This is a genomic window from Streptomyces sp. MMS24-W38 (assembly GCF_059889265.1).
Genome location: NZ_JCBCPP010000001.1, coordinates 7073561 through 7298102, shown reverse-complemented (window position 1 = coordinate 7298102; position 224542 = coordinate 7073561). Strand labels below are relative to the sequence as shown.

Annotated in this window: 203 protein-coding genes and 11 pseudogenes (1 of these 214 only partly in view); 96 read left to right on the top strand and 118 right to left on the bottom strand. The window is 71.4% G+C overall.

What is annotated here, in order from left to right; all coding sequences use genetic code 11:
• On the top strand, positions 1-765 hold the 3' portion of the coding sequence (locus AC6F7H_RS32285) for an amidohydrolase (RefSeq protein WP_500761403.1). Its footprint begins 576 nt before the window's first position; only the last 765 of its 1341 coding nucleotides appear in the window; its start codon lies beyond the left edge, outside the window; the stop codon is at positions 763-765.
• A gap of 40 nt (positions 766-805) precedes the next feature.
• Here the strand turns inward: AC6F7H_RS32285 and AC6F7H_RS32280 are convergent, their stop codons facing one another.
• From AC6F7H_RS32280 to AC6F7H_RS32260, 5 genes are all read right to left on the bottom strand, one after another.
• Entirely contained in the window at positions 806-3118 is a 2313-nt protein-coding gene (locus AC6F7H_RS32280; protein WP_500761401.1) for an FdhF/YdeP family oxidoreductase, read from the bottom strand.
• 38 nt (positions 3119-3156) lie between these two features.
• The gene (locus AC6F7H_RS32275; RefSeq protein WP_500761399.1) at positions 3157-3675 is read right to left on the bottom strand and encodes an SRPBCC family protein; all 519 of its coding nucleotides are present in this window, start codon (positions 3673-3675) and stop codon (positions 3157-3159) included.
• A 136-nt stretch (positions 3676-3811) separates the two neighbouring features.
• Positions 3812-4069, bottom strand: coding sequence for a DUF1998 domain-containing protein (locus AC6F7H_RS32270; RefSeq protein ID WP_500762173.1), 258 nt, complete (start codon positions 4067-4069; stop codon positions 3812-3814).
• A gap of 229 nt (positions 4070-4298) precedes the next feature.
• Positions 4299-4961 (bottom strand): response regulator, encoded by a 663-nt coding sequence (locus tag AC6F7H_RS32265; RefSeq protein WP_500761397.1) that lies wholly within the window; start codon positions 4959-4961, stop codon positions 4299-4301.
• On the bottom strand, positions 4958-6085 hold the full coding sequence (locus tag AC6F7H_RS32260) for a sensor histidine kinase (RefSeq protein ID WP_500761395.1): 1128 nt from the start codon (positions 6083-6085) through the stop codon (positions 4958-4960). Before AC6F7H_RS32260 ends, AC6F7H_RS32265 begins: the two co-directional genes overlap by 4 nt.
• Positions 6086-6305: 220 nt before the next feature.
• Here AC6F7H_RS32260 and AC6F7H_RS32255 point away from each other — a divergent pair, with 220 nt between their 5' ends.
• A complete protein-coding gene (locus tag AC6F7H_RS32255; protein WP_500761393.1) occupies positions 6306-6728 on the top strand; it encodes a DUF6223 family protein in 423 nt (140 codons plus the stop codon).
• Between the two features lie 115 nt (positions 6729-6843).
• Here the strand turns inward: AC6F7H_RS32255 and AC6F7H_RS32250 are convergent, their stop codons facing one another.
• Positions 6844-7017 (bottom strand): transposase, encoded by a 174-nt coding sequence (locus AC6F7H_RS32250; RefSeq protein ID WP_500762171.1) that lies wholly within the window; start codon positions 7015-7017, stop codon positions 6844-6846.
• A 9-nt stretch (positions 7018-7026) separates the two neighbouring features.
• On the opposite strand from AC6F7H_RS32250, the gene AC6F7H_RS32245 reads away from it, so the two are divergent.
• Positions 7027-7992, top strand: coding sequence for an MGMT family protein (locus AC6F7H_RS32245; protein ID WP_500761391.1), 966 nt, complete (start codon positions 7027-7029; stop codon positions 7990-7992).
• On the opposite strand, the gene AC6F7H_RS32240 is transcribed toward AC6F7H_RS32245, so the two are convergent.
• Positions 7937-8452, bottom strand: a complete 516-nt coding sequence (locus tag AC6F7H_RS32240) for an ATP-binding protein (protein ID WP_500761389.1) — start codon at positions 8450-8452, stop codon at positions 7937-7939. The genes AC6F7H_RS32245 and AC6F7H_RS32240 overlap by 56 nt on opposite strands.
• Positions 8453-8614: 162 nt before the next feature.
• Here AC6F7H_RS32240 and AC6F7H_RS32235 point away from each other — a divergent pair.
• The 3 genes and pseudogenes from AC6F7H_RS32235 (at position 8615) to AC6F7H_RS32225 (ending at position 9962) form a co-directional block, all read left to right on the top strand.
• A pseudogene (locus tag AC6F7H_RS32235) lies at positions 8615-9488 on the top strand (helix-turn-helix domain-containing protein).
• Positions 9485-9685, top strand: a complete 201-nt coding sequence (locus AC6F7H_RS32230; RefSeq protein ID WP_500761387.1) for a DUF397 domain-containing protein — start codon at positions 9485-9487, stop codon at positions 9683-9685. The pseudogene AC6F7H_RS32235 and the gene AC6F7H_RS32230 overlap by 4 nt, the downstream one beginning before the upstream one ends.
• A 151-nt stretch (positions 9686-9836) precedes the next feature.
• Entirely contained in the window at positions 9837-9962 is a 126-nt protein-coding gene (locus tag AC6F7H_RS32225; protein WP_500761385.1) for a hypothetical protein, read from the top strand.
• 565 nt (positions 9963-10527) lie between these two features.
• Here the strand turns inward: AC6F7H_RS32225 and AC6F7H_RS32220 are convergent.
• The 6 genes from AC6F7H_RS32220 to AC6F7H_RS32195 form a co-directional block, all read right to left on the bottom strand.
• The gene (locus AC6F7H_RS32220; RefSeq protein ID WP_500761383.1) at positions 10528-11991 is read right to left on the bottom strand and encodes a short-chain fatty acid transporter; all 1464 of its coding nucleotides are present in this window, start codon (positions 11989-11991) and stop codon (positions 10528-10530) included.
• Positions 11992-12790: 799 nt separating this feature from the next.
• Positions 12791-14197 (bottom strand): dihydrolipoyl dehydrogenase, encoded by a 1407-nt coding sequence (gene lpdA, locus AC6F7H_RS32215; RefSeq protein WP_500761381.1) that lies wholly within the window; start codon positions 14195-14197, stop codon positions 12791-12793.
• 261 nt (positions 14198-14458) lie between these two features.
• Positions 14459-16840, bottom strand: a complete 2382-nt coding sequence (locus AC6F7H_RS32210; protein WP_500761379.1) for a beta-xylosidase/alpha-l-arabinosidase — start codon at positions 16838-16840, stop codon at positions 14459-14461.
• A complete protein-coding gene (locus AC6F7H_RS32205) occupies positions 16837-17655 on the bottom strand; it encodes a carbohydrate ABC transporter permease (RefSeq protein WP_500761377.1) in 819 nt (272 codons plus the stop codon). The genes AC6F7H_RS32210 and AC6F7H_RS32205 overlap by 4 nt, the downstream gene beginning before the upstream one ends.
• Complete coding sequence (locus AC6F7H_RS32200) at positions 17652-18608, bottom strand: carbohydrate ABC transporter permease (protein WP_500761375.1); 957 nt, start codon at positions 18606-18608, stop codon at positions 17652-17654. Before AC6F7H_RS32200 ends, AC6F7H_RS32205 begins: the two co-directional genes overlap by 4 nt.
• 7 nt (positions 18609-18615) lie before the next feature.
• Positions 18616-19920: an ABC transporter substrate-binding protein gene (locus AC6F7H_RS32195; protein ID WP_500761373.1), complete on the bottom strand. Its 1305-nt coding sequence runs from the start codon at positions 19918-19920 to the stop codon at positions 18616-18618.
• A gap of 138 nt (positions 19921-20058) precedes the next feature.
• Here AC6F7H_RS32195 and AC6F7H_RS32190 point away from each other — a divergent pair, with 138 nt between their 5' ends.
• A complete protein-coding gene (locus AC6F7H_RS32190; RefSeq protein ID WP_500761371.1) occupies positions 20059-21081 on the top strand; it encodes a LacI family DNA-binding transcriptional regulator in 1023 nt (340 codons plus the stop codon).
• Positions 21082-21259: 178 nt separating this feature from the next.
• Here the strand turns inward: AC6F7H_RS32190 and AC6F7H_RS32185 are convergent, their stop codons facing one another.
• The 4 genes from AC6F7H_RS32185 to AC6F7H_RS32170 all read right to left on the bottom strand — a co-directional run bounded on the left by AC6F7H_RS32185 (position 21260) and on the right by AC6F7H_RS32170 (position 26149).
• The gene (locus AC6F7H_RS32185) at positions 21260-22711 is read right to left on the bottom strand and encodes a GH1 family beta-glucosidase (protein WP_500761369.1); all 1452 of its coding nucleotides are present in this window, start codon (positions 22709-22711) and stop codon (positions 21260-21262) included.
• A 100-nt stretch (positions 22712-22811) separates the two neighbouring features.
• Positions 22812-23735 carry a carbohydrate ABC transporter permease gene (locus AC6F7H_RS32180; protein WP_500761367.1) on the bottom strand — a complete coding sequence of 308 codons (924 nt, stop codon included), beginning with the start codon at positions 23733-23735 and terminating at the stop codon, positions 22812-22814.
• Between the two features lie 12 nt (positions 23736-23747).
• The gene (locus AC6F7H_RS32175; RefSeq protein ID WP_500761365.1) at positions 23748-24746 is read right to left on the bottom strand and encodes a carbohydrate ABC transporter permease; all 999 of its coding nucleotides are present in this window, start codon (positions 24744-24746) and stop codon (positions 23748-23750) included.
• Between the two features lie 92 nt (positions 24747-24838).
• A complete protein-coding gene (locus AC6F7H_RS32170; RefSeq protein ID WP_500761363.1) occupies positions 24839-26149 on the bottom strand; it encodes an ABC transporter substrate-binding protein in 1311 nt (436 codons plus the stop codon).
• A 301-nt stretch (positions 26150-26450) separates the two neighbouring features.
• Here AC6F7H_RS32170 and AC6F7H_RS32165 point away from each other — a divergent pair, with 301 nt between their 5' ends.
• On the top strand, positions 26451-27464 hold the full coding sequence (locus tag AC6F7H_RS32165) for a LacI family DNA-binding transcriptional regulator (protein WP_500761361.1): 1014 nt from the start codon (positions 26451-26453) through the stop codon (positions 27462-27464).
• Positions 27465-27559: 95 nt separating this feature from the next.
• Here the strand turns inward: AC6F7H_RS32165 and AC6F7H_RS32160 are convergent.
• Together AC6F7H_RS32160 and AC6F7H_RS32155 are read right to left on the bottom strand one after the other, a co-directional pair.
• Positions 27560-28693, bottom strand: a pseudogene (locus AC6F7H_RS32160) (lectin); the annotation flags it as partial.
• A gap of 37 nt (positions 28694-28730) precedes the next feature.
• Complete coding sequence (locus tag AC6F7H_RS32155) at positions 28731-29945, bottom strand: RNA-guided endonuclease InsQ/TnpB family protein (RefSeq protein WP_500761359.1); 1215 nt, start codon at positions 29943-29945, stop codon at positions 28731-28733.
• Positions 29946-29994: 49 nt separating this feature from the next.
• Here AC6F7H_RS32155 and tnpA point away from each other — a divergent pair, with 49 nt between their 5' ends.
• Together tnpA and AC6F7H_RS32145 are read left to right on the top strand one after the other, a co-directional pair.
• The gene (gene tnpA / locus AC6F7H_RS32150) at positions 29995-30423 is read left to right on the top strand and encodes an IS200/IS605 family transposase (RefSeq protein WP_500761357.1); all 429 of its coding nucleotides are present in this window, start codon (positions 29995-29997) and stop codon (positions 30421-30423) included.
• Positions 30424-30803: 380 nt separating this feature from the next.
• A complete protein-coding gene (locus tag AC6F7H_RS32145) occupies positions 30804-33842 on the top strand; it encodes a 3-keto-alpha-glucoside-1,2-lyase-like domain-containing protein (RefSeq protein ID WP_500761355.1) in 3039 nt (1012 codons plus the stop codon).
• 102 nt (positions 33843-33944) lie between these two features.
• Here the strand turns inward: AC6F7H_RS32145 and AC6F7H_RS32140 are convergent, their stop codons facing one another.
• Positions 33945-35096, bottom strand: a complete 1152-nt coding sequence (locus AC6F7H_RS32140) for an acyltransferase family protein (RefSeq protein ID WP_500761353.1) — start codon at positions 35094-35096, stop codon at positions 33945-33947.
• A gap of 359 nt (positions 35097-35455) precedes the next feature.
• Between AC6F7H_RS32140 and AC6F7H_RS32135 the strand changes: the two genes are divergently transcribed.
• The 3 genes from AC6F7H_RS32135 to AC6F7H_RS32125 all read left to right on the top strand — a co-directional run bounded on the left by AC6F7H_RS32135 (position 35456) and on the right by AC6F7H_RS32125 (position 37428).
• Complete coding sequence (locus AC6F7H_RS32135) at positions 35456-36451, top strand: sporulation protein (RefSeq protein WP_500761351.1); 996 nt, start codon at positions 35456-35458, stop codon at positions 36449-36451.
• A gap of 93 nt (positions 36452-36544) precedes the next feature.
• Positions 36545-36811, top strand: coding sequence for a GlsB/YeaQ/YmgE family stress response membrane protein (locus AC6F7H_RS32130; protein ID WP_363036376.1), 267 nt, complete (start codon positions 36545-36547; stop codon positions 36809-36811).
• A 41-nt stretch (positions 36812-36852) separates the two neighbouring features.
• Entirely contained in the window at positions 36853-37428 is a 576-nt protein-coding gene (locus AC6F7H_RS32125) for a TerD family protein (RefSeq protein WP_500761349.1), read from the top strand.
• A gap of 59 nt (positions 37429-37487) precedes the next feature.
• Here the strand turns inward: AC6F7H_RS32125 and AC6F7H_RS32120 are convergent, their stop codons facing one another.
• Positions 37488-38231 (bottom strand): class I SAM-dependent methyltransferase, encoded by a 744-nt coding sequence (locus AC6F7H_RS32120; RefSeq protein ID WP_500761347.1) that lies wholly within the window; start codon positions 38229-38231, stop codon positions 37488-37490.
• Positions 38232-38609: 378 nt separating this feature from the next.
• Here AC6F7H_RS32120 and AC6F7H_RS32115 point away from each other — a divergent pair, with 378 nt between their 5' ends.
• From AC6F7H_RS32115 to AC6F7H_RS32065, 11 genes and pseudogenes are all read left to right on the top strand, one after another.
• The gene (locus tag AC6F7H_RS32115) at positions 38610-39815 is read left to right on the top strand and encodes an ATP-binding protein (protein ID WP_500761345.1); all 1206 of its coding nucleotides are present in this window, start codon (positions 38610-38612) and stop codon (positions 39813-39815) included.
• Positions 39812-40213 carry a roadblock/LC7 domain-containing protein gene (locus AC6F7H_RS32110; RefSeq protein ID WP_109378556.1) on the top strand — a complete coding sequence of 134 codons (402 nt, stop codon included), beginning with the start codon at positions 39812-39814 and terminating at the stop codon, positions 40211-40213. The genes AC6F7H_RS32115 and AC6F7H_RS32110 overlap by 4 nt, the downstream gene beginning before the upstream one ends.
• A complete protein-coding gene (locus AC6F7H_RS32105; protein ID WP_500761343.1) occupies positions 40210-40584 on the top strand; it encodes a DUF742 domain-containing protein in 375 nt (124 codons plus the stop codon). The genes AC6F7H_RS32110 and AC6F7H_RS32105 overlap by 4 nt, the downstream gene beginning before the upstream one ends.
• Positions 40559-41161 carry a GTP-binding protein gene (locus AC6F7H_RS32100; RefSeq protein WP_500761341.1) on the top strand — a complete coding sequence of 201 codons (603 nt, stop codon included), beginning with the start codon at positions 40559-40561 and terminating at the stop codon, positions 41159-41161. The genes AC6F7H_RS32105 and AC6F7H_RS32100 overlap by 26 nt, the downstream gene beginning before the upstream one ends.
• A gap of 254 nt (positions 41162-41415) precedes the next feature.
• Positions 41416-42717, top strand: a complete 1302-nt coding sequence (locus AC6F7H_RS32095; protein ID WP_500761339.1) for a cytochrome P450 family protein — start codon at positions 41416-41418, stop codon at positions 42715-42717.
• A gap of 102 nt (positions 42718-42819) precedes the next feature.
• Positions 42820-44106 (top strand): cytochrome P450, encoded by a 1287-nt coding sequence (locus AC6F7H_RS32090; RefSeq protein WP_500761337.1) that lies wholly within the window; start codon positions 42820-42822, stop codon positions 44104-44106.
• Positions 44103-44903, top strand: coding sequence for an enoyl-CoA hydratase/isomerase family protein (locus tag AC6F7H_RS32085; RefSeq protein WP_500761335.1), 801 nt, complete (start codon positions 44103-44105; stop codon positions 44901-44903). Before AC6F7H_RS32090 ends, AC6F7H_RS32085 begins: the two co-directional genes overlap by 4 nt.
• A 238-nt stretch (positions 44904-45141) precedes the next feature.
• On the top strand, positions 45142-46080 hold the full coding sequence (locus AC6F7H_RS32080) for an endonuclease/exonuclease/phosphatase family protein (protein ID WP_500762169.1): 939 nt from the start codon (positions 45142-45144) through the stop codon (positions 46078-46080).
• Between the two features lie 114 nt (positions 46081-46194).
• Positions 46195-46558: pseudogene (locus tag AC6F7H_RS32075) on the top strand (helix-turn-helix domain-containing protein); the annotation flags it as partial.
• Positions 46559-47023: 465 nt separating this feature from the next.
• On the top strand, positions 47024-48133 hold the full coding sequence (locus tag AC6F7H_RS32070) for an aliphatic sulfonate ABC transporter substrate-binding protein (RefSeq protein ID WP_500761333.1): 1110 nt from the start codon (positions 47024-47026) through the stop codon (positions 48131-48133).
• An 86-nt stretch (positions 48134-48219) separates the two neighbouring features.
• Positions 48220-49011, top strand: coding sequence for a YqjF family protein (locus AC6F7H_RS32065; RefSeq protein ID WP_500761331.1), 792 nt, complete (start codon positions 48220-48222; stop codon positions 49009-49011).
• A gap of 10 nt (positions 49012-49021) precedes the next feature.
• Here the strand turns inward: AC6F7H_RS32065 and AC6F7H_RS32060 are convergent, their stop codons facing one another.
• Positions 49022-49222 carry a type II toxin-antitoxin system VapB family antitoxin gene (locus tag AC6F7H_RS32060; RefSeq protein ID WP_202276968.1) on the bottom strand — a complete coding sequence of 67 codons (201 nt, stop codon included), beginning with the start codon at positions 49220-49222 and terminating at the stop codon, positions 49022-49024.
• Positions 49223-49445: 223 nt separating this feature from the next.
• Between AC6F7H_RS32060 and AC6F7H_RS32055 the strand changes: the two genes are divergently transcribed.
• Together AC6F7H_RS32055 and yicI are read left to right on the top strand one after the other, a co-directional pair.
• Positions 49446-50108: a CBS domain-containing protein gene (locus tag AC6F7H_RS32055; protein ID WP_500761329.1), complete on the top strand. Its 663-nt coding sequence runs from the start codon at positions 49446-49448 to the stop codon at positions 50106-50108.
• Positions 50109-50457: 349 nt separating this feature from the next.
• Entirely contained in the window at positions 50458-52728 is a 2271-nt protein-coding gene (gene yicI / locus AC6F7H_RS32050) for an alpha-xylosidase (protein ID WP_500761327.1), read from the top strand.
• 37 nt (positions 52729-52765) lie between these two features.
• On the opposite strand, the gene AC6F7H_RS32045 is transcribed toward yicI, so the two are convergent.
• Positions 52766-53554: an SAM-dependent methyltransferase gene (locus tag AC6F7H_RS32045; RefSeq protein ID WP_500761325.1), complete on the bottom strand. Its 789-nt coding sequence runs from the start codon at positions 53552-53554 to the stop codon at positions 52766-52768.
• Positions 53555-54160: 606 nt separating this feature from the next.
• Between AC6F7H_RS32045 and AC6F7H_RS32040 the strand changes: the two genes are divergently transcribed.
• Positions 54161-54613 carry a phospholipase gene (locus AC6F7H_RS32040; protein WP_363036400.1) on the top strand — a complete coding sequence of 151 codons (453 nt, stop codon included), beginning with the start codon at positions 54161-54163 and terminating at the stop codon, positions 54611-54613.
• Between the two features lie 98 nt (positions 54614-54711).
• Here the strand turns inward: AC6F7H_RS32040 and AC6F7H_RS32035 are convergent, their stop codons facing one another.
• On the bottom strand, positions 54712-54936 hold the full coding sequence (locus AC6F7H_RS32035; RefSeq protein ID WP_500761323.1) for a hypothetical protein: 225 nt from the start codon (positions 54934-54936) through the stop codon (positions 54712-54714).
• A gap of 325 nt (positions 54937-55261) precedes the next feature.
• On the opposite strand from AC6F7H_RS32035, the gene AC6F7H_RS32030 reads away from it, so the two are divergent.
• A complete protein-coding gene (locus AC6F7H_RS32030; RefSeq protein WP_109378571.1) occupies positions 55262-55735 on the top strand; it encodes a carboxymuconolactone decarboxylase family protein in 474 nt (157 codons plus the stop codon).
• A gap of 113 nt (positions 55736-55848) precedes the next feature.
• On the opposite strand, the gene msrA is transcribed toward AC6F7H_RS32030, so the two are convergent.
• The gene (msrA, locus tag AC6F7H_RS32025; RefSeq protein WP_500761321.1) at positions 55849-56370 is read right to left on the bottom strand and encodes a peptide-methionine (S)-S-oxide reductase MsrA; all 522 of its coding nucleotides are present in this window, start codon (positions 56368-56370) and stop codon (positions 55849-55851) included.
• 183 nt (positions 56371-56553) lie between these two features.
• On the opposite strand from msrA, the gene AC6F7H_RS32020 reads away from it, so the two are divergent.
• The 3 genes from AC6F7H_RS32020 (at position 56554) to AC6F7H_RS32010 (ending at position 59893) form a co-directional block, all read left to right on the top strand.
• Positions 56554-57003 carry a helix-turn-helix transcriptional regulator gene (locus tag AC6F7H_RS32020; RefSeq protein ID WP_109378573.1) on the top strand — a complete coding sequence of 150 codons (450 nt, stop codon included), beginning with the start codon at positions 56554-56556 and terminating at the stop codon, positions 57001-57003.
• 5 nt (positions 57004-57008) lie between these two features.
• Entirely contained in the window at positions 57009-57422 is a 414-nt protein-coding gene (locus tag AC6F7H_RS32015; protein WP_109378751.1) for a VOC family protein, read from the top strand.
• A gap of 71 nt (positions 57423-57493) precedes the next feature.
• The gene (locus AC6F7H_RS32010) at positions 57494-59893 is read left to right on the top strand and encodes an ATP-binding cassette domain-containing protein (RefSeq protein WP_500761319.1); all 2400 of its coding nucleotides are present in this window, start codon (positions 57494-57496) and stop codon (positions 59891-59893) included.
• A 34-nt stretch (positions 59894-59927) separates the two neighbouring features.
• Here AC6F7H_RS32010 and AC6F7H_RS32005 read toward each other — a convergent pair whose 3' ends face one another.
• The 5 genes from AC6F7H_RS32005 to AC6F7H_RS31985 all read right to left on the bottom strand — a co-directional run bounded on the left by AC6F7H_RS32005 (position 59928) and on the right by AC6F7H_RS31985 (position 63236).
• Entirely contained in the window at positions 59928-60380 is a 453-nt protein-coding gene (locus AC6F7H_RS32005) for an ATP-binding protein (protein ID WP_500761317.1), read from the bottom strand.
• A gap of 124 nt (positions 60381-60504) precedes the next feature.
• Positions 60505-60669: a hypothetical protein gene (locus AC6F7H_RS32000; protein WP_500761315.1), complete on the bottom strand. Its 165-nt coding sequence runs from the start codon at positions 60667-60669 to the stop codon at positions 60505-60507.
• A 273-nt stretch (positions 60670-60942) separates the two neighbouring features.
• On the bottom strand, positions 60943-62028 hold the full coding sequence (locus AC6F7H_RS31995) for a GNAT family N-acetyltransferase (protein ID WP_500761313.1): 1086 nt from the start codon (positions 62026-62028) through the stop codon (positions 60943-60945).
• Between the two features lie 133 nt (positions 62029-62161).
• Complete coding sequence (locus AC6F7H_RS31990; RefSeq protein ID WP_500761311.1) at positions 62162-62554, bottom strand: hypothetical protein; 393 nt, start codon at positions 62552-62554, stop codon at positions 62162-62164.
• Positions 62555-62798: 244 nt separating this feature from the next.
• Positions 62799-63236, bottom strand: coding sequence for a helix-turn-helix domain-containing protein (locus AC6F7H_RS31985; protein WP_500761309.1), 438 nt, complete (start codon positions 63234-63236; stop codon positions 62799-62801).
• A gap of 107 nt (positions 63237-63343) precedes the next feature.
• On the opposite strand from AC6F7H_RS31985, the gene AC6F7H_RS31980 reads away from it, so the two are divergent.
• On the top strand, positions 63344-64522 hold the full coding sequence (locus AC6F7H_RS31980; RefSeq protein ID WP_500761307.1) for a S1 family peptidase: 1179 nt from the start codon (positions 63344-63346) through the stop codon (positions 64520-64522).
• Between the two features lie 275 nt (positions 64523-64797).
• Here AC6F7H_RS31980 and AC6F7H_RS31975 read toward each other — a convergent pair whose 3' ends face one another.
• Complete coding sequence (locus AC6F7H_RS31975; RefSeq protein WP_500761305.1) at positions 64798-65400, bottom strand: snapalysin family zinc-dependent metalloprotease; 603 nt, start codon at positions 65398-65400, stop codon at positions 64798-64800.
• Positions 65401-65647: 247 nt separating this feature from the next.
• Between AC6F7H_RS31975 and mgrA the strand changes: the two genes are divergently transcribed.
• Entirely contained in the window at positions 65648-66691 is a 1044-nt protein-coding gene (mgrA, locus tag AC6F7H_RS31970; protein WP_500761303.1) for an L-glyceraldehyde 3-phosphate reductase, read from the top strand.
• Positions 66692-66803: 112 nt separating this feature from the next.
• Here the strand turns inward: mgrA and AC6F7H_RS31965 are convergent, their stop codons facing one another.
• The 6 genes from AC6F7H_RS31965 to AC6F7H_RS31940 form a co-directional block, all read right to left on the bottom strand.
• Positions 66804-68090 (bottom strand): ABC transporter substrate-binding protein, encoded by a 1287-nt coding sequence (locus AC6F7H_RS31965; protein WP_500761301.1) that lies wholly within the window; start codon positions 68088-68090, stop codon positions 66804-66806.
• Positions 68087-69247: a branched-chain amino acid ABC transporter permease gene (locus AC6F7H_RS31960; RefSeq protein WP_500761299.1), complete on the bottom strand. Its 1161-nt coding sequence runs from the start codon at positions 69245-69247 to the stop codon at positions 68087-68089. The genes AC6F7H_RS31965 and AC6F7H_RS31960 overlap by 4 nt, the downstream gene beginning before the upstream one ends.
• The gene (locus tag AC6F7H_RS31955; protein WP_500761297.1) at positions 69240-70136 is read right to left on the bottom strand and encodes a branched-chain amino acid ABC transporter permease; all 897 of its coding nucleotides are present in this window, start codon (positions 70134-70136) and stop codon (positions 69240-69242) included. The genes AC6F7H_RS31960 and AC6F7H_RS31955 overlap by 8 nt, the downstream gene beginning before the upstream one ends.
• On the bottom strand, positions 70133-70948 hold the full coding sequence (locus AC6F7H_RS31950; RefSeq protein WP_500761295.1) for an ABC transporter ATP-binding protein: 816 nt from the start codon (positions 70946-70948) through the stop codon (positions 70133-70135). Before AC6F7H_RS31950 ends, AC6F7H_RS31955 begins: the two co-directional genes overlap by 4 nt.
• A complete protein-coding gene (locus AC6F7H_RS31945) occupies positions 70945-71727 on the bottom strand; it encodes an ABC transporter ATP-binding protein (RefSeq protein ID WP_500761293.1) in 783 nt (260 codons plus the stop codon). The genes AC6F7H_RS31950 and AC6F7H_RS31945 overlap by 4 nt, the downstream gene beginning before the upstream one ends.
• Before the next feature lie 159 nt (positions 71728-71886).
• Positions 71887-72621, bottom strand: coding sequence for a TioE family transcriptional regulator (locus tag AC6F7H_RS31940; protein ID WP_500761291.1), 735 nt, complete (start codon positions 72619-72621; stop codon positions 71887-71889).
• 58 nt (positions 72622-72679) lie between these two features.
• Between AC6F7H_RS31940 and AC6F7H_RS31935 the strand changes: the two are divergent.
• A pseudogene (locus AC6F7H_RS31935) lies at positions 72680-73893 on the top strand (erythromycin esterase family protein).
• A gap of 7 nt (positions 73894-73900) precedes the next feature.
• On the opposite strand, the gene AC6F7H_RS31930 reads toward AC6F7H_RS31935, so the two are convergent.
• The 13 genes from AC6F7H_RS31930 to AC6F7H_RS31870 form a co-directional block, all read right to left on the bottom strand.
• Complete coding sequence (locus tag AC6F7H_RS31930; RefSeq protein ID WP_500761289.1) at positions 73901-75166, bottom strand: RsbRD N-terminal domain-containing protein; 1266 nt, start codon at positions 75164-75166, stop codon at positions 73901-73903.
• 141 nt (positions 75167-75307) lie between these two features.
• Positions 75308-78169, bottom strand: coding sequence for a helix-turn-helix transcriptional regulator (locus AC6F7H_RS31925; RefSeq protein ID WP_500761288.1), 2862 nt, complete (start codon positions 78167-78169; stop codon positions 75308-75310).
• A 220-nt stretch (positions 78170-78389) separates the two neighbouring features.
• Complete coding sequence (gene bdeA / locus AC6F7H_RS31920; RefSeq protein ID WP_500761287.1) at positions 78390-79328, bottom strand: bis(hydroxyethyl) terephthalate hydrolase; 939 nt, start codon at positions 79326-79328, stop codon at positions 78390-78392.
• A gap of 629 nt (positions 79329-79957) precedes the next feature.
• Complete coding sequence (locus AC6F7H_RS31915) at positions 79958-81694, bottom strand: CocE/NonD family hydrolase (RefSeq protein WP_500761286.1); 1737 nt, start codon at positions 81692-81694, stop codon at positions 79958-79960.
• The gene (locus AC6F7H_RS31910) at positions 81691-82686 is read right to left on the bottom strand and encodes an MBL fold metallo-hydrolase (protein WP_500761284.1); all 996 of its coding nucleotides are present in this window, start codon (positions 82684-82686) and stop codon (positions 81691-81693) included. Before AC6F7H_RS31910 ends, AC6F7H_RS31915 begins: the two co-directional genes overlap by 4 nt.
• A gap of 34 nt (positions 82687-82720) precedes the next feature.
• Positions 82721-83644: an alpha/beta hydrolase gene (locus AC6F7H_RS31905; RefSeq protein WP_500761282.1), complete on the bottom strand. Its 924-nt coding sequence runs from the start codon at positions 83642-83644 to the stop codon at positions 82721-82723.
• Between the two features lie 4 nt (positions 83645-83648).
• Positions 83649-84764, bottom strand: a complete 1116-nt coding sequence (locus AC6F7H_RS31900; protein WP_500761280.1) for an FAD-dependent oxidoreductase — start codon at positions 84762-84764, stop codon at positions 83649-83651.
• 44 nt (positions 84765-84808) lie between these two features.
• Complete coding sequence (locus tag AC6F7H_RS31895) at positions 84809-85768, bottom strand: phosphotriesterase family protein (protein WP_500761278.1); 960 nt, start codon at positions 85766-85768, stop codon at positions 84809-84811.
• Positions 85769-85817: 49 nt separating this feature from the next.
• Complete coding sequence (locus tag AC6F7H_RS31890; protein WP_500761276.1) at positions 85818-86792, bottom strand: phosphotriesterase family protein; 975 nt, start codon at positions 86790-86792, stop codon at positions 85818-85820.
• 274 nt (positions 86793-87066) lie between these two features.
• Complete coding sequence (locus AC6F7H_RS31885) at positions 87067-87984, bottom strand: LysR family transcriptional regulator (RefSeq protein ID WP_500761274.1); 918 nt, start codon at positions 87982-87984, stop codon at positions 87067-87069.
• A gap of 9 nt (positions 87985-87993) precedes the next feature.
• Entirely contained in the window at positions 87994-89136 is a 1143-nt protein-coding gene (locus tag AC6F7H_RS31880) for an NAD(P)/FAD-dependent oxidoreductase (RefSeq protein WP_500761272.1), read from the bottom strand.
• The gene (locus AC6F7H_RS31875) at positions 89133-89321 is read right to left on the bottom strand and encodes a ferredoxin (RefSeq protein ID WP_500761270.1); all 189 of its coding nucleotides are present in this window, start codon (positions 89319-89321) and stop codon (positions 89133-89135) included. The genes AC6F7H_RS31880 and AC6F7H_RS31875 overlap by 4 nt, the downstream gene beginning before the upstream one ends.
• The gene (locus AC6F7H_RS31870; protein ID WP_500761268.1) at positions 89318-90490 is read right to left on the bottom strand and encodes a cytochrome P450; all 1173 of its coding nucleotides are present in this window, start codon (positions 90488-90490) and stop codon (positions 89318-89320) included. The genes AC6F7H_RS31875 and AC6F7H_RS31870 overlap by 4 nt, the downstream gene beginning before the upstream one ends.
• A 312-nt stretch (positions 90491-90802) precedes the next feature.
• On the opposite strand from AC6F7H_RS31870, the gene AC6F7H_RS31865 reads away from it, so the two are divergent.
• Positions 90803-91624, top strand: coding sequence for an SAM-dependent methyltransferase (locus tag AC6F7H_RS31865; RefSeq protein WP_500761266.1), 822 nt, complete (start codon positions 90803-90805; stop codon positions 91622-91624).
• 109 nt (positions 91625-91733) lie between these two features.
• On the opposite strand, the gene AC6F7H_RS31860 is transcribed toward AC6F7H_RS31865, so the two are convergent.
• Both AC6F7H_RS31860 and AC6F7H_RS31855 read right to left on the bottom strand, forming a co-directional pair.
• Entirely contained in the window at positions 91734-92678 is a 945-nt protein-coding gene (locus AC6F7H_RS31860) for a helix-turn-helix domain-containing protein (RefSeq protein WP_500761264.1), read from the bottom strand.
• 108 nt (positions 92679-92786) lie between these two features.
• A complete protein-coding gene (locus tag AC6F7H_RS31855) occupies positions 92787-93047 on the bottom strand; it encodes a DUF397 domain-containing protein (protein WP_500761262.1) in 261 nt (86 codons plus the stop codon).
• 444 nt (positions 93048-93491) lie between these two features.
• Here AC6F7H_RS31855 and AC6F7H_RS31850 point away from each other — a divergent pair, with 444 nt between their 5' ends.
• The 4 genes from AC6F7H_RS31850 to AC6F7H_RS31835 all read left to right on the top strand — a co-directional run bounded on the left by AC6F7H_RS31850 (position 93492) and on the right by AC6F7H_RS31835 (position 99262).
• Positions 93492-94037, top strand: a complete 546-nt coding sequence (locus AC6F7H_RS31850; RefSeq protein ID WP_500761260.1) for a hypothetical protein — start codon at positions 93492-93494, stop codon at positions 94035-94037.
• A 254-nt stretch (positions 94038-94291) separates the two neighbouring features.
• Entirely contained in the window at positions 94292-97030 is a 2739-nt protein-coding gene (locus AC6F7H_RS31845; protein WP_500761258.1) for a SpoIIE family protein phosphatase, read from the top strand.
• A 151-nt stretch (positions 97031-97181) separates the two neighbouring features.
• A complete protein-coding gene (locus AC6F7H_RS31840) occupies positions 97182-98546 on the top strand; it encodes an FAD-dependent oxidoreductase (RefSeq protein ID WP_500761256.1) in 1365 nt (454 codons plus the stop codon).
• A 218-nt stretch (positions 98547-98764) separates the two neighbouring features.
• Entirely contained in the window at positions 98765-99262 is a 498-nt protein-coding gene (locus AC6F7H_RS31835; RefSeq protein WP_500761254.1) for a lamin tail domain-containing protein, read from the top strand.
• An 18-nt stretch (positions 99263-99280) separates the two neighbouring features.
• On the opposite strand, the gene AC6F7H_RS31830 is transcribed toward AC6F7H_RS31835, so the two are convergent.
• The 3 genes from AC6F7H_RS31830 to AC6F7H_RS31820 form a co-directional block, all read right to left on the bottom strand.
• On the bottom strand, positions 99281-101650 hold the full coding sequence (locus AC6F7H_RS31830; protein ID WP_500761252.1) for a glycoside hydrolase family 65 protein: 2370 nt from the start codon (positions 101648-101650) through the stop codon (positions 99281-99283).
• Between the two features lie 95 nt (positions 101651-101745).
• The gene (locus AC6F7H_RS31825; RefSeq protein ID WP_500761250.1) at positions 101746-103470 is read right to left on the bottom strand and encodes a GAF domain-containing sensor histidine kinase; all 1725 of its coding nucleotides are present in this window, start codon (positions 103468-103470) and stop codon (positions 101746-101748) included.
• Between the two features lie 103 nt (positions 103471-103573).
• Positions 103574-104269, bottom strand: coding sequence for a response regulator (locus AC6F7H_RS31820; RefSeq protein WP_500761248.1), 696 nt, complete (start codon positions 104267-104269; stop codon positions 103574-103576).
• A 460-nt stretch (positions 104270-104729) separates the two neighbouring features.
• Here AC6F7H_RS31820 and AC6F7H_RS31815 point away from each other — a divergent pair, with 460 nt between their 5' ends.
• On the top strand, positions 104730-105113 hold the full coding sequence (locus tag AC6F7H_RS31815) for an STAS domain-containing protein (RefSeq protein WP_500761246.1): 384 nt from the start codon (positions 104730-104732) through the stop codon (positions 105111-105113).
• A gap of 218 nt (positions 105114-105331) precedes the next feature.
• Positions 105332-106534: a globin domain-containing protein gene (locus tag AC6F7H_RS31810; RefSeq protein ID WP_500761244.1), complete on the top strand. Its 1203-nt coding sequence runs from the start codon at positions 105332-105334 to the stop codon at positions 106532-106534.
• Between the two features lie 105 nt (positions 106535-106639).
• Here the strand turns inward: AC6F7H_RS31810 and AC6F7H_RS31805 are convergent, their stop codons facing one another.
• From AC6F7H_RS31805 to AC6F7H_RS31790, 4 genes are all read right to left on the bottom strand, one after another.
• A complete protein-coding gene (locus tag AC6F7H_RS31805; protein ID WP_500761242.1) occupies positions 106640-107014 on the bottom strand; it encodes a roadblock/LC7 domain-containing protein in 375 nt (124 codons plus the stop codon).
• An 85-nt stretch (positions 107015-107099) separates the two neighbouring features.
• Complete coding sequence (locus tag AC6F7H_RS31800; protein WP_500761240.1) at positions 107100-107618, bottom strand: roadblock/LC7 domain-containing protein; 519 nt, start codon at positions 107616-107618, stop codon at positions 107100-107102.
• A gap of 38 nt (positions 107619-107656) precedes the next feature.
• Positions 107657-108463, bottom strand: coding sequence for a hypothetical protein (locus AC6F7H_RS31795; protein WP_500761238.1), 807 nt, complete (start codon positions 108461-108463; stop codon positions 107657-107659).
• Positions 108460-108873, bottom strand: coding sequence for a hypothetical protein (locus AC6F7H_RS31790; RefSeq protein ID WP_202276916.1), 414 nt, complete (start codon positions 108871-108873; stop codon positions 108460-108462). Before AC6F7H_RS31790 ends, AC6F7H_RS31795 begins: the two co-directional genes overlap by 4 nt.
• A gap of 447 nt (positions 108874-109320) precedes the next feature.
• Between AC6F7H_RS31790 and AC6F7H_RS31785 the strand changes: the two genes are divergently transcribed.
• Positions 109321-110529, top strand: coding sequence for a hypothetical protein (locus tag AC6F7H_RS31785; protein WP_500761236.1), 1209 nt, complete (start codon positions 109321-109323; stop codon positions 110527-110529).
• A 56-nt stretch (positions 110530-110585) separates the two neighbouring features.
• On the opposite strand, the gene AC6F7H_RS31780 is transcribed toward AC6F7H_RS31785, so the two are convergent.
• Positions 110586-111935, bottom strand: coding sequence for a hypothetical protein (locus AC6F7H_RS31780; protein ID WP_500761234.1), 1350 nt, complete (start codon positions 111933-111935; stop codon positions 110586-110588).
• A gap of 224 nt (positions 111936-112159) precedes the next feature.
• Here AC6F7H_RS31780 and AC6F7H_RS31775 point away from each other — a divergent pair, with 224 nt between their 5' ends.
• The 3 genes from AC6F7H_RS31775 to tgmB all read left to right on the top strand — a co-directional run bounded on the left by AC6F7H_RS31775 (position 112160) and on the right by tgmB (position 113794).
• A complete protein-coding gene (locus AC6F7H_RS31775; RefSeq protein WP_500761232.1) occupies positions 112160-112483 on the top strand; it encodes a YkvA family protein in 324 nt (107 codons plus the stop codon).
• A gap of 119 nt (positions 112484-112602) precedes the next feature.
• Positions 112603-112794 (top strand): putative ATP-grasp-modified RiPP, encoded by a 192-nt coding sequence (tgmA, locus tag AC6F7H_RS31770; protein WP_500761230.1) that lies wholly within the window; start codon positions 112603-112605, stop codon positions 112792-112794.
• A gap of 16 nt (positions 112795-112810) precedes the next feature.
• Positions 112811-113794: an ATP-grasp ribosomal peptide maturase gene (gene tgmB, locus AC6F7H_RS31765; protein WP_500761228.1), complete on the top strand. Its 984-nt coding sequence runs from the start codon at positions 112811-112813 to the stop codon at positions 113792-113794.
• A gap of 50 nt (positions 113795-113844) precedes the next feature.
• On the opposite strand, the gene AC6F7H_RS31760 is transcribed toward tgmB, so the two are convergent.
• Together AC6F7H_RS31760 and AC6F7H_RS31755 are read right to left on the bottom strand one after the other, a co-directional pair.
• Entirely contained in the window at positions 113845-114060 is a 216-nt protein-coding gene (locus AC6F7H_RS31760; RefSeq protein ID WP_202276909.1) for a hypothetical protein, read from the bottom strand.
• 172 nt (positions 114061-114232) lie between these two features.
• Positions 114233-114699, bottom strand: a pseudogene (locus AC6F7H_RS31755) (hypothetical protein).
• 188 nt (positions 114700-114887) lie between these two features.
• On the opposite strand from AC6F7H_RS31755, the gene AC6F7H_RS31750 reads away from it, so the two are divergent.
• A complete protein-coding gene (locus AC6F7H_RS31750) occupies positions 114888-115859 on the top strand; it encodes a GlxA family transcriptional regulator (RefSeq protein ID WP_500761226.1) in 972 nt (323 codons plus the stop codon).
• Between the two features lie 50 nt (positions 115860-115909).
• On the opposite strand, the gene AC6F7H_RS31745 is transcribed toward AC6F7H_RS31750, so the two are convergent.
• Positions 115910-116170 (bottom strand): DUF5133 domain-containing protein, encoded by a 261-nt coding sequence (locus AC6F7H_RS31745; protein ID WP_500761224.1) that lies wholly within the window; start codon positions 116168-116170, stop codon positions 115910-115912.
• Positions 116171-116371: 201 nt separating this feature from the next.
• Here AC6F7H_RS31745 and AC6F7H_RS31740 point away from each other — a divergent pair, with 201 nt between their 5' ends.
• From AC6F7H_RS31740 to AC6F7H_RS31730, 3 genes are all read left to right on the top strand, one after another.
• Positions 116372-117274: a Gfo/Idh/MocA family protein gene (locus AC6F7H_RS31740; RefSeq protein ID WP_500761222.1), complete on the top strand. Its 903-nt coding sequence runs from the start codon at positions 116372-116374 to the stop codon at positions 117272-117274.
• 267 nt (positions 117275-117541) lie between these two features.
• Complete coding sequence (locus AC6F7H_RS31735; protein ID WP_500761220.1) at positions 117542-118738, top strand: glycoside hydrolase family 64 protein; 1197 nt, start codon at positions 117542-117544, stop codon at positions 118736-118738.
• Positions 118739-118938: 200 nt separating this feature from the next.
• Positions 118939-119145 (top strand): hypothetical protein, encoded by a 207-nt coding sequence (locus AC6F7H_RS31730; protein ID WP_500761218.1) that lies wholly within the window; start codon positions 118939-118941, stop codon positions 119143-119145.
• A 129-nt stretch (positions 119146-119274) separates the two neighbouring features.
• On the opposite strand, the pseudogene AC6F7H_RS31725 reads toward AC6F7H_RS31730, so the two are convergent.
• The 3 genes and pseudogenes from AC6F7H_RS31725 to AC6F7H_RS31715 form a co-directional block, all read right to left on the bottom strand.
• A pseudogene (locus AC6F7H_RS31725) lies at positions 119275-119745 on the bottom strand (DUF5709 domain-containing protein); the annotation flags it as partial.
• 125 nt (positions 119746-119870) lie between these two features.
• Positions 119871-121382, bottom strand: coding sequence for a hypothetical protein (locus AC6F7H_RS31720; protein WP_500761216.1), 1512 nt, complete (start codon positions 121380-121382; stop codon positions 119871-119873).
• Positions 121383-121513: 131 nt separating this feature from the next.
• Entirely contained in the window at positions 121514-122284 is a 771-nt protein-coding gene (locus AC6F7H_RS31715) for an HAD-IA family hydrolase (RefSeq protein WP_500761214.1), read from the bottom strand.
• A gap of 60 nt (positions 122285-122344) precedes the next feature.
• On the opposite strand from AC6F7H_RS31715, the gene AC6F7H_RS31710 reads away from it, so the two are divergent.
• The 4 genes and pseudogenes from AC6F7H_RS31710 to AC6F7H_RS31695 all read left to right on the top strand — a co-directional run bounded on the left by AC6F7H_RS31710 (position 122345) and on the right by AC6F7H_RS31695 (position 124726).
• Positions 122345-123007 (top strand): nucleoside/nucleotide kinase family protein, encoded by a 663-nt coding sequence (locus tag AC6F7H_RS31710; protein WP_500761212.1) that lies wholly within the window; start codon positions 122345-122347, stop codon positions 123005-123007.
• 86 nt (positions 123008-123093) lie between these two features.
• Positions 123094-123597 carry a GNAT family N-acetyltransferase gene (locus AC6F7H_RS31705; RefSeq protein WP_500761210.1) on the top strand — a complete coding sequence of 168 codons (504 nt, stop codon included), beginning with the start codon at positions 123094-123096 and terminating at the stop codon, positions 123595-123597.
• Positions 123598-123787: 190 nt separating this feature from the next.
• Positions 123788-124412 (top strand): annotated as a pseudogene (locus tag AC6F7H_RS31700) (phospholipid carrier-dependent glycosyltransferase); the annotation flags it as partial.
• Between the two features lie 41 nt (positions 124413-124453).
• Positions 124454-124726, top strand: coding sequence for a hypothetical protein (locus AC6F7H_RS31695; protein ID WP_500762167.1), 273 nt, complete (start codon positions 124454-124456; stop codon positions 124724-124726).
• Between the two features lie 33 nt (positions 124727-124759).
• Here the strand turns inward: AC6F7H_RS31695 and AC6F7H_RS31690 are convergent, their stop codons facing one another.
• A complete protein-coding gene (locus tag AC6F7H_RS31690; RefSeq protein WP_500761208.1) occupies positions 124760-125488 on the bottom strand; it encodes a peptidoglycan-binding domain-containing protein in 729 nt (242 codons plus the stop codon).
• 73 nt (positions 125489-125561) lie between these two features.
• Complete coding sequence (locus AC6F7H_RS31685) at positions 125562-126413, bottom strand: ATP-grasp domain-containing protein (protein ID WP_500761206.1); 852 nt, start codon at positions 126411-126413, stop codon at positions 125562-125564.
• A 235-nt stretch (positions 126414-126648) separates the two neighbouring features.
• Between AC6F7H_RS31685 and AC6F7H_RS31680 the strand changes: the two genes are divergently transcribed.
• Positions 126649-127071, top strand: a complete 423-nt coding sequence (locus tag AC6F7H_RS31680; RefSeq protein WP_500761204.1) for a Zn-ribbon domain-containing OB-fold protein — start codon at positions 126649-126651, stop codon at positions 127069-127071.
• Positions 127072-127099: 28 nt separating this feature from the next.
• Here the strand turns inward: AC6F7H_RS31680 and AC6F7H_RS31675 are convergent, their stop codons facing one another.
• The gene (locus AC6F7H_RS31675; protein ID WP_363038439.1) at positions 127100-127486 is read right to left on the bottom strand and encodes a PPOX class F420-dependent oxidoreductase; all 387 of its coding nucleotides are present in this window, start codon (positions 127484-127486) and stop codon (positions 127100-127102) included.
• Between the two features lie 203 nt (positions 127487-127689).
• Between AC6F7H_RS31675 and AC6F7H_RS31670 the strand changes: the two genes are divergently transcribed.
• Positions 127690-129045, top strand: a complete 1356-nt coding sequence (locus AC6F7H_RS31670; protein WP_500761201.1) for a S1 family peptidase — start codon at positions 127690-127692, stop codon at positions 129043-129045.
• A gap of 49 nt (positions 129046-129094) precedes the next feature.
• On the opposite strand, the gene AC6F7H_RS31665 is transcribed toward AC6F7H_RS31670, so the two are convergent.
• Complete coding sequence (locus AC6F7H_RS31665) at positions 129095-129280, bottom strand: hypothetical protein (protein WP_109378756.1); 186 nt, start codon at positions 129278-129280, stop codon at positions 129095-129097.
• Positions 129281-129604: 324 nt separating this feature from the next.
• On the opposite strand from AC6F7H_RS31665, the gene AC6F7H_RS31660 reads away from it, so the two are divergent.
• Positions 129605-130807: a Gfo/Idh/MocA family protein gene (locus tag AC6F7H_RS31660; protein ID WP_500761199.1), complete on the top strand. Its 1203-nt coding sequence runs from the start codon at positions 129605-129607 to the stop codon at positions 130805-130807.
• A 52-nt stretch (positions 130808-130859) separates the two neighbouring features.
• Here the strand turns inward: AC6F7H_RS31660 and AC6F7H_RS31655 are convergent, their stop codons facing one another.
• The 4 genes from AC6F7H_RS31655 to AC6F7H_RS31640 all read right to left on the bottom strand — a co-directional run bounded on the left by AC6F7H_RS31655 (position 130860) and on the right by AC6F7H_RS31640 (position 134470).
• Positions 130860-131657, bottom strand: a complete 798-nt coding sequence (locus AC6F7H_RS31655; RefSeq protein ID WP_500761197.1) for an SDR family NAD(P)-dependent oxidoreductase — start codon at positions 131655-131657, stop codon at positions 130860-130862.
• A gap of 47 nt (positions 131658-131704) precedes the next feature.
• A complete protein-coding gene (locus tag AC6F7H_RS31650) occupies positions 131705-132631 on the bottom strand; it encodes an SDR family oxidoreductase (protein WP_500761195.1) in 927 nt (308 codons plus the stop codon).
• A gap of 121 nt (positions 132632-132752) precedes the next feature.
• Positions 132753-133382 (bottom strand): MBL fold metallo-hydrolase, encoded by a 630-nt coding sequence (locus AC6F7H_RS31645; RefSeq protein ID WP_109378641.1) that lies wholly within the window; start codon positions 133380-133382, stop codon positions 132753-132755.
• Entirely contained in the window at positions 133382-134470 is a 1089-nt protein-coding gene (locus AC6F7H_RS31640; RefSeq protein WP_500761193.1) for an S-(hydroxymethyl)mycothiol dehydrogenase, read from the bottom strand. The genes AC6F7H_RS31645 and AC6F7H_RS31640 overlap by 1 nt, the downstream gene beginning before the upstream one ends.
• Positions 134471-134645: 175 nt before the next feature.
• Here AC6F7H_RS31640 and AC6F7H_RS31635 point away from each other — a divergent pair, with 175 nt between their 5' ends.
• Positions 134646-136400 carry an ABC transporter ATP-binding protein gene (locus tag AC6F7H_RS31635; RefSeq protein ID WP_500761191.1) on the top strand — a complete coding sequence of 585 codons (1755 nt, stop codon included), beginning with the start codon at positions 134646-134648 and terminating at the stop codon, positions 136398-136400.
• 123 nt (positions 136401-136523) lie between these two features.
• The gene (locus AC6F7H_RS31630; protein WP_500761190.1) at positions 136524-136889 is read left to right on the top strand and encodes a nuclear transport factor 2 family protein; all 366 of its coding nucleotides are present in this window, start codon (positions 136524-136526) and stop codon (positions 136887-136889) included.
• A gap of 222 nt (positions 136890-137111) precedes the next feature.
• Here the strand turns inward: AC6F7H_RS31630 and AC6F7H_RS31625 are convergent, their stop codons facing one another.
• Positions 137112-137615: a metallophosphoesterase family protein gene (locus tag AC6F7H_RS31625; RefSeq protein ID WP_500761188.1), complete on the bottom strand. Its 504-nt coding sequence runs from the start codon at positions 137613-137615 to the stop codon at positions 137112-137114.
• 166 nt (positions 137616-137781) lie between these two features.
• On the opposite strand from AC6F7H_RS31625, the gene AC6F7H_RS31620 reads away from it, so the two are divergent.
• The 3 genes from AC6F7H_RS31620 to rfbC all read left to right on the top strand — a co-directional run bounded on the left by AC6F7H_RS31620 (position 137782) and on the right by rfbC (position 142384).
• Entirely contained in the window at positions 137782-139380 is a 1599-nt protein-coding gene (locus AC6F7H_RS31620) for an IS1634 family transposase (protein WP_500754409.1), read from the top strand.
• A 455-nt stretch (positions 139381-139835) separates the two neighbouring features.
• Positions 139836-141773 (top strand): glycosyltransferase family 2 protein, encoded by a 1938-nt coding sequence (locus AC6F7H_RS31615; RefSeq protein ID WP_500761186.1) that lies wholly within the window; start codon positions 139836-139838, stop codon positions 141771-141773.
• 2 nt (positions 141774-141775) lie between these two features.
• Positions 141776-142384 (top strand): dTDP-4-dehydrorhamnose 3,5-epimerase, encoded by a 609-nt coding sequence (gene rfbC, locus AC6F7H_RS31610; protein WP_500762165.1) that lies wholly within the window; start codon positions 141776-141778, stop codon positions 142382-142384.
• On the opposite strand, the gene AC6F7H_RS31605 is transcribed toward rfbC, so the two are convergent.
• The 5 genes from AC6F7H_RS31605 to AC6F7H_RS31585 all read right to left on the bottom strand — a co-directional run bounded on the left by AC6F7H_RS31605 (position 142374) and on the right by AC6F7H_RS31585 (position 148743).
• Positions 142374-143177, bottom strand: coding sequence for a class I SAM-dependent methyltransferase (locus AC6F7H_RS31605; RefSeq protein ID WP_363038460.1), 804 nt, complete (start codon positions 143175-143177; stop codon positions 142374-142376). The genes rfbC and AC6F7H_RS31605 overlap by 11 nt on opposite strands.
• Positions 143164-144051, bottom strand: a complete 888-nt coding sequence (gene rfbD / locus AC6F7H_RS31600) for a dTDP-4-dehydrorhamnose reductase (RefSeq protein ID WP_500761184.1) — start codon at positions 144049-144051, stop codon at positions 143164-143166. The genes AC6F7H_RS31605 and rfbD overlap by 14 nt, the downstream gene beginning before the upstream one ends.
• Entirely contained in the window at positions 144048-145025 is a 978-nt protein-coding gene (gene rfbB / locus AC6F7H_RS31595; protein ID WP_500761183.1) for a dTDP-glucose 4,6-dehydratase, read from the bottom strand. The genes rfbD and rfbB overlap by 4 nt, the downstream gene beginning before the upstream one ends.
• The gene (locus AC6F7H_RS31590) at positions 145022-146089 is read right to left on the bottom strand and encodes a glucose-1-phosphate thymidylyltransferase (RefSeq protein WP_500761181.1); all 1068 of its coding nucleotides are present in this window, start codon (positions 146087-146089) and stop codon (positions 145022-145024) included. Before AC6F7H_RS31590 ends, rfbB begins: the two co-directional genes overlap by 4 nt.
• Before the next feature lie 203 nt (positions 146090-146292).
• Entirely contained in the window at positions 146293-148743 is a 2451-nt protein-coding gene (locus tag AC6F7H_RS31585) for a SpoIIE family protein phosphatase (RefSeq protein ID WP_500761179.1), read from the bottom strand.
• 210 nt (positions 148744-148953) lie between these two features.
• On the opposite strand from AC6F7H_RS31585, the gene AC6F7H_RS31580 reads away from it, so the two are divergent.
• Positions 148954-151098 (top strand): SpoIIE family protein phosphatase, encoded by a 2145-nt coding sequence (locus AC6F7H_RS31580; protein ID WP_500761177.1) that lies wholly within the window; start codon positions 148954-148956, stop codon positions 151096-151098.
• Positions 151099-151215: 117 nt separating this feature from the next.
• On the opposite strand, the gene AC6F7H_RS31575 is transcribed toward AC6F7H_RS31580, so the two are convergent.
• Complete coding sequence (locus tag AC6F7H_RS31575; protein ID WP_500761175.1) at positions 151216-152544, bottom strand: S1 family peptidase; 1329 nt, start codon at positions 152542-152544, stop codon at positions 151216-151218.
• A 638-nt stretch (positions 152545-153182) separates the two neighbouring features.
• Here AC6F7H_RS31575 and AC6F7H_RS31570 point away from each other — a divergent pair.
• From AC6F7H_RS31570 to AC6F7H_RS31555, 4 genes are all read left to right on the top strand, one after another.
• The gene (locus AC6F7H_RS31570; protein ID WP_500761173.1) at positions 153183-153398 is read left to right on the top strand and encodes a type A2 lantipeptide; all 216 of its coding nucleotides are present in this window, start codon (positions 153183-153185) and stop codon (positions 153396-153398) included.
• Positions 153399-153587: 189 nt separating this feature from the next.
• Positions 153588-154394, top strand: a complete 807-nt coding sequence (locus tag AC6F7H_RS31565) for a hypothetical protein (protein ID WP_500761171.1) — start codon at positions 153588-153590, stop codon at positions 154392-154394.
• Positions 154391-156613: an NHLP family bacteriocin export ABC transporter peptidase/permease/ATPase subunit gene (locus AC6F7H_RS31560; RefSeq protein ID WP_500761169.1), complete on the top strand. Its 2223-nt coding sequence runs from the start codon at positions 154391-154393 to the stop codon at positions 156611-156613. Before AC6F7H_RS31565 ends, AC6F7H_RS31560 begins: the two co-directional genes overlap by 4 nt.
• A gap of 1 nt (position 156614) precedes the next feature.
• Positions 156615-159443 carry an NHLP bacteriocin export ABC transporter permease/ATPase subunit gene (locus tag AC6F7H_RS31555; protein ID WP_500761167.1) on the top strand — a complete coding sequence of 943 codons (2829 nt, stop codon included), beginning with the start codon at positions 156615-156617 and terminating at the stop codon, positions 159441-159443.
• A gap of 233 nt (positions 159444-159676) precedes the next feature.
• Here AC6F7H_RS31555 and AC6F7H_RS31550 read toward each other — a convergent pair whose 3' ends face one another.
• The 4 genes from AC6F7H_RS31550 to AC6F7H_RS31535 form a co-directional block, all read right to left on the bottom strand.
• The gene (locus AC6F7H_RS31550; protein ID WP_500761166.1) at positions 159677-160111 is read right to left on the bottom strand and encodes a subtilase-type protease inhibitor; all 435 of its coding nucleotides are present in this window, start codon (positions 160109-160111) and stop codon (positions 159677-159679) included.
• A gap of 380 nt (positions 160112-160491) precedes the next feature.
• Positions 160492-162072, bottom strand: coding sequence for an RICIN domain-containing protein (locus tag AC6F7H_RS31545; protein WP_500761164.1), 1581 nt, complete (start codon positions 162070-162072; stop codon positions 160492-160494).
• Positions 162073-162413: 341 nt separating this feature from the next.
• Complete coding sequence (locus AC6F7H_RS31540) at positions 162414-162791, bottom strand: toxin Doc (RefSeq protein WP_500761162.1); 378 nt, start codon at positions 162789-162791, stop codon at positions 162414-162416.
• 3 nt (positions 162792-162794) lie between these two features.
• Positions 162795-163040: a hypothetical protein gene (locus AC6F7H_RS31535; protein ID WP_500761160.1), complete on the bottom strand. Its 246-nt coding sequence runs from the start codon at positions 163038-163040 to the stop codon at positions 162795-162797.
• 314 nt (positions 163041-163354) lie between these two features.
• Here AC6F7H_RS31535 and AC6F7H_RS31530 point away from each other — a divergent pair, with 314 nt between their 5' ends.
• Positions 163355-165775 carry a SpoIIE family protein phosphatase gene (locus AC6F7H_RS31530; protein WP_500761158.1) on the top strand — a complete coding sequence of 807 codons (2421 nt, stop codon included), beginning with the start codon at positions 163355-163357 and terminating at the stop codon, positions 165773-165775.
• On the top strand, positions 165772-166392 hold the full coding sequence (locus AC6F7H_RS31525) for a DUF4232 domain-containing protein (protein WP_500761156.1): 621 nt from the start codon (positions 165772-165774) through the stop codon (positions 166390-166392). Before AC6F7H_RS31530 ends, AC6F7H_RS31525 begins: the two co-directional genes overlap by 4 nt.
• Positions 166393-166425: 33 nt before the next feature.
• Here AC6F7H_RS31525 and AC6F7H_RS31520 read toward each other — a convergent pair whose 3' ends face one another.
• Together AC6F7H_RS31520 and AC6F7H_RS31515 are read right to left on the bottom strand one after the other, a co-directional pair.
• On the bottom strand, positions 166426-168258 hold the full coding sequence (locus AC6F7H_RS31520) for a ricin-type beta-trefoil lectin domain protein (protein ID WP_500761154.1): 1833 nt from the start codon (positions 168256-168258) through the stop codon (positions 166426-166428).
• Positions 168259-168546: 288 nt separating this feature from the next.
• Positions 168547-168696, bottom strand: a complete 150-nt coding sequence (locus tag AC6F7H_RS31515; protein ID WP_500761152.1) for a hypothetical protein — start codon at positions 168694-168696, stop codon at positions 168547-168549.
• A 295-nt stretch (positions 168697-168991) separates the two neighbouring features.
• Between AC6F7H_RS31515 and AC6F7H_RS31510 the strand changes: the two genes are divergently transcribed.
• The gene (locus AC6F7H_RS31510; RefSeq protein WP_363038495.1) at positions 168992-169297 is read left to right on the top strand and encodes a DUF4235 domain-containing protein; all 306 of its coding nucleotides are present in this window, start codon (positions 168992-168994) and stop codon (positions 169295-169297) included.
• A 96-nt stretch (positions 169298-169393) separates the two neighbouring features.
• Here the strand turns inward: AC6F7H_RS31510 and AC6F7H_RS31505 are convergent, their stop codons facing one another.
• Positions 169394-169786, bottom strand: coding sequence for a VOC family protein (locus tag AC6F7H_RS31505; RefSeq protein WP_500761150.1), 393 nt, complete (start codon positions 169784-169786; stop codon positions 169394-169396).
• Positions 169787-170115: 329 nt separating this feature from the next.
• Here AC6F7H_RS31505 and AC6F7H_RS31500 point away from each other — a divergent pair, with 329 nt between their 5' ends.
• The gene (locus AC6F7H_RS31500) at positions 170116-171147 is read left to right on the top strand and encodes a 7-epi-alpha-eudesmol synthase (protein WP_500761148.1); all 1032 of its coding nucleotides are present in this window, start codon (positions 170116-170118) and stop codon (positions 171145-171147) included.
• 99 nt (positions 171148-171246) lie between these two features.
• Here the strand turns inward: AC6F7H_RS31500 and AC6F7H_RS31495 are convergent, their stop codons facing one another.
• Genes AC6F7H_RS31495 through AC6F7H_RS31475 form a run of 5 tightly spaced genes read right to left on the bottom strand, consistent with a single transcriptional unit; the run spans position 171247 to position 175657 of the window.
• Entirely contained in the window at positions 171247-172497 is a 1251-nt protein-coding gene (locus AC6F7H_RS31495) for a cytochrome P450 (protein ID WP_500761145.1), read from the bottom strand.
• Positions 172494-173099, bottom strand: coding sequence for a GTP-binding protein (locus AC6F7H_RS31490; protein WP_500761143.1), 606 nt, complete (start codon positions 173097-173099; stop codon positions 172494-172496). Before AC6F7H_RS31490 ends, AC6F7H_RS31495 begins: the two co-directional genes overlap by 4 nt.
• Complete coding sequence (locus tag AC6F7H_RS31485; protein WP_500761141.1) at positions 173080-173451, bottom strand: DUF742 domain-containing protein; 372 nt, start codon at positions 173449-173451, stop codon at positions 173080-173082. Before AC6F7H_RS31485 ends, AC6F7H_RS31490 begins: the two co-directional genes overlap by 20 nt.
• A complete protein-coding gene (locus AC6F7H_RS31480) occupies positions 173448-173858 on the bottom strand; it encodes a roadblock/LC7 domain-containing protein (RefSeq protein ID WP_109378666.1) in 411 nt (136 codons plus the stop codon). The genes AC6F7H_RS31485 and AC6F7H_RS31480 overlap by 4 nt, the downstream gene beginning before the upstream one ends.
• The gene (locus AC6F7H_RS31475) at positions 173855-175657 is read right to left on the bottom strand and encodes a sensor histidine kinase (protein ID WP_500761139.1); all 1803 of its coding nucleotides are present in this window, start codon (positions 175655-175657) and stop codon (positions 173855-173857) included. The genes AC6F7H_RS31480 and AC6F7H_RS31475 overlap by 4 nt, the downstream gene beginning before the upstream one ends.
• A gap of 364 nt (positions 175658-176021) precedes the next feature.
• Between AC6F7H_RS31475 and AC6F7H_RS31470 the strand changes: the two genes are divergently transcribed.
• Positions 176022-176429 carry an anti-sigma factor antagonist gene (locus tag AC6F7H_RS31470; protein WP_258308355.1) on the top strand — a complete coding sequence of 136 codons (408 nt, stop codon included), beginning with the start codon at positions 176022-176024 and terminating at the stop codon, positions 176427-176429.
• Between the two features lie 12 nt (positions 176430-176441).
• Here the strand turns inward: AC6F7H_RS31470 and AC6F7H_RS31465 are convergent, their stop codons facing one another.
• Positions 176442-177395 carry a ribose-phosphate diphosphokinase gene (locus AC6F7H_RS31465; RefSeq protein WP_500761137.1) on the bottom strand — a complete coding sequence of 318 codons (954 nt, stop codon included), beginning with the start codon at positions 177393-177395 and terminating at the stop codon, positions 176442-176444.
• Between the two features lie 185 nt (positions 177396-177580).
• Here AC6F7H_RS31465 and AC6F7H_RS31460 point away from each other — a divergent pair, with 185 nt between their 5' ends.
• Positions 177581-178243 carry a DUF4230 domain-containing protein gene (locus AC6F7H_RS31460; RefSeq protein WP_500761135.1) on the top strand — a complete coding sequence of 221 codons (663 nt, stop codon included), beginning with the start codon at positions 177581-177583 and terminating at the stop codon, positions 178241-178243.
• Positions 178244-178460: 217 nt separating this feature from the next.
• A complete protein-coding gene (locus AC6F7H_RS31455) occupies positions 178461-178934 on the top strand; it encodes a VanZ family protein (RefSeq protein ID WP_500762163.1) in 474 nt (157 codons plus the stop codon).
• Positions 178935-178986: 52 nt separating this feature from the next.
• On the opposite strand, the gene AC6F7H_RS31450 is transcribed toward AC6F7H_RS31455, so the two are convergent.
• The 3 genes from AC6F7H_RS31450 to AC6F7H_RS31440 form a co-directional block, all read right to left on the bottom strand.
• Positions 178987-179226 carry a hypothetical protein gene (locus AC6F7H_RS31450; protein ID WP_109378672.1) on the bottom strand — a complete coding sequence of 80 codons (240 nt, stop codon included), beginning with the start codon at positions 179224-179226 and terminating at the stop codon, positions 178987-178989.
• Positions 179227-179689: 463 nt separating this feature from the next.
• A complete protein-coding gene (locus AC6F7H_RS31445) occupies positions 179690-179953 on the bottom strand; it encodes a hypothetical protein (RefSeq protein ID WP_500761133.1) in 264 nt (87 codons plus the stop codon).
• Between the two features lie 109 nt (positions 179954-180062).
• Positions 180063-181352, bottom strand: coding sequence for an ROK family protein (locus AC6F7H_RS31440; protein ID WP_500761131.1), 1290 nt, complete (start codon positions 181350-181352; stop codon positions 180063-180065).
• A 260-nt stretch (positions 181353-181612) separates the two neighbouring features.
• Here AC6F7H_RS31440 and AC6F7H_RS31435 point away from each other — a divergent pair, with 260 nt between their 5' ends.
• From AC6F7H_RS31435 to AC6F7H_RS31425, 3 genes are all read left to right on the top strand, one after another.
• Positions 181613-182107, top strand: a complete 495-nt coding sequence (locus AC6F7H_RS31435; protein WP_500761129.1) for an FBP domain-containing protein — start codon at positions 181613-181615, stop codon at positions 182105-182107.
• Positions 182108-182223: 116 nt separating this feature from the next.
• Entirely contained in the window at positions 182224-183477 is a 1254-nt protein-coding gene (locus AC6F7H_RS31430; protein ID WP_500761127.1) for an FUSC family protein, read from the top strand.
• 56 nt (positions 183478-183533) lie between these two features.
• Positions 183534-184595 (top strand): hypothetical protein, encoded by a 1062-nt coding sequence (locus tag AC6F7H_RS31425; RefSeq protein WP_500761125.1) that lies wholly within the window; start codon positions 183534-183536, stop codon positions 184593-184595.
• A 20-nt stretch (positions 184596-184615) separates the two neighbouring features.
• Here AC6F7H_RS31425 and AC6F7H_RS31420 read toward each other — a convergent pair whose 3' ends face one another.
• Both AC6F7H_RS31420 and AC6F7H_RS31415 read right to left on the bottom strand, forming a co-directional pair.
• On the bottom strand, positions 184616-185344 hold the full coding sequence (locus AC6F7H_RS31420; protein ID WP_500761123.1) for a DUF2470 domain-containing protein: 729 nt from the start codon (positions 185342-185344) through the stop codon (positions 184616-184618).
• A gap of 99 nt (positions 185345-185443) precedes the next feature.
• Positions 185444-186058, bottom strand: coding sequence for a TetR/AcrR family transcriptional regulator (locus AC6F7H_RS31415; protein WP_500761121.1), 615 nt, complete (start codon positions 186056-186058; stop codon positions 185444-185446).
• A 183-nt stretch (positions 186059-186241) separates the two neighbouring features.
• On the opposite strand from AC6F7H_RS31415, the gene AC6F7H_RS31410 reads away from it, so the two are divergent.
• The gene (locus AC6F7H_RS31410; RefSeq protein WP_500761120.1) at positions 186242-187777 is read left to right on the top strand and encodes a cytochrome P450; all 1536 of its coding nucleotides are present in this window, start codon (positions 186242-186244) and stop codon (positions 187775-187777) included.
• Here the strand turns inward: AC6F7H_RS31410 and AC6F7H_RS31405 are convergent.
• The 5 genes from AC6F7H_RS31405 to AC6F7H_RS31385 form a co-directional block, all read right to left on the bottom strand.
• Positions 187739-188581, bottom strand: coding sequence for a pentapeptide repeat-containing protein (locus AC6F7H_RS31405; RefSeq protein WP_500761118.1), 843 nt, complete (start codon positions 188579-188581; stop codon positions 187739-187741). The two genes, AC6F7H_RS31410 and AC6F7H_RS31405, sit on opposite strands and share 39 nt — an antisense overlap.
• Positions 188582-188612: 31 nt before the next feature.
• Positions 188613-189563 (bottom strand): sigma-70 family RNA polymerase sigma factor, encoded by a 951-nt coding sequence (locus AC6F7H_RS31400; RefSeq protein ID WP_500761116.1) that lies wholly within the window; start codon positions 189561-189563, stop codon positions 188613-188615.
• Between the two features lie 11 nt (positions 189564-189574).
• Complete coding sequence (locus AC6F7H_RS31395) at positions 189575-190318, bottom strand: PIG-L deacetylase family protein (protein WP_500761113.1); 744 nt, start codon at positions 190316-190318, stop codon at positions 189575-189577.
• A gap of 78 nt (positions 190319-190396) precedes the next feature.
• On the bottom strand, positions 190397-191698 hold the full coding sequence (locus AC6F7H_RS31390; RefSeq protein WP_500761111.1) for an alpha/beta fold hydrolase: 1302 nt from the start codon (positions 191696-191698) through the stop codon (positions 190397-190399).
• 111 nt (positions 191699-191809) lie between these two features.
• Positions 191810-192835 carry a LacI family DNA-binding transcriptional regulator gene (locus AC6F7H_RS31385; protein ID WP_500761109.1) on the bottom strand — a complete coding sequence of 342 codons (1026 nt, stop codon included), beginning with the start codon at positions 192833-192835 and terminating at the stop codon, positions 191810-191812.
• Between the two features lie 242 nt (positions 192836-193077).
• Here AC6F7H_RS31385 and AC6F7H_RS31380 point away from each other — a divergent pair.
• A pseudogene (locus AC6F7H_RS31380) lies at positions 193078-194081 on the top strand (IS5 family transposase).
• A 26-nt stretch (positions 194082-194107) separates the two neighbouring features.
• Here the strand turns inward: AC6F7H_RS31380 and AC6F7H_RS31375 are convergent.
• Positions 194108-194221 (bottom strand): annotated as a pseudogene (locus tag AC6F7H_RS31375) (sugar ABC transporter ATP-binding protein); the annotation flags it as partial.
• Between the two features lie 35 nt (positions 194222-194256).
• Entirely contained in the window at positions 194257-195462 is a 1206-nt protein-coding gene (locus tag AC6F7H_RS31370; protein WP_500761107.1) for an RNA-guided endonuclease InsQ/TnpB family protein, read from the bottom strand.
• A 438-nt stretch (positions 195463-195900) separates the two neighbouring features.
• Here AC6F7H_RS31370 and rhaI point away from each other — a divergent pair.
• The 6 genes and pseudogenes from rhaI (at position 195901) to AC6F7H_RS31340 (ending at position 203649) form a co-directional block, all read left to right on the top strand.
• Positions 195901-197060 (top strand): annotated as a pseudogene (rhaI, locus tag AC6F7H_RS31365) (L-rhamnose isomerase).
• Between the two features lie 144 nt (positions 197061-197204).
• A complete protein-coding gene (locus tag AC6F7H_RS31360; protein ID WP_500761106.1) occupies positions 197205-199244 on the top strand; it encodes a bifunctional aldolase/short-chain dehydrogenase in 2040 nt (679 codons plus the stop codon).
• 56 nt (positions 199245-199300) lie between these two features.
• Positions 199301-200692 (top strand): rhamnulokinase, encoded by a 1392-nt coding sequence (locus tag AC6F7H_RS31355; protein WP_500762161.1) that lies wholly within the window; start codon positions 199301-199303, stop codon positions 200690-200692.
• Positions 200693-200765: 73 nt separating this feature from the next.
• A complete protein-coding gene (locus AC6F7H_RS31350; RefSeq protein ID WP_500761104.1) occupies positions 200766-201521 on the top strand; it encodes a (Fe-S)-binding protein in 756 nt (251 codons plus the stop codon).
• On the top strand, positions 201518-203014 hold the full coding sequence (locus AC6F7H_RS31345; protein ID WP_500761102.1) for a lactate utilization protein B: 1497 nt from the start codon (positions 201518-201520) through the stop codon (positions 203012-203014). Before AC6F7H_RS31350 ends, AC6F7H_RS31345 begins: the two co-directional genes overlap by 4 nt.
• Positions 203011-203649, top strand: a complete 639-nt coding sequence (locus AC6F7H_RS31340) for a LutC/YkgG family protein (RefSeq protein WP_500761100.1) — start codon at positions 203011-203013, stop codon at positions 203647-203649. Before AC6F7H_RS31345 ends, AC6F7H_RS31340 begins: the two co-directional genes overlap by 4 nt.
• A 188-nt stretch (positions 203650-203837) precedes the next feature.
• On the opposite strand, the gene AC6F7H_RS31335 is transcribed toward AC6F7H_RS31340, so the two are convergent.
• Both AC6F7H_RS31335 and AC6F7H_RS31330 read right to left on the bottom strand, forming a co-directional pair.
• Complete coding sequence (locus AC6F7H_RS31335) at positions 203838-204815, bottom strand: pyridoxal-phosphate dependent enzyme (protein ID WP_500761098.1); 978 nt, start codon at positions 204813-204815, stop codon at positions 203838-203840.
• 64 nt (positions 204816-204879) lie between these two features.
• Positions 204880-205518: a DUF6629 family protein gene (locus AC6F7H_RS31330; RefSeq protein WP_500761096.1), complete on the bottom strand. Its 639-nt coding sequence runs from the start codon at positions 205516-205518 to the stop codon at positions 204880-204882.
• Positions 205519-205888: 370 nt separating this feature from the next.
• Here AC6F7H_RS31330 and ppk2 point away from each other — a divergent pair, with 370 nt between their 5' ends.
• From ppk2 to AC6F7H_RS31310, 4 genes are all read left to right on the top strand, one after another.
• Positions 205889-206692, top strand: coding sequence for a polyphosphate kinase 2 (gene ppk2 / locus AC6F7H_RS31325; protein WP_500761094.1), 804 nt, complete (start codon positions 205889-205891; stop codon positions 206690-206692).
• Between the two features lie 103 nt (positions 206693-206795).
• A complete protein-coding gene (locus tag AC6F7H_RS31320) occupies positions 206796-207563 on the top strand; it encodes a sulfite exporter TauE/SafE family protein (protein WP_500761092.1) in 768 nt (255 codons plus the stop codon).
• 156 nt (positions 207564-207719) lie between these two features.
• The gene (locus AC6F7H_RS31315; RefSeq protein ID WP_500761090.1) at positions 207720-208868 is read left to right on the top strand and encodes a Rieske 2Fe-2S domain-containing protein; all 1149 of its coding nucleotides are present in this window, start codon (positions 207720-207722) and stop codon (positions 208866-208868) included.
• A 385-nt stretch (positions 208869-209253) separates the two neighbouring features.
• Positions 209254-210300: an alcohol dehydrogenase catalytic domain-containing protein gene (locus AC6F7H_RS31310; RefSeq protein ID WP_500761088.1), complete on the top strand. Its 1047-nt coding sequence runs from the start codon at positions 209254-209256 to the stop codon at positions 210298-210300.
• 30 nt (positions 210301-210330) lie between these two features.
• Here AC6F7H_RS31310 and AC6F7H_RS31305 read toward each other — a convergent pair whose 3' ends face one another.
• Positions 210331-210993 (bottom strand): CBS domain-containing protein, encoded by a 663-nt coding sequence (locus tag AC6F7H_RS31305; protein ID WP_500761085.1) that lies wholly within the window; start codon positions 210991-210993, stop codon positions 210331-210333.
• Positions 210994-211075: 82 nt separating this feature from the next.
• Entirely contained in the window at positions 211076-211528 is a 453-nt protein-coding gene (locus AC6F7H_RS31300; protein ID WP_500761082.1) for a Crp/Fnr family transcriptional regulator, read from the bottom strand.
• A 199-nt stretch (positions 211529-211727) separates the two neighbouring features.
• On the opposite strand from AC6F7H_RS31300, the pseudogene AC6F7H_RS31295 reads away from it, so the two are divergent.
• From AC6F7H_RS31295 to AC6F7H_RS31265, 7 genes and pseudogenes are all read left to right on the top strand, one after another.
• Positions 211728-211904 (top strand): annotated as a pseudogene (locus AC6F7H_RS31295) (universal stress protein); the annotation flags it as partial.
• Positions 211905-212100: 196 nt separating this feature from the next.
• Complete coding sequence (locus AC6F7H_RS31290) at positions 212101-213492, top strand: nicotinate phosphoribosyltransferase (protein WP_500761079.1); 1392 nt, start codon at positions 212101-212103, stop codon at positions 213490-213492.
• 10 nt (positions 213493-213502) lie between these two features.
• Positions 213503-213787 carry a DUF1876 domain-containing protein gene (locus tag AC6F7H_RS31285; protein ID WP_500761076.1) on the top strand — a complete coding sequence of 95 codons (285 nt, stop codon included), beginning with the start codon at positions 213503-213505 and terminating at the stop codon, positions 213785-213787.
• Positions 213788-213914: 127 nt separating this feature from the next.
• Positions 213915-214394 carry an Hsp20/alpha crystallin family protein gene (locus AC6F7H_RS31280; protein WP_500761073.1) on the top strand — a complete coding sequence of 160 codons (480 nt, stop codon included), beginning with the start codon at positions 213915-213917 and terminating at the stop codon, positions 214392-214394.
• A gap of 136 nt (positions 214395-214530) precedes the next feature.
• Positions 214531-215412 (top strand): pyridoxamine 5'-phosphate oxidase family protein, encoded by an 882-nt coding sequence (locus AC6F7H_RS31275; RefSeq protein WP_500761072.1) that lies wholly within the window; start codon positions 214531-214533, stop codon positions 215410-215412.
• A gap of 52 nt (positions 215413-215464) precedes the next feature.
• Positions 215465-216457 (top strand): Acg family FMN-binding oxidoreductase, encoded by a 993-nt coding sequence (locus AC6F7H_RS31270; RefSeq protein WP_500761069.1) that lies wholly within the window; start codon positions 215465-215467, stop codon positions 216455-216457.
• A 117-nt stretch (positions 216458-216574) separates the two neighbouring features.
• Positions 216575-217450 (top strand): universal stress protein, encoded by an 876-nt coding sequence (locus AC6F7H_RS31265; RefSeq protein ID WP_500761066.1) that lies wholly within the window; start codon positions 216575-216577, stop codon positions 217448-217450.
• A gap of 331 nt (positions 217451-217781) precedes the next feature.
• On the opposite strand, the gene AC6F7H_RS31260 is transcribed toward AC6F7H_RS31265, so the two are convergent.
• From AC6F7H_RS31260 to AC6F7H_RS31240, 5 genes are all read right to left on the bottom strand, one after another.
• Entirely contained in the window at positions 217782-218405 is a 624-nt protein-coding gene (locus tag AC6F7H_RS31260; RefSeq protein ID WP_500761064.1) for a hypothetical protein, read from the bottom strand.
• 147 nt (positions 218406-218552) lie between these two features.
• Positions 218553-219002: a pyridoxamine 5'-phosphate oxidase family protein gene (locus AC6F7H_RS31255; protein WP_500761061.1), complete on the bottom strand. Its 450-nt coding sequence runs from the start codon at positions 219000-219002 to the stop codon at positions 218553-218555.
• Positions 219003-219233: 231 nt separating this feature from the next.
• Positions 219234-219731, bottom strand: a complete 498-nt coding sequence (locus tag AC6F7H_RS31250) for a flavodoxin domain-containing protein (protein WP_500761059.1) — start codon at positions 219729-219731, stop codon at positions 219234-219236.
• Positions 219732-219798: 67 nt separating this feature from the next.
• Positions 219799-220869, bottom strand: coding sequence for a zinc-dependent alcohol dehydrogenase family protein (locus AC6F7H_RS31245; RefSeq protein WP_500761057.1), 1071 nt, complete (start codon positions 220867-220869; stop codon positions 219799-219801).
• A 182-nt stretch (positions 220870-221051) separates the two neighbouring features.
• Positions 221052-221642 carry a rhodanese-like domain-containing protein gene (locus AC6F7H_RS31240; protein WP_500761054.1) on the bottom strand — a complete coding sequence of 197 codons (591 nt, stop codon included), beginning with the start codon at positions 221640-221642 and terminating at the stop codon, positions 221052-221054.
• 81 nt (positions 221643-221723) lie between these two features.
• Between AC6F7H_RS31240 and AC6F7H_RS31235 the strand changes: the two genes are divergently transcribed.
• Entirely contained in the window at positions 221724-222011 is a 288-nt protein-coding gene (locus AC6F7H_RS31235) for a metal-sensitive transcriptional regulator (protein ID WP_109378715.1), read from the top strand.
• Between the two features lie 51 nt (positions 222012-222062).
• Here AC6F7H_RS31235 and AC6F7H_RS31230 read toward each other — a convergent pair whose 3' ends face one another.
• The 3 genes from AC6F7H_RS31230 to AC6F7H_RS31220 form a co-directional block, all read right to left on the bottom strand.
• Complete coding sequence (locus tag AC6F7H_RS31230; RefSeq protein ID WP_500761050.1) at positions 222063-222737, bottom strand: sulfite exporter TauE/SafE family protein; 675 nt, start codon at positions 222735-222737, stop codon at positions 222063-222065.
• Complete coding sequence (locus AC6F7H_RS31225; RefSeq protein ID WP_500761048.1) at positions 222734-222898, bottom strand: hypothetical protein; 165 nt, start codon at positions 222896-222898, stop codon at positions 222734-222736. The genes AC6F7H_RS31230 and AC6F7H_RS31225 overlap by 4 nt, the downstream gene beginning before the upstream one ends.
• 80 nt (positions 222899-222978) lie before the next feature.
• Complete coding sequence (locus AC6F7H_RS31220) at positions 222979-224346, bottom strand: rhodanese-like domain-containing protein (RefSeq protein WP_500761045.1); 1368 nt, start codon at positions 224344-224346, stop codon at positions 222979-222981.
• Positions 224347-224542: the final 196 nt, after the last annotated feature.

Sequence of the window (224542 nt, the reverse complement as noted above, 5' to 3'; positions counted from 1 at the left end):
CATGCCGCGCCGATGCCCTCCGGCACCGTCGCGCACGCGACGGGCCAGGCGCCGATGGCGGCGGCCGGCGCGGTGCTCGACGTGGTGCTGCACGGACGCGGCGGTCACGTCGCCACCCCGCACCTGGCGGTGGATCCGGTCGTCACCGCGGCAGCCGTCGTCACCCGGCTCCAGAACGTCGTCGCCCGCGAGACCGCACCCGCCGACCAGGTGACGCTGACCGTGGGGACCGTGCGGGCCGGAACGGCCGCCAACGTCATACCGGACCACGCCGTGCTCGGCATCGCGGTCCGCGCGGCCGGCGAGGCGTCCCTGGACCGGGCGCTGGCCGCGGTGCGCCGCATCGTGCTCGCCGAGAGCGCCGCGGCGGGCGCGCCCCGGGAACCCGAGGTGACCGTCGCCTCCCGCTCGGCGGCCCTGCTGTGCGACCCGCGCACCACCGGTTCGGTACGGCAGGCCCACACGGGGCTCCTGGGGCCCGCGCGGGTGCTGCCCTGGCCGGGCTCGATGGCCACGGAGGACTTCCCCCTGTTCGGGGACGCCGGAGCCGCGATCCACGGGGAGCACGGGATCCCGCTGGTCTACTGGATGCTGGGCGTGGCGGACCCGGACGCCTGGCTCCGGACGACGACCGGCGGCCCGGACGCCGCACCACCGCCGGCCCCGAACCACTCCCCGCACTTCGCCCCGCACATCGGCAGCGCCCTGCGCCCGGCGATCGCCGCGCTGACGGTCGCGGCGCTCGACCGGTTCGCCGCCGTGTGAAGGCCCGACCGCGCACGCTCGGCCGCGGATCCGTCGTGGATCAGCGCACGGCGGTGCCAGGCCGGGGGGCGGTGGGCTCCAGGCGGACGACGACGGCCTTCGACGCCGGCTGGTTGCTGATCTCGGCGACGCTGTCGAGCGGTACCAGGACCTGGGTCTCCGGGTAGTACGCGGCGGCGCAGCCCCGTGCGGTCGGGTACGGAACCACCTTGAAGTCCTCGGCACGGCGCTCGGTGTCGTCCGTCCACACGCCGACCAGGTCCACCCGCTGTCCCTCGGTCAGACCGAGTTCCGCCAGGTCGCCCGGGTTGACGAGGACCACCCGGCGGCTTCCGTGGATGCCCCGGTAGCGGTCTTCGGTGGTGTAGGGAACGGTGTTCCACTGGTCGTGCGAGCGCAGGGTCTGCAGCAGCAGGTGTCCTTCGGGGACGCCCGGCGGCTCCCCGGTGTTGCGGGTGAACAGGGCCTTGTCGGCAGCGGTGTGGAACACGCCCTCGTTGACCGGGTTCGGCAGTTGGATGCCGCCGGGGCGGACCACGCGCCGGTTGAAGTCGTGCAGCCCCTGCACGATGCGGGAGATCCGGTCACGGATGGTCCCGTAGTCCCCCTCGAACTGCTCCCAGGGGACGTCGACGCGGCCGTCGAGGGTGCGGCGGGCTAGCCGGCACAGGATGGCGACCTCGCTGAGCAGCAGTGGGGAGGCCGACCTCAGGCGACCACGGGAGGTGTGCACCTCGCTCATCGAGTTCTCGACGGTGACGAACTGTTCCCCGTGGGCCTGGATGTCCCGTTCGGTACGGCCGAGGGTCGGCAGGATCAGCGCGGTGTCGCCGCACACGGTGTGCGACCTGTTGAGCTTGGTCGAGATGTGGGCGGTCAGCCGGCACCTGCGCACGGCGTCCTCGGTGACCGCGCTGTCCGGGACGGCCCGGACGAAGTTGCCGGCCAGGCCGAGGAAGACCTTGATGCGGCCCTCGCGCATCGCCCTGATCGAGTTCACGGAGTCCAGTCCGTGGGCGCGCGGCGGGTCGAAGCCGAACTCCCGCTGGAGCGCGTCGAGGAACGAGTCCGGCATCCGCTCCCAGATGCCCATGGTGCGGTCGCCCTGCACATTGCTGTGCCCCCGGACCGGGCAGGCGCCGGTGCCCGCCCTGCCCAGGTTTCCGCGCAGCATCAGGAAGTTCACGAACTCGCGGATGGTGGGGACGGCGTGCTTGTGCTGGGTGATGCCCATGGCCCAGCAGACGATGACGCGCCGGCTGCGCAGCACCTCGTCCCGGACCTGCTCGATCTCCTCACGCGTCAGGCCGGTCGCGGCGGTGACGTCCTGCCAGTCGACGGCGCGCACGTGTGCGGCGAACTCGTCGAAGCCGGTGGTGTGGGCGCGGATGAAGTCGTGGTCCAGCACCTGCCCCGGCCGGGCGTCCTCGGCCTCCAGCAGCAGCCGGTTCAGGCCTTGGAACAGGGCCATGTCGCCGCCGAGGCGGATGTGCAGGAAACGGTCGGCGATCTGGGTTCCGGGGCCGATGACCCCGCGCGCCTTCTGCGGGTTCTTGAACCGCCTCAGTCCGGTTTCCGGCAGCGGGTTCACCGCGATGATGCGGGCACCGTTGCGTTTGGCCTCCTCCAGTGCGGACAGCATGCGCGGGTGGTTGCTGCCGGGATTCTGCCCCACCAGGAAGATCAGGTCGGTGTGGTGAAGGTCCTGGAGGCTGACCGTTCCCTTGCCCGTGCCCAGCGTCTCGTGCAGGGCGAAGCCGCTGGACTCGTGGCACAGGTTGCTGCAGTCGGGCAGATTGTTGGTGCCGAACGCCCTGGCGAAGAGCTGGTAGAGGAAGGCGGCCTCGTTGCTGGCCCGGCCCGAGGTGTAGAAGACGGCCTCGTCGGGGGAGTCGAGCGCGGTCAGCTCGTCGGCGAGCAGGCCGAAGGCGTCGTGCCAGCTGATCGGCTCGTAGGTGTCGGATCCCGGCCGTTTGACCATCGGTTCGGTGAGCCGACCCTGCTGGTTGAGCCACATGTCGGAGCGCCGGCCCAGCTCGGAGACCGGGTGGGTGCGGAAGAAGTCGGCGGTGATCCGCCGCCCCGTCGCCTCGTCGGTGATGTGTTTGGCACCGTTCTCGCAGTATTCGTTGCGGTGCCGCTTCCCCGGGGCGGGGTCGGCCCAGGCGCAGCCGGGGCAGTCGATGCCGTCCACCTGGTTCATGGTCAGCAGCGTCTCGCCGACGCGCCCGGGGGACGTCTGCTCCAGGGAGTACTCCAGGGCGTGCACCACCGCGGGGACTCCCGCGGCCCACTTCTGGGGCGGGGTCGTGGTGAGCGCGTCCTTCGGCTCTTCGCCGGGGGGCTTCTTCATCGGCTTGCCTCTCGCGTGAACTTTTCCCGCCCGTGGATTCAGCCGACGGGCCAGCAGGGCACCCGGCTTCTGGACGGTTTCGGTTCCATGGGCTGCACATGCCCGTTGCGGATGGTCCCGCGCCAGGCCCCGCCCGCGTCCCCCATACCCTCGATGTACGTCTTGAAGTGTTGGAGCCCGGACCGCACCACACGGCGGGTCACCCCGGGCACGGCGGCGAGCACACCGGTGGCGCCGCGCGCCTCGGTCCGCACCCGCACGGTGATCTCCGTCGTGCCCGCCGCGGTGCTCCGGAACGACACCTCGCCGCGGTGGGAGGGCCGCCGCTCGAGACTCCGCCAGGCCAGATGCGAGTCCGGCACCTGCTCGACGATCTCGATCCCGACCTCACGGCGCACGGGTCCGGCACCGACGACCCACCGGGTGACGGTCGGCTTGATCTGGTCGACCCGCCGCACACCGGTCATGAACCGGGGAAAGCTCTTGAACTGCGTCCATGCGTCGTACGCGGTCCGCACCGGGACCTCGACCTCGATCGTTTCCTCGACGGTGTGCATGACCCACCCATCTCCAGACGCCGTTCCCCCCCAGTCTCGGTGCCCACTCGACAGCCCGCCACACGGCTCGCTCCGCGACGGGATGCGGCGGGTCAGCGCAAGGAGCGAGGCTGTGGCCGACCGGTCCTCCCGCCGGTCAGGGCGTGACCAGGAGTGATACGGCTTCCCGACAGCTCAGCAACTCATGGAATTGCTCGTTCCGGAAGGTCCGCAGGCATGCGCAGCAGCTGCTTTCAGGGCCGCACTCACAGGCGCCGACCCTGATGAGTGCCTCCTCCGCAACAGCTTCAAGATGCTCACCGATGCGGATCACGTTGCCCGCACCACCCGGCGTGGTGTCGAAGAGGAGCAGCGACGGCATTCCGTCGGTTCCGGTGCGAACCATGCCGTCGATGTCGTCCCGGCTGGCTCAGCTCACGGGTAGCGACAGCGGATGTTCAGTTCTTCGGGAGGCACTCGAACCCCATCGTGTTCGATGTTCACGAGAAACGACGGCACCCCGGCCAAGGCATCCGGCAGCCTACTGGAGGCTCCAGAGGCTCAGGTGCTCGAAATCCAGGGCAGGTGAATACGTTGAGCGCGCCCTTGCCACTCAAGACGGCCTCGGTGTGCGTAACGCATGGTCAAGGGTTGCGTGGGGCTACCAGGCCGGATTCGTAGGCAAGGACCACGAGTTGGGCCCGGTCACGGGCACGGAGCTTGGCCATGGCCCGGTTGACGTGGGTTTTCGCAGTCAGCGGGCTGATCACCATGTGGTCGGCGATCTCGTCGTTGGACAGGCCCCGCGCGACAAGGACAACAGCCTCGCGTTCGCGAGTGGTCAGCTCTTCCAACCCCGTGTCGGTACCGGTGGGCAGCGGCTGGGTGACGTACCGGTTGATCAGCCTGCGGGTGATCGAGGGTGCCAGTAGGGCATCGCCACGCGCGGCGACGCGTACGGCGTGCAGGAAGTCTTCTGGCACGACGTCCTTGACCAGGAATCCGGCAGCGCCGGCGCGCAGCGCGTCGAAGACGTATTCGTCCAGACCGTAGTTGGTCAGGATGACGACGTGCACCCCGGCCAGGGCCGGGTCCGCGGCGATGCGCCGGGTCACCTCGATGCCATCGATGACCGGCATCTGGATGTCGACAAGCGCGACATCGGGCAGGTGCTCTTTGGCGAGCTCCAGGCCCTCGCTGCCGTCGGCGGCCTCGGCCACCACCGCGATGTCGTCTTCGAGATCGAGAAGGGCGCGGAATCCGCTACGGATGAGCGGCTGGTCGTCGACCAGCAGGACACGGATCATGACATCCGGTCCACGGGGAGTTCAGCTTGGATGGTGAAGCCGCCTTCGCCGCGTGGTTCGGCCCGCAGCCGACCGCCGAGGGCGGTGACGCGTTCACGCATGCCGAGCAGCCCGAGGCCGGGTACCGGGGCGATGGCCGGCGTCGCCTTGCCGTCGTCGTCGACGCGTATCACGAGGGCGTCCGGACGGCAGTCGATCCGGACCGACGCCGTGGCCGCGTCCGCATGCCGGGCAACGTTGGTGAGCGACTCCTGAACGATCCGGTAGACGGTCCGGTCCACCGCGACCGACACGTCGTGTCGCTGTCCCGCGATCGTCAGTGTCGTGTCCAGGCCGAACGTACGGGCCCACTCCACCAGTTCCGGGACATCATCGAGCCCGCGCGGCGGGGCCGTGTCGTCATCGCGCAACGCCTCCAGCGTCGCGCGCAGCTCCCGGCTCGCCTCGCGCCCGGCCTCCTGGATCGCCAGCAGGGAAGGCGGCGCCTCCTCGCCCCGCCTGCGGGCCACATGCACGGCGACCTCCGCCTGCACCTTGATGACCGAGATCTGGTGGGTGAGCGAGTCGTGCAGCTCCCGAGCGATACGGAGCCGTTCCTCGTCGGCGCGGCGCCGCGCGGTCTCCTCCCGGGTGCGCTCAGCCTCGTCCGCCCGCCGCTCGGCCTGTCGCAGCGCCTCTCCTGCAGCGCCGGCTGCGACCAGCCAGGCGATCTCGAGGGCGCCTCGAGCCTGCGCGAACACCTCACCCGTGTCGTGCAGGCCCGAAGCCATGGCCGCGAGCGGCAGCAAGGCCAGCATGACCACGCTCGCCGCCACCGTGACGGTGCGGTGTCCCGCCCGTACGGCCGCGTACACCGCGAACAGGTACGCGACGGCGGGCACGTCGAAACCGGCCGCCTGGTACCCCACCGCGCACAGCCCGGTGACGGCCAGGACGGCAACCGGAGCCCGGCGGCGTGCGCCCAGCGCCAGCCCGCCGATCGTCAGCAGCACGTACCCGAGCAAGGCGAGGTCCGTGGCGGCACGCTGTCCGGACAGCCCGGTGACCAGCAGCGCCACCATCACGCCGACAGCGAGGCCCCAGTCTCCGAACCGGGCCCGAACGCCGGACTCACCTGCACTCATGCACGCACCCTAGCTGGCTGTCACCGCGGGCGAGTCCCCCTCGTGAACGAGCGGCCGACTACCGCACACGCAGTACCTTCGCGCCTCCTGCGGCATCCGTGGTAGCCGGATGCCGCATCGGCGGCAGTGTGAAGTGTCTACGTCCGCCGGACGACCGTGGGTGGGGCCGGCAGACATGCTCAGGCGACGCCCAGTCGCAGGAAGAGAAGGAGTACCTTGAATGTCTGTTCGTCGCCTGCTCGCCGCCGCCGTGGCCGCCGTACTCGGAGGCATCAGGCTTGCCGCACCGGCGGCCGCGCACGCCTCGGCCCAGTCGGCCGCCGTCGATGCTTACAACCTGACCACCGGGCGACTCGTGGGCACCACGGCCGCGCTCGTGGCGCTGGCCGGCGTGGTCATCGGTGGGCTGGCTCTGGCCCGCTCCGCCGACCGTACCGGCACCGGCAACAGGCGAAGCAGGGCCATCGTGGCCCTGGTGGCGGGGCTGGCCGGCGTGGTCATCGGCACGCTGAATCTGGCCGTCGCCGACGGTGGTCCCGGCACCGGCAACGGAGTAGTCGGTGGCGCCTTGGCCCTGGTGCTGGGGCTGATCGCCGCGGTCTGCGGCTGGCTGGCTCTGACCCGCTCCCGCCGCACCGGCTGACGGCAACGGATACGAGCACGCGTTCGGGCCTGCCTGAAGACCTGTCAGGTGCCGCCGAGTACCGCGCTGTCGAAACTTGGGTTCTGGCTCACCTTCCGGATGCTGTTGGTGATCTCTAGGACGTCAGTCCTTGGCAGAGTCGCTGGAAGTGGCCGGGCGGTCGGGGCAGAGAAGCTGGTGTGGTGCCGGGTGGGAAGCATTCGCTGAGGCGGATGATGTTGGTTCCGGCGGCTGTGAGGACGTGTTGGACGTGTGTCTTCGCCAGGCCGCGGTAGCGGCAGTGCCGCAGGCCGTGAGCGTGGACGATTTCGGAGACGGTGGCTTCGCAGCCCGCGCCGACGAACTCACCGACCGCGCCATCGCGTTGTGGCCGGCCCCGCTGCGCGGAGTGGGCCGCGCGGAACGCAACCGCGACTGGCAGCTCGCCCACCAGGTCCTCGCCACCCTCCCCCACGGCACCTGGACCTCCTACGGCGACCTCGCCGCCTTCCTCGGCTCCGGCGCCCAGGCCGTGGGCAACCACCTGGCCAACACCCCCGGAGTGGCCAACGCGTACCGCGTCCTCACCGCCGAGGGCAAGGTCTCCGAAGGCTTCCGGTGGGCGGCGCCCCAGGAAGCGGGAAGCGACGACGTCCGCGCCCGGCTGGCCGCCGACGGCGTCCGTTTCACGGCCACCGGGGCCGCCGGTCCGGCCCAGCGGCTCACCGCCGACGACCTCGCCGCGCTGCTCGCCGGCACGGACGACGACCGGGCGGACGGCGAGGACACCGCGCAGGACGGAACCGCGGAAGCACCCGGCGTGGAGACCCGCGCCGAACGGTTCTTCCGCCAGCTCGCCGCGGACGACTCCCCCGAGACGGTCGAAGCGGTCCGCGCGCTCTTCGCCCACTGGGAGGGGCTGGGCGGCTGGATCGGCCACGGCGCGGGACACGTCACCACGAGTGCGTACCTCATACTCGGCGAGGCGGGCGGCCCTGGCCGCGGCATCTGGCCGATGACGCTCTACCCCGGTGCCGGACGCGGGGGCACGGCGGAGGTGGTGTTCCAGTACCTCGCCGCGCGGGAACCGTTCACCGACCGCGCGCTGCGCGCCGAATACCTCACGCGCCTCAATGCTCTGGACGGTGTCGACATCCCGGAGGGGAGGCTGGAGCTGCGACCCAACATCCGGCTGTCCCTTCTGGAGAAGGACCGCAACCGAGAGCTCCTCACCGAGACGCTGACGTGGTTCCGGGACCGCTGGGAGAACCGGGGATCGTCCTGAGGGCCGCCCGCCGGGCACACTCCGCCCACACCGTCTTGCCGCCCGGCGGATACGGCTCGCAGCCCCAGGCGTCCGCGAGCGAGGCGACGAGGAGCAGGCCCCGTCCGGACTCACTGTCGCCGTCGGCATCGGCGGCCGGGGTCGGCGCGGGCAGACGTTCGCCCCGCGCGTCGTTCACCTCGATCCGCAGGGTGGCGGGGGTCAGGCTGAGGGCGAGACGTGCGTTCCTGCCCTGCACCCGGCCGTGCAGGGCCGCGTTCGCGGTCAGTTCGGCGATGAGGAGGGAGGCCGTGGCCGTGCCGTCGTCGTCGGGCTCCGACCGTCCCTGCTGCGCGGCGAGCCAGCGCTCAGCCGCATGGCGTGCGGTGTGCGCGCCGTGCGCCGTGGTGGGAAACATGGTGCGGAAGTGGGCTGTGCCGACGGTCGGTTCACCAGGTGCGGTGACGGTTTCCTGATTCACATCACCGAGGGTGACCGAGTGGTCCTACCGTGAGGAGCACTCCGGACGGTACGCAGGGTGACTGTCCCGGCGCGGACGGTGTGATGTGCGGGTGTACGGCCATTGCCCGGCCGGGCTTTCACCGGTTCGTCCCCGGTACAAGGAACAGGATGGTGGTACGGCATGACAGCACAGCCGGGTACGGGGGTTCCCACGAACGGCGAGGCGGACGGCACGGACGAGGTCGCGGACCTGTTCCGGGCCCTCGGCCACCAGATCAGGGTCGCCCGGGAACGGGCCGGACTGAGCCAGAAGGAACTGGGCGACCGGATCGGGTACGGCGAGGAGACGATCTCCTCGATCGAGCGGGCACGACGCACACCTCAACCCGAACTGCTGGTCGCCGTGGACCGGTTGCTGGAGTGCGGGGGCCTGTTGGCGTCCGCGGCGGAGGATGTGGAGCGGGCGAAGACCCTGCGCAGGGTGCGGCATCCGGAGTGGTTCCGGAACTATGCGCGGCTGGAGGCGGAAACGGTCGAGCTGCACGACTACAGCTCGCTCGCAGTCCCCGGGCTCCTGCAAACTGAGGCTCACGCACGTGTGGTGTTCGGTACTCGCCAAGTCCTTGCTGGACGAGACGACCATCGAACAGCGTGTGGCCGCACGATTGGACCGCCGACAGATCTTCGACCGCTGGCCTCCGCCGTTCACGACCTTCATCCTCGAGGAATCCGTGTTGCGTCGCCCGCTGGGCGGGTGGGACGTTCATCGGAAACAACTCGAAGCGCTGCTGAAGTTCGGCAGGCTACGCAGTGTGGAACTCCAGGTGCTACCGAGGGAACGCAAGGAGCACCCCAGTCTGGGCGGGCCATTCATCCTGCTCACTCCGAAGGGCAAAACCCAGGTGGCATACCTGGAAGTCCAGCACATCAGCCGCCTGATCACAGATCCGGACGAGGTACGTATTCTTGCCGCACGCTACGGCAGCATCAGGGCACAGGCGCTCACACCAGAGGAGTCACTGACCTTGATCGAGAAAATGCTGGGAGACCGATGAACACCGAACAGCCCGCACGGCTGGACTGGTTCAAGAGCAGCTACAGCAGCGGCGATGGAGGGGCGTGCGTCAAAGTCGCCCCTGACACGACCGCCGTACACGTACGGGATTCCAAGGAGCACGGCGGCCCTCGGCTCGCGTTCGCGCGGAGCGCGTGGTCCGGGTTCGTCGCGGGCCTGGGGCGGGACCGGATCTGACCTGCCGCGCCCGAGGCCGTGGCACTCAGGCTTCCTGGCACGGCCTCGGGGGCGCGCTCGAGGCGAGGCCGGATTCACTGGTACTGAGGCACCTGGGGAAAGGAGGCATTGCTGTGCGGACGTGCCGCCGGTCAGCGAAGGGGATGAGGACATGGCAAGGGTGGAGCCTACGCAGACCCTCGGGGAACGGTTTCCGGCCGAACCTGCTGACCCGCTCACCAGGGCGCTGGAGGCCATCGGGAGCGGCGCGTACGTCGTGGACGAGCAGGCCGCGTGATCGCGGTCAACACCCACACCGAACAGTTGCCGGCCTTCCAGCTGAGGATCTCCTCGGTCGCGACGCGCACGACCTGCTGCGCCGGGACGCCCATGGCCGGCTTCGCCAAGGGCTCAATGCAGCATGCAGCAGGCTTTCCTTGCCGGGTGCACCGCCCAGGCCCGAGGGGGACCACTTCGCATGCGGGGACGGCCCCCTGCTGCCCATCTCGTGACTGATCACCCCCTACGACAACCTCGAACGGCCGGGATCAGCGTACGCAGCGACTCTCGAAGGCCTTCGTGACAATCGCCGCAGCAGGCTCGCCGCCCGGCCGTCAGGTCGAACGAGATTCCTGGGAAGCCGACGGCACCGGCGGCACAGTGGCGTCCCTCGTCTCCGACCGCTTCGCCGGCACGCTGATCGGAACTCCGGCCGCCGTGGCCGTCACGTGGGGTACGCGCTGGTCCTTCCCACGCCGACTCGTGCACGCACCGTCCTCCTGCACGGCTGCGGTTGTTGCCACCCGACGTTCGCGGAGACCGCTCGCTCGGCCGACTGGTCCGGCGCCGCGCGTGCGGCGTGGTTACGGGAACGGCAGGGTCTGCGCGAGGACGGTGACCACGATCAGCACCACGGGGAAGCAGGCGAGGAACATCGCGAACGTGTACCCCATGATGTCCCGGGCCTTGAGGCCCAGCACCGCCAGCGTCGGAAGCATCCAGAACGGCTGCAGCAGGTTCGCCGACGCCTCGCCGAGGTCGTAGACGACCACCATCCACCCCTGGTTGACGTGCAGCTGGTTCGCCGCCTCCATCACGTAGGGAGCCTCGATGACCCACTTGCTGCCGCCGCTGGGGACGAAGACGCCCAGTACCGCCGAGTAGACCGCGATGAGCGGCGGGAAGAGCAGCTCGTTGGAGACGTTCACCATCCAGCCGGCGATCTGCTTGGACAGGCCGGTGAATGCGATCATGCCGAAGATGCCACCGTAGAAGGGGAACTGCAGCAGCACCCCGGACGCCGCGGGGGTCCCCCGCCGAACCGCCTCGACCATGCGGATCGGGCGCCAGTGGAGGCAGAGCGCCAGCAGGATCAGGACGAGGTTGACCGTGTTGAGGTCGATCGCCGCAACCGGGTTCCCCTCGACGTTCGTGAAGTGGCGCACCAGGTACCACAGACCCAGAATCCCGACCAGGACGGTGAACAGAGGGCTGCGCTCCAACCAGTCGCCGGGACGCGACCCCATGGCGCCGGAGGCCGCGTCCTCCTTCCCGTCCTTCTCCGCCAGAAGCGGGCGCAGTTCGATCCCCATCTCCTGGGCGGTCTTGGCGCGGGCGGGCGAGGGGGCGAGGAACCAGGCCATGACGACCGCCACCACGAAGACCACGAAGGTCGCCAGCACGCTCTGCCAGGTGAAGATCGTTTCGGTGAGCGGGATGATGCCCTCGCCGTCCCGCCCCTCGGCGATGATCTCCTGCACGGCCTCCGGGCTGGAGGCCGGGCTGGCCACCTGCAGTGCCGCGGAACCCGACAGCCCCTGGGCCCACACCGTACCGAGTCCGAGGAACGCCATGGCGCCGAGCGCCCGGTAGTCGACACCGCGGACGACGCGGGCGATCTCCTTCGCCAAGATGGCGGTGAAAATCAGGCTGAACGCCCAGTTGAGATAGGAGCTGATCATCGCCACCGCGGCGGTGAACGCGATCGCCGCGCGCGGCGACTTGGGGATCTGCGCCATGCGGGCGATCAGCCGGGCGACCGGAGCGGACACGGCGACCGCGTATCCGCCGATGATGATCATCGCCATCTGCAGGGTGAACTGGATCAGCGACCAGAAGCCCTCACCCCACGCGTCCACGAGGGTGGTGGGGCTCTCCCCCGTCGCGAGCCCCAGAGCGAAGACCAAGAACGTGCCGACGAGGACGAACCCGAAGGCGTCCGGAAGCCACCGCTCGGTGAAGGCCGTGAACCGCAACGCAACCCGCGCCAACCAGGTCTCACCCTCACGCACCTCGGCGTCCCGCTCGGTGTGGATGTCCCCGACCATGGTTTGTCTCGCTTCCTCTTCGGACGGCCGTTCACCATGTCTACGAACAGCGTCGTCTGACGGCTGATCCGTGACTCGGGCGGAGATCTTCGCGGGTGGGAAGCCGAATAGGGAAGGGGGTCCCCCGATTCGTTGCACATAGATCACACAGCGGGAAGGAACGCGACGGAAAGGTGGCGGTGCAAGCCATTTCGCCGACCGGTTTCATGGGCCTGACCGACATGGCAGCCCGAGGAGATGTCGTGTAGGTGCTTCACCGCGCGGGCGGCGCCGGTACACCCACGAACGCAGTAGCCCTCACGCGACTGGCACGAGGGAGACAACACGGCTCGCTCCGACGCAAGGAGTGGCAACGACGTCCCCCCGTGATCTCCTTGGCCACCGGTGTACGTGGCACCTCCCGCATGCTCATCTCGATGACGGCCCCGCTGTCCCGAGCGTCGGTGACCTTGCCGGTGCAGATCTCGGAAGTTCAGGTGGGATGGTTCAGGAGCGCCTCCGGATAACGCTCGGGGCTGCCCCGGATCCAGCCACTGTCGCGGCTCGAGGGGCGTGGTACGGCTCCGTCCTCGCCGATGAGTCAGGCGCGGGAATCGTGGCACGGGAGGAGCCGGCCCTCGTGGGAGAGGCTTATCTCCCGGACGAAAGCGAAGTCCTCCGCGATGGTGGGACAACCGCCCCCGCCCCGACCGCCCCGTACCACCAGGAGCGGCTGGGTGGGAGTCGGCCACGGATGGAGGGCGGAGCTCTCCGCGGACGAGTGAAGGTCGGGGAAGGGGCTGGTCGCCGTGGATTCCCGTCACATGTTGATCATGTGCCCGGCCAGGCCGTGCACCGCTTCCTTGACCGCTTCGCCCAGGGTCGGGTGGGCGTGGATGTTACGGGCGACCTCGTGGATGGTGAGGTCCCACTGCTGGGCCAGGGTCAGCTCGGGCAGCAGCTCGGTGACCTCGGGGCCGATGAGGTGGGCGCCGAGGATCTCGCCGTGCTGCTTGTCGCTGATCACCTTGACGAAGCCGCCGGGCTCGGCCAGGCCGTGCGCCTTGCCGTTGGCCGTGAACGGGAACTTGGCCACGCCGACATCGAAGCCGGCCTGGCGGGCCTGCTCCTCGGTGTAGCCGAAGCCGGCGATCTGCGGCTGACAGTAGGTGGCGCGGGGCACCATGCGGAAGTCGATCTCCATCGTCTCGGCACCGGCGATGGTCTCGGCGGCGACGATGCCCATGCTTTCCGCGGCGTGCGCGAGCATGAGCTTGGCCGTCACGTCTCCGATGGCGTAGATGTGCGGAACGCTGGTGCGGCCTCGTCCGTCGACGTCGATCGCGCCCCGGTCGGTGAGCCGTACACCGGTGGCCTCCAGACCGTAGCCGGTGACGCGCGGGGTGAAGCCGACGGCCTGCATGACCCTGGCCGCCTCGAGCGTCCGCCGGGTGCCGTCCTGGGTGACGGTCACGCGCACGGGGGACGCCTGGTCGGTGTCGTCGATGGCTTCCACCCGGGTGGAGGTGAGCACCTCGATGCCGAGCTTGCGGTAGTTCTTGGCAAGTTCCTTGGAGACGTCGGCGTCCTCCAGGGGGACGATCCGGTCGGCGAACTCCACAAGGGTCACCTTGACGCCGTAGTTGTGCAGCACGTAGGCGAACTCGACGCCGATGGCGCCGGCGCCCGCGATGACGATGCTCTCCGGCAGTTCCTCGGCGAGGATCTGCTCCTCGTACGTGACGACGCGGTCGCTCAGCTCCGTACCGGGCAGCAGGCGGGTGGTGGCGCCGGTGGCGATCACGCAGTGGTCGAAGGTGAGCGTCTCGGTGCGGCCGTCGCCGAGGACGACTCGCAGGGTGTTCGCGTCGGTGAAGGTGCCCCGCCCGTCGTACTCGGTGATGTCGTTCTTGCGCATCAGGTAATGGACGCCGGACACGCGCCCGTCGGCGACCTTGCGGCTGCGCTTGTACGCGGCGCCGTAGTCGAAGGTGACGGGTCCCTCGGCCCGAATGCCGAACGTGCTTGCCTGGGTCGTCACGATGTGCGCCAGTTCCGCGTTGCGCAGCAGCGCCTTGGACGGGATACAGCCGACGTTGAGGCAGACACCGCCCCAGTACTTCTCCTCCACCACCGCGACGCTCAGGCCGAGTTGGGCACATCGGACCGCTGTCGTGTAGCCCCCGGGGCCGGCTCCCAGGACGACGACAGCAAAGTGCTTGCTCATTACCCTCTCCCCCTCTTCTGCGTTACCCGCTGATTCTCCACCGTTCACGGCACCCACCTCACCATGACTGACGGAGTGTGACGGTCCTTACGCTCTTGCTGAGTTGTTCTCCGCAGCGGTCGACGACGCCGTCGGGGTGCCCGCTCATGGACGTGAGGCGGCACCTGGCGTCAGTCCGTCCGACGTGGCTCTCAGCGCCGACGCGCCGCCGGCCCGGACCGCGCGTGCGGTCCGGGCCGGCCTGGTTGTGTCAGGTCCGGTTCACCCCTCCGATGCCGGTTCCTGGGTGAAGGTCGCGTGGAAGCGGCGGGTATGGTCGGCCTGGCGTTCCGGGCCGGTCAGGGTGACCGTCGCCGTCAGGCGGGGGTCGGTGCTCGACGCGGCGAGGCGGAGTTCCAGGTCGCCGGGTTCGACGACTCGGCGGCCGTCCCGGCCGGTGAAGGAGGCCACGTCGGAGGGGACCGTGACGCGGACCCGGCGGGCCTCGCCCGGCTCCAGCGGGACCCGGGCGTAGCCGATGAGGCGCTGCACCGGCTGGACGACGGAGGTGACCGGGTCGTGCAGGTAGAGCTGGACGACCTCGGTGCCGGACCGTTCGCCGGTGTTGCGGACGGTGAGGGCGAGGGTGAACTCGCCGTCCGTCGGGGCCTCACGCGCGTCCACGGTGAGGTCGTTCCAGGCGAAACTCGTGTACGTCAGTCCGTGCCCGAAGCCGAATGCCGGGGTCGGGTCGATGTTGGACACCTCGCTTGCCTGGGCGAGGCGCGCGCCGAGGTAGGTGGTCGGCTGGGCGCCCGGGCCGCGCGGCACGCTGACCGGGAGCCGTCCGGAGGGATCGGTGCGGCCGCTGAGGATCCCGGCGATCGCGTGGGTGCCCTCGACGCCGGGGAAGAAGGACTGCACGATCGCCGCCGATTCGGCCGTGGCGCGGCCGAGCGCGTACGGCCGCCCGGCGAGCAGGACGGTCACCACCGGCGTGCCGGAGTCGAGCAGTGCGTCGAGCAGGTGCTGCTGGGCGCCGGGCAGGGCGAGGGACTCGGCGTCGCAACCCTCGCCACTGGTGCCGCGGCCGAACAGGCCCGCGCGGTCGCCGAGGACGGCGACGACGATGTCGGCCTCGCGGGCCGCGTCCACCGCCTCGCCGATGCCGGAGAGGTCGCCGTCGTCGACGCCGGTGCCGCGGGCGACCGTGATGTCCGCGTCGGGGAACTCGGCGGCCAGGGTGTCGCGCAGGGTGGGCAGGTCGATGCCGACCGGGACCTGGGGGTGCTGCACGCCGACGTGCAGCGGGAAGGAGTAGCAGCCCAGTACGGCGGTCGGCTCGGTGGCGTTGGGGCCGACCAGGGCGATGCGGCGGGGCCGGGCGAGCGGCAGGGTGCCGTCGTTGGTGAGCAGCACGACCGCCTTCTCGGCGATCTCGCGGGCCAGTTCCCGGTTCTCGGGCCGGTCCAGGTCGATCCTGCCGCGCAGCGCCTCGGGGTCGTCCAGGTCGACGCCCTCGAGCGCGGGCGGGACCGGGCTCCAGTCCGGGTCGAGCAGGCCGAGGACCACCTTCTGGCCGAGGACGCGGCGCAGGGCGCGGTCGATGAGCGACTCCGGTACCCGGCCCTCGGTGACGGCCTCGGCGAGTGGTGCGCCGAACGTCTTGACGGTGGGCAGTTCGACGTCGACGCCCGCCGTCAGCGCGGTGCCCGCGGCGTCGGCCCAGTCGGCGGCGACGCCGTGCAGGGTCCTGAGGAAGGCGATGCCGAAGTAGTCGGCGACGACGGTGCCGTCGAAGCCCCAGGTGTCGCGGAGCAGTCCGGTCAGCAACGTCTCGTCGGCGGCCACGGGCACGCCGTCGATGTCGTTGTAGGCGTGCATCACGGAGCGGGCGCCGCCCTCGCGGATTGCCATCTCGAACGGCGGCAGCAGGACGTCGGCCCGTTCGCGGGTGCCCATGGGGGCGGGGGCGAGGTTGCGTCCGGCGCGGGAGGCCGAGTAGCCGACGAAGTGCTTGAGGGTGGCGACGATCCCGGCGGACTCCAGGCCCTGCACATATGCCGTGCCGATGGTGCCGACGAGGTGGGGGTCCTCGCCGATGGTCTCCTCGACACGTCCCCAGCGGGCGTCGCGGACCACGTCGAGGACGGGCGCGAGGCCCTGGTGGACGCCGACGGACCGCATGTCGCGGCCGATGGCGGCGGCCATCCGGCGCACCACGTCCGGGTCGAAGGTGGCGCCCCAGGACAGCGGGACGGGGTAGGCGGTGGCGCCCCAGGCGGCGAAGCCGGCCAGGCACTCCTCGTGCGCGACGGCGGGGATGCCGAAGCGGTTCGCCGAGGCGATGCGGGTCTGGGTGCGCAGCAGCGAGAGCGCGCCGAGCGCGGGGTCGACGGGGACGGTGCCGAAGGGGCGGGTGAGCTGGCCCAGTCCGGTGGGCAGGAGCGCGTCGAGGTCGACGGCCTCCTCCATGTCGTGCTGGTGGGGGGCGACTTCGCCGCCCTTGTCGGAGGCGCCGACCCACACGCCGTACAGCTGGGCGATCTTCTCCTGAAGGGTCATCGCGCCGATCAGCGCGTCGACTCTGGCGGCGACGGGCTGGGCGGGGTCGTTCCAGAGGGGGATGTCGGGGGTGGTCTCTACGGCCACGTTGGCAGTCACTTTCCTCCGACGCCCATCAGACCCTGGACCAGGGCGCGACGGGCGAACAGGTAGACGAGCAGGACGGGCACCATGGACAGCACCACGGCTCCCAGCAGACCGGGGATGTCGATGCCGTGTTCGGTCTGGAAGTTGTACAGACCCAGGGTGACCACCTTGGTGGCGTCGGACTGGGTCAGGACGAGCGGGAACAGGAAGCCGTTCCACGCCTGGAGGGCGGAGAAGACCACGATCGTGGACAGTCCGCCGCGGGACAGCGGCAGGACGAGCTGGAAGAACATGCGCCGGGGGGTGGCGCCGTCCATGGCCATGGCCTCGTACAGTTCCGGGGAGATGTCGCGCATCGCGCCGCTGAGGATCAGTGCCGACACCGGAAGGCAGAACGCGGCGGTGGGCAGGATGACGCCGAGCAGGTTGTCGTACAGCCCGGCCTCGCTGATCAGGTAGAACATCGGCACGATGACGGCCTGGGCCGGGATGGCGAGGCCGAGCAGGAACAGCCGGAAGACGGCGGACGTGGTCCGGCCCCGGCTGCGGACGATCGCGTAGGCGAGGGGCGGGACCAGCAGCAGCACGATGCCGATCACGCAGGCGGTGACGACGAGCGTGTTGAGGAAGTACTGGCCGAAGCCCGAGCCGAAGGCGCCGGTGTAGTTGTCCAGGGTGAAGCTGTCCGGGAGGGAGACCGGGCCGTTCTCGGCGTAGTCCTGGCGGGTGCGCACCGTCGCGGCGAGCATCACGTACAGCGGCAGGCCGACCAGGAAGAGCCAGAAGAGCGAGCCGGCGCCGGCCAGGTAGTGGGGGCGGCGCCTCATGACACACCCTCCATGGTGCTGCGCATCTTGTCGTAGCCGGAGACCCGGACGACGATCAGGGAGATGACGGTGGCCGCGACGACCAGGGCGAGGGCGATGGCGGAGCCGGCGCCGAAGTCGAAGCCCTTGAATGCCTTGTCGTACATGTAGTAGGCGCTGATGGTGGTGTCGGTGCCGGGGCCGCCCTGGGTCAGGATGAGGACCGTCTCGAACGTGGTCAGGCCGCCGACGATCATCAGGATCATCGAGGTGATCATCGAGTTGCGCAGCTGCGGCAGGGTGATGTGGAAGAACTGCCGGTAGCGGCCCGCCCCGTCGATCTCCGCCGCCTGGTAGAGCACCTGCGGGACGGCCCGGGCGGCGCCCTGGTAGATCAGGGTGTGGAACGGGGTGAACTGCCAGGTGCTGACGAAGGCCAGCACCCCGATGGCGGTGGCCTGTTCACCGAAGAGGTTGCCGTCGCCGAACAGCCAGGTGGCCTCGGCGGGGATGCCGAAGTTGGGGTCCAGCAGCGCCCGCCACAGCACGGAGACGGCCGTGGCGGACAGCAGCAGCGGGATGAAGTAGATGACGGACAGCACGGCCCGGTTGCGCTGGTGGCCGGCGGCCCAGACGCCGAGCACGATGCTCAGCGGTGTCTGGATGACCACGCCGAGCACGGTCAGGAGCAGGGTCAGCCAGATGCTCTTGAGCATCACCGGGTCGTCCATCAGGCGCGACCAGTTGTCCGTGCCGACGAACTGGGGCGAGCCGATCCCGTCCCAGCTCATGAAGGACAGCACGGCCACCATGATCAGCGGGACGATCGCGAAGAGGGCGAAGAACACTGCGGCAGGCAGCGCCCAGGCGAAGCCGGGGCGGCCCACCGTCGTTGCGGACGAGGCGGGCGGCCGCCGCCGGGCCCCCTTGCGGGGTCCGGCGGCGGGCGGAGCGCTCGTGATCTGAGTGGTCATGAGCCGTTCATTCGGTGGGGAGGGCCTGCATGGCCTTGATGAAGCCGTCCGCGTCGAGCTGTCCGTTGAAGAACTGCTGGATGGCCTGGTGCATGGACGAGCTCGCCTTCTGCGGGTAGGCCTGGTCCCAGGACAGCTGGAACGACGGGGCGTCGGCGACCAGGTCGTACTGGAAGCGCGAGTACTCGGGGGTGGCCGAACCGTCGATGAAATTGGCGGTGTTGGTCGTGGTCGGCAGGTTGCCGATGTCCAACTGCGCCTTGACGAACTCGTCGGAGTACATGAGCTTCAGGAACTCGGCGGCGGCCTCGGGATGCTTGGTCTTCTTCATCACCGAGTAGTAGTTGTTGGTGTTGCCGGCGACGTTGGCCGGGTCGCCCTTGCCGCCCTCGACGGTCGGGAAGGCGGTGTAGCCGAGGCCCTTCTCGGCGAACGCCTTGTGGTCCGTCAACTGCTGCGAGTAGTACCAGGAGCCCATCAGCTCGAAGCCGGCCTTGCCCGAGGCCACCAGCTGGACCGAGCCGCCGTTGGTGTACTTGACGGAGTCGTAGTTCTTGCCGAAGGCGCCGGCGTCGACGAGCTCCCTGATCATGCCCAGGGCCTTCTTGCCGTCCGCGCTCTCCCAGGCGCTCTTGTCGCCACCGACGGCCTTCTCGAACAGCCCGGGGCCGGCCACGCGGTCGAAGAGGTACTGGAACCACATCTGCGTCGGCCAGACGTCGCCGCCGCCGAGCGCGATCGGCGTGACGCCCGCGCCCTTGAGCTTCCCGACCGCGTCGAGCAGCTCGTCCCAGGTCTTCGGCGGCTTGACGCCCGCCTCGTCGAGGACCTTCTTGTTGTGGAAGAGCAGGACCGGCTGGGTACCGCGCATCGGGATGCCGTACGGCTGGCCGTTGACGACAGCATTGTTGAAGACGGACGGCAGGAACTTGCTCTCCAGGTCCGGGTTCTTCTCGATGAAGTCGTCCAGCGGCAACAGCAGATCGGCCTTGACGAACGGCTTGATGCTGCCGCCACCCCAGTTGAAGAAGACATCCGGGGCCTGCGGGGTGCTGATGATCGTCTGAAGCTTCTTCTGGTAGTCCGCACCGGGGATGGTGTCGAGGACGACCTTGACGTCGGACGTCTTGTTGAACGTGTCGACGATCCGCTTCTCGACCTTGTTGGTGGCGTCCCCGTAGACCAGGACATGGATCTTGCCGTCGTCCTGCGACGCCCCGCCGTTCCCGTCACCGCAGGCCGAGAGGCTCAGTGCCAGGGCGAGCGTCGCACCGCAGGCGACCAGTCTGGGCAAGCGCGCACGTGTCTTCATCGTTCGCCTTTCGAAAGTTTCGGCAAAGTCACCGAAAGTCCATGCCGTGGGACAGTAGGTCAGGCCGGGGGTTCGGTCAACGGCCGAGCCCGTACTCACCCAAACCGTTATCGAGGCGCGGTGGCCTATCCTGCGGGTATGCACCATGAAGACGAGGCGAGCGGCAGAGTCACCCTGGCCACGGTCGCGAAAGAGGCCGGCGTTTCCATGCCGACAGTTTCGAAGGTCCTCAACGGCCGGTCGGATGTCTCCCGCGCGACGCGGACCAAGGTGGAGCGCCTTCTGGAGACCCACGGCTACCGTCGGCGCGGGCAGCCGACGTCCCGCTCCCCGCTCATCGAGCTCGTCTTCCACGAACTGGACAGCATCTGGTCGATGGAGCTGATCAGGGGCGTGGAGAACGTCGCCAGGGAGAACCGCGCGACGGTGGCGCTCACCGAGAGCGGCACCCGGCACACGCCCGCGCCGGAATGGCTCCCGGGTGTGCTGCAACGCAGGCCGCTGGGCGTCGTCCTGGTCTTCTCCGCACTCCCCGAGGACGTCAAGCGCCGGCTCAGGGCGGCGGCCATCCCCTTCGTCGTCATCGACCCGGCGGGCGACCCCGACCCGGACGTGCCCTCGGTCGGCTCCGCCAACTGGGCCGGCGGCCTCGCCGCCACCCGCCATCTGACCGACCTCGGTCACGAGCGGGTCGCGATCATCACCGGCCCCGAGGACATGCTGTGCTCGCTGGCTCGTCTCGACGGCTACCGCTCGGCCATGGCGATGGCGGGCCTGGAGACCGACCCGCGCCTGATGCGATTCGGCGACTTCCACGTACAGGGCGGCTTCGAGCACGCCATGGGCCTGCTGGAGGGGCCCGACCGGCCGACGGCGATCTTCGCGGGCAGCGACCTCCAGGCGCTGGGCGTGCTGGAGGCGGCGCGGGTCAAGGGCCTGCGCGTGCCCGAGGACCTGTCGGTGGTCGGCTACGACGACGTACCTCCGGCGCAGTGGTCGAGTCCGCCGCTCACCACGGTCCACCAGCCGCTGCGGCACATGGCCGAGGAGGCCGCCCGGATGCTGCTCCGCCCGGACGCCCCCGGCACGACCGCCCAGCGCATAGAGCTGGCGACACACCTGGTGGTACGGCAGAGCACGGCTCCGCCCAAGGAGGCGTGAGGGGCGCGGACACGACGACTCCAGGGGCACGCAAGAAAAATCCGAATGTTTCGGGTTCCCCCGAAAAAACGTTACGGCGACGCATCGGCCGCTTTCCACGCCCTCAACCTTGATGGCCGGGGCGAGAGGGACCGGTGCATGGACCGGCCCCCGGTTCCGGCGGCGCTTCCGGGTCCGGTCAGGCGCCGGGCAGGACCCCGCTGCGGGCCACCTCGGAGTACCAGCGGGCGCTGGCCTTGGGGATGCGGGTACCGGTCGGGTAGTCCACGTAGACCGCGCCGAAACGCCTGCCGTAGCCGTGGGCCCACTCGAAGTTGTCCAGCAGCGACCACAGGAAGTAGCCGCGCACGTCCGCGCCGTCGGCGATGGCCCGGTGGACGGCGGCCAGGTGGCCGCGCAGGTAGGCGATCCGGTCGGGGTCGTTGACCTGTCCGGCGGGGTCGGCGTAGTCGTCGAACGCCGCGCCGTTCTCGGTGATGACCAGCGGCAGCTTCGGGAAGTCGGACGCCAGCCGGCGCAGCAGGTCGTACAGGCCGGTGGGGTCGACGGCCCAGCCCATGGCGGTGGTGTCGCCGGGCGGCTGGTGGAAGGCGACCCGGTCGGCGCTCGGCCAGGGACTGTGGGCGCTGTTGCCGTGTCCGTCGGAGGTGTGGGTGCCGCTGCCGTCGGCCTCGGAGACCAGGGTGGGCGTGTAGTAGTTGACGCCGAGGAAGTCCAGCGGCTGGTGGATCTGCCGGAGGTCGCCGTCCTTCACGAAGGACCAGTCGGTCAGTGCCGTGGTGTCCTTGAGCAGGTCCTCCGGGTAGGCGCCTCGCAGCATCGGGCCGGTGAAGGCCCGGTTGGCGAGCGCGTCGATCCGGCGGACCGCGTCGGCGTCGGCCTCGCTGCCGGTGAGCGGGCGGACGTGGTGGATGTTGAGCGTGACCGAGCACTGGGCGTCGGCGGTGACGCGTTCGCGCAGTGCCCGGACGGCCAGGCCGTGGGCCAGGTTGAGGTGGTGGGCGGCGCGCAGGGCGTCGACCGGGTCGGTGCGGCCGGGGGCGTGCACTCCGGAGCCGTAGCCGAGGAAGGCGCTGCACCAGGGCTCGTTGAGGGTGGTCCAGGTCTTCACCCGGTCGCCGAGGGCGTCCGCGGCGAGGGCGGCGTACTCGGCGAACCGCTCGGCCGTGGCGCGCTCGGGCCAGCCTCCGGCGTCCTCCAACTCCTGCGGCAGGTCCCAGTGGTAGAGGGTGGCGACGGGTTGGATGCCCCGGTCCAGCAGGTCGTCGACGAGGCGCCGGTAGAAGTCCAGGCCCTTCTGGACGGCGGGACCGCGTCCGGCGGGCTGGATCCGGGGCCAGGCCAGGGAGAAGCGGTAGGCGCCCAAGCCGAGTTCGGCCATGAGGGCGACGTCCTCGCGCCGGCGGTGGTAGTGGTCGGTGGCGATGTCGCCGGTGTCGCCGTTGCGGACCCGGCCGGGGATGCGGGCGTAGGTGTCCCAGATGGACGGGGTACGGCCGTCCTCGGCTGCGGCGCCCTCGATCTGGTAGGAGGCGGTCGCGGAACCCCAGATGAACCCCTTGGGGAACGTGCGGGCGAAGGTGCGGGCGGCGTCCGGGGCGGACGCGGTCTGCTGTGCTGCGGTGACCACGTGAGTCCTTTCGGGTGGTGGGGGTGGGGTGGGCGCGCGAAGGCCCGGTGGGGTGTGGTGCGCGGGTCCGGTGGCCCGGGGCCGGTCCGGGCGCGGCGGGTCAGCCCTTGACGGCGCCCGCCATGATGCCGCTGACGATCTGGCGGCCGAAGACGACGAACATCGCCAGCAGCGGCAGCGTGCCGAGCAGCGCGCCCGCCATGATCAGCGACTGGTCGCGGACATAGCCCGCGCTGAGCTGGGTGAGGGCGACGGGAACCGTCGGGTTGGTCATGTCGAGCACCACGAACGGCCAGAAGAAGTCGTTCCACGCGTGCACGAACGTGATCATGAACAGGACGGCCATCGCGGGCCGTGCGACGGGCAGCACGATGCTCCAGAAGATCCGCAGCGAGTGCGCCCCGTCCACGCGTCCGGCCTCGACGAGTTCGTCGGGCAGCGCCTCCGAGAGGTACTGCCGCATGAAGAACACGCCGACCGCGCTCACCAGCGTGGGGAAGATGACGGCGGGCAGCTGCTGCGACCAGCCCAGCTCGGACATCAGCATGAACAGCGGTACGACACCGAGCTGCGGCGGCACCAGCATGGTGCCGATCACCAGCATGAGCAGGACGTTGCGCCCCTTGAACCGCAGCTTGGCGAAGGCGAAGCCGGCCAGGGTCGCGAACATCACCGTGGACAGGGCGATCACCCCGGCCACGATCAGACTGTTGACCATGGCCTTGCCCATCGCCGCCTCGTCCCAGGCCCGGGCGAGGTTGCCGAACAGGTTCGGGCCCGGCAGGAAGGGCGGTGGTGTCTGGCTGACCCGGGTGTTGTCGGTGGAGGCCGCCACCATCGTCCAGTACAGCGGGAAGATCGACAGCACCGCCATGACGGCGAGCAGGACGTAGGCGAGCGGGCCCGCGTGGTGCTGGCGCCCGGCGCGCTCGCGCAGCAGCCGGCGGCCGCCGCGGCGGACCGGCTGCTCGGTGGGAGTCCGGTCCGGGGTGCCCGTCCGGGCCGGGAGGCTGTGGATGGTCATGACGACTCCAGGTCAGGACGTACGGGAACGCAGGCGCTTGATCAGGCGCTGCGCCACGAAGGCGAGGACGAGCAGCATGAACATCGCCCAGGCGACGGTCGCCGAGCGGCCCATCTGGTAGTTCTTCCAGCCCTCCTCGTACAGCAGCAGGCCCAGGGTCTGGTACTGGTTGTCCGCGCCGCCGGTGATGCCGTTGGGGCCCTGCCCGAAGATCAGCGGTTCACCGAAGAGCTGAGTGGCGCCGATCGTGGAGAGCACGATGGTGAAGACGATGGTGGAGCGGATGCCCGGGACGGTGACATGGGTGAACTGCTTCCACCGGGAGGCGCCGTCGAGGGAGGCCGCCTCGTACCGGTCGGCGGGGATGGCCTGCATGGCGGCCAGGTAGAGCAGTGCGTTGTAGCCGGTCCAGCGCCAGATGACGATGGTGGAGATCGCCACCTGGGCGGGCCACTTGTCGGCCTCCCAGTTCACCGGGTCGATGCCGACCGAGCCGAGCGCCCAGTTGATCATGCCGAAGTCGCGTTCGAAGATCATGGTGAACACGAGGGCGGCGGCGGCGACCGAGGTGGCGTACGGGACCAGCGAGGCTACGCGGAAGAACAGCGAGGCGCGCATGCGGTAGTTGAGGAGGTGCGCCAGGCCGAGGGCCATCAGCAGCTGCGGCACCGTGGAGATGACGCCGATGGTGACGGTGTTCCGCAGCGCGTTCCAGAACCGTGAATCGCCCCAGAGCTCGACGTAGTTGTCGAACGCCACCCACTCCATGACATCGAGGGTGGCCAGTTCCACGTCGTGCAGGGAGATCCACGAGGTGTAGACGAGGGGATAGAAACTGAACGCGGCGAAGATGACGAAGAACGGTGCGACGAACGCGTACGGGGCGCCCCTGACGTCCAGCAGGTGCAGCAGCGCGCCGCGCCTCCGGGCGGTGCCGCTCTCGCCGTCCGGCGTCGGCGGCGGGCCCGAGGGCTCCCCGCCTTCCAGGGCCTTGGTGGTGGAGGTGGCCACCCGCTTTTCCTTCCTGGGAACAGAACGTGTGAGCCGGCCCCGGGTCCGCCGGCAGGGTGCGGGCGGGCCCGGACGGCCGCGGGGGCGGGAGGTCAGCCGACCGCCTTCTCGATGCGCTCCGCGGTGGTCTGCCACGCCTCGTCCCGCGGGGTGCCCTGCTGCTCGATCAGGGTCAGGCCCTGGGAGAAGGTGTCCTTGATCGTGCCGTCCTTGCGGCCCAGGACCTGCTTGTCCGGGATCTCCTGGGCGGCGGCACCGAAGATCCGGCCGATCGGCGCGTCGCTGAAGTACTCCGACTCGGCGTTCTTCACCTCGTCGCTCTCCAGCGCCTCCCGCGAGGACGGAATGTTGCCGATCTCCTCGAAGATGTGGGCCTGCTGCTCCGGCGCGGTCAGCCAGGCGACGAGCTTCTTGGCCTCCTCCTTCACCGGGCTCTGCTCGACCACGCCGAGGAAGGACCCGCCCCAGTTGGCGCCCTTGGGGGCCTTGGCGACGTCCCACTTGCCCTTGTTCGCCTCACCGGCCTTCTCGCTGATGTGGCTGAGCATCCACGCCGGACACACGGCGGTGGCGAACGTGCCGTTGGCCAGACCCGGGTCCCAACCCGGCTGGAACTGGCGGAGCTTGGCCGTCAGGCCGTCCTCCGCGGCATCGGCGGCCAGGTTCCACGCCTCCTTGACGGTCGGGTTCTTGTCGTAGATCAGCTCGCCCTTGTCGTCGTAGTACTGCTCGGGGTAGCCGTAGACCATGGCGTTGAACAGGCCGCTGGCCGCGTCCATGTAGGCCACGTCGTCGCCCTTGAAGCCCTTCTTGAAGGTGCGGCCGACCTCGACGTACTTCTTCCAGTCGCCCTCCCACAGCTCGGCGACCTCCTCGCGGTCGGTGGGCAGACCGGCCTTCTCGAAGTAGTCCCTGCGGTAGCAGACGGCCATCGGGCCGATGTCGGTGCCCAGCCCCAGCACCTTGCCGTCCTTGGTGCTGATCTGGGACTTCTTCCACGGCAGGAAGTGGTCGCCGCCCGGTACGTCGGAGAAGTCCGCGAACCTGTCCGCCTGGGTCTCGGTGATCTCCTTGGCCCGCCCGATCTCGATGCCCTGGATGTCCTTCAGGCCCTTTCCGGCCGCGAGCCGGGTCTGCAGCGCGGTGTAGTACGTCTGCTCGTCGCCGGCGATCTCGGCCTTGATGTCGACATCGGGGTTCTCCTTCTCGTACTGCTCGAGAAGGCCCGTCTCCTTGATGCCCATCACGCCGTACAGGCCCATGGTGATGACGACCTTGCCGTCCTGTTTGCCGCCGCCCGTGGCGGAGTCGTCACCGCCGCTGCAGCCGACGACGAGCGTCAGCGCGCCGGCAACCGCGACCGCCGCCACCGCTCTCGTACGCAACGAACCGGTCCTGCCCATGGGTCTCCTCCTAGCGACGGCGCTGACGCACCCGAGTGACGAGTTCCGCGATGACCACAGCTGCTTCGACAATGGGGGTGGGAACGTACCCAATTTATGGTGGGAACGTGCCCACCGACGCATCGAAGACTCGTGGCAGCGCACCGATCTGTCAATGACTTGAAGGCAACTCGCCACCGTGGTCCGGTTTTCAGCCGTCGGTCCCGGGGCCCTGGCGCGCCCCGCTCGAGCCGCCGTCTGCAAGAATTGCCGCTGGTCACCTCCGCGGCCGGCACGGCCGCGACCGCCGAGGGGGTAGTACATGGCCGGGAACCGCCGTCCCACGATCAAAACCGTCGCCGCCCGGGCCGGCGTGGGCCGCACCACGGTGTCCCGCGTCGTCAACGGCTCGGATCTGGTCAGTGCCGATGCCCGGTCCAGGGTCCTGGCCGCGATCAAGGAGCTCAACTACGTTCCGAACTCGGTCGCCCGCGGCCTGGTGACCAACCGCACCGACGCCGTGGCCCTGGTGATTCCCGAATCGGAGAGCCGGCTCGGTTCGGAACCCTTCTTCGCCGCGCTGATCCGGGGCGTCAGCGGCGCCCTCGCCGAGAGCCGGACCCAGCTGCAGCTCATGCTCGTCCGCGACCAGGCTGAACGGGACCATCTGACCGAGTCGGTGGCGGCGCGCCGGGTGGACGGCGTTCTGCTGGTCTCCGTCCATTCGGAGGACCGGCTGCCGGGCATGCTGGAGGAGATGGGGCTGCCCACCGTGCTGGCCGGCCGCCGCGACGCGGGTGAGCGGCTGAGCTACGTCAACGCCGACAACACCGGAGGCGCCACCGAGGCTGTCCGGCACCTGCTGCGCAGCGGCAGGAGCAGGATCGCCACGATCACCGGGCCGCTGGACATGGACGTCGGCCGCAGCCGGCTCGGCGGCTGGCGCGCGGCCCATGAGGAGGCGGGGATGCCCGTGAGGGAAACCCTGGTGGAGGCGGGCGACTTCACCGAGGAGAGCGGCCGCCGCGCCATGCGTTCGCTTCTTGAACGCGTCCCGGACCTGGACGCCGTCTTCGCCGCCTCCGACCTCATGGCGGTCGGCGCCCTGGCGGAACTGCGCCGCCAGGAACGGCGGGTGCCCGGTGATGTCGCCGTCGTCGGCTTCGAGGACTCCGTCCTCGCCCGCCACACCGACCCGCCCCTGACGACGGTGCGTCAGCCGGTGGAGGAACTGGGCCGCACCATGGCCCGGATCCTCACCGACATCACCCGGCACGGCACACCCCGGCAGCAGGTGACACTGCCGACGGAACTGGTGGTGCGCGAGTCGTCGTAGACGCACGACTCCCCGTCACGCGCACTGCCCGGCACCGGTGTTCGGCGCCGGGCAGTGCACGTCTCGGTGGTGGCCCAGGGGTGCGGCGGGTGGGGTCAGGTGTTCAGGGTCCATTTCTGGTTGGCGCCGCCGGTGCAGGTCCAGATCTGGGCGGGGGTGCCGTTCGCGGAGTTGTTGCCGGTGACGTCGAGGCACTTGTCCGCACCGGTGTTGACCACGTCGTGGGTCGTGGCGCTGTACGACCACCGCTGCGCCGTGCTGCCGTTGCACGTGTAGAGCTGTACTCGTGCGCCGTCGGCCGTGGAGGCGGCGCTCACGTCCAGGCACTTGCCGAGCGCCCGCACGCTGCCGTCGGCGCCCACGGTCCAGCGCTGGGCCGCCGTGCCGTTGCAGGTGTACAGCTGCACCGCGGTGCCGTCGGCCGTGGCCCCGCCCGCTACGTCGAGGCACTTGCCCGCGAGTCCGGTGAGGGCGCCGGTGCCGCCGCCCGGGTTGCCCGACGGGGTGCCGGACCAGGTGAAGGTGGCCGTGGTACGGGCGGGCAGGGTGTAGGTGAAGGACTGGCCGCCCCAGTCGACGCGGACCGAGCGGGCCGAGGTGCCGCCGTTGTGGGCGATGAGGGCCTTGGAGCCGTCGGGGTTGCGCCAGGCCACGTTGGGCACCGTGCCACTGGCGGTGGAGGCGATCCGGTGGGCGCCGGGCCTGACGAACTTGGTCAGGTGACCGGTGGTGTAGTACTCGATCGTGTAGTCGACCTGCCCTGCCCGCGGGCCGCCTTCCTGCACGGTGATCAGCCCGGTGCAGGTGCCGCAGCCGCCGTTGTGCGGCCCCCTGTCCTGATTGAGCACCAGGCTCCACTTGACCAGGCTGCTGCTCCAGTTGCGCGCGTAGCCCACGATGTCGGCCAGGTCCTCGTTGTGCTGGTTGCCGATCCAGGTGCCGCCGGAGTGCTCGGTGCTGAACTGCCGCACGTTCGGGTACTGGTCGTGCACCTGGCTGCCCACCGCGGGGTCACCGGCGTAGCCGTGCCAGGCGATGCCGCCGAAGAGCGGATCGTTGCGCACCCCGGCGTCCGCGAGGACGGGAGCGCCGAAGTTCGCGTAGTCGCCGTAGTTCCAGTCGTGGACGAGAACCTTGGTGTCGATTCCGGCGGCGCGGAAGGCCGGGTAGACGTGGTTCTTGGTGAACTCGACCAGCCCGGACGGGTTCCAGCTCATTCCGGGGTAGTTCGTGACTCCTCCACCCCGTAAACGGGGCGGCTTCTCGCTAAGCGGGTTGAGCTTCGCGACGGACCAGCCCGGCCCGTAGGACGTTCAGGGCGCCCACCGTGTCCGCGTGCGCTCTGTGGCCGCACGAAACGCAGTGGAACTTCTCCTGGGTGGGCCGGTTCTCCTTGGCGGTGTGCCCGCATTCGGGGCACCGCCGGGAGGTGTTGCGGGGGTCCACGGCGATGACTTCCCGTCCGGCGCTTTCAGCCTTGGCGTGCAGGATCGTCAGGAACACCCCCCATCCGGCATCGGCGATCGAGCGGTTCAGTCCGGCCTTGGCGGCTGCCCCGTTGGGCAGGAACGTACCCGGCTTGTCGGGGTCGGGCTTCGGCGCGGGGGTCTTGCTCATGTTGCGGATCTTGAGGTCTTCGTGCGCGATGAAGTCATGCTCACGGACCAGCGTGAGGGCGGTTTTGTGTGCGTGGTCGAGGCGCTGGCGCCGTACCTTGCCGTGCAGCTTGGCGACCTTCTCCACGGCACGCTGGTGGTTGGCGGTGCGGTCCTGGGCCTTGCGGCGTGGGAACCGGGACAAGGCCTGTTGCGCGGCTTCGAGCTTCACGGCGGCCTTGTGGCCGTGACGCGGGTTGGGCACGAACTCGCCGTTCGAGTCGGCGAGGAAGTTCGCCAGGCCCATGTCGATGCCGACGACACGGCCCGTGTTCGGCAGCGGCTCGCACTGTTCCCGCTCCGCGGTCAGCACGACGAACCACTTACGGCCCTCGCGCTTGACGCTGACGGTCTTGACCTTGCCGGTCACCGGCCGGTGCTGGTTGACCCTGACGTGCCCGACGCCCTGGAAGCGGACGCGGGTGACCGGATCGTGCGGGGTCGAGTCCCACCGGCAGCCGTCCCCGTCCTTGGGGAAGTCCACCGTGTCGAACCAGTTCACACCCCGAAACCGCGGGTATCCGGGCGTCTCGCCGGCCTTGGTGCGGCGGAAGAACGCGGCGAACGCCTTGTCGAGACGCCGCAGGGTGGCCTGCTGGGAGGAGAAGGACCAGCGGCCCTGACGCTCCGGGTCGAACGCGCGGATGTCCTTGAGCTGCGCGGACTGCATGCCGTACCTGATGCTCGTCTTCGACACATGCCGGTAGGCGTCGCGGCGTTCCTGCAACGCGCCGTTGTAGAGCGAGCAGTGATCGGCCAGCATCTCGTAGAGGGCCTGCTCCTGGCGGACGGTGGGCCGCATGAGGAACTTGTACGCACGGATCATTCAGCCCACCCCCCACGGTCTGAGTCGCCTCGATTCTATCATTTGGTTCATGTCACCACGTTGGGAACCAAACCCTGATATACGGCGAGGTCGTCACGTCGTCTACCACCTTCATGCACACTTGGTGTTTGTCACCAGGTATCGGCGGACCGTCTTCAACGACGAGATGCTGACGCGCTGCGAAGAGATCATGCGGAAGGTCTGCGAGGACTTCGAGGCCGACCTGATCGAGTTCAGCGGCGAAGAGGACCACGTGCACCTGCTGGTGCACTACCCGCCGAAGGTTGCCCTGTCGAACCTGGTCAACTCCCTCAAGGGCGTGTCCTCGCGCCGGTTGCGGCAGGAGTTCACCGGCCGAGTGAACCAGGCGATCATGCACGGCCGGTTCTGGTCCGGTTCCTACTTCGCCGGAAGCTGCGGCGGTGCGCCGCTCCAGGTGGTCAAGGATTACATCGAGAACCAGAAGCGGCCGGACTGAGCGCGGCTGTCGTCGTGGAGCATTCCGGAGCGATGCTGCGGCGCTCTGCGCCGCAGGGCTCAGGATCGAATTCCCTCCCGCCTGAAGGCGGGGATTCCCTCCGAAGAAGAGGGATGGGAGCGCTGCCCGCCATATGGCCGGAAATGCCCTGATCGGCGGGTGTGGTCCCCGTGGGTCCGACGTCCGGCACGAGGATTCCCGAAGAGCTCGCAGAAACGGGGGCGCCGCTCTCCGGCCCTCGGTCCCGGACTTTGAACTCTCCGATGACAAAGTATGGACATGTCAGGCAGAAGTCTCTAACTTGGCGGCGCGAGTGCAGTGCCCCGCAGCAGACCGGAGCGAGATCCGGCACGGTCCGGTCCCCACCTCCTGGAGGACCAATGCCCCCACGTCTGTTCTCCCGCGCTCGAAAACACTTCATCCCCTTACTGTTCGCGGGGACCCTGGCCGCCGGTCTGTGTTCCGCCCCGCCGGCCGCCGCCGCTCCCGCTCCCGCTCCCGCGGACATCCCGCCCCAGGAACCCGGGGTCACTCTGCGCGTGTTCGACGTGCAGACACCCCTGAGCAAGCTGTGCACGCTGAAGCCGGGGCAGACCCCCAACCACGACAAGCTGATGCCGACGGTCGACTGGTCCACGGAGGCCGACTTCGGCGGACTGTCCGACCACTTCGTCGCGGAGGCTTCGGGCTACCTCGACGTTCCGCGCGACGGCTCGTACGTGTTCCGCCTGACCAGTGACGACGGCTCACGGCTGGTCATCGACGGCGACCTCGTCATCGACCACGACGGGCTCCACGGTGCCGAGCCGAAGGACGGTACGGTCCATCTCACCGCCGGTGCACACCCGTTGCGCATCGACCACTTCGAGCGCGACGGCGGGCAGCGGCTCCAACTGGCCTGGAAACCGCCGGGCGAGGGCGACTTCACGGTCGTTCCCCGCGAGGCGCTGAGCACCGACGCCGACGTCGTCCGCGTCACCGCGCCGGGCCGCAAGGAGTGCGAGGCGAGCGGCGACTCCCCCGGCGACGGTCTGCCGCTCACCGACGTACGGCCCGACCTGACCCTCACCGACCTGCGCCCGGACGGCTTCGAACCGCAGGTCAGCGGCATGGACTGGCTACCCGACGGACGGCTGGCGATCAGTACCTGGGGAGGTACGGACAACGTTGCCGGAGAGGTCTACCTGCTCGACGACGTCACCGGCGCCACCAGCCGCGACAAGGTCACCGTCACCAAGGTGGCGAGCGGGCTGCGCGAGCCCATGGGGATCAAGTACGTCGACGGGGCGCTGTACGTCTCGCAGAAGCACGAGCTGACGCGGCTCGTCGACCGGGACGGCGACGAGGTCACCGACGAGTACCGCACGGTCGCCACCTGGCCGTACGGAGGCAACTTCCACGAGTTCGCCTTCGGCCTGCTCTACCGCGACGGCTACTTCTACGTGAACCTCTCCGTCGCCATCGACCTCGGCGGCGCGACCACCGTGCCGCAGCCGGCGCCGGGCCGCGGGGCCACGTACAAGGTCAGCAGGAGGACGGGGAAGATCAGTCCGGTCGCGGGAGGGCTGCGGACGCCCAACGGCATCGGCTGGGGACCCGACGGCAGCATCTTCGCCACCGACAACCAGGGCGGGTGGCTCCCCTCGTCGAAGCTCGTCCAGATCAAGAAGGACCGCTTCTTCAACCACTACACCGAGCCCTCCGGCCCCTTCGACGACTCCCCCGCCACCGAGCCGGTGCTCTGGCTGCCGCAGAACGAGATCGCCAACTCGCCCTCCACTCCGCTGTACCTGAAGAAGGGCACGTTCGCCGGGCAGATGCTGCTGGGTGACGTCACCTACGGCGGCCTGCAGCGCGCTTTCCTGGAGAAGGTGAAGGGCCAGTACCAGGGTGCCGTCTTCCGCTACACCCAGGGGCTCGAAGCGGGCGTCAACCGCATCACCCTGGGCCCCGACGGCGCGATCTACGCCGGCGGCCTGGGCGCCGGCGGCAACTGGGGCCAGGAGGGCAAACTCAAGTTCGGTCTGCAGAAGCTGACCCCGAACGGCGGGAACACCTTCGACGTCCGGACCATGCGTGCCGTGCCCGGCGGTTTCGACCTGACGTACACCCAGCCGGTGTCCGTCGCCACCGCCGAGGAACTCGCCGCGCACTACCGTGCCGAGCAGTGGCGTTACACGCCGACCGCGGACTACGGCGGCCCGAAGATCGCCGAGGAGCGGCTCGCGGTGCGCTCGGCGACGCTCTCGAAGGACGGCCGTACCGTCAAGCTCCGGCTGGACGGTCTGAAGCCGGGCCGTGTGGTGCACGTCCGCTCCCCGCGCCCCTTCACCTCCGCCTCCGGTGAGCAGTTGTGGAACACCGAGGCCTGGTACACCCTCAACCGGATACCGGGCGAGCAGCCGCCGCCCGCCACCCGGTACGAGGCCGAGGAGGCTCGCCTGACGGGCACGGCCGGCGTCAACACCGACCACGTCGGCCATTCCGGCAGCGGCTTCGTCGACCGTTACGCCACGGAGGGCAAGGCCGGCACCACCTTCGACGTGACGGTCCCGAAGGCGGGCGCCTACGACGTGGGCCTGCGTTACTCCAACGGGCCCAACCCGTTCGAGGGCACCAAGACCCTCTCCCTGTACGTCAACGGGAAGAAGGCGCGACAGACGAAGCTCGCCTCCACCGGTGACTGGGACTCGTGGTCGACACAGACCGAGAAGCTGGGCCTGCGCGCCGGACACAACACGGTCTCCTACCGGTACGACCCGGGTGACACCGGCCATGCCAACCTCGACATGATCAGCGTCCATCCGCACGGAGCCCCGGTCACCCTCTTCGACGGCACGGCCGGCTCACAGGACCAATGGCAGCACACCGACGGGAGAACCCCGCGGTGGCCGCTCACCGACGAGAAGTCGATGGAGGTGTGCTGTGGTGACCTCCGCACCAAGGACGCCTACCAGGACTTCGCGCTGCACGTGGAGTTCCGCGTCCCGCTGCTTCCGCCCGATGTCACCAGGCAGGACCGCGGCAACAGCGGCATCTTCCTCCAGGACCGCTACGAGCTCCAGATCCTGGACTCCTACGGCGACACCACACTCGGCACCGACGAGGCCGGGGCGTTCTACCTGAAACGGGCGCCCGACACGAACGCGGCCACGGCGCCCGAGACATGGCAGACCTACGACATCGTCTTCCGCGCGGCCCGCTTCGACGAGAGCGGCCGCAAGACCGCCGATGCCCGGGTCACGGTGGTGTGGAACGGAAAGAAGGTCCACGACGACGTCGCGCTGGACGGGCCCACCGCGTCGGGCAGGGCCGAGACGCCCGCAGCGGGAGCCGTCCGGCTCCAGGACCATGGAAACCCCGGGAACAGGGTCCGGTTCCGTGACATCCGGATCACACCGCTGGCCCCGCTGAACTGACGCCCGGCCCGGCGCCGGCCGGCGGACCGCGTGGTGCGGGGCCCGCGGGACGCACGGACACGAGGGGCGCACGAGCTGTCGAGTTCGTGCGCCCCTCGGGCTTCATCCGGATTTCGGTGGTGCCGGTTCCCGCTGCCGGAAGGCCCAGTCCATTCTCGGCTCGAACACGGCCCGGAAGGCCCGCCGCACCGGTGCCGTGCACAGGACGGTCACGACCACGGCGGCGACGACGGTGACGGTGATTGCGCCGAGCGGGCGGTGGAACCAGTCGTTGTGGGACCAGTGCCAGTGGTTGGCGGCCTGGATGACGAAGCCGTGCAGCAGGTAGCCGTACAGCGTGCCGGCACCGAGCGCGGTGTACCACGTCCGGCGTCGCGGAACGAGGGCGAGGAAGCAGGCGACCAGGACCGTCGAGCAGCCGAAGATCGCCAGCGTCATGACGGGCCCGTACCAGGCGGGCGCCGCGAGGTCCTCGGCACTGGAGTTGTGGAAGAACCAGGCGTAGTTCATCCGCGTCACGGCCCAGTACGCCATGACCAGCGCGCCGAGGAAGACCGGTACGGCCAGGATGCGCACCTGACGGCGCCGCACCCTTTCGAAGTGTTCCGGCTTGAGGGACAGGCCGAGTACGAAGTAGGGCAGGAACTGCAGGGTGCGGTGGAGGTCGAGGTCCTTGCCGATGGACGGGGCGAGGGTGGCCAGTGCCGCGATGGTGAGGGCGAGGGGCAGCGGCCACCGCACGGACCGCCAGATCGGGGTGGTCAGCCGCCAGATGAACAGCGCGGCCAGGAACCAGGTCAGGTACAGGGGGTCCAGCAGGCTGATCGAACGGTCCGGCTTGTCGTCACTCCACCGGGTGAAGAAGGTGTACGCCACCTCGAAGACGACGTAGGGCACGGCGACCCCGGTGACCAGACGCTTGATCCGTCCCGCGCTCCAGTCGAAGCCGCGCGAGAAGTAGCCGGAGATGACGATGAACGCCGGCATGTGGAAGGCGTAGACAAGCGTGTAGAAGGCGGTGACGGTGCGGCTCTCACTGCGCAGCGGTTCCCATGCGTGGCCGACCGCCACCAGCACGATGGCCAGGTACTTGGCGTTGTCGAAGAGCGCGTCCCGCGGTTTCGCCGACCGGGTGCGCGCGCCGGCCGGTGCGGCGGCGGCGCGGGTCTCCCCCGTGGCCGGTGCCGTCCCGCCGGGCGTCGTCGGTGGCCCGTCCGTCTCCCCGGGGCTGCGCGAGGGCAGCGTTTCTTTCACGATTCCTTCCTTCGGGAACCCAGACAGAGCAGAACACCTCTTACGAGAGTTGCGTATGCGACACGAGAGTAACGACTCGGGAAACCGTAACCGGGGCGGACGCCGGGGTAAACCCGGGCCCGCGCTCGTGTCACCGTTGCGCGCGCGTACGTCCACCGGCTCCCGGACCCGCGGAATCCGCCTGCGCCACGGCTGTCCACTTTCGGCCATTCACGCCGTGGGGGCACGCAGCGAACCCCTCCTCGATCTCCACCGCCTCTATGCTTCTACGTGCTTGTAGAAGGCCCTTGCCGGATGCCCGCGAGGGTGTGCGGCGTCGCGCCTACGGAACAATCGCACGCGAAGGAGTGAACGCCGCGATGGTGTTCAAACGACTGCTCGGTTCGCTCGGAGTGGGTGGCCCCACGGTCGACACGGTCCTCGACCCCGGTGCGCCCCGGCCCGGAGCCGCACTGACCGGGCAGGTTCACCTCAAGGGTGGAGACGCCGACTTCGACATCGAGCACATCACGCTGGAGCTGGTGGCCCGGGTCGAGGCCGAGCACGGGGAGGGCGAGAGCGAAGGCGTCGTCGCCTTCGAGCGATTCACCGTGGGCGGCGGCTTCCGGCTCGCCGCGGGCGCGGCGCACAGCGTGCCGTTCTCCGTGATGCTGCCCTGGGAGACGCCCGTCACCGAGCTGCACGGCCAGGGCCTCGGCATCGTCCTGGGCGTGCGCACCGAGCTCGCCGTGGCGGGCGCCAGGGACAAGGGGGACCTGGACCAGCTGAACGTCGGCCCCCTGCCCGTACAGGAGGCGATCCTCGAGGCGTTCGGCGGGCTGGGCTTCGGCTTCAGGTCCGCCGACCTCGAGTACGGCCGCATCGGCGGCACCGGCCAGCAGCTCCCCTTCTACCAGGAGATCGAGCTGACCCCGGCGCCGCAGTACGCCCACCAGGTCAACGAGGTCGAGGTGACGTTCCTCGCCGGTCCCGGCGGCATGGAGGTCGTACTGGAGGCGGACAAGCGCGGCGGGCTCTTCTCCTCCGGCCACGACGCGGTCAACCGGTTCACCGTCTCCCACGACGGCGTCGAGCACCAGGACTGGAACGCCGTCGTCGACGACTGGATGCGCCGGCTCGTGGAGCACCGGGCCTCGTACGGCGCGTATGCCGGCCACGGGTACGGCGGCCACCACGTCCACGACGGGCACCACCACGACGGCCACCGCTCCGGCCCCGGCATGGGAACCGTCGTCGCGGCGGGCGCGGCCGGGCTCGCCGTCGGTGTCGTCGGCGGCATGGTCGCGGCCGAGGTCGTCGACGAGGTCGGGGACTTCTTCGAGGGCGACGAAGACGAAGGAGGGGACGAGGACTGATCAGTGCGCGGTGCCCCCACCCCTCGCCTTCTACATAATTGTAGAAGATAGGCTGCCGATACACGGACGCGAAGAGGCGAGGAGTGGGTGGACATGGGCGTCATCGCATGGCTGGTACTGGGGCTGCTCGCGGGAGCGGTGGCCAAGGCCGTCCTGCCCGGACGTGATCCGGGCGGGCTCATCGGTACGACGGTCATCGGCATCGCGGGGGCCTTCCTCGGCGGCTGGCTGTCGTCGCAGTTCCTGGGCCGTCCGGTGCAGCGGGAGTTCTTCGACGCCGCCACCTGGGGCTCGGCCATCGTCGGCGCGCTCGTCCTCCTCATCGGCTACCGCGTCCTCTTCGGCAACTCGCGCGACTGAACCACCGAGCACGAGCAAGGACAACCAAGAAGGAGCAGGCAGTGGGTGTTTCCCTGTCCAAGGGCGGCAACGTCTCTCTCAGCAAGGAGGCCCCGGGGCTGACCGCGGTCGTGGTCGGCCTCGGCTGGGACGTCCGCACGACCACCGGCACCGACTACGACCTCGACGCCTCCGCGCTGCTGGTCGACGGCTCCGGCAAGGTCCTGTCCGACCAGCACTTCGTCTTCTACAACAACCTGAGGAGCCCGGACGGCTCGGTGGAGCACACCGGTGACAACCTCACCGGCGAGGGCGAGGGCGACGACGAGAGCGTCAAGGTGAACCTCGCCGGCGTGCCCGCCGAGGTCGACAAGATCGTGTTCCCGGTCTCGATCCACGACGCCGAGAACCGCGGACAGAGCTTCGGCCAGGTCCGCAACGCCTTCATCCGCGTCGTCAACCAGGCCAACAACCAGGAGATCGCCCGCTACGACCTCTCGGAGGACGCCTCCACCGAGACCGCCATGGTCTTCGGCGAGCTCTACCGGCACGGTGCCGAGTGGAAGTTCCGCGCCGTCGGCCAGGGGTACGCCTCCGGGCTCTCCGGAATCGCCGCCGACTTCGGCGTCAACGTCTGACACCGAGCCGGACCACACGCCGGGCCGACCCGTACGGGTCGGCCCGGCGTGCTCGTTCCCTACCGGACGGGCGGGATGCGGTAGACCGAGACGTGGGAGCGCGACTCGGCGGTGAAGGGGGCTCCGGCCCAGTCCGCGTGCCTGGCCTCCAGTTCGAAGCCGGCCAGCTGGGCCATGAGGTCGAGTTCGGCCGGCCAGATGTACCGGTGGGGGCTGCGGAACAGCAGCGCCTGCCGGGTCCCGTCGAACCGGAAGTGGTGCGACACCACCTGCTGACGCAGGACGTCGTACGTGTCCAGGCCGATGTATCCGGGCTCGGACCGCCAGACCGTGGCCTCCTGGCCCGGTGGGAGCTTGCGCAGCTCCGGCACCCAGAGCTCGATCACGAACCGGCCCCCGGGGACGAGGTGACGGGCGGCGTTGCGGAAGCACTCGACCTGCTCGGTCTGGGTGAGCAGGTTGGAGATGCTGTTGTAGACGAGGTAGACGAGGCTGTACCCGCCCGGCGCGACGGTGGTCGTCATGTCACCGATGACCACCGGGATCGTCGCCTCGTCCGCCTTGGTCCGCAGCCTCTGCACCATCGGGACGGACAGCTCGATGCCGGTGACCGGCACCCCCCGCTCGGCGAGGGGGACCGCCACCCTGCCGGTCCCGATGGCGAACTCGAGCGCGGCCCCCTCCCCGGCGAGGCCGGCGAGCCGGTCGACGGCCGGCCCCAGGGTCTCGGGCGCGAACATGCCGGTGCCCGGCGTGTCGTAGCGCTGTGCGGTGTCGGCGTCCCAGATCTCCTCCTGCTGCATTCCGCCAACATGCGCCGACAACCCGTGTGCTGTCCACCCGATTCCCGGGGGTCGGTTCCACCCCTGGGTCCGGTCCGTCCCGCGCCACCGCCGGCCGCTTCAGTGGCCTGCAAAAGGCGGGCGTGTGAGGGTCTGGTGAGGGTCGTCAGGCGAGGAACGGGGCAAGCGTTTTGTGCATATGCACCTGATAAGATCATCGAACTTTCAGTAGACTGACGGCGCGTCATGAACGCGTACGGGGGACAGTCTCTAAGGCCCCATCGCCAAGGTGTGAGGTGTGGTCCGCCCGTGGGCTCGAGCCGATCGACGGCCGTAATCCTCGAGTCGGATCGGTGGACCCTCCGCGCTCCCGGCACGATGCGACTTGAAGAGAGTCTCATGACGTCATTGATCAGGGATCCACTGTTGTGGATCTTGCTGGTAGTACTCATCGCTGCGGCGTTCGCAGTGATGAGGGCACGGAGAACCAACCTGGCGCTCCGCAGAACGAGGAGGGACCTGGAATCGGACCTGGGTCAGGCCCAGGGCCAGCTCGCCCAGCAGCAGGGGTACATCGCCACCCTCAACGCACGGCACCAGGGCGACCTCGCCGACGTCCGCGCGGATGCCGAGTCGTCGACCAAAGCCGTACTGAAGTCGGCGATGGGAACACTGCAGTCCCTCGCCGAGGAGCAGCAGCTGCTGCTGGACGGCCTGCTGAAGAAGTACGGCAACGACACCGAGGTCCTCGCCGACCTGATGTCGGTGGACCACACCGGCAGCCAGTTCAGCCGCCGGGCCAAGGGCATCTCCGTCCTGTGCGGTGGCTGGCTGGGCCGACGTGACGGCGCGGCGACCGTGTACGACGTGGCGCGCAGCGCCCAGGGGCGGATCAAGGACTTCAACCGGGTCGGCATCCACGCGCAGGTCAGCGTCTCCGTCTCCGCCAAGGCCGTGGAGCCGGTGGCCGTCGTACTGGCCGAGCTGCTGGACAACGCGACCACCTACAGCGCTCCGGGCACGCCGGTCGAGGTCAACATCCAGGCCGTCCCGACGGGTGTGTGCTTCATCGTCGACGATGCCGGCCTGGGCATGGACCAGGAGACCAAGGACCGGGCGGCGGCTCTGCTGTCGGCCGACAGCGAGGTCGACATCACCGGTCTGGGCGACCCGCCCCGGTTCGGGTTCGCGGTGTGCGGCATGCTCGCCACGCGGTACGGCTTCTCCGTCTCCGTCGGCTCGGTGTCCCCCTACGGCGGAGTGCGTGCAGTGATCCGTGTACCGGAAAGTCTCCTGGCCGCCGACGCGCCCGCACCCGCCGAGCCCGTCCAGGAGGCCGTGAGCCAGGAGGCCGCCCCGCAGCGGCTGGCTCCCGTCCCGGTGGGCCCCTCCCACGTGGTGGGCCGGACGAACGGCGGGCTTCCCAAGCGACGCCGGCGGCAGGGCCCCATCTCGGTGGTGCCCGCGCCGGACGACACGGCCGGTGTCGACGAGCAGACATCCGAACCGGCCAGCGAGGTGACCGCGTCACGCCTCGGGGCGTTCGCCCGTGGCACACAGCTCGGTCGGATCACGAACACCATGGAAGGACCTGATCAGCGGTGAACACCGACCTGTCGTGGGTGCTGAACGACGTGCTCGAGGTGCGTGGTGCCCGTCACGCCGTGCTCGTCTCGGGTGACGGCCTGCTGCTTCAGCGTTCGGACGACATCTCGCGCGACGACGCGGAGACGAACGCCGCCGCCATGAGTTCCATGCAGTCCCTCAGCCGGGCGGTCGCCGGTTTCGTCGGGGCGGGGAACGGCATCTGGAAGCAAACGCTGCTGGAGTACGACGGCGGCTGGATCTTCCTGAGCGCCGCCGGTCAGGGCGCCTACCTGGCCGTCTCGGCGGCTCCGGACGTCGACATGGAAGCCGTGTCGTTCCGCATGCAAAAGACGGTGACGGCACTGAACAAGGCGATGAGCGTGGCGCCACGCGCGAACCACGGTGTCGGCTCATGACAGCTCCCGGCGAAGAAGGGGCCGTATCCAGCGACTTCGTCCGCTCCTACGTCATCACCGGTGGCCGGAGCCTGCCGTCTTCGGACGATCTTGCATTGCACACCCTCGTCACGCTGGCTCCCGAGCGGACCCTCCCGCTCGGGGCCGGGCCCGAAGTGACGGCGATCTGGGACCTGTGCGCGGGTGGCTACCTGTCGGTGGCCGAGGTGGCCGGCCACCTCGGCCTGCCGGTCGGAGTGGCCCGCCTACTGCTGACCGACCTGTTCGAGCAGGGGCACCTGCTGCACCGCGCCGAACCGCCGCGGGCCCAGAACGTTGACAGAGCGACCCTCGAGAAGGTTCTGCATGGACTCCAATCCCTCATCAGCTGAGACGGCCCAGGGCTCCATCTACGTCTCCAACGCGGTGACCAACGCCGCGAAGATCCTGGTCGTCGGGCATTTCGCCGTGGGCAAGACGACTCTCATCGGTTCGCTGTCGGAGATCACTCCGCTGCGCACCGAGGAGAAGATGACCCAGGCCTCCGTCCACGTCGACGACCTGCGGGGCGTGACGGACAAGACCACCACCACGGTCGCCCTGGACTTCGGTCGTCTCACACTGAGCGAAGACCTCGTGCTGTACCTGTTCGGCACGCCGGGACAGCAGCGCTTCATGCAGCTGTGGGAGGACATGGCGCGCGGTGCGCTGGGAGCCCTGCTCCTGGTCGACCCCGCACGGCTGGAGGAGACCTTCCCCGTCATCGACCTCGTCGAGGGGTACGGCCTGGAGTACGCCATCGCCGTCAACACCTTCGACCCGTCCGCCACGTACGGCGAAGCGGAGGTGCGTGAGGCGCTCGACCTGCTGCCGGACACTCCCGTCGTCTACTGCGACGCCCGTGACCAGCGATCCTCCGCGGAGGCACTGATCGCGCTGGTCCGGCACCTGCTCGAACGCGCCGCCTGACCGCCACGCGCCCACTCCACCCGGGAACAGCGGTTCCCGGATCACCAAGGAAGACTTCGTGACTCCGCTCCCCCTTCCGAAGGAGGGGGGCTTCCAACCCAAGGGTTTCGGTCCAGCCCTAACCGATCCCTTGCGGGACACCTGAAACGTACACCAGGGATTCGCTTCCCCCACCGGCTGAAGCCGGTGGTTCCCTCGAAAGAGGTCCGATGGATCTTCAGCCGACATCTGCGCCCACGGGCAGCAGATGCCCCATGCACGACGCCTCGTTCGCCGCCGACCCCCAGGCGCTCTACGACCAGCTGCGCGCCCACGCCCCGGCCGGTCCGGTCGAGCTCGCGCCTGGCGTGGACGCCACGCTGGTCGTCGGGCACGAGATGGCGCTGCGCGTCCTGCAGAACACCGACCTCTTCGCCCGCGACGCCCGCCGGTGGAAGGCCCTGAACGAGGGGCACATCGGGATGGACAACCCGGTGCTGCCGATGATGGCGTACCGGCCCAACTGCCTGTTCACCGACGGTGCGGTGCACCTGCGGCTGCGCAAGGCGGTCACCGACAGCCTGGCCCAGCTCAACATCACCCGGGTCCGCCGTGACGTCGAGCCGATCGCCGACTACCTCCTCGACCAGTTCAGCGAGCGGGGCCGCGCCGACCTGCTCAACGACTACGCCAAGCTGCTGCCGCTGCTGCTGTTCAACAAGCTCTTCGGCTGCCCCGCGAACATCGGTGACACCCTCACCACCGCGATGTCGGCGATCTTCGACGGCAAGGACGCCCTGCGTGCCAACGAGGACCTCACCGCCTGCCTCATGGAGCTGATCGCCCTCAAGCGGCGCCAGCCCGGCGAGGACATCACCTCCTGGCTGATCCAGCACCCGGCCGGGCTGACCGACGAGGAGCTCAAGGACCAGCTGGTGATGCTGATGGGCGCCGGGGTGGAACCCGAGCGCAACCTCATCGGCAACGCCCTGGTGCTGTTGCTGTCCGGCACGGGCGGCCGGCAGAGCGGCATGCTGATCGAGGAGGCACTCGACCACGTGCTGTGGAACCAGACCCCCATCGCCAACTACGCGACCCACTACCCGGTCCAGGACGTCGACCTCAGCGGCCATGTGGTGGAGGCGGGCACCCCGGTCGTCATCTCCTTCGCGGGTGCCAACAGCGACCCCGCGCTCTCCGAGGCCCGCCGCATCCGCAGCAGGGGCGCCCACCTGGCGTGGGGCGCCGGCCCGCACGCCTGCCCCGCCAAGGGCCCGGCGCAGGTCATCGCGATCACCGCGATCGAGCGGCTGCTCAACGCGCTGCCCGACCTGACGCTGGCCGTACCGCAGGAGGAACTGCAGTGGCGGCCGGGGCCGTTCCACCGCGCGCTGGTGGCGCTGCCGGCGACGTTCAGTCCGACGCCGGCCACGCGGATGGCGGCGGCTCTGCAGCACCGGGCCGCGTCGGCCGGTGCGGAGCAGCCGCTGCCCGTGGCCCAGGCCGCCCCGGCGCGGCGGCAGTCGGGCCGGAGGAAGGGCTTCTGGAGCAGCTTCCTCGACGTCTTCCGCGTCTGATGTACGGCATGTGACAGGAGCAACACTCTGTGGCGCATGACGGAGGAGGGTGGAAGGGTAGATTCCGGCGGTACCGGCAGCGCCCAGCCAAAGGAGCTTCGCGTGACCGCCGTTGGTGAAATACGTGACACCAGCACCATCCCCGGCACCAGTAACACGGACCGCCGGACCGTCATCTCCCTCCTCCGTCGACTGCGTTCGAGCGAAGGACAGACCAACCCGCTTCCCGTCTGGGAGGAACTGCGTTCCATGGGAGACGTCGTACGCGCCCCCTGGGGCGGCTACTTCGTCACCGGATTCGAGGCGTGCAGCCAGGTCCTGCGCGGCAGGAACTGGCTCGCCCCGGACTTCGCCTGGCAGGAGCGCCAGTCGGACCAGGAACGCTGGGAAGACCCCGCCACCCGTGAGATGACCAGAACCCTGATCCGCCTCAACGCCCCCACCCACACCCGCCAGCGGCGGGCTCTGGGCAACCCCTTCGACCGCTCCTCGATCGAGCGCGCGCGCCCCCGGATCGCCGCTCTCGTCTCCGGTCTCCTCGACGAACTCGCGGACCGACTCAGCTCCGACGGCGAGGCGGACTTCAACACCGTCGTCGGTGAGCAGTTGCCCGTCCGCACCGTCGGCCAGTGGCTCGGTATCGACCCGGCCGACCACGCGCACATCCTGGACTTCACCCACCGGCAGGTCTACGCACAGGAGTTGCTGCCCAGCAAGAGCGAACTCGCGATATCGGCCCAGGCCACCCTGAAGATGCGGGCCTACTTCACCGAGCTCATCCGGTACCGGCGCGCACACCCGGGCAACGACGCCCTCACCGGCTGGATCCACTACTGGGACGCCCAGTACCCGGACGACCGGGCCGCGGCGGACCAGGTGCTCTACGACCTGACGATGTTCATCACCATCGCCTCCCTGGAGACCAGCTCCGTCCTGCTGGCCAACGCCGTCTGGTTCCTGACCCAGGACCCGTCGCGCGCCGACTGGCTGCGGCGGAACCCCGACCACATCGACGACGCGATCGAGGAGACGCTGCGCTACGACCCGCCCGTGGTCCTCAACTCCCGTATCGCCGCCGACGACACCGTCCTCGCAGGCGTGCCGATCGCGAAGGACACCACCGTCCACGTCCTGTACGGATCCGCCGCCCACGACCCGCGCCGCAATCCGGACCCCGGTTCCTTCGACATCCTGCGGGGCGGCGGGCACCTCACCTTCGGCGGCGGCGCGCACTACTGCCTCGGAGCGGGCCTCGGACGACTTGAGGCGCGTGAACTCCTCGTCCAGCTACTGGAACGTTTCCCCACGTTGCGGCCCACCGCACCTCCCACGTACGACACCACCCGTGTCGTGTTCCGCCGCATCACCTCCCTGAAAGTGACGATATGAACGCCCCGCTCCTGTCCGGCGACCCCGGCGACCCCGACGACCGGATACTGAAGACCCTGCGCACCCATCGGCGGGGTCCTGTCCTCACCATCGAGTTGAACGTTCCCGAGCAGGGCAACGTCGTCAGCGAGGCCATGCTGGACGACCTGCTCACCGTGCTGGACGACCAGGACCCCTCGGTGCGCGTCCTGGTGATGACCGGTGCCGGGCAGGACTTCTGCCTCGGCGGGGACCGCGAGGAGTTCGCCGGTCACCTCGCCCACGACGCCACCGGCAACGGCATCCGTGTCTCCGGCGTCAAGGCCCGGCGGGTGTGCGACGCGCTGACGTCCCACTCCGCCGTCACCATCGCCCGCGTCCAGGGCAGGGCCATCGGGGCCGGCTTCGCCCTCGCTCTCGCCTGCGATCTGCGGGTGGGTGCCGACACCGCGAGCTTCCGGCTGCCCGAACTCGCCCTCGGTCTGCCCACGGCGTGGGGCGGCCTGCTGCCGCGGCTGGTCAGCGAGGTCGGAGCCGCGTCCGTGCGTGAACTCATCCTCACCGGACGCCCCCTCCCCGCCCAGGAGGCCCTCGGCCTGTCGATCCTGCAACGGGTCGTGCCCGAGGAGGCGCTCGACGCCGCGGTCGACGAGTGGGCCAGACCACTCCTGCGGCGCTCGTTGCCCGCTGTGCGGGTCACCAAGACGCTGCTGAACTCCCTGACCGCCTCGACCCGTCTCGCCGACGCGTCGGTCCTGGATCCCGAACTGATGGCGGCGGTCGCCAGCGAAGTGCACCATATGCGTACGCCCCGCTGATCGCGCCCTCACAGCGTCACCGGCCCCTGGAACACGCCGACTTCCGGGGGCCTTGTTGTGCGGTCTGCCGGGTCCGGTCCGTTTCGGTCGAGCACCGCGACGACCTCGGTCTCCACCGGGTGCTCGAGGGTTGCCGGCCGGCAACCGCGTCGCGCGGTCGTGCGTCCTGGGAAGAACAAGGTCGATCGTGCGGACGGGGAGCCGGGGAGCCGTGGGGGAACGGGTGGGCAGCGGTGCGATGCCGGTGGCGGGGGCGGCGACGCGCGGGCGGGTGCTCGCGGTGGCCGCGGTGCTGTCGGCGGGGCTGCTGGTGTTCCACCGTGCCGTGCCGAACGCCGTCGGCCGGGTGGGCAGTCTGCTGGAGTCGTTCCTGCCCTGGCTGGGCCTGGTGGTCCTGGTGCTGTTCGTCCTGGCGCTGCTGCGGCGTTCGGCCGTCGCGCTGGTGGCCCTGCTGCTGCCGGTGGCGGCCTGGACGTGTCTCTTCGGCGGGCTGTTCCTGCCCGAACCGCCCACCGGTCCGCGGGAACTGGCGGTGGTGCAGCACAACGTCAGCGACGAGAACGCCGACCCGGCGGCCACGGCCCGCGCCCTGGCCGACGCCGGGCCCGACATCATCGCGCTGGAGGAGCTGGTGCCGACGGCGCTGCCGCTCTACGAGAGGACGCTCGCCCGGCGCTACCCGTACCACGCGGTGCGGGGCACCGTCGGCCTCTGGTCGAGGCACCCGCTCACCGATGCCCGGTTGGTGGACATCAAACCCCCGGGGATCACCGAGCCCTGGAGCCGCGGGCTGAGGGCCGTGGTCCGCACACCGCACGGGGACGTCGCTGCGTACGTCGCGCACCTGCCCTCGATCCGGGTCGGGGCGAGCGGCCTCGCCTCCGCCCACCGGGACGAAAGCGCCAGACTGCTGGGCAGGGCGGTCGCCGCCGAGGAGCTGGAGACGGTGATCCTTCTCGGCGACCTCAACAGCACCGTCGACGACCGGGGCCTGACCCCGCTGACCTCACGGATGAACGTGGCGGAACGCGGCTTCGCCCTGAGCTTCCCCGCCGCACTGCCCCTGGCCCGGATCGACCAGGTCATGGCCCGCTCGGCCACCGTCCGTCACATCCGCACCCTGCCCGCCACCGGCAGCGACCACCTGCCGGTCGCCGCGCGCGTCACCCTCGACTGAGGCCACCGGCCGGACCGCCCGGTACCGGAGGTGTGTCACGTCGTGGCCCCCAGAGCTCCCCGCGGTGCCCTGTTCCGCCTGGCCCGGGATACGTGTCGGGCGCACGCTGGTGCCATGGGCACGGGCCCCACACCCATCTCCTCCGTGCGGCGCGCCTTCCGCCTGTTGGAAGCGGTGAGCGCACACGAGAACGGCGCGCCGGCGAAGCAGCCGGCGTGTGAGACGGGGCTGCCGCCGCCCACCGCGTACCACCTGCTGCGCACCCTGGTCCACGACGGATACCTGCGCAAACCGGACGACGGCGGGTTCGTCCTCGGCGAACGGCCGCACACGCTGCACACCGCGGGCCGCGGGCAGGCCCCTGCCGGGCCGGGTGTGGCCGACGCCGACCGCCCTGCGGGACGAGCTCTCGACCGCCGCCCACCTCACCTTCCACGAGAACGGCGAGATCCGCGTCGCCGAGATCGCCGAACTCCCCGCCGAGGTCGCCGCGTTGACCGATGCTCCGGACGCCTGGGTCAACCCCTGAGCAAGCGGACCGGCACCCGGATTCCATATCTCAGATCATGAGATGAGCTCGGCCAGGATACGGAAACCCTCTTGGAGGGAGGGCCCCGGTCTGCCACGATCCCTGGCAATCAGGCAGGAAAACCAGGGATCGGGGGCCGGCCATGCGTGCACTGGACCGCACGGCCCGCTTGCTGCCCCATCTGACCTCGCGCCGTCACATCGACTTCGGCCGCGCGTCGAGCGCCATCTGTCGCCGTTCCGCGTCCCGGCCGCCCGTCTCCGGGTAATCCGCTTTCCGGCACGCCCAGGACGACGCGGCGCCCCTCCCCCGGCCTCCCGGCCGTATCTCTATATCTCTACATCTCTGCATCTCCACATGGACATGTCGGCGTATCGACCTTTTCCGCGCCGCCCACCCCGAAAGGACACCTCCGTGTCTGCCGCAAGGCCTCTCGCTCTCCTGCGCGCCATCGCCGTCACCGCGACGCTGCCCCTCCTGCTCACCGCGTGCGGCTACGGCTCCGAGTCCACCGACGACGACAAGCAGTCCGAGGTCGCGGCGGACGCCGAGAAGCTGTCCGTCGACGAGGTGAAGCTCGGCTACTTCCCGAACCTCACCCATGCCAACGCGCTGGTGGGCATCGAGGAGGGCCTGCTGCAGAAGGAGCTCGGCGGCACCCGGATCAAGTCCGCTACCTTCAACGCCGGGCCGTCCGAGATCGAGGCGCTGAACGCCGGTTCCATCGACATCGGCTGGATCGGCCCCTCCCCCTCCATCAACGGATTCACCAAGTCCCGGGGCAAGAACCTGCGCATCATCGGCGGTTCCGCCTCCGGCGGCGTGAAGCTGGTGGTGAACCCGGACAGGATCAAGTCCGAGGACGACCTCGAGGGCAAGAGGATCGCGACCCCGCAGCTCGGCAACACCCAGGACGTCGCGTTCCTCAACTGGATCGCGGAGAAGGGCTGGAAGGTCGACGCGCAGAGCGGCAAGGGCGACGTCTCCGTCGTCCGCACCGACAACAAGGTGGCACCCGACGCCTTCACGTCCGGCTCGATCGACGGTGCCTGGGTGCCGGAGCCGACCGCGTCCAAGCTGGTCGCGGAGGGCGCCGAGGTGCTGCTGGACGAGGCCGACCTGTGGCCCGACAAGAAGTTCGTGATCACGAACATCATCGTGTCGCAGAAGTTCCTCGAGGAGCACCCGGACGTCGTCGAGGCCGTGCTGCGCGGCTCGGTGAAGACCAACGACTGGATCAGGGCCAACCCCGACAAGGCCAAGGAGTCCGCGAACAAGGCCCTCGAAGAACTGTCCGGCAAGGCCCTGCCCGAGGACGTCCTCGGCCCGGCCTGGGAGTCCATCACCTTCCTGGACGACCCGCTGGCCGCCACCCTCGACTCGCAGGCGAAGCACGCGGTGAAGGCCGGCCTGCTGGAGCAGCCCGCTCTGGACGGCATCTACGACCTCGCACCGCTGAACAAGGTGCTCAGGGCCGAGGGCAAGGACGAGGTGGACGACGCGGGTCTCGGCGTCGAGCGGTGACCTCGGCCCACTCCGGGTGAGTTCCGGGAGCGGCTGTCCCAGCCGGGGCCGCCGCTCCCGCGCCGCTCCTCTGGGACACTGGTGCTATGCCGCCGACTCCGCGGTCACAGCCGCACCCGCCACCTCCGAGGCTCCCGGAACCCCTCACGGCCGGGGTGCCGGCGACCATCGCGCGCCCGCTGCTCACCCAGTCCTGGCTCGACCTGACCTTTCTGCACTGGGCCGCGGACCCGGCCGACGTGGCCCCTCTGCTGCCGACCGGAACGGTGCCCGACACACTGGACGGGGTCACCTACGTCGGACTCGTCGCCTTCCGGATGCACCGGGTCGGCAGGCTGCGCCTCCCGGGGCTCCCCTACCTCGGCTCCTTCCCCGAGACCAACGTCCGCCTCTACTCGGTGGACACGCACGGACGCCGCGGCGTGGTGTTCCTCTCCCTGGACGCCTCCCGGCTGCTGCCCGTGACGATCGGCCGGATCGGCTTCCGGATGCCCTATCTCTGGTCCCGGATGGCCGTCCGGCACAGCGGCGACACCGTCACGTACACCAGCTCCCGGCGGTGGCCCGGACCCCGCGGCGCCCACAGCCGCATCACCGTGCGGGTGGGCGAGCGGGTCGAGGAGCCCACCGAGCTGGAACACTTCCCGACCGCCCGCTGGGGCATGCACGGCTCCTTCTTCGGCCGGTCGGTGTACCTGCCCAACACCCATCCGCGCTGGTCCCTGCACCGCGCCGAGGTACTCGACTGCGCGGAGGACCTGCTGACGGCGGCGGGACTGCCGAAGCCCGCGAAAGACCCTGTGAGCGTCCTCTACTCGCCGGGCGTTCCCGCCCGCTTCGGCCGACCCGCCCGCCCTGCGGGCATCCGCACCCCTTGAGGCCCCGGGCTCAGCCCTGCGGCTCCTGCGGCTTGGTGTCCACCTCGCGCAGATTCCGGTCGGTGAGCTCGGTGCGTGTCTCCGTACGGTGGCCGCGGGCGATGTAGTCCCGCACCACGAGCTCGACGGCGTCCTGCGGCGACCCGACTCCGGCCAGGACCATGACTTCCACGACCAGTTCGGCGTCGAGTGTGACGGTGACCTTGGCCATGGCGCTCTCCTGACGGCGTCGGGCACTGCGTGGACCGGGATCACCGAACTCTACAAGGCGGGCCACTCGCCCTTTCGGCCCAGCCCGCGCCGACGGGGCCGGAAGGCGCTCCTCCTGTTCTCGTTCGACCCCTCCGACCGGCGATGATGGTAGTGGCGGCCGCGTGCGCACAGTGGTCGTCCGTCCTTCGGACGTGCGCCAGGAGCAGAGAGGAAGCACCACGATGAGCCACCAGAAGGTGCGCGACGTGATGAGCGACGCCGTCGTCCGGATCCAGGGCGGGACACCGTTCAAGGAGATCGCGCACCTGCTGCTCGAGTACGACATCACCGCCGTCCCCGTGGTCGACTCCGAGGACCGTCCGGTGGGCGTGGTGTCCGAGGCGGATCTGCTGCACAAGATGTGGGGGCGTCAGGAGGGCGATGCAGGTGGGCCGGGAGTGGCGCCCCGACCGGAGAAGGCCTGGGCCACCGACGCCGCCGGGCTGATGACGTCGCCCCCGCTCTGTGCCGCCGAGGACTGGAGCGTGGTGGACGCCGCCCGGGTGATGGCCCGGCACGGCATCAAGCGGCTGCTGGTGATCGACGGGGCCGGGCGGCTGAGGGGCGTGGTGAGCAGGAGCGACCTGCTCCGCGTCTTCGTGCGCGCGGACCGGGCGATCCGCACGGAGATCGTCGAGGACGTGCTGGTCAGGGCGCTCGGCGAGGCGCCCTCCGCGGTGGAGGTGACGGTGACGCACGGCCATGTCAGGCTCAGCGGGCAGTTGTCCTCACCGGCGACGGCTCAGGAGCTCGAGGAACTGTGCCGCAACGTCGACGGCGTCGTCGACGTGGAGTTCCGTGCGGTGCCAGACTCCGGGACCGACGGCCCGGCGCCGGCGGGCTGACCGCGCGCCGCGGGTCCCGGACCGGGGCCGTCGCCGGACGGGACAGCCCCGCTGCGTGGCGCCCGCCATCCGTCCGGTGTTTCACCGGGCCGACGGCTTATCAAAGGTGAAGCGCTTCGACTGACAGTCGATTCTGCTGACGCGTGCCGCTCTCGCAGCACCCGGCAGTGCGGTCGGGCGCAAGCTGTCCGGCCTGATCACCAACACGTCGGCGGGAGCCGGTCGCATCGGCCCCCGGCGGCGGGATCTCCTCGCTCCAGGGCGTGACAGGAACTCCCGGACCTGTCATAGTTCCTGGCCAGGTACGGCTTTCTTCTCGCCATCACCCCTCCCCCCTCCGAGGAAGATCATGAAGTTCACCGACGGCTTCTGGCGCATCCGCGAGGGTGTCCAGATCTCGTACGCCACCGAGTTGCGCGATGTGCGCACGGAGTCGAAGCGCTTCACCAGCTACGCCGCCGTCAAGAGAGTGACGCGTCGAGGCGACACCCTCAACGCTCCCCTCGTCACGGTCGAGTGCTTCTCCCCCGCCGAGGGCGTCATCGGCGTCCGCGTCACCCACCACGCGGGCAAGCGGCGCCCCGGCCCCGACTTCGCCCTCACCAGTGATCCGGACGGCGCCGGGACGGTGCGCACGGACGGTCCGGTCACCGAGCTGACCAGCGGCCCGCTGACCCTCCGCCTCGACGGGTCCGGCCCCTTCTCGCTCGGCTTCCACGACGCGGACGGACGCGAGCTGACCCGCGCGGACGCCAAGGGCACCGCCTTCGCCACCACCGGCGACGGAGCCCACCACGTGCTGACCCGGCTGGCGCTCGGCGTCGGGGAACAGATCTACGGCCTCGGTGAGCGCTTCACCCCGTTCGTCAAGAACGGTCAGACCGTCGACGTCTGGCAGGCCGACGGCGGCACGAGCAGCGAGCAGTCCTACAAGAACATCCCGTTCTACGTCTCCTCCCGCGGCTACGGCGTCTTCGTCAACCACCCCGGGGCGGTCTCCTACGAGATCGGCTCGGAGTCCGTGGGCCAGGTGCAGTTCAGCGTCGAGGACCAGTCGCTGGAGTACTACGTCGTCGCCGGTCCCACCCCGAAGGACGTACTCAGCCGCTACACGGCCCTCACCGGCCGCCCCGCCCTGCCCCCGGCCTGGTCGTTCGGCCTGTGGCTCAGCACCTCGTTCACCACGTCCTACGACGAACGGACCGTCACGTCGTTCGTGGACGGCATGACCGAACGCGGCATCCCGCTGTCCGTCTTCCACTTCGACTGCTTCTGGATGCGCGAGTACCAGTGGTGCGACTTCCGGTGGAACCCCGACGTCTTCCCCGACCCGGACGGCATGCTGGCCCGGCTCAAGGAGAAGGGCCTGCGCATCAGCGCCTGGATCAACCCGTACATCGCCCAGAAGTCCCCGCTCTTCGACGAGGCCGCCGCCCTCGGGCACCTGGTGCGCAGGCCCGGCGGCGACGTGTGGCAGTGGGACCTGTGGCAGGCCGGCATGGGCCTGGTCGACTTCACCGGCCCCGAGGCGCGCGCCTGGTTCCAGTCGAAGCTCAAGGCCCTGCTCGACCAGGGCGTGGACTGCTTCAAGACGGACTTCGGCGAGCGCATCCCCACCGACGTGGTCTGGCACGACGGCTCGGACCCCGAGCGGATGCACAACTACTACACGCAGTTGTACAACCGCACGGTGTTCGAGCTCCTCGAGAAGGAGCGCGGGCAGGGTGAGGCCGTGCTGTTCGCCCGGTCCGCGACGGCCGGCGGGCAGCAGTATCCCGTGCACTGGGGCGGCGACTGCTGGTCGTCCTTCGAGGCCATGGCCGAGTCGCTGCGGGGCGGCCTGTCGCTGTCGCTGAGCGGGTTCGGCTTCTGGAGCCACGACATCGGCGGCTTCGAGGGCACGCCCGACCCCGAAGTGTTCAAGCGCTGGCTCGCCTTCGGCCTGCTCTCCTCGCACAGCCGGCTGCACGGCTCCTCGTCGTACCGGGTGCCGTGGGAGTTCGGCGACGAGGCGGTCGGCGTCGCCCGGCGGTTCACCCTGCTCAAGCACCGCCTGATGCCGTACTTGTACGGCGCGGCCGTAGAGACACACGCCACCGGCGTGCCGATGATGCGGCCGATGGTGCTGGAGTTCCCCGGCGACCCGACGTGCCGTCCGCTCGACCGCCAGTACATGCTGGGCCCCGACCTCCTGGTGGCGCCCGTGTTCAGCCCGGACGGCGAGGTCGAGGTCTACCTGCCGGAGGGTACCTGGACCCACCTGCTGAGCGGCGAGAAGGTCACCGGCCCGGGCTGGCGCACCGAACGGCACGGCTACGCCAGCCTCCCGCTGTACGTCCGTGAGGGCGCCGTCCTGCCCCTGACCGGCGACGACTCGCGGCCGGACGGCGACTGGCTGGACGCGCCGGTCCTCCTCGTCCACCCGACGGCCTCGCCCGACTACGCGGCCGAGATCACCGTGCCCGACACCACGGGTGCGCGGGCCGCGGCCTTCCGGGTCCTGCGCGACGGAGACGTCCTGCGGGTCACCACGTCGGGGACCGAGCGGCCGTTCACGGTGCGTGTCGCCGGCGGGGCACAGGCCCGGGGAGCGGGCGAGGTGACGGTGCCGCTGGGATGACGGGCGCGACGGCGGCCGGGGCGGGAGCGGTGCCGCGTCAGCGGAGTCGTGCGACGCCCGCGTAGATGCCGCTGTCCTCGGGTGCGGGAGCCGGCATCGTCCGGAACCATTCCGGTGCGGTCACCAGGCCCGGTTCCACCATGTCCAGGCCGTCGAAGAAGCGGGCGACCTCGTCGCGGGTGCGGAAGCCGAGGCGGATGCCGGCTCTGGCGTACTCGGCGGTGACCTGCGCGGCCAGTTCCGCGTGCCGGTCGGACGCGGCGTGCGACAGCACGAGGTGGCTGCCCGGCGGGAGCACGGAGAGCAACTCGCCGACGATGGCGAGGGGTTCCTGGTCGTCGGGGATGAAGTGCAGGAGGGCGATCAGGGACAGTGCGACCGGACGTCCGAAGTCGAGGACGGTCCGGGCGTGTTCGACGATCTCCCCCGGACTGCGCACATCGGCCTGGATGTAGTCGGTGACGCCCTCGGGACCGCTGATCAGCAGGGTCTCCGCGTGCCTGAGGACGATGGGGTCGTTGTCGATGTAGACGACCCTCGCGGCCGGGACCACGGACTGCACGATCTGGTGCAGGTTCGGCTCGGTGGGAATGCCCGTGCCGATGTCGAGGAACTGGTCGATGCCCTGCCCGGCGAGCCAGGCCGCCGCCCGGTGCATGAACTGACGGTTCTGCCGGGCGCCGTCCCGCGCCTCGGGCGGCAGCTTCTCGCCGACGGCCTCGTCCACGGGGTAGTTGTCCTTGCCTCCGAGCAACCAGTCGTAGACCCGCGCGGGGTGCGCCTTGCTGGTGTCGATCTGCGGAGGACTGGACCTGCCGGCCGACATGAGGACTCCGTCCCACGATGGATCAGGGCTGCTGACGATCACCGAGTCTCGCACATCAACGCGCCTTCATACAGGCCTAGTTGGAACGAGTCACGGAGGGCCTCCCCGCTCCCCCACCCCGTACCCCGGACCACCGGTCGGTGGGTTCGGGGCGCGGGGTCGCGGTCACGGGGCAAGTACGACCCGGTCGGCGGTGTGGACGGCCGCAGGCTCCTCGGTCCCCTGAGCGGCGAGGGACGCCGGCGGCGGGCGGACCGGTCCGGCTTCGAGGCCCGTCAGGTTCATCCCTGCCTTCACCAGGGCCACGGCGTGTCCCGGAACACGTGACACAGTCGACCCAGGGACCGTTGCCCTGATCCGCTGCCGTCGGGAACCGGTTCACCGACTGCCGGGAGCTTCGGCGACGGCCACCATCCGGGCCGGCCGGCACGGCGGAGCCGGTTCCGGGTGCGCCGTTCATCCATGATGTGCGCTCATGATGCCTGGTGAAGACCGATGTTGATGGCCCGTCAAGTCAGACATGGTGTGAGAACGTCGGCGGCATGGGCATCTCTTGTCATGAACCTGCGCCCCGATGGCCGGGTCGCAGCCTCATGGAGGTTCGGGATGCACCGTAGACTCGCCACCGCACTGGCCACCTCGGCCCTTGCCGCCGTCAGCGTGCTGGGCACCGCCACAGCCGCCGACGCCGTTCCCGCCGACAAGGCCCAGGTCCTCTCGAACTGGACCCAGACCAGTGCCTCGAGCTACAACCAGTGGGTCGCGGCGCGCTCCAACCAAGCCGCCTGGTCCGCCTACCAGTTCGACTGGAGCACCGATTACTGCTCCACCTCCCCCGACAACCCGTTCGGCTTCCCCTTCGCCACCTCCTGCGCGCGCCACGACTTCGGTTACCGCAACTACAAGGCGGCCGGTTCCTTCGACGCCAACAAGGCACGCCTCGACAGCGCCTTCTACGAAGACCTCAAGCGGGTCTGCGCCGGCTACAGCGGCGGCACGAAGACCGCTTGCAACAGCACTGCGTGGACCTACTACCAGGCGGTCAGGGCCTTCGGCTGACCGGACCGTCCGGCCCCCACCGAGCGCCGCCGGTTCCCGGAAGGGACCGGCGGCGCACCGCTTCCGTCAGGCTTCCTGAGCGGCGGGGCGCAACGAAGTCAGAACAGGTGCTCCTGCTCGGCGGGTGCGCCACCGCGCGGAAGACGACGCGGGACGGGGCGCCGGGCCGGGGACTCCTCGCCGAACAGGGGCACCGTGCCGTACTCGTCCGGCTCGGCCGGCACCACGACGGGTCCGGTGCCCACGTTCAGCCGCAGCGGGGCGTCCCGGTCGAAATCTCCCGGCGTCATGTCCGTCCAGTCGCGTTCCTGACGCTCGCTCACCGACGCTCCGCTCCCCGTCCGGCCTTCCCGTCCCCTCACTGTTCCCGTACCGGGCCGGGGTGTCAGTCCTGGCCGCGGCCCTGAACGCGCGGCAGGGCGGTGCCGCTCTCGGCGGGTGCGGAGGGGTGGTCCTGCATGCCGTCAGGCTATCGCCCGTTCGCCGCTCCGTGGACGACGCCTCCGCGAGCCCGCCGTGGTCCGACCCGCCGCACCCCGCGGGCCGCCTCAAGCCGGGAGACGTACGTCACACCCTGGGGACCTGTCACATCTCGGCGGGCCGCCTCGTCAGATGTATGTAACCGCATACGCGAACCAGGAGATCACCATGGATGCCCGTATCAACCTCTTCGGCAACGCGCTCGCGACCAAGGTGCTGAAGCACATCAACTCGGCGGGCAAGGCGGTGTCCGACTCGGGTCTGCCGCACGCCACGCAGGAACTGGTGAAGATCCGCGCCAGCCAGATCAACGGCTGCGGCTTCTGCACCGACATGCACACCAAGGACGCCGCCCACGCCGGAGAGACCGCCCAGCGCCTCCACCTCGTCGCCGCCTGGCGCGAGGCCACCGTCTTCACCGACGCCGAGCGCGCCGCCCTCGAACTGGCCGAACAGGGCACCCGCATCGCCGACGCCGCCGGCGGGGTCACCGACGAGGCCTGGACCAACGCCACCAAGTACTACGACGAGGACCAGCTGGTCGCCCTCATCTCCCTCATCGCCGTCATCAACACCTACAACCGCATCAACGTCATCAACCAGCAGCCCGCCGGCGACTACCAGCCCGGCCAGTTCGGCTGACGGACGGCACGGACGGACACCACGGGGGCGCGCCGCCTCGCGTGCGCGCCCCCGTGGTGCGGCCTCAGGTGCCATGGAGCTCAGGTGCCCATGGAGTCCAGGTACCCGGAAGCTCAGGACTCCGCGCGCTTCGGCAGACGCCAGCCGGGGCGGACGAAGTGGCAGGTGTAGCCGTCCGGGTACCGCTGCAGATAGTCCTGGTGCTCGGGCTCGGCTTCCCAGAACGGGCCGGCCGGCGCGACCTCGGTCACCACCGGGCCCGGCCACAGACCCGACGCGTCGACGTCGGCGATCGTCTCCTCGGCGACGCGCTTCTGCTCGTCGTCGAGGTAGAAGATGGCGGAGCGGTAGCTCAGCCCGATGTCGTTGCCCTGCCGGTTCTTCGTGCTCGGGTCGTGGATCTGGAAGAAGTACTCCAGGATCGTGCGGTAGTCCGTGACGGCGGGGTCGTAGGTGATCTCGATCGACTCGGCGTGGGTGCCGTGGTTGCGGTACGTGGCGTTGGGGACGTCACCGCCGCTGTAGCCCACCCGCGTGCCGAGGACGCCCGGGAACGTGCGGATCAGTTCCTCCATGCCCCAGAAACAGCCGCCCGCCAGCAGCGCTGTTTCCACGGTTTCCTCGGTCCTCGTCATCTGCTCTCGCCCTTCTCCCGCGTCCTGGACGGCCGGTCCCGTCTCGTCTTCATGGTCCCGCACCGTCGCAGCCGTACGTACAGCAGTCTCAACCATGCCGGGAGCCCTGTTGTTCCGCCCATGGCCGTCCGGCCAGGAGGATTCCGCCCAGGTCGGGCGGCGACCGTGGGTACGATTTCACATATGACCGACACACCGGCCTCGACGCAGCGCCTGCGCGACCTCGCGCGGCTGCGCCGGGTCCGCGACCGGATCGACCGGGAGTACGCACAGCCGCTGGACGTCGAGGCGCTCGCCCGTGGCGCGCACATGTCGGCCGGGCATCTGAGCCGGGAGTTCCGGGCGGCGTACGGCGAGTCGCCGTACAGCTATCTGATGACGCGGCGCATCGAGCGTGCGATGACGTTGCTGCGCCGCGGGGACCTCAGCGTCACCGAGGTCTGTTTCGCGGTCGGCTGCTCGTCGCTGGGCACGTTCAGCACGCGCTTCACCGAGCTCGTCGGCATGCCGCCCAGCGCCTACCGGCGCCGCGCGGCGAGCATGACGGCGGGGCTGCCGCCGTGCGTGGCGAAGCAGGTGACCAGACCGGTCAGAAATCGAGAAGCGCCCGCGCCCGGCCCCCCTCTAGCGTGACGGCCATGGACATCACCATTCACGCGAGTTTCCTCCCGCACGACGACCCGGACGCTTCCCTGGCCTTCTACCGCGACACCCTCGGCTTCGAGGTCCGGGGCGACGTCGGACACGGCAGGATGCGGTGGATCACGGTCGGTCCCGTCGGCCGGCCCGGCACCTCCATCGTCCTGACCCCGCCGGCCGCCGACCCCGGTGTCACCGACGACGAGCGCCGCACCATCGCCGAGATGATGGCCAAGGGCACGTACGCCGGTCTCCTGCTGGCCACCGACGACCTGGACGCCACCTTCGCGCGGCTGCAGTCGGCCGACAGCGCCGAGGTGGTCCAGGAGCCGACCGAGCAGCCGTACGGCGTTCGTGACTGTGCCTTCCGCGACCCTTCAGGCAACCTGATCCGCATCCAGCAGCTGCGTTGAGCCGCCCGGTCACCGCCGTCACCGCCCGGCCCCGGCCCGGGAACCACCCACGAGAGGAAGACACCACCAGCATGGCCATGGGGACGAAGGCTCGGCCGGCCGCGCCGCACGGTGCCGACAGCCACGAACTGATCCGCGTGCACGGCGCGCGCGTGAACAACCTCAAGGATGTCAGCGTCGAGATCCCCAAGCGCCGGCTGACCGTGTTCACCGGCGTCTCCGGCTCGGGCAAGAGCTCGCTGGTGTTCGACACGGTCGCCGCGGAGTCGCAGCGGCTGATCAACGAGACCTACAGCGCCTTCGTGCAGGGGTTCATGCCGACCCTGGCCCGGCCCGAGGTCGACGTCCTCGAGGGTCTGACCACCGCGATCATCGTCGACCAGCAGCGGATGGGGTCGGACCCCCGTTCCACGGTCGGCACCGCCACCGACGTCAACGCGATGCTGCGCATCCTCTTCAGCCGACTCGGCACGCCGCACATCGGCCCGCCCAGCGCGTACTCCTTCAACACCGCCTCGGTCCGGGCGAGCGGGGCGATCACCGTCGAGCGCGGCGACAAGAAGGCGGTGAAGGCGACCTACCAGCGCACCGGCGGCATGTGTACGCGCTGCGAGGGCCGGGGCACCGTCTCCGACATCGACCTCACCCAACTCTACGACGACTCCAAGTCGCTGGCCGAGGGCGCGTTCACCATCCCGGGCTGGAAGTCGGACAGCTTCTGGACCGTCGGGGTCTACGCCGAGTCGGGCTTCGTCGACCCGGACAAGCCGATCCGGGAGTTCACCGAGCAGGAGAGGCAGGACTTCCTGTACCGGGAGCCGGTCAAGGTGAAGGTCAAGGGGGTCAACCTCACCTACGAGGGACTGATCCCCAAGATCCAGAAGTCGTTCCTGTCGAAGGACAAGGAGTCGATGCAACCGCACATCCGGGCGTTCGTGGAGCGGGCCGTCGCCTTCACCACCTGTCCCGAGTGCGACGGCACCCGGCTCAGCGAGGGGGCCAGGTCGTCGAAGATCAAGGGCATCTCCATCGCGGACGCCTGCGCGATGGAGATCCGGGACCTGGCCGAGTGGGTCCGCGGCCTGTCCGAGCCCTCGGTGGCGCCGCTGCTCACCGCCCTCGGCGACAGCCTCGACTCGTTCGTGGAGATCGGGCTGGGCTACCTCTCGCTGGAGCGGCCGTCGGGCACGCTGTCGGGCGGCGAGGCGCAGCGCGTGAAGATGGTCCGCCATCTCGGCTCCCCGCTCACCGACATCACCTATGTCTTCGACGAGCCCACCATCGGCCTGCACCCCCATGACATCCAGCGGATGAACGACCTGCTGCTGCGGCTGCGGGACAAGGGCAACACGGTGCTGGTCGTGGAGCACAAGCCGGAGACGATCGCGATCGCCGACCATGTCGTCGACCTCGGTCCCGGCGCCGGCACGGCGGGCGGCACCGTCTGTTTCGAGGGCACCGTCGAGGGGCTGCGGGGCAGCGACACCGTCACCGGCCGTCATCTGGACGACCGGGCCGTCCTCAAGGAGTCGGTGCGCAAGCCCACCGGGGCACTGGAGATCCGCGGCGCGACGACGCACAACCTGCGCGGCGTCGACGTCGACGTTCCGCTCGGGGTACTCACCGTCGTGACCGGCGTCGCCGGCTCCGGCAAGAGTTCGCTCGTGCAGGGGTCGCTGTGCAGGCTGAAGGGGGAGGACGGCGAGGGCGTGGTCTCGGTCGACCAGAGCCCGATCCGCGGCTCGCGGCGGAGCAACCCGGCGACGTACACGGGGCTGCTCGACCCGATCCGCAAGGCGTTCGCGAAGGCCAACGGCGTCAAGCCGGCGCTGTTCAGCGCCAACTCGGAGGGTGCCTGCCCCACCTGCAACGGCGCCGGTGTCGTCTTCACCGACCTGGCGATGATGGCCGGGGTCGCCAGCACCTGCGAGGACTGCGAGGGCAAACGGTTCCAGGCATCGGTGCTGGAGTACCACCTCGGTGGCCGCGACATCAGCGAGGTGCTCGCGATGTCGGTGACGCGGGCCGAGGAGTTCTTCGGTGCCGGTGAGGCACGCACGCCGGCGGCGCACCGGATCCTCGGCCGGCTCGCCGACGTGGGGCTCGGCTACCTCACCCTCGGCCAGCCGCTGACCACGCTCTCCGGTGGCGAGCGGCAGCGGCTCAAGCTGGCCACCCACATGGCGGAGAAGGGCGGCGTCTACCTCCTCGACGAGCCGACCACCGGCCTGCACCTCGCCGACGTCGAGCAACTGCTCGGCCTGCTGGACCGGCTCGTCGACTCCGGCAAGTCGGTCGTGGTCGTCGAGCATCACCAGGCGGTCATGGCGCACGCCGACTGGATCATCGACCTCGGGCCGGGCGCCGGGCACGACGGCGGCCGGATCGTCTTCGAGGGCACCCCCGCCGACCTCGTCGCCGCCCGCTCCACCCTGACCGGCGAGCACCTCGCGTCGTACGTCGGCGCCTGAGAGGAGCGGCACCCTCGTGGAGGCGGCCCGGTCGTCAGCGGCCGGTCGTCTCCATGAGGGAGATGCGGGCCGTGATGCGTTTGCCGGTCGGCTCCGGCTGCACCTCCAGTCCGTGGGCGACGGCCATCACGATCTCCAGGCCGTGCTGTCCCACCCGGTCCGGGTTCGCGACCCTGGCCGCGGGCAGCACACCGCTGCCGTCCCGGACCATCACCTCGAGGGCGTCATCGGTGATGCACAGGTCCAGCCGGACGGGGCCGGGGGCGTATTTGCGGGCGTTGGTGACCAGCTCGCTGACCACGAGCTGGGTGATCTCCACCGCACGCGCCGAGACGGGCAGCCCGTCCTCCGTCCGGGCCCGCGTCAGGAACGCGGCGGCCAGCTGCCGGGCCTTCGCTATCCACGCGCCGTCACCGTCCAGGGCGTACGTCGCCCGTCGCGGTGTGCCCGGCAGCGTGCCTCCTTCGTTCACCGGAACTGGTTCCATTCGGTCCGCCTTCACTCACCGATCACACCGCGCGACTACCCGAAATGCCCGGCCGCACTCTCCGGCCCACCATGCCGGGCCGGAGAGTCGCTCACCGCTCGTTCGGTGAAATGTGTCGGGCGCGTCATACGGGGTTCCGGCCGCCCGGTGCCAGGGCGCCCACCGGTTCGGCCGGTTTCGGGGCCCGGGCCTCGGCGCGCAGGCGGCGGCCCCGACGGGTCGGGCCCCAGGGCTTGAGGAGCGAGACCACCGTCTTGAGGACGTAGACGGACCAGGCAGACAGGGACACGATCGGTCCGAAGAGGACATCGCCTCCATCGGGCAGGGGCTGCCCTGCGGCCACGGCGGCCGCGGACCCGGTGGTGTTCGCGGTGACACCGGGTGCGAGCAGCCCGAGGGTGAGCCCGAGCCGGCTCGCGGAGGAGACGACGTGGACGACGAGGAGGGCCCGGCACCGTGGGGCGGCTGAGTTTCACCTGCCCCACGGTGCCGGGCCCGGTCGCCGCGGGCGTCCCACAGCGGGAGTGCCCCCGGGTACTGGCCTCGGCGTACGCGAGGGCCCTCACTGGCCGCGCAGCCGTCCCGACTCCTCCAGCGTGCGCCTGACCGCGTCGGCCAGCCGGGGGCGGTCGCGTACGAAGCGGCGGGCGGCCCGTGCCGGTTCGCGGCTCAGCCGGTACACGGCCCCGCCCGGCACCGGACGCACCACTGCGCCCTCGTAGACCGGCAGTTCACGGGTCTTGAACGAGTCCTTGTAACGGGCCGGCCCGCTGCCCAGGTCGACCAGGTGGACCCCGTCGGCCGCCGCCGCCTCCAGCATCCGCAGGTGCAGCACCAGCCCCGGGGAGTACTTGCCGTAGTCGCGGTCGTAGGCGGGGAACCACCAGGAGAGCACCGTGGGTGAGCGCAGCCCGAAGTGGGCGGCCACGGGACGGCCGGCGGCGTACAGCACGGAGAGCAGTCCACGGCACTCGGGCTCGTCGCCGCCCGCGAGCCGTTCCACCAGAGCGGTGATCCACTGCTGTGCGAACCGGTCCCGACGGCCGGTGCGCCGGTACTGGGCGGACTTCCAGCGCATCAGCGCCCGTAACGCGTCCGGGTCGTGCGCGTCGTACACGAACCGCACCTCGCCGACCTGGCGGGCGAGCCTGCGCTCCTTGGCCAGGGTCTGCCGGAGGAACCCGGGGGCGGTCGCGCGCAGCCGTCGGGTGTAGGACTCGAATCCCTCACCGATGTCGACGACGGGGCTGGCGAGTTCCTCGGTGGCATGCGGTACGAAGAGGTGCTGACCGGCCTCCAGATTGTCGAACTCCCATGAGGAGAGGGCGCAGGCGGCCAGGAGGCGGCGGGGGTCGAGCCGGATGCCGGGGCGCAGGACGGCGCCCTGGCTGTCCGACACGCCGAGGCCGATGGCCCTGCCCTGTCCCCATGCCCCCCTCTCGTACGGAAAGAAGCCGACGGGTGTGCCGTCCTCCTCGAGTACGGCGACCCTGGCTCCCGGCCTGCCCTGCCCGACGGCCGCGGTGAACGCCGGGTCGAGGAACGGGTTCTCCGGTGCGCCGGATTCGCTGCGCAGATGCCTCCACGTCTTGTACTCGGTGGGGCCCAGTTCGTCCGGTCGCAGAACGAGAACGCGCTTTCGGGACATGAGGGTCTCCTGTGTCGTCATGGTTCCGGGGACACGCGGAGGCCTGCCGCGTTGCATCGGCGTGCGGCGCGCGAGCGGCCACCGGAAAGTACACGGGCCACGCGGTGCAGGCCTCGGGCGGTACTGCGGTCGCTCAGCAGCGAAGAGTCTGTGATGCGGCGGCGTCGCGGGCCGGGCCCGCCGGTTCCGCGCCGCGTGGAGCACCCGGCGGGTACGGGGCGAGGACGCCTCGCTCGGAGGGAACCGCGTTCATCCGGCCGTCCGTCGCCGCCTGGTGTGCCGCTCCGGTCGCGCCCGCGGTCCTCGGCGAGCGTGCCAGGGGGCGGTGGAGGCAGGCGTCCTGCGTACCGGGCGAGGGCTCGCGGACGCGTTGGGGCGCGGGGTCCTGAGCAGCCGTGGGGGCGGGGGCGGCCGTGGGGTGGGTCACCGCGTGCCGGTCCGCCACGTCGGCGACCACCGGCGAGCACAGGTGCGCGAGGAGTATCGACGTCAGCAGAACGATCGCCGCCGCCCATCGAGGCCGCACCCCGTCACCTCCCGACGTGCATCCCGGCGGGGGCCGGCATACCGGGCCGGTGCCGGGCGTCCCCCCGGAACGTCCGCCCGGAACGCCTTCCAGTAGCGCCGAGCGCGTCCTGCCTCGTCAAGCCCCCGGCACCGCAACGGGACGCACTCTGCGCGCCCCGGCCGCAGTGCTCCACTGCCGCATCACCGGTCGCGTCGTCGGATGCCGTCGGACGCCGACGGGTGCCCCCGGGAGGATCCGCGGCTCAGGCGTTCGGTATGTGCCGGTGGGCCGAGCCCGCGGTGGCGCTGAAGCGGGTGCGGTAGGCGCCGGGGGTGACGCCGAGTTCGCGCTGGAAGACCCGACGCATGGTTTCCGGGCTGCCGAATCCGGCGTGCCGGGCGACGGCGTCCAGTGGGTCGGTCCCGGTCACCAGCGAGGTGCAGGCCGGTTCCAGGCGCACCTGTTCCACGAACCGCGCGGGCGAGGTGTCGGTCTCCGCCCGGAAGAGCCGGGTGAGGTGCCTGGGGCTGAGCCCGACCTGGCGGGCCAGGGAGTCAAGGGTGTGCTCGGCCGCCGGATTCTCCATGACGAGGTCCAGCACCGTGCGCAGCGCTGGGGTGCCGGGCGACGGCACGGGCCGCGTCGCCGCCGTCCGGCTTCGCCGCCCGCTCGGACGCCACCGGATTTCCCGCATTGGCATGGACCTGATACTCCGGGCCCGCTAAGCTCTGCCCAACTCCGATGAGAGCGCTCTCAGATGCGGTTGTTCCACCCCCACCTTGCTGGAACGACGAAGGGCAACTTCCCATGAGACGCACCCGATTCACGCATGCCTGCGTGGCCGCCCTGCTCATGCTCGGCAGCTGGACCGCGGCCGGCACCCTGCCCGCCTCGGCGAGTGACACTCCCGACTCCGCGGAATCCGCCGCCCGGGCCGATCCCGCGCCGGCCTCCGCGGCCCTGCTGCGGGCGATGCAGCAGGACTTCGGCCTGTCCCCCGCCCGGGCCGAGGCACGGCTGGCCGCCGAACGACGGGCCACCGATCTCGAACCCGAGGCCGTCAAGACCGCCGGATCCGCCTACGGCGGCGCCTGGTTCGACGCGAAGAGCGAGAAACTGACCGTCGCGGTCACGTCGGACGCGGACGCGTCGACGGTCCGCGACCTCCGCTCCTCCGGCGTGGCCGTCCGCGTCGTCGAGCACAGCGCACGGCAACTCGACGCGGCCAAGTCCCGGCTGGACCGCCTCGACGCACCTTCGGGCGTGAGCAGTTGGTCCGTCGACCCGACCGCCAACACGGTGGTGGTGAACGTCGTCGAGGGCGAACGGGGCGACAACGATGTCCGCCGGTTCCTCTCCGAGGCCCGCGAGGCCGGACCGGTCACCGTGCGCACCGTGGAGGCCGCCGCGGAGACCTTCGCCGCGGGGACGGTGGGCGGCGACCCCTACTACACGGGCAACGTCCGCTGCTCCATCGGCTTCTCGGTGCACGGCGGCTTCGTGACCGCCGGGCACTGCGGTGGCGTGGGCGGCCAGGTGCGGGGCTGGGACGGCTCGTACATCGGCAACTTCCAGGGCTCCTCGTTCCCGGGCGACGACTACGCGTGGGTCAACGTGGGCAGCGGCTGGTGGACGGTTCCGGTGGTGCTCGGCTGGGGCACGGTCTCCGACCAGCTGGTACGCGGCTCGAACGAGGCTCCCGTCGGCGCCTCGATCTGCCGCTCCGGCTCGACTACCCGCTGGCACTGCGGCAGGGTCCTGGCCAAGAACGAGACCGTCAACTACAGCCAGGGCTCGGTGCATCAGATGACGAAGACGAGCGTCTGCGCCGAACCCGGCGACTCGGGCGGCTCGTTCATCAGCGGTGACCAGGCGCAAGGCGTCACCTCCGGCGGCTGGGGCAACTGTTCCGGCGGGGGCGAGACCTGGTTCCAGCCGATCAACGAGATCCTGAACCGCTACGGCCTGACCCTGCACACGGCCTGACCTTCCCCCGACGGCACGTGGCACCGACGAAGCAAGCCCGGTTCCCGAACACATCGTTCGGGAACCGGGCTTGTGGTGGAGCGCTGGGCAGGCCTTGCACCTGCATCTCCCCGCAGGAAGCGGGGCGTCTTTCCTTGGACCACCAACGCATGGCCTGGATCCGGGAGTTCCGGCGCCTTGACGTGCGTCAATCATAACCACACTCGCCTCGGGCAGTCACATCGGGCGGGCGAGCGGCGCGGGAGGTGGTCCGGTGGGTGCGGTGGCGCCGCCGGTCAGTCCCTGATCAGCACGGCCCGTGGCGTCGCACCCGGCTGCCCCGCCGAGCCCGACCCTTCCGCCTCGCCCGTACCGGAGCGGGCGCCCGCGAAGTTCTTCTCGACCTCCGCCTTCTCCGCCGCGTTCGGGTAACGGTTGGTGCACGCGGTTCCCGCGCTGGAGCCGGACATCAGGCTGGAGCAGGGGCCCGGCTTGCGGTCCGGCAGGCCCAGGATGTGCCCGAGCTCGTGGGCCGAGATGCGGATCGTGTCGTATCCCTGGTTCACGGCCTGGCGGCCGATGTAGACGGTGCCGCCGCCCAGACCGGCGGGCAGGGCGCGGGGCCAGCCGTTGTCCGCCAGGACCCGGATATCGGCGCGCTGCCCGGACGCGGCCGGGCGGAGTTCCACGGCGTCGACGCTCTCGTTCCAGACCGCCGCGCCGCGGTCGACGGCGGACCTGAACTCCGCGGAGCCGCTCGCGTCGTAGGTGAGCACGCGGGCGGCCAGGGGCTGCTCGGGCACACCGGGCGGGGCCGCCACGGCCTGGCCGCTCGACAACATGGGGAAGGACATCACCAGAACCGTGGCCAGGCTTCCGGTCAGCGTACGGATGCGCATGGTCGACCTCCTCGTGGGGGGAAGGGCGGTCGTGCTCATGACACTCAGGGCCTCCCTGCCCGTCGGGCGAGGGCGGCAATCCGTCAATCGGCCCTCGCCCGTCCGACAACGGTCCCCCAGGATTCAGAAGCCGTGTCGCTGAGTCCTGTGCGAAGGATCGGTTGGACTTCCGGATCACGCGGGGGCAGTGTGGACAGGGTTCCCACGTCCCACGGCACATCCCTGCATCACACCCGGAGAACACCAGATGAACCACGTCATCAATCCCGAGCGCTACGACAGCACCATGCGCTACCGGCGCACCGGGCGTTCGGGACTCGACCTCCCCCTGCTGTCCCTGGGCTACTGGCACAACTTCGGCGACGACCGGGCCTTCGAGACCCAGCGTGAGATCGCCCTGCGCGCCTTCGACCTCGGCATCACCCACCACGACCTGGCGAACAACTACGGTCCGCCCTACGGGGCCGCGGAGATCAACTTCGGCCGGCTGATGAAGCAGGACCTGGCCCCGTACCGGGACGAGCTGGTGATCTCCACCAAGGCCGGCTGGGACATGTGGCCGGGCCCCTACGGCCAGGGCGGCGGCTCGCGCAAGTACCTGCTCGCCTCCCTGGACCAGTCGCTGAAGCGCATGGGCCTGGACTACGTGGACATCTTCTACTCCCACCGGCTCGACGCCACCACTCCCCTCGAGGAGACCATGGGCGCGCTCGACACCGCGGTCCGCCAGGGCAAGGCCCTGTACGTCGGTATCTCCTCCTACGACGCCGAGCGCACCCGGCAGGCAGTCGCCATCCTCCGGGACCTGGGAACTCCGCTGCTGATCCACCAGCCGTCGTACAGCATGCTGAACCGCTGGATCGAGACGGAGGGACTGCTGGACGTGGCCCAGGAGGAGGGCTTCGGAATCATCGGGTTCACCGCACTGGCGCAGGGCCTGCTGACCGGACGGTATCTGGACGGTGTGCCGGAGGGGTCGCGGGCGACGCAGGGCAAGTCGTTCGACGTCTCATGGCTCACGGACGACATGCTGCACCGACTGCGCGCCCTCAACGGCATCGCGGCCCGCCGCGGGCAGACGCTCGCCCAGATGGCGCTGGCCTGGGCCCTGCGGGACCGGCGTGTCACCTCGCTGGTCATCGGCGCGTCCCGCACCGAGCAGCTGGAGCAGAACGTCGCCGCGCTGGAGAACCTGGACTTCAGCGACGAGGAGCTGGCCGAGATCGACAAGTACGCCACCGACGGCGGCGTCGACCTGTGGCGCGAGGCCCGTCTCGGCACCATGGGCTGAGCCGGGGCACCGGCTCGTCCTCGCGCGAAAACGACCCCGGCCGGGGTCGTTCTCGGCGGCCCCGGCGCCTCCCTCTCCAAGGCCGCCGGGGTCCTTTGGGTGTTCGGCGCGCCTAACGCGAGGAGAGGTACTTCTCGACGCCCGGGGCCGTGTGCGCCTCCTCGGCGTTCACCACGCTGCCGACCGCCTTCGCGTCGGGCTTGAGCACATACGTCTCGACGCTCGCCGGACGGTCGACCTCGGAGAAGTTCTGCGCGGTACCGAGGCCCGTGTCGGCGTTCTTCTGGGAGCGGTGCGCCTTGACCACGTCCTCGCGGCTGAGGCCGCCCGCTTCGCAGGCCGCCTTCAGGTCGGCGCCCATGAGCTGCGCGGCGTTGTAGCCGGAGAGCACTCCGGAGTCGACCGGCGAGTCCGGGTACTTCTTCTCGTACGACGCCACCATGCGCTGCACGCCCGGCAGTTCGGAGCTGACGGCGGGCGCGGCGCTCACGATGTGCAGCATGGCCGCCAGAGCCGGTGCGGCGGGGGTCTCCATCAGCTGGGGCGCGTAGCCCGGCGCGCTGCTGACGACGGGGACGCGCAGGCCTCGGGAGGCGGCGACGCCGACGAGGGAGGCCGTCTGGGCGGGTCCCGCGCTGATCAGAACGGCCTTCACGCCCTCCTTGCGCAGGGCCGAGACCTGCGCGGACAGGTCGGTGTCCGTGGCCTGGATCTTCTGGCCGGCCACCTTCAGCCCGGCCTGCTCCGCCGCCCAGGTGGAACCTTCCAGCGCGTTGGCGCCGTAGTCGCCCTCGAAGTAGACGTGGCCGATGGTGTCGCCCTTCTTCAGCCCCTTGGTGCGGGTGAGGAAGTCGACCGCGGCGATCATGTCGACGTCGTAGGTGGTGCCGAGGACCTGGATGGCCTCCTTGCCGAGCAGGGAGGCCGCCCAGGCCTGCGGGAAGGTGAGCATCTTGTCGCGCTCGATGTCGTCGAGCAGGGCGGCGACGACCGGCGAGCCGATGACCTGCGGCAGGGCGACGACGTCCGGGGCGATGTCGGCGTAGGCCGTGACCGCCTTCTGCACGTCGTATCCGTGGTCCTTGACGACGATCTCCACCTCGCGGCCGCAGATGCCGCCATCGGCGTTGGTCTCGTCGGCCCACATCTGCTGGGCCTGCACGATGCTCTTGCCGAGCGTGGCGTAGGGGCCGGTCAGGTCGGTGAGGGCGCCCAGCCTGATGGTCTCGGCGCTGACGCCGGGGCCGGTGCGGACGCCGTCGGCGGCGGCGCCGCCCCCGTTGCCGTCGTCCGCCTTGGAGCTGCATCCGGTGGCCGCGAGCAGCAGGGCGAGGGCGCCGGCGAGCGCGGCGGGGGCGGTGCGACGCCGGTCGCGGGGCCGGTGATGCGTGGTGTTCACGGGGTGTGCTCCTTGGATCGTGCGGCTGCGGCCGGGCGCTGAGGTGAGGAAACTGAGTCGGCTGGGTCGGCTGAGCCCGTGGCGGGAGCACGGGGGCGGCTGCGTCCTACGCGGTCGCGGACCCGACGGGCCAGGCCGTGCAGCCCGTCGGGCGCGTACAGCAGGACGACGACGATCGCGGCGCCGTAGAGATAGCGGGCGGCCTCGGTGGGGCCCACGGAGCCCTCCCCCGATCCTGGGGCGGCCACCAGCGGGAGCTGGTCGGCGTAGCGGGTCATCAGCAGCGGGAGCGCGGTGACGAACACGGCGCCGGCGGTGGCTCCGGCGACGGAGCCGAGCCCGCCGATGACGATCATGGCGAGGTAGTCGACGGAGAGGACCAGGGAGAAGTAGTCCGGGACGACCCGGCGGAAGGAGAGTGCGAGGAGCACGCCCGCCAGGCCCGCGTACATGGACGACACCACGAAGGCCGCCGAGCGGTGGCGGGCGACGTCGACGCCCATCACCGCCGCCGCGGTCTCGCTGTCGCGCAGGGCGGCCAGTGCCCGCCCGGAACGGCCGCGCAGCAGGCCGCGGGCGGTGAACCAGGTGAACCCGAACAGCGCCAGGCCCAGGAACCACAACCGCTCCTCCGCGCCGAACGGCACCCCGAGCACGGTCAGTTCGGGGTCGCTCTCCGCGAAGGTGAAGCCGCCGAGGGTGAGCGGGGGCACGGAGCGGCCGTTGAATCCGCCGGTGACGGAGTCGGCGGTCAGCAGGACGTGGTGACCGAGGAAGACCAGGGCGAGGGTGGCGATGCCCAGGTAGATGCCCTTCACCCGGGCGGCGACGGGGCTGAACAGCCCGCCCGCCGCTCCGGTGAGCGCCACGGCGAGGAGTGCGGCGAGGGCCGGGGGCAGTCCCGGTCCGGGCTCGCCCGCCAGATAGGCGTAGCCGTAGGCGCCGACGGCGAGGAAGAAGGCGTGGCCGAGGGAGAGTTGTCCCGCCGTGCCGGTGAGCAGGGCGAGGCCGACGGCGCCGATGGCCGCCGCCATGGAGAACAGGCCGATGCGGAGCCAGAAGGCGTCCAGGTAGAACGGCGGGAGGCACAGGACGGCGGCGAGGAGCAGGATGCGGACCGGGCGGTGGGTCAGGGCACCGAGGAGACGGTCAGACACGGGCCGCTCCCTTCGCGCCGAACAGCCCGGCGGGCCGTACCAGGAGCACCAGCAGCATCACGGCGTACGGGGCGACGTCGCCGAATCCCTCACCGAGGACGTGCAGGTCGGACTGGTGGCCGACGACCAGCGCCTCGGTCAGGCCGATGAGCAGGCTGCCCGCGAGGGCGCCGGTCGGGGAGGCCAGCCCGCCGAGGATCGCGGCCGGGAACGCGTTGAGGGCGATCTGACCGGTGGTGCGCTCCAGGCCCGGTGCCGGGAACGCGGCGAGGAACACCGCGGCCAGCGCGGCGAGCGCGCCCGCCAGGCACCAGGCGCCTGCCCGCACCCGGCTGAGCCGTACGCCCATCAGGGCGGCGGCCTCCAGGTCCTCCGTCGCCGCCCGCAGGGACAGCCCCCACGAGGTGAACCGGAAGAGCGCGAACACGGCGCCGATGACCACCGCGGACACCACGATCGCCGCGAGCCGGCTGTCGGCGACGGTCACCGGCCCCAGTTCGGTCACCGCGTCACCCCACGGGTCGCCCAGGGACAGCAGGTCGCCGCCGATGCGCCGGGCCAGGTCGGTCAGCAGGACGATGTCGACGCCGATGGTGACGATGGTCTGCACATGGGCGGAGTGCGCGTCCTGTCCGCCGCGTTGCAGCAGGAACCGGTCGAGCGCGCCCGCGAGGGCCGCGGTGGTGAGGACCGCCAGCGCCAGCGCGCCGGCGAAGCCGAGGTCGTCGTGCAGGACGGCGGTGAGGTACCCGCCGAACAGGAGCAGGGAGCCGTGGGCGAAGTTGAGGACGCCGGACGCCTTGAAGATGACGACGAAGCCGAGGGCGACCAGCGCGTAGACCGCGCCGAGCGCGACGCCGCCGAGGACGTTGTCCAGGAAGCCGGTCATGCTGCGTCCTCCCCCTGGGTGTCGGTGCCGAGGTAGGCGCGCAGCACCTCGGGGTCCTGACGGACCTCGTCGGGGGTGCCGTGGGCGATGGGGCGGCCGAAGTCGAGCACGGTGACGTCGTCGGCGAGGCGCATGACCAGTCCCATGTCGTGCTCCACGAGGAGGACGGACAGGCCGAGTTCGGACCGCAGTTCGCCCACGACCTCGGCCGTGCGGGTGCGTTCGGCGGAGTTCATGCCCGCCACCGGTTCGTCGAGCAGCAGCACACGTGGTTCCAGGCAGAGGGCGCGGGCGAGTTCCACGCGCTTGCGGTCGCCGTACGGCAGCAGCGCCACGGGCCTGTCGAAGTGGGCGCCGAGGCCGGTCAGTTCGGCGATCTCGCGGGCCCGGGCGCGGTGCTCGCGCTGTTCCCGCACGGCTCGTGGCAGACGCAGAGCACCGGCGGCGAAGCCGGATCGGGACAGGGCGTGGCGGCCGAGCATCAGGTTGTCGGCGACCGTGCCGTGGGTGGTGACGATGTTCTGGAAGGTACGGGCCACCCCGAGCGCGGCGATGCGGTGCGGGGCGATCCGGGTCAGCTCGGTGTCGCCGAGTGTCACCGTGCCGGCGGCCGGACGGCACAGCCCGGACAGTACGTTGAAGCAGGTCGACTTGCCGGCGCCGTTGGGGCCGATGAGCGCGTGCACAGAGCCCGGGGCAACGGTGAAGGAGACGTCGTCGAGCGCGGTGAGTCCGGCGAAGCGCACGGTGACGCCCCGTACGTCGAGCACGGGGGGCGCGGGCGGTGCGGTGGTGGTGGTGCGGTCGTTCACGCGGCCCCCTGGTCCTCGGCCGCCTCGCCCAGGTAGAGGCGGCGTACGGCATCGGTGCGGGCGAGTTCGTCGGCGGGGCCGGACAGGCGGGTCTCGCCGACCTCGAGGACATGGGCGTGATCGGCGAGGGAGAGCGCCATGCCCGCGTTCTGCTCGACCAGGAGCACGGCGGTGCCCTGGGTGTTGATCTCGCGGATCACTTCGGCGATCCGCTGCACCATCTGCGGCGCGAGGCCGAGGGAGGGCTCGTCGAGGAGCAGCAGCCGGGGTGCGGCCATCAGGGCGCGGCCGATGGCGAGCATCTGCTGCTCGCCCCCGGACAGCAGGCCCGCGGCCTGGTGGGTGCGTTCGGCGAGACGGGGGAAGAGCGCGAACACGCGCTCCCGCGCCTCGTGGACCTGGTCCCGGCCGCGCCGGCCGAGTCCCAGACCGCCGCTGCGGAGGTTCTCGTCGACCGTGAGCCCGGCGAACACCCGCCGCCCCTCGGGGACCTGGACGACCCCGGCGCGTACCGCCGTCACCGGGTCCCTGCCGTCGAGCACGGTGCCGCCGTAGCGGATGCGGCCGGCCGTGATCGCGCCACGGTGCAGGCGCAGCGTGCCGGACACGGCGCGCAGCAGGGTCGTCTTGCCCGCGCCGTTGGCGCCGAGCAGGGTGACGACGCCGCCGTGCGGCACGGTCAGGGAGACGGAGCGGAGGGCGGACAGGGCTCGCCCGTACGTCACGTCGACGTTCTCGACGCACAGCGCGGGCCGGTCGTCCGGTGGTGCTTGGGGCATCACGGCTCCTCGGGGCCGTGCCGCACGGCGGCGACGGCTTGGACGGCAAGGGAGCTCACGACACCACGGGCGCGAACGGCCGGTACAGGCTCCGGGCCCCGCTCGCTGCGCCGTCCCAACGGGGGCTGTCCCGGGTTGTGCGGCTGCCCAGGACCGGGTTCAGCCGCGGGCGCGGAGGTAGGCCTCCAGTTCGGCCGCCCCCGTCAGCATGGCCCGCCCGCGGGCGGACAGCCGGCCGTGCCAGTCGTGCAGTGTCGCCCCCAGCGGCTCCGGCCCGCCTGCCGACCGCACCTGCGCGACGATCGGGGCGATCTGCTCCAACAGGTAGCCGCCCCGCCTGAGTTGGTGGGCCAGCCGGGCGTCCCGTACGTCGGCCTCCGCGTAGACGCGGTAGCCGGTCACCGGGTCGCGGCGCGGGCTCACCAGCCCGGCGCGCTCCCACTTGCGCAGTGTCGCGGGCCGGATGCCGAGCTCCCCCGCCAGCGGCCCGATGAACCGTCCGCCGGTCCCGGACACCGCCGTGCCGGGTTCGGGCACCGCGGTGGAGGCCAGGTCGCCGAGGGCCCGCTCCACCGCCTGCAGGGTCCGCCGGTCGTCGAGCAGTTGGGCGTGGCTCTCGTCGACGGTCCGCAGGGCCTCGTCGACCGCGCCCCGGTTCACGGCCCGCATGACCGACGTCGCCACCGCGTGGCCGTGGCCGGGCACCAGGGCGAGGAAGGCGCGCAGGGCACCCGCGTGCAGCGGTGTGTAGGTCCGGTAGCCGTGGGGGGTGCGGTCGGCGGGCGGGAGGATGCCGGCCTCCTCGTAGTTCCGGACGGCCTGCGTGGACAGACCGTGCCCGCGTGCCAGGTCGATCGGCCTGAGTCGTTCCCCGTTTTGAAGGTTTCGTCCCACGGGTCCGATGGTATCGCGGGAAAGTCTCCACCGTGAGTTCAACGATAGCGTTGAGGGCATGGCTACTGGCATCAAGGACATCACCCGTGCCGTGACGGCCGCCGCCGTCACGGAGCTGCTCGGGGCCCGGCCGCGGGTCCTCGCCCTCGGCGAGCCCACCCACGGCGAGGACACTCTGCTCGGCCTGCGCAACGACGTCTTCCGGCAGCTCGTCGAGCGGGAGGGCTACCGGACCGTGGCGATCGAGAGCGACTGTCTGATGGGCCTGGTCGTGGACGAGTACGTCACCTCGGGCACGGGCACCCTCGACGAGGTCATGGAGCGCGGGTTCAGCCACGGGTTCGGCGCGTCCGCGGCCAACCGCGAACTCGTGCGCTGGATGCGGGAGTACAACGTCGGACGGCCCGCGTCCGAGCGGCTCCGCTTCGCCGGTTTCGACGGCCCGCTGGAGATCACCGGCGCCGCGAGCCCCCGGCAGGCCCTCACCGCACTCCACGGTTTCCTCGCCGCCCGACTCGCCCCGGACCTGCTCCCCTGCACCGCGGAAACCCTGGACCGTCTGCTCGGCGCCGACGACCGGTGGACCCACCCCACCGTCATGACGGACCCGGCCCGGTCCGTGGGGCGGTCGGCCGAGGCCGGGGAGCTGCTGCTGCTCGCCGACGACCTGGTGGCGCTGCTCGAGGCCGAGACGCCGCACCTGATCGCGGCGACCTCGCGGGACGGCTGGGAGAGGGCGCGCCTGTACGGGCGTACCGCCACCGGCCTGCTGCGCTACCACTACTGGCTGGCCGACACCTCACCGGGCCGCATGACACGGCTGCTGGGCCAGCGGGACCGGATGATGGCCGACAACCTCCTCGCCCTCGCCGAACGGGGCCCGACCCTGGTCTTCGCGCACAACGCCCATCTCCAGCGGGACAAGAGCACGATGCGCATGTGGGACCAGCCGCTGCTGGAGTGGTGGAGCGCCGGTGCGCTCGTGAGCGCCCGCCTGGGCCAGGAGTACGCCTTCCTGGCCACGGCCCTCGGCACGATCCGCCACCGGGGAGTGGGCACCCCGCCGGCGGACAGCCTCGAAGGGCTCCTGTACGCGCTTCCGGAGGACCGCTGCGTCGTCGACGGCGCCCTGCTGGCCGGCCTCCTCGGCGACCGGCCGCCCGCCCCCCCCCCCCCCGGGAGTCCCCCTGGTTCGGTTACATGCCGCTCGACCCGGCCCACCTGACCGGGATCGACGGGCTGGTGTTCGTCAAGGACGTTCCGCAGGTCTGATGGGCGGTCAGCGCGGGAGGAGCCTGCGGGCGGTCAGGGCGAGGGTGACCTCGACCAGGTCGAAGGGGCGGGACAGGGAGCGCCCCGTCAGTTGTTCGTAGCGGCGCAGGCGGTTGAGGACGGTGTTGCGGTGGCAGTACAGCCGTCTGCTCGCCCGCTGGGCCGAGCCGTCGCAGGCCAGCCAGGTGGCCAGGGTGTCCAGCAGGATCTCCGCGTCGGCGGGCTCGAGGTGCGCCAGCGGGCCGAACAGCCGGTCGGCCAGCGCGGTGCCGAGGTCGGGGGACGACACCACCAGCGCCGCCGGCAGGTGTTCCGTCAGCCGGACCGTGCCGCCGGTCTCCGGGCACAGGCTCAGCGCGGTGTCCGCCAGCCTGCGCGCCTCTCCCACCGCCGCGAGCCCTTCGACGGCGCTGCTGACCCCCACCCGTAAGCCCGGCGGCTGCTCGTCCGCCACCACCGGCTCCGTGTCGTCGTCGACCCGTACGATGCCGTGGTCCGCGTCCACACCCGTGTGCCAGTGCACGCGCACACCCGGAGCGAGGACCGCTTGGGCACCGGGACAGGCGGTGAGCCCGCCACCGCCGACCGCGACCACCACGTACCGGCCCTGCTCCGGCAGCTCCAACGCGAGCGCGGCCTCGGGCAGGTCGGCGATCCTGCTGGTTCCGTCCAGCAGCGCCGCGGTCAGCAGCCGCACCCTGTTCTCCCGCCGCCAGGCCAGCTGCCGCTCGGTCTGCCGGTAGGCGTCCGCCACGACGGTGCAGTGCTCGTCGACGAAGTGCCACACGTCCGACGCCACGTGCACCAGCAGCCGTACGTCCTCGGGGGCCGCCCGGGAGGTCTCGTCGACCAGGCCCTGCCACACCAGGGAGCCGCCGAGGCGGAAGGCGTGCAGCACCGCGTCCAGCGGCAGCCCCTGCTCGGCGCGCGTGGCGCCGATCTTCCAGGAACAGCGGCGCGCGGCGTCGCGGGCGCCGCGCGGGTCCAGCAGAGAGGAGATGCTGTGCCGCAGTGAGCGGTGCACCTCCTGCCAGATCTCGGTGGCATCGTGCTCGATCGCCGCTCGGTAGGCGGGCTCCTGGTCCTGGAGCACGGCGACCAGTTGGTCGGTGAGCCGGGGCAGGTCGTCCAGCAGGACCCGGGCGGCGCGGTGCAGCACGCGGAGCGCGTCGGCGTCGATCAGTGACCGCACACGCGGGGTCCGTGGCCGCGGTGCGGGTACGGACACGGGTCCGGGGCGGGGCAGGCCACGTGGCCGTACAGCGTGTCGCATCGCGCATCTCCCCCAGGGTCGGCTTCCCGGCGGCGCCCGCGTGGCGGTCCGCGCACCGGCCACCGACCGGCCACGGAGCCCGTGGGCGGCCGCCACCTGACTCGTCCTGCCCCGAAGGATCGCATACCGTCCGGTCGGTCCCTAGAGGTGTGCACTGGCCTTTTCCGCCTGTTCGACCAGCCGGACGAGCTCGACCCGGGAGCGGACGCCCAGCGCCGCGAAGACGTTGCGCAGGTGGTAGTCGACGGTGCGGGTGCTGACGGACAGGCTCAGGGCCACTTCCCGGTTGGTGGCGCCCTCGGCGACACACCGTGCGATCCGCAGTTGCTGCGGGGTCAGCCGGGACAGGCCCCGCCCGTCGCGCCGGGGCGGCTCGCCGGTGCCGGCCCCGCCCGGCGCCGCGCCGCCCGCGCGCAGCTCCGCGCCCGCCTGGCGCGCCCACGGGTACGCGCCGCAGCGCTCGAAGTCCACCAGCGCCTCCCCGAGCCGCGCCCGCGCCTCACGCAGCCGGCGTCGACGGCGCAGCCACTTGCCGTGCAGCAGTTCGGTGCGGGCCCGTTCGAAGTCGCCGGACGTCTCGTCGTGCCGGTCCAGGGCCCGCAGGTACAGCTCGTCGGCCGCCTCCGGTGCGGCCAGCAGGGCACGGCAGCGCAGGAGTTGGGCGGGAGCCTGCGGGTCGGCGCCGCACCCGGCCCACAGCGCGAAGTCCTCGACCACCGCGCGGGCGCGCTCGGGCTGCCCGGCCAGTGCGGCGGCCTCCACGAAGCAGGGGACGGCGAGCATCCACACCGCGAAGTGCCCGCGCCGCGCACCGGGGCGCACCAGGGGGCCGAGCCGGTCGGCGGCCTCGCGGGGGCGGCCCGCACCCAGGTCGGCGCGGGCCGCCGCCCACTGGGCGAGCATGGCGGCCTGCGCCAGTCCGTGCCGGCGGGCCGTGGCGAGCGCGGTCGCCGTGTGCTCGGCGACGCGTTCCTGCGCCCCCTCGATCGATGCTGCGAGGGCCAGCACCGCGTGGTGGTGGGCGGCCGTGTTCCGCTGCCCGGTCCGGCGCGCGGCGCGCAGCCCCTCCTCCGCGTGGGTCCGGGCGAGTTGGTGGCGGCCGGCACGCAGTTCGGCGTAGGCCAGGTATTCCAGGGCCCTCGGTTCGAGGGCTGCGGCCCTCAGGGTGCGTGCCGCGGCCAGCGCCCGCGCCCCGGCCCGGCGGGCGGCGGTCACGTCGCCGAGCATGAGTGCCGCGGCGGCCGAACGCAGCAGCCGCTCGGGCTCGGTGGCGGGACGGCCCCGCTCCACCACCCGGGTCAACGGGGCGGCGGCAAGGTCGAACCGCCCCTGGAGGACCGCCCGCATACCGTCCCGGTGGTCGCGGAGCAGGGCGACCGGGCCGTGGTCCCCGGTCCGGGGCAGGGCGCTCGCGTCTCCGGTTCCGGGCGGGGCCTCGTGGGCGAGGGCGCGGAGGCAGGCCGCCGGGTCGCCCGCGGCCCACGCCGCGTCCGCCGCGCCGAGGACTGCCGCGCCGGACTCCGCGGGGCTCGGGTCCGCGAGGAGGGAGGCGGCGAGCAGGAAGGACTCGCGGGCGTCGTCCACCGGGCCGTCGGCCAGGAGCACCCGGGCGCGGAGCAGTTCGGCACGGCCCCGCACCGGGGCGGGTGCCGGGCAGGCCGCGGCGGCGTCGAGCAGCCGCAGGGCCTCGGGCTGATGCCCGGCGAGCAGGGCCTGTTCCGCGGCGGCCGTGTACCGGTGCGCGCGCTCCGCGCCGTCCGGTGTCAGTTCGGCGGCACGCACCTGGGCAGTACGGCGCGGACCGGGCGGCAGCCCGGACGTCACGTCGGCTGCGGCAGCGGCCAGTTCCGCGGCGAGGCCGGCGTCGGGGCCCGGGACGGTCCACGAGCGGTGCAGCAGGGCAGGCACGCCGTGCGGTGCCGGGAGCGCCCCGGCCAGCGCGCGGTGCGCGGCGCGGCGGCGTTCGGACGGCGCACCGGCGTACACCGCCCTGCCGAGCAGCGCGCTGCGGAACCGGATCCGGCCCTCGAAAAGCACGAGCAGGTCGGGCAACTCCTCTCCGTCAAACAGTGGTTCGGCATGCGGTACCGGTACGGAGCAGGCGGCGGTCGCTCCCACGTCCGGTACCTCCCCCCGTCCTTCGAGTACGGCCGCCGCCCGCCGTACGAGCGACGCCTCGGCGTCCGGCTCGCCCGGGACACGTGTCGCCGCCGCGACCGACAACAGCAGGTCGGCGTGGTCGGGCCGCACACCGGTCAGGCACCCGCCGGCGACGGCGGCCAGTGTCCCGGCGTCGGCCGGTGGGCGGGGCAGCGCGCGCCGACCGCGGAGTTGGGCGGGCGAGAGGCGGTGGGTCAGGGCCACCAGCAGTGCGGGATTGCCCTGCGCCTCGGTCACCAGTTCGTCGCGGACGGCGGGGTCGACGGCACCGTCCGTCAGGTCGTGCAGGAGTCCCGCCGCGTCCCCGGGCGTGAGCGGGGCGAGGTCCAGCACCGGCAGTCCGGCAAACTCCGGGGCCACGGGCCGGTGTCCCGGTACGGTGAGGAGCAGCCCGACCCGGTGGGCGCCGTCCGCCGCGTGCACGCGTGCCGCCGCCCGGCCCAGCACGGCGCGCGAGGCGGGGTCCCACAGGTGTGCGTCGTCCACGCACACCAGCAGGGCCGAACGGGCCGACGCCTCGCGCAGGACGTCCAGGAACACCTCGTCCGCCGTACCGTCGTCGGACAGGCCCACGGAGCGGCCGGCGGCACGCAGCAGGGTGCGCAGACCGCTGTGCGGCCGCGGGGTCCGGGCCGGATCGGCTCGGACGTGCCACACCGGTCCGGCGCGGAAGGAGCGTGCGGCGAACGCCAGGAAGGCCGTACGTCCGCCACCGGGTTCACCGGTCACCACATGGGCACCGCCGTCGGTGCCCAGCCCGTCCAGCAGCGCGGCGAGCGCCTGCCGTCGGGGGCCCGGGCGGTACCGGGGCGGAGCGGGTCCGGGAGTCGTCTGTCCGGTCATCTCCGTGACGTTACTCATGCGTAAGAAACGGCGGAAGGCGTCCGTCCGCACGCATGAACCGGCCCAACCACCTTTCTACCAGCGGCCTTTCGTCGTGAAAGCGGAGAACGGAGTGTGCTGCGGACCAAGTTGAGCGGCCCCCGGTGGTGCACACGCACAACGCCGGTGGCGGCCCGCGCACCGCGTGCGGGCCGCCACCGGGTCGAGGTCCGGTGGAACCTCAGGACGTGTGCGGGCAGTTGCCCCGCGCCTCCTCGATCGTCAGGCTCCGCTGCGGCAGCGGGCACAGGAACCGCTCGTAGCGGGTGTCGTTGTCGATGAACCGCTTCAGCCACGAGATGCTGTACTTCGCGATCGTGGTGTTGTTCGAGTTGGGCGTGAAGTGGGTGGCGTTGTTCAGTTCCAGGTAGGCCCGGTCGAGGGAGGACGGCAGACCGGTGTAGAGGGGCTCGGCGTGGGTGGAGACCGGGGCGACCGTGTCGCCGTCGGCCCCGAAGATCAGGGTCGGGGTGCGGACCTCGGGCCAGGTCTTGTCGAGGTTCCAGGGCGTCAACGGGATCGCCGCCTGCAGTGAGGGGCGGTCCTTCGCGGCTTCGAGGGTGCCGCCGCCGCCCATCGAGTGGCCCATGACGCCGAGGCGGCTGCTGTCGATGCGGCTGCGGACCGCACTGCTCCGGGTCAGGTAGTCCAGCGCGGCCAGCAGCTGGTCACCGCGGGAGGCGGGCTGGTCGAGCGTGGTGTTCGTGTCGATGGTGAACACCACGAAGCCCTGCGAGGCCAGGCGCGGGCCCAGCCAGGCGATGGAGGACTGGTAGGCGGTGTAGCCGGGCGAGATGGCGATCGCGCCGAACGTTCCGTCGGCGGTGCTGTTCGGATAGTAGATGGTGCCTCCGCCGAAGCCCCTCACGGAGAGCGAGGAGACGGAGACGTCGGAGACGGAGTACGGGCCGCGCAGCGCCTCGATGCTGGATTCGGTCGGCGCCGGACCGCGCTCGTAGGGGTTGTCCGCGGCGTGGGCGCCGGGACCGGTGAGGGTGGTGAGGCCGACGACGGCGGCGACGGCCGCGGCCAGTCCGGCGAACCGTCCGGTTCTGCCACGCCGGGTGCGGCTCGGGTGCGTGGTCACGGCCGAGGTGCTGGTGTGGGGGTGCTGCTGCACGACGAGTGGTCCTCTCTGTCGCGGCGAGCCGCCCGGCGGCCGGTGCACGGGGTACGACGTGGGAGTGACCGTGCTCCGACCGTGGGCGCCGCCTCTGGGGCTGGCGGTTGCCACTGTCGGTGCGGAGGGGGCCGGCGCGGACCGGCAATCTCACCGGTCTCGTTCCGCCGCCTCGTCGCGCCGCTCCCCCAGGCCCGTCAGCCCGCTCTGCCGGCGGCCCACCGGGCGGCGGTGACCGTCGTGCGAGAACCCGAGCGCACTTGCCCGCGCTTCACCCGCATGGCTCTCTCCGGGAGTCGGTTCGGCCCGCGCCGTGCTCGGATGGAAGCGGCCTGCCTACCCGGAGGGAGCTGGGAATGCACGAGATGTGGTGCGGTGCAGACACTTCGGGGGAGCCTGTGTGGCATGTCCTGACCACGGACAAGAGGGCCACGTTGTGCGGGGTGGAGAAGGAGGAGGAGTCCCGTCGGCGCCACGCGACGGACCGCCACTGCTTTCCCTGCATGCAGTCGTTCCAGGAGGTCGTGGAAGCCCGCTGAAACCGCCCGCCGTTCCGGTGAGAGACCTCTGCTCCCGGCACGGGCCGTGCCGGGAGCAGATCGGTGGTACGCGCACCCGCGCGGGCGGGATCAGCGCGCGTCTGCCGCCGTGACCGTCGTGAACGGCAGCAGGAGCCGGGAGGGGTGCGCGGCGTCACGGTAGATCTTGTGGGTGACGGGGCGGCCCACCGGCAGGTGGAAGGCGTCCGGCGGCAGCAGGGCGTTGTGCTCGTCGGCCAGCGGCTCGGCGTTGGAGAGCTCCACGACCAGCTTGTGGCCGGGCAGGAACGTCGCCGCGAACGGGTAGACGCGCAGCACGTACTCCTCGATCTTCCCCGGCTCGACCGGCACCGCCCGCGTGTGCGGGTGGTACGGGTCGCCCTCCGTGGTGCGCTCCTCGTCGAGTTCGCGGTGCGATGCCTTGAGGTAGGCGGTCGTGATGAGCTGACGCTTGCCGTTCGGGGCCTCGTCCCACATGCGCAGGATGAAGTTCGTGTCGGGCTGGTCGATCTCCGCGAAGAGGTGCGCCGCGCCCTGGCCGATCATCTCGGTGGGCTCGGTGAACGGCTCGGTGCTCCAGCTGAGCATCTCCACCTTGTCGGTCACCGTCAGCGGCGCCTGGTAGAAGCCGTCGGGGGCGGCGTACTCGGCGCCCATCGGCTCGGGCTCGAAGGAGAGCTTGCGGCGCGGACGGAAGTAGAGCGCCTTGTGCTCCACCTCCTTCGGCGGCCACTGCGCACCGGTGACGTACTCGCGCGAGCCCTCGACGTGCACGGTGACGGCGGGCTCGTCCATGACGCCGTTGTCGATGCCCTTGATCCAGTAGTCGTACCAGCGGAACATCTTGTCGTGCTCTTCGATGAAGGGGCGCGACTGCATGGGCGGGTAGGGGCCGATGTCCAGCTTCTTGGGACCCTCGAGGCGGTTGAAGACCTCGATGGTGCCGTCCATCGTCCAGCCGCGGCCCTGGTCGATCTGGAGCCAGACGGGGATGTCGATGTTCGGTGCGAGGGTGACCGGGTTGCGCTCCTCGTACCACTCGCCGTCGACCTCGTTCATCACGATGTCGAACCAGGCCTCGTGGTTCTTCGGGTAGTTCAGCACGTGGACCAGGTTCGGCCAGGCGGCCACGTCCGGGTCCTTCAGGCGCTCGGCGACGCGCTCCTTGATCTCCTCGGGGGAGAAGGTCTCCAGCATGCGGGACTTGACGCCGTCGGTGAAGGCCCAGCCGGAGTCACCACCGCGCCCCTCACGGGCGGCGCGCGGCATGAACCACATGACGCCGCCGTGGTAGGTGGTCTCGTAGAAGTCGTAGTGGCCGCCGCTGACGAAGATCGCCTTGAGGCTCGGCGGCCGCTCGGCCGCCGCCAGCACCTGCATCGAGCCGAAGTAGGAGATGCCGATCATGCCGACGTTGCCGTCGCACCACGGCTGCCGGGCGACCCACTCGATGAAGTCGTACGCGTCCTGGCCGAGCGGGACGCCGCCGGCGTTGTAGTTGCCGATGTGCTCGCCCTCGGAGGCGCCGGAGCCGCGCAGGTCGCCGATGACGTGGACGTAGTCCTCCTGGACGACGCGCGCGATGTCACCGGCCTCGATGCAGCCGTCCCACATCGGGCTGGGGCGCCGCTGCGGTGGCGTGGTGAGGGCGAGGGCCTGCAGCTCCTTGCCGTACGGGCTGAGCGCCACGAGCGCCGGACGCGGCTTGTCCTCGACGCCGCTGTAGGTGTCGGCCGCCAGCATGGCACCGTCGCGCATCGGGATCCGGAGATCCTTGCGGACGGCGATCTTCTGCCCGCCCGCCTGGATCGTCTGGAAGTCAGTCATGAGTGTGAAGCTCCTCCGGGGGCCTGGGGGTCGTCCCCCAGGACAGTGCGGTACAAGTTCTGGTCGAGGTGCGTGCGGTAGCCGTGCATCGACGTGAAGAACGGCGACGGCTCGAGCGTGGGGTCGCCGGTGTAGCCGAGCTCCTCGGCGGCGCGGGCGAACGGGGAGTACGGCGAATCCGTCTCCTCCAGGCCGGCCCGCAGGCAGTCGCAGGCGGCATCGGCGACCCGGCCCTCGACGGCGAGGCTCTGGTCGATGGCCTCCCGGGCCTGTACGGCGTCGAGCTCGACGCCGTACGGCGTGCCGTCCGCGCGGCGGTAGGGGTGCCCGAGGTACAGCCGCTGCGGACGGATCTCGTCCCGCAGGTACTCGAGACTGGTGCGGTAGGCGACCGGGTCCGTGTAGCCCGGGAAGCCGTTGGCGGCCCCGTGGACCTGCACGGAGTCGCCGACGAACACCGAGCGCTGTCCGTCGACGACGTAGGCGACCGATCCGGGCGTGTGGCCCGGAATCGAGTGCGCCGAGACGGTGACGCCGCCGCCCAGCGAGATGGTCTCGCCGCCCTTGAGGAGCAGGGTGGGCTCCATCTCGCCGGAGATGACGGCCTGCGCGGCGGCCGTCACCTTCGCTTCTCCCTCCGGATCGCCCAGGTACCGGCCCCGTCCCGCGAGGTACTCCTCCACGTGGGCCCGCCGCGAGCGGAGCATCGGGGCGTCGGCCTCGTGGATCACCACCTGTGCGCGCCGGCCGGTGAGCTCCCACAGGGCGTGCGCCCCGCCGACGTGGTCGATGTGACCGTGGGTCAGCAGGATCCAGCGCACGTCCTCGATGCGGCGCCCGATCGCCTCGAGCGCGGGAACCATCCCTTCGGCGGGCGAGGAGGCGATCCCGGTGTCGACGACGGCCGGCTCGGGTGCGTCGATGAAGAAGCTGTAGAGACCGAACCGGCCCCACGGGGAAACCAGGGGATGGACGGTGGCTGCGTGCGTCATGGCCCTCTTTCTGTGCTCGTACGCGGTCGCCGGGTCAGCTCCGGCCGAGGAAGTCGCGCGTCTCGGCGAAGACCCTGTGGTACTCCGGGATCCAGGAGAAGTGCTGGACGAATCCGTGGCCCGCTCCCTCGTACCGGCTCACCGTCGCCTCCACGCCGGCCTCCCGCAGCCGCCGGCCGTAGAGCTCGCCCTCGTCGCGCATCGGGTCGTACTCCGCGGTGACCACGAGGGCCGGCGGCAGCCCGGTGAGGTCCGCCCGCTTGATCGGCGAGACGAGCGGGTCCGCGGGATCGGCGCCGCTGTCGATGTAGAAGGCGTTGAAGGGCTTCAGCCCCGCCGTCTCCAGGCCGTAGCCCACGGCGTTCTCCCGCAGCGAGGCATAGCGGTCGACGTCGAAGTCCAGGTCCAGCGAGGGGTAGTAGAGGATCTGGTGCGTGATCCGGTCGAAGCCCTCGTCGTGTGCCCTGGCCGCGACCGCGGCGACGAGGTTGCCGCCGGAGCTGTCGCCGGCGATGGCGAGCGTCGTGCCGTCCCAGGCCAGGCTCTCACCCTCCTCGGCAACCCACCGCACGACCGCGTAGCAGTCGTCGAGACCGGCGGGGAAGGCGGCCTCGGGCGCCAGCCGGAAGCCGACGGAGACGACCTTGAGCCCGGTCTCCTTCGCCAGCGAGCGCGCGACGTGGTCGTGCGTCTCCAGGCTGCCGAGGAAGAACGCGCCGCCGTGGAAGTAGACCAGCACGCCGTGGCGGTCGGCCTCGGTCGGCGTGTAGATCCGCACCGGTACCTCGCCCGACGCCGTCCGCGCGGTCAGGTCCTCGACCGCGTGGAGCGGCAGACGCTCCTCGGGCGGAGCGACGTGTGCCTCGTCCCCGGCACGCATGGCGACCGGGTCGAGCGGGCCCTCGGGCGGGGTCGGCAGACCGGCGAGGAACTTGGCGATCTCAGGATGCAGGGGCATGGTGTTACTCCTTCGGGGCGGCGGCCGCGGGCTTCTGGCCGGGGAAGACGTCGTCGATCTCTTCGGCGCTCCACCCCTGACGCGAGATGGCCTGCAGCTTGTCGGTCTCCGGCTTGCGGGTGGCCTGGTACCGGGCCAGCGCTTCCTTCAGGGAGTCCGCGTCCCGCAGGGCGTCGGCGAGCGCGCCGGCGTCCTCGATGGCGGAGTTCGCGCCCTGGCCCTGGTGGTGCAGCATCGAGTGGGCGGCGTCGCCCACCAGGACGACGGAGTCCGAGTGCCACGTGTCGACCGGGTCGATGTCGTAGACCGCTCGGATGTTCACGGTCTCCATGTCGAGGTCACGCGTGATGCTGACGAGGCGCTCGTCGAAGCCCTCCACCGTCGCCAGCATGTCCTCCTTCGTGTTCTGCGGGTTCCAGGTGCTGTCCGGGCACAGAGCGGTGATGTCGAACGACACCTGGCCGCGGTGGCGCAGCGGCAGCAGGTAGATCTTCGTGCCCCTGCCGATGTACATCCGCAGGTTGTCGTCGGTGACCATCCCGTGGGCGTCGTCGACGGAGATGACGGCGCGGTAGGCGTGCTCGCCCGAGAACACCGGGCCCTTGTCGCTGAACAGCTGGTGGCGCACCACCGACTTGATGCCGTCGGCACCGACGACCAGGTCGGCCTCGACGGTCTTGCCGTTCGCGAAGGTGAGGACGGAGCGGTCGCCGTTGTCCTGGATGCTCTCCAGCTTGTGCCCGAGGTGCACCATGCCCTCGGGCAGCACGCCCAGGAGGGCTTCGATGAAGTCACCGCGGTGGATCAGGTGGGTGTGGGTCTGCTCGCCGGAGGCCGGCCACGCCTCTTTCATGATCGGGTCACTGGTGGCCGTGAGGATCTCGAAGTACTCGCTCGGCGAGCTCACCTTCGCGATCGCGTCGAAGATCCCCCACTCGCGGAAACGGTTCATGGTGGAGGGACGCAGACCGATGCCGGCGCCGACCTCCCGGATCTGGGTCGCCTGCTCGTAGACGTTGACCTCGGCGCCCAGCAGGCTGAGGGCCTTGGCCGCCGCCGCGCCGCCGTAGCCCGCTCCGACGATGGCGATCTTCAGGTTCTTCAGGTCTGAGGTCTGCATGGTGGTTCTCTCTGGTTCTGGAAGGTCAGAAAAGCTCTGGGGGGTCAGGAAGACTTCCGGAGGGTGAGGAAGTCGGCCGGGTTGTCGACGAAGATCGTCTTGATCGCGGCCTCGTCGAGACCGGCGGTGCGGAGGTCCGGGATGAGGTCCTCGAAGATGTAGTTGACGGTGTGGCCCTTGACGCCCGGCCAGCCCAGGGGGCTGCAGTTGGCGTCGGCGGAGGCGAGGACCTGGTGCAGCCGGCCGTCGCCGATGAACCGGAGGAAGTGGTCGAGGCGCTCCTGGCGGGGACGGGCCCAGAACGGCGGGTCCGGCAGCTCTGTCTCGTAGCCGAAGGTGTCGAAGCCGATGCGCCCGCCCTGCTCCGCGATCCAGACGTCGCGCGTCTTGTCGGCGTTCACGCCGTCGTCGACGTGCCCGAACAGGACGCGGTCCAGGGGAAGGCCCTCTTCGTTGAAGATCGCGATCGCGTTCTCGGCGTCGATCGCGAGGTGGGTCAGGATCGGCACGCCCGTGGTGAGCGAGGCGCGGGCCGCGGCCCGGTAGATGCGCTTGTCCAGGTCCGTCATGCGGCCGCCACGGCTCACCCCGACCTTGATGACACCGGCGAGGCTGCCGGTGTCGCCGATACCGACGGTGATCTCGTGGGCGAACTGGCGGGTCAGGTAGTCCACGTCGGCCCGGGCGAAGTGCGGCAGGGCGGTGTCGCCGCCGACGAAGCCGGTGCAGGCGACGATGTGGACGCCGGTCTTCGCGGACAGCGACTTGTAGTAGTCGACGTCGCGGCCGTTGCAGATCCCGGTCGCGTCGACGAAGGTGCCGCCGCCCAGCTCGTGGAACCTGCGCAGCTTCGGGACGGTCTCCTCGTACCGCTGCTCGGGGGTCTTCCACCACTTCGTGTCCAGCTCGGAGCCGGGCATGCCGTAGCCAATGTGCTCGTGGATGGCCACGAGACCCAGTTCCTCGGCCGGGATCGGCCCCAGGACGGTGTTCACTCTCGACACAACACTCACCTTTGCTGAAGAAACTCGATGGTCGTTCGTGCCGGCGCGCTCAGCGCGTCGACAGCAGGTCGCGCGGGTTCTCCACGAGGATCCGCTGCGTGTCCTCGTCGCTGAGACCCCGTGCCTTCAGGAGCGGGACGAAGGTGGTCAGGACGTAGCTGTACGGGAGGTCGTTGCCGGGGTGGCCCTTCGCCACGCCGGTCGCGTTGCTCGAGAGCAGGACGCGGTTGCCGAAGCCGGCCCGCACGAGGTCGGCGACCAGGTCGGCGCGCTCGGCATCGGTGATGTGGGCCTCGTCCTCCACACCGACGTGGTCGAGCGCGACGTGGGCGCCGCGGCGGGCGATCTCGAGGGGCGCGCCGGTGGCGACGGCGTCCTTGCGGTCGAGTCCGCCGACGACGACGCGGTCGGCCGGCAGCTTCTCGTCCAGGACGACGTCGAGGTCGTGGACGGCATCGCTCCCGTAGCGGACGGAGACCGCGACGCCGGTGCTCAGGGCGGCCCGGGCCGCCCCGCGGAACAGGCTCTCGTCGGTCGCGGTCATGCCCTCGAGGGTCGCGGTGGTGGCCACCAGGCCGGCGGCGCCGCGGCGCTCCACGCGGGGGACCACCATGCCCTCGGTGACCTCCTTGGCGAAGAGGTCGGCGAACTTCTCGGCCGGCCACGGCGTCGGCGGGTTGGTCTGCGGCGTGAGGAAGTAGCCGCCGAGCAGTTCCTCCGGGCCCTGCCCCGTCGAGGCGACGATGTGCACGCCGGTCGTGCGGGAGAGGGCCTCGTACAGCCGGACGTCCCGGCCGTGGAACATGCCGGTGCTGTCGACGATCGTGCCGCCGCCGTGGGCACGGAAGTCCTTCAGCTTCGCGGCGAGGGTCTCGAAGATCTCGGCGCGGTCGATGGTGATGTCGTACGCGTGCTCGGCACCCGGGACCACGGAGAGCAGGGCCTCGTGGACCGCGACGACGCCCAGCTGCTCGGTCGGCACCGGGCCCAGAACGGTGTTGACGGTGTTGCTCTTGACGCTCATGCCTGCCCTCACGTGTTCAGGTGGGGTGCCCAGCACCCTGTGGCTGCTGGCACAGTATCGATTCGGTTTACATAGCGTCAATGAAATGAACGACACGTAAAACGATGCGCGGGGAACAGGACGGACAAACCGGGACTCCCCGCCCGGCGCCGCACGTCAAGGCCGTCCGAGGGGTCGACGGCCTCGCCGTCGACGCCGTCGCGGATGTCTCGGATATGACGGATGCAGAGGATGTGGACGAATGCAGAGGAGGTGAAGGAGAGCGTTGTCGGCGTCAGAGGTTGATCGCGACGTCGAACAGCAGCGCCCGGAGCCATTCCATGAAGTACTGATCGGCCAGCCGGGGGTTCCAGACCATGTCTATCCCGAGCCCGGGAAGCGGGAACGGGAACTCCTCGATCCGCAGATCGGCGAGCGCCTGCATGGCGGCGGCGACCCGGTGACGGAAGAGAGCGACGCCGCCTGCGCGTGCCACCAGGAAGGGCACCAGCAGGAAGTCGGAGCTCAACTGGCCGACCCGGTAGGTGATTCCCTTCTCGTCGAGCACCGAATACGGGAAGACGCGCTGCTCGGTGTCGACGACGACGTGCGGCTGAGTGGTCAGGAGGTCGAGCGCGCTCGCTTCCGGTGGCGTGTCCGGTGAGGCCACCACCACGCAGCGGTCGTTGTACAGCCGCTCGCGCGGGTACGGCGAGAAGTGCCCCTCGGAGAGCAGCACGACGTCGACGCCCTTGTCGGTGAAGGTGGCCTCCGTCGGCACCGTGATCGTGCGCAGACGCAACGTGGCGTGGGGCGCACGCTCAGCAACGAGCCTCGCCAGTCGGGGACCGACGACGAACGCCGTGCTGTTCGTCATGGCGATCGTGATGACGCGCCGATCCGTGGCGGGATCGAAGCAGGGGAAGTTCACGATGTGTGCCGTCTGTTCCAGGGCACTGCGCAGCGGCGCGATCAGCTCCAGCGCGCGCGGGGTCAGCGTGAGGCTTGTGCCCTGCCGGACGACGAGGTCGTCACCCAGCAGCCGCCTCATTCTCGTGAGGGCGTGGCTCATCGCCGGCTGTGACAGGCCGACCCGCTCCGCGGCCCTGGTCACCGAACGTTCCTCGAGGAGCGCGAGGAGGGGCACCAACAGGTTGAGGTTGACCGATGCCAGTCGGTCCAGCCCCGAACCCGTGGTGCCCTCTTTGCCCATGTGTCGACCTTACGCGGCTGCCTGGGTCATGCGGCGCAGCCGGGGGATCGGGATCCGGTAGTTGAGCGCCACGACGTCGCCGGTGCCGTCCTCGTGCGGCCAGCGCATCAACGCCGGCCCGCCCCCGGGCTGTCCGTCGACGTACGTCGGTTCCCCTTCCACCGGAAGGTGGCCCATCGCCTTCAGACTCAGTCCGAACTGCTCGGTCCAGAAGTACGGCTGGAACCGGAGCGGCGGCGACTCGTCGCCGCGGACGAGCGCCGTGGCGGCGACCTTCGCCTGCTCGATCGCGCTGCTCCACAGGGGGACGCGGCGCAGGCCGTGCTGAGTGGGGAAGGCCGCGAGGTCACCGACGGCCGCCACGTCGGGGCGGACGAGCCCGCGCTGGTCGACCGGGATGGGCCCCTTCGCCGTGAGTCCCGAGTCCGCGAGCCACTCCGTGTTGGGCACGTCGCCGGCAGCGGTGATGATCAGCTCCGCGTCGAGGACCGCGCCCTCATCGAGGACGACCCGAGTGCTTCCGTCCCGTCGTTCGAGCCGTGCCGCCGCGGTCTCGACGACGGTGAGTCCCCGGTCCAGCGCGGCCTTGACGAAGACGTCGGCGAGGTAGGGACCGAGCTGGAGGATGAGGGGCACGCCCTGGGAGACGACGGTGACCCGGCAGCCGGCGGCCAGGCACCCGGAGGCGATCTCCATTCCGAGCGGGCCGCCGCCGACCACGACGACCGACGGCTTGCCCGCCAGCCGCTCGCGCAGGGACAGCGCGTCGTCGAGTCCCCGCAGAGTGAGCTCTTCGGGCAGGTCGGACAGCCGCCGTGCCCGGGAGCCGGTGGCCAGGACCACGCGGTCGTACGGCAGTTCCGCGCCGTCGTCGAGCGTGACGCGCCGACGGTCGAGGTCGAGTCCGGTCGCGCGTACGCCGAGCAGTTCGGTCGCTCCGTGACCGGCCGGTGGAAGCTCGTGCGACGACACGTCGTCACTGTCGAGCAGAAGTGCCTTCGACAGGGCCGGGCGGCTGTACGCCGGGCGCGGTTCGTCGCCGACGATGGTCAGCTCGCCGTCGAAGCCGGCCTCACGGAGCGTGTCGGCCGCCGTGAGCCCGGCGATCCCGTTGCCGACGACGACGACGCGGTTCAGGGTGCCGGTGCTCATATGACCCTCAGTGCGGCGACCGGGCACACGCGGGCGGCGGCGTTCGCCAGGGCCACGTCGGCCCCGTCGACCTCCGCGCGGTCGAGCACGAGCTCGCCCTCGTCGTCGAGGTGCATGAGCTGCGGGGCGGCCTCCTCACACAGGCCGTGGCCCTCGCAACGGGGACGGTCAAGAACGATCCTCATGCGGGGATCACCTCCAGGACGGGGAGCTCCTCGATGCTCCGGGTGGTGTTACTGGGAACGCGGACCTCGGGTCCGACGACGAGGCGCTCGACGCGCCGGGACAGCGCGTCGATCACCGCGTGGGCCTCCAGGCGGGCGAGTCCCTGGCCCGCGCAGCCGTGCGGGCCGTAGCCGAACGCCAGGTGGTCGACCGGGTTGCGCTCGACGAGGAAGGCGTCCGGGTTCTCGTAGTGCCGGGGGTCGCGGTTGCCGGCGCCGAGCAGGACGGCGATCTGCGCGCCCGCGGGGATGACGGTCCCGTCGATCTCGACGTCCTTGGTGGCACGCCGGCCCCAGGCGTTGATGGGCGGCCAGAAGCGCAGCACCTCGTTGAACGCCGCCGGCACCAGCGAGGGGTTCTCACGGACCAGGGCGAGCTGGCCGGGGTGCTCGGCGAAGAGGGCGACGATGTTGCCGATCGCCGCGATGGTGCTGTCGACGCCGGCGCCGAGGTACTGGTGGATGATGTGGCCGGCCGTGTCCGGCGGGATGGCGCCGCGCGCCTCGGCCTCGAAGATGCCGCGGCCCACGGAGCCCTCGGCCAGGTCCTCTGCCTTGACCTCGGAGCACCATCCGTAGAGCTCGCCGGCGATGGGGAAGTTCTCGGCCGTGCGCTGGTTCATCGGACCGAGGACCTGCATGGCGGCCTGCCCCCAGCGCAGCATGTTGTCGCGCACGTGGCCGGTGAAGCCGATCAGGTCCGCGACGACCTCCAGCGGGAAGGCGCGGGCGAGGGCGTCGATCGCCTCGAAGGAACCCGTCTCGACGAGCTCGGCGACGAGAGCGTCCGCCTTCTTCTCGATCCCGCCCTTGAGACCACGCAGCGCCCGCGGGGAGAGGTTCTCGGTGAGCGTGGCACGCAGCTGGGTGTGCTCAGGCGGGTCGGACGCGAGCGAGGTGCCGGTGAGCGCCTCGTTGGCCATCGGATTGAAGGCGATCGAGGTCGAGGAGAACGACTCCCAGTCCGCGAGTGCGTCACGGATGACGTCGTACCGTGTCAGCGCGTAGACGTCGTTCTCCCGAAGGTGAACGACCGGGCCCTGTTCACGCAGTTCGGCGTAAACGGGGTAGGGGTCGAGCACGACCTCGTCGGCGAAGAGGTCGATACCGGAGGTGGGTGGAGTGGCCATGCCCCCAGTGAAATGGTGATCTTCACATCCAGCAAGTGAATGTTTTACATGGCGTAACATGCACGCAATTCATGCTTTCCCTGCGGTGCCCCGGCAGGCCTGCCCCGGGGCGGCCGGCGGCCCACCCCACGTCACAACGGCGGGAGGGAGCACGTGATACCGGCACACACGCGGTGACTGCGGGCATCGGCAGGGACAACTCCACCATTCCTTCCGGGTCTTGTTCGCCCATTGGCTGGTCCGAGCCGCGCGGCGCTCCCTAGGATGTACTCCCTGTCCAGCCAGTCCAGTTGGCACTCCGCAGGGGGAACGATGCACACCGGTAAGCAGTTGTCCACCGAGATCGACGCAACAGTGCCAACGGCCGCACGCATGTACGACTACTACCTGGGCGGCAAGGACAACTACTCGGCCGACCGTGCCGCCGTGGAAGAGCTCGACAAGGTGGTGCCCAGCACGCGCCGCCTGGCCCTGAACAACCGGCGCTTCCTCCAGCGCGCGGTCCGGGTCCTCACGCAGAACTACGGGATCCGGCAGTACCTCGACCACGGTTCCGGTCTGCCCACCCAGGAGAACGTCCACCAGGTCGCCCAGCGCATCGACCCGACCACCCACGTGGTGTACGTCGACAACGACCCGATGGTGCTGGTGCACGGGCGCGCCCTGCTGGAGCAGGACGAGCGCACCGTGGTCATACAGGCCGACATGCGGGAGACCGACGAGATCTTCGGCCACGCCGAGACGCAGCGCCTGATCGACTTCTCGCAGCCGGTCTGCGTGCTGTTCAACTCCGTGTTCCACTGCATCCCGGACAGCGACACCGACGGCCCGCTCGCCGTGGCCCGCCGGGTCCGTGAACGGCTCGCACCGGGCAGCTTCCTGGTGATGTGCCAGCTGGTCAGCGAGGACGCCGAAGTCCGCAAGTCCGTCACGGAGCTCATGGACCAGGTGACCCAGGGGCACTGGGGCCGGGTGCGGCAGGAGAGCGACGTCGAGTCGTACTTCGAAGGCCTGGAGGTCCTGGAGCCGGGCCTGGTGGAGGTCTCCACCTGGCGCCCGGACACGGAGGTGGCGCCCCGTCAGCTCACCCAGGAATGGATCGAGTTCGGGGGCGTGGGCCGGATCCCTCTGTAGGCCACGGCACGTCGGCCCTCGGCACGTCGATGCCCCTCGCCGGACCCGGATCACCGGGATCGCGCGAGAGGCGTCGTGCGTTCCGCGTCGGCCACGCCTTGCGGGACCGCTATGCCCCGGTGCGCGGGGCGGAGTGGGGCGAGGGGTAGCGGCCCTCCATCGTGGTGCGCAGCAGGTCCAGGGACTCACGGGGCCGCAGGGCCTCGTCGGCGAGGCGGTCCAGCGCGATCCGGTACTCCTCCGTCTCGTCGCGGTCCTCGAGGAAGTTGGCGCTCTTGATGTGCTCCAGGTAGACCACGTCGGGCAGATCCAGACCGTCGAAGCGCAGATACGTCACCGGGATGGCGGGGGCCGACGCGTTGGTCACGTCCAACGGCACGATCTGCACCGTGACGTTGGGGCGCTCCGCCATCCGCGCGAGGTGTTCGAGCTGCTCGCGCATCACCTCGACGCTGCCCAGCACACGCAGCAGAATCGACTCGTCGATGACCGCCCACAGCTGCGGAGCCCCCTCGCGCAGCAGCAACTCCGCCCGCCGCATGCGCAGTTCCACGCGGCGCCGCACCTCGTCGGCCGGGGCGTTGGGCAGACCGCGCTCCACCACCGCGCGGGTGTAGGCGGCCGTCTGCAACAGGCCGGGAACGTACTGGATCTCGAAGGTACGGATGGTGGCGGCAGCCTCCTGCAGTCCGACCAGCCGGTCGAACCACTCGGGCATCAGCCGCTTGTCGTACCGCTGCCACCAGCCCGGGTCCCCGGCCCGCCGGAGCAGTTTGAGGAGCACCGAGATCTCGTATTCGTCGGTGCCGTACAGCTCCAGCAGCGCCCGGACGTCGCTCTCGGTGGGTGGGCGGCGCCCCTTGCCGGACTCGATGCGGGACAGCTTCGCCGCACTGAAACCGACGGAGCGCGCCGCCTGGTCCTGGGCCAGCCCGGCGTCCTCGCGGAAGCCCGCCAACTGCACACCGACCAGCATCTTCAGCAGGGTCGGAGCCGGCTCGGGGCGATCCAGATAGGGTTCCAGACGGGAGATGCGATGCGAGGCGGCGGACATCCTGACTCCCAGCAGACCGACACAAGGGCGATTCACACTATCGCACCTAACTCTGCCCAACACGTCCACCCGCAGAAGCCCTGCGGAAGTGGGGAGTTGGGCTCCGCTTCACCGCCCCGGCGCCGGGCTCCGAAGCGCTCGAACCAGGTGGTCGAACTCGCCGTCCCTCGCCCCGGCCAGGAATGCCGCCAGCTCCGCGGCCGTGTAGACCAGCGCGGGCCCGTCGGGGTCACGGGAGTTGCGCATCGCGACGTCGCCGTCGCTCAGCGGGGCCACCTCGACGCAGTTGCCCTCGGCGTTGCTGTGCCGGCTCTTGATCCAGCAGGCATCCAAGGAACTCGCCCGCACTCCGTTCCGCACTCCTGGCACCGCAGCCTCCTCGCTGTTCACGGGTATCGCCGGACGGGGTCCGGCCGTTCACGCGGGACGGGCCGGGCCCGGCCGCCGCCCGATCCGCCACACCGCAAAAAACTTCACGCAATTTCTCGTGCAATTGCACACGATCACTCTCAGCGTGGATAATAGCCGTGGCGTCAACCCCCTTGTCGGCGCCCTGTCCTGACGTCGCATCGGGGAGACGGCATGTCATCACCTGTGCACCAAGTGATCGGGGCGAGCACCGGGATCGCGGTTCGGGCGGGCGGCCGTTGTCCGGCCACCTGGAGCGGGCGCTGCGACGACGGCCTGTCCGAGGTGTGGAGTCGGGCTCCCGCTCCTTCGACGGGCAAGACGGTCCGGGCCCGGTTGTCGACCCGGCCGCCCCTCTGACCAGCCCCCCACTCGACACGACCGCCGCGGAAAGGCACTCACGCGATGCGCAGCGCTTCGACGGAACACCCGGGCAGCGAGCGCCCTGTTCGCCAGACGTCCCCGACCGGAATGGCACGTACGGCACCACTCATGGCACTGTCCCGGGTGCCGTGGCGCGACATCCAGGACTCCACCGGGTCGGCGGCGGCCATCCCCCTGCTGCTCAACGGCATCGCCTGGGGAGACGCCGACACGGCCCGGTCCGCTCTGGCCGATCTGCGGAAACGGATCTGCCAGTACGGCTTCGTGGTGGAACAGGCGACGGCCGCCACCGTCCCCTTCCTCTGGGAGCTGGCGCAGCTGCCGCGCGTCACCTGTCGCGCCGAGATCATCCGGCTGCTCAAGGCGATCGCCGATGCCCGGCAGTGGGAGAGCACCGCCGCCGCGTATCCCAAGCTGCTCAATCACCGCGAGAACCCGGTCGTGTGGGAGCGGGCCGCCCGGCAGGCGGTGCGTGCCCGGCGGGGCGACCTGAACCGTCTGATGGCCGACCAGGACACCAAGATCGCCCGTGCCACGACCGAGCTGGCCCTCGCGCTGGCCGAATGAGCCCCTCCGAGCGCCTGGGGGACGAGCGCCGAGGGGTGAGTGGCACGGGGAGAGGGCCGCGCGACCGGAAACGCACCGCCGGTCGCGCGGCCCTCGGGCACATCCGGCGGCGGGCTGCCGGAGCCGTGCCGCGTCAGCGCCGGACCGCCTCACGAAGCGGTACTTCAGGCGGGTGGCGACGCGCGGCGGTCCCGCCACGAACGGCCGTTGCCCGTCGAGGACACGCCATCGGGGCCTGTAGTTAAACTCGGCACATGGTCCGACTGATGGGTCGATCCCAGGCCCGGTCGCCCCAGCGGCCCAGCACCACGGCCTCCATACGTCGACAACGGCAGGGAGACGACGGTTCCCGGTGGCACCCACCGGCGTGGCTCCGGTCAGTGCTGAGCGTACGCAGCGTCGCGGGGCAGGTGTTCGTCCTGCATGTCGTGATCGTGCTGCTGCTGGTCGTGTCGGCCGTGATCGCCCTGGTGCTGCAGGTGAAACACGACAGCACCCAGGAGGCCCGCAGCCGTTCGCTAGCCGTCGCGGAGACACTCGCCCACTCGCCCGGCATCGTCGACGCACTCAGGTCCCCCGACCCCACTCTCCTGCTCCAGCCGCGCGCGGAAGCCATCCGCAAGCAGGCGAAGGTCGACTTCGTCGTCGTCATGAACACCAAGGGCATCCGCTACACGCACCCCCAGACGGACCGTATCGGCAAGAAGTTCGTCGGCACCCTGCAGCCCGCGCTGGCCGGACGGCCGGTCACCGAGGAGATCACGGGCACCATCGGTCCCCTCGTCCAGGCCGTGGTGCCGGTGACCGGCCCCGACGGCGTCGTCGTGGGCCTGGTCTCGGCGGGGATCACGATCGAACACGTCGGGGGCGCCGTCGACGACCAGCTGCCGCTGGTGCTGGCCACCGGGGGCGCCGCGCTCGTGCTGGCCACCGCGGGCGCGGCCCTGATCAGCAGGCGCCTGCTGCGGCAGACCCACGGACTGGGTCCGCACGAGATGACCCGGATGTACGAACATCACGACGCGGTGCTGCACGCGGTGCGGGAAGGCGTGATCATCCTCGCCGGCGACGGCACCCTGCTGCTCGCCAACGACGAGGCGCACCGGCTGCTCGGTCTGCCCGAGGACGCGGAGGGCCGTCATGTGCTCGACCTCCCCCTCGACCCCGGCACCGCCGACCTGCTGTCCTCGGGGCGCGTCGCCACGGACGAGGTGCATCGGGTCGGCGGCCGGCTGCTGGCCGTCAACCAGCGGTCCACCGACCGCGCCGGGGGCCCGCCCGGCAGCGTCGCCACGGTCCGCGACTCCACCGAACTGCGCGCCCTGTCCGGCCGGGCCGAGGTCGCGCGGGAGCGCCTCGACATGCTCTACGACGCCGGTGTGGGCATCGGGACCAGCCTGGACGTCACCCGCACGGTCGAGGAGCTGACGGAACTCGCCGTACCGCGGTTCGCGGACTTCACCACGGTGGACCTGTTCGAGACGGTGCTGGCCGGCGGTCAGCCGGACGGGGCGGGCCCGGTGCGCCGCACGGCGATGGCCGGCGTCCGCGAGGACGCCCCGCTCCACCCGGTGGGCACCCGGACCGGGTTCGTCGAGTCGTCCCCGCAGGGCCACAGCCTCGCCACCGGCCGGCCGCTCGTCGTGCCCCGGCTGAGTGAGGCCCCGGGGTGGCGGGCGCAGGACACGGAGCGCGCCGGGCAGGTCGTGGAGTACGGCATCCACTCGCTGATCACCGTGCCGCTGCGAGCCGGCTCCCTGCTGTTGGGCGTGGTCGGCTTCTGGCGTTCCGAGAAGCCCGAGCCGTTCGACGAGGACGAGCTGGCCCTGGCGGAGGAACTGGTCGCGCGGGCCGCGGTGTCCATCGACAACGCCCGCCGCTACACGCGCGAGCACAGCATGGCGGTCACGCTCCAGCGCAGTCTGCTGCCCCGCAGCCTGCCCGAGCAGAGCGCCCTGGACATCGCCTACCGCTATCTGCCCGCCCAGGCAGGGGTGGGCGGTGACTGGTTCGACGTCCTACCGCTGTCCGGGGCGCGGGTCGCGCTGGTGGTCGGCGATGTCGTCGGGCACGGGCTGCACGCCGCGGCCACCATGGGGCGACTGCGCACGGCGGTGCACAACTTCTCCGCGCTCGACCTGCCGCCCGACGAGCTGCTGGGCCTGCTGGACGAGTTGGTCGGCCGCATCGACTCGGACGAGACGGAGGACGAGCACAGCGCCCCGGTGACCGGGGCGACCTGTCTGTACGCCGTCTACGACCCGGTCACCCGCAAGTGCGAGGTCGCCCGCGCGGGCCATCCGCCGCCCGCGCTGATCCGTCCGGACGGCACCGTGGAATTCGTGGACGTGCCCGTCGGCCCGCCCCTGGGACTGGGCGGGCTGCCGTTCGAGACGGCCGAGCTGGAGCCGGCGGAGGGCAGCCGTCTCGTCCTGTACACCGACGGGCTGGTCGAGGACCGGCAGCACGACATCGACGTCGGTCTGGAGCTGCTGCGCGAGGCGCTGGCGCGGGCCGGGGACTCCCCCGAGGACACCTGCCGGGCCGTGCTGGAGTCCCGGAGTCCGGTCAGGGCACGGGACGACATCGCCCTGCTGGTGGCCCGTACCCGGGCGCTCGCCGCGGACCGGATCGCCCAGTGGCCGGTGCCCTCCGAACCGGCGGCCGTCGCCGAGGTGCGCGCCGCGGTCACCCGGAAGCTGACCGAGTGGGGACTGGGGGACCTCTCCTTCAGCACGGAGCTGATCCTGAGCGAACTGGTCACCAACGCGATCCGTTACGGCGGCGGCCCCATCGAGGTGCGGATGCTGCGGGACCGCCATCTGATCTGCGAGGTCTTCGACAGCAGCAGCACCTCGCCGCATCTGCGGTACGCGACCATGACCGACGAGGGCGGGCGCGGCCTGTTCCTGGTGGCACAGCTGGCGGAGCGCTGGGGCACCCGCTATCTACCGACCGGTAAGGTCATCTGGGCGGAGCAGTCCATTCCGTGACCACGGGGTCCGTGCCGGAGACCACGTGAGAAGCCTCGAGAAGCCATAAGGGCCACTTATGTGCCCATAGACCGGACCCGCGTACCAGGTAAGGCAAGCCTTTGTTTAGGATCGAGTGAGGCTCTTGTCATCGCTCGAAGGGAACCTGCCCATGCCCCGCCCCCTGCGGGTAGCCGTCGTAGGATCCGGCCCCGCCGGGATCTACGCCGCCGACGCCCTGCTCAAGTCCGACGTGGCCGCCGAACCGGGCGTCTCCATCGACATCTTCGAGCGCATGCCGGCGCCGTTCGGTCTGATCCGGTACGGCGTCGCTCCCGACCACCCGCGGATCAAGGGCATCATCACGGCCCTGCACCAGGTGCTCGACAAGCCGCAGATCCGACTGTTCGGCAATGTGGACTACGGCGCGGACATCCATCTCGACGACCTGCGCGCGTTCTACGACGCTGTGATCTTCGCCACCGGCGCGACCGCCGACCGGGCGATGTCCGTCCCGGGGATCGACCTCGACGGCTCGTACGGCGCAGCCGACTTCGTCTCCTGGTACGACGGTCACCCGGACGTGCCGCGCACCTGGCCGCTCGAGGCGGAGAAGGTCGCCGTGCTCGGCGTCGGCAACGTCGCCCTCGACGTCGCCCGCATCCTGGCCAAGACGGCGGACGAACTGCTGCCGACGGAGATCCCGCCGAACGTCCACGAGGGGCTGAAGGCCAACAGGGCGCGGGAGATCCACGTCTTCGGCCGCCGCGGCCCGGCGCAGGCGAAGTTCAGCCCGATGGAGCTGAGGGAGCTGGACCACTCCCCCAGCATCGAGGTGATCGTCGATCCCGAGGACATCGACTACGACGAGGGCTCGATCGCGACCCGGCGCGGCAACAAGCAGGCCGACATGGTCGCCAAGACCCTGGAGAAGTGGGCGATCCGCGACGCCGGCGACCGTCCGCACAAGCTGTTCCTGCACTTCTTCGAGTCACCGTCCGAGATCCTCGGCGAGGACGGCAAGGTGGTCGGTCTGCGCACCGAGCGCACGGAGCTGGACGGCACCGGCAACGTCAAGGGCACCGGCGAGTTCAAGGACTGGGACGTCAGCGCGGTCTACCGCGCGGTGGGCTACCTGTCCGACAAGCTCCCCAAGCTGCCCTGGGACATCGACTCCGGCACCGTTCCGGACGAGGGCGGCCGGGTCATGCAGGAGAACGGCGAGCACCTGACGTCCACATACGTCACCGGGTGGATCCGTCGCGGCCCGGTGGGCCTGATCGGCCACACCAAGGGCGACGCCAACGAGACGGTGGCGAACCTGCTGGACGACTTCGCCAACGGCCGGCTGTCGGCGCCGGCGTCGCCCGCCCCGGAGGCCGTGGACGCGTTCCTCGCCGAGCGCGCCGTCCGCTACACCACCTGGGACGGCTGGTACCGGCTGGACGCCGCGGAGAAGGCGCTGGGCGAGCCGCAGGGACGCGAGCGGGTGAAGCTCGTGGAGCGTGAGGACATGCTGCGGGAGAGCGGCGCATGAGCTGAGAGCCGGGCAGCCGGCACCGAACTACGGCGGAGCGCCCGTCCGGTCCCTCGAGGGACCGGACGGGCGCTCCTCTTTCCGCGCGGTCGGCGAGCGGCCGTCGGCACCCACCGGTACCCCCCCTGGCGTGACAGCAATCGAAGTTGTGTACGATCCAGCCTCCACTAGATCACCATACGACCTTCACACAAAGGTCGTGCAGGGGGGATGAGTTCATGCGTATACGCACTGCTGCCGTCGCCACCACCGCCACCGCGAGCGCCCTGGCCATGCTGACGGCCGTTCCGGCGCACGCCGCCGAGTACACCTCCGCGCTCAAGGTGCGCGGCGTCCAGTACGACGCTCCGGGACGCGACTCCAACAAGTGCTCCACGGGCAACACGCACCAGGAGTACCTGACGATCAAGAACTACTCGTCGACGAAGACCGTGAACCTCAAGGGGTACCTGGTCAAGGACGCCGCCGGGAACCGGTTCGTCTTCACCGCCAACCACTACCTCGAGCCTCGCGACCACGTGAAGCTGCGCGGCGGCCACGGCACCGACTCCGACAAGAACAACGTCGTCTACCGCGACAACTGCAACTTCATCTGGAACAACGACAAGGACACGATCTACCTGGTCAAGCCCACGGGCAGCCGCGCCGACGTGCACTCGTACACGAAGCGCGGCTCCGACCGGGACGGCGACGGGTACATCAGCTTCCACAAGTGACCGGCCCCCGCCGGACCGTCATTCCATGAGCGGTAGGTGGCCCGTCTCCCCCGGGTGGAGGCGGGCCGTGCGGTCCGGGAGGCGCACGTCGATCGGGGCGGGGCCGGAGGCCGGTACGGCGATCTCCAGCAGGCCGCGTTCCAGCCTCAGCCGGACACCCCAGTGGCCGTGGTAGCGCAGGGTGAAGCCGTAGGAGGACAGCTCCGGCAGGGGCACCGGGTCCAGCCGCAGGGCGCCGCCCCGGGTCTCCAACCCGGGCAGTCCGCGCTGGACCAGGTCGAGGGTGCCGGCCATGGCTCCGAGGTGAACGCCCTCACCGGTGGTGCCGCCCTGGATGTCGGCGATGTCCCCGCGAAGTGCCTCCTGGCAGAACGTCCAGGCCTCGGCGCGCCGCTCCCGGGCCAGCACCCAGCCGTGGACGAGGCCGCTGAGGGTGGATCCGTGGCTGGTGCGGTGCAGGTAGTGGTCCACCGTGAGCCGCCAGGTCGCCTCGTCCAACTCATGCCCCAACCGGCGGAACAGGCCCTGTAGTTCGGCCGGGGCGAACAGATAGCCGAGCATCAGGACGTCCGCCTGCTTCGAGGCCCGGTAGCGGTTGACGCTGTCGCCCTCGGCCTCCAGGATCCGGTCCAGCCGCCGGATGTCGTCGTAACGCCGCCGGTAGTCCTGCCAGTCGAGCTCGGCGAGCTTCCCGTACCCCTCGAACTGGCTGATGACCCCGTCGTGGAAGGGCACGTGCAGGGTGCGGGAGACCTCCTCCCACTTCTCGAGTTCGCTTCCGTCCAGGCCCGTGCGCTCGTCGAGTTCCCGCCGTCGCGGCTCGGGCAGGTCGCGCAGCACGTCGAGGGTGTGGGCGAGCACCCAGGCAGCGGTCACGTTCGTGTACGCGTTGTCGTCCAGTCCGGGCTCGGCCGCGTCGGGATAGGCGTCGTGGTACTCGTCGGGGCCGACCACACCCTTGATCCGGTGCCGGCCCAGCAGCGGGTCCCAGGCGGCGGCGTCCGCCCAGAAGCGGGAGATCTGCAGCAGCAGTTCGGCGCCCTTGGTGTGCAGGAACTCGGTGTCGCCGCTGGCCTCGCAGTACTGCCACACGTTGTACGCGATCGCCGAGCCCACATGGTGCTGAAGGTGGGAGTGGTCGGGCACCCAGCGGCCCGACCGCGGGTTGAGGTGGAGCTGTTGGGCCTCCTCCCGGCCGTCGCTGCCGCTCTGCCAGGGGAACATCGCCCCTCTGCGTCCGACGTCCCGGGCAGCGTTGAGGGCCCGGCCCAGTCGGCGGTGCCGGTAGTGCAGCAGGGCGCGGGAGACCTCGGGGAAGTGCAGGTTGAGGTAGGGCAGCACGAACAGCTCGTCCCAGAAGACGTGTCCGCGGTAGGCCTCGCCGTGCAGCCCCCTGGCCGGCACCCCGACGTCCAGGTCGGCGGTGTGCGGGGAGAGCGTCTGGAGCACATGGAAGAGATGCAGACGCAGAATGCTGCCGGCCTCGCCGGGGACGTCCAGTTCGCCCCGGCGCCACAGCTGGCCCCAGGCCGTCCGGTGGGACTCCAGCAGTTCGTCGTAGGCGGGGACACGGTCCACCCGGTCGACGGCGGCGTGCAAGGGGTCGCTGATGGCCGGGTCGCGCGAGGTGTGGAGGGCGACGATCTTGTCCACGGTCGCCGTGTGGCCCGGGGCCAGGTGCAGACGGGTCGACTGGACGGCACGTCGGTCCTCCCTGCGGATCGCGGTGGGCGCCTCGGACAGCAGCCGGGAGGCGAAGGCGATCAGGATGTCCGAGGTACGGGTGCGGCAGGACAGCCACACCGTGTCCGGCGCCGAGCTGCCGCTGTGCACATGGGTCAGATGCCGACCGTCCAGGTCCCGGTAGCGGGCCACTCCCGCGTTGGTGACGCCGCCGTCGAGCGCCGCCTCGACCTCGAGGGTGCCGGAGTGCTGCTCCCCCGTGAACTCGGTCCGCAGCGCGGCCAGATGGGGGTCGGCCATGTGCACCATCCGTTCCTGGCGGACCCTCAGCACCCGGCCGCCGCCCAGGTCGTACCGGGTCAGCCGCTCCAGCAGCCCGGAGGCCATCCGCAGGGTCTCGTGGTGGTCGAGCACGGTCGCGGTGTCGGGGGTGAGCCAGGTGCCGCCGGGCAGCCGGAAGCGCAGCGGCAGCCAGTTGGGGAGGTTGACGAGGTCCTCGTTCTCCACCTGCCGCCCGGCGACCTCCGAGGTGAGCCGGTCGTAGCAGCCGGCCTTGTAGGTGCCCGGGTAGTGCACCTCGTCGGCGGTACACTCCGGCAGCGCTCCCCGGGTGGCGAAGTAGCCGTTTCCGAGCGTGCACAGCGACTCCCGCAGGCGCGCCTCGGCGGCGTCGTACCCCTCGTACTCCCAGGTCCAGCCCGTCACAACGACGCTCCTTCCGCGGTCGGCCCAGCGGAGAGCCCTGGTGGTGCGGCACGGGGTACCCAGCCCCGGGCCGGCCACACACGGCCGGACAGGTCCTAACTCTCCCGTACGGGCGCGCGCCACACCAGGGTGGTGCCCCGGTCCGCGGAACTGTCGATCTCCAGCTCGCCCCCGAGTTGCGCGGCGCGCTCGGCCATGTTGCGCAGTCCGCTGCGGCGGCCGCCGACCGGGATGCCCACACCGTTGTCGGAGACCGTCAGCCGCACCTCGCGGCCGTCGGTCTCGAGGGCCACCTGGGCGCGGTCGGCGCGCGCGTGCCGGGCGATGTTGGTCAGGGACTCGGACAGGACGGCCACCACATGGTCGGCGGTCTCCTTCGACACATGGGTGTCGACCAGGCCCTCCATCCGCACGCTGGGGGCGAAGCCGAGCAGGGGAACCGCCTCGCCGACCACCCGCACGACGCGGGCCCGCAGACCGGTCTCGGACGCGGTGTCGTGCGCGCGCAGACCGAAGATGGTCGACCTGATGATCTTTATGGTCTCGTCCAGGTCGTCCACCGCCCGGGCGACCCGCTCCGAGGCCTCCTTGTGCTCGATGAAGCGGCCGGCGCTCTGCAGCGTCATCCCGGTGGCGAACAGCCGCTGGATCGCCAGGTCGTGCAGGTCCCGGGCGATCCGGTCCCGATCCTCGAGCACGGCGATCTGCTCGGCATCGCGGCGCCGCTCCGCCAGTTCCATCGCCACGGCCGCCTGCGCGGCGAAGCCCTGCAGTGGCTCGATCTCCTTCTCGGAGAACTCGCCGGCGCCTGTGGCCCGCACCAGCAGGACGATGCCCCGGACACCGTCGCCCGATCCGACGGGCACCGCCACCGCCGGGCCGAGTCCGGCGAAGCGCGGTGGTCCGGACGAGACCCGCTCGTCGCTGGAGACGTCCGGGCTGGTGACGGGGGCGGCGCTGGTGAACGCCCGGCCCAGCAGACTGTCGTCGACGGGGACGACGAGCCCGCGGTGGGCGTCCGCCTCCTGGCCGATGGCGAGTTCCACGGTCAGTGATCCGGTGCCCTCCATCGGCACCGCCACCTCGGCGAGCGCGGCGCCGGTGATCTCCCTGGCTCGTTCGGCGATCAGCAGGAGGGCCTCGCTGCCGCCGCTGCCGGACATCAGGGCGTGGGTGATCTCCGTGTTCGCCTGCAGCCACCGCTCCCGCAGCCGGGACTCCTCGTAGAGCCGGGCGTTGTCGATGGCCACGCCGGCGGCGACGGCCAGGGTCGACAGGACCGACTCGTCCTCCTCGTCGAACTTCGCCCCGGCGCGCTTCTCGGTGAGGTACAGGTTGCCGAAGATCTGGTCACGGACCCGGATGGGGACGCCGAGAAAGCTGTTCATCGGCGGGTGATGGGGCGGGAACCCGTAGGAGGCGGGGTGGTCGGAGAGCTTGGCCAGCCGCAGCGGCTCGGGGTGGCGGATCAGTTCCCCGAGGATGCCGTGCCCCTCGGGGAAGTGGCCGATGCGGGCGATCGTTTCGTCGCTGACGCCGACCGTATGGAAGGCCGACAGTCGTTTGCCGTCGGGGCCGATCACGCCGAGGGCGGCGTACTCCGCGTCCACCAGCACCGCCGCGGCGTCGACGATGCTGTGCAGAACCTGCTTCAGGTCGAGTTCGCGCCCCACCTCGAGGACGGCCTCCAGCAGGCTGTGCACCCGGTCACGCGTGCCGCGGGCCGCGTCGATCCGGGCCTGGAGCTCCTCCAGCAACTCGTCCAGCCGCAGCTGCGGCAGTCGAAGACGGGCGTCCCCGTCCCGCTCGGAGCTCTCCACCCGTGGTCCTCCCGTTCGCTCGCCCCACCGGGAATGTGCCCCCGGCAGGTGCCACGGTAACGGGCCAGGCACGGTCGCGTCCCACCGAATGCCGCACCCGGCGTCAGCGGTCCGTGCGCCGCAGCCGGTCCTGGGCCTGGGTGGCGATCACGGCGGCCTGGATACGGCGTTCCACCCCGAGCTTGGCCAGCAGCCGGGAGATGTGGTTCTTCACCGTCTTCTCCGCGAGATACAGCCGCTGGCCGATCTGCCGGTTGGTCAGCCCTTCACCGATCAGCGCGAGGATCTCCCGCTCGCGTTCGGTCAGTCCCGGCAGGGCGTCCTGCTCCTCCTCAGGCTCCTCCTGTTGCTGCCGCAGCCGGGCCATCAGGCGGGTGGTGGCGCTCGGGTCGAGCAGGGACTGTCCCGAGGCGACCGTCCGCACGGCCGCGACCAGGTCCGAGCCCTGGATCTGCTTCAGCACATAGCCGGAGGCACCCGCCATGATCGAGTCCAGCAGGGCCTCCTCGTCGTCGAACGAGGTGAGCATCAGGCAGGCCAGATCGGGCATCTTCGAGCGCAGCTCGCGGCAGACGGTCACACCGTCGCCGTCGGGCAGGCGGACGTCGAGGACCGCCACGTCGGGGCGGAGCGCGGGGACGCGGACCAGGGCCTGCTCGACGGTGGCGGCCTCGCCGACCACGGTGATGTCCGGTTCGTCGTTGAGCAGGTCGTGCACCCCGCGGCGGACCACCTCGTGGTCGTCCAGCAGGAAGACCCGGATGGGCCGGTCGGGTCCGGGCTGCTCGCTGTCCGCCATCTGACGCTCCTTGTCCTTGTCGGTTCTTGTCGGTTCTTGTCGGTTCTTGCCAGTCCTCGTCCACCGGCCGCCGACTGTCGGCCGACCGGTCCTCCACAAGGAGATCCTTCTCGATCACGGGCCGGACGGCCAGGGCCGACCGGCCTTGCTTTCCGCGGGCGACCCGTTTCGTCCCGGGTCCCCCGCTGTCCTGCGCGACACGGCCAAGGCCGGTCGGCCCGGGACACCGGGACCACCGGCACCTGTGCCACGGCGCGCGGCCGGGTCATCCTCGGGGCAGGAGCGGCATCGATCCCCCGCGGTGTCGCTCCGCTCACGATACCGACGGTTCCGGTGCTCGCCCCGTCCTCACACCGGGTGCCGTACTCACCGGTCAGTGCCGGTCGGCCCCGGTGGACCGCTGCGGCTGGGGCCGGCCGGCCCTACCGGTGAGCTCGCCGCTCCGGGTTGTCTGGACGGTATGCCCCAGAACCCCAGCCGGTCCGTGGCGGAGCCGCCCGAACGGATCGTCGCCGGAACGACGGTCGTCACCCCGCGCGGTGAACTCGACCTGCGCACCGCGCCCGTTCTGTCGCGGCGCCTGGACGCACTGACCGACCGCGCCGTTCCCGACCTGGTGCTCGATCTGCGCGCAGTGACCTTCATCGACTGCTCGGGGCTGGGCGTGCTGTGCCGCGCCCGCAACCGGGTGCTGGCCCGCGGCGGGCGGCTGCGGCTGATCACGGACGGGTCCTCCTTCCTGCGCGTCCTGCACCACGTCCGGCTCACCGGCGTCTTCGAACTGCTTCCCCGGCTGCCCGCGGAGCTCGACGCGGCCGCCCCCACGGGGCGCGCAAACCGCTGAACAGCGTCGTGAGTCCCCCGCGACCGGGCCGATCGGCCCTGCTGGGTGCCCATCGGCCCGGGACCGAAGGTCCCCTTCTCCCGGGCCGATGGGCCCGCAGTGCCCCACCCTCGCCGGTTACCGACGGAAACCCTCATGCCGGATTGCTATACAGGTGGTGCCGCCGGTCCGGAACGGCGGCCCAACCCCCTTACTCCGTCGCGCTGTTGGGAGACCTCATGCTGTCCGAAGAATCTGCCGCAGTGGTCCGGGTCACCCTTCCCGCCGTGGCCGGAGCGCTCGACGAGATCACCGCACGTTTCTACGGTGCGATGTTCCGCGATCGTCCCGAACTGCTGGACGGCATGTTCAACCGGGGCAATCAGGCCAGCGGGGCTCAGCGCCGGGCGCTGGCCGGTTCCATCGCCGGTTTCGCGCAGGCACTGCTCGCCGCCCCGGACACCCGGCCGGACGCCCTGCTGGCACGGATCGCGCACAAGCACATCGCGGTCGGGGTCACCGACGACCAGTACACGATCGTGCACAAATACCTGTTCGGCGCGATCGCGGAGGTGCTCGGCGAGGCCGTCACCCCCGAGGTGGCCGCCGCCTGGGACGAGGTGTACTGGCTGATGGCCGGTGCCCTCATCGGGCAGGAGGCCCGTCTCTACCAGAAGGCGGGGGTCGAACCGGGCGCGATATGGCGGCAGTGGACGGTCGTCGAACGGCACGAGGAGACCCCCGACGTGGTGTCGTTCCTGCTGCGCCCGGCCGACGGCGAGCCCGCCCCGCCCGCACGGGCCGGGCAGTACGTGAGCGTGCGGCTGCGGATGCCCGACGGGGTGCACCAGCTGCGCCAGTACAGCCTGTCCTCGGACCCCGGGGGCGACCTGCGCCGCATCACCGTCAAACGCGTCACCGGCGAGGCGGAGGCACCGGACGGCGAGGTGTCCGACCTGCTGCACGCGCAGATCGGTGTGGGGGACGAACTCGCGCTGTCCGTGCCGGCCGGCGACGTGGCCCTGGACGAGGCCGACACCCCGCTGGTGCTGGTCTCGGCCGGTATCGGCTGCACCCCCATGGTGGGCATGCTCGCCCGGCTCGCCGCGACGGGCTCGGCCCGCCGGGTCCTGGTGCTGCACGCCGACACCTCGCCCGACGAGCACGCCCTGCGCGCCGAGGTGCGGTCCCTGGTGGAGCGACTGCCGGACGCCCGCGCGGTCTTCTGGTACGAGCGGCCGGGCGCCGAGGAGCCCGACGCGCTCGGCGGCCTGATGGACCTCACCGGGATCGACGTGCCGGCGGACGCGTCGGTGTACCTGTGCGGCCCGCTGCCGTTCATGCGCACGGTGCGTGGCGGGCTCCTGGGTGCCGGCGTCCCCGCCCGGCAGATCAGCTACGAGGTCTTCGGTCCCGACCTGTGGCTCCCCGACGCGGCCTGACCGAGGCCGGCTGACGCCGCAACGGGCGTGTGCCCTCCGCGAACACCACTCGCGGAGGGCACACGCCCGTTGCGGCGTTCCGAACCGCTCCGGTCCGGTCCCCGCTCAGACCTCCAGGTCGGTCTCGATCCGGCGCAGCTGGTGGCGCGCCATCGCCAGGTTGGCGCGCGCCTTGTCCAGGACCAGGTACAGGAACAGACCGTTGCCGCCGCGCCCCGTGAGCGGGCGGATCAGGTGGTACTGGGTGCCCAGGGTGATCAGGATGTCGTCGATCTCGTCCTTCAGCCCCAGGAGTTCCATGGTGCGCAGTTTCGAGCGCATGACGTCGGTGTTGCCCGCGGCGGCGACCTCCAGGTTGAAGTCCTTGCCACCGCCGATCGTGCCGAGCGCCATGCCGCTGGTGTAGTCGACGAGTGCGGCGGCCGTCGCGCCGTCGATGGAGCTGAGGCAGTCCTTGAGCGCGGTCTCGGTGTTGGCCATGAGAGGTTTCCCTTCGGTCGTGATCGTTGTTCTGGCCGGTCGCCGGGTCGTGCCGCGGCGGCGGGCCGGGAGGAAGAGCCCGGATTCAGCCGCCGGCCTGGGGCCGGGGCCGGTGTGCGGGCCGCTGCGGAGCGCGCACCGGGAGGGTGCCGATCCGGCGGTCCGTGTCCAGTGCGGGTACGGGGCCTTGTTCGGGCGCCGTGCGGTCGGCGTGCCGGCCCGCGCCGGGGCCGGCGCCGGTGGCGACCAGGTCCGCGATGCGGGCCCCGCTGCGCCGGCCCTCCAGATGCAGCCGGCCCACGTTGACCCGGTCGTCGGCGAGCAGGGTGAGCACGGCGGTGCTTCCCGCGGCGTAGGTCGCCACGTATCCCCGCGTCCCGCGCACCAGCAGTTCGCGGAACTCGCCGCGGGCGGTGGCGTCCGTCACTCGGTACGCGACACCGAGCGCGGCGGCGGTGAGCGCGGCCAGCCCCTCCGGTTCGGTGTCGGGCACGTCGTGGGCGAGGACGAGCCCGTCGACGGTGGCCGCGAGTGATCCCGCCAGCCTGGGGACCCGGGTACGGAGCCGACGCAGTTCGTCCAGCACGTCGGTCTCGACGGCCATGAGCAGTCTCCTTTCGGCACGCTGTCGACGCGCGCGGATCACAGGGCCTCCAAGGCGTCCAGGAGCCGTCGCAGCAGCGCTGTGTCGGGCTCGTCCCACGAGGAGCCGGCTTCGCCGGTGCCGTGGGGGACGGTGGCGACGGGCGGGGGTGGGGGCGGTGGTGCGGGGGTGATCAGTCCGGCGGCGGCCAGGCGGCGCAGTTCGACGAGGGTGTGGAAGGTGCGGCAGGCCAGGGCCGAGGCGATCTGCGCGGCGGTGCTGGCCCCGTCGACCCGGGCGAGGGTCCGGCCGCGGCGGGGCGGCAGGTCCGCCGGGTCGGCGCCGGACGCGCGGGTGAGGGGGGCGGTGTCGACGGTGGGGTCGGGCCAGATGCGGTGCAGCAGATCGCGGCGACGCCGCGACTCGCGCAGCACGCTGTGCACCGGAACCGGGCGGACCGCGCCGAGCCAGTGCGCTGCTTCCGGGCGGAAGCGGAGCGCGGCGGTGTCCTGGGCCAGCGCGAAGTACGCCGCGTCGAACAGCGCGCCCGTGTGGCACAGTTCCAGCGCGCCCTCGGTGAGACGGCCGCTGTCGACCAGCTGGCGGCCGACGCGGTGGCGGGCCCCGGCCCGCTCGACCGCCTCCCACCAGCCGTCGGCCGGGAGGGCACCGCTGCGGGTGAGCAGATCGCCGAGGTCGGGGCTGTACACGGATTCGACGTGGACGACGTGCCCTGCCGCCAGGTAGAAGACCCCGGACTCGGTGGAGAGGGCCCCGGTGGCACGGTCCGCCGCGAGGCTGCCGAGCGCGGCCGGCACCGATCCGCCGGTGGGCGCCGATCCCTCGATGGGTGCCGCCGTGGTCATCCGAGCACCAGCCGGTCCGCCATCTCGGCCAGCCGGATGCGGGCCAGGGCCAGGTTGCCGTCACGGCGGTCGAGCCACAGGTACAGGAACACGGTGCTGTCGAAGGCCGTGATGACGAACCGGAGTAGGTGGTACGCGTCGACGGTGGTGAGGATGAGGTCCTGGACGGGGGGTTCCTTGCCGGAGGCGACGGACCCGACGGACAGGCCGCCGTCGGCAGGTGCGAGTGTGCCGCTCTCCATAGCGAGGCGGGCGAGCTCGGCGGTCTCCGCCGCTGTCGCCTCCGGGTCGTCGCCCGGCGCGTCGCCCACCGCGCCCAGCGCGAGTCCACTGATCCAGTCGACCACCAGTGCACCCCGCGCACCGGGCAGTCGCATGGCTTCCAGCAGGCTCTCGTCGATTCCGGGCACGCCGGATCCCCCCTCATCGCACGGCTGTACCGCGAACGTGACGTCGACGCTACGGTGTGTGCTCGACCGAGGTGGGGGCTTTGGTGTTTTCCCTTGGAATATGCGACAAGGAAGCCCCGGGGCTGATAACGTCAGCGATTTTCCCGGTCCGGTGGGCCGGGGGACGAGCAGGGCCTTCCCCTGTGCGGATGGCGGGTCGGCCCTGCTCACCGGATTCCATTGCGGGGACCGGGTACTGTCGCGACCACGAGTGAAAGCCTTCCGCCATGTGTGCGCCCCGCACACCCCGTGCGCGGGACCCGCGTACGGGGCGACACGTGGCACATGAGAGCCCCACAGCGCGGGTAGCCGCGGACGAGGACCGCCGCTCGGCGGAACCCTCGTCAGTTCGCCGTCCGACAGCGACGACAATGGCAGGAACACGTGCCCCCGTTCACCCCTGGACCCATGCCTACCTCACGCACAGCCCGCCCCACGATCCCTCCGTCCGTCTGGCTGACCGCCGGCCGGCACACCGGTGCCTCAGCGCTGGACGTGCTCCGGCGCACCCTGCCCCGGCTGGAGGGCGGCGGGGGCGTCGACGCCTTCCTGGAAGTGCCCGACGACGTGCCCGAAGCCGGGCACGAGACGCGGCACGACACGCCGGACCGGGTGTTCCAGGCCCGTGTCCGGGTCGCCGGGGCGGTGACCGTGCGCGCCCGGCTGAGCGTCGGCCCCGCCGAGGGGGACGGACAGCGCTGGATCCTGGTCGCCGAGGCCGAGCAGCCCTGGGACCACACATGGCCGTCCCCCGCAGGTATGTTCTGGCCCCTGGACGACCCGGACGCGGACTGGAACCACGACGCGGCCACGGGACTGCGGCTGGGAGAGATCAATCCACTGCCCGAGGACGACAAGGCCGTACGGCGGCTGCTGCGCGACTGCGCGCGGAGCGCCGACGGGAACGGGTGGAACATCCACGTGGTCGTCCACGAGGCGATGACCACGGACGACCGCGGCCGGCTGCCGCTCGCCCACTGGCTGCCGTCGGGGCTGCGGCATCGCGTGGTGGAGCACCGGGCCGCGCCGCACCAGTTGCGGGTCGTGAACTGGGCGCTGCGGGACTCCGGTGTCGAGGTGCCGCGCGGCGGTGCGGTGGTCCTGCCCGGCGGGCCGGTCCCGGACGGCTACGACGCCGGGGAGTTCTCGGTGCGTGCGGTGTTCCTGGACGGCACCCGCCCCGCCGAGCTGGTCGACGCGGTGAGCCGGTTCGCGGCGCTGCCGCGTCCGCTGCCGGACGGCGCCGAGGCCGCCCTGACCGCGCTGCGGGAGGACTGGCGTCTGCTGACCCTGGAGGAGGAGCTCGCCCGCGAGCGCCGGCTGGTCGCCATGTACGCCGACGCGCTGGAGGCCATGACGAAGTCCCGCGACCTGTACCGCGAGGCGGCCGAGAGCGCGCACGAGGCGCTGGCCGCCTACCGGGAGTCCGCCGCGGCCTCCGGACCCCGCGCCCTGCCGCCCGGCGGTACGCCGGCTCCGTCGCCCGTGCGGCAGCTGACGCGCACGCTGGAGCGCCTGAAGTTCGGTCCCAGGGCGGCGCGTCGCCCGTCGGCCGACGAGGAGGAGCGCGGGGCCCCGCCCGCCGCCGACAGGCAGTCGGCGGCTTCGGGCCCGTAGGGCCTTTCCAGGTCCGTGCCCGGTGAACCCGGCGTCCCTCCTCGGTCGGCACGCGCTCAGTCCGGCATCCGGTGTGTCCCGGGTGCCGGCCACACCGCCCAGTGCCTGCCGGGGAACGGGGACGCCACCCGGACGAGCAGGGCCGCCAGCGCCAGCAGCGCGGCGGTGACGGCCGTCGCGCTGGCCAGCCACTGCGGGGCGAGCGCGAGGCGGACGGCTCGGGACAGGAAGACGGACGGGAAGGACGGGCCGTAGGCGTGCGCCCCGACCAGGGCCGCGGGTACGACGACCGCCGGCGCGAGCACCAGCGCGCCGGGGCGCACCACCAGGATCAGGGCCAGCGCCGTGCAGAGCACCGACAGGCCGACGGTGAAGGCGTGCAGGCCCAGTGCGGAACCGTCGCAGTGCGGGGGGAAGTGGGCCACCGCGCACAGGGCGAGAGCCACCGCGGCGAGCCAGCTGGACCAGGTCAGGGACCGGTCCGCCTGTTCGGGCGCGCGCTCGGGGGCGGCGCCGCCGGGTCTCCGGTCGGGCCGCGTGCCCTGCCCCGTTCGCGCGCGGGGCCGGTGGTGCCTGATCCGGTGTCTCGAGCGCAGGGCCGCCGCGCCCCGGGCACCGCGGTGGCCGGTCCGGTACCCGGCCTCCGGCGTCGTTCCGCGCCCGTCCCCGGCTTCCTCGTCGTCCCGGATGCCTCTCCGGGCCCCGCCCCCGTCCTGGCCGCTGTTCCCGGCTCGGTACGGAGCTCGGTGCCGGTCTCCGTACGCGTCGTCGTCCTGGTCGCCGTGGTCGTCCTCGGAACGGGACGGGGCCGACGGGACCGTCGTCGGGCTGCCGGAGCGTTCCGGTGGCTCCTGCGCGGCCAGCCGGTCTATCAACTCGATCAGTTCCTCGACGGAGCGGCCGGAGGCTGCGGCCCGCAGCGCCTCCTCACGGCAGTGGGGTGCCAGTTCCTCGTTCTGCAGCAGCGCCACCAGCCGGGTCACGTCCGCCACGGGACGGTGCGCCGCCGCGGCCCGGATCACCTCGTCGGCGCTGTCGGCGTCGCGGGGCGGCCGCGTCAGCAGGGCGACCAGACGGGCGACGTCCTCCACGGACCGGCCCACTCCGACGGCGCGCAGGGCGTCGACCACGGCCGGCGTGTGCTCGGGTGAGCGTGCCAGCGACGTGATGAGGTCGGCGACCTCCTCCAGGGGGCGGTCCGACACCGCCGCGCACATCAGGCCGCCGACGGCGTCCCCGGTGCTGAGCGGGACCGGGTCCAGCAGGCCGGTGCCGGTGGCGGAGACCGTCGGGGCGGACGGAGGGGGCATCGTCGGCGGTGCCGGCGGGAGGGCCGGGTCCGTCCCGGCGGGTATCGCGGATCCGTTCGAGGTGTTCGAGGAGGGTGATGAAGAGCAGGTGGTCATGCTCGGCTCCATGAAGAAGGCTGAGGCCGCTCCTCGCCCCGGACGTACGACGAGCGACGTTACGTGGACCATTACTAGGCGCCCTCGCCCCGCACGGCCACTCGGCTGGGCCATGGGTATGACCTGTAATGCTCCATGCGTCCGGCGGATGCCATAGCCGGGGCCGTTACCGGGCATCCAGACAGAGAGACCGTTGCCTCGCCGCGCTTGGAGGAGGACACCCCGTGGACACCACCACCGTGGTACTCGTCGCCGCCGTCGTCGCGGCCGCCGTGCTGGCCTGCGCCGTGGCCGTCCTGGTGCGGCTGGTCCGCACCCGGCGGGCGTTGCGGGACGCCGGTCTGCCCACCGGCCCACGCTGGGTGTTCTGGGGTGCGGTCCTCTACCTGGTGCTGCCGGCCGACCTGTTGCCCGACCCGGTCTATCTGGACGACATCGGCGTACTGCTGCTCGCCCTGCGCACCATGCGCGGCTCCCTCGGCGCACGTTCCCTCGGGGCGACGCCCCGGCGACCGGACCGTGAACCCGCCGATGACTACGCTCCGTAAGGAAACCAACCACCCGTTCGATTCGTATAAGTCTCTGGAAGCCAAAACAAGTCGGCGGACCAAGCGGCGGCGCGCAGTGGCCCGTCGCTGGTCGGCGCGGTACCGACGAGGGAGAGACGATGCAACCGTTCGCGCTCAACTACGCACGTCCGGCACCGGAGTTGGTCGTAACCACTCCGTATGTGTACGACTCTGGGCTGCAGTTGAACGTACTCGTCGACGGACGGGTGGCGGCCTGCGATCACGCACTGTTGCTGGAGGTGGGCACCACGACGTCCACCGCGGGGTCCAAGACCCACTTCGACGACTGACCATGGACCGCAGACGATGACCGTACTGATCCTCACCTGTGAAGAGGACGTGACCGCCGACATGGTGATCGTGCATCTGCACGATTCCGGGGTGCCGGTGGTGCGCCTCGACCCGGCAGACCTGACCGGCGGGGTCTCGCTCTCGGGTGAATACGTCCACGGCCGCTTCCGCGGCCATCTCTCCGCCGGGGGGCGGCTGGTGAGCATCGGCGGGCTGCGGTCCGTGTGGGTGCGCAGGCCGGGCACCCCGGCCGGACGGGCGGCCCGGCCGTCTCCGTGGCTGACCGAGGAGGCCGCCCAGGCCCTCTACGGCATGCTCCGCGGCTCGGACGCCCGCTGGATGAACCATCCGGACGCGGCCCGGCAGGCCCGTCACAAGCCATGGCAGCTACGACTGGCCCAGCGCTGCGGCCTGCCCGTGCCCGCCACGGTGATCACGACCTTCCCGCGCGCCGCCCGGGAGTTCGCGGAGCGCTTCCCGGACCTGGTGGTCAAACCGGTTTCCGGAGCACATCCGCAGGACCCGCCGCGGGCCGTTCCGACCAGCCGGGTGGCACCGGAGACCGACTTCGCCGCCGTGGCGTTCGGACCGACACTGCTCCAGCGGCGGATCGCGAAGCGGGCCGACATCCGGCTCACCGTCGTGGGCGAACGCCTGCTGGCCGCCCGCAAGACGACGGCCCCGGACGCGGAACCGACGGAGGTCGATGTGCGTTTCGCCACATCCCTCTCCCCCTGGGAGCCGGTCGACGTGCCGCCACGCACCGCCGACGCCGTCCACGCCTATCTACGCGAGGCCGAACTGGCGTACGGAGCCTTCGACTTCGCCGAGGACGCGGACGGAACATGGTGGTTCCTGGAGTGCAACCAGTCGGGTCAGTTCGGATTCGTCGAGGTGGAGACGGGACAGCCGATCGCCCGCGCCGTCGCCGAGTGGCTGGCCCGGCCCGCCCCCCAAGAGACTCCGGGGGTCAACGGGATGCGCACCACGGCGCGCTGAGGGCCCGTACCACCACGCCTGGGCGCGGTGGTACGGGCCCTTCCTCCGGGTCAGTGCGGTCGGGGGCCGGGCAACAGGGCGGTGCGCTGCCAGCCGTTGCCCGGGGACTGCGGACGGTCGAGGCCCGGGGTGTACCCGGACGACTGCAGGGGCCGCATGACCAGCTCCAGTTCCCTGCTCACTCGTTCGGCCTCCCTGCGGACCTGCGCGGGCACATCGCCGCATTCCGCGATGAGTCGGTCGTAGATGGGGGAATCCTGGAACACCCGGCAACGCGCCTCTCTGCTCGTCGCCCCCGGAGCGGGGGCGCGACTGCCGAGTGTAGGCGCCCGGACACCATGAAGTGGGAAATCGCCCGTACGACTTGACGCAGACCGGGACAGGAGGGGCAGCCGACGCGAGCCCCGGTCCGGCCGGACCCGGCGCGGTCCGGCCCGGTCAGGCTCCCGTCGTGGAGCCGGGGCGAACGATCATGAGGATCGTCACCGTCGCCCACAGCAGGTTGAACACACCGGTGGACATGGCCAGTCGTACCGTGGCCTGCCGGTCGACGGAGCGGCCCTCCGCCACCTGCTCGACGAACTCCTCCTGACCGGGCAGGACGAAGGCGATCAGGACGCCCGCGGCGGCCGCCGTCAGGGCGATGGAGGTGATGAGCCAGCCGTCGCCCAGGACCCCCATGGCGAGAGCGGTGGCGAGCCCGAGAACGGGCACCGCGATTCCTGTCCGGCATAGACCCCGCAGATGCGGTGCAGCACTCCGACCGTGGTCACCGCCGTCGCCGCGGGCCCACCACCCTCGGCGGCTCGGCGCACGGCCGGCGGGAACATGCTCGCCGCGACGGTCACGGGACCGACGGCGATGATGGCGGCGAGGACGTGGACGGACAGCAGGAACTTGGTCACCGGGGCTCTTTCCTTGGTGTGGTCAGCGGTGCCGGGCCCACGTTAGGGGCCCGGGGGACGATCACCCAGGGTCCGGATCGACAGCTTCCAACGGATTCCCGCCAACACCGCCGAGCTGCCCTCCCGACCGTCGCCGTACCGCCGCCCCGGCTCATGTCGCCGGCGGGAACCCGTCTATCGTGGCGTTCATGCACTCCGTGGCGATTCTGCTGCTCGACCGGGTCATACCGTTCGACATGGCGGCCCCCATGCAGACCTTCGACTGGACGCAGCTGCCCGACGGCCGGCCCGCCTACCGGGTGCGCCCGTGCGCGGAGACACCCGAGGTGGTGGCGGACGGCGGGCTGGTCCTGCGCGTCGACCGCGGGCTGGAGGCCCTGGTGGACGCCGACACGATCATCGTCCCGGGTTGCGCCGAGGGTGCCGCGCCGCTCTCCCCCGCCGTCCGCGCGGCGCTGCGCCGGGCGGCCGAGGCGGGCACCCGGATCGCCTCGGTGTGCGTGGGCGCTTTCGTCCTGGCGGAGGCCGGGTTGCTGGACGGACTGCGCGCCACCACACACTGGGTGGCCGCGGACCAGCTGGCCCGTGGCTTTCCGCGCGTCGAGGTGAAGCCCGACGTGCTCTACGTAGACAACGGGCAGATCCTCACCTCGGCCGGCGCCGCCGCCGCACTGGACATGTGCCTGCACATGATCCGCCGGGACCTCGGCTCGGCCGTGGCCGCGAACACGGCCCGAATGTCCGTCATGCCGCTGGAACGGGAGGGCGGGCAGGCCCAGTTCATCGTGCACCAGTACCCGCCCGTGCCCCGCGGGTCGGCCCTGGAACCGCTTCTGGAGTGGCTCGAGGACAATCTGGCGCACGAGGTCACCCTCGGGGCGATGGCGGCGCGCGCCGGGATGAGCGAGCGCACCTTCGGCCGCCGGTTCCGTGAGCAGACGGGCACCACGCCGGTGCAGTGGCTGCTGCGGGCGCGGGTGCGACGGGCACAGTACCTGCTGGAGAACAGCGACTACACCGTCGAACGGATCGCCCAGCAGTCGGGGTTCGGCTCGCCCACGGCGTTCCGCGAGCGGTTCCGCAAGGTGGTGGGCACCACACCGTATGCGTATCGGTCGGCGTTCCACGGGCGACGGCCCGTCGCGAGCAACGGCTCGTAGCCGGAGACCTGCCTGCTTCGGCGAAGCGGCGAAACACAGCCCGGGAGCCGTCACCCGACCAACGACCGGCCGCTCTCCTCGTCCGCGCCCGTGGTCCGGATGTCCGCCGCGGTCCGCTCCACGGTGAGCAGCGCGTCCGCGCGGGCGACGGCCTCGCGGATGCCGACCGTTCCCGTCATCACGCAGAGCGTGTACGTGATGTCCTCCAACTCGCGCGCCGCGACGGGCGAGTACCGCTCCGCCTGCGCGATCCGCAGCGTCGCGTAACGCGTCAGCAACTGTCTGACCCTCTTGGGATCCGGTACCAGCACGAAAGCGCCTCTCTCTGGTCTCTGAGTGTGACGGGCGCCTACCCGGACCACACCGAAACATTCACCCCATTTGCTCAACTGGTCGGAATCGGCGAGGAACCCGGCACCCCGCCGCCCCGGCCGGTATGACACGCTCGAGCCCGACAGGGGGCCGGGCACCACCGGCCGGCGGCGGACACACGGCACGGGAGAAGCGACGGCATGCGTATCGGACTGCTCGGCACCGGCCCCTGGGCACAGGCGGCACACGCCCCCGCGCTGAGCGGGCACCAGGACCTCGACTTCACCGGCGTGTGGGGCCGCCGCCTCGACGCCGCCGAGGAACTGGCCGACCGGTACGGAACGCGCGCGTACGACGACGTCGACGCGCTGATCGCCGACGTGGACGCCGTCGCCGTGGCCCTGCCCCCGGACGTGCAGGCCGACCTCGCGGTCCGTGCGGCGCGAGCGGGACGCCATCTGCTGCTCGACAAGCCGCTCGCCCCGACGGTGGCGCAGGGGCGGGCGGTGGCGGAGGCGGTCGAGGAGGCGCGGGTCGCCTCCGTGGTCTTCTTCACCACCCGCTTCCAGCCCGAACCGGCGGCGTGGATCAGTGAACAGGCCGGCGTGGGCAGTTGGTTCACCGCGCGGGCGGAGTGGCTCGGGTCGGTTTTCACCTCCGGCGACAGCCCGTTCGCGGCCTCGCCCTGGCGGCGGGAGAAGGGCGCGCTGTGGGACGTCGGCCCGCACGCCCTGTCCGTACTGCTGCCCCTGCTCGGCGACGCCCGGCGGGTGTCGGCGGCGGCGCGCGGCCCCGGCGACACCGTCCATCTCGTACTGGAGCACACGAGCGACGCTTCGAGCACCGTCACCCTGAGCCTGACCGCACCCCCGGCCGCCGCCGGCGCCACCGTGGAGCTCCGCGGCAAGTCAGGCGTGACCGTCCTGCCGAAGACGGCCCACGGGGCGGTCCCCGCCCTCGGACGGGCCGTCGACGCGCTCCTCACCGCCGCGGACACCGGCAGGCCGCACCCCTGCGACGCCTCGTTCGCGCTCCGCGTCACCGAGATCCTGGCCACCGCGGAGACCCTGCTCGACAGCGGAACGGCCCAACCCGGCCGCTGATGCCCCCGGCTTGAACGACGCTTAAGAAGCGCTTAAGCAATCGTGGGGTTCTCATACGCCGTTCAAGTAACCGCTGGTCGGGGCGGATCCAGGGACAAGTCGGACCCGTTGGCGGGGGTCGTTCCGGTCCGTACCATCAAGGCCGTGCGTCGGCGCCGACGCACGGCCTGAGAGCGCTCTCACCCCCCTGGAGCGCTCCACGCCCCAAGGTCCCAGGCCGGGTCGACGCCGTCCAGAACCCCCACGATCACCTCAGGAGACCCCCACATGACTCCCCGTCACCAGCGCTCCCTCGGCCGCCGGAAGGTCCTCTTCGCTCTCGGTGGGGCAGCCGTGGCCGCGCCCGCCGTCGCCGCGTTCGCCCCCCACGCCCTCGCGAAGACGCCTGCCGACACGAAGGCCGCCGCGGGCCCCCTCCCGCTGACGATCGTCAACAACAGCGGTTCCTTCGACAACGCGAGCGTGCGCCTCTACATCGTGGGCAACCAGGGCGGCCGTCAGGTACGGGTAACCCCCGACGGCACCCTGGCTCCGATCTCTCTGTCGGACAACGGCGCCGACGGCTTCACCGACTACGCGATCAGCCTGGCCGGCAGCGGCGAGACCAAGCTGTCCCTGCCGTACATGTCCGGCCGTGTCTACGTGGCCCTCGGTGCGAAGCTCAAGTTCAAGGCCGTCACGGACGGCAACGGCGACGCGGCGCTGCAGTACCCGGCGGGCTGGGTCACCTCGGACCCCAACTACGGTGTGCTGCACGACTGTGCCGAGTTCACCTACAACTCCGCGGGCATGTTCTGCAACACCACGATGGTCGACATGTTCAGCGTGCCGCTCGGCATCCGGCTCACCGGCTCCGAGGACCAGACCACGGGCGCCTTCCGCGAGGGGGGCCGCCGCGCCGTCTTCAGCGCCCTCAGGCAGGTGGAGGCGTTCTCGCGGCTCGTCGTGGACGACACCCGGATCATCGCGCCGGGACACGGACTGGATTCGGGGCTGTTCGCCGAGGACTATCTCGCCCCGTACATCGACGAGGTGTGGAGCACCTACACCGGCCGGGACCTGAAGGTCACCACCGACGCCGGCACCTTCACCGGCCGGGTGCGCGGCGACCGGTTCACCTTCGGCGGGCCCGCCCAGGTCTCCTTCGGCAAGCCGTCCACACGGGACGTGCTCTTCTGCGACGGAGCGCTCGCCGCCCCCAACGACGGTACGACCGGCCCGGTCGCCGCCGTGCTCGGCGCCGGCTTCAACCGCTCGACGCTGCTCGGCCACCCCGACCAGCCGACCACCGACGCCTCGGCCTTCTACCGGACCGAGCTCACCAACCACTACTCCAAGGCCGTGCACACGGCCACGGAGGACGGAAAGGCCTACGGCTTCGCCTTCGACGACGTCGCCGATTTCGCCTCCTACATCCAGGACACGGCCCCCACCGGCCTGCGCCTGACGCTGTCGCCCTTCTAGACGCCTCGGAGCAGCCCGGGCGGCGGTCTTCGCGGTGTTTTCCGCGGGCCGGGAAAGGTACTCCTGCACGTGAGGAGCGGCCCTTCGAGGCGGTGCCCCGCGTGCTCCGGATGCACGGCGGGCCCCCGCGTTGAATGGTGATATCGGACCCGATGACCGCACCGGGGCCGCTACAACGTCCGGACCCGAGGAGCCAGAAGATGTCGACGTCACAGCCCGAGGGGTCCAGGCCGTCCGAGGACCGCACCACCCCGGACGGCCTGCTCCACGCCCGTACCGGCACCGACGTGTCGCCGGAGGACCTCGTCCTTGCCTCCGGCAAGGATCTCACCCCGCAGAATCTCGAATGGGCCAAGCGCAAACTGGCGGAGGAGGGACCCGCCGCACTGGACAAGCTGCTTCCCTGAACCCCGGGACCGGCTCCGTCATGCCCGTCCTGATCGGCCAGGACGGAGCAGGCCGGGCCCGATCGGGCCGGGGCGGATCAGACCGGGGCAGGTCCTGTCCCGGCTCTGTCCCCGATCCCCGTCCCGGCCCTCCGGCAACGCCGTTTCGTCCTCCACGACGTGCACGGCGGCCTCTTCCGCGCCGGCGGCCCCCGCGTCGATGCCGATGTCCTCGGCGACGCTCTCCTTCGTGCTGTCGGCACGGACGCCCTCGTCCGGGGCGACCAGGCGTCCGGCGCGCTCGGTGCCGGCCTCCGGGTCGACCGGTTCGCCCTCGCCCCCGGGGAGGTCGCCCACGTCGTCCCCGCCGGGCGCGGACGTGTCGGGCACTTCCTGGGCCAGCCGTTCGTCCAGGGTCTCGCCCTCGTGCTGTTCGGCGGCCGTGGTGCCGTGCCGGGTCACGCCGAGCGGCTTCTCCGGCGGGGAGTAGCCCTCGTCCAGGATGTCGTCATAGGTCCGTTCGTCGACGGCGTCCTGCCGGTCGAGGGGCGCGGCGTCCTCCTGCTCCTCGTTGCCTCCGGTGGGCTGGTACACGTCGTCCGCCATCGGATCGGTACCCATGGTTTCCTCCCTGTCACGCTGTGCCGACTCGTTCCTCTCAGGTGTTGATCCGCGTTTCCCGTTGTGCGCCGCCCACACCCCGATTCGGCGTGCGGGTCCCTGCCGCGTCCCCGGGGGTCCGGGCGTCAGCCGGAGGCGTCCTGCCGGGGTGCCGGGGCGATGCGGACCTCGAGGTCGCTGATCCGGTGGACCGGCCAGGGCCGCGCGTAGTCGGGCGGGACACCGCCGGGGCCGGTGAGCGCGGCCACGGGGACGCGGTCGGCGGTGCGCAGGATCTCCGACACCGTGATGTTCTCGTTGCTCCCGCTGGTCTCGCCTGAGGAGCAGCCGGTGTAGTAGCCGACGGGGACGGCCTCGTGGCCGGTGATCAGACAGGGCGGGCGGACGCCGAGCCGGTGCAGTTCGCCGGCGGCGCGGGTCCAGTCACGGCGGCTTTCGGCGTTGCGGTCGACGGTGTGCACCAGGACGGCCAGCTGTACCGCCAGATGGCCGGTCAGGGCGAGCGCGACCAGTGCCGCCGCGACCGGCCGCCGGCTCCCTCCCGGGCGCCGCTTTCCGGCCGGTTTTCCGGCCAGGTGCCACAGTCCGTCGGCGACGGGAATCGCGAGCAGGGCGTAGGCGGGCTGGAGGAAGCGGGGTGCCGCGTACCCGATCATGAACAGGTACGGGAGGGCGGCCGTGGTGGCGCAGGCCAGCGGCATCACGGTACGCAGGACACGCCGCGCCCGTACGGCGACGACCACTCCGACGGCGGCGAGCAGGGGCAGGGCGAACCACCAGAGGGTGATCACCGGGTGGGGCATCGGCCCGGTGCAGGGACGGCACAGGCCGCGTCCGCCCAGGCTGCGCAGCTGGTCGTCGACGGCCATGTGCCAGCCGAGCCCGCCCTGGACACGGGAGGCCTCGGCCAGCCGCTTCCCCAGGCCGCCGTATCCCGCGTAGGCCTCGGCCACCCATTCGACCGCACCCACCGCGAGACCCGCCGCCGACGCGAGCAGAAGCCGCCAGTGACGGCCGGCCAGGGCGAGGACGAACAGGGGGACCGTCACCCAGACGGCGTCGGTGGGCCGCATCCACGCCATCAGCGCGGCCCCCGCCACGACGCCCCACAGCGCGCCGCGCGCCGAGCGGTCGGCGCGGTACCGCAGGAAGGAGCCGACCGTGATCAGGGCGCCGATCGCGACCCAGTGGTTGGGCATGGCCTGAGGGCCGTAGAAGAGGGTCACCCACAGGGAGGCGTAGAAGGCTCCGGCGGTGACCAGGACGCGGGTGGGGAACAGACCGCGCCAGGCGCGCAGCGCCAGGTACAGGGCGAGGCCGGACAGCAGGGCGAGGTGGACGCGCAGCAGGACGGTGGACGAGGACCAGGACGCGACGGGCGCCACCAGGAGCGAGACGCCGCGGGAGCGCGGGGCGCTGAAGAAGGCGGCCGGGCGGTGGGACGTGACCTGGCTGACGTAGACGACCTCGTCCCAGCCGAGTCCCAGGTCCGGTCGGACGAGGACGAGTTGGGCGAGGGTGAAGACGGCGGCCAGGGCCACGAGCGGTGCGGTGCCGGCGGCCGGACGGGGCACGCCCGGGGACGTGTGTGCGCGTCGCCGTCCTCCGGTGAGGAGGAGACCGCTTCCGTCGGCCATCGTCCGCCCCTCGCGTCCCTTGCTCCCCTTGCGTCCCTTGCTCCGGCGAGACGCCGGCATACGAACCGCGCAAACAAGGACAAATTAACCCACAAGGGGCAGGCGGATGGAGCGGAGTACGGCCGTTCGCCTCATCCCGTCCGTGGGGGCCGCCGCTCCCCCGGTTCCCCGAGGAGCTCCTCGAGGTCCGTCACGACCCGGTCGGCGCCGTGGGCGTACAGCGCGTCCGGCCGTCCGACGCGGTCCACGCCGACCACGTATCCGAAGTGACCGGCGCGGCCCGCATCCATGCCGGCCAGCGCGTCCTCGAACACGGCGGCCCGGCCGGGAGGCACGCCGAGGTCCCGGGCCGCGGCGAGGAAGGTGTCGGGGCGCGGCTTGCCCGGGAGGCCGCGTTCGGCGGCGACCACGCCGTCGACGCGGACGTCGAAGAGGTGCTCGGCACCGACGGCGCGCAGCACGTCGAGGCAGTTGGCGCTGGCGGAGACGACAGCGGTGCGCAGTCGGCGAGCGCGGGCCGCCTCGATGTAACGCAGGGTGCCGCCGTAGGCGTCGACACCGCCGGTGCGGACCCGCTCCAGGAGCAGCTCGTTCTTGCGGTTGCCGAGCCCGTGCACGGTCGGGGCGCCGGGCGGGTCCCCGGGTTCCCCCTCGGGCAGTTCGATGGCGCGGGAGGCGAGGAAGGTGCGTACGCCGTCGGCACGCGGACGGCCGTCGACGTACTTGGCGTAGTCACCGGCGCCGGCGTCGAAGGGCCGGAAGCCGGCGCCGTCCCGCTCGCGCAGGAAGGCGTCGAACATCTCCTTCCAGGCCGCCGCGTGGACGACGGCCGTCCTGGTGATGACGCCGTCGAGGTCGAAGAGGCAGGCCAGGATGTTCTCGGGCAGACCCAGATCCGTCATACCGGACACCTTCCCCGCTCGGCGGCGAACACGGGGAGCGCGGGTGACACACTCGTCCGCGTGACACCGACCTTCGACGATCTCCTCAGCCGCGCCCGCGCCCTCACCGGGGTCGGCCGACGCGCGGTGCTCGGCATCGCCGGCAGCCCTGGCTCCGGCAAGTCCACGCTCGCCGGGCACTTGGTGCGGGAGTTGAACGGCACCGGGGAGCCGTGGGTCGCGCACGTCCCCATGGACGGCTTCCACCTCGCCGACGCCGAACTGGACCGGCTCGGCCGCCGGGACCGCAAGGGCGCCCCGGACACCTTCGACGCCGCCGGGTACGCGGAGCTGCTGCGACGCCTGCGCGAGGAGGCGTACGACGACGTCGTGTACGCGCCCGGCTTCGAACGGGTGCTGGAGCAGCCGATCGCGGGGGCCGTGCCGGTGCCGCCGACGGCCCGGCTGGTGGTCACGGAGGGGAACTACCTGCTGCTGGACACCGGCGCCTGGGCCCGGGTCCGGCCGCAGCTCGACGAGGTGTGGTTCTGCGAGCTGGACGAGGAGGAGCGGCTGCACCGGCTGGTGGCCCGCCACGAGGAGTTCGGCAAGCTCCATGACGAGGCGGTGGCCTGGACCCTTCGCTCGGACCAGCCCAATGCCGAACTCGTCGCCCCGACCCGGCACCGCGCCGACCTCGTGGTGCCGGCGGCCGCGGTGCCGCGCGTGGGCACCGCGGCATGAGTGCGCTGCCGCCCTGACCGGCTCGGGCCGTCCACCGAGTCACTCCCGGTGGACACGGCACGGCCCGGTGATCCATGCTCCGGTCCATGATCCGAACCGCCACCGAGCACGACGTCCCCGAGATCCGTGCGATGATCCACGAACTCGCCGCCTACGAGAAGGCCACCGAGCAGTCCCGCGCCACCGAGGAGCAGCTGCGCGAGGCGCTGTTCGGCGCGCACCCCGCCGCGTCCGTCCTGATCGCCGAGGACGACGCCGATGGCCGGATCGTGGGCTTCGCCCTGTGGTTCCCGCGTTTCTCCACCTGGACCGGCACCCGGGGGATGCATCTGGAGGACCTCTTCGTACGCCCGCACACCCGGGGCGCCGGGCACGGCAAGGCACTGCTGGCCGCCCTCGCGGCGATCTGCCGGGAGAACGGTTTCGAGCGCTTCGAGTGGGTGGTGCTGGACTGGAACGAGCCGGCGATCGGCTTCTACCGGTCACTCGGGGCGGAGTTCCTGAACAACTGGACGGTGTGCCGGCTGAGCGGCGCCCCGCTGGCGGACCTCGCCGCTCACGCGCCGGTCCTCGTGGGGCGCGCTGACTGACACTCGACGGGCACGCCCCGGGCCTGCCCGAAGGAGCGGCGCGCCTCACCGGCCACTCGGCACCCGGCCGGGGTGCGGCGGTGCGAGAGTGGGGCGGTATGAGCCGTCTTCCGGTGGGGCGCGGGCAGCAGCGGGCGTCGCCCGGCGGGGGTGAGCGGGGCTTCGTGCCCGCGGTGGCGGCCGTGGTCGGCTCGGCGCGCTCGCGCTGTGGACCGCCGGAACCGTCGTGGTGGTGGCGGTGCGGGGGTTGCGGCCTGCGGCGCCTTACCTGACGGCGGCCCTCGGCTGTGCTGCTGACCGCCGCCATGTACGGCAGCCGGGACTTCGGCACGCGGTACGCCCTGTTCCTGCCGATGTTCCTCGCGGTGGCGGCGGGGTGCGTGCTCGTCCTGCGGTGGCGGTGGGCGCCGGTGGTCACCGCGGTGCTGGTGGCGTTCCTTGCGGCCGGCTCGCTGCGGGCGTATCCGTACTGTCTGCCGTACTCCAACGAGGCCTTCGGCGGCCCGGCGAAGACCCGGCTGCGGCTGCACGACTCCAATGTGGGCTGGGGCCAGGACCTCGGCCGACTCGCCGGCCGACTGCGCGAGCGGTACCGGGGTGAGCGGATCTGGCTGGTGTACAAGGGCAGCGGGGTGCCGTCGTACCACGGCGTCCGCGCCGCCGATCCGCTGCGGGTGCCACCGGGCCGGGTGCACGGGGTGCTCGCCGTGTCGGACTCGGCGGCGGCCAAGGCGACCGGCGGGTTGGCCGAGTTGATCGACAGCAGCCGCCCGGTCGACGACGTCGGCCACTCCATCACCCTCTACCGGCGGTGACGCGGGCCCGTGCGCACACCGGTCACCCGGCAGCCCTCGGTATCGCTCGGTATCGCTCGGTATCGCTCAAGCCTGGTCGCCACCGCCGGCACCCCGTCCTGCCGGCCCGGCACGCCCAGATCCAGGTCGAGCACGAGATCCGGGCGGCACGCACCGCCCTGCAGACCGCACGGGCCGATCTGCCCCGGCTGGGCCTGCACGAGGGGGTCATCGAGCACACGATCAAGCTGTACGCGGCCGAGGTCATGCAGTTGCAGCACATCGCGCGCAGCGTGCGCGCGGTCACCCGGGCCCTGCTGGAATCGGGCCGCTGACCACGACGGAACGTGCGGGGCCGGCGCCCTGCGTCACCCCGTACGGGACTCCAGCGCGAGGCGGGTGTCGTCTCCGTAGACGCCGGTCTCGTCGCCCTGGATGCCGTACCAGAGCTGGAAACGGGCGACGGCCGCCGTCAGGATGGCGTCGTAGCGGCCGCTGGTGGCGCCGTCGCGGTAGACGTCCGGGATGCGCAGGAGTCTTTCCTGGAGTTCGGTCACCTCGGGCCCGACATCGCCCTCGCTGAGGAATCCGGGTCCCGTCGGGGCCGGTTCGGGCGGCGTGGCGGGCGCGCTCGCCGAAGGGCTCGCGGAGGAGCTGACGCCGGAAGCGGCACGGTCGTCGGCGTCGTGGCCCAGAGGGCTCAGAACGCCGAGAGCGCCGAGAAGCAGGACAGCGCCGCCGAACCCGAGCACCGCCGCCGCGGCCACGGCGACCGCCACAGCGGCACGCCGCACCGCCGGCCCGGGTGCGGGGCTCCGCGCAGGGCCGTGCACCGGGCCGGAGGCGGGTGCCGGTGGCCGACCGGCCGGCTCGGGGGCGACGGGCGGGAGTTCCTGTGTCTCGTCCTCCGCACCGGTCTGCGGCCGGGGCAGGGTGACGGACTCGTAGTCTCCCCCGTCACCCAACCTCTCCCGTTCCTCCCGTTCGAACTCCCGGAACATCTCCGCGAGCGCGTCCGTGCGGCGGGGGCGCAGGACGCGGACGGGTTCCAGGGGCGGGCCGTCGTGCGGCTGCCCTGGGTCGGACGGCGTCGGCATACCGCTCTCCTTCCGTTCCGCGCGAGGGCGGAGCCGCCCACGGGGAGGGATACGGGAGGCAAGCGGCGGAGGTTCAGCCCGCGGCGCGCAGAAAGCGGTGCAGGGAGGCCGTCACGGCGGACACGAACGTCTCCCGGGACGCCTCGTCCAGAGCGTCGAGAGACAGGTACGGGTTGAGGTCCTCCAGCTCGACCAGCAGCAGTTCACCGTCCGGGGCACGGCAGGCGTCGACCCGCTGGATGCCGTGGTCGAGGGCGTTCCATTCGACGAACCGCCGGGCGAACTCCAGGTCGCCAGGGGTGGCCCGGTACGGCTCCAACTGCCAGCGCCGGTCGGTGCGCGGGGAGTACAGGGCGTACTGGAAGTCGTGGTCGACGAAGTAGAAGGAGACCTCGTAGGCGAAGTCGATGTGCGGCTGCACCAGGACATTGCCGTCGACCAGGTCGCCCACGGCGTCCCGGCCGACGATGCGCAGCCCCATGGAGTCGGCGCCGAGCCGGGGTTTGACCACGTACCGGTCCGCCGCGGGCAGCCGGTCGAGGTCCTCCGTCCGGTCGACGGTGGGGATCACCGGGCGGCCTGCGGCGCTCAGTTCGAGCAGGTACCGCTTGCCGGCCATGTCACCCCGCCCGGTGAGCGGGTTGTAGACCGGCGTGCCGGTCTCCGTGGCCCGTTCACGGAAGGCCCGGTAGGCGTCCTGGTACGACAGCACGGGACCGCTGTTGCGGACCACGACGGCGTCGAAGCCGTCCAGCAGTGCGGCGGCGTCCCGCGGGTGGCACAGCGCCAGGTCGAAGTCCTCGCGCAGCCGGGAGGTGAGGAAGACGTCCTCGTCGCCGTAGCGGCGCCCACGGGCCGGGTAGGCCAGGTCGGTGACGTACAGGAGACGGGGGCGGGATCGAAGGTGGGGACGCGCGGGTGCCATGCGGGGCTCCTCGGGGACGACGGCGCCCTGATCATATGAACGGCACCCGCTCCTGGGTACGGCGCCGGGGCACACCGGGCACGTCCACATGCAGAGACTGTGGTACTGAGTGCCTTTACGGGCGGCACTGAGTGCCATACTCTGTGGTCGTGCGCGGTGCTGCGGCAGACCGGCACGAGCGTGCCGGGCGACCGCGCACGCGGGATTTCCGGCCGAGTGCAGGGAGTTGACCAGCGTGTATCACCACTCAGGAAACGTGGCTCAGCAGGCAGCCGGCTCCGCGACGGATCTGCTCGAACCCCAGAGCGGTACCTCCGCCTCCATCGAGGCCATGACCTTCCAGCGGTGCACCTGGTGCGGTACCGCCGTGTACCAACGGCTGCTGTGCCCCGTCTGCCAGGGCAGCGACCTGCGCACGGAGCGCAGCACGGGCGTCGGAATGGTCCGCCACTCCACGGTGGTGCACCGCAACACGCCGGCGGCCCGGAACGTGTCCCTGGTCGAGATGGCCGAGGGCTTCGTCGTGCGCGGCCGGGTCATGGGCCCGCCCATCGGCATCCACGGCGGCGACCGGGTACGGCTGTCCACGGCCAAGGACCCCGTACGGGGCGAACCGGTCTTCCAGTTGGTCGACGAGCCCTACCGGGCCTGGACCTGACGCCTCACCGGGCACCGTTCAAAACCGCTCAGGCAGTCGGGGTGATGCGGATTCCGACGGTGCCGTCCCGGCCCCGGCGCAGGCGGCTGCCGAGCAGCGTCAGCCGCCCCGTCAGACCGTACTTGCGGGCGATCAGCTCGCGATAGCGGGCGGTGGTGGCCCGATCACAGATCTCCGCGGTGGCCGGGAGCTGGTCGCCGGTCGGGGTGCCCCGTATGTCGCAGGGGCCGACCAGGACGTCGGCGCGGGCGCGGACGCGCTTCACCTTCCAGGAGTCGGCGACGGTCCAGACCCCGAGCGCCTCCCCGTCCCGCACCACCCATACCGGGGTGGCCACCGGCGTTCCGTTGCGCCGGTAGCTGGTGACCAACAGGTACTTTCCCGCTCCGAGCCGCTCCCACGACGTGTCGCCCATACCCGGCAGTCTAGAACCTGCCCACGCCCTCCCGCCCGCCCAGGGCCTGGCCGGCGGCATGTGCTCGGCCGACGCAGCCGCATATTTTCGGATCACGGCGGCGGTGAACACGGCGGGGCCCGCGCGCGTATGGAGAGAGGGCGCTCGACTCAGGGGAGGCCCCGCGGTGTTCGCACCGCGCTGTTCTGGTTCGGGAGTCATGCATGAGGCACGCACGACGACGGGTCGTCCGGCGAGTGACACGGCTGGCAGCCGTCGGCGGACTCCTCCTCGGAGGAACGATGGTGACCCGTGCCGTCGCGAGTGAGCCACCGGAGCCGGACACGGTTCCCTACGCCGCCGAGGAGGCCACCGGCCCCGGCTCCGAACTCGTCTCCCGGCTCGGCGCCTCCCGCACCGCGGGCAGCTGGCTCGACGCCGAGGGGCGGACGGTCGTCGCGGTCACCGACGAGAAGGCGGCGGCCGAGGTACGGAAGGCCGGCGCCGACCCGAAGATGGTGCGCCACAGCATGCGCGACCTGAAGTCGGCCACGCGGACTCTGCGTTCGGCACCGCGCGTACCCGGAACGGCCTGGTCCATGGACTACCGGTCCAACGAGGTGGTGGTCCGCGGCGACAGCACGGTGTCCGCGGACGACTGGTCCGAGCTGACCCGGGTCGCGAAGGGGGTGGGCGGATTCGTCCGCATGGAGCGCACCGAGGGCACCTTCACCACCCGGCTCAACGGGGCGGTGCCCATCCTGTCGACCGCCGGGCGCTGTTCCGCGGGCTTCAACGTGACTGACGGCAAGCGTGACTTCATCCTCACGGCGGGACACTGCGGACCCGACGGATCCGTCTGGTTCGCCGACGACCAGGGCAGGCAGAAGGTCGGGATCACGGTCGGCGGCAGCTTCCCCGGCGACGACTACTCCCTGATCGAGTACGACGGCGGCCGGGCGGGCGAGGGCGCGGGTGTGGTGGCGATCGGTGACGGACGGGGCGTACGGATCACAGGGGTGGGAGATCCCGAGGTCGGCCAGCGGATCTTCCGCAGCGGCAGCACCAGCGGGCTGCGCGACGGGGAGGTGACCGCGCTCAACGCGACGGTGAACTACCCGGAGGGCACGGTCAGCGGGCTCATCGAGACCAATGTGTGCGCCGAGCCCGGTGACAGCGGCGGTCCGATGTTCTCCGAGGGCATCGCGCTCGGTGTGACCTCGGGCGGCAGCGGCGACTGTCGGCAGGCGGGCGGTACGACGTTCTTCCAGCCGGTCACGAAGGCGTTGTCGCAGCTCAAGGTGAATCTCATCGTGGCCCCGAAGGCCGGCGACGGCTCGGACACGGCGGCTCCGCCGGCGACGCAGGGCGCGGTGGCGCCGGACGCCGCGTCACCGGGCTCGTCGGCGACGGAGGACGCCGCGTCGACCGTGCTGTCCCGCCTGGCCGACCCCCGTGCGGTCGGCCCCGGCACGCTGGTCATCGGGGGCAGTCTGGCGGCGCTGGTGGCAACCCGCTGGATCCGCACGGAGCAGGACCGCAAGGCGTACCGGCGTCATTACTCGGCGACGTGGGGCTAGGCCCCGTTCGGGAGGAGCGTGGGCGAGGGGCAGCGGGCCCGCGCGGTGCTCAGGCCGCCTCGGCCCGCCGCGGAAGGGCCGAGGCCCACTCCTGGACGAGCCTCTGGTACTCCGCGCGCTGCTCGCCGCTCAGTGTCCCGCCCGACCGGAGCCACAGGGCCCGAATCTCCTCGTTGACCTCGGCAGCCGATCGCTCGGAGGAGGGTTCAAGAGTGGTGGACATGCTGTGAAGCATACGACCCCCGGATGTGAAAGCCGCGTGAGTAACGACGGGGAGGCCCGGCACATCGGACATGACGGACAGTGTTACTGATCACGTCTATCTGCCGTGCAACGCTGGGGAGTTCACATCCCGGACCGCCGCCCGCCCCTTCGCGACCCACCCCGCCCCACTCCTCCCGGCGACTTGCGCGAACGGGTCGATGTCGGACAAGTAGCAACAAAAAGAGGGCCGTTACGGCATCGTGTTCTCCGGCACTCCGCACGGCACCGCGGTCTCGATCACCGCTCACGCGTCGCGGATCGACCTCGTTCACTCCCAGTGAAGGGCACGCTCGCCATGACGTTCTCGCTCGGTATCGTCGGCGCCGGCCAGTTCTCGGGCCAGTTCGCCACCCTGTTCCAGGCGCACCCCGGCGTCGGTGACATCCACGTCACCGACCTGCTGCCCGAACGGGCCCAGCGGCTCGTCACCGCGCAGGACCTCGCCGGCACCTTCCCCTCGTACGAGGCCATGCTGGAGTCCCCGCGGATCGACGCGGTCGCGATCTTCACCCAGCGCTGGACCCACGGGCCCCTGGTGCTCCAGGGCCTGAACGCGGGCAAGCACGTGTACTCCGCGGTCCCCATGGCGATCCGTACGGAGGAGATCGCGGCGATCATCGACGCGGTCAAGAAGACCGGACTGACGTACATGATGGGTGAGACCAGCCAGTACCACCCGGCCACGGTCCACGCCCGCGACCGGATCGCCGCCGGTGCCTTCGGGCGGCTGTTCTACGCCGAGGGCGACTACGTCCACGACATGGACCTGGGCTTCTACGAGGCGTACCGGTACAGCGGTGGCGACAACTGGAAGGCCACCGCCAGCTATCCCCCGATGCTGTACCCGACGCACGCGGTGGGCGGGGTGCTGGGGGCCTGGCGGACGCACGCGGTCGGGGTCTGCGCAATCGGAGTCAGGGACGACCGCGGGGACGGCGTCTTCGAGAGGGAGATCAGCCAGTTCGACAACGACTTCTCCAATGCCACCGCCCTGTTCGAGGTGGCGGGCGGCGGCGCGTTCCGCACCAACGAGTTCCGGCGGGTCGGCTATCCCTCGCACATCAGGGAATCGCGGTTCCGGTTCTTCGGCACGGAGGCGAGCATGGAGCAGCTCGCCACGGTCGCGCTGTGGCAGGACAAGAGCGGGGTCCAGGACATCACCGAGCTGCTGGAGCCCAAGCCGACGCTGCCCCCCGACGATCCCTCCCTCGAGCACATCGCGCCGGAACTGCGCGCCGCCTTCACCTCCGGTTCGGCGGCGGTACACGACCGCGCCCGGCTCCCGCGCGCGTTCGACCACCTGGCCAACGGCCACGAGGGCAGTCACCACTTCCTAGCGGACGACTTCGTGACCGCGGTGAACACCCGCACCCTGCCGCCGGTGAACGCCTGGGTCGCCGCCCGCTACACGCTGCCCGGCATCACCGCCCACCAGTCCGCGCTGCAGGGCGGCGTCAGGCTGGAGATCCCGGACTTCGGCGACGCCCCGCCCCTCTGACCTAACGGACCTTCGGCCCGTGAGCCGGGCCCCGCCGCACCGGGTGCCCGGCTCAGCTCTCCGGCCCCGCCAGCGCCTGGCGGAATCCCGAGTTGACCGCCGTGACACCGCCGTCGACCACCAGGGTGGTGCCGGTGATCCACGACGCGTCGCGGGAGGCGAGGAAGGCCACGGCGGCCGCGATGTCCTCCGGTTCGCCCACCCGGCCCAGCGGGTAGAGCCCGCGCACCGCCGCGAGGGCTTCGTCCCGGCCCGCCCACGCCCTGGTGCGCACCGTGCCCGGAGCGACGAGGTTGACCCGGACGCCCCGGGGCCCGGCGTGACCGGCGAGGGTACGGGTGAGGGAGGCCAGCCCCGCCTTGGCCGCGCTGTAACCGTGGTTGCCGAAGTCCTGGACGCCGTTGACGGAACCGATGGTGACGACGGCACCCCGGCCAGAGGCGGCGAGATGCGGGAGCGCGGCACGGCAGCAGCGGTACGCGCCGGTGAGGGTGATGTCGAGGTCGCGGGCCCAGGCCTGGTCCGGCTCGTCCTCGAAGAGGGGGGCGTCCGGTGTGCAGTGGGCGGCGTTGTTGACCAGGACGTCGAGTGAGCCGAAGGTGTCCACGGCATGCGCGACGGCTGCCTCGACCGACGCGCGCTCCGCCACGTCGCAGGCGACGCCCTCGGCCGACAGGCCTCGCTCGCAAAGCGCCGACGCGGTGCGCCCGGCCTCGGCGCCGTCCACGTCGGCGACCAGGACACGTGCCCCCTCCTGTGCGAACCTCAGGGCGGTCGCCGCCCCGATGCCACGGGCCGCGCCCGTGATCAGAATGCCGTGTCCCGCGAAGCGCCCTGTGTCCGTCGTCATGCGGGAACGCTACTGCGCCGGACGGTCGTCCTGGGAGGGGCGGGACGTCAGCGATAGCCGGTGGTGTCCGCGGGTTTGCCCGGGTCCTGGACCTCGACCAGGTAGCGCCAGGCGTCCGGGCGGCTGCCGTCGAGGTCGGTGAAGCCGTACTCCCGGGCGAGGCCGCCACTGGAGAGGGAGGCGCCGTTGAAGCGGGACACCCGCGGGTCGGCGGCGAGGGCGGTGACGGCCCGGCCCACGTAGCGCGGGGTCTCCGAGATGGCGAAGTGGGGGACGCGGGTCAGGGCGTCTTGCCAGTTGTCCTCCCGTACGCCGAACTCGTCGAGCATGATCTCGGAGCGGAGCCAGCCCGGGGTGAGCGCGACCGCGGTGGCGCCGCGCGGACCGAGTTCGTGGCCGAGGGCGAAGGCCATGCGCAGGACGGACGTCTTGGCGAGGTCGTAGAAGAAGGAGACGCGGTAGGTGTCGCGGTTGTAGTCCGCGGTGCCGTCGGTGACCTCGACGACCAGCCCGCCGGGGTGGCTCAGCAGCAGCGGCAGGGCGTGGTGACTGGTGACGGCGTGGGTCTCCACCGCGAGCCGGAGCAGGCGCAGCCCCTTGTCGAGGTCGTGCTCCCAGACGGGGGTGTCCCATGCGAAGAGGTGCTCGCCGCCCCAGATGTCGTTGACGAGGACGTCGAGGCGGCCCTGCTCGTCGGCGATGCGGTCGACGAGGGCCTTGACCCGGTCGGGGTCCAGGTGGTCGGTGGGGACGGCGATGCCCCTGCCGCCGGCCTCGGTGACCAGGTCGGCGGTGTCCTCGATGGTCTCGGGGCGGCCGTACTCGGAGCGCCGCTCGCGGGTGCTGCGTCCGGTGACGTAGACGGTGGCACCCGCCGCGCCCAGTTCGACGGCGATGCCCCGTCCGGCTCCCCGGGTCGCCCCGGCGACCAGCGCCACCTTGTCCTTCAACGATGCTGCCCACTGCTCCGGCATGTCCGGCCTCCCGCCATCAGCGATCTGCTGTCGCTACGAGAGTGACGGGTAAGCCGGACATCCTCTGTCGCCTTTTCCGGTTTCCCGGCGAGTCCTCCGCGAGGCGCCGGGGCCTGGGGCGTCAGTGGCCGCGGGCGATCCACTCCTCGAGGTGCGGCGCCTCCGCGCCGATGGTGGTCGAGTCGCCGTGACCGGTGCGGACCTCGGTCTCCGGTGGGAGCGTCAGCAGTCGGTCGCGGATCGAGTCGATGATCGTCGGGAAGTGGGAGAACGAACGGCCGGTGGCACCAGGGCCTCCCTGGAAGAGGGTGTCTCCGGTGAACACGGTGGCCAGGCCGGGGTCGTACAGGCAGACCGCGCCCGGCGCGTGTCCGGGGGTGTGCAGCACCGTGAGGTCGGCACCGGCCGCCTCGATCACCTGGCCGTCGACCAGCCAGGCGTCGGGGTCGCGGTCGGGGTGGGTCTGCTTCCACAGCGGCAGGTCGTCGTGGTGCAGCCAGATCTTGGCCCCGGTGCGCTCGGCGAGGGCGGGAGCGGCGTCGATGTGGTCGTTGTGCGCGTGGGTGCACACGATCGCCTTCAACCGGCGATCGCCCACCGCCTCGGCGATGGCGTCGGCGTCGTGCGCGGCGTCGATGACGATCACCTCGTGGTCGTCACCGACGATCCACACGTTGTTGTCGACGTCCCAGGTTCCGCCGTCGAGGCTGAACTGGCCCGAGGTGACGAGGTGTTCGATGCGGGCGGCCATCAGAGCACCACCACCGAGCGCAGGACGTCGCCCTTGTGCATCCGCTCGAAGGCCTTCTCCACCTCGTCGAGCCGGATGGTCTCGGTGACGAACGCGCCGAGGTCCAGGCGGCCCTGCTGATGCAGGTCGATGAGCATCGGGAAGTCCCGCGAGGGCAGGCAGTCGCCGTACCAGGACGACTTCAGGGAGCCGCCGCGGCCGAACACGTCGAGCAGGGGCAGTTCGAGCTTCATCTCCGGGGTGGGCACGCCGACGAGGACGACCGTGCCGGCCAGGTCGCGGGCGTAGAAGGCCTGCTGGTACGTCTCGGGGCGGCCGACGGCCTCGATGACGACGTCGGCGCCGAAGCCGCCGGTGAGTCCGCGGATCGCCTCGACGGGGTCGGACGTACGGGAGTTGACGGTGTGGGTGGCGCCCATGGAGCGGGCGGTCTCCAGCTTGCGGTCCTCGATGTCGACGGCGATGATCTTCGCCGCTCCGGCGAGCCGGGCCCCGGCGATGGCCGCGTCGCCGACGCCGCCGCAGCCGATGACGGCGACACTGTCGCCGCGGCCGACGTTGCCGGTGTTGATCGCGGCGCCGATGCCGGCCATCACGCCGCAGCCCAGCAGGCCGGCGACCTCCGGGGCGACCTCGGGGTCGACCTTGGTGCACTGTCCGGCGGCGACGAGGGTCTTCTCGGCGAAGGCTCCGATACCCAGGGCCGGGGAGAGTTCCTGGCCCGTCGAGGCGAGGGTCATCTTCTGCTTGGCGTTGTGCGTGTCGAAGCAGTACCAGGGGCGTCCGCGCAGACAGGCGCGGCACTTGCCGCACACCGCACGCCAGTTGAGGACGACGAAGTCACCGGGTGCGACGTCGGTGACGTCGTCGCCCACCGACTCCACCACACCCGCGGCCTCGTGGCCGAGCAGGAAGGGGAAGTCGTCGCTGATGCCGCCCTGCTTGTAGTGGAGGTCGGTGTGGCACACACCGCAGGCCTGGATGCGGACGACCGCCTCGCCCGGCCCCGGGTCGGGTACGACGATCGTCTCGATGCGTACCGGCTCGTCCTTGCCCGGTGCGATCACGCCGCGCACTTCCTGCGCCATGATGCTGGCTCCTTCATCTTCCGGTGTAGGTACTTGAGACCCTACGCGACCTGCCGGTGACTCGGCCGGTGGGCTCCGTGGCAGGTCGCGGCGCCTGTGCGGGTCCACCGGCCGTGTCACGGCCCGGCCCCCGCGGCGTAGCCTGAGCCCTTCCGTCCGACGCCCAGGGAGCGACGTGAGCATCGCAGCACAGAAGACCGGCCCGCCCGCCTGGCGGGCGCTCCTCGGATACGTACGACCGCACCGATGGGCCCTGCTGGGCGGGGCCGCGCTGTCCCTGCTGACGGGGGCGACCGGGCTGATGCTGCCGCTGGTCGCCCGGGAGCTGATCGGCGACCTGTCGGCCGACCGGGCCATCACCGGCGCGCTGCTGCTGATGTCGGCGCTCGTGGTCGCCAACGCCGTGCTGGGCGCGCTGGGGTCGTACGTGCTGCGGCGCACCGCGGAGTCGGTGGTGCTCGGGGCGCGGCGCTCGCTGTCGTCTTATCTGCTGCGGCTGCGCATCACGGCCGTGGACCGCAGCGAGCCCGGCGACCTGATGGCCCGCATCACCTCCGACACCACACTGCTGCGCCAGGTCACCACCGACTCACTGGTGGGCCTCGGCACGGGCGGCCTCACGCTGATCGCGACCATCGTGCTGATGGGCTTCGTCGACCCCGTACTGCTGGCGGTCACCCTCGCCGTGATCGTGGGCGCGGGGACGATACTCGGCGTGATCGTGCCCCACATCAGCCGGGCCAGCCGGCGGGCGCAGGACGCGGTCGGCGTGATGGGCGCCTCGCTGGAGCGGGTCCTGGGCGCGCTGCGCACGGTGAAGGCGTCCGGAGCCGAGCCGCGGGAGGAGCGCGCGCTGCACGAGGCCGCCGAGGAGTCGTGGCGGCAGAGCGTACGCGCCGCCAGGTGGTCGGCCGCGGCGGGCAACACGGCCGGGCTCGCGATGCAGGTCGCGTTCATCACGGTGCTCGCGGTGGGGGGCGCGCGGGTGGCGACGGACGCCATCGACATCGGCACGCTGGTGGCGTTCCTGCTGTTCGTCTTCTATCTCATGGCTCCGATCCAGAGTGTCGTCGCCGCGATCACGCAGTACCAGACGGGCAGCGCCGCGCTGGCGCGCATCCAGGAGGCGCTGCGGCTGCCCGCCGAGCCGGCGGCCGGTACCGCGCCCCTGCCGGCACCGGGCACCGCTCCCGCCGCGCTCGCCTTCGAGGACGTGCGTTTCCGTTACGCCGACGATCTGCCGTACGTCCACCACGGGGTGACGTTCACCGTGCCCGCTCAGGGCATGACCGCGTTCGTGGGTCCGTCCGGCGCGGGCAAGACCACCGTCTTCTCCCTCATCGAACGCTTCTACGACCCCGACGCGGGCGTGATCACCCTCGACGGACGCGATCTGGCCGACTGGGAGCTGTCGGAGCTGCGGTCCTCGATCGGCTATGTGGAGCAGGATGCTCCGGTGCTGTCGGGCTCCCTCCGCGACAACCTGCTGCTCGGGAACCCGGAGGCGGACGAGGACGCCGTGGCGCGAGTGGTGAAGACGACCCGGCTCGGCGGGCTGGTGGCCAGGCTCCCGGACGGGCTCGACACCCTGGTCGGGCACCGCGGCACCAAGCTGTCCGGCGGGGAACGCCAGCGGGTCGCCATCGCCCGCGCTCTGCTGCGCAGCCCTCGGCTGCTGCTGCTCGACGAGGCCACCTCGCAGCTCGACGCGGTGAACGAGGCGGCGCTGCGCGACACCGTCGCCGACGTGGCCCGTACGACGACGGTGCTGGTCGTCGCGCACCGGCTGTCGACGGTGACGATGGCCGACCGGATCGTGGTGATGGACGCCGGCCGGGTCCGCGCGGTCGGGACCCACCGTGAGCTGGTGACCGCCGATCCGCTGTACGCGGAGCTGGCGGCGACGCAGTTCCTGGCGACGAGCGGGTGACCCCTGCCAGGGGTGCGCCGCGCGCGGGCCGGGCTTGCGGCGCCCACCAGGCCGGAGGAGTCTCGTAGGAGAGGCCCGGCGTGGCCCGCTCGGGACCGGGCCGAGGCCCTCGAGGAGGCCGTCATGACACCCTCGGCAGAAGCCGGTTTCGGCACCGACACACTGCGCCGGGGCATCGAGGCGCAGACGTCGGCGCCCATGGTCTCGCTCTACGCGGACGACGCCGAACTGCGCATCGTGGACCGCAACACCCAGCCCAGCAACCCGAAGGTCCTGCACGGCCGGGACGAGATAGCCGCCATGTTCGACGACGTGTACAGCCGTGACATGACGCACCAGCTGGAGCGGTGCGTCGTCCAGGGCGATCATGCCGCGTACAGCGAGAGCTGCCTGTACCCCGACGGGGTGCGGGTGCTCTCGGAGTCGATGGTCTCGCTGCGGGACGGCAAGATCACCGAGCAGACGATGATCCAGGCCTGGGACGAGTGATCCGCCCCAGGCGACACCGGGCCTGATAAAAGAGAAAAAAGGGTGTGTGAACCCGGCCGGGGTGGGTAAGCGGAGTCGTATCACCTCCGATCGCGGGAAGGAGGTCCGTGACAGAGCAACTACTCGCAGCGTCCGGGCCGCTTCCACCGGAACGAAGCGGCCCGGCCTTTCGGGCGCCGGTCACGGGCGGGCCCGACCGGTGCGGATCTCCGGGAGCGGACATCACCGGCGCGGTGGCAGCCGGTGCATTTCCAGATCACCGAGCCGGCCGTCGGTGAGCGTGCCGGTGAGATAGGTGTGGTGGGGCTGTCGGCGGCGGTCCGTCGGTGAGCCCGGGTTGAGCAGACGCAGCCCCGTGGCGGCGGTGGAGTCCCACGGAATGTGGCTGTGTCCGAAGACCAGTACGTCCAGATCGGGAAAGCGCGCGGCACACCGGGCCTCCCGGCCCCGCGCGGGCCCCGTCTCGTGAACCACGCCGAAGCGCAGGCCGTCGAGTTCGACGTACGCGATCTCCGGCAGGCGGGCGCGCAGTTCGGGGCCGTCGTTGTTCCCGTACACGGCGACAAGTCGGCGGCTGCGACTCTCGAGCAGGTCGAGCGTGGCCGTGTCGACCCAGTCCCCCGCGTGGAACACGACGTCGGCCCGCGGCAGTTCGTCGAGCAGGGGCGCAGGCAGCCGCTTCGCCCGTAGGGGCAGGTGGGTGTCGGACATCAGGAGCAGTCGCACGTTCGGCACACTAGTCCCGTACTTCGCGGGTCGTTGATTCGCATGACGTGACCGGTCCGGGGGTGTCCTGGGCCGGTCGTGTGGCGTTGGGTGGGGTGTGTCGATGACTTCCCGGTCTCCGCGGCCTCGGTCTCAGCGTCAGCGCCTTGATGTGGTGGTGACGTCCGTGGTGGAGAAGCGTCTGGGCGCTCTGCCTGTCGCTGCCGAGTTTCTGCGCCGGCTGGATGTCGCCGGGATCGTCGACGAGGTGTGTCCGGGAGGCGCGAGCGCGCATCTGACCCATGGGCAGGTGATCGAGGCGCTGGTGGTCAACCGGCTGACCTCGCCCGCGCCGCTGGTGCGGGTCGGTGACTGGGCCCGTACCTGGGCGGTGGAGGAGGTGTTCGGCATCGAGCCGGCCCTGCTCAACGACGACCGTCTGGCCCGGGCCCTGGATGCGATCGCGCCGGAGCTGGACAGAATCGCGGGGACGGTCGGCGCCCGGGCGATCGCCGAGTTCGGGATCGACGTGTCGAGGCTGCACTGGGACATGACCAGCATGTCTGTCCATGGGGCCTTCCCTGCCGAGGACCAGGACGAGCAGTACCCGGTCATCAGCTACGGGCGCCCCAAGGACCGGCGGGTGGACCTGAAGCAGGTCCAGGCCGGACTCGCGGTGTCCGCCGACGGCGGCATTCCTGTCCACGCCCGTGTCTTCGACGGGGGTGCGGCCGAGGTCAGCCAGGTCGTCGGCGCGATGAAGGACCTGCAAGGCATGGCTGGTGCACGGGAGTTCTTGCTGGTCGCCGATTCCAAGCTGGTGTCCTATACGAATGTCGCCGCCCTGCTCGCGGCCGGGGTGGATTTCATCGCGCCGGTCCCGGCTGCCCAGGTCAAGGACGAGGTCTACGCGGCCCTGGACGTTGCACGGGCACAGGCGGTGGACTGGCTGCCCGAGCGGGACGTGGACAAACCGGCCGCCGCGCGGGAGAGCTACCGGGTGCTGGAGGACGTCCACACCATGGCCGGGCGCCGCAAGCGGGATCCGGTGCACCGGGTGCGCCGGATCCTGGTGCACTCCACCGCCGTCGCGGCGGGCCAGCGCCGGGCCCGCGAGAAGCGACTGGCCCGGGCCGGCGAGGAGATGGACAAGCTCGCCGGCGCGGCGGGCGGCCGGCACTACGGCACCCAGCAGAAGATCATGGCCCGGATCGGGGTCATCGCAGCCAAGCGGCACGTCACCTCCTGCCTGCGCTGGACGATCACCGGAGGCGAAGGCGAGCCTCCCGCCCTTCGGTGGCACTTCGACCAGGACGTTTTGGCGGCCGAGGCTGCGGTGGACGGCTGGTGGGCGCTGCTGACGAGCATCCCGGCCGAGCAGGCCGGCCCGGGCCAGATCCTTGTCCACTACAAAGGCCAGGGCGCGGTCGAACGCCGTTACCACGACTTCAAAGGCCCCCTGGCGGTCGCGCCGGTCTTCGTGCAGCACAACCGGCGTGTCGCCGCTCTCATCCAGGTCATCTGCCTGGCCCTGCTCGTCTTCAGCCTGATCGAACGGCAGGTCAGACGCGCTCTGGGATCCGAGCAGACCATGGTCGGCCTCTACCCGGACCAGCGCCGGGTCCGCCCCACCGGCCGCATGATCTTCTACCATCTCGGCGAACTCACCCTGCGGATCGGCAACACCACCGATCCGCCCACCGTCCAGATCACCCGCGGTGTCCAACTCCACCTCCTCGATCTCCTCGAAACAGACATCACGCAAACCCGCTGGCCACAGACCTGAAACGACGACCCGCGAAGTACGGGACTAGTGCCCCGGCAGGCGGTGTTTGCCCGTCAAGGAGCGGCGTCACGAGGGTGCCCCCTGCTCATGAGGGTGCCCCCTGCTCATGGGGGTCCCCCCTGTTCATGGGGGTCCCCCCTGTTCGAGCGGAGCCGAGAACTCGGGGGAGGAGCCGAGAACTCGAGGGAGGAGCCGAGAACTCGGGGGAGCGTGCCGGCGTCGCGACGGGGCGAACGTTGCCTGCCGAGGCACTGGGGCCCGCCCCGGGGGGCGCGTGTCGCCACGCCCAAGTGGGCGCTCGGGCACGCCGATCGGCGCGGTTTCCGAGGGATGATCACGGCACGGTCTCGACGGCGTTTGAAAGGCGGAACCACGGTGGCCACGGAGTTACGATCGGGCAACGCACGACAAGCCGCCCGTTCGACGGCAAGCGACCCGAAGGGCCACAAATCCAGATGCCGGTCAAGGTCAGCGTCATCGTTCCCGTCTACAACCCGGGAATCTACATCGAGGACTGCATCTCCTCCCTGCGACGGCAGTCGCTGCCGCCCGACTCCTACGAGGCGATCTTCGTCGACGACGGCTCCACCGACGGGACGCCGGCACGGCTCGACCGGCTGGCCGCCGAGGATCCTCGGATGCGGGTGATCCACCAGGAGAACTCCGGCTGGTCCGGCAAGCCGCGCAACGTCGGGATCGCCGCCGCCCGGGGCGAGTTCGTGATGTTCGTCGACAACGACGACTACCTGGGCGACGAGGCCCTGGAGCGGATGTACGCCTACGGCGTGGCCAACGGCGCGGATGTCGTCGTCGGCAAGATGGCCGGCAAGAACCGCGGTGTGCCGGTGGAGTTGTTCCGCCGCAACCATCCGCGCGCCACGGTGGAGAACGCGCCGCTGATCGACAGCCTCACCCCGCACAAGATGTTCCGCCGGGCGTTCCTCGACGACATCGGGCTGCGCTTCCCGGAGGGGCGGCGGCGCCTGGAGGACCACGTCTTCGTCGCGGAGGCGTATCTGCGGGCGGCCAACGTCTCCGTGCTCAGCGACTACGTCTGCTACTACCACATCAGACGCGACGACGCCTCGAACGCCGGTTTCCAGCGCTTCGACCCGGTGGGCTACTTCAAGAACCTCCGCGAGGCGCTCGACGTGGTCGAGCGGTACACCGAGCCCGGTCCGGTGCGTGACAGGCTGTTCCGCCGCTGGCTGCGGGTGGAGATGGTGGAGCGGCTGCGGGCCCGGCGGCTGCTGGGGCTGCCGGACGACTACCGCAGGGAGTTGTTCGCGGAGATCCACAAGGTGGTCGTCGAGCGGTTCGGCCCGGCTGTCGCGGCCGGACTCCAGCCGACGCAGCAGGTGGTCGCCTCGCTGACGGCGGCGGACCGGTACGACGACGTGGTGGCCTTCGCCGAGTGGGAGGCCGGGGTCGCGCCGACGGCTGTGCCCACGGGCGTGGAGTGGGAGGGCGGTTCGCTGCGCCTCGGCTTCACCGCCGAGTACGTCTCCGCGGGCGCGCCGATGACGTTCCCCGCCGATGCCGCCCCTGCCCCGCTGACCGACACGCCGAAGAACGTGGAGGAGGCGGTGGCGTGGGTCGGCGCTCAGACCGCGGCCCGCTTCGACCAGGCCACGGCGGATCTGCTGCTGCGTGAACGGGCCAGCTCCGCCCAGTACTTCCAGCCCGTGGAGTTCACCCGGGAGACGGTGCCCGTCGACGACGGCGAGCGGGTGCGGCTGGTGCTGCGTGCGACCGCCAGGGTCGACCCGGGCACGCTCCCCGGTGACGGGGTCCGGGACGCCGTCGTACGGGTCAAGCTCGGTGGCTGGACCAAGGAGTGCCGACTGGGCCCGGCCCCGCGCGCCACCCGCCCCGAACCGTACGCGGGCGTCGTCGCGGGCCGGGCTTTCCTGCCGTACTGGACGGAGCCGCACGGCAATCTCTCCCTGGACGTCGCCGTCCGGGGCAAGCGGCTCGGTCTCGGCCGGGTGCGGCGGCCGGACGTGACGGTCTCGGGGGCACGGCTGCGCGCCCGGGTGCCGCTGCACGCCGACGACGGCACCGGGGTGCGGCTCCGGTTCTCGTCCGGCGGCCGGACCCTGTACGCGCCGGGCACACTGGCCGGTGAACCGGAACGGCCGGGGACGTGGCTGGAGGCGACGTTGCCCTCGGGGCTCCCCCGGGGTGTCTGGCGGGTCGCGCTCTGCCTGGACCCGGACGCCGCCGAACCGCGCTTCGAGGGCCTGCCGTTCGCGCTCCGCACCGGCGGGGGCGGGGTGCTGGTGGTGCCGATTCCGCGCCCCGGCGCCGTAGGGAAGCTGGCGCGCAGGGCGCGGCGGATGCTCGGCGCCGCCCAAAGGAGGGTGGCTCCACTGATCGACGGAAGGCGATGACGGTGCGCGCACTGGAGTTGGAAGGGGCCTGGGTGCTGGAGCCCAAGGTCTTCCCGGACGACCGGGGCAGTTTCCACGAGTGGTACCGGGGTGAGGAGTTCCGCGAGGCGACGGGCTACGGCCTGTCCCTGGCACAGGCCAACTGCTCGGTGTCGCGCCGCGGGGTGCTGCGCGGGGTGCACTTCTCTCAGGTGCCGCCCGGCCAGGCCAAGTACGTGACCTGTGTGCGCGGCGCGGTCCTCGACGTGGTGGTCGACCTGCGGGTGGGGTCCCCGTCGTACGGGCGGTGGGAGGCCGTGCGGCTGGAGGACGACACCCGGCACGCGGTGTTCCTGGCCGAGGGGCTCGGGCACGCCTTCATGGCGCTCACCGACGACGCCACAGTGGTGTACCTGTGCTCGACGGGTTACGCACCGGGCCGCGAGCACGGGGTGCATCCGCTGGACCCGGCGCTGGGCATCGCCTGGCCGGAGGGCATCGACCCGGTGCTGTCGTCGAAGGACGAGCAGGCGCCCACGCTGGCCGAGGCGGAGCGCCTCGGCCTGCTGCCCTCGTACGAGGCCTGCCGCACACGCTACGAAGAGCTGCGCGGCAGGGGACTCAGCGGCTGACGCCGACCTGGTCGAGCGCGCGGCGCAGGGGCTCCCAGCCCAGGCGCCGCGGCAGGCCGCGGTTGCGGGCCTGGGTGAGCGGGCGCCAGAAGCCGGCCTCGATCAGTGCCTCGGGCGGCACCGCGCCGGCCCGCTCCAGGATCGTCTCGGGGACCTTCTGCGGGTCGGGCACCTTGTACTCGGCCATGATCTCGTCGTACTTGTCGTGCAGCACGGTGTTGTCCGGGTCGGCGCCGAAGACCACGAGCTGGCCGGTGGGCTGAGTGTCGACCAGGACGGTGACCAGGTCGGGCCGGTAGCGCGTCAGCACCTCGGTGATCTTGTAGACGTCACCGGTCCAGGCCGTGGTGTGCCGGTCCCGGGCCGCCTCGTCGACGCTGCGCGGCAGCATGTCGTCGAGGACGATCACGCTGGCCCAGTCGGAGTGCTTCTCTACGTTCATGAAGTCGCGTAGGGCGTACTCGAACAGGTGCATGCCGTCGATGAACGACAGGTCGAGCGTGGTGCGCCGCCAGTGTCCGATGGGACTGCGGCCGCGGCGGAGGTTGCGCAGCGGGTGGCGGCCGCCCTTGAGGTGGGCCAGCGGGTTGTCACGGGCGAAGAAGTCGTCACTGGTTGCCTTCACCAGGTGGACGTCGCACTTCAGCTCCGAGACGACTTTGAAGGCGGGGTCGACCGCGATGCTGGGGACGCGTGACAGGCGCAGACTGCGACCGTCGTTGACGCCGATCTCCAGGTAGTTGCGGTTGGCGCTGGCCTTGTGCAGTTCCCGCAGGAACTCATGGCGTTTCACGAAGGGGACTCTCCTTGCGGATGCGGGGCAGTGCTTCGTGCAGGGCGACGCGCCAGTCGCGCGGTGCCGGCAGGCCGATGTCCTGCCAGCGGCCGTGTGCGAGGGCGCTGTACGCGGGGCGCGGGGCGGGCCGGGGGAAGGCCGCGCCGGTGGTGGGCCGCACCCGCTCGGGGTCGGCGCCGATCAGCCGGAACACCTCCCCGGCCAGCTCGTACCAGGTGGCCTCGCCGGAGCTGGTGGCGTGGAAGACTCCGTGCACGTCGTCGCCGAGGCGAGGGCCGAGGTCGGCTATGCGTTCGGCGACGTCCACGCTCCAGGTGGGCTGCCCCCGCTGGTCGTCGACGACGTCGACGGTGGGGCGGCGGGCCTCGAGACCGATCATCGTCCGCACGAAGTTTCTGCCGTGGACCCCGTACAGCCAAGCGGTGCGCACGACGGCGCTCGCGCCGGGCAGCTCCTCCAGCACGGCCCGCTCGCCGGCCAGTTTGGAGCGGCCGTAGGCGGTGCGCGGGGCCGTCGGGTGGTCCTCGGGATAGGGGGTGGCACGGGCCTCGCCGGAGAAGACGTAGTCGGTGGAGACATGGATCAGCCGGGCGCCGTGCGTGGCACAGGCGCGGGCCAGCAGGCGGGGTCCGTCGCCGTTGATCCGGGTGGCGCGTTCCTCGTCGGTCTCGGCGTCGTCGACGGCGGTGTACGCGGCGCAGTTGACCACGATGTCGGGGTAGTGCTCGGTGAACGCCCGCTCGACGGCCTCGGCCCGGGTGATGTCGAGGGCGGCCCGGTCGAGAGCGGTCACCCGCTCGCCGCGCCGGGTCAGTTCGTCGACGGTGTCCCGGCCGAGCATCCCGCCCGCCCCGGTGACCAGCCACTTCATGACTGCTCCGTGACGCGCCGTTTGAGGGGCTCCCACCAGGCGCGGTTGTCGCGGTACCAGGCGACGGTCTCGGCGAGGCCGGTGGTGAAGTCGTGGCGCGGGCGGTAGCCGAGTTCGTCGCGGGCCTTGCTCCAGTCGACGGAGTACCGCAGGTCGTGGCCCTTGCGGTCCTCGACGTGCTCGACCCTCTCCCAGCCGGCCCCGCAGGCTTCGAGGAGGAGCCCGGTGAGGTCCCTGTTGGTGAGTTCGGTGCCGCCGCCGATGTTGTAGACCTCGCCGGCCCGGCCTCCGGTCCGCACGAGGTCGATGCCCGCGCAGTGGTCGTCCACGTACAGCCAGTCGCGGACGTTGAGGCCCTCGCCGTAGAGCGGGACCTTCCCGCCGTCGAGGAGGTTGGTGACGAACAGCGGGATGACCTTCTCGGGGAACTGGTGCGGCCCGTAGTTGTTGGAGCAGCGGGTGACGCGGACGTCCAGACCGTGGGTTCGGTGGTAGGACAGGGCGAGCAGGTCTGAGGACGCCTTGGACGCGGAGTAGGGCGAGCTGGGTTCGAGGGGGTACTCCTCGGTCGCCGAGCCGGACGCGATCGATCCGTAGACCTCGTCGGTGGAGACGTGCACGAAGGTGTCCACGCCGTGGCGCAGGGCGGCGTCGAGGAGGACCTGGGTGCCGACCACGTTGGTGAGGACGAAGTCGGACGCGGTGAGGATGGAGCGGTCGACGTGGGACTCGGCGGCGAAGTGGACCACCTGGTCCGCCTCGGCGGTCAGTTTGTCGACGAGGTCGGCGTCGCGGATGTTGCCGTGGACGAACTCCAGCCGGGGGTGGTCGAGTTCGAGGTTGTCGAGGGTGCCGGCGTAGGTGAGCGCGTCCAGCACGGTGACCCTCGGCGCCTCGGGGGCGTCGGCGGCGAGCAGCGTACGGACGTAGCAGGAGCCGATGAAGCCGGCGGCTCCGGTGACGAGGAGGTTCATGAATGGATCTGCACCTTGCTGTGGTCTCCGAGGACGAGTCGGTGGGCGCTGGGGACGCTGGGGGCCGGGGTCACCTCGACATGACGGCCGATCAGTGAGGACTCGATGCGGCGGACACCTTCGATCGAGGAGTCCCGCAGCACGATGGAGAACTCGAGTTCGCTGTCGGTGATCCGGCAGTTCTCCGCGACGGAGGTGAACGGTCCGACGTAGGAGTCGCTGACGACGGTGCCGGCGCCGATGACGGCGGGCCCGACGACGCGCGAGTTGCTGATCCGGGCCCCCTCCTCCACCACCACCCGGCCGATGGTCTCGGAAGCGGTGTCCACTTCGCCGTCGATGCGGCGCTCGATCCCTTCGAGGACGGACCGGTTGACCTCCAGCATGTCGACGACGTTGCCGGTGTCCTTCCAGTAGCCATGGATGACGGTGCAGCGCACCTCGGCGCGGGAGTCGATCAGCTGCTGGATGGCGTGGGTGATCTCGAGTTCGCCGCGCCAGGACGGCTTGATGGCGCGCACCGCGTCATGGACGGCGGGCGTGAACAGATAGACGCCGACGAGGGCGAGGTCGCTCTTGGGACGCTCGGGTTTCTCCTCCAGGCCGATCACCTGCCCGCCCGCGTCGAGTTCGGCGACACCGAAGGAGCGCGGGTCGGCGACCCGGGTGAGCAGGATCTGCGCGTCGGGCCGGTGTCTGCGGAACTCCTCGACGAGGCCGGTGATGCCACCGACGATGAAGTTGTCGCCGAGGTACATCACGAAGTCGTCGTCGCCGAGCCATTCGCGGGCGATCAGCACGGCGTGCGCCAGCCCCAGTGGCTGCTCCTGGGGGATGTAGGTGATCTGCAGGCCGAACTTCGAACCGTCGCCCACCACGTTCTCGATCTCAGCGGCCGTGTCACCGACGATCATCCCGACCTCGGTGATACCCGCGTCCGCGATCGATTCCAACCCGTAGAAAAGCACGGGCTTGTTGGCCACGGGCACCAACTGCTTGGCCGAGGTGTGGGTGATCGGCCTCAGCCGGGTTCCGGCGCCGCCGGACAGCACGAGAGCCTTCATCTGACTCACCATAGTGGTGCGCGGCGAATGGAACATCACTTCTTTTGACGGTTCATTAAGAAATCCCCAAGGAGAGCCGTCCGGTCGCCGTGATTCCGGCCCGCGACGGTGGACACGGGGCCGGGTCGCGCTCGTCGGCCGTGTCACTCGAAGGGATGACCCGGGCGTCGGGACCGTTGTCGACGGCCGGTGACGCCACGCGCTCACCGGCGCGGGACGAGTTCCGCCCACACCTGTTTGCCGCCGCTGACCGGCAGTGTCCCCCAGGCCGCCGACACCGCCTCGACGAGCAGGATGCCGCGGCCTCCGGTGGCCTCCCAGCCGATGCTGCTCGGCTTGACGGGACTGCGCGGCGAGGCGTCGGCGACCGCGAGGCGGAGCCGGTCGCCGACGAGGGTGAGGTCGAGACGGACCTGTCCCTCGGTGTGCACGAGGGCGTTCGTGACCAGTTCGGAGACGACGAGCAAGGCGGCGTCGAGGTCCTCGGTCGCGCCCCAGGAGCGCAGGGTGCGCCGGGTGAAGCGGCGGGCGTGGCCCACCGCCTGGGGCACCCGCCACACCGTCCAGCTCTCCCGCAGCGGGCGCAGGGCCATGCCGTCGTAGCGCATCAGCAGCAGGGCGACGTCGTCGCTGCGCGCGGCCTTGCCGAGCAGGGCGTCGGCGACGAGCCCGAGGTGGGCCGGGTCGGCGGCGGCGAGCCGACGGGCGAAGTCGTCCATGCCCTCGTCGATGTCGGCCTCGTGGGACTCGACCAGGCCGTCCGTGGTGAGGGCGACGGTCGTGCCGGGCTGGAGCCGGAGCGGGCTCATCGGGAAGTCGGCCTGTGTCATGACGCCGAGCGGTGGGCCGCCCTCCGCCTCCGCGATCTCGGTACGGCCGTCCGGATGCCGCAGCACCGGCGGCAGGTGCCCGGCACGTACGCACCATGCGGAGCCCTCCTCCAGGTCGACGTCGACATAGCAACAGGTCGCGAAGAGGTCGCTCTCCATGTCGATGAGAAGCCGGTTGGCGCGCGACACCACCACGTCGGGCGCGTGCCCCTCGACGGCGTAGGCGCGCAGCGCGGTGCGCATCTGTCCCATGAGGGTGGCGGCGCCCGCGCTGTGCCCCTGGACGTCGCCGATGACGAGGGCGACGTGGTTGTCGGGCAGCGGGATCACGTCGTACCAGTCGCCGCCGAGTTCCAGGCCGACCGTGCTGGGCAGATAGCGGGCGACGGCGACCGCGCCGGGCAGCCGGGGCAGCCGGCGCGGCAGCAGCTGGCGCTGGAGCATGCCGACCAGCTCGTGCTCGGCGTCGAAGGCACGGGCCCGCATCAGGGCCTGTCCGGCGAGGCCGGCGGCGGCCGTGAGCAGGGCGCGTTCGTCGGCTCCGAAGTCGTGCGGGGCGTCCCAGCCGATGAGGCAGGCGCCGACCATCCGGTTGCCGGCGGGCAGCGGCAGCACGGCGAGGCCGCCGGGTCCGACCTCGGCGAGGGAGGTCTCCAGCGGGCTGCCCGCGGGCCAGATCCGGGGCCGGCCCTCGCGCAGGGCGGCGGCGATGGTGGGCATGGTGCGCACCGGTGCCTCGGGCCATTCGGCGCGCCACTCCGTGCGCCACAGATCCGGCCAGGCGTCCGGTTCCGGCGGGTCGAGGACGGTGACGACGAGCCGGTCGCCCTCCAGTTCGGCGACCGCGATCCGGTCGGCTCTGAGCGGCCCGCGCAGGGCGGCGACCACGGCCCTGCCGACATCGCGGACGGTGACCGCGGTGGCGAGGGCGGCGGCGAGGCGCTGCACCCGGGCCACATCGGTGACGTCGGAGCGCAGCGTGGACGCGTCGGCGACGGAGCCCACGAGGCGGGTCGGACGGCCCTCTCCGCCCTGCAGCAGCCGGCCGCGGAGCCGGAGCCACTTCGGCGGGCCGACGGGCTGCAGCACCCGGAACTCCAGCTCGCGCTCGCCGATGGTCATGTGGTCGGCCTCGACCACCGACATCACGGAGGGCAGGTCCTCCGGCACGGTCAGCCCCATCAGGGTCTCCACCCGGCCGTCGAAGTCGTCCGGACCGAGGCCGAACAGGTCCAGGACGTCGCCACCCAGCCGGACCCGTCCGGTGTCCATGGCGAGGCTGAAGGTGTCCGGCGGCAGCTCGCCGCCGCCGTCGGCGGCCGACGGCCCGGGAAAGGCGACCGCGTCGGCGACGAGCCCCAGGCAGACCCGGTCCTCGGGGTCGAAGCCGCCGGGGCGCTCGCTGACGGCGAGCAGACAGCCCCCGGGATCGTGGCGCACGGGCAGGGCGGCGAGGGAGAAGTCACGAGCGGGTACGCGCCGCGCCTGGGCCTGGGCGGCGAGCTCCGTCGGTCCGAGCCACACCGGCCAGCCGGCGCGTACGGCCTCGGCGGCCGGGGAGTACCCGGCGACGGAATAGCTGTCGCGCACCCCGCACAGGGTCCGCGGGATCCCGGCCGCCTCGACCAGGAGCAGCTGCTCGTCCTCCGCGCTGGGCGTGTACACGGCGACAAGCGCGGCGCCGGCGAAGACGAGGGCCTGTTCCAGGACCCGGCGCAACCGGTCCGGTGTCTCCGGTTCGGCGGTGATCGCCGTCAGGGTGGCTTCCGCGCGCAGCGTTCTCGTGCTGCGTCCCGCAGCGCCCTCACCGACCACGTTGGCCATTACAGCGCTTGTACGGGCCCCGCGCAGCCCCTGCGGCGCCCCCGTCGCGTTCCGGCGGTCCGGCGGTCCGGCAGGAATCCGACCGGGACGGACCCGCGGGGCGCGCCGGAGCGGACCGGGTGCCGTGCGGCTCGCCGTGCGGGGCGGGCCCGCAGGGGGGAGATTGGGTTCTCGGGGCGGGCGACGCGGCCGAGCGAGGAGGTGGTCGGCGTGTCCGAGGGGCAGTCCTCCGCGCGGATGCCGCCGGGTGCGCGGGACCCGGTCGGCCGTCCGCTGCTCTCCCTGACGCTCACCGCGATGATGGACGAGGTGCATGCCCACTCCGGCGGGGTGTACCTGGTCGCTCCGGACCGGCCGGTGCTGGAGATGGCGGTGGTGGCGGGGCTTCCCCGGGCGTTCGCGGCGCCTTGGGAGCGGGTGGCGCTGAGCGCGCCGATCCCGGTCGCCGACGCGGTGCGCGAGCGGCGTCTGGTCTGGGTGGGCGGCGAGGAGGAGATGGCGCGGCGCTATCCCCGGATCGCCGTGGTGCTGCCGTACCAGTTCTCGCTGGCCGCGCTGCCGGTGGCCACCGCGACGAGGGCGTACGGCGCGGTGTTCGTGACCTGGCCCGGCGGCCGCCCGCCTGAGCTGTCCGAGGGGGAGCGTGATCACCTGACCGCCGCCTGCGACCGTCTCGCGGCGCGGCTGGAGCGTGCCGCCGAGGATGGTCTGCCGCTTCCTTCGGAGCCGGATCTGCTGGCCGCGCCGCTGGTGAGCGGCCTGGCCGACACGCTCGGCACGGTGGAGGCGGCGCGGATGGTGGCCCGACTGCCGTACGGGTTGTGCTCGCTCGATCTGAACGGGCGGGTCGGCTTCGCCAACGCCGCCGCGGCGCGCCTGCTGGACACCCCGGTCGACCGGCTGCTCGGCGCCCAGCTGTGGGCGACCGTACCGTGGCTGAACGATCCCGTGTACGAGGACCACTACCGGGCCGCGCTGCTCAGCCAGCACACCACGTCGTTCGTGGCGCTGCGCCCGCCCGACGAGTGGCTGTGGTTCCGGATGTATCCGAGTACGACGGGGCTCAGTGTCCGGATCAACCGGGCCCGTACCGCGGCGGACACGAACCGGGCCGCGCAACAGCCGGGCACCGCTCCGGCCCGGCTCGTCACCATCTCCCAGGTGCTGCACCTGGCCGGCACGCTGACCGAGGCGGTGGGCGTGCAGGACGTGGTGCAACTGGTCGCGGACCAGATCGCCCCGGCGGTGGGCAGTCAGGGACTGGTGATCCTCGGCTCACGGGCGGGCCGGCTGCTCGTCCTCGGGCACCGCGGGTATCCGGATCCGCCCGTCGTCGAGCGGTACGACGGGATGCCGCTGTCCGAACCGACCCCCGGCGGTCAGGTGCTGCGCACCGGTGTGCCCGCGTTCTTCGAGTCCCGGGAGGAACTGGAGCGCCTGTATCCGGTCCTGATCGTGAACCCCTCGGGCTTCTCGTCGTGGGCCTATCTGCCGCTGATCGCCTCGGGGCGTCCGGTGGGGACGTGCGTGCTGGCCTACGCCTCGCCGCACCACTTCACGACGGAGGAGCGGGCGGTGCTGACGAGCCTGGCCGGGCTGATCGCCCAGGCCCTGGAGCGGGCGTTGCTCTACGACGCCAAGCACCGGCTGGCGCACGGGCTGCAGGCGGCGCTGCTGCCGCACACGCTGCCGTCGCTGGCCGGGATCGAGGCGGCGGCCCGCTATCTGCCGGCCACTCAGGGCATGGAGATCGGGGGCGACTTCTACGATCTGGTGCCGTCGCGGGGGACGGCGGCGGCGGTGATCGGGGACGTGCAGGGGCACAACGTGACGGCGGCCGGGCTGATGGGGCAGGTACGCACCGCGGTCCGCGCGTACACGACGGTCGGGCAGCCGCCCGAGGAGGTGATGCGCAGCACCAACCGGCTGCTGCTCGAGCTGGGTTCCGATCTGTTCGCGAGCTGCCTGTACCTGCGGCTCGATCCCGCGCGCGGGCGGGCCGTGATGTCCAGGGCGGGCCATCCGCCGCCGTTGCTGAGGAGGCCGGACGGCCGGGTGCGGGTGCTGGACCTGGCCGGTGGTCCACTGCTGGGCATCGACGGTTCGGCGACGTATCCGACGACCGAGGTGGACCTCTCCCCCGGGTCGCTCCTCGTCCTCTACACCGACGGACTGGTGGAATCCCCCGGTACCGACTTCGAGGACGCGCTGGCCGGTCTGGGCCGCCGTCTCACCGCCCTCGGGGACCGTCCTCTGGACGACCTCGCCGACGCCCTGGTCCAGCACGGTGCGCGCCCGGAGGGGCGGGTGGACGATGTCGCGCTGCTCCTGCTCAGGGCGCTGCCTCCGGGCTGAGCCCGCCCTCGACCGCCCCGCGCGGTGCCGCCCCGGACCCTGCCACGGTCGCGTGGCAGGGTCCGGGGCGGCGGCCCACCGTGGGCGCTCCGCCCGGTGCGGTCGGGCGGGTTCCGGTCAGTGGGTTCCGGCCTGGCCGCGACCGTCCTCCGCATCCCGGCCGGCCCCGTATCCGGCCCCCTGTCCGACGTCCTGGCCCGCTCCGTCACCGGCTTCCCGGCCGACGTCCTCACCGCCGATTTCACCGTCGGCTTCACCGCCACCGGCGTCCTCGCCGCCCGCCTGGTCGTCGGCGCCCGCTTGGTCGTCGGCGCCCGCGCCCGCACCGCCCTCGCCGAGGGTCGCGCCGACCGCGGCCAGGGCAGTGGTGACCGGCTGGAAGAACGTCTCGCCGCCGACGGTGCAGTCGCCGCTGCCGCCCGAGGTCAGGCCGATCGCGAGGCCGTCCTGGGTGAACATCGAGCCGCCGCTGTCGCCGGGCTCGGCGCAGACGTCGGTCTGGATGAGACCGGTGACCGTGCCCTCCGGGTAGTTCACCGTGGCGTTGAGACCGAGCACCTGGCCGTCGGCGAGCCCGGTGGTGCTGCCCATTCGGAACACCTCCTGGCCGACGGTGGCCTCGGCGGCCTCGGTGATCTGGACGGTCTGGCCGCCGACGTCGACGTCGCTCGGCGCCTGCGTGTTCGGGTCGTCGTACTTGGCGAGCGCGAAGTCGCCCTCGCCGGGGAAGACGGCCTGGTCGATGGTGGCGATCGGGGCGCCGCCCTGCTGGTCGGACCACTGCTGCCCGCCGAGCGCGCAGTGACCGGCCGTCAGGAAGGCGGGGGTGCCGTCGCCCGCGGTGACGTTGAAGCCGAGGGAGCAGCGGGAGTTGGCGGCGAAGATGGCGTCCCCGCCCGAGGCGAACGTCCTGAACGTGCCCGCGGACTTCTTGATGGTCGCCATGCCGGAGCCGAGGCCCCGCACGGTGGACTCCAGTCTGTCCCACTTGTCGCCGGTCACCGTGGAGTCGGCGGTGACCAGGATCTTGTTGGTGCGCGGGTCGACGGCCCACGAGGTGCCGGGGATGGTCGCCTCGGTCTTCAGCGTGCGCGCGCCGGCCTCCAGCTCGGTCATGCTGTTGTCGACCTCGCGGACGGTCGCGCCCGCCCTCTTCGCCTGCACGATCACGTTGTTGTTGTCGCCCGGTACGACGTTGACGACGAGTTGCTGTTTGCCCCCGTCGTAGTAGGAACCGGCGAACGCGTCGCCGAGGAGCCCGGCGAGCTGCGAGGCGAGATCCGAGGCGTCCGTGGCCTTCAGGGTCTTCGGCGCCGCCGCGGCGTCGTCCGTCGCGCCGTCCTGTGACGCGTTGGCGTTGGGGAGCAGGATCGCGGCGGCACCGAGCGCCACCACACCGCCCACCGCTATCGCGGCCTTGTGCTTCGGAATCCGCTTGTGACTCAAACTTCTCGACCTCCTGGGGGGACCGGAGTCGTGCCGCTGTTCGGCGGCTGTCGGCGCCTGGATGGCTGTTGGTACGCACGGGTCCGGCAGGGCGTTCAAATTCTTTTGCGGACACCGGGTTCACGCCGTGAAATCGGCCAACTCATCTGCCCCGAGGACTGTTTGGGCAGCCATCCGGCAGCAGTACGTACCGCGATCGGGTGCGCACGCTCCGTCGTGGGCGGTGAGCGGAATCCCGGCTTCAGTGAATCTGCACATCGACTTCCCAACGCGGTCACCGGAGCCGGAAGTCGCCCACGGGCCGGCCGTCCCCCTCACACCTTTGGGGCCGGTGTGCCGGATTCCGGCCCGGGAGGCGCAAGCGGTGGGACGGGTCGATGCAGTGAGCCATGTGAAGAAGTCGCCACCGGGCCGTGCCCTTCTCTGCACTCTTGAGCGCCACAAAGCCGCAAGTTCGCTGGTGGGAGGTTTGTTTGATTGGAAGCCCGGAGCCGGGGCGTGCTTTGATCCATCGCACCGCAAGGCCGTTCCGGGCATCCGGCGCCGGGGTCCGGCGCTCGCGGTCACGGCTTTCCCCTGTCCCCAGAGGAAGGCCGCTCTCCCCCTTGTGCCATATCCATACGAAGGGAAGTTCCATCATGAGCTCCACCCCCCAGGTCGAGACCGTCGAGATCTCCGACGCCGAGCTCGACAACGTCTCCGGCGGCCTGTCCGTGAACGCCGTGAACACCGTCACGGGCGCGGTGGACGGCATCGCCCCGGTCTCCGGCCTGGCCAACACGGCCGTCGGCACCGTCGAGGGTGTCACCGGCCTGAACACCGCCCCGGTCACGAACCTGGTCGCCGGTCTCTGATCGCGCCCCTGTGTCACTGAGTCCCGGAGCCTCCCCCCGGCTCCGGGGCTCAGCGTTGCTCCAGGTCCCGTCGCCCCGGCGGACGGGACGTCACGACAGGATCCGGCAGCCCCGGCCGGTCGCCCCGCCGGCTCAGCCGAGCCGTACCCCGCCGTCCTTCGCAGAGTTCACGCAGGTGAGGGAAGAACCGTGCAGTTCCGCCAACAGGCCCTCGCCAAGCTCCAGTCGCCCGAGGAACTCGATCTCCCGGTGCGCTTCGCCCGGCCGCAGGGCTGGCTGGTCCTCTCCGTGACCGTGGTCGCCATGGCGGCCGCCTCCGTGTGGGCGGTGACCGGGTCCGTGACCTCCACGGTGGCCGCGCCCGCCGTCCTGACGCACGGGCAGGGCAGTTACGTCCTGCAGAGCCCCCTCGCCGGCCAGGTCACCGCGGTCCTCGCGAAGCAGGGCGAGCGGCTGCCCGTGAACTCCCCCGTCCTGAAGGTCCGTACCGAGCAGGGCGACACCGTCGTCCGCACCCTGGACGCCGGCCGGATCACCACACTCGCCGCCAGCGTCGGGCAGATCATCACCACTGGCGCGAACGTCGCCGCCGTGGAGAAGGTGGCCGACGCCGACGACCCGCTGTACGCGACCGTCTACGTCCCCGCCGAAAGCGCCGCCGGTATTCCCGCGCGCGCCGCGGTCGACCTCACCGTGCAGTCGGTGCCGAGCCAGGAGTACGGCGTGCTGCGCGGCGAGGTGAAGTCGGTGGACCGCTCCGCCCAGTCCGCCCAGCAGATCACCGCGTTCCTCGGGGACAGCCAACTGGGCGGGCAGTTCACGAAGAAGGGAAGGCCGGTGGCCGTCACGGTCGAACTGGAGAAGTCGTCCGCCACGAAGAGCGGTTACCAGTGGTCCTCCGCCCAGGGACCGCCGTTCCCCCTGACCTCGATGACCCTGGCCTCGGGCTCCATCCGGCTGTCCGACGAACGTCCCGTCGACTGGCTGCTGCCGTGACCACCGCACAGGAGACCCGCGGCCGGCGCCGTGCCGCCCCGCCCAGGCGCAAGGTGCCCAAGGCGCGCGGGAAGACCGTCCGTACGCCCACCGTGCTCCAGATGGAGGCCGTGGAGTGCGGCGCCGCCTCCCTGGCGATGGTGCTCGGCCACTACGGCCGCCATGTCCCGCTGGAGGAGCTGCGGATCGCCTGCGGTGTCTCCAGGGACGGCTCGCGCGCCAGCAACCTGCTGAAGGCGGCCCGTAGTTACGGGCTGACCGCCAAGGGCATGCAGATGGATCTGGCCGCCCTCGCCGAGGTGACGGCGCCGACCATCCTGTTCTGGGAGTTCAACCACTACGTCGTCTACGACGGCATGGGCCGTCGGTTCGGCCGTCGCGGGGTGTTCGTCAACGACCCCGGCAAGGGCCGCCGTTTCGTGCCGCTGGAGGAGTTCGACGGCAGTTTCACCGGTGTCGTCCTGACGCTGGAACCCGGGCCGGACTTCACCCGGGGCGGTCGCAGGCCGGGCGTCCTCGGTGCGATGCCGGCCCGGCTGCGCGGCACGGCGGGGACCATGCCCGCCGTGGTGCTGTCGAGCCTGCTGCTGGTGGCGGTCGGCGCGGCGGTGCCCGGACTCAGCCGTACCTTCATCGACGAGTTCCTGATCGGCGGCCGGACGTCGATGCTGGGCGTGCTGTTCACGTCGATGGGCGCCTGTGTGCTGCTCACCCTGGTGCTGACCTGGCTCCAGCAGGCCAACCTGCTGCGCGGGCGGCTCGTCTCCTCCACCCTGTCCAGCGCCCGCTTCCTGCGGCATCTGCTGCGGCTGCCGGTGACGTTCTTCTCCCAGCGCAGCCCGGCGGACCTGGTGCAGCGCCTGCAGTCCAACGACGCCGTGGCCGAGACGCTGTCCCGGGACCTGTCGGCGGCGGGCGTGGACGCCGTCGTCGTCCTGCTGTACGCGGTGCTGCTGTACACGTACGACCCGCAGCTCACCTTCGTCGGGATCGGGGTGGCGCTGCTCAACGTCCTGGCGATGCGGATCGTCATCCGGCTGCGCGCGACCCGTACGGCGAAACTGCGCGCGGACACCGCACGCCTCACCAACACGGCGTACACCGGTCTGCAGCTGATCGAGACGATGAAGGCGACCGGCGGCGAGGACGGCTACTTCCGCAAGTGGGCAGGGCAGCACGCGACCACGCTGGAGGAGCAGCAGCGGCTCGGTGTGCCGAGTGCCTGGCTCGGCGTGGTCGCGCCGACGCTCGCCACGCTCAACAGCGCGCTGATCCTGTGGATCGGCGGTATGCGCGCGGTCGAGGGGTACATCTCGGTCGGTCTGCTGGTCGCCTTCCAGGCACTGGTCACCCGGTTCACCGCGCCGCTGACCCGGCTCAACGGTGTCGCGGGCCGGATCCAGGACTTCGCGGCGGACGTGGCCCGGCTGAAGGACGTGGAGAACTTCCGGGCCGACCCGCTCTACGGCCGCCCCGGCGCCGGGGAGTCCACCCGCCGGCTGCGCGGCCATGTCGAGCTGCAGAACCTCGCCTTCGGCTACAACCCGCTGGACAAGCCGCTGTTGACCGGCTTCGACCTGACCGTCGGGCCGGGCCGGCAGGTGGCGCTGGTCGGTGGTTCCGGCAGTGGCAAGTCCACGGTGTCCCGGCTGATCTCGGGCCTGTACACGCCGTGGGAGGGCGTGATCCGGATCGACGGGCAGCGCATCGAGGACATCTCGCGCGGGGCGCTGGCCGCGTCCGTCTCCTTCGTCGACCAGGAGGTCTTCCTCTTCGAGGGCACCGTCCGCGACAACGTGGCGCTGTGGGACCCGTCGATCCCGGACGAGGCGGTGGAGGAGGCGCTCCGGGACGCGGCCCTGTACGACGTGATCACGCGTCGACCGGGCGGCATCCGGAGCCGGGTCGAGCAGGACGGCCGGAACTTCTCCGGCGGACAGCGCCAGCGCCTGGAGATCGCACGGGCGCTGGTACGGCGGCCGAGCATCCTGGTGCTGGACGAGGTGACCAGCGCGCTGGACGCCGAGACCGAGCTGGTCGTGATGGACAACCTGCGCCGGCGCGGCTGTGCCTGTGTGGTGATCGCACACCGGCTGAGCACTGTCCGGGACAGCGACGAGATCGTCGTCCTCGACCACGGCACGGTCGTGGAGCGCGGCCGGCACGAGGAACTGGTGGCGCGCGGGGGCGCGTACGCCGCGCTGGTCAGGGAGCGATGAGATGACGACGACCGTGCAGGAGGGGCACGGGGGCGACCTCGTGCTGGGTGCGCTCGGTTCGCTGGGCAGGCGGATGGACTGTGCCGGGTCCAACCGGCTGGATCTGGCGGGGCCGCAGACGCTGTGGCTGATCGCAGCCGGCGCGGTGGACCTGTTCGCCGTCGACGCCGAGGAGCAGGGCCACTGGCACCACCTGGGCCGGCTGGAGGCGGGCTCGCTGCTGCTCGGCCCCGGCGCGGGACCGCGACACACCCTGGTGGCCCGGCCGCTGCGGGACTGCGTGGTGCACCGTATCGGCCTGCGCGAGCTGTACCAGGCGGCGGACACCCAGACCTGGTCGTACGACGAGTACGGCAATCCGCAGTACGTCCCGCCGACCACGAGTCCGCTGGAGTACGCCCTCGCCCTCGGTGTGGGCCGCAGTCTGTCGGTGCTGTTCCAGGCGCCGATGGCCACCGAGCGGGCCGCCGCGCCCAGCGACGACGACGTGTTCTGGATGCAGGTGCCGCCGGGCAGCGTGCAGTACGGCTCGCTGTACGGCGCCGAGGCCGCGACGGACCTGCTGATGGACCCGGCGCTGTGGCAGAGCCTGGTCGACCAGCAGTACCGGCTGATGACCACGCTGGACCGCTGGATCGAGCAGCTGGAGCACACCCACGAGACACGCACCGCCGAGGGCATCAAGGCCGGTGAGGCGGTCCGCGCCCAGGCCGACCGGACGCTGCTCGCCGCCATCGGCAAGCGGTCGGCGCAGGGGACGACCGCGGCCGACGCGGACGCCACGTACGCGGCCTGCGAGCTGGTCGCGCGGGCGGCCGGGATCGCGCTCGCCGAGCCGGCCCGGTCGGGCACCGGCGGCGATCGTCTCGATCCGGTCGAGCAGATCGCCGTCGCGTCCCGTCTGCGCACCCGTGCCGTACGGCTGGACGGCCGTTGGTGGCGGGACGACGTCGGTCCGCTGGTGGGTCACCGGGCGTTGTCCGGCGCGCCGGTGGCGCTGCTGTGGCGGCGCGGCGGATACGTCGCGGTGCATCCCGCGACGGGGCGGGAGACGCCGGTGGAGAAGGCGAACGCCGCGGAGTTCGAGCCGCAGGCGGTGATGTTCTACCGCCCGCTGCCCGAGCGGCGGCTCAGCCCGCTCAGGCTGATGCGGTTCTGCATGTCGGGCACCCGCGGCGATCTGACGGGGCTGCTGCTCAGCGGTCTGGTCACGGTGGCGATCGGGGCACTGGTGCCGATCGCCACGGGCAAGGTGCTCGGCGAGTTCGTGCCGAAGGCGCAGACCGGGCTGATCGTGCAGGTGTGTCTCGCGGTGATCCTCAGCAGTGTGGTGGCCGCCGCCTTCATGCTGCTGCAGAACCTCACCCTGCTGCGGCTGGAGGGCCGGGTGGAGGCCACGCTCCAGCCGGCCGTGTGGGACAGGCTGCTGCGGCTGCCGACGTCGTTCTTCACCGAGCGCTCGACCGGCGAGCTGGCGAGCGCGGCCATGGGCATCAGCGCGATCCGCCGGCTGCTGGCCGGGGTCGGGCCGACGGTGGCCCAGTCGGTCACCGTCGGCGCGATGAACCTGGGGCTGCTGCTGTGGTTCAGCGTGCCGATGGCGTTGGCCGCGATCGGGATGCTCGTCGTCATCGCCGCGGTGTTCACGGGGCTCGGGCTGTGGCAGGTGCGGTGGCAGCGGCGTCTGGTGGTGCTCACCAACAAGCTGAACAACCAGGCCTTCCAGACACTGCGCGGCCTGCCGAAGCTGCGGGTGGCGGCGGCGGAGAACTACGCGTACGGGGCGTGGGCGTCCGAGTTCGCCCGCAGCCGTGAGCTCCAGCAGAAGGCCGGCCGGATCAAGAACCTGACGGCGGTGCTGGGCGCGGTCTATCTGCCGCTGTGCACGCTGGCGATGTTCATGCTGCTGGCGGGCCCGGCGCGCGGCTCGATGACGGCGGCCGAGTTCCTCACCTTCAACACGTCGGTGACGATGGTGCTGACCTCGGTCACCCAGCTGACCGGCGCGTTCGTCTCCGGGGTGGCCGCGCTGCCGCTGTTCGAGCAGATCCGGCCGGTGCTGGACGCGACGCCCGAGGTGCGGGCGGCGAGCACCCGGCCGGGCCCGCTGAGCGGGGCGCTCGAGGCACGACGAGTCTCCTTCCGCTACTCGGACGACGGTCCGCTGGTCCTCGACGACGTCTCCTTCGAGGTACGGCCGGGCGAGTTCGTGGCGGTCGTCGGCCCCAGCGGCTGCGGCAAGTCCACACTGCTGCGGCTGCTCATCGGCTTCGACCGGCCGCTGTCGGGAAGTGTGCTGTACGACGGTCAGGACCTGGCCGCGCTCGACCAGTCGGCGGTGCGCCGGCAGTGCGGTGTGGTGCTCCAGCACGCCCAGCCGTTCACCGGTTCCCTCCTGGACGTCATCTGCGGCACCGAGCCGTACACGCCCGAGGAGGCGATGGCGGCGGCCGAGATGGCGGGGCTCGCCGAGGACATCCGGCGGATGCCGATGGGTCTGCACACCATCGTCTCGGGCAGCGGCGCGGTCTCCGGTGGCCAGCGGCAGCGGCTGATGATCGCCCAGGCGCTGATCCGCCGACCTCGCATCCTCTTCTTCGACGAGGCGACCAGCGCCCTGGACAACGAGACGCAGCGCACGGTGATCGAGAGCACCAAGGCGCTGCGGGCCACCCGGGTCGTCATCGCGCACCGGCTGTCGACGGTGCTGGACGCGGACCGGGTGGTGGTGATGGAGCACGGCAAGGTGGTCCAGCAGGGCCCGCCGGCCCACTTGCTCGCCGACCCGGCCGGGCGACTGCACGAACTGGTGCGACGGCAGATGGCGTGACGCCGGCCCGCGGATCGGCGAGAGCGCTCCAAGGAGCGTCGGACACGAGTCCGACATGCTTCTGGAGTCGTGTTCCAGTCAAGGAGAGCAAGCCTCCGGAAACGCCGGAGGCCGGCGGGCGGCCCCACTCCGCCCGCCGACCCCCTTGTGCGAGACCGCACGTTCCGCAAGGAGGTCGGTACTCCCCAGTACCCCGACCGCCGCGCGGTCACGGAAACCGTGCGGTCCCGGTCTCAGAACGTGAGGACGCCCGAACCGTGGGCGTTCATCACGCATTCGTTGGGGAAGGTGCGCTCGTAGGACACACGCTGCCCCTGCCACACGCCGTCGACGGTGACCACGACCGGGTCGTACTGCTTGGTGCAGAACACACCCTCCGCGGCAGTCAGCGCGCGCAGGTCCCCGCCCACCCCGGCCAGTTCCCCGCACGCCGCGGCCGCGGCCGGGTGGGTGCCCGAGGCTTCGGGGGCGCAGGTCAGGGTGACGGCGCGTTCCGGCGTGACGGCCGCCGCGCTCTCGCCGCGCCCCATGGTGAGCACGAGGGCCGACGGGGCGTAGAGCGCGGACGGGGCGTCGCCCGGGGCGGCCGACGCCCCGTGGGACAGAGGTGCGCAGACGGCCGCGGCCGTCAGGGCGAGGGTGGCGGCCCAGCGCGCGGTGTTCCGCATTGTGTGCATCCTTCCGCTCGTTTCGACGAGGTGCCGGACCCTGCTCGGTGGTGCCGGACCGGCGAGCGGGAGTCTGCCGAGTCCGCCGCGGAAACACACGTCGACCCTGCCGGTTTCGGTAACCTTGCGTATTGAATCAGTGGCGTGAAGTCACGGAACGTGGAAACGCGAACCCTGTAATCACAGGGGTGCCGCGTGTGCGAAGTGGCCAGATGGCCGAATTCCCGCCGCTCAGTAATAGGCCTGAAACATTCCGATTCCGCTGCCGGCCGACCATTCCGCGACAGCTTGTGTTCATGATTCCTCCGCCGTCCGCTCGCCGAACCGGACCTCGCCCTCGCCCTGCCGGGGCGGTGGACCGCCACGGCACACGGTTCACGTCAGGAGTCCTCGGCCGACTCCACCGGTTCGGTCACCCAGCGCTGGCCCTCGGCCCGGTCCCGCACCCTGACGACGACGTCGGCGTTCGCGTCAGGGCCGGCCGGGGCGAGCGCCAGCTGTTCGTCCCAGCGGGGCAGCAACTCGCCCTGCACGGTGAGGTCGTAGCGCACGTCGTCGCCCCGGCCGTCGTTCTCCTCGGCGCAGGTGGCGAGGACGACGACGCCAGCGTCCTTGTGCGAGTCCAGGCACAGACCGGGGTCGGCCACGCTGCGCAGCAGGCCGTCGTCCTCGTAGGTCCACTGCTGGCTCCACCGTGAGGAGCACGGCGCCAGCCGGGTGCCGACGCCGTCCCGGGGTTCGCCCCGGGTGTCCAGGCACAGGCCGGAGGCGGCGTTGCGCAGGAGGGTCTGCTCCGGCCCCGCGGGCAGGCCGGCCACGCCCGGCGGGGACTCGGTCGGTACGACTCCTCCGCCGCCGGCCGCGCTGGTGGCGCCCGTCGGGTCGGTGCCGCCGCCGTCGGGTGTGGAGGGCCCCGCGATGAGCACACTCACCAGCACGCCGGCCGAGACGGCTCCGAGGCCGGTGAGCAGGGTGCGGGTGGAGCGCACCGCGTCCGGGAGTCCCAGGCCGGTGAGGCGGGCGGGTGCGGGGATCCGGGACAGGAGGCGGCGCCGGCTGCCGCCGGACCGTCCGCCGCCGCCCTGGTGTCCGCGGCGGGCGGCGCGGCCGCCGCGCGGGCCCGGTGTCGCCCGGCCGGGGCGGGAGTCGAGGTAGCGGCGGGCGCCCCAGCCGAGGACCGCCTCGGCGAGGAGTGTGCCGAGACCGCCCTCGAAATGGCTCAGCTGCTCGGCCGCGTTCCGGCAGTAGCGGCAGTCCGTCAGGTGCTGCTGCACATCGGGGAGCAGCGTCCTGCCCCGGCGGATGGGCACGTCGAGGAGTCGGTTGTAGAACCGGCAGTCCTTCGTGGGCGCGAGTTCCTGATGGGCGTGGACGCAGCCCTGACGGAACGTGTCACGCGCCTGTTCGAGCGCGCCCGACGCGATGTCGGGATCGATGCCGAGCAGACCGGCCGGGACCAATATGGGTTCCGCCTCGACCTCCACGTGCCAGAGCACGCAGCGTGCGAGGGCGGGCAGGGAGCGGAAGGAACGCTGGGCGAGCGTGCGGTTGTCCGGCGTCATCGTCTTCGCCGCGCGCATACCGCGTCCGCCCGCGGGTTTTTGCAGGTCGGGCAGAGCGTCCGCCGTGCGGTCGTCGGCGGCCCATTCCCGGACCGTGTCCCGCACGGCCACCAGCAGCACCGGGCGCAGCGCGACGGCCGATTCGCCGAGGGCGATCCGGTCCAGGACCCGGTGCTGTGCCGCCGCGGTGACCATGGCGGCCGTCGGCCCCGACGAGGCGAGGCAGACGGTCGCGTAGTCGTGCATGGACGTCCAGTGACGCGCCGTCAGCAATGCCACGGACTGGGCGGCCTCGCTCTCCGGGCGGCCTCGCAGCCGCGTGGCGAGGACCTCGTCGGATTCCCCCGGATCCCCGCCGGAAGGGGGATATGGAGGCCGACGGGGGTGAGGGGTGGGCACTGAGGTGGTTCCTTCCCACGCGCAGGTGACACAGAAGTTCTGACGCCCAAAGGGAAGTCCCCGAGTGGTCCATACCTCTTGGCGGCTTTGCGCGGGAGGACGCGAATTCACCTACGGTGAATTCGGATCCGGTTCGTCAACGCGCGTGCGACCCCGGATTTTACCCCCCTCGCGGGCGGCTCGCTCTCGCACACCCGCACATGGCCAACAAGGCACTTGGGCAACCTCCGCCCGTTGACAGAAAGTCGACACGAAAAGCCCGGTCGACACCCCTCGCACCGGCTTTCCACCTGCACGTTTTCCCCTTCGCCATCCCCCGGTTCGCATTCCGGGCGGCGGTGTCAGATCTGCCAGGACCGCAGTCGGTCCGCCGCCGCGTAGACGTCCGCCGTACCGGACATCAGATCGCGGGCCAGGTCGACGATCGCGCCGTAGGGCGGGTCGATGCCGACTCCGCTGACGAACATGTACGCCACAGCCGTCGCGCAGGCGAAGCGGGCGTTGGCCGACGGCAGTGGCCGGAGCAGGGCGAGGGTGTGCAGCAGGGCGGCGGCCCGCCAGGCCGGGTCCGAGTTCACGCCGAGGCGGGGCGGGTCGACGCGATGCCTGGCGACGGCCGCGACCAGCGCCGAGAAGTCGTTGACGGTGGGCTGGTCCGGGAGGACCTCCTCGTGCCGCTGGAGCAGCCAGGGCACGTCTATGTGCAGGACGGGTCCCATCGGTCAGGCGGCCCGCCCCTCGCCCTTGGCGCGTGGTTCGTCGTCCGGGAAGGCGGCGGCGAACTCGTCGGCGTGGGAGGCGAAGAACCGACGGAATTCCTCCGCGCCCTCCTGCAGCGCCCGGTGGCGCGCTATGTCGGCCGCGGCCGCCTCGCGCACGAGCGCCTTCATCGATGTACCGCGCTCCTTGGCGATCTGCCGCAGGTCCTCGAGCTCACGGTCACTGAACTCCACATTGAGAGCAGGCATGTCCTCACGGTACATCTCAGGTACTCAATCGTAAATATCAGCAGCTCAGAGCGGTTATTAACCGGTACCGGGCAGGCAGGTGGGAGCGGACCGGAGGTGTCGCCCCACGGAACGGGACGGCAGCTCCGGAGCAGGTGCGGACACCGCGGGTGCGGGCCCCCGGCGACCGCTTCGGGTACCGCACCCGCCACTCCCGCCCCGACCTCGCGTCCCGGGCCGACCGGGGCACCGGGCCATGTCCGGCTTCGACGCACTAGGCTGGAACTCTGGCGATCCACCAGTTCACGGTGAGTGTGCGCGATGGAGTGGCGACGATGAGGCCGGACGACCCGTTCGACGATCCGGTGACAGCCCGCGCCGTCATCGCCGCCGACGGCACCCTCGTACGGTGGAACGAAGGTGCCCGGCTGCTGCTGGGGCACAGCGCCGAGGAGGTGGTCGGCCGCGCCGCGGCCGACCTGCTCGCCACCGGCGCGGAACCGCCCCCACCGCCGTCGGGCACACTCTGGAGCGGCACACTCGCGCTTCGGCACCAAAACGGTGGCACCGTCACCGTATGGGTGCTCGCCCACCGCCTCCGGCGGGAGGACGGCGGCACCGGCGACTGGCTGGTCGTCACACCGCTGGGGTCCGGGGAAACCGATCCGGCCGAGGATCCGCTGCTCCGGGCGGCCATGTTCCAGTCCCCGTGCGCCACCGCGGTCTTCGACCGGGACCTGCGCCTGCGCGGTGTCAACGACGCGATGGCGGCCCTCCTCGGGCTGCCCGCCCGCCAGCTGCGCGGGCTCAGGCCCACCGAGCTGGGCAGCCGGCCCCGGCACTTCGAGTTGGAGCGGCACATGAGCCAGGTGCTGCGAAGCGGCCGAGGCCTTGACATGCAGACCCGCGTACGTGCCGCCGGTGAGGGGCACGGACAGGCCTGGCTGGCCCGGATCGCGCCCCTCACAGACGACGGCGGCCAGGTGGCCGGCGTATGCGTGACGGCCCACGACTTCACCGAGCAGTACAGCGCGCGGGCGCGGCTGCAACTCGTCAACGAGGCCAGCATACGCATCGGCACCACCCTCGACGTCACCCGGACGGCGCAGGAGCTGACGGAGGTCTGTGTGCCCGCGCTCGCCGATTTCGTCAGCGTCGACCTGCTCGAGCAGAGCGACCTGGGTGCCGACGCCACCGATCCGCAGACCCTGCCGGTCACGCTGCGCCGGGTGGCCCACCGGTCCCGCAACCCGGGTGGTTTCGAGTCGATCGCCGACACGGACGAGGTGATCGTCTACCCGGCCGCCGCACCCCAGGCCGATTCGCTGATCGCCGGCCACAGCGTCGTCGCCTCGGTGACCTCGGGCGATCTCGATCCGTGGCTCGCGGCCGACGAGGCCCACGCCCGGCAGGTCCGGGAGTTCGGCGTCCACTCGATACTGTCCGTCCCCCTCCAGGCCCGCGGTACCACTCTCGGCGTCGCGGTGTTCACCCGGTTCCGGCACCCCGAGCCCTTCACCCACGACGACGTGCTGCTGGCCGAGGAGGTCACGGCACGGGCCGCCGTCTGCATCGACAACGCCCGCCGCTACTCCCGTGAACGCGAGACCACCCGCACGCTCCGGCGCAGCCTGCTCCCCCGCGGCCTGCCCCGGACGGCCGCGGTGGACTCCGCCTCCCGGTATCTGCCGGCCGCGCGCTCCGGCGTGGGCGGCGACTGGTTCGACGTGATCCCGCTGTCCGGGATGCGGGTGGCCATCGTGGTGGGGGACGTCGCCGGCCGCGGCATCCAGGCCTCCGCGACGATGAGCCGGCTGCGTACGGCCGTCCGTACCCTCGCCGACATCGATCTGGCCCCCGACGAACTCCTCACCCACGTCGACGACCTGGTCCTGCACCTCGCCCACGAGTCGGCCGGCGACGGTGACGGCGGCCATGGCGAGGCCGCCTACAGCGGTCACGGCGAGGTCGGCGCGACCTGCCTGTACGCGGTGTACGACCCGGTGTCCCGGCGCTGCACCCTGGCGCGGGCGGGGCATCCGCCGCCCGTCCTGGTTCCGCCGGACGGGCCGGCCCGCGTGCTCGACCTGCCGTCCGGACCGCCGCTGGGCCTGGGCGGCCTGCCCTTCGAGTCCGTGGAGCTGGACTTGTCCGAGGGCTCCGTGCTGGCGTTCTACACCGACGGGCTGACCGAAGGCCCGGCGGGCGACACGGAAACCGGCCGTCTGACGCTCACCGACGCCCTGTCGAACGCGGCCTCGGGATCGCTCGACGAGGCCTGCGACTGTGTCCTGGACACCCTGCTCGGTCCGGGCAGCAGGACGGAGGACGCGGCCCTGCTGCTGACCCGTACCCGTGGGCTGCCGTCCTCCCAGGTCGCCACCTGGGACATCCCGGCCGACCCGGCGCTGGTCGCACCGATCCGCAAACAGGTCCTGGACCAGCTGGGCATCTGGTCCCTGACCGAGGCGTCGTTCACCGCCGAGCTGGTGGTGAGCGAGCTGGTCACCAACGCGATCCGCTACGGTGCCCCGCCCATCCGGCTCCGGCTCATCTGCGACGCGGCGACGCTGATCTGCGAGGTGTCCGACACCAGCCACACCGCCCCGCACCTGCGGCGCGCCAAGACCTGGGACGAGGGCGGACGGGGGCTGCTCCTGGTCGCCCAGCTCACCCAGCGGTGGGGCAGCAGGCACACCGCCGAGGGCAAGACCATCTGGGCCGAACTGGGACTGCTGGAGCAGGAGGAGCTGTGAGCGCTTTCCGAACCATCACGGGCGGGGCTTTCGTGCGTCGGGCGGCTGTACTCGCGAGTGCGCTGGCGGTACTCGGCACGGTGGCGTCCTGCGGCACCGAAACCGGCACCGGCACCGCGGCCTCCGGCGTCACCACGGCCTCGGATGCCGGTGCCGCATCCGCCGTCATCGCCTCCGGGAGGACGGCCGAACTCGCCACGGCCCGCTGCCACACCTCCGAGTTGCGGGCCCGGGTCGGCGGCGTGGATCCGGGCGCGGGTCAGCGCAACTTCCCCGTCGTACTGACCAACGTCTCCTCCCACGCCTGCACCCTGTACGGCTATCCCGGCGCCGCCTTCGTGGACGCGTCCGGCAGGCAGCTCGGCCCCGACCCGAAGCGCTCCCCCGGTGACGCCGTGCACGTCGTACTGGAGCCCGGCGAGAGCGCGTGGGCGGGGCTGCGGTACTCCGCGCCCGGCATCAGCGGGGCGCGCACGGCCACCCCTGCGGCACTGCTGGTGACCCCGCCGAACGAGCGGGACTCCCTGAAGGTGCCGTGGACGGCCGGTGCCGTGCCCGTCGCCGGTGACTTCTCCGCGGTGTTCGTCACGGTACTGAGCGAGGGCACCGGCCCCTGACACGGGTGCGTGCGTCCGCCCGCGGCGGACGCCTCACCGTCGCGGTCCGTCGGCGTCCCGGTTGACGACCTTCTTCCGCGGGGCGGACTCCGAGGCGTGGATCGCCCAGCGCTGGGTGTCCGAATCGTCGCGGGTCTTGAGGACGAGGGCGCCCGAGCCGTCGGTCGCTGCGGGTGCCAGCCCCAGGTCCTGGCCGGAGCGGGGCACCAGGCTGCCTTGAACGGTGAAGTCGTAGCGCGCGCTGTCGGCGTTCGCCCGCGCCGGGCCCGTGCACCGGGCCAGCCGCACCGAGTAACCGAGACGGGAGTCGAGGCACAGGTCCGGTTCCGCGGCGTTGCGCAGCAGCCCGTCCGTCTCGTACGTCCACTGCTGGACCTTGCCCGTCGAGCAGGCGGTGAGCTCGGTCTCGGCTCCCGCGACGGCACGGTCGCCGACCACGCCGACGCACAGGCCGGAGGCGGTGTTGTGCAGCCGCCCGCGCAGGGCGCCCTTGACCACCTCGCCGGAGCCGGGCGAGGGGTCGCCTGTCGACGGGGTGCCCTCCTCGGCACCAGGGGCTTCGGAGGGGCGGCCGTCGCCCCGTGCGGAGGCGTCGGAGCCGCCCGAGGTCCACAGCACCAGTGGAAGGACGATCAGCCCGCTGACCGTGAGGATGCCTGCGGCGAGGTTGCGCCGGCGCGCGGCCCGGCGGGCGGCCTTCCGGGCGACGCGGGAACCGGCGCGGAGCACGGCACCTCGAGGACCGGTGCGGGGTGCCGCACGTCGCCCGGGGCGGGAAGCGGGACGAGGGGCCGGGTGCGTGGCGGGAGGTGGGGCGGTGTTCGGGACCGGGGGCACGGTGGGGGCGGTGCGGGGTCCCTCGGTGGGAAGGAGCGGGATCGGCGCCGGGTCGGTGAACGGCTCGTCCGCCGTGCCCGAGGACCCGTCTGAGTGGCCGGGGAAGGCCGCGCCGACGAGGCCCTCGGGCGACGGCCGCTCCTCGGCCGTCGAGCCGCCGTCCGTGGACCCGTCCGCCGGCTCATCGGTGACGTCGGCCGCCCGTGCCCGGCTCTCCGCGTACTCCCGTGCGCTCCAGCCGAGGACCGCCTCCGCCAGGGCTGTGCCGAGTCCGCCGGTGAAGCAGGCGAGTTGGTCCGCGGCGTGCCGGCAGTGGACGCAGCTGTCCAGGTGTGTGCGCAGGTCCGGGTCGAGTTCGGTGCCCGCTCGCCGGTAGGTCACCTCGAGCAGGCGGAGATAGCGTCGGCATTCCTGGTCGGGGGCCAGTTCACCGTGGAGCTGGAGGACTTCGTCGCGCAACCGGTCCTGGGCGCGGCGCAGTTCGATGCGGGCGCCCTCCTCGTCCAGCGCGAGCAGCCCGGCAGGGACGCGGAGCGGTTCGGACTCGACCTCCACGTGCCACAGCAGACAGCGCGCCGACTGCGGCAGTCGCTGGAACGCCCCTGCCAGCAGGCGCCGTTCGGGCAGCGGTAGCAGCCGGGCGGCCGGCCGCCGGCCGTCACCGGACTCGGCGGTGAGATCGGGACGGAGCATGTCGCGCCGATGGTCGCCGCTCCACTCGGCGGCGATCCTGCGAACCGTGACGAGGAGTTGGGGTCGCCACGCGGAACCCGGTCCGTTGTGCTTCAGGGTCTCGCCGAAGAGCCGGGTGAACGCGGCGGTGGTGAGCATCCCGGCGGACCGCGGGCCGTCGGTGCACAGTCGGGCGTAGCCGAAGACCGATTCCCAGTGCCGGTCCAGCAGTTCACCGGCGGGGTGCAGCGCCGGTGTGGCACCCGTCCACTTCCGCAGCTCGGCGGCCAGCTGCTCGTCCGTCACATCGGACGAATGGGCCGGAACCCGGGAATGCGACAGACCGGTGTCCTTCACGGATGCAGTCCTCTCGAGGATGCGCGGAATAAAGTCCGTACCAGCGGGCCCGCAGCCTCACCGACGATACGACGGGAGCCCGTCCGTACGGGATTCGACATCTCGAGAACCCGTCCGGAACAGCTCTTTTGGAGCCGATCGGCCTGCGGGAGCGGCCACGCGCACGCCAGGACAAAAGACATTGTCCGCACGCCGGTACGACCCACTTTTGCACAGGTCAACGAGCAGGAACAAGGGACTCCGCGGTTTCGCGCATTTCTCTCACGGCCACTGGCTTTTGACAAAGTGTCAATGGAATTTGAGGTACTTGATTTCACGTACCCGATCATCCGGTTCGATGTCCGGTGTCCCGAAAGGGGCACGGCGGCCGGTCTGCGCCTGGGCCGCGGCGGCGCGGACGGCGACGTGGAGGAAAGGTTTCCCGGACTGTTCGGTCACCCGGAGCCCTGGTCACTCGTCCGGTCCGCCGGCACGGTACGGCCTTCGGGCCGCTCCCCACCCGGGGGCTCCGGAATTTTCCTCGCTCCGCTGTGCACGACGGCCCGGTCGACGGGCATCCGCAGGTCGGGCCCCGCTGCGTTCCCCCGTCGCGGCAGGGTTCTCCGTCCCGCCTCCCACGCCTCTCGCACTCCCGAGGCACCCGGTCGGGTGCGGTGGGGCCGTGCCCACGGCGCAAAACGGGGAACGTGGTCACAGGGACTTTTGAACGCTGGAACCGACCTGGGAGATCCACGTGGCGAAGAAGACCAAGAAGAAGAAGCTGCCCCTGGCATACAAGCCCATCGGGTTCGCACTGGGCTGGACGAGCGGCACCCTGGCGGGGCTCGCCTTCCAGAAGACATGGAAGCTGATCCGGCACGAGGACAACGCGCCTGACGCGCTGGACCGGGACCGCCGCTGGGGCGAGATCCTGCTGGCCGCCGCGATCCAGGGCGCCATCTTCGCGGCGGTACGCAGTGCCGTGGACCGCGCGGGCGCCAAGGCCATCGAGCGCTCGACGGGCTACTGGCCGGTCCCGGACAAGGGCGGACGTGACTGACCGGGGCGGCGCCCTGCCTCCACTCCCCCGCCCCGGTCCCGGCGCCCGGCGCACCCGGGGCCGGGACCGCCGGGGTCTTGGTGGGGGATGTGCCCGTCAGCCCTGTTTCGGCCCCACCGGTACCCCGCGGCGCAGGGTGAAGGAGTGCCCGGCCGGGTCGGCGTAGCCGCGTTCCTCCCGGGAACCGGTGACGTCCTTCGTCTCCACCGCACGCCCGCCGAGGCCCACGATCAGGCGTTCCGTGGCATCCAGGTCCTCGACCACGAACTCCAGGTGCGCCTGGAGCGAGTTCTCTGGGCGCGGCCAGCTCGGGGCGGTGGCGTTGACGTCGCGGCGCAGCGCCAGCCGGAAGCCGTCGGCGGCCCGCACCTCCACCCGGTTGGCGTTGGCGTCGGCCACCTCGGCCTCCAGCAACTCCCGGTAGAACTCGGCGAGTTTCTCGGGCTCGGCGCAGTCGAGCACCACCACTCCGGCATGTACCAGTGCCATGTCTTCCTCCAGGGGATCCGGGTCCGTCCGGGCTCGGGGCGGCGCCCCGGCCCGTACCTGGCACCTGTCCCCGCTCGACGGTTTCAATCTGCACACCAAGTCCATTGAATTCAGGGGTGTTTGGGCTGGTAAGCACCTCAAGTGACCTGTGAGGTAACAGACATCACGAGGGGCACCCGGTGTAGATCATTTGGGATCTGGGCAGCTTCGTACCGCTTCCCGGTTCAACTTTCGTTCCGTGAAGACGAGTTCAAGTGTGCGGGCGATCGCGAAGACGGCCCGCCCGCAGGGCTGGGGGACTCTGCGTTCTGCCTCCCGAAAGGAAGCACATGTCTCAGGACGTCCGGTTCGACCTCCCCTTCGACACCCCTGTCAGCGAGCATCTGGAGTACGCCCGCGCGCGCCATCTGCGCTGGGTGTGGGAGATGGGCCTGGTCCGCAGCCGGGACGGATTCGACGAGTACCGCTCCTGGGACCTGCCGCAGGCCGCCGCCCGCACCTATCCGTACGCTTCGGCCGAGGACATGGTCGTTCTGATGAACTGGTTCTCCCTGGCCTTCCTCTTCGACGACCAGTTCGACTCCGGCCGGCCGGACCGCGCGGACCTGATAGCGGACGTGGCGCGGGAGCTGATCGTCACCCCGCTGCGGCCAGCGGGAAGCACTCCTCGGGTGGCCTGCCCGATCACGGTGGCCTGGGCGCAGGTCTGGGAACGCCTCTCGGATGGCATGTCCCTGACCTGGCAGACCCGGTTCGCGGCGTCCTGGGGGCGGTTCCTGGTGGCCCACTGCGAGGAGGTCGACCTGGCGGCCCGCGGGCTGGCCGGGACGCTCGGCCTCGACGAGTACACCGTGTTCCGGCGCCGTACCGTCGGCATCCACCACAGCATCGACGCCGGTGAGCGCAGCCGCGGCTTCGAGGTGCCGGCACGGGCGATGGCGCATCCGCTGATGGAGCGGATGCGCGATCTGGCTGCGGACACCATAGGGTTCATGAACGACATCCACTCCTTCGAGCGGGAGCGGCGCCGCGGCGACGGCCACAACCTGATCGCGGTACTGCACCGGGAGCGCGGCTGCTCATGGGAGGAGGCCGCCGCCGAGGCGTACCGCATGACGACCGCCTGCCTGGACGAGTACCTCCTCCTCGAGTCGCGGGTGCCCGACATGTGCGACGATCTGGGGCTCGACGCGGAGGAACGCGACCGGGTGGACAAAGGTGTACAGGCCATTCAGCACTGGATCGAGGGCAACTACGAGTGGGCCCTGACCAGCGGCCGCTACGCGGCGGCGAAGGAGGGAGCGGTGGCCACGGCCGAACAGGCGGGCCGCGGCTCGGTCGACGACCTGTTGACCGTGTGAGCCGGCGGTGCTGCGCGACCCCGTGGCAGGGCCGCGCAGCACCGCCGATCACGGTGGCCGGCCCGGTCGGCGGTCGCGATGTCGACGGCGTCGCCGACGTCAGACACCGAACTCGACGGGCAGGCGGTCCAGCCGGGTCTCCCAGGTGGAGGCGGTCGAGGACAGCTCCTCCGGCGGCACCGCCAGGCGCAGGTCCCGCAGCCGGTGCAGCAGGACGTCCACGGCGATCTCGATGACGGCCAGGCCGATGTTCCGGCCCGGGCACTCGTGCGGTCCGCCGCTGAACGCCAGGTGCGACTGGTTGCCCTGCACGGACACCCCGGCGTCCGGGCGGATCTCGGGGTCCTGGTTGCCCGCCGCGAGGCCCAGCACCAGCAGGTCGCCCTCGCGGACGCGGTGACCGCCGAGTTCCAGGTCGCTGGTGGCGAACCGGCCCGGCAGAACGGCCAGCGGCGGGCTGTTCCACATGACCTCCTCGACGATCGCGGAGACGTTCAGCCGGCCGCTGATCAGCCCGGAGAGCCGTGCGGTGTCCGTGAGGACCAGTTGGAGCACCCTGGCCAGCAGGTTGCTGGTGGTGGTGTGGCCGGCGATCAGCACCAGCCGCAGATGGCTGACCACCTCGTCCTCGTCGAGCCCGGCGTGGTGGGCCAGCAGGGCGGTGGTGAGGTCGCTGCCGGGTTCGGACCGCTTGCGCACGACGAGCGCCCCGAGGATCTCCTGGATGCGGCTGTCGTGCGTGACGGCGTCCTCGCCGCCCTTGAGGACCTGGGCGCAGGACTCGACCAGGTCGCGCCCCTCCGCCTCGGGCAGCCCCAGGACGCGGGTGAGTACCAGCATCGGCAGGTAGTCGGCGTAGTCGCTCACCAGATCGGCGCTGCCCGAATCCGCGAAGGCGTCGATCTCCTTGTTCGCGAAGTGCGTGGCGTGCCGTCGGACACCGCGGCCGGCCGCGGCCTGGAGTCCGTCGGTGACGGCTCCGCGCAGCCTGCGGTGCGGCTCGCCGTCCTGGGAGACGCAGTCGGGGCGCCAGCCGAGCATCGGCACCAGCGGCGAGGTGTCCGCCACCCGCCCGTCGCGTCGGTCCCGCCAGATCCGGGCGTCCCGGGTGAACTGGCGTGGGTTGTCGAGCACTCGGCGGTTGTCCCGGTAGCCGAGCACCAGCCAGGCCGGCACGTCGCCCTCCAGGAGCACCGGCGCGACCGACCCGTGTTCCTTGCGCAGCCGCTCGTGGATGCCGCCCGGGTCACCGGCAGCCTCCTGCCCGTACAGCCGGGCGATGTCCGCGCCGTGGTGGGCGACGGGGCAGCCGCGGGCCGCGTCGGGGGCGTTCTCGGTCGGGTCGCTCATCGGGACTCCACGGCCACGGCCGAGCGTTCCCGCAGGTGATGGATGAGGGTGACGAGCACATCGCGGCTGGCGGCCCGGTCCCGTGCGTCGAAGGCCACGACCGGGATGTGTTCGGGGATGTCCAGGGCGTCCCGGATCTCGTCCACCGGGTAGTGCTTGGAGTCGGGGAAGACGTTGAGGGCGATGACGAAGGGCACCTTCTGCCGTTCCATCTCCTCGATCGCCCGGAAACTGGAGGCCAGCCGCCGGGTGTCGACCAGGACGACGGCGCCGAGCGCGCCCTTGAACAGCCCGTTCCACAGGAACCAGAACCGCTCCTGACCGGGCGTGCCGAACAGGTACAGGACCAGGCCGTCGTTGATGCCGATCTTGCCGAAGTCCAGGCTGACGGTGGTCTCCTCCTTGTCGGCTACACCGATGAGGTGGTCGACGGCGGCGCTGGCCTGGGTGAGGGTCTCCTCGGTGGTGAGCGGCTTGATGTCGCTGACCGACCGGACCATCGTGGTCTTTCCGGTACCGAAGCCGCCGGCGATCATCACCTTCACCGAGCGGGTGTCCCCGGCCGTATGCCGACCGGTTTGCTCAAAGCCTTTCAAGTCCACTGAGTACCTCCTCAAGGAGCGCGAGGTCGGGCCCGCGGCCGGCGTCGTGGGCCGGCATGGGGTCACGGGCTTCGACGTGGCCTTCGTCCAGCAGGTCCGACAGCAGCACGGCGAGAATGTTGAACGGCAGTCCGAGGTGGGCGCCGAGTTCGGCGACCGAGAGCGGATCGCGGCAGTGCCGGACGATCTCCTCGTGCTCGTGCTGCATCCCCGGTACGGGAGCCGAGCGGGAGACGACGAGGGTCGCCACGTCGAGACTCGACGCCGAACCGCCCGGCCCGCTGCGTCCTCTGGTGAGGACGTAGTAACGCTCGAGACCGGACGGATCCGACGGTCGGCGGGGAGCACTCATCCAGAGTGCTCCTCCAGGCGCGGAGTGGTGCCGAGGAGCTCTCCCATTCTGCGGGCGAGGTCTCTCATCTGGTGTCCGAGCAGGCCCTGGTCGAGGCCCTCCCGGGCAAGGACGCCGAGGTAGGTCTCCACGCCGGCGCGGACCACGAAGAGGTGGCCGCCGTCGACCTCGATCATCGCCAGCCGCAGCTGCCCCGCGTAGGAGGGGAACTGTTCGGCGACCGGCTGGGCCAGCGCCTGCAGGCCGGCCACCACGGCCGCGAAGCGGTCCACGTCGTCGGGGTCGTCCGCCCCGAAGGAGGTGATGGCCTTGCCGTCGCTGGAGGCCACGAGGGCGAAGCGGATCTCCTGAATGCTCTCGACGAGATCACGGAGCGCCCAGCTCACGTCGTTTCCCTGTTGCGTCATGGGGTGTGGTCGCTCTCCTCGGTGCGGTGCTCGGTGGACTCGCGTCCTGCGGGGGTGTCACCGGTGGTGGCCTCTTCGGGCGCCGCGCCGGTGTCGCGTTCTTGGGAATCGTGCGCCCCCGCGCCGTGTGCCGCGCTGTCGCGTCCGGCGATGTCGCGTCCGGCGGTGGCGAAGGCGGCGAGGCCGGTGAAGGACGCGTCCGGTGGTACGGGGGTGACGGTGCTCGGCCCGCCGTGCTCGGGCCGTCCCGTCGGCTGCGGCTGCGCCTCGGTCCGCCTGACGCTGCGGCGGCGGGGCAGTCCGCCGGGCGTGGTGGCCGGTGCTCCGTCGGACTCCGGAGGCACGGCGGAGTCGGTCGGCCAGCGGTCGGCCTCCCCGTCGTCGGTGACCGCGGTCCAGGGCAGCACGGACGGGACGGCGGGGGCCTTCGGTACGGGAACGGTCGGCGCCGCGGCGGCCGTGGGCAGCGGGCTGAAGTACTTGTGCGGCACGACGACCACCACCGAGGTGCCGAGCCACGGCGAGTCCGCGAAGGTGACGCGGATGCCGTAGCGGCGGGCGAGGGCGCCGACGACCCTGAGGCCGATGTTCGCGTCCTCGGTGATGCCGCCGATCCCCGCGCCGGGCGCGGTGCCCGCGAGGGCGTGTTCGGCCTCGCGCTTCTTCTCCTCGCTCAGACCCTTGCCGGAGTCCTGGATCTCGATTCCGACGCCGTTCGGGACCTCCTTACCGGAGACGATCACGGGCTCGGTGGGCGGCGAGTAGCGCGCCGCGTTGTCCAGCAGATGCGCGAAGATCAACGTGAGGTGGTCCACCAGGCCGCCGTCGACGCCGAGTTCGGGCAGCCGACGCAGCTGGACGCGGTGGAAGTCCTTGATCCGGCCGATGCCGCCGCGCATCACGCTCAGCAGCCGTTGCGGCTCCTGCCACTGCCGACCGGGTCGGTCCGAACCGCCGAGCACGCCGACACTGGCGGCGAGACAGTCGGCGGGGCCGATCTCCTGGTCGAGCTCCATCAGGCCTCGGGCGACGACCGGGAGGCGGCCGTGCTCGCCCTGCAGCTCGTGCAGCCGGCCCCGGAGTTTGCTGGTCAGTACGTGGATGCGGTTGCCGATGCTGATGACGGCCTGTTCGGCGGAGGTGGAGCGGTCGAACTCCTCCTCGAGCGCCATCAGGGCGATCCGCAGGGTCCTGCGCAGTTCGGTCTGGAGTTCGACACCGACCTCGGCGCTCCGGTCGACACTCGGCAGCACGTCGTCGATGGCGTCACCGGCGCGCAGCCGCTCGATCGCTTCCGGCAACTGCTCGTCGGCGAGCCGGGTCACCGCGGCCAGTTGGTGCGCCGATTGCTCCCGCAGAGCCTCACGCTGCTCGGCGATCCGCACTTCGTGACCGGCGGCCTGTTCGGCCAGCCGGACGTCGTGGTCCGCGGCCTGCTCGGCGATCCGCGCCTCGAAGGACTGTGTCTGGCCGGTGAGTTGGTCCTCGTGTGCCGTGTTCCGGTCGGCGATGAGCCGTTCGTGTGCGGCTTTCTGCTCGGCGAACCGCTCCTCGTGGTCGGCCCGTGCGGCGCGGAGGGTGCGCTCCGTGCGGGCCAGTCGGGTCCGGGTGCGGAGCAACAGCCGTACGCATACCGCACCGGCCGCCGTGGCGGCGGCGCCGGCGACGGCCGTCGTCATTCGCTCCGAGCTCATGAACGTGGCGGCAACCGTCCCGCCGCCCAGGCCCAGCGGCATCAACCACCAGCTGTACCAGGCGACAGGGGGCCGCACCGCCGGTGGCGGAGTGGCGAGTTCCATCTGCATCCTTCGAAGCAACACGATCGAACAGGGGGGTGTGCAAGGGATCGCACTCAGGGGTACGGACCGCGAACGGGCGCGGCGTGATCGCTTCAACTCGCAGCGCTGTCAAGGAGCTTATCGGTTCCCACCGCAAAAGGATCAAGTTCGGGGGGTGGCGGAGGTGAGGGTTCCGTCACGCTCCGGAGGAGAGACGAGGGCACCCAAGGGTCCTTAAATACTTGGCAGTTGAACCTGACGGCAGTCGTCGCCCCGAAGAACTTGGCCGCAATTCGAAGACATATGACATTCAAACATGCCCACATCCACCCGCCCAAGGGTAACTTGCAAGGCAGGGACCGGCGTTGGGCCGATCCCACCGTGCATGGAGCAGGCTGGAGGCGATGGCGTGGTGCGGCACCAACCTGCACCGCCTACCCGGTATCTCCGCGTCCACCAGGACCGGGGACACACCGTGCTGGAGTTCCGCGGCGAGATCGACATAGCCGCGGAGGCGGAGGTCGTCCCGCACCTCGATGCGGCGACCTCGGAGCCCGGGTGCCGCATCGTGCTCGATCTGACCCGGGTCGAGTTCCTGGACGCCTCGGGTCTGCGCCTGCTGTACCGCGCCCGACAGCGGGTGCTGGACCAGCACGGCCGGCTGCACCTCGTGTGCACCCACGCGCTGACCCTGCGCCTGTTGCGGATCACCGGCCTGGCCGGGCTGCTGCCCCCTCGGCCCACCCTGGACGCGGCCCTGGAACACCCCGGGGCCGCACCCGGCCCGGGGTGAGTGTCCGGGCCGCTATTCGGTCGGCGGGGCGTCGAACAGGGCGCTGACCGACTCGCCGTTGTGGATGCGGCGCACCGCCTCGGCGAGCGCCGGGGCGATGGACAGCACCCGCAGCTTGTCCGTGTGCTCGTCGGCGGGCACCGGAACGGTGTTGGTGCACACGATCTCCAGCACGTCGGGCTGCTCGCTCAGGCGTTTGAGCGCGCCGGCTGCGAACAGGCCGTGCGTACAGGCCACGCGAACGGAGCGCGGGCCCAGCTCCCTGAGCCTGTCGAGCAGTTCGAGCACCGTGCTGCCCTTGGCGATCTCGTCGTCCAGGACGATGACGTCCCGTCCGGCCACCTCACCGATGACGGAACTGATCCGCACCCGGTCGTCGGCGAACCGCTGCTTCGCCCCGGCCGCCACCTGCGCCCCGATCAGCCGGGCGAACGCCGCCGCCTCCTTGGCGTTGCCCAGGTCGGGCGAGACGACGGTGGTGCGGCTCAGGTCGTACTGGCGGAAATGCGCGGCCAGTTCACGCAGTGCGTGCAGGTGGTCCACGGGCACGGAGAAGAAGCCGTGCACCTGCGGTGCGTGCAGGGTCATCGCCAGGACGCGGCTCGCGCCTGCCGCCACCAGGAGATCCGCGACCAGACGTCCGCCCATGGAGATGCGCGGGGCGTCCTTCTTGTCGGAGCGGGCGTAGGAGTAGTGCGGCATCACGACGGTGATCCGGGAGGCGGACGCCCCGCGGGCCGCGTCACACATCAGAAGGAGCTCCACGAGGTGCTCCTGGACCGGTTTGACCAGTGGCTGGATCAGGAACACGTCCCGCTCACGGCAGTTGGCCAGCAACTGCACCTCCAGGCAGTCGTTGGCGAACCGGCTGGCCCGGACCGGGCTGATCGGTACGCCGAGATGCGCGCAGACCTCCGCCGCCAGTTCCGGATGGGCACTGCCGCTGAACACGGCGATGTCTCGCACGGTCGGCTCCTCGAATGATCTGTCGGCCGGGAGCCTCATGCTAACGGCCACGAACCCTCACCCAGCCCGCCGTGCCACCACGGCGTGCGCCCCACGTGCTCCCGGCGATGCCCTCCACACCTCAACTTCCCTGTCTGCCAGGGGAAGTGGGGGGCATTCGGTCAGTAGGAAGGAGGGCCGTCACCATGACGACTCCCATCAGGCGCCTCCCCGGGCGCATACCGGGCTGGGCGAAGGCACTGACCGCGGTGGTGGTGGTGCTCGCCGTGCTGTTCGCCGGTGTCCGGCTGAGCGTACTGCCGGGCCTGAAGGACCTGTTCGGCACGGAGGCCCAGGACCGCTCCGGCCCCGCGCTCCTGGAGTCCATCCAGGACATCAGCCGGTACGACGCGGCGACCGGCAACTTCCAGGTCGTGGTGGATCTGGAGAAGGACGCCAGGTTCCTGCCCGACGCGGTCCGCGGCAGCCGCACCCTGTACGTGGGCGCGGGCACCGTCGACGCCTATGTCGACCTCGGAAAGCTCGGCGAGAACGACGTGCAGGTCGATGAGGACCGTACGTCCGCCACCCTGCGGCTGCCGCACGCCCGCCTGGGCACTCCGGCACTCGACCCCGAGCGCTCCTACGCCGTCTCCAAACAGCGCGGGCTGCTCGACCGCCTCGGTGACCTCTTCTCGGACAACCCCAACAGCGAGCAGGCCGTCCAGAAGCTCGCGGTGCGGCACATCGGTGACGCGGCGAAGGAGAGCGGGCTGACCGCCCGCGCCGAGAGCAACACCACGGAGATGCTCGAAGGGCTGCTGCGTTCCCTGGGGTTCAAGAAGGTGGAGGTCGCCTACGGCGACTGAGCCGTACCGGCACAGGGTCGGCGTGATGGTCGCTTCACCGGGTAACTGACCGATCCAGCAAAGCAGTTGACCACAGGAGGACGGAATGCCCCGTACTGCCTCACGCCGGCTCTTCGGGTGGCGCCACACGCCGGGCAGCGGTCCTGGGCCCGCGCGCGGCACCGGGGGCGAAAACGGCGGGCCGCGACCGCTGCCCCTGCCGATCCGGCTGCTCGCGATGCTGTGCGCCTTCACCTTCATGGTCGTCTTCGCGATGATGCTGGCCCGGCTCACCCTGCAGCCCTCCCCCGCCTCGGAGGCACTGATCCACACCAATCTGCGTCCCGGCCGTTCCCTGCGGGCCTATCTCGACCAGCCCGCGCTGCGCGACGCCGTGCGCCAGGTCGGCGGCAACATCCTTTTGGGCATGCCCTTCGGTGTCCTCGCGCCGGTGGTGGCCCCGCGCACCCGCGGGTTCCTGCGCGTGCTGCTGCTGACCGGGAGCGTGATGCTCATGGTGGAGTTCGCGCAGGGAGCCATGATCACCGGACGCGCCTTCGACATCGACGACGTCATCCTGAACACCAGCGGTGCGCTGATCGGGTATCTGTTGCTCGGACGGCGGCTCAGCCGCGCCGTGCACGCACGGAGGCCGAAGGCCGACGCGAGGCCGAGCGCCGGGGCCAAGCCGAAAAGCAGGAAACAGGCCTGACCCGGGCGGTGCCACCACAGCCTCGGGGCGCAGGACATCACTCCCCTCACGCCTACTGGCGAACGGTCCAGGTGAATTTGTCCCCGCCCACCCAGCGCACCGTGTCCGGGTCGTCGAGATCATGGATCGTGATCCCGAACGCGGCGGCTGCCTGCAGGACGTCCGTGATCGTCCTTGCCTCACCGATCACTTCTCCGTCGATCTCCACGATCCGGAACGGCGGCGTACCGGGCTGTACGCCGAGCACCATGATCCGTGGATGGGTCATGTACAGGCTCCAGCTTTCCGTCATGCCTCAAAGGGTAGGACGCAAACCGGACGAACGCGGCCTCGGGGAACCACCCGGCAGACGGAAATCCGACAGCCGGACCCGGAAATTCCGGAGTATCGGCACCGACGCGCGCCGGGGCGGCTCGACCGGCGGATCCTCGGCTGCGTCCGCGCCCGGGAGCCCGGTCCGAGGTGATACACATCACCTCAAACCGGGCACGCGGACGGAACACCCGGAGGCCGTTCCCCGTTGAAGGAGGCGTGGGTGCGGAGGGAACAGCGTCCCCGGGCCTCACCTTCCGCCCACAGGGACGATCGTTCGGCTGAAGCCCTGTGGAGCCGTCCGCCGAGAGGCGACCGCCGTCCGTGCCCACCGCTGACCGCCCCGGCCGTGATTCCCCCGTCACGGCCGGGGCTTCCATTCTTCTCGTGTTTCCCCGTGCGGTCCGTGTCGCACGGCGTTCGCCGCGCAGACCTGCCGCGTGTCATGCGGAGGGCTCGTCCGGTACCGGCTGGTCCGGGTTGGCGGAGGCCGAGTGCGGCGCGCCCCGACGGCCGGTCCCGGCCTCGTCCGTGTCGGGGACGTCGGGCTGCCGCTCACCGGACGCGTCCGGTCCTGCGGACTCCTCCTCGACCGCGGCGGGTGCGACCTCCCAGGGGTCCTCGCCCTCACCGGCCTGCTGGTCGGGCGGGTCCCGGGGGACGCCCTGGCCGCTCTCGCCCGGCCCCTCGTCGCGGTGGTCGGTCATGGTCCTCTCCCTTCCTCCGCACGCCGTCACGTACGGCCGGTGTGTACGGGCGTCCGTACGCCGTCGATCCGGCTGCCGCGCGGGTACCTGCGCTGTGAGCTGCGAAACCTCAGCGCGGCGTCCGTTCCTGCAGCGCTCTGCGCCAGGCGGGCGGCGGGGACTGCGGATCCGGGTCGGGGCGCCGTCCGCCGCGGGTGAAGAAGTCGGCGAGCGGCAGGATCGCGGCGCCGACGGTGACGGCGTCGGGGCCGAGACTGCCCAGCTCGATCGTCACGTTCTCGGCGGGATGGCGCAGCGCGTACGAAAGGGCGTGCCTGCGCACGGCGGGCAGGAAGCGGGAGCCGAGCTGAAGGCCGGCCCAGCCGCCCATCAGGATGCGCTCCGGCTGGAAGAGGTTGATCAGGTCGGAGAGGCCGGCACCCAGGTACTCGGCGGTCTCCTCCAGCACCGCGAGGGCGACCGGGTCGGCGGCGGTGCCGTCGGCGGGGTAGGCGGCGGCGAGCATCGAGGTGAGCGCCGTCTCCTCGTCGGTTCCGTCGGGGCCCCGGCCACCCTCCTCCCGCCACCGGGCGAGCAGCGACTCGGCGCCCGCGTAGGCCTCCAGGCAGCCGAGCGCGCCACAGCGGCAGCGGCGTCCCCGCACCCGTACGGTCAGGTGCCCCCACTCGACCGCGCGGCCGTGCTCCACCTCGGGCGTGACGAGGCAGGCGCCGACGCCGGAGCCGAAGAGGACGACGAGGGCGTTGCGGGCGCCGCGTCCGGCCCCGAACCACATCTCGGCCTGCCCGAGGGTCTTGGCCCCGTTGTCGATGAAGTAGCGGACGCCCTCGGGCAGGGGCGAACCACCGCGCAGCAGGGACTCCAGCTCGATGGCGTCCCAGCCGATGGTCTGCCCGTGCACGACGGCACCCCGGTCGGGAGTGTGCTCGACGATGCCGGGGACTCCGATGCCGACACCGAGGAGCCGCTCGGGGTCGAGGCCGGCGGTGGCGAGCACCTCGGTGATTCCGGCACGGATGTGGTCGACGATGACCTCGACCTCGTAGCGCTGCTGCTCCAGCGGGCGCTCGGCCCGGGCGAGTTCGGTGAGGGTCAGGTCGAACAGTTCGACCCGTACCCGGGTCTCGCCGACATCGACGCCGATCATGTGGCCGCTGACCGGTGCCACCCGCAGCAGGGTGCGCGGGCGGCCGCCGTCGGAGTCGACGCTGCCCGCCTCCTCGACCAGGCCGTCACCGATCAGGTCGGCGACGACATTGCTCACCGAGCCGGAACTGAGCCCGGTCGCCGGCCCGAGCTCGAAGCGGCTGAGCGGGCCGTCGAAGTAGAGCCGCTGCAGCACGGCCGTACGGTTGGCCCGTCTGAGGTCGCGTACCGTGCGCCCGTTCCGCCCCGCCATATGGCTCCTCCCAAAACCCTGCCCGACCTGCAACATACCCTCGGGGACCGGACTGCGCGACTTCCCCCCACCCTTATTTAATGCTGTGAACTAACACCGCCGACCCCCGTCACCGCGCCACAGCCCACGCACTCCGCCCCGCGCCGGCCCGCGGCGAGGCCTTCTCGGGGAAAAGCACTGGCTCGCACTCCTTCGGGATCCTTACCCTGGGCCGGAAACCAGAGCCTCCAGGTTCAGAAAGGCCAGGCTGGGAGAGCCCCATGAGATCACTCACCGAACAAGACATCCGCGGTTCCTTTGTCAACTGTTCGAAGGGTGAGGCCAAGCGCCTGTTCGTACCCCACGATCTCGGGGAGCGGACCTGGGACGAGCTGGACTTCCTGGGCTGGCGGGACCCGGGTGCGCCCGACCGCGGCTACCTCGTCACCGAGCGTGCGGACCAGGGCCGCCTGGTGGGGGTGGCGCTGCGCTTCCAGCCCGCCCGGCGCGGGTTCCTGCACCGCAGCATGTGCTCGCTGTGCCTGACGACCCATCCGCGCGGAGGCGTCTCCCTGATGACCGCGCGCAGGGCGGGCACGGCCGGGCGCGAGGGCAACTCGGTCGGCGCCTACATGTGCACCGACCTCGCCTGTTCCCTCTACCTGCGCGGCAAGAAGGTCCCGGAGACGGGCCCCCGCTTCGAGGAGACCCTCACCCTGGAGGAGCAGATCGCCCGCACGCTGGGCAACCTCCACTCCTTCCTCGACAAGGTGTGACAGCCGGTCGCGGCATTGGTCGGCACCGGCCGGCGAACGCCCCGGTTCATCACCCGGCCGCCTGCGGTCCCCCCTGAACACGTTCGATGCGTCCGGGGAGGGGGAACCGTCGGAGGATGCGAGTGGTTCGTGAGTGGGTGTCGCCGGCCAGGCAGTTCGTCAAGCAGCGGCGCGATCCCGTGGCCGTGCAGACGCTGCGTTCGGCGGCGGCGGCGACGATCGCCTATGTCATCGCACTGCGGCTGAGCCCGGAAGCCGCCCCGCTCACCGCTCCCCTGACGGCTCTGCTCGTCGTCCAGGTCACCCTGTTCTCCACGCTCACCACCGGCGTACGCCGGGTGAACGCCGTGGTGACCGGGGTGGTGGTCGCCATCCTCTTCAGTCTGCTGGTGGGGCTGAGCTGGTGGAGTCTGGGCCTGCTCATCCTGGCGTCACTGATCGTCGGCCACTTCGTACGCGTGGACGAGTTCGTACCCGAGGTGGCGATCAGCGCGATGCTGGTGCTCGGGGTGACCCACCACGGGGACACCGCGTGGGCGCGGATCGTGGAGACGCTGATCGGCGCCGTCGTCGGGCTCGCCTTCAACCTCCTGCTGGCCCCTCCGGTGTGGGTGGAGGAGGCCGGTGAGTCGATCGAGTCGCTGGCCCGGCGGGTGCGGCAGCTGATGCTGCGCCTGGGCGAGCAGGCCTCCGAACGCACCCCCCACCATCGCGCGGCGGCCCGGCTGCACGAGGCCCGCCGGCTCGATCACGACATCTCCGAGGTGGACGCGGACCTCCGGCAGGCCGAGGACAGCCTGCGGCTGAACCCGCGGGTGCGGGAGGGCCTGCTGCACCGGGTCGTGCTGCGCACCGGCCTGGACACCCTGGAGATCTGCACGGTCGTCCTGCGGGTGCTGGCACGCACCTTCACCGACCTCGCGAAGGAACGCGAGCCGGACCCTCTGTTCCCGCCGGAGACGGGTGCCGCCGTCGAACAGTTGCTGGCCGAGATCTCCGACGCGGTGGTCAGCTTCTCTGTGCTGGTCACCTCGAGCGTCAGCGAGAGCGCGGAGTCCGCGGAGGAGCGGCTCATCGCGGGGCTGCGGCAGGCCGCCACGACCCGCGACCGGCTGGCCCGACTGCTGCTGGAGGAGGTGCGGCGGGACGCCCGTCAGTGGCAGTTGCACGGCGCGCTGCTGACCGAGGTCAACCGTATTCTCGACGAGATGGACATCGAGCACCGTTCGAAAAGGCTGCTGGAGGAGCTGGACCGGTACGCGCGCGAGCAGCGTGAACGCCTGCCGCGGCTCACCCGGATGCGGGAGCGGCTGCGCGTGCCGAAGCGGCTGCACCGGAACCAGCGGGGTACCGCCGGGCGTTCTCTGTGACGGGACCGGCCGGCGGTGTGCGCGCCGTCGGCCACGGAGACGAAGGGGGCGCGCGAATGACCGACACCACCGTGCGGATCGACGGGAACACCTTGCGGCTGCCTGGCGGTACGGCGGTGCGGTTCATCCGTACGCTGCGGCTGCCGGAGACGGGAACGCACGCCCTGCCGCCGGGCCTGGGCGAGTTCCCGGTACGGCGTGTCGCGGACTACGCGGAGTCGGTGCCCGAAGCCTGGCGGGCGCGCGGCGGTGTGATGCTCCCGGTGTATCTGCGGGAGGCCATGTGGCTGAGCTTCGCGGGCACCGAGGAGCCGGCCGCGTTGCAGGTGGGGGTCGGCAAGGTGTGCGCGGTCTCCGGCCGCCCGTGGAGCGACCGGCCGGCTCGCGACCCGCAGAACTACCTGGTGCTGCCCCGGCAGCCCTGGCTGGACGGCATCAACTCCGGGAAGGGCACGGTCCGCCAGTTCGTGGCCGTGCCACTGGGGCTGGGCGCGACCGTCGAGGGCCAGGTCACCGGCGAGGAGGTGTGGGGCGGTGTCCAGTTGCAGTCCTTCCCGCTGAAGCCGGAGGCGCTGGCCCGGTGGCGCGAGGAGGAGCGGGAGCGGGTCCGCCTGCTGCGGGCGGAGCGGGCGCGGCTCTCGGCCCACACCGCCGGCTTCGGTGCCGCGCCCGCCATGGCGGCGCCGCCCGCGCCGGGCGCGGCACCCGCGGCGTTCGGCGGCGCGCCCCGGGCCGCCGCGGCCATGGGGCTCGGCGTCGGCGGTTCGATGCGGCAGGAGGTCTACCAGGACGACCGGCCACTGTCGGACTGGTCCGAGCGGCCCGCCGGCCGGGTGTTCGTCCACCTGGTGACGCCTCCTCAGTGGCGGAGCATCACGGGTGAGGCACCGCCGCCGTCCCCGGTGGACCGGGCCGCCTACACCCGGGCGGGGCTGCCCTGGTTCGACTACTACGACCAGGACGCGCAGGACCTCGAGCCGACCGACACGCTCCAGTCGGTGAAACCGGTCGGCGACTGGCTCGGGGACGACCACGAGCCCTGGCAGCCTCCGTCGCCGCACCAGGTGAAACCGCTCGGGGACGCGCAGGGCGAGCCGGTCGAGGACGGCGACTGGTAGGCGCCGGGCCGGGGGTCTCCTCAGCCGTCCCCGTCGGCACGCTGTCGTTGCAGCGGGCGGGGGCAGGACACCGCGCTCGCCTGGGAGAGGAGTACCCGCATGCGCTCGGTGAGCTGGCCGAGGTCGTCGGCGGGCCGGTGGAACGGCAGCCGTACGTCGCCGCCGGTGCGGACGCGTTCGATGCGCAGCGTGAGTCCGTGCCGGTCGACGGCGAGCGGCTGCACGCGGACCGCGCCGTGCAGGCTGCCCGGGTCGACCAGACGGGTGAGCCGTACGACCGCGTCGCCGTGGCAGTCGGCGAGGTGGGTCAGCAGCCGGGCCTCGGCGGTGGCGAGCGGGTCGGGACGTGCCGCGGCGAACTCGTCCGGGTCGACGACGACGGCTCCGGACGCCTGCCGCAGCACCACACGCGTGGCCCGGAAGGCGAACCGGCCGTCCTCGACGGTGAACCGGCCCGCGAGCCACAGCCTGGCACGGATCCTCTTCCGTACCGGGACGGGTGCGGCGTCGGCGAACTCCAGCACGGCGGACGGTTCGCCGCGGGGCGCGCAGATCGCGGCGGTGAGCAGTGCGCTCTCCTCGGGCACCTCCAGCAGGACGCGGCCGTCGTCGCCCACCCCGTGCGCACCGACGAACTCCTCCCGGAAGCCCTCCGCGGTCACCGCGCAGGACCATGCGGCGGCGAGCACGGAGCGGGCCCGTTCCGCCGCGCCGGGCTCGGCCGTCCAGACGTGCGTGTCGTCACCCATCCCCGAACCTCCTATTAGGTAAGCCTTGCCTAACTTAGCGAAGATCGGGGCGCACGCCAACCGGGCCGCGTGACCTGTGCGAGACCTTTCGGCACCTTCTCAGATCGTGAGGACACCGAGCAGCGCGCGGGCGCACAGATCGCGCACCTCCTCGCGGCTCAACTCGGAACCGCGCAGCCACTCCAGGCATACCGCCGTGATGAAGGCCAGCCAGCCGCGCACGGCCAGGCGCGTGTCCGGCCGCCCTCTCAGCAGCGGACCGAACTCGGGGTCCCCCGCCAGTGCCTGAAGAATCTGCCGCTCCTGCGCGGCCAGAGCGCGCCGGTAGACCCGGCGTACCGCCTGGTCCCCCGCCGCGTCGGCACGGTGGAAGGCGCGGTAGCCGTGCGCGTGCTCCTGGACGTACTCCAGGTATGTTTCGAGTCCCGAGGCGAGCTGCCCGCGCACCGGGGCGCCGGGCACCGCCGCCGTCATGCGCAGCATCCGCTCGCTCTCGCGCTCGACGACCGCCGCGAAGAAGTCCCGCTTGGTGGGGAAGTAGTGGTACAGCAGCCCTCGCGAGACCCCGGCGATCTCGGCCACCTGCTCGATCCACACGTCGTCGTACGGACTCTCCGAGAACAGTCGCGCCCCGACCGACAGAAGCTGCTCGCGACGCTCCCCGGTACTGAGCCGGCGGCGCGTGCGCCCGCCCTCACCCTCGTTCGCGGCCATCCCCGCACCTTACTTGACGCCGGTTCAACCGCCGGACCAGACTGGGACGTCCTATTGAACCCGCGTACAACACGTCTCGCGCTTCCCGCACTTCCCGGCGCACCGCACCGCACCGTCCCCCGGACGAAGCGCCGCGACGCGCCGCGACGCGCCGCAGGCGCTCGCCGGATCGAAGGAGACCCCATGGCGGAAACGACGACACCGACCGCACTGCCGAAGGGGTTTCGCAGCGCCGAGCGGGGCTGGCCCGAACTGCACCGCATCCCCCGTCCTCCCCACCGGGTCCCCCTCCTCGGGGACGTCCTCGGCTCGAACCGGCGCACTCCTCTGCAGGACTCGATGCGCCACGCCCGCCGGCTGGGGCCGATCTTCCGGCGGAACGCCTTCGGCAAGGAGTTCGTGTTCGTGTGGGGCGCGGACCTGGTGGCCGATCTGGCCGACGAGGCGCGCTTCGCCAAGCACGTGGGGCTGGGCGTGGCCAATCTGCGGCCGGTGGCGGGCGACGGCCTGTTCACCGCGTACAACCACGAACCCAACTGGCAGCTCGCCCATGACGTACTCGCCCCCGGGTTCAACCGCGAGGCCATGGCGCGCTATCACACGATGATGCTGGCCGTGGCGGAGCGGCTGACCGACCACTGGGACCGCGCGGCCGGTGCGGGCCGGACCGTGGACGTGCCCGGCGACATGACCAGACTGACGCTGGAGACGATCGCGCGCACCGGGTTCGGGCACGACTTCGGCTCGTTCGAACGGTCCCGTCCGCACCCCTTCGTCACCGCGATGGTCGGCACGCTCGCCTACGCGCAGCGGCAGAACTCCGTGCCCACGCCGCTGGCCCCGCTGCTGCTGCGGAGCGCGAGCCGGCGCAACGCCGCCGACATCGCCCACCTCAACCGCATCGTCGACGACGTGGTACGGGCCAGGCGCGCTGCCGGCGGCGGGGAGGGCGATCTGCTCGACCGGATGCTGGACACCGCGCACCCCGAGTCCGGCGAGCGGCTGTCGCCCGAGAACGTCCGCCGTCAGGTCATCACCTTCCTGATCGCCGGTCACGAGACCACCTCGGGCGCGCTCTCCTTCGCCCTGCACCATCTCTCCCGGCACCCCGACGTCGCGGCCCGTGCCCGCGCCGAGGTGGACCGTGTCTGGGGCTCCGCGACCGCGCCGGGCTACGAGCAGGTGGCCAGGCTGCGGTACGTCCGCCGGGTGCTCGACGAGTCGCTGCGGCTGTGGCCCACCGCGCCCGCCTTCGCCCGGGAGGCCCGCGCGGACACGGTGCTGGCCGGGGAGCACCCGATGCGGCAAGGAGCGTGGACGCTGGTGCTGACCCCGATGCTGCACCGGGACCCCGGGGTGTGGGGACCCGACGCCGAGCGGTTCGCCCCGGACCGGTTCGACGCACCGGCCGTACGGTCCCGGCCCCCGCACGCCTTCAAGCCGTTCGGCACGGGGGCGCGGGCCTGCATCGGGCGGCAGTTCGCGCTGCACGAGGCGACGCTGGTGCTCGGACTGCTGCTGCGCCGCTACGAGCTGCGGCCCGATCCGGACTACCGGCTGCGCGTGACCGAGCGGCTCACGCTGATGCCGGAGGGACTGCGGCTGCGCCCGGAGCGCCGGACAGCGCGGCCGTCCGGGGCGTCGAACGCGGCGGGGACGTCCGGCCCCGCCGGCGCGCCGTCAGCGCACCGCCGTCCAGTGCGCGGGACGGGTGAGTGACCCGGGCAGTCTGGTGCCGGCGCTTCCCCGGGCCGCGTTCAGCTGGGGCTGGGTGAGGAAGAACGCCCCGGTCAGATCGGCGTCCGTGAGGTCGGTGTCGCGCAGGTCGGCGCCGATCAGGTCCGCGTCCCGCAGGTCGGCGCCGGTGAGGTCGGCGGCGATGAGGTAGGCGCCCCGCAGGCTGATCCCGCGCAGATCGGCCCCCTTGAGACGGGCACCCATCAGATCCGCGCCCCGGCGGTCCTTCCTGCGCCCGCGCGCCCCGGCCCGCGCCAGTTCGCTCGCCCTCAGCAGCAGCACGTTGACGTCCTGCCGGTGGGCGCCCACGTCCAACGCGCCCAGTTCGTAAGGGGTCCCTCGGGTGAGCCGCTCGGTCTTCTCCAGCGCCCGGCGCAGCTCGGCGTGGACCGGACGCGCCGCGGGCAGGGTGAGCGCCTCGGTCAGGTACCAGAGCAGCTCGTGCAGCTGCCGGACGACCGGGAACACGTCGAACATGCGGCGGGCCCGCTCCGGCGGCCCGGTGCGCCAGTCCTGTCCGCCGAAGGTGATCTGCGAGACCTTCTGACCGGCGCCGAAGCAGTCGTAGACCGTGCAGCCGCTGAATCCCTCCTGCCGCAGCCGCGCGTGGATGCCGCAGCGGTGGTCCGCACCCAGGTTCCGGCAGGGCCTGCCGGCCTGCTTGTCCACCGCGAAGTCGGCGGACGCGGTGAACGGCAGGGCGACACAGCACAGCCCGAAACACTCCCCGCAGGCGCCGCGCAGTTCCGGCGGGCCGGTCTTCTCTTCTGGCATGCCGTTCAGCATACGGAACGAGAGATCGGCGCCGGTGCGGCGGTCACCCTCCGAGACCGGACACCTCCAGTCGGTCGAGCCGCTCCGGGTCGGCCAGGATGTACATGCCGGTGATGCGACCGTCGGTGATGGTGACGGCCATGACCGACCGGGGTATGCCGTCGACGACGCTGATCAGGCCCAGTGAGTCGTTGACCATCACCTGACGCGCCGCCGCGGTGTGCCGGGCGAACATCAGCGCCGACTCGGCCACCGTCCGCGCGCCCTGGAGGGCCTTCGACCCCGCGGCGCCGCGGACCAGGGTGCCCGCGTCCGCCCTGAGGGTCACCTCCGGGTGCAGGACGGCGACGAGCGCCTCGAAGTCACCGCCGCGTGCCGCCGCCATGAAGGCGTCGAGCACCTGCTTCTGCCGGCCGAGGTCGGGCTCGGACGACGGGGCGGCGTCCCGCACCCGGCGGCGGGCGCGGCTGGCGAGCTGCCGGGTGGCGGCCGGACTGCGCTCCACCACCGGGGCGATGTCGTCGAAGGGCACGGCGAACATGTCGTGCAGCACGAACGCGAGGCGTTCGTCGGGTTCCAGGTGCTCGAGCACCACCAGCAGGGCCACACCGACGGAGTCGGCCCGCAGCGCCTCCTGTTCCGGGTCGGTCGGTGCGACGGGCCTGACCACCGGGTCCGGGACGAAGGTCTCGTCGATGGGCTGCTCGCGGCGGGCGGTGCGGGACCGCAGCAGGTCCAGGCAGATCCGGCCGGTCACGGTGGTCAGCCAGCCGCCGAGGTTGCCGATGGCGGCGGCGTCCTCCGTCCGGCTCAGCCTCAGCCAGGTCTCCTGGACCGCGTCGTCCGCCTCGGTCTGCGAGCCGAGCATCCGGTAGGCGACCGCCTTGAGGTGTCCGCGGTGCGCCTCGAAGCGCCCGGCCAGCGCGTCCGGGGCGAACCTGTCCTTCTCCGCGTCCTTCTCGCCCTTCTCTCCCCCGGTGTTTCCGTCGTCCATGCCGCCACCCGTCACCGGGGGAACAGTTCGAAGGTGACCGCCGGCCGGCCCCCGAACCGCTTGCCCGACTCCCGGGCGTCCCCCGTCAGGAAGCCGCGTACATACGCCTCGGGATCCTCGTCGGTCAACGCCTCGAGGTAGGTGCGGTGTTCGAGCAGGGAGCGCACCGCCCGCTCCCGGCCGGCGGCCGCGTCCACGGCGTGGGTGGGCATGCTGGAGCCTGCCACGGCGACCCAGCGGACCCCGTTCCAGGGTTCGAGGCCCTGCTCGGTCAGTTCCGGGAAGATCCACCGGTTGCCGGCGTCTCCGGCCGCGTCGAGCACCGCGCGGCCGACCGCCACGTGATCCGGGGTGTTCCAGAACGTCTCGCCCCAGGTCTCCCGGTGGTTCAGGGTGATCACCAGTTCGGGGCGGTGGCGGCGAACGGCGGCGGCGATGTCCCGGCGCAGGGCGGTGCCGTACTCGATGACGCCGTCCCGGTGGTCCAGGAACTCCACGGTCGACACGCCGACCACGGCCGCGCTGGCCCTCTGCTCCCGCTCCCGGATCGGACCGGTCTCGGCGGGCTCCAGGGTCTCGATGCCCGCCTCGCCGCGGGTCGCCAGCACATAGGCGACCTCACGGCCGGCGTCGGTCCAGGTCGCGATCGCGGCGGCGCAGCCGTACTCGAGATCGTCGGGGTGGGCGACCACGGCCAGCGCGCGCTGCCAGTCGTCGGGCATGGGCTCGAGTTGAGCGAACGTCACCTCGGTCATGTGCGCAGACTAACCCGTACCACCGACATCGCCCCCGGGGCCCACGCGGGAGCACCGGGGGCGCGCCTCACCCCGCGCTCACACCTCGTCGCGGGCCAGCGCCAGCAGCCGGTCCAGCACGCGGGGGCCGCCCGCGCGCACCCCGTCGTGCTCGAACTCGTCGGTGACCCAGGTGCGCAGGCCGCGGATCGCCCGCGCGGTGCGCAGGGAGTGGTCCGTGTCGACGTACATGTCGTCGTGGTAGACGGCCGCCGCGACCGGGACCTCGTTGGCGGCGAGGCGGGCCGGGTCGTACAGCGGCGTCCAGCCGGTGCGGGCGGCGAGCAGTTCGGCGGTCTCGCGCAGCGGGCGCAGCGCGGGGTCGCAGTCGAACATCCAGGGGTGGACGGTCTCGCCGGTGAACAGCAGCGGTCCGTCGTCCGCGAGCGTCTTCGCCGCGTCGAACTGCGGGAACTCGGCCCGCACCCGATCGGCCGACCAGGCGGTGGCCCGGCCGTCCTGACCGTAGATCGACTCGTGGACGAGCGCGTACAGCGGGTGCCCCGCGTACGACAGCAGGCCCTGCACCTGCTCCTGGAACGCGTCGGAGAGCGCGGGGCCCGCCGGGGTGCGGACGAAGGCGTCCTCCAGGAGGTAGTGCAGTCGGTGGCTGCCGTCGCCGCTGCCGAGGAGGATGCCGAGGGACTGGAACGCCTCGACGGTGAGCCGGTAGCCGTTCGGGAGGACGACCTCGTGGGCGAGGAGGTGGTCGGCGATCCGGCGGGCGCGCTCGACGTCCTGCGGGTAGCGGGCGTAATGGGCGGTGACCTTGCGCTCGACGCGCGGGTAGGCGGCCCGGTAGACGTCCTCGGGACGGGCGTCCAGGGAGGGCAGGCCGCCGGTGATCACGGCGGTGGCGAGGCCCTCGGGGGCGGTGGACAGGTAGGCGACCGTGCAGAAGCCGCCGAAGCTCTGGCCGAGGACGGTCCAGGGGGCACCGCCGGTGACCTGGGGGCGGATCGCCTCGCAGTCGCGGACGATCGAGTCGGCGCGGAAACGGGCCAGGTAGTCGGCCTGCTCGGCCGGTCCGCCGCGCAGCGGGAGCGTCTGCCGGTTGGCGGGGGTGGAGCGGCCGGTGCCGCGCTGGTCGAGCAGCAGGACGCGGTAGTCCTTCAGGGCCCGGCCGAGCCAGGCCTGCTGCCCGATGAAACGGTTCGCCCCGAAGCCGGGGCCGCCCTGGAGGTAGATCAGCCACGGCAGGTCCTGGCCCGCCTTGTCCGCGGCGACGGCCTCACGCGCGTACAGCTCGATCGTCTCCCCGGAGGGGGCGTCGTGATCGAGGGGCACGGTGAAGCGGCGGTCGGTGAGGACGACGCCGGGCTGGCGGTAACTGACGGTCAACGGGACTCCCGGGACGAACGAATTGTCGGTTCGCACCCCAGTCCAACATATGTCCGTCCGGCCTTCGAGCCCGGGATCAGGCAATTCTTTCCGCGTCTTTCCGTGCATCGGTCAACGCGCCGACAGGCTGGAACGCCGGACCACGAGTTCCGGGCTCAGGACGACCCTCCGGTGCTCATGGGGCGCGGCCGAGGTCCCGGTCTCCGTCTCCTCCAGCAGCAGCTCCGCCGCCAGGGCGCCCATGGTGGCGGCGGGCTGCCGTACCGAGGTGAGGGGGACGGCCGCGGCGGCGGCGAACTCGATGTCGTCGTAGCCCACGATCGCCAGGTCGTCCGGGACGCCGACGCCGGCCGCGTACATGGCCTGGAGCACGCCGAGGGCGAGCAGGTCGTTGGCGCAGAACACGGCGGTGGGGCGGTCGGCGAGGCCGAGCAGCCTGGCGCCCGCGTCCCGTCCGGCGGCGACGTCGAGGCGGTCGGTGGGCAGCTCGCGCAGTCGCTCCGGGCCGAGTCCGGCCTCGGCGAGGGCGTTCAGGGCGCCGGTGCGCCGGTCCCGGACCTGGTTCAGGCCGGGCGGCCCGCTGACGTAGGCGAGGGACCGGTGCCCCGCGTCGACGAGGTGGCGAACGGCCAGCGCGCCGCCCGCCACGTCGTCCACGGAGACGGAGCACTCGGTGGTGCCCTCGGCGACCCGGTCGACCAGCACGAAGGGGATGCCGTGCCGGCGGAAGGCCTCGATGTTGCGGCCGGTGGCGTCGGCCGGGGTGAGCAGCACGCCCCGCACCCGCTGCTCGGCGAACAGGGAGAGGTACTCGGCCTCCTCGCTCGCGTTCTGGTCGCTGTTGCAGACCATCACGCCGAGTCCGGCCGCACGTGCGGCGCGCTCGGCGCCGCGTGCCACGTCGACGAAGAAGGGGTTGCCCATGTCGAGGACGAGCAGGCCCATGATCCGGCTGCGGCCCGCACGCAGTTGCCGCGCCGACTCGCTGCGGACGTAGCCCAGCCGGTCTATGGCGGACAGCACCCGTGCCCGGGTCTCGACGGCGACCGTGTCCGGGCGGTTGATCACGTTGGAGACCGTGCCGACGGAGACTCCGGCGACGCGGGCGACGTCCTTGATACCCACCGACTGGGCCATCGGGCAGAAACCTCCGAAGAAACGTGGGCGGCGGGTGGGTCTTCACATTACCGGCCCGGCCGCCCCGGGAGCGGTCGCGGGCGGGCGGGGATCAGGGGGAGGTCAGGCGGGCAGCCGGAAGTCGGCGACGTGCAGAGCCGAGGGTGTCCTGCCGCTGGACTTCTCCTAGGGCCTGTGTGATGTTGTGATCAATCTTGCCGATCCGGGTCCGTCTGGAAGGCGGATCCGGTAGGAAGAAGGTCGTGACGCGCAGGCAACTCACCGACGAGCAGTGGAAGTTGATCGAGCCGTTCCTGCCGATAGGCGAGTACGGCCCGTACCCCGGGCGGCTGCGGGAGCAGTTCGAGGGGGTGATCTGGCGGTTCAGGACCGGCGCGCAGTGGCGGGAGATGCCGGGCGAGTTCGGGCCCTGGCCGACCGTCTACGGGCGCTTCCGGGTCTGGCGCAACGCGGGCGTCTTCACCGTCCTGCTGGAGGGCCTGATCGCCGAGGCCGCCCGCCGGGGCAAGACAGACTTGTCCCTGGTCAGCGTGGATTCCACGACCGTCCGCGCGCACCACGACGCCGCCGGGATGCTCGTCGGCCAGGACGTCATGGAGGCGCTGGAGGAGGCCGCCGCCGAGCAGGAACAGGCCCGGCAAAAGGGGGAGCCGAGGCGGAACAGAACGGACGGGACGGCGGAAAAGAGCCCGAGCGGACCGAACGCCGGCGCGTCCGCCGCCGACGCAGGCTCCGCCTGAGGGAAGCCCTGCTCGGCCGGTCCCGCGGCGGGCTGACCAGCAAGATTCACCTCGCTGCCGACCGCAGGCGCCGACCGCTGTCGTTCGTCCTGACCGCCGGGCAGGCCGCGGACAGCCCGCAGTTCATCCCCGTGCTGCAGAAGATCCGGGTCCGCCTGCCGGTCGGACGGCCCCGCACCCGGCCCGGCGCGGTCGCCGCGGACAAGGCGTACTCGTCCCGCGCCAACCGCGCCCACCTGCGCAAACGCCGTATCAAGGCGGTCATCCCGGAGAAGAGGGACCAGGCCGCCCACCGCAAGAAGAGGGGCAGCCGGGGCGGGCGTCCCGTCGCTTTCGACGCCGGTCTTTACCGTGACCGCAACGCTGTCGAGCGCCTGATCAATCGGCTGAAGGACTGGCGTGGCATCGCCACCCGCTTCGACAAGACACCCGAGAGCTACCTCGCCGGTCTCGAGCTCCGTGCCTCGATGATCTGGCTCGAGGACCTCCTGCGAGCAGCCGATTGATCACGACATCACACAGGCCCTAGTACGTAGATCACGGCAATTCCGGTGTCGCGGGCGTCACCCGGACCGGGGTAGACGACGGGCTCGCCGTCGAGCAGCACCTGGCCGGCGTCCGGCCGGTGCACTCCGACGAGCGTCTTGTTGACTTCCTCCCCCTCGTGTACGAGGGGGATTTCTACGGCTCGCGCCGTGAGGTTTTCTGCTTCACCGCCGACCGCCCGCCCGGAGAACTCCGTTGAGGTCTTACACCGGCTCCACAGACTGTCACCGCCAGCCCGGCGGCCAGAAGGTTCTCCGCCGCGTTCACGTCCCGGTCATGGGTCGTGCCGCAGCCGTCGCACGTCCAGGTACGGACGTGCAGCGGCATCCTCTCTCGCAGAGTGCCGCAGGCGGAGCACAGCCTGGAGGAGGGGAAGAAGCGGTCGACCGCGATCACTTCCCGCCCGTACCAGGCCGCCTTGTACTCCAGCATGGAGCGCAACTCGCTCCAGCTCGCGTCCGAGATGGCTCGAGCGAGCGTGTGATTCCTGATCATGTTACGCACGGTCAGGTCCTCGACCACGATCGTTTGGTTTTCACGAACGAGCCGAGTGGTCAGCTTGTGCAGGTTGTCCCGCCTGCGGTCGGTGATCCGGGCGTAGATCTTCGCGACCCTGGTCCGGGCCTTGCGCCGGTTGGCTCCGTCGCCCTTGGCCTTTTTCGCGAGGTTCCGCTGGGCGCGGGCGAGCCGGGTACGGTCGCGGCGCTCGTGCCTCGGGTTGGCGATCTTCTCGCCGGTGGACAGGGTCAGCAGGTGGTCGAGGCCTACGTCGATGCCGACCGCCGCATCCGTGGCTGGCAGCGGTTTCACTCCCGGGTCCTCGCACAGCAGCGACACGAACCAGCGCCCGGCCGCGTCCTGCGACACGGTCACCGTGGACGGCGTCGCCCCCTCGGGGAGCGGGCGCGACCACACGATGTCCAACGGCCCGGTCATTTTCGCCAGCGTCAACTCCCCGTCACGGAAGCGGAAACCGCTGGTGGTGTACTCCGCCGACTTCCGCGACTTCTTCCGCGACTTGAACCGCGGATACTTCGCCCGCTTGCCGAAGAAATGGGTGAACGCCGCCTGCAGGTGGCGCAGGCACTGCTGCAGCGGCACGGAGGACACGTCGTTGAGGTAGGCGAGTTCCTCGGTTTTCTTCCACGCGGTCAGCATCGCCGAGGTGGCGTTGTAGTTGATCCGCTCCTGCCGCGCCCACGCCTCGGTACGGACAGCGAGGGCGAGGTTGTAGACCTTGCGCACGCATCCGAACGTGCGCGACAGCTCGGCTGCCTGCGCGCCGGTCGGGTGGAAGCGGTACTTGAAGGCCCGCTTCACGTACGTCGTGGTCACGCTCACAAACTAGCGTCACTACAGTTCAAGGCCAAACCCGCGGGTCAGAGCACCGGCATCCGCCCTGGAAGTGGATCCCGGCTCCTTGCCTTGCTCCGCGGGGATCCGTTTCCCTCTCCCCGCAAGAGGGAAGCACCCTCACTCCGCCCTGAAGGGCGCAGTATCCATGGAGGAGCCCGATGAGGGCTCCTCGACGACGTCGGCAAAACGGCCCTGGCGACGTCGTGAAAGGTTTCAACTGGGTTGCCGGGACGTTAGGCGCGCGGCGCATGTCACGTCAATGGGTCCCGGTCGAAAAAGTTTCGACAGCTTCAGGTCACTCCCTGGTCACGGATTACGGTCTTGGCCGCAGGGGTTGACACCCCCTTCGGGGGCGCCATAGCTTCCCGTCCTGAATCGTTTCACTCAGTGGTCGATACGACCCGATGTCACAGGAGCCCTGACGTGACCGAGCTCGCCGCGGCGAAGGCCGCTCTCAAGACACAGGCCGTCGAGACGCCGTCGTGGGCGTACGGCAACTCGGGGACCCGCTTCAAGGTGTTCGCGCAGCAGGGCGTGCCCCGCACCCCGCAGGAGAAGCTGGACGACGCGGCCAAGGTGCACGAGTTCACGGGCGCCGCGCCCTTGGTGGCACTGCACATCCCGTGGGACAAGGTCGACGACTACACCGCGCTGGCCGAGCACGCCGAGGACCGCGGTGTGCGGCTCGGCACGATCAACTCCAACACCTTCCAGGACGACGACTACCGGCTCGGCAGCATCTGCCATCCGCGGGCGTCGGTGCGCCGCAAGGCCGTGGACCATCTGCTGGAGTGCGTCGACATCATGGACGCGACCGGGTCGAAGGACCTGAAGCTGTGGTTCGCCGACGGTACGAACTACCCGGGCCAGGACGACATCCGTGCCCGGCAGGACCGGCTCGCCGAGGGGCTCGCAGAGGTCTACGAGCGGCTCGGCGAGGGCCAGCGGATGCTGCTGGAGTACAAGTTCTTCGAGCCGGCGTTCTACACGACGGACGTCCCGGACTGGGGCACCGCGTACGCGCACTGCCTGAAGCTCGGACCGAAGGCACAGGTCGTGGTGGACACGGGGCACCACGCGCCCGGGACCAACATCGAGTTCATCGTCGCGATGCTGCTGCGGGAGCGGAAGCTCGGCGGGTTCGACTTCAACTCGCGCTTCTACGCCGACGACGACCTGATGGCGGGCTCCGCCGACCCCTTCCAGCTGTTCCGGATCATGTACGAGGTGGTGCGCGGGGGCGGGTTCACGCCCGAGACCGCGTTCATGCTCGACCAGTGCCACAACATCGAGGCGAAGATCCCGGCGATCATTCGTTCCGTCATGAACGTCCAGGAGGCCACGGCGAAGGCACTGCTGGTGGATCGGGGGCGTTGGCCGCGGCGCAGGCCTCCGGCGATGTGCTGGGTGCCAATGCCGTGCTGATGGACGCGTACGACACGGATGTGCGGCCGCTGCTTCGTGAGGTGCGGGAGGAGATGGGGTTGGACCCCGACCCCGTTTCCGCCTATCGCCGGTCCGGGTGGGCGGAGAGGATTGCGGCCGAGCGGGTTGGTGGGGAGCAGGCTGGGTGGGGGGCGTAGGCGTCTGCCTGGTTCTGTGCATTGCGGGCTGCGGGCCGTGTGTGGCTGGTCGCACCCACGCGGCGACAGCCGCACATCGACACAGCCCCGCGCCCCTGAAGGGGCGCTTTCCCTCACCCTCCTGGCAAGAGAACTGGAACAGATATGGCAAACCATCCCGAAGCCGCCGCCCTTCTCGCCCGTTCGCATCGGCTCGGTGCCGATGCGCGGAACACCAACTACGCCGGCGGGAACACCTCCGCCAAGGGCACGGGGACCGATCCCGTCACCGGGGGTGATGTGGAGCTGATGTGGGTCAAGGGGTCCGGCGGGGATCTCGGGACGCTGACCGCGGAAGGGCTGGCCGTGCTGCGGCTGGACCGGCTGCGGGCGCTCGCCGACGTCTACCCCGGGGTCGAGCGCGAGGACGAGATGGTCGCCGCGTTCGACTACTGCCTGCACGGCAAGGGTGGTGCGGCTCCCTCCATCGACACCGCGATGCACGGACTGGTGAAGGCACCGCACGTGGACCATCTGCATCCCGACTCCGGTATCGCGCTCGCCTGCGCCGCCGACGGGGAGAAGCTGACCGCCGAGTGCTTCGGCGACACCGTCGTATGGGTGCCGTGGCGGCGGCCCGGTTTCCAGCTCGGGCTGGACATCGCCGTTGTGAAGGAGGCCAACCCGCAGGCCGTCGGATGCGTGCTCGGCGGACACGGGATCACCGCGTGGGGCGACTCCTCCGAGGAGCGCGAACGCAACTCGCTGCACATCATCCGCACTGCCGAACGGTTCCTCGCCGAGCGTGGCGGGCCGGAGCCGTTCGGGCCGGTGCTCGACGGGTACGAGGCCCTGCCCGAAGGTGAGCGGCGGAAGCGGGCCGCCGCCCTCGCGCCGTACGTCCGTGCCGTCGCCTCCCAGGACCGGCCGCAGGTCGGGCACTTCGACGACTCCGAGGCCGTACTGGACTTCCTGGCCCGTGCCGAGCACCCGCGGCTGGCCGCGCTGGGCACCTCCTGCCCCGACCACTTCCTGCGCACCAAGGTCCGCCCGCTCGTCCTCGATCTGCCGCCGGCGGCCCCCCTGGACGAGGCCGTGACCCGGCTGGCGGAACTGCACGCCGCCTACCGCGAGGAGTACGCCGCCTACTACGAGCGCCACGCCCTGCCCGACTCCCCCGCCATGCGCGGGGCCGACCCGGCGATCGTGCTGGTCCCCGGCGTGGGCATGTTCAGCTTCGGCAAGGACAAGCAGACCGCGCGCGTGGCCGGCGAGTTCTACGTCAACGCGATCAACGTGATGTGCGGTGCCGAGGCGGTCTCCACCTACGCGCCGATCGAGGAGTCGGAGAAGTTCCGCATCGAGTACTGGGCCCTGGAGGAGGCCAAGTTGCGGCGGATGCCGGTGCCGAAGCCGCTCGCCGCCCGGGTGGCGCTGGTGACCGGCGCCGGCAGCGGCATCGGGAAGGCGATCGCGCGGCGGCTGGCGGCCGAGGGCGCCTGTGTCGTCGTGGCGGACCTGAACGGGGACAACGCGGCTGCGGTGGCAGAGGAGTTGGGCGGATCCGACAAGGCCGTCGCCGTGACCGTCGACGTCACGTCGGAGGAGCAGATCGCCGAGGCCTTCCGGGCGGCGGTGCTCGCCTTCGGCGGAGTCGACCTGGTGGTGAACAACGCCGGGATCTCCATCTCCAAGCCGCTGCTGGAAACGTCCGCGAAGGACTGGGACCTCCAGCACGACGTCATGGCCCGCGGTTCATTCCTCGTCTCCCGTGAGGCGGCCCGGGTGATGATCGCGCAGGGGCTGGGCGGGGACATCGTCTACATCGCGTCCAAGAACGCCGTGTTCGCCGGTCCGAACAACATCGCCTATTCGGCCACCAAGGCCGACCAGGCCCATCAGGTACGGCTCCTCGCCGCCGAGTTGGGCGAGCACGGCATCCGCGTCAACGGGGTCAACCCGGACGGTGTGGTGCGCGGCTCGGGCATCTTCGCCGGTGGCTGGGGCGCGCGGCGGGCGGCCGTGTACGGGGTGCCCGAGGAGAAGCTGGGCGAGTTCTACGCACAGCGCACGCTGCTGAAGCGGGAGGTGCTGCCCGAGCATGTCGCGGCCGCCGTCTTCGCGCTGACCGGCGGGGACCTCACGCACACCACGGGCCTGCACGTCCCGGTCGACGCCGGCGTCGCCGCCGCGTTCCTGCGGTGAGCGCCGCCGTGCGGCCGTACGCGGCGGTCGACCTCGGCGCGTCCAGCGGGCGTGTCATGGTCGGCCGCGTCGGCCCCGACAGCCTGGAGCTGACCGAGGTCCACCGCTTCCCCAACCGGCCCGTGCGCGTGCCCGAGGGGCTGCGCTGGGACATCCTCGGGCTGTACGCCGGAGTGCTGGACGGGCTGCGGGCGACGGGCGACGGGCCGGCGTCCGTCGGCATCGACAGCTGGGCCGTGGATTACGGCCTGCTCGACGTGGACGGGGCACTGCTGGGCAACCCGGTGCACTACCGCGACCTCCGTACGCAGGGGGTCGCGGAGAAGGTGTGGGCGAGCGTGCCCGCCGAGGAGCTGTACGCGGCGACCGGTCTGCAGTACGCGCCGTTCAACACCCTGTACCAGCTGACGGCGGCCCGCGGCACGGCCCAACTGGCACAGGCCAGACGGCTGCTGCTGATCCCGGACCTGCTGACGTACTGGCTCACCGGTGAGCAGGGAACGGAGCTGACCAACGCCTCGACCACGCAGCTGATCGACCCGCGCACCCGCGACTGGTCCCACTCAGTCGCACAGCGGCTGGGCATCGACCTCTCCCTGTTCGCGCCGCTGCGTCAACCCGGCGATCCAGCAGGAGTGCTGCGGCCCGAGGTACTGGAGGAGACCGGGCTGGCCGGGCCCGTCCCGGTGACGGCGGTCGGCTCGCACGACACCGCCTCCGCGGTGGCCGCCGTGCCCGCCACCGGTGAGCGGTTCGCCTACATCTGCACGGGCACCTGGTCGCTGGCCGGTCTCGAACTGGACGCCCCGGTCCTGACCGAGGAGAGCCGCGCCGCCAACTTCACCAACGAGCTGGGGCTGGACGACACCGTCCGGTACCTGCGCAACATCATGGGCCTGTGGCTGCTCCAGGAGTGCGTACGGGCCTGGGGCGATCCGGACCTGGGGGCGCTGCTCCTGGAAGCGGCGAAGGCGCCGGCGCTGCGGTCCGTGGTGGACGCGGGGGACGCCGCGTTCCTGGCGCCGGGCCGGATGCCGGAGCGGATCGCCGAGGCCTGCCGTGTCTCGGGGCAGCCGGTGCCCGGCTCCCCCGCCGAGATCACCCGCTGCATCCTCGACTCGCTCGCCCTCGCGCACCGCGGCGCGGTCGAGGACGCCCAGCGGCTCGCCGGGCGGTCGGTCGACGTCGTGCACATCGTGGGCGGCGGGACCCGCAACGCCCTGCTGTGCCAACTGACCGCCGACGCCTGCGGGCTGCCGGTGGTGGCCGGCCCGACCGAGGCGGCCGCGCTGGGCAACGTCCTCGTCCAGGCCGGTGTGCACGGACCGGCCGGCGACCTGGCCGGGATGCGGCGCCTGCTCACCCGTACCCAGCTGCTGACGCGGTACGAACCGCGCGGCGGAACGCGGCGGTGGGAGGCCGCTCGCACCCGGCTCGCCCGGGGCTGACCGGGGGTCTCCCCCGCGCGGCGCCCGCGCACTACCCTGCATCCACCCGATGATCGATCCACAAGGAGCCGCGATGCGTGTCGCCCTGTTCCTGACCTGCGTCAACGACACGCTTTATCCGGACACCGGGCGCGCCGTCGTGAAACTGCTGACCAGGCTGGGTGTCGAGGTCGACTTCCCGATGGCGCAGACCTGTTGCGGGCAGGCGCACTACAACACCGGGTACCGGCATGAGGCGGAACCCCTCGCCGAGCGCTTCTCCGACGTCTTCCGGGACTACGAGGCGATCGTGACGCCGTCCGGGTCCTGCGGGGCGATGGTGCGGGAGCTGTATCCGCGGATGGGTGAGCGGGCCCGTGCCCAGGGACGCGGGGACGCCCTCGCGGCCACGCTGGCGCCCGTGGTGCCGAAGACGTACGAACTCACGGAGTTCCTCGTGGACGTGCTGGGTGTGACGGACGTCGGCGCGTACTACCCGCACACGGTGACCTATCACCCCACCTGCCACGGGCTGCGCTCCCTGGGGCTCGGCGAGCGGCCCCGGCGCCTCCTGGAGGCCGTACGGGGGCTGGAGCTGGTCGAGCTGCCGGGAGCGGAGGAGTGCTGCGGCTTCGGCGGCACGTTCGCGCTGAAGAACCCCGACGTCTCCGCGGCGATGGGCGCCGACAAGGTGCGCAACGCCGAGTCGACGGGCGCCGAGGTGCTGTGCGCGGCGGACAACTCCTGCCTGATGCACATCGGGGGGACGATGACCAGGCTGCGCACCGGTATGCGGCCGGTGCACCTCGCGGAGATCCTGGCGAGCACAAAGGAGGAACCGGCCGTATGAGTGGAACGTTCGTCGGAATGCCTGCGTTTCCCGCGTTTCCGAGCGCCGCCCGGGAGGCCGTGCGCGACACCACCCTGCGCGGCAATCTCCGGCACGCCACGCACACCATCCGCGCCAAGCGGGCCAAGGCCGTCGCGGAGGTGCCCGACTGGGCGGAGCTGCGGGAGGCCGGCAAGCGGATCAAGGACCATACGCTCCGTCACCTCGACCGCCATCTCGTGCGGTTGGAGGAGTCGGTGACCGCCGCGGGCGGCACCGTCCACTGGGCCGCCGACGCCGAGGAGGCCAACCGGATCGTGACCGGACTCGTCAAGGAGACGGGCGAGTCGGAGGTCGTCAAGGTCAAGTCGATGGCCACCCAGGAGATCGAGCTCAACGAGGCCCTCGAGGCCGCGGGCATCCGCGCCTACGAGACCGATCTGGCCGAGCTGATCGTGCAGTTGGGCAGGGACCGGCCCTCGCACATCCTCGTCCCGGCGATCCACCGCAACCGCGGTGAGATCCGGGACGTCTTCGCCCGTGAGATGGGCGGCTGGGGCCGCCCGGCGCCCGAGGGCCTCACCGACACACCCGCCGAACTCGCCGAAGCCGCCCGCCTGCACCTGCGGGAGAAGTTCCTGCGCGCCAAGGTGGGCATCTCCGGCGCCAACTTCCTGGTCGCCGAGACCGGCACACTGGTGGTGGTGGAGTCCGAGGGCAACGGGCGGATGTGCCTGACCCTGCCCGAGACGCTGATCTCGGTCGTCGGCATCGAGAAGGTCGTGCCGACCTGGCGGGACCTGGAGGTCTTCCTGCAGACCCTCCCACGCTCCTCCACCGCCGAGCGGATGAACCCGTACACGTCCATGTGGACCGGTACCACCGACGCGGACGGCCCGCGCGCCTTCCACCTCGTGCTGCTGGACAACGGCCGCACCGACGCCCTCGCCGACGAGGTCGGCCGCCAGGCCCTGCGCTGCATCCGCTGCTCGGCCTGCCTGAACGTCTGCCCGGTCTACGAGCGGGCCGGCGGCCACGCCTACGGCTCGGTCTACCCGGGTCCGATCGGTGCCATCCTCAGCCCCCAACTGCGCGGCACCGCGAGCGAGATCGACGCGTCCCTGCCGTACGCCTCGTCGCTGTGCGGGGCCTGCTACGAGGTGTGCCCGGTCGCCATCGACATCCCCGAGGTGCTGGTGCACCTGCGGGAACGGGTCGTCCAGGGCGGCGAGGTCACCCGGGGCGGCAACAAGGTGGTACTCAGGCCCGCGAAGGGGCACGCCGCCGAGCGTGCGGCGATGCGCGCGGCGCGCTGGGCGTTCACGTATCCGGGTGCGCTGCGCACCGGCCAGCGCCTCGCCTCCCGCACCCGCCGTCTCCACCCGCGCACCCTGCCGGGCCCCGGCCAGGCATGGAGCGGGACACGGGACCTTCCACCGGTCCCCGCCGAGCCGTTCCGGGACTGGTGGCAGCGTACGCGGGGCGGGAACGACGTGAGGGGAGCCGCCGAATGAGCAGCAGGGAACGGATCCTGGGCCGGGTGCGGCGCGCCCTCGCCGACGTACCGAAGGACGACACCCCGTACGAGCAGGCGGTCGCCCGGGAGTATCTGCGCGAGCACGGGCAGCGGACCGTCGCGGAGACGATGAACCTCCTCGCCGAGAACCTGGCCGACTACCGGGCGATCGTGCACCGCACCGACGCCGCCGGTCTGGCCGGGGTCGTCGCCGGACTCCTGTCCTCGCGCGGCGCGTCGTCGGTCCTCGTCCCGCCGGGACTGGACGAGGCCTGGCTCGCGCGGACCGGCGTGACACGGGTCGCGGACCGGGCGGAGGGCACCCCGCACGAACTGGACCGGATCGACAGCGTGGTCACCGCCTGCGCCGTCGCCGTCGCCGAGACCGGCACGATCGTGCTGGACGGCTCGCCCGACCAGGGCCGCCGCCGCATCACCCTCGTTCCCGACCACCACATCTGTGTCGTCCGCGCCGCCCAGGTCGTGCCCTCCGTCCCGTACGCCCTCGAACGCCTCGACCCGACTCGCCCGCTCACCTGGATCTCCGGCCCGTCGGCGACCAGCGACATCGAACTCGACCGGGTGGAGGGCGTCCACGGCCCGCGCACCCTGGAGGTCGTCCTGGTCGAGTAAGGCCGGTGGGACACGTCGCGGGTGACGCCCTCGTGCTCAGGCGGCCGCGCGGCGCGCGGTGTACAGCGGGTACTCCCATGCCATGACCAGACGGCTCCCGCCCGTTCCCCGGTCGTGCCGACGGACTTGGACCGTCGCCACCTCGGCTCGAACACGGCCACCCGGGGACGCCGTTCGGGCGCCGGGGGTCAGGAGTGAGGGCCGCAGAGCCGGGCGAAACGCGCGGTGTCGACGTTGCCGCCGGAGAGGATCAGGCCGATCCGGTGCGGAAGGGGACCCGCGCGGCCGGTGAGCAGTGCGGCCAGAGGGGTGGCGCCGCTCGGCTCGAGGACGATCTTCAGCCGCTCGAAGGCGAACCGCATGGCGTCCCTGATCTCGTCGTCGCCGACCAGGACGATTCCGTCGAGGAGCCGCCGGTTGACGGAGAAGGTCAGTTCACCCGGTGTGTGCAGCGCCTGGCCGTCGGCGATGGTGCGCGGTACCGGGACGCTCACACGATGTCCCGCCTCCAGGGACCGCTTGGTGTCGTCCCCCGCCTCCGGCTCCACACCGATCACCCGCGCCTCGGGGTACAGGCCCTTGACCGCGGTGGCGCTTCCGGCGATCAGCCCGCCGCCACCGACCGGCGCGAGCAGCACATCCAACTCCCCCACTTCTTCGATGAGTTCGAGCGCAGCCGTGCCCTGTCCCGCGATGACGTGCGGATGGTCGTAGGGCGGGACGATCGCCAGGCCGCGCTCCGCGGCCAGGGCCTCGGCGACGGCGACCCGGTCGCCGGTGTACCGGTCGTAGGTGACGATCCGAGCGCCGTACGCCTCGGTGGCCGCCCGCTTCGAGGGCGGGGCGTCCTCGGGCATGACGATGACGGCGGTGGTGCCGAGTTCCCGGGCGGCCAGGGCGACGGCCTGGGCGTGGTTGCCCGAGGAGTAGGCGGCGATGCCCCGGGACAACTGCTCGGGGGTGAGGCGGGAGGCCGCGTTGTAGGCGCCGCGGAACTTGAAGGCGCCCACCCGCTGGAAGTTCTCGCACTTCAGGTGGACCTCGGCACCGACGAGCGCGTCCAGGGTGCGGGAGCGCAGGACCGGTGTGCGGTGGGCGACGCCTTCGAGCCGTTCGGCGGCGGCACGGACGTCGTCGAGGGTGACCGGCGGGATGGTGGTCGTCACACGGTGACTGTACGTCCCGCCGCCGTCGAACGGGAGGGGCGGGCAGGGTCGGGCGCGGTGGGCTTCACCGGGTCCCACCCGGGCCGGGCCGCGCCGGGCGGCGTCCGCGTACCCAGCCGAAGAGGGCCAGCGAGCACAAGGCGGCGAACGCGCACCAGGTCGAGACGAACTCCAGCCGCCACAGGGCCCAGCAGACGAGCGCGCCCGCGGCGGTCAGGGCGCCCAGCATCCGCAGGCCTCGGTCGCCGGACAGCAGCAGCGCGCCGACCGTGGCCACCAGGTAGCCCACGGCCGGCAGTGGAGCGTGCGGCAGGTCCAGGACGTATCCGATGGTGTGCCCGCGGATCTCCGCCCGCACCGGGCTCGTGGCGAGTACGTACCCGAGGGCCGGCGCCGTCACCGCACCGGCGGCGAGCGGCACGATCAGTGCGCGCCGCGCGGTGCGCGGGGCGGCACACCACACGCCCACCGGTACCCAGAGCGCCAGGAGCGGCAGGGCGACGACCGCCCAGAGCAGGACGGCCGGACCCGTCCCTCCGTCCGAGGCCCAGACCGCCGCCTCGATCATCTGGTGCACGCCCAGCAGCAGCGGCAGCGCGGCCAGCGGAAGGTCACGGCCGCGGTCCGCCCGCACCACGCAGGCCGCGCCGACCGCCGCGACACCGACACCCGCCACGAGGTCGGCCTCCGCACTCCAGCACATCGCTCCGCCCTCGGGTCACCCGCCGGAAAACCCATCGTCGCGGGCCCGGAACGGCCAAACGGCAACGACACGGTTCAGCGCGCGCTCCCGTGTCCACGTCTACCCGGTGCGCTCCCAGCCCCGGCGTGGTGTGCGGCTGCCGAGGGCCGTTGTTCGGTGCTGAGGACCGCGAGCGCGGGAGCCCTTGCGGGTCGCGTGCGCGGGAACGCAGGGTCGGACGGGGCGCGGCCCACAGCCGGGCCGGCCTGCCGGATGCACGCTCCGTCGACGGTCAGTACGGTGGCGCCCTGGTGTTCTGGTTTTCTGGTGCTCGACCTGGACGAGGTGACCTGACCGTCGACGGCACGGGTCACCGGGCGGTGGAGGCGGCATGGCCGACAAGAAGACGGTGAAGCTGTCCCGTGCGATGTACGAGAGCGAGCTGCTGCGGCTGCAGACGGAACTGGTCAAGCTCCAGGAGTGGGTGCGGGCGGAAGGTGCCCGGCTGGTCGTCGTCTTCGAGGGCCGGGACGCGGCGGGCAAGGGCGGCACCATCAAACGGATATCGGAGCACCTCAACCCGCGCGTGGCGCGGATCGCGGCCCTGCCCAAACCGACCGAACGCCAGCGCGGCCAGTGGTACTTCCAGCGCTACGTCGAACACCTGCCGGCCGCCGGCGAGATCGTTCTGTTCGACCGGTCCTGGTACAACCGCGCCGGTGTCGAGCACGTCATGGGCTTCTGCACGGAGCAGGAGTACCGGCTCTTCCTCCGCCAGTGCCCGATCTTCGAGCGGATGCTGGTGGAGGACGGGATCCTCCTGCGCAAGTACTGGTTCTCGGTGAGCGACACCGAGCAGCAGGCGCGCTTCCGCAAACGGCTGGAGGATCCGCTGCGGCGCTGGAAGCTGTCTCCCATGGACCTGGAGTCGCTCACCCGCTGGGAGGCCTATTCCCGTGCCAAGGACACGATGCTGGTGCACACCGACATCGCCGAGGCGCCGTGGTACATCGTGGAGAGCGACGACAAGCGCAGCGCGCGGCTGAACATGATGGCCCACCTGCTGAGCACCGTGCCCTACCAGGAGGTGGCGCCCCCGGTCATCGAGCTGCCGGAGCGCCCGCCGTCCACCGGCTACCAACGCCCGCCACGTGACCTCCAGATCTACGTCCCCGACCACGCGGCGGGCCTTTGAACTGCCCCCGTCGGCCGGGGGCGAATGCCCTTCGTGCATGATCGGTGTGGCCCCTCGACCTTCCGGGCGGGGAGGCGGCTCGCCGATCGTGAAGGAGACGGCCTTGTCCATCTGGGAGGCGCTGGCGGTCTTCGTTGCCGGGGTCGGCGCCGGCACCATCAACACGATCGTCGGCTCGGGAACGTTGATCACGTTTCCGGTGCTGCTCGCCACCGGGCTGCCGCCGGTGACCGCCACCGTGTCCAACGCCCTCGGGCTGATCCCCGGGTCCATCAGCGGCGCCATAGGCTACCGGAAGGAGCTCAAGGGCCAACGCCGCCTCGTGCTGAGGCTGGGCGTCGCCGCGTCGGTCGGCGGGTTCACCGGAGCGGTGCTGCTGCTCACCCTCCCCGCGACCGCCTTCGAGACGATCGTCCCCGCTCTCGTCGCACTGGCACTGGTCCTCGTGGTGCTGCAACCCCGCATATCCGCCGTCGTCCAACGGCGCCGTGCGCGCACGGGCACGATCACCAAGACCGACGGCGGTCCCGTCCTCTTCGGCGGGATCCTCCTCGCCAGTGTCTACGGCGGCTACTTCACGGCGGCTCAGGGGATCATCTATCTCTCCCTGATGGGCATGCTGCTCGATGACTCCCTCCAGCGTCTGAACGCCGTCAAGAACGTCCTCGCCGCCGTCGTCAACAGCATTGCGGCCCTGTTCTTCCTCTTCGTCGCCGACTACGACTGGACGGCCGTCCTCCTCATCGCCGTGGGCTCGGCGATCGGCGGGCAGATCGGTGCGAAGGTCGGGCGCCGGCTCCCCGCACCCGTCCTGCGGACCTTCATCGTCGTCGTCGGCACCTTCGCCATCGCCCAACTGCTTCTGCGCTGAGCCCTGCACCATCGGCACCTTCGCCGGCCTCCCGCACCTCTCCCGGGACCGCCGGCCTCCTCACCCGTCCGGACGCGCCGGGCGGGGCTCGGTGGCGGGCCCGCCACCAGGATGGAGGTGCTGCCCCATGGCATGGCCCACGTGCGAGGGAGAGGTATGACCGACACCGGCTTCGACAGGGCTGGGAGCGACCGGTCCGCGGGGCACCGCGATCCACGTTCCGGCACGAGTGACCTTCGGCGGGTCGGGGCGAACCCGGATTTCTGGTATCCCGTCGCGCTCTCCAGGAAGGTGCGCGCCGGACGGGTGGCCGCGACCTCGTTCGCCGGTGAGCGCATCGCGCTCTACCGCGGACGAAGCGGTGCCGTCCACGCGTTGGAGGACCGGTGCGCCCACCGGCAGGTGCCGCTGAGCATGGGCGTCGTGGAGGGCGAGACACTCCGCTGCTGCTACCACGCGTGGGCCTATCGTGGCGACGGCCGCATCTCGCAGATCCCGTACCTGTCGAAGGGTGACGGACGGCCGCCGCGCGGCGTGCGCGGCTACCCCGTCCGCGAGGCGTACGGCCTGGTGTTCGTCTTTCCTGGCAGCCCGGAGAAAGCGGCGGCCACTCCGGTGCCCGAGCTGCCGGCCTTCGGCTCACCGCGGTACCGGACCATGACCTTCTCCCGGACCGTGCGCTGCCACTACTCGTTCATGCACGAGAATCTGCTCGACATGAACCACCAGTTCCTCCACCGCGGAGTCGTCGGCAGACTCCGCCCCGAGCTGCTGGAGCACCGGACCGACGCGCGCTCGGTGGAGGCCAGGTACCTGTTCAGCCACGCCGGGGGGAAGCGGAACCGGGGTGCCAACCTGCTGGCCGCCGAGGGCTTCACGGGTCGCGACTCCTGCGACCTCATGACCATCCGCACCGAGTACCCGTACCAGACGCTCGACCTGGTCCCGGAGGACGCCGAGCGGCCGTCCTTCCGCCTCTGGGTCGCGTACGTGCCCGAGGACGCCGCGCAGCGCACGTGTCACACCTACGGCCTGCTCATGATCGAGAAGCCCGGGATCCCCGGCGCGCTCCACCTGGCCTGGCCGTTCATCAGACGCTTCACCGAACGCGTCTTCGCCGAGGACCGCATGGCAGTCGAAGCCGAGCAGCGGGCGTGGGACGAACAGGGCGAGGACCGCAACCACGAGGTCTTCCCCCTGATCCTGAACGTCCGCGAGGTGCTGCGCGCCAACGGCGTCCCGCTCCGGCCCCCGTCCACCGCATGCGGGCTCCGCCCCGACGACGGCCCGGCCCCGGGAGGGTGAACCGGATGAACACAGCCGGCGGCGAAGACCACTCGGCCCGCCGGGTCCTCCGCGGGCCCGATGCGCTGCCCGCTCAGCCCATGCCCGTCGAGGGCGGTTCCACGATGCTGGGACCAGAGCACCGTCGAAGCCGTCGTGATCGACGTTCCTCGGCCACCGACCACCCCTGCCACCGCTCGTGGTCGTCGGCCGGCGCCGGCACCGCCGCGTCCCGGCATCTCGTCCGGGCCCCGTCGCGCAGGCGGCCGTCCCTCACCCGCGCTGCCCTGTCGCCGCCGTCCCCCATGACCGAGCCGGACGATCCGGGGCGGTGCGGGCGTTCCGTGTTGCCGGGGAGTCCGTCCGGGGTGACGGTGGACAGGAGACGGCGAGAAAGGGAGCGGGCATGCGAGGACTCGTCTACCACGGTCCTGCACAGACCTCCTGGGACACGGTGCCGGACCCCGTGCTCGAGGCCGACACCGACGCGATCGTCCGCGTCGACGCGACCACCGTCTGCGGAAGCGACCTGCACATCCGGCGGGGCGAGCTCCCCGAGGTGAAACCGGGCACGGTCCTCGGCCACGAGGCCGTCGGCGAGGTGGTGGACACCGGCAGCGGCGTGCACACCCGGCGCCCCGGACAACAGGTGATCGTGTCGTCCGTCTCGGCCTGCGCCCACTGCCCGCCCTGCCGCGACACCCTGTACGGACAGTGCCGCGGCGGCGGCGGGTGGATCCTGGGCAACACGATCCACGGCACGCAGGCCGAGTTCGTCCGCGTCCCCTTCGCCGACCACTCCACGCACCGGCGCCCCCCGAACCTCCCGCTGGACGAGGCGGTCCTGCTCGCCGAGCTGCTGCCCACCGCCTACGAGGTCGGGGTGCGCAACGGACACGTGGGCCCGGGAGACACCGTCGTCGTCATCGGCGCGGGCCCGGTGGGGCTGGCCGCCGTCATCATCGCCCGGCTCTACGCACCGCGCCGGATCGTCGCGGTGGACCTGTCCCACCCCCGGCTGGCCGCCGCCGCCCGGATGGGCGCCGACGCCGCCGAACTGCCCGGACGGATGGTGGCCGAACTGTCCGAGGGGCCCGGGGCCGACGTGGTCATCGAGGCCGCGGGCGACCCGGACGGCTTCCTCCTGGCGACCCGCGTGGTGCGCGCGGGAGGGCACATCACCAACATCGGCACGCACGGCAAGCCGGCCACCCTGCACCTGGAGGCCCTGTGGCGCAAGAACGTGACGATCAGCACCGGGCAGGTCGACACCTTCTCCACGCCGTGGCTGCTCGACCTGCTGGCCTTCGAACGCCTGGCGGTCTCCCCACTCGTCACCCACCGGTTCCGCCTCGACCGGATGGAGGACGCCTACGAGGTCTTCGCGCACGGCCCGGACACCGGCGCCCTCAAGGTCGTGCTGCACCGCGAACCGCCGACACCACCCCGGTAGCGCGGAGCCGGCAGTCCCGCGCACCCTGCCTCACCGCGATTCGCCCGACGAGCCGTTCGCCAGATGGAACGTGACGTCGACGACCCCCTCGACGGCGCGCACCGCGCGGGCGACGACGGGCACCAGCGAGGTGTCCCGTACGCGGCCGGTGAGGGTGACGACACCGTCGGAGACCTCCACCCCTATGGCCTCGAGCGGGGCCGGGAAAAGGGGAGCGACGATTTCCCTGCGGACCTCTTGGGCGAGCTCCTCGTCCGTCCGCAGAAAGACCTTCAACAGGTCGACCCGGCTGACGATGCCTTCGAGCAGCCCTTCCTGGCTCACGACGGGCAGCCGCTTGACCTTGCGCTGAGCCATGATGCGGGCCGCCTGCGCGACGGGGGCGTCGGCATGGACGGTGACGGCCGGGGTGCTCATCAGCTCTCCGGCGGTCAGTGCCCCCGCCTTGGCCAGATCTGGCAGACGGCGCCGCTGCATGAACCGGTCGGGGTCGCTGTCGCGGAACTCCTCCTTGGGCAGCAGATCGGCCTCGGAGACGACGCCGACGACCCGGCCCTCGCCCTCCAGCACCGGCAGGGCACTCACCTTCCACTGATCGATGAGCCGAACGATCTCCTTGAACGGGGCGTCGCGACCGACGGCCACGACGGTGTGCGACATCACGTCGCTCACGGTGTGCGGGCTGCCGTTCATGGGGCTCCCCCTCGGGTTGTCAGGTACGTGGGTCAGCTCGCGGCCGTTGGGGCCGGGGCACACGGCGCGGGGAACTCTGTCGTCACCTGCTCCCGCTGCCGTACGGGGCGTACAGATCGAGCAGCCGGACGCGGGTCGCGTGCAGGCGCTGGGCGACCACCCGGCCGACCCACACGGCGATCGCGCGGCCGAACTCGGGGTCCTCTGCGCACAGTGCCCGCACGGCCTCGGCGTCGAACTCCCACGCCCGCACCGGGCTGGTGGTCTCGGCGCCCAGGAGCCACAGGTGGGGCGGGAAGTGCCAGGAGCAGCCGACCAGTTCACCATGGCCCAGCGAATCGATCACGGCCGCGCGGCGACCGGGGACCTGCAGATCGAGGGCGACGGTCCCGGTCCGGATGATCCAGAACCGGTCGGCCCGCCGCCCCTCCTCGAACAGACGGGCTCCGATGTCGAAGGAGACCTCGTGGGCGTGCCGCATCAGCCGCTCGCGGTATTCGGCCGGGAGACCGGCGGCCAGAGTGGTGGTTGTCATCACTTTGTCTCCCTTCGCGCCTGCCGCCGCAGTCGAACGGCGGCTTCGTCGGCCGTAACGACAAGCGTGTACCCGACCGGCGCGGGACGCCACGGGCCGGCCAGGCCCCATCCGAGGGCCCTTCGGCCCAACCGGGTGGAAACATCGGCCACCCGGGCGCGCAACCACGGCACCAGGCGTCCGCAGCGGGCCGAAGCCCCGCGCGACGGTCGAAGGCCCGGCCTCGAAGGTCCTCGTGCTCCGGTCGGCCGCCGCCGATCTGGCGGTCGTCGGTGCCCGGCGCCGTCAGGGGCCCCTCGGTCTCCAGCTCGGCCGGGCGAGCCACACCCTGCTGCACCACGCCCGGTGCCCGGTCGCGGTCGTGCCGCACGACTGACGGCGCGTCGGAGGGAACCGCGCCGGGGGCCGGACCCCGTGGCCTGAAGAACCGTCCATCAGGGACCTTCGGCCCTGTACCCGAAGCCTGCCGCCGTTCGATGGTGGGAGGAGAAGCAGCCGGCGATCCGCTGGAGGCCCGGCGACGAGTCCACGCAGTCCACCGCGCGTCCGGCGGGACCGAGAAGGTGGCGCTGATGTCCGATGCCACGACCACCGACCTGTACGAAGTGACGATGGCCTTGTCCTGCCTGCGGGAGAAGATGACCGGCCCGGCGACGTTCAGCCTGTTCGTCCGCGATCTGCCCGCCGAGCGGGGCTTCCTGGTCGCCGCGGGGCTGGAGTCCGCCCTGGACTACCTGTCCGGCCTGCGGGTCGGCCCCGAGGACGTCCACGCCTTCGCCGCCGCGCTGCACCGCCCGCCACGCGATCTGGAGCCCCTGCTCGGCCTGCGGTTCACCGGCACCATGCGCGCCGTACCGGAGGGCAGGGTCGTGCTCGCCGGAGAACCCCTGCTGGAGGTGACCGCTCCGCTGCCGCAGGCCCAGCTGGCCGAGACGTACCTGCTCAACCTGCTCAGCCATCAGACGACGATCGCCTCGAAGGCCGCGCGCTGTGTGCTCGCGGCGGCCGGGCACCCGGTCGTGGACTTCTCCCTGCGGCGGACCCACGGCCCGCAGGCCGGCTTCCAGGCCGCCCGGCTCGGCGCCCTGGTCGGTTTCGCGGGCACCAGCAACGTGGCCGCGGCCACGGCCCTGGACCTTCCCGCGGTCGGCACGATGGCCCACTCCTACGTGGAGGCCTTCCCGACCGAGGACGACGCGTTTTGCGCCTTCGCCCGGGCCCACCCCGGCCCGGTGACCTTCCTGGTGGACACCTACGACACCGAGGCGGGCGTCCGCGTCGCGGCACACGTGCTGCGGGACCTGGACCGCGGGCCCGGCTCGGCCGTCCGCCTGGACAGCGGCGACCTGGGGCTCCTGGCGGTGCGGGCCCGCTCCATCCTGGACGAGGCGGACCTGCCGGATGTACGGATCACCGTCAGCGGCGGGCTCGACGAGTACGCGGTGGACGCCCTGGTCCGCTCCGGGGCGCCGATCGACGTGTACGCGGTCGGCACGCGCATCGGGGTCTCGGCCGACGCGCCGTATCTGGACTCGGCCTACAAAATGGTGGAGTACGCCGGGCGGCCGGTCATGAAACTGTCCTCGGCGAAGGTGACGGCGCCCGGCCGGAAGCAGGTGTTCCGTCGCCCCGGCTGTGCCGACGTGATCGCCCTCGCCGATGAGCGGCCACCGCACGACGGCACACCGCTGCTGGAGACTGTGATGCGAAACGGACAGCGCACCCGGGGCAGGTCCGCGCTCGAGGAGTGCCGGGCGAGGTTCGCCGCCGACCTGGCCGCGCTGCCGCCGGCAGCCCGCCGGATCCGGGCCCCCGTAGCGCCCCGGGCGATTCCCTCCGCGCGGCTGCGCGCCCTCACCGACCGGGTCCGGCGCCGTATCGCACAGCAGACGGCGGCACCCGCCGCACGGCACGGGATGCCCGAACGCACCGCGTCCGGGCCGTACCGGTCCGTCCCGAGCTGAGGAGAAAACGATGCCGCACACCCTGGAATGGAAGGTCCGCCTCTACCTCTTCGAGGAGGCTGGAACCACGAAGGCCCGCGCGGTGGCCGACACCGGGACCACGGTGCTCACCGGCCACGGGGCCACACGCCGGAATCCGGCCGACCCGCAGGTACCGGAGATCGGCGACGAACTGGCCGCGGGCCGGGCCCTGCAGGACCTGGGCCGGCACCTGGTGGACATCGCCGAGCGCGACATCGAAGGCACGGGCGCGGCCAGGCCGCACCCCCGCCCGCCCGTCGGCTGGCCGACATGACCCGGTCCGCGCCGGCCGGGGGCAACCTCGTGAGCCGGACGCCCGTCCGGGTACCCGGCCCCGCGGGCAGCACATCCGTCTCCACCGGCGGGCACCCTGCCGGTCCGGAAACCGAGGAGGACGACCGATGACGCTTCCAGCACACCGCGGCAGGGGATCGCTCTCCGGATGGGACCCCCTCCGAGAACTCGAGGAGCTGCGCACCCGGATGGACCAGCTCATGCACTCCGCCTTCCCCTTCCCCGGCCGCGGTTTCCCCGAGCCCGGGGCCGGGGAAGGGGAAGGGGCGTGGGCGCCGCTGGCCGACGTCGAGGACACCCAGGACGCCTACCTGATGGAGCTGGAACTTCCCGGCGTGGACAAGGACCAGATCACCGTTGAGGTCGGCGACGGCGAGCTCGACGTGCACGGCGAGATCAAGGAGAAGGAACGCACGGGCGTGCTCCGCCGGCAGACCCGGCACATCGGCCGGTTCGACTACCGCACGAGCCTGCCCCCGAACGTCGACACCGAGCACATCACCGCGGAGCTGACCGGCGGAGTCCTCACCGTGCGCGTCCCCAAGACCCAGGAGGCCAAGCCGCACCGCATCGAGATCACCGGCTGAGGACGGCGGGGCCGGCCGCCGCGCCATGCGGCCGCGACAGGCCGGCGCCCGCCTCCCCCGTCGCCCGGCGGTCCCTCGGGAAGGTCGAGTCAGGGGGGCAGTTGCACATCGGTACCTTGAGGAAAGGGCGGCGATCATGCGAGCTCACCTCGGCGATCAGCTTGTCATCGAAGGCCCGGCGACCGGCACCCCCCGGCGCGACGGCGAGATCGTCGGACTCCACCACGAGGACGGCACCCCTCCCTACGACGTGCGCTGGTCGGACACCCAGGAGGTGACCCTCCTCTTCCCCGGCCCCGACGCCCACATCAAACACCTCGGACACGAACCCGACACCGCCACCGGGGCCGGCCCGACCCCGCCCGCCGGCCCGCCCGACCCCGGCGACATCGGCCGCCGGGTGGCCACCGAACGCACCCGCCGGGGCCTGAGCCGGCAAGAGACCGCCCGCCGCGCCAGGATGGCACCCGGCTACCTCGCCTACCTCGAGGAACACCCGGCCGACCCCAGCCTGGCGACCCTCCTCCGGCTGGCCGCGGCACTGGGCACCAGCGTCCAGGCACTGCGCGGGAGCGGCGCCGACCTGCCGCCCGGCCGGGGCACCGCGCTGCTGCACCCCCAGCTGCGGGACCTCACACCGCAGGAGTGCCGCACCCTGCTGTCCACCCACGGGATCGGACGCATCGCGCTGACCACGCCCGAAGGACCGGCGGTGGTCCCGGTGAACTACGAGGCCATCGACGACACGATCGCCTTCCGGACCGCCCCCGACTCCGTGCCCGCGGCCGCCGTGGGATCGGAGATCGCCTTCGAGGTCGACCACGTGGACGAGGCCACGAGCCGGGGCTGGAGCGTGCTCGCCGTCGGCCCCGCACGAGTGGTCACCGAGCCCGACGAGGTACGGCGGCTGACCGAACGCGCCCACACCACGCCATGGGCCGGCGGCGAACGCGAGATGTGGGTGTCCATCCGGCCCACCCGCCTGACCGGACGCCGCATCACCCCGGCCGACCAGTGAGCGGCCACGGCTCGTGCCCACCGCGCTCCGCCGCCTCACGAAAGGAGCCCCCGTGAACCAGCGGACCCCGCCGGACGAACGGGTGACGGCCCTCGCGCACGACGCCGCCGCCGCCCCGTCCATGCACAACGCACAGCCGTGGCACTTCCGCTACTTCCGGGGCAGCCGTACCTTCCAGGTGCGCGCGGACCTCGACCGCGTCCTGCCGCACTCCGACCCGGACAATCGCGCCCTGCACCTCGGCGGCGGCGCCGCTCTGCTGAATCTGCGGGTCGCGCTGGCCCACGAGGGGTGGCACCCGGCAGTCCGGCTGCTGCCCGACCCGGCCGACCCGGCGCTGCTCGCCGCCGTACAGCTGACCGCTCCCGGGAGCGGCCAGAGCGATCTCCTCGCGCTGTATCCGGCGATCCACCAGCGGCACAGCAGCCGTTTCCCGTTCGAGGAGACGGAGATCCCCCAGGAGCTGCGCACGGCCCTGGCCGACGCCGCCCGCAGTGAGGGAGCGACGCTGACCTTCCCGTCCTCCTGGCACCTGCAACAGGTGCTGGAACTGCTGGAGGAGGCAGAGGCACGCAACCTCACGGACCGTGGCAGCGGCCAGGACCTGGCGGATTGGACCCGTATCGACGCTCCGGCGGGGAACCCGGCCCCGGACGGAGTGCCCGACTACGCCTTCGGGCCGCGCAAGCACGGCGGCAAGGCGCCCATGCGCGACTTCGCCGGGAGCAGGCCGGTGCCCGGCCGCGGCACCGCCGAGTTCGAACGGACCCCCCAGCTGGCCGTCCTCAGCACCTCCCGCGACCGCCCGGAGGACTGGTTGCGCGCCGGCCAGGCCATGGAACGGGTCCTGTTGCTGGCCACCCTCGAGGGCCTGTCCAGTTCCTTCGCCACTCAGGCCCTGGAGTGGAGTGACCTGCGCTGGCCGCTGCGCGACCCCGTGTCCGGGACCGGGCACATCCAGATCGTGCTGCGCCTGGGATACGGCCCCAAGGGCCCCGGCACCCCACGACGCCCGGTGCCGGACGTCCTCGACATCCGCCCCTGAGCCGCCGCGGGCCCACAGGCACCGGTGGTGCGGTCCGCATGTCGCGGCGGGCCCCGGGCGGTGCGACGGTATGGGCATGAGGTCTGTCAGTGGCCACGTAGGAAAGTGAGGGAACCCATGCAACTCCCGCTGGTCGTGGGCGTCGACGGATCGGATTCCAGCCTTCAGGCACTGGACTGGGCGGTGGACGAAGCGGCACGCCACGGGTTGCCGGTGCGCCTGGTCCATGCCTCCCTGTGGGAGCGCTACGAGGCGGCCCGCCCCTCCCTCAGGACCGATCGCCCTGCCGAGGAGGTCATGGCGGAGCACATCATCGCGTCCGGCATCGAACGTGCCCGGCTCCGCGATCCCGAGGTGAAGGTGTCGGGCGACGTGCAGCCCGACGATGCCGTGTCCGCGCTGCTGCAGGCGGGAAGTGAGTCATACGCCTTGGTCACGGGCTCACGCGGCCGTGGCGGAATAGCCGGGCTGCTGCTGGGATCGGTCAGCCTCACCGTGGCGGCCCGTGCCGTGTGTCCGGTGATCGTGGTCCGTGGCGCGGAACAGAACCGACAGGGCCTCTTCGGGCGGGTGGTGGTGGGGGTCGGCGACCCGGCCACGAGCACGGGCGCCGTACGGTTCGCCTTCCGCGCGGCCGAGGCGCGCGGCTCCGCCCTCGACGCCGTACGGGCCTGGCGCAGCCCGGCTCACGAGCACGTGGACCGTCCCCTCCTCGCCGATGACGCCGCCAGTGCCCACGAGGAGCGCGCCACGACCAACCTCACCGACGCGCTGGACCAGGCGATGCGGGAGCACCCCGAGGTCGAGGTGCGGCGCAGGCCGGTGGAAGGCCCCGCCCACCGGGTCCTGTTGCACGCATCGGCCGAAGCCGACCTGATCGTCGTCGGAGCCCTGCGGCGCCACGGCCACTTCGGTCTGCAGCTCGGCCGCGTCGCCCACGCCCTGCTGCACCACTCCACGTGCCCGGTCGCCGTCGTCCCCCGACGAACCTGAACCCCGTCGTGCGGGCGCCACGCGGGAGCGTGTCGTGAAGGGAGAGGGGCAAGGCCGCGGATGCCGGAGTGGACGTGGGAGTACGAGGGGTACGCCCCCGCTGCCGAGCGGTCGCGGGAACCGCCGTGCACCCTGGGCGACGACCACTTCGCCACGCGCGGCGCGGTGCCCGAGAGCCGACAGCACGTACACCGATGTCACCGCCGCCCGGGTCCTCTGCCGTGCCCCGGACCTCCTGCGGCGGCTTGCCGTGTGGCGTCGGCGGGGACACGAACGAGGGGGCACCCCCGCCGACGAGCGGAGGTGCCCAGGTCCGACGATTCCGCGGCCGTCAGAGCAGCCAGCGGTTGCGGCTGACGAAGGGGAGCCGCGCCCAGACCTTGCCCAGTCCCCAGGTGGCGCCGGCGCCCGCGGCGGCGAGCACGACGAGGACCACGGCGTAGACCAGGTGGTAGTCGGCGAACGGGTTCGTCGACATGCTCGGCGACCCGTCCGACAGGTGTTGGGCCGGCGGCCATTCCGCGACCCACATCAGCGCCATCATGACGGTGCCCGCGACCGCGGCGAGCCGCAGGCCGATGCCCGCGATCAGCGCGAGGCCCACGCCGAGCAGACCGAGCATGAACAGCCAGTCGGCCCAGGCGGCCCCGGCCCAGGCGTGGAAGGCGGACTCCATCGGCCCGACGGCGACGCCGCTGAGGAATCCCTTGGTCGGCGACCCGCCGTCGATCCACCCCTTGCCGGAGGGGGTCGCGTAGCCGAGGCCGAACGTCTTGTCCAGAAACGCCCACAGGAAGACGAAACCCGTCAGCAGGCGGAGCCCGGCGAGCACGTACGCGCGGGTCTCGGTCGCCGCCGCGGTCGCCGGCTCGGCGGACACGGGAGCCGTCCCGGCCCGGTGCGGGGACGGGAAGCGGAATCCCGGACGCCGGTGGGGGTTGTCGTGAACTGCCATGGTGCTCATCCCTTCCAGAGGGTGGCGCAGGAGGTGGACGACTCTCGTTGCTCCTTCAATGTCCCGCGCCGCCGGTGTCCGCCGGAGGGGCTGAAGGACCCGGTGGGTGGGCCGAACGTCCCACGGTACTGGCCCAGTTGGCGGCCGTCAGCCGTCCTTTGCCGCCAGGCTCACCCCGTACAGGGTGCGTCCGCCGACGAGTTCACGCCCGGTGACCAGCTCGGGCTCGATACGGACGAAGACCTCCCGCGTCGCGGGCGCCCAGGAGACCGGACCGGTGCGGGACAGGCGCGCGTGCTCGGCCGGGTCGGCCACCACCGCGGCCGGGCCCGTGACGACCACGCTCCAGCCGGCCTGCCGGGCCGCATCGACGTCGTCGGCCTCGAAGGCGACCACCGCGCCGTCGATCGCGCGGACCAGTTCCGAAGCCTCGGCGGTACGCAGCAGCACCGCACCGTCGGCGTCCAGGCAGAAGTTGACCGGCAGCACGGCGGGCAGAGCCAGGCGCGTGAAGACGATGCGGCCGACGGGCACCTCGGCCATCAGCCGCAGGCACTCCTGCCGACCGAGTTCACGGAAACCGTCATTGGGGTACATCGTCAGCCCGTCCTCCTCCTGGTGCAGCGGGTACTGCGTCTTTCACGCCTTTCACGTCTTCCGCGTCTTCCACCCTGGGCGGGACGAGGCTGGAAGGTGAGGGCCAACAGTCCCCTTCACACCGGAAAACGGCCTGGTGGCAGCGCGGCGACAGGTAGTCGGCACAGGTACCACGGCGACCCCGGTGCCGGGCACCGGGGTCTGGATCGGGCACAGTCCTCCAGCCCGCTCTCAGGTGCGCGTCAGATCGTCTGCGACATGCGCCGCCCACCTCTGGATCGCCGCGAAGTCGCGGAAGTCCCCGCCCTTTCCGCTGCGGAGGATCATCCGGGCGACCCAGCCCTTCGCGCCCTCCTCGAGACAACCACCGAAGGTGACGTGCTCCCTGGCGTCGATTTCGGCGACGGCCTTCTTCACACCGGGTACGGGCGGGATGTCCCGTTCCGAGGCCGTGGCGTCCAGCGGGCCGCTGCTGAACAGCCACACCGGGCGCTTTGCCAGGTCTCGGCGGTACCGGCGGACGAACCGACGGGCGTCCTTGTGCCAGCGTCCGGCGTACAGTCCACCACCGACCACCACGGCGTCGTACGACGTCACACTCGCGACGGACCGGGCGGGCAGGGTCTCGACCGTCAACCCGTCCTTCCGCAGGACGTCGGCGACGGTTTCGGCGATCCGTGCCGTCGATCCGTTCGTGGTTCCGTAGGTGACCAACACGGTGCCGGTCATGGCGTTTCACCTCCTCTCACAGCCGGCGCGGCCAGTCGCCGGCCACGCCGTGTCGGCCTGCCGGCTGTCAGGTCGTCCGCGTGGCCACGACGTCATGCCGTGGTTCGCCGAGTACGACCTTGAGGGCGCCGGTCTCGGCGGCGTTGCCGAAAACGTCGTAGGCCTCCTCCATCTGGTCCAGGGAGAAGGTGTGAGTGACCAGTTGCGAGGTCGGGAGCCTGCCGGCGGACGCCATCCGCAGCAGCGTCGGTGTGGAACGGGTGTCGACCAGGCCCGTGGTGATGGTCACGTTCTTGATCCACAGGTCTTCCAGATGCAGGGCCGCGGGCTTGCCGTGCACGCCGACATTGGCCACGTGCCCGCCGGGCCGGACCATGCGCGTGCACATCTCGAAGGTCTCCGGCACACCGACCGCCTCGATGACGACGTCCGCGCCGAGCCCGTCCGTGAGGTCGGTGATCAGTTGCTCGGGGGCTTCCCGCGCGTCGGCCACGGCGTCGGCACCGAGGCCCCTGGCGGCCTCGAGCCGGGCGTCGGCCAGGTCGACCGCGACGATCCGCTCGGGTGCGAGAAGCCGGGCGGTGGCAATGGCCGCCAGCCCGATGGGGCCGGCCCCGACGACCACGACGGTGTCCCCGGGCCTCACCCTTCCGTTGAGCACGCCCACCTCGTAGGCGGTGGGGAAGATGTCGGCCAGCAGCACGGCGTCCTGACCGGCCAGAGCTCCAGGCAGCGGGTGTACGGACAGGTCGGCGTACGGCACACGGACGTACTCGGCCTGGGTTCCGTCGATCAGGTGCCCGAGGATCCAGCCCCCGCCGCCCCGGCACTGGCCGTACATGCCCTCACGGCAGTACCGGCACCGTCCGCAGGCGCTGATGCAGGAGACCAGCACCGGGTCCCCGGGGCGCACCGTGCGCACGTCGCTTCCCACCTCGACGATCTCGCCGACCGCCTCGTGCCCCAGCACGGTGCCGGGCTGCACCTCGGGCACGTCCCCCTTGAGGATGTGCAGGTCCGTTCCGCAGATGGTCACGGCGTCGACCCGGACGATCGCGTCGGTGGGTTCCTTGATGCCGGGGTCCGGGACCTCTTCCCAGGAAGCCTGCCCGGGACCGTGGAAGACGTAGCCCTTCATGACGCCCCTCGCTCTCTTGCTCGCCGGTGGGGTGAGGAACCCGGCGGCGCGCCGTCGGCAAGGTGTGTGCCGAGCACCAGCGCAACGCCGGGGTTCCGCACCTCCAGTCTGTTCGACGACCGGGACATCCGCTTGGGCCGGTCGGCCCCTTGGAGGCGGCCGGCCCGAGCGGCCCGGCAGGCTCAGCGGCCGCGCAGAGCGGCGAGCGCGGCGTCGAGGTCGGCCGCGCGGGGGCGGTTGTGGGGCAGCTTGGCCAGCACGACCGCCATGCCGCAGGTGTCGGTGAGCGCGGAGAAGACCAGGCCGCCCGCGACACCGGCCGAGAGGAGCTGGAACGCCGGGTGCACGAGCAGGCCGAGCACGAGACCGAGGAGCACCAGGGTGCCGGCCGTGAAACGGACCTGGCGCTCCATGCTCCAGCCGGCCGGGGTGGTGGCGCAGACGGCGGGGTGGTGCAGGTCATGGCCCGCGGCGGCCCAGGCGCCGGTGCCTCCGGCGAGCGTGGCGGCGGGGACGCCCTGTTCGGCCAGCATTTTGCAGGCGTTCCCGGAGCGGGCCCCGGAGGCGCACACGAGAAGCACGTCTCCCCGCTCGGCGGCGTGCCGGATCTCGGGCAGGGCGCGCCGGACGTGGTCCAGGGGGATGTTCAGGGCGCCGGGCAGATGGCCGGAGGCGTACTCGGCGGGTGTGCGCACGTCGATGACGGTGAGTTCGTCGAGGCGGGTCCGGGCCTGGTCGGTGCCGAGGGTGACGGGGGTGAGGGGGCTGGTCATGTCAGGTGTGATCCTTGGTGGTCGACGTGGTCCCGAATCGGGACGTACAGTACCCCTAGGGGTATTTTTCGAGGAGTGGTCGTGGAACTGGAGCTCGAGGGTGCGGACCTGAAGGCCGTGCTGAACCGGCTGCGCCGGGCGCAGGGCCAGATCTCCGGGGTGATCCGGATGATCGAGGAGGGGCGCGACTGCGAGGAGGTCGTCATGCAGCTCGCCGCGGCCTCCCGCGCGCTCGACCGGGCCGGCTTCGCGATCATCGCGACGGGCCTGCAGCAGTGCGTGGTGGACATGGAGTCCGGTCGTAAGAACGGGGAGGACACCGAGCAGATGCGCGCCCGGCTGGAGAAGCTGTTCCTGTCCCTGGCGTAGGGGCTCGCCTTCCCGGCGCAGGACTCGCCGGGGTGTGGGGGCCGCGGCGCGTCACGTCATCATCGCGTCGAGCAGCATGAGGGCGGCCACGGCCGACAGCACCACGGCGAAGATCCGCTGGAGTGTGCCTCCGGAGACCTTCGCGGCCAGCCGCTTCCCGTCCCACGCGCCGAGGATCGCCGCTCCGGCGAAGGGCCCGACGACCGCCCAGTCCAACGTGTCGAGCGTGCCGGCGCGCATCGCCAGCGCGGCCAGGGAGTTGACGGTGATGACCAGCAGGCTGGTGCCCACCGCCTCACGCATGCGCAGGCCGAGCACGCCCATCAGCGCCGGTACGGCGAGGAAGCCACCCCCGACGCCGAGCACGCCGGTGACGGCGCCGAGCCCGGCGCCGGCCGCTGCCGCCACCACGGCGAACGCCGCCGTCAGCGCCGTCTCCGGAAGGCGTCCGGCGAGCGCACCGCCCAGCATCGCCGGGCCGGTCCCGGCCGCCGCGAACAGCATCCCCGTCCACCACCGCACCCGGCCGTCACGGGCGTGCGCGGGCAATGCGGTGACCGAGGTGAACGCGACGATGACCAGACTCGCGGTGGTGGCCTCGACCGGGGTGAAGCCGAGCAGGTAGATCAGGGCCGGGACGGCCAGCACGCTGCCGCCGCCTCCGAGCGCACCGAGTACCAGACCGATCACGGCCCCGGCCACCAGGGCGAGGACGAGAGCGCTCACGTGAGGGCGCCGTTCGCGCCGTGCGGATCCGTCACCGGCAGCCCCTCCGCGGCCCGGGCGGCCGGCGTGGACAGCGGTGGGTGGACGGCTCGGGGAACGGGCTCCGCCTGCCGCACGGTCACGCGGTCCGGGCCGCTGCGGCCTCGCCGGAAGATACTCATGTCGGTTTCCTGCTCCTGTGTTTCCCATGCCGGCGCGAAGCCGGCGCGGCCCGCTGCGGCGTCCGTGCCGTCAGCCGCCGTCAGCCCTTGCGGACGGTGAGTCCGGCCCGCCCGGCCGCGTCGAAGGAGTCGTCCACGGCGACGACGTCGCGCCCCGCGGCATCCAGAAGGGAGGCGGCGACGGCGGCACGCATACCGCCCGCGCAGTGCACCCACACCTCGCCCTCGGGAACCTCGTCGAGGCGCCTGTGCAGGGTGTGGACCGGAATGTGCACCGATCCCCGGACGTGTCCGCCTGCCCGCTCCGCAGCACGCCGGACGTCGAGGACGACGACGCCCTCCGCGGGGTGCCGGCCGGCGAGGTCGGCGAAGGTCGCCCGCGGGAAGGAGGCCGGCTCCTCGCCCTCGCGCACCCAGTCGGCCGGCCCTCCGGTGGCCGCGGCGGCCGGGCGGTCGATGCCCACGCGGACCAGCTCGCGCTGGGCTACGGCGAGTTGCTCGGACGACTCAGCGAGCAGTGTGACGGGCTTGCCCCAGGGAATCAGCCAGGCCAGGTAGGTGGCGAGCTGCCCGTCGGCCTCGAAGTTGAACGAGCCTGAGACGTGTCCGTCGGCGAAGGCGACGCGGTTGCGCAGGTCCACCACCCACTCCCCCGCTGCCAGCCGGGCGGCGATCTCCTCGGCGTCGGCGAGGGCGGGCCGGGTCAGGTCGACGGGCGCGGGGCCCGTGGCGTTGACCGGTCCCATGTGCGCGTAGTAGGCGGGGATGTCCTCCAGACCGGCCAGCAGGTCGGCGACGAAGGTGTCCACGTCCCGGGTGAGGGCCTCGTTGGAAGCCTTCTCCTTGCCGATCGTCGTGCTGTCGCCCTCGGCCTGGGTGGACGAGCAGAAGCTGCCGAAGCCGTGCGTGGGGAGTACCGCCGTCTCCTCGGGCAGTTCGGCGGCGAGCCGGCGCACGGAGGCGTGCTGCGCCCGGGCCAGGTGCTCGGTCAGGCGCGGCTCCACGAGGTCCGGGCGCCCGACGGTACCGATCAGCAGCGAGCCGCCGGTGAAGACCGCGCGTGCCGTGCCGTTCTCCTCCAGCACGTAGGAGGTGTGGTGCGGGGTGTGGCCGGGCGTGGCCAGGGCGCGCAGGGCCAGACCGGCAGCGGCGTCGATGTCCGCGTGGTCGCCGTCGTGCACCGGTACGCGCGCGAAGGCGACACGGGCCCCGGCGGGCACGAGGTAGGCGGCGCCCGTGATCCGGGCCAGCTCCGGACCACCGGTGACGTAGTCGTTGTGGAGGTGCGTCTCGACGACGTGCGAGATCCGCACCCCGCGCCGCACGGCCGCCGCGATCACCCGGTCGACGTCGCGCGGCGGGTCGACCGCCACCGCCGTCCGCTCGCCTCCCGCCAGATAACCGCGGTTGCCGAGCCCCTGCACCTCGATCGTGTCGACGAAGAACACGAGGTACTCCCTTCAGCGAAGAATTACCCCGGGGGGTATGTCATCGACAGTAACACAGGTACCCCCGGGGGTATTTTCAAGAAGGGGGCAAACCCTGCGCACACGCCTCACGGGTACCTCGCGCACGGCCCGCACACCTCGAGAGCGGCCGCAGCGCCGACCGTTCGCACCACGGGGCATCCCACACCTCCGTCCG

What these genes read in the sequence shown, in the direction of transcription:
- AC6F7H_RS31290 (WP_500761079.1), top strand. Translation starts at nt 212,101, where the DNA reads ATGTCCGATGCCACGACCACCGACCTGTACGAAGTGACGATGGCCTTG.
- AC6F7H_RS31530 (WP_500761158.1), top strand. Translation starts at nt 163,355, where the DNA reads ATGAGGCCGGACGACCCGTTCGACGATCCGGTGACAGCCCGCGCCGTC.
- AC6F7H_RS31425 (WP_500761125.1), top strand. Translation starts at nt 183,534, where the DNA reads ATGACCGACACCACCGTGCGGATCGACGGGAACACCTTGCGGCTGCCT.
- AC6F7H_RS31815 (WP_500761246.1), top strand. Translation starts at nt 104,730, where the DNA reads ATGCCCCAGAACCCCAGCCGGTCCGTGGCGGAGCCGCCCGAACGGATC.
- AC6F7H_RS32030 (WP_109378571.1), top strand. Translation starts at nt 55,262, where the DNA reads ATGGATGCCCGTATCAACCTCTTCGGCAACGCGCTCGCGACCAAGGTG.
- AC6F7H_RS31585 (WP_500761179.1), bottom strand. Translation starts at nt 148,743, where the DNA reads ATGGCCAACGTGGTCGGTGAGGGCGCTGCGGGACGCAGCACGAGAACG.
- AC6F7H_RS31420 (WP_500761123.1), bottom strand. Translation starts at nt 185,344, where the DNA reads ATGGGTGACGACACGCACGTCTGGACGGCCGAGCCCGGCGCGGCGGAA.
- AC6F7H_RS31260 (WP_500761064.1), bottom strand. Translation starts at nt 218,405, where the DNA reads ATGGCAGTTCACGACAACCCCCACCGGCGTCCGGGATTCCGCTTCCCG.
- AC6F7H_RS32015 (WP_109378751.1), top strand. Translation starts at nt 57,009, where the DNA reads ATGGACATCACCATTCACGCGAGTTTCCTCCCGCACGACGACCCGGAC.
- AC6F7H_RS32265 (WP_500761397.1), bottom strand. Translation starts at nt 4,961, where the DNA reads ATGATCCGTGTCCTGCTGGTCGACGACCAGCCGCTCATCCGTAGCGGA.
- AC6F7H_RS31665 (WP_109378756.1), bottom strand. Translation starts at nt 129,280, where the DNA reads ATGCTTCACAGCATGTCCACCACTCTTGAACCCTCCTCCGAGCGATCG.
- AC6F7H_RS31980 (WP_500761307.1), top strand. Translation starts at nt 63,344, where the DNA reads ATGAGACGCACCCGATTCACGCATGCCTGCGTGGCCGCCCTGCTCATG.
- AC6F7H_RS31845 (WP_500761258.1), top strand. Translation starts at nt 94,292, where the DNA reads ATGGTCCGACTGATGGGTCGATCCCAGGCCCGGTCGCCCCAGCGGCCC.
- AC6F7H_RS31690 (WP_500761208.1), bottom strand. Translation starts at nt 125,488, where the DNA reads ATGCCGACGCCGTCCGACCCAGGGCAGCCGCACGACGGCCCGCCCCTG.
- AC6F7H_RS31590 (WP_500761181.1), bottom strand. Translation starts at nt 146,089, where the DNA reads ATGAAGGCTCTCGTGCTGTCCGGCGGCGCCGGAACCCGGCTGAGGCCG.
- AC6F7H_RS31435 (WP_500761129.1), top strand. Translation starts at nt 181,613, where the DNA reads ATGAGATCACTCACCGAACAAGACATCCGCGGTTCCTTTGTCAACTGT.
- AC6F7H_RS32170 (WP_500761363.1), bottom strand. Translation starts at nt 26,149, where the DNA reads ATGGGCAGGACCGGTTCGTTGCGTACGAGAGCGGTGGCGGCGGTCGCG.
- AC6F7H_RS32045 (WP_500761325.1), bottom strand. Translation starts at nt 53,554, where the DNA reads ATGTCGGCCGGCAGGTCCAGTCCTCCGCAGATCGACACCAGCAAGGCG.
- AC6F7H_RS32275 (WP_500761399.1), bottom strand. Translation starts at nt 3,675, where the DNA reads ATGCACACCGTCGAGGAAACGATCGAGGTCGAGGTCCCGGTGCGGACC.
- AC6F7H_RS32095 (WP_500761339.1), top strand. Translation starts at nt 41,416, where the DNA reads ATGCACGACGCCTCGTTCGCCGCCGACCCCCAGGCGCTCTACGACCAG.
- AC6F7H_RS32065 (WP_500761331.1), top strand. Translation starts at nt 48,220, where the DNA reads ATGCCGCCGACTCCGCGGTCACAGCCGCACCCGCCACCTCCGAGGCTC.
- AC6F7H_RS31870 (WP_500761268.1), bottom strand. Translation starts at nt 90,490, where the DNA reads ATGGCCACTCCACCCACCTCCGGTATCGACCTCTTCGCCGACGAGGTC.
- AC6F7H_RS31310 (WP_500761088.1), top strand. Translation starts at nt 209,254, where the DNA reads ATGCGAGGACTCGTCTACCACGGTCCTGCACAGACCTCCTGGGACACG.
- AC6F7H_RS31915 (WP_500761286.1), bottom strand. Translation starts at nt 81,694, where the DNA reads ATGACTGACTTCCAGACGATCCAGGCGGGCGGGCAGAAGATCGCCGTC.
- AC6F7H_RS31615 (WP_500761186.1), top strand. Translation starts at nt 139,836, where the DNA reads ATGCCGGTCAAGGTCAGCGTCATCGTTCCCGTCTACAACCCGGGAATC.
- AC6F7H_RS31930 (WP_500761289.1), bottom strand. Translation starts at nt 75,166, where the DNA reads ATGCGACACGCTGTACGGCCACGTGGCCTGCCCCGCCCCGGACCCGTG.
- AC6F7H_RS31540 (WP_500761162.1), bottom strand. Translation starts at nt 162,791, where the DNA reads ATGGGACCCGTCCTGCACATAGACGTGCCCTGGCTGCTCCAGCGGCAC.
- AC6F7H_RS31505 (WP_500761150.1), bottom strand. Translation starts at nt 169,786, where the DNA reads ATGGCACTGGTACATGCCGGAGTGGTGGTGCTCGACTGCGCCGAGCCC.
- AC6F7H_RS31495 (WP_500761145.1), bottom strand. Translation starts at nt 172,497, where the DNA reads ATGAGCGACCCGACCGAGAACGCCCCCGACGCGGCCCGCGGCTGCCCC.
- AC6F7H_RS31685 (WP_500761206.1), bottom strand. Translation starts at nt 126,413, where the DNA reads ATGGCACCCGCGCGTCCCCACCTTCGATCCCGCCCCCGTCTCCTGTAC.
- AC6F7H_RS31255 (WP_500761061.1), bottom strand. Translation starts at nt 219,002, where the DNA reads ATGTACCCCAATGACGGTTTCCGTGAACTCGGTCGGCAGGAGTGCCTG.
- AC6F7H_RS31810 (WP_500761244.1), top strand. Translation starts at nt 105,332, where the DNA reads ATGCTGTCCGAAGAATCTGCCGCAGTGGTCCGGGTCACCCTTCCCGCC.
- AC6F7H_RS31640 (WP_500761193.1), bottom strand. Translation starts at nt 134,470, where the DNA reads ATGGCGCAGGAAGTGCGCGGCGTGATCGCACCGGGCAAGGACGAGCCG.
- AC6F7H_RS31835 (WP_500761254.1), top strand. Translation starts at nt 98,765, where the DNA reads ATGCGTATACGCACTGCTGCCGTCGCCACCACCGCCACCGCGAGCGCC.
- AC6F7H_RS31650 (WP_500761195.1), bottom strand. Translation starts at nt 132,631, where the DNA reads ATGCCGGAGCAGTGGGCAGCATCGTTGAAGGACAAGGTGGCGCTGGTC.
- rfbB (WP_500761183.1), bottom strand. Translation starts at nt 145,025, where the DNA reads ATGAACCTCCTCGTCACCGGAGCCGCCGGCTTCATCGGCTCCTGCTAC.
- AC6F7H_RS32105 (WP_500761343.1), top strand. Translation starts at nt 40,210, where the DNA reads ATGACAGCTCCCGGCGAAGAAGGGGCCGTATCCAGCGACTTCGTCCGC.
- AC6F7H_RS32060 (WP_202276968.1), bottom strand. Translation starts at nt 49,222, where the DNA reads ATGGCCAAGGTCACCGTCACACTCGACGCCGAACTGGTCGTGGAAGTC.
- AC6F7H_RS31300 (WP_500761082.1), bottom strand. Translation starts at nt 211,528, where the DNA reads ATGACAACCACCACTCTGGCCGCCGGTCTCCCGGCCGAATACCGCGAG.
- AC6F7H_RS31395 (WP_500761113.1), bottom strand. Translation starts at nt 190,318, where the DNA reads ATGACCGAGGTGACGTTCGCTCAACTCGAGCCCATGCCCGACGACTGG.
- AC6F7H_RS31735 (WP_500761220.1), top strand. Translation starts at nt 117,542, where the DNA reads ATGACTCCCCGTCACCAGCGCTCCCTCGGCCGCCGGAAGGTCCTCTTC.
- AC6F7H_RS31885 (WP_500761274.1), bottom strand. Translation starts at nt 87,984, where the DNA reads ATGGGCAAAGAGGGCACCACGGGTTCGGGGCTGGACCGACTGGCATCG.
- AC6F7H_RS31410 (WP_500761120.1), top strand. Translation starts at nt 186,242, where the DNA reads ATGGCGGAAACGACGACACCGACCGCACTGCCGAAGGGGTTTCGCAGC.
- AC6F7H_RS31550 (WP_500761166.1), bottom strand. Translation starts at nt 160,111, where the DNA reads ATGCGGAACACCGCGCGCTGGGCCGCCACCCTCGCCCTGACGGCCGCG.
- rfbD (WP_500761184.1), bottom strand. Translation starts at nt 144,051, where the DNA reads ATGAAGTGGCTGGTCACCGGGGCGGGCGGGATGCTCGGCCGGGACACC.
- AC6F7H_RS31225 (WP_500761048.1), bottom strand. Translation starts at nt 222,898, where the DNA reads ATGAGTATCTTCCGGCGAGGCCGCAGCGGCCCGGACCGCGTGACCGTG.
- AC6F7H_RS31535 (WP_500761160.1), bottom strand. Translation starts at nt 163,040, where the DNA reads ATGCCTGCTCTCAATGTGGAGTTCAGTGACCGTGAGCTCGAGGACCTG.
- AC6F7H_RS31805 (WP_500761242.1), bottom strand. Translation starts at nt 107,014, where the DNA reads ATGGCCAACACCGAGACCGCGCTCAAGGACTGCCTCAGCTCCATCGAC.
- AC6F7H_RS31455 (WP_500762163.1), top strand. Translation starts at nt 178,461, where the DNA reads ATGCTGTGCGCCTTCACCTTCATGGTCGTCTTCGCGATGATGCTGGCC.
- AC6F7H_RS31360 (WP_500761106.1), top strand. Translation starts at nt 197,205, where the DNA reads ATGGCAAACCATCCCGAAGCCGCCGCCCTTCTCGCCCGTTCGCATCGG.
- AC6F7H_RS31265 (WP_500761066.1), top strand. Translation starts at nt 216,575, where the DNA reads ATGCAACTCCCGCTGGTCGTGGGCGTCGACGGATCGGATTCCAGCCTT.
- AC6F7H_RS31400 (WP_500761116.1), bottom strand. Translation starts at nt 189,563, where the DNA reads ATGGACGACGGAAACACCGGGGGAGAGAAGGGCGAGAAGGACGCGGAG.
- tnpA (WP_500761357.1), top strand. Translation starts at nt 29,995, where the DNA reads ATGTCACCACGTTGGGAACCAAACCCTGATATACGGCGAGGTCGTCAC.
- AC6F7H_RS32230 (WP_500761387.1), top strand. Translation starts at nt 9,485, where the DNA reads ATGAACACCGAACAGCCCGCACGGCTGGACTGGTTCAAGAGCAGCTAC.
- AC6F7H_RS32115 (WP_500761345.1), top strand. Translation starts at nt 38,610, where the DNA reads ATGACGTCATTGATCAGGGATCCACTGTTGTGGATCTTGCTGGTAGTA.
- AC6F7H_RS31910 (WP_500761284.1), bottom strand. Translation starts at nt 82,686, where the DNA reads ATGACGCACGCAGCCACCGTCCATCCCCTGGTTTCCCCGTGGGGCCGG.
- AC6F7H_RS32260 (WP_500761395.1), bottom strand. Translation starts at nt 6,085, where the DNA reads ATGAGTGCAGGTGAGTCCGGCGTTCGGGCCCGGTTCGGAGACTGGGGC.
- AC6F7H_RS31655 (WP_500761197.1), bottom strand. Translation starts at nt 131,657, where the DNA reads ATGACGACGGACACAGGGCGCTTCGCGGGACACGGCATTCTGATCACG.
- AC6F7H_RS32120 (WP_500761347.1), bottom strand. Translation starts at nt 38,231, where the DNA reads ATGCAGCAGGAGGAGATCTGGGACGCCGACACCGCACAGCGCTACGAC.
- AC6F7H_RS31945 (WP_500761293.1), bottom strand. Translation starts at nt 71,727, where the DNA reads ATGCCCCAAGCACCACCGGACGACCGGCCCGCGCTGTGCGTCGAGAAC.
- AC6F7H_RS31570 (WP_500761173.1), top strand. Translation starts at nt 153,183, where the DNA reads ATGAGCTCCACCCCCCAGGTCGAGACCGTCGAGATCTCCGACGCCGAG.
- AC6F7H_RS31480 (WP_109378666.1), bottom strand. Translation starts at nt 173,858, where the DNA reads ATGACGCAACAGGGAAACGACGTGAGCTGGGCGCTCCGTGATCTCGTC.
- AC6F7H_RS31280 (WP_500761073.1), top strand. Translation starts at nt 213,915, where the DNA reads ATGACGCTTCCAGCACACCGCGGCAGGGGATCGCTCTCCGGATGGGAC.
- AC6F7H_RS32225 (WP_500761385.1), top strand. Translation starts at nt 9,837, where the DNA reads ATGGCAAGGGTGGAGCCTACGCAGACCCTCGGGGAACGGTTTCCGGCC.
- AC6F7H_RS32190 (WP_500761371.1), top strand. Translation starts at nt 20,059, where the DNA reads ATGCACCATGAAGACGAGGCGAGCGGCAGAGTCACCCTGGCCACGGTC.
- AC6F7H_RS31470 (WP_258308355.1), top strand. Translation starts at nt 176,022, where the DNA reads ATGGAGCAGGCTGGAGGCGATGGCGTGGTGCGGCACCAACCTGCACCG.
- AC6F7H_RS31720 (WP_500761216.1), bottom strand. Translation starts at nt 121,382, where the DNA reads ATGGCCGACGGAAGCGGTCTCCTCCTCACCGGAGGACGGCGACGCGCA.
- AC6F7H_RS32100 (WP_500761341.1), top strand. Translation starts at nt 40,559, where the DNA reads ATGGACTCCAATCCCTCATCAGCTGAGACGGCCCAGGGCTCCATCTAC.
- AC6F7H_RS31445 (WP_500761133.1), bottom strand. Translation starts at nt 179,953, where the DNA reads ATGACCGACCACCGCGACGAGGGGCCGGGCGAGAGCGGCCAGGGCGTC.
- tgmA (WP_500761230.1), top strand. Translation starts at nt 112,603, where the DNA reads ATGCAACCGTTCGCGCTCAACTACGCACGTCCGGCACCGGAGTTGGTC.
- AC6F7H_RS32165 (WP_500761361.1), top strand. Translation starts at nt 26,451, where the DNA reads ATGGCCGGGAACCGCCGTCCCACGATCAAAACCGTCGCCGCCCGGGCC.
- AC6F7H_RS31975 (WP_500761305.1), bottom strand. Translation starts at nt 65,400, where the DNA reads ATGCGCATCCGTACGCTGACCGGAAGCCTGGCCACGGTTCTGGTGATG.
- AC6F7H_RS31355 (WP_500762161.1), top strand. Translation starts at nt 199,301, where the DNA reads ATGGTCGGCCGCGTCGGCCCCGACAGCCTGGAGCTGACCGAGGTCCAC.
- AC6F7H_RS31240 (WP_500761054.1), bottom strand. Translation starts at nt 221,642, where the DNA reads ATGACCAGCCCCCTCACCCCCGTCACCCTCGGCACCGACCAGGCCCGG.
- msrA (WP_500761321.1), bottom strand. Translation starts at nt 56,370, where the DNA reads ATGACGAGGACCGAGGAAACCGTGGAAACAGCGCTGCTGGCGGGCGGC.
- lpdA (WP_500761381.1), bottom strand. Translation starts at nt 14,197, where the DNA reads ATGAGCAAGCACTTTGCTGTCGTCGTCCTGGGAGCCGGCCCCGGGGGC.
- AC6F7H_RS32135 (WP_500761351.1), top strand. Translation starts at nt 35,456, where the DNA reads ATGGTGTTCAAACGACTGCTCGGTTCGCTCGGAGTGGGTGGCCCCACG.
- mgrA (WP_500761303.1), top strand. Translation starts at nt 65,648, where the DNA reads ATGAACCACGTCATCAATCCCGAGCGCTACGACAGCACCATGCGCTAC.
- AC6F7H_RS31860 (WP_500761264.1), bottom strand. Translation starts at nt 92,678, where the DNA reads ATGTCCGCCGCCTCGCATCGCATCTCCCGTCTGGAACCCTATCTGGAT.
- AC6F7H_RS31865 (WP_500761266.1), top strand. Translation starts at nt 90,803, where the DNA reads ATGCACACCGGTAAGCAGTTGTCCACCGAGATCGACGCAACAGTGCCA.
- AC6F7H_RS32200 (WP_500761375.1), bottom strand. Translation starts at nt 18,608, where the DNA reads ATGACCACTCAGATCACGAGCGCTCCGCCCGCCGCCGGACCCCGCAAG.
- AC6F7H_RS31405 (WP_500761118.1), bottom strand. Translation starts at nt 188,581, where the DNA reads ATGCTGAACGGCATGCCAGAAGAGAAGACCGGCCCGCCGGAACTGCGC.
- AC6F7H_RS31330 (WP_500761096.1), bottom strand. Translation starts at nt 205,518, where the DNA reads ATGTGCTGGAGTGCGGAGGCCGACCTCGTGGCGGGTGTCGGTGTCGCG.
- AC6F7H_RS31795 (WP_500761238.1), bottom strand. Translation starts at nt 108,463, where the DNA reads ATGACCACGGCGGCACCCATCGAGGGATCGGCGCCCACCGGCGGATCG.
- AC6F7H_RS31730 (WP_500761218.1), top strand. Translation starts at nt 118,939, where the DNA reads ATGTCGACGTCACAGCCCGAGGGGTCCAGGCCGTCCGAGGACCGCACC.
- AC6F7H_RS31705 (WP_500761210.1), top strand. Translation starts at nt 123,094, where the DNA reads ATGATCCGAACCGCCACCGAGCACGACGTCCCCGAGATCCGTGCGATG.
- AC6F7H_RS31630 (WP_500761190.1), top strand. Translation starts at nt 136,524, where the DNA reads ATGACACCCTCGGCAGAAGCCGGTTTCGGCACCGACACACTGCGCCGG.
- AC6F7H_RS32040 (WP_363036400.1), top strand. Translation starts at nt 54,161, where the DNA reads ATGCACCGTAGACTCGCCACCGCACTGGCCACCTCGGCCCTTGCCGCC.
- AC6F7H_RS31345 (WP_500761102.1), top strand. Translation starts at nt 201,518, where the DNA reads ATGAGTGGAACGTTCGTCGGAATGCCTGCGTTTCCCGCGTTTCCGAGC.
- AC6F7H_RS32195 (WP_500761373.1), bottom strand. Translation starts at nt 19,920, where the DNA reads ATGAAGACACGTGCGCGCTTGCCCAGACTGGTCGCCTGCGGTGCGACG.
- AC6F7H_RS31715 (WP_500761214.1), bottom strand. Translation starts at nt 122,284, where the DNA reads ATGACGGATCTGGGTCTGCCCGAGAACATCCTGGCCTGCCTCTTCGAC.
- AC6F7H_RS32145 (WP_500761355.1), top strand. Translation starts at nt 30,804, where the DNA reads ATGCCCCCACGTCTGTTCTCCCGCGCTCGAAAACACTTCATCCCCTTA.
- AC6F7H_RS32180 (WP_500761367.1), bottom strand. Translation starts at nt 23,735, where the DNA reads ATGACCATCCACAGCCTCCCGGCCCGGACGGGCACCCCGGACCGGACT.
- AC6F7H_RS31740 (WP_500761222.1), top strand. Translation starts at nt 116,372, where the DNA reads ATGCGTATCGGACTGCTCGGCACCGGCCCCTGGGCACAGGCGGCACAC.
- AC6F7H_RS32085 (WP_500761335.1), top strand. Translation starts at nt 44,103, where the DNA reads ATGAACGCCCCGCTCCTGTCCGGCGACCCCGGCGACCCCGACGACCGG.
- AC6F7H_RS32205 (WP_500761377.1), bottom strand. Translation starts at nt 17,655, where the DNA reads ATGAGGCGCCGCCCCCACTACCTGGCCGGCGCCGGCTCGCTCTTCTGG.
- AC6F7H_RS31890 (WP_500761276.1), bottom strand. Translation starts at nt 86,792, where the DNA reads ATGAGCGTCAAGAGCAACACCGTCAACACCGTTCTGGGCCCGGTGCCG.
- AC6F7H_RS31415 (WP_500761121.1), bottom strand. Translation starts at nt 186,058, where the DNA reads ATGGCCGCGAACGAGGGTGAGGGCGGGCGCACGCGCCGCCGGCTCAGT.
- AC6F7H_RS32055 (WP_500761329.1), top strand. Translation starts at nt 49,446, where the DNA reads ATGAGCCACCAGAAGGTGCGCGACGTGATGAGCGACGCCGTCGTCCGG.
- AC6F7H_RS31460 (WP_500761135.1), top strand. Translation starts at nt 177,581, where the DNA reads ATGACGACTCCCATCAGGCGCCTCCCCGGGCGCATACCGGGCTGGGCG.
- AC6F7H_RS31780 (WP_500761234.1), bottom strand. Translation starts at nt 111,935, where the DNA reads ATGACCACCTGCTCTTCATCACCCTCCTCGAACACCTCGAACGGATCC.
- AC6F7H_RS31900 (WP_500761280.1), bottom strand. Translation starts at nt 84,764, where the DNA reads ATGCAGACCTCAGACCTGAAGAACCTGAAGATCGCCATCGTCGGAGCG.
- AC6F7H_RS31660 (WP_500761199.1), top strand. Translation starts at nt 129,605, where the DNA reads ATGACGTTCTCGCTCGGTATCGTCGGCGCCGGCCAGTTCTCGGGCCAG.
- AC6F7H_RS32005 (WP_500761317.1), bottom strand. Translation starts at nt 60,380, where the DNA reads ATGGAACCAGTTCCGGTGAACGAAGGAGGCACGCTGCCGGGCACACCG.
- AC6F7H_RS31450 (WP_109378672.1), bottom strand. Translation starts at nt 179,226, where the DNA reads ATGACGGAAAGCTGGAGCCTGTACATGACCCATCCACGGATCATGGTG.
- AC6F7H_RS31750 (WP_500761226.1), top strand. Translation starts at nt 114,888, where the DNA reads ATGCACTCCGTGGCGATTCTGCTGCTCGACCGGGTCATACCGTTCGAC.
- AC6F7H_RS31800 (WP_500761240.1), bottom strand. Translation starts at nt 107,618, where the DNA reads ATGGCCGTCGAGACCGACGTGCTGGACGAACTGCGTCGGCTCCGTACC.
- AC6F7H_RS31430 (WP_500761127.1), top strand. Translation starts at nt 182,224, where the DNA reads ATGCGAGTGGTTCGTGAGTGGGTGTCGCCGGCCAGGCAGTTCGTCAAG.
- AC6F7H_RS31315 (WP_500761090.1), top strand. Translation starts at nt 207,720, where the DNA reads ATGACCGACACCGGCTTCGACAGGGCTGGGAGCGACCGGTCCGCGGGG.
- AC6F7H_RS32020 (WP_109378573.1), top strand. Translation starts at nt 56,554, where the DNA reads ATGACCGACACACCGGCCTCGACGCAGCGCCTGCGCGACCTCGCGCGG.
- AC6F7H_RS31875 (WP_500761270.1), bottom strand. Translation starts at nt 89,321, where the DNA reads ATGAGGATCGTTCTTGACCGTCCCCGTTGCGAGGGCCACGGCCTGTGT.
- AC6F7H_RS32255 (WP_500761393.1), top strand. Translation starts at nt 6,306, where the DNA reads ATGTCTGTTCGTCGCCTGCTCGCCGCCGCCGTGGCCGCCGTACTCGGA.
- tgmB (WP_500761228.1), top strand. Translation starts at nt 112,811, where the DNA reads ATGACCGTACTGATCCTCACCTGTGAAGAGGACGTGACCGCCGACATG.
- AC6F7H_RS32280 (WP_500761401.1), bottom strand. Translation starts at nt 3,118, where the DNA reads ATGAAGAAGCCCCCCGGCGAAGAGCCGAAGGACGCGCTCACCACGACC.
- AC6F7H_RS31645 (WP_109378641.1), bottom strand. Translation starts at nt 133,382, where the DNA reads ATGGCCGCCCGCATCGAACACCTCGTCACCTCGGGCCAGTTCAGCCTC.
- AC6F7H_RS31925 (WP_500761288.1), bottom strand. Translation starts at nt 78,169, where the DNA reads ATGACCGGACAGACGACTCCCGGACCCGCTCCGCCCCGGTACCGCCCG.
- AC6F7H_RS31675 (WP_363038439.1), bottom strand. Translation starts at nt 127,486, where the DNA reads ATGGGCGACACGTCGTGGGAGCGGCTCGGAGCGGGAAAGTACCTGTTG.
- AC6F7H_RS31340 (WP_500761100.1), top strand. Translation starts at nt 203,011, where the DNA reads ATGAGCAGCAGGGAACGGATCCTGGGCCGGGTGCGGCGCGCCCTCGCC.
- AC6F7H_RS31905 (WP_500761282.1), bottom strand. Translation starts at nt 83,644, where the DNA reads ATGCCCCTGCATCCTGAGATCGCCAAGTTCCTCGCCGGTCTGCCGACC.
- AC6F7H_RS31500 (WP_500761148.1), top strand. Translation starts at nt 170,116, where the DNA reads ATGTCTCAGGACGTCCGGTTCGACCTCCCCTTCGACACCCCTGTCAGC.
- AC6F7H_RS31440 (WP_500761131.1), bottom strand. Translation starts at nt 181,352, where the DNA reads ATGGCGGGGCGGAACGGGCGCACGGTACGCGACCTCAGACGGGCCAAC.
- AC6F7H_RS31880 (WP_500761272.1), bottom strand. Translation starts at nt 89,136, where the DNA reads ATGAGCACCGGCACCCTGAACCGCGTCGTCGTCGTCGGCAACGGGATC.
- ppk2 (WP_500761094.1), top strand. Translation starts at nt 205,889, where the DNA reads ATGGCCGACAAGAAGACGGTGAAGCTGTCCCGTGCGATGTACGAGAGC.
- AC6F7H_RS31385 (WP_500761109.1), bottom strand. Translation starts at nt 192,835, where the DNA reads ATGGCCCAGTCGGTGGGTATCAAGGACGTCGCCCGCGTCGCCGGAGTC.
- AC6F7H_RS31995 (WP_500761313.1), bottom strand. Translation starts at nt 62,028, where the DNA reads ATGTCCCGAAAGCGCGTTCTCGTTCTGCGACCGGACGAACTGGGCCCC.
- AC6F7H_RS31485 (WP_500761141.1), bottom strand. Translation starts at nt 173,451, where the DNA reads ATGAGTGCTCCCCGCCGACCGTCGGATCCGTCCGGTCTCGAGCGTTAC.
- AC6F7H_RS32010 (WP_500761319.1), top strand. Translation starts at nt 57,494, where the DNA reads ATGGCCATGGGGACGAAGGCTCGGCCGGCCGCGCCGCACGGTGCCGAC.
- AC6F7H_RS32080 (WP_500762169.1), top strand. Translation starts at nt 45,142, where the DNA reads ATGCCGGTGGCGGGGGCGGCGACGCGCGGGCGGGTGCTCGCGGTGGCC.
- AC6F7H_RS32155 (WP_500761359.1), bottom strand. Translation starts at nt 29,945, where the DNA reads ATGATCCGTGCGTACAAGTTCCTCATGCGGCCCACCGTCCGCCAGGAG.
- AC6F7H_RS31850 (WP_500761260.1), top strand. Translation starts at nt 93,492, where the DNA reads ATGCGCAGCGCTTCGACGGAACACCCGGGCAGCGAGCGCCCTGTTCGC.
- AC6F7H_RS31475 (WP_500761139.1), bottom strand. Translation starts at nt 175,657, where the DNA reads ATGGAACTCGCCACTCCGCCACCGGCGGTGCGGCCCCCTGTCGCCTGG.
- AC6F7H_RS31245 (WP_500761057.1), bottom strand. Translation starts at nt 220,869, where the DNA reads ATGAAGGGCTACGTCTTCCACGGTCCCGGGCAGGCTTCCTGGGAAGAG.
- AC6F7H_RS32220 (WP_500761383.1), bottom strand. Translation starts at nt 11,991, where the DNA reads ATGGTCGGGGACATCCACACCGAGCGGGACGCCGAGGTGCGTGAGGGT.
- AC6F7H_RS31350 (WP_500761104.1), top strand. Translation starts at nt 200,766, where the DNA reads ATGCGTGTCGCCCTGTTCCTGACCTGCGTCAACGACACGCTTTATCCG.
- yicI (WP_500761327.1), top strand. Translation starts at nt 50,458, where the DNA reads ATGAAGTTCACCGACGGCTTCTGGCGCATCCGCGAGGGTGTCCAGATC.
- AC6F7H_RS31785 (WP_500761236.1), top strand. Translation starts at nt 109,321, where the DNA reads ATGCCTACCTCACGCACAGCCCGCCCCACGATCCCTCCGTCCGTCTGG.
- AC6F7H_RS32130 (WP_363036376.1), top strand. Translation starts at nt 36,545, where the DNA reads ATGGGCGTCATCGCATGGCTGGTACTGGGGCTGCTCGCGGGAGCGGTG.
- AC6F7H_RS31555 (WP_500761167.1), top strand. Translation starts at nt 156,615, where the DNA reads ATGACGACGACCGTGCAGGAGGGGCACGGGGGCGACCTCGTGCTGGGT.
- AC6F7H_RS31955 (WP_500761297.1), bottom strand. Translation starts at nt 70,136, where the DNA reads ATGACCGGCTTCCTGGACAACGTCCTCGGCGGCGTCGCGCTCGGCGCG.
- AC6F7H_RS31250 (WP_500761059.1), bottom strand. Translation starts at nt 219,731, where the DNA reads ATGACCGGCACCGTGTTGGTCACCTACGGAACCACGAACGGATCGACG.
- AC6F7H_RS31820 (WP_500761248.1), bottom strand. Translation starts at nt 104,269, where the DNA reads ATGGCGGACAGCGAGCAGCCCGGACCCGACCGGCCCATCCGGGTCTTC.
- AC6F7H_RS31840 (WP_500761256.1), top strand. Translation starts at nt 97,182, where the DNA reads ATGCCCCGCCCCCTGCGGGTAGCCGTCGTAGGATCCGGCCCCGCCGGG.
- AC6F7H_RS31285 (WP_500761076.1), top strand. Translation starts at nt 213,503, where the DNA reads ATGCCGCACACCCTGGAATGGAAGGTCCGCCTCTACCTCTTCGAGGAG.
- AC6F7H_RS31985 (WP_500761309.1), bottom strand. Translation starts at nt 63,236, where the DNA reads ATGCCAATGCGGGAAATCCGGTGGCGTCCGAGCGGGCGGCGAAGCCGG.
- AC6F7H_RS31275 (WP_500761072.1), top strand. Translation starts at nt 214,531, where the DNA reads ATGCGAGCTCACCTCGGCGATCAGCTTGTCATCGAAGGCCCGGCGACC.
- AC6F7H_RS31305 (WP_500761085.1), bottom strand. Translation starts at nt 210,993, where the DNA reads ATGAACGGCAGCCCGCACACCGTGAGCGACGTGATGTCGCACACCGTC.
- AC6F7H_RS31670 (WP_500761201.1), top strand. Translation starts at nt 127,690, where the DNA reads ATGAGGCACGCACGACGACGGGTCGTCCGGCGAGTGACACGGCTGGCA.